Origin of the sequence: Paenibacillus sp. Soil750 (assembly GCF_001428045.1) — a bacterium.
Lineage (GTDB): Bacteria > Bacillota > Bacilli > Paenibacillales > NBRC-103111 > Paenibacillus_E > Paenibacillus_E allorhizoplanae.
Genome location: NZ_LMSD01000042.1, coordinates 57,672 through 288,357, shown reverse-complemented (window position 1 = coordinate 288,357; position 230,686 = coordinate 57,672). Strand labels below are relative to the sequence as shown.

At 44.0% G+C, this 230,686-nt stretch carries 208 protein-coding genes and 3 pseudogenes (2 of these 211 only partly in view); 163 read left to right on the top strand and 48 right to left on the bottom strand.

The window, feature by feature from the left end; genetic code table 11:
* The 4 genes from ASL11_RS32200 to ASL11_RS32185 all read left to right on the top strand — a co-directional run.
* Positions 1-903 carry the 3' portion of an FAD-binding oxidoreductase gene (locus tag ASL11_RS32200; protein WP_056624303.1) on the top strand. It extends 441 nt beyond the left edge of the window, so the window shows 903 of its 1,344 coding nt (coding positions 442-1,344); its start codon lies off the left edge, out of view; its stop codon occupies positions 901-903.
* Positions 904-1,002: 99 nt separating this feature from the next.
* A complete protein-coding gene (locus ASL11_RS32195; protein ID WP_235550648.1) occupies positions 1,003-1,818 on the top strand; it encodes an ABC transporter permease in 816 nt (271 codons plus the stop codon).
* A gap of 39 nt (positions 1,819-1,857) precedes the next feature.
* Positions 1,858-3,099 (top strand): amidohydrolase family protein, encoded by a 1,242-nt coding sequence (locus ASL11_RS32190; protein ID WP_063795759.1) that lies wholly within the window; start codon positions 1,858-1,860, stop codon positions 3,097-3,099.
* A gap of 137 nt (positions 3,100-3,236) precedes the next feature.
* Positions 3,237-5,144: a sensor histidine kinase gene (locus tag ASL11_RS32185; protein ID WP_056624298.1), complete on the top strand. Its 1,908-nt coding sequence runs from the start codon at positions 3,237-3,239 to the stop codon at positions 5,142-5,144.
* Positions 5,145-5,185: 41 nt separating this feature from the next.
* Here the strand turns inward: ASL11_RS32185 and ASL11_RS32180 are convergent, their stop codons facing one another.
* The 3 genes from ASL11_RS32180 to ASL11_RS32170 form a co-directional block, all read right to left on the bottom strand.
* Entirely contained in the window at positions 5,186-5,425 is a 240-nt protein-coding gene (locus ASL11_RS32180) for an NHLP leader peptide family RiPP precursor (RefSeq protein WP_056624295.1), read from the bottom strand.
* A 74-nt stretch (positions 5,426-5,499) separates the two neighbouring features.
* The gene (locus ASL11_RS32175; RefSeq protein WP_056624293.1) at positions 5,500-6,438 is read right to left on the bottom strand and encodes a hypothetical protein; all 939 of its coding nucleotides are present in this window, start codon (positions 6,436-6,438) and stop codon (positions 5,500-5,502) included.
* Positions 6,435-8,720 (bottom strand): AraC family transcriptional regulator, encoded by a 2,286-nt coding sequence (locus ASL11_RS32170; protein WP_056624290.1) that lies wholly within the window; start codon positions 8,718-8,720, stop codon positions 6,435-6,437. The genes ASL11_RS32175 and ASL11_RS32170 overlap by 4 nt, the downstream gene beginning before the upstream one ends.
* A 270-nt stretch (positions 8,721-8,990) precedes the next feature.
* On the opposite strand from ASL11_RS32170, the gene ASL11_RS32165 reads away from it, so the two are divergent.
* From ASL11_RS32165 to ASL11_RS32130, 8 genes are all read left to right on the top strand, one after another.
* Positions 8,991-9,914, top strand: coding sequence for an ABC transporter permease (locus tag ASL11_RS32165; protein WP_082596031.1), 924 nt, complete (start codon positions 8,991-8,993; stop codon positions 9,912-9,914).
* A 13-nt stretch (positions 9,915-9,927) separates the two neighbouring features.
* Complete coding sequence (locus ASL11_RS32160; RefSeq protein WP_157257131.1) at positions 9,928-10,818, top strand: carbohydrate ABC transporter permease; 891 nt, start codon at positions 9,928-9,930, stop codon at positions 10,816-10,818.
* 73 nt (positions 10,819-10,891) lie between these two features.
* On the top strand, positions 10,892-12,490 hold the full coding sequence (locus ASL11_RS32155) for an extracellular solute-binding protein (protein WP_442953115.1): 1,599 nt from the start codon (positions 10,892-10,894) through the stop codon (positions 12,488-12,490).
* Between the two features lie 133 nt (positions 12,491-12,623).
* Positions 12,624-13,064, top strand: coding sequence for a MarR family winged helix-turn-helix transcriptional regulator (locus ASL11_RS32150; RefSeq protein WP_056624277.1), 441 nt, complete (start codon positions 12,624-12,626; stop codon positions 13,062-13,064).
* A 40-nt stretch (positions 13,065-13,104) separates the two neighbouring features.
* On the top strand, positions 13,105-14,025 hold the full coding sequence (locus ASL11_RS32145; protein WP_056624274.1) for an AEC family transporter: 921 nt from the start codon (positions 13,105-13,107) through the stop codon (positions 14,023-14,025).
* 98 nt (positions 14,026-14,123) lie between these two features.
* Positions 14,124-14,426, top strand: coding sequence for a hypothetical protein (locus ASL11_RS32140; protein WP_056624269.1), 303 nt, complete (start codon positions 14,124-14,126; stop codon positions 14,424-14,426).
* A gap of 35 nt (positions 14,427-14,461) precedes the next feature.
* Complete coding sequence (locus ASL11_RS32135; RefSeq protein ID WP_056624735.1) at positions 14,462-14,830, top strand: DUF423 domain-containing protein; 369 nt, start codon at positions 14,462-14,464, stop codon at positions 14,828-14,830.
* 193 nt (positions 14,831-15,023) lie between these two features.
* Positions 15,024-16,883, top strand: coding sequence for a putative bifunctional diguanylate cyclase/phosphodiesterase (locus tag ASL11_RS32130; protein WP_056624265.1), 1,860 nt, complete (start codon positions 15,024-15,026; stop codon positions 16,881-16,883).
* 42 nt (positions 16,884-16,925) lie between these two features.
* Here the strand turns inward: ASL11_RS32130 and ASL11_RS32125 are convergent, their stop codons facing one another.
* Entirely contained in the window at positions 16,926-17,420 is a 495-nt protein-coding gene (locus tag ASL11_RS32125) for a hypothetical protein (RefSeq protein WP_235550643.1), read from the bottom strand.
* A 149-nt stretch (positions 17,421-17,569) separates the two neighbouring features.
* On the opposite strand from ASL11_RS32125, the gene ASL11_RS32120 reads away from it, so the two are divergent.
* From ASL11_RS32120 to ASL11_RS32055, 13 genes are all read left to right on the top strand, one after another.
* Complete coding sequence (locus tag ASL11_RS32120) at positions 17,570-17,755, top strand: hypothetical protein (protein WP_056624260.1); 186 nt, start codon at positions 17,570-17,572, stop codon at positions 17,753-17,755.
* Positions 17,756-18,200: 445 nt separating this feature from the next.
* Entirely contained in the window at positions 18,201-18,503 is a 303-nt protein-coding gene (locus ASL11_RS32110) for a YunC family protein (protein WP_056624253.1), read from the top strand.
* A 223-nt stretch (positions 18,504-18,726) separates the two neighbouring features.
* Complete coding sequence (locus ASL11_RS32105) at positions 18,727-19,518, top strand: basic amino acid ABC transporter substrate-binding protein (protein WP_056624250.1); 792 nt, start codon at positions 18,727-18,729, stop codon at positions 19,516-19,518.
* A gap of 83 nt (positions 19,519-19,601) precedes the next feature.
* A complete protein-coding gene (locus ASL11_RS32100; RefSeq protein WP_056624247.1) occupies positions 19,602-20,249 on the top strand; it encodes an amino acid ABC transporter permease in 648 nt (215 codons plus the stop codon).
* Position 20,250: 1 nt separating this feature from the next.
* Positions 20,251-20,982, top strand: a complete 732-nt coding sequence (locus tag ASL11_RS32095) for an amino acid ABC transporter ATP-binding protein (protein ID WP_056624244.1) — start codon at positions 20,251-20,253, stop codon at positions 20,980-20,982.
* 572 nt (positions 20,983-21,554) lie between these two features.
* Positions 21,555-23,309 (top strand): sensor histidine kinase, encoded by a 1,755-nt coding sequence (locus ASL11_RS32090; protein ID WP_056624241.1) that lies wholly within the window; start codon positions 21,555-21,557, stop codon positions 23,307-23,309.
* A gap of 7 nt (positions 23,310-23,316) precedes the next feature.
* Positions 23,317-24,888 carry a response regulator gene (locus tag ASL11_RS32085; RefSeq protein WP_056624238.1) on the top strand — a complete coding sequence of 524 codons (1,572 nt, stop codon included), beginning with the start codon at positions 23,317-23,319 and terminating at the stop codon, positions 24,886-24,888.
* A 151-nt stretch (positions 24,889-25,039) separates the two neighbouring features.
* Complete coding sequence (locus tag ASL11_RS32080; protein ID WP_056624236.1) at positions 25,040-25,729, top strand: ABC transporter ATP-binding protein; 690 nt, start codon at positions 25,040-25,042, stop codon at positions 25,727-25,729.
* Complete coding sequence (locus ASL11_RS32075) at positions 25,719-26,759, top strand: efflux RND transporter periplasmic adaptor subunit (protein WP_056624733.1); 1,041 nt, start codon at positions 25,719-25,721, stop codon at positions 26,757-26,759. Before ASL11_RS32080 ends, ASL11_RS32075 begins: the two co-directional genes overlap by 11 nt.
* 64 nt (positions 26,760-26,823) lie before the next feature.
* On the top strand, positions 26,824-29,697 hold the full coding sequence (locus tag ASL11_RS32070) for an ABC transporter permease (RefSeq protein WP_056624233.1): 2,874 nt from the start codon (positions 26,824-26,826) through the stop codon (positions 29,695-29,697).
* A gap of 2 nt (positions 29,698-29,699) precedes the next feature.
* A complete protein-coding gene (locus tag ASL11_RS32065; protein ID WP_056624229.1) occupies positions 29,700-30,584 on the top strand; it encodes an ABC transporter ATP-binding protein in 885 nt (294 codons plus the stop codon).
* Positions 30,585-30,761: 177 nt separating this feature from the next.
* Positions 30,762-32,057: a homocysteine synthase gene (locus ASL11_RS32060; RefSeq protein WP_056624226.1), complete on the top strand. Its 1,296-nt coding sequence runs from the start codon at positions 30,762-30,764 to the stop codon at positions 32,055-32,057.
* Between the two features lie 178 nt (positions 32,058-32,235).
* On the top strand, positions 32,236-33,126 hold the full coding sequence (locus tag ASL11_RS32055; RefSeq protein WP_235550642.1) for a M15 family metallopeptidase: 891 nt from the start codon (positions 32,236-32,238) through the stop codon (positions 33,124-33,126).
* Positions 33,127-33,186: 60 nt separating this feature from the next.
* Here ASL11_RS32055 and namA read toward each other — a convergent pair whose 3' ends face one another.
* Complete coding sequence (gene namA, locus ASL11_RS32050; RefSeq protein WP_056624223.1) at positions 33,187-34,191, bottom strand: NADPH dehydrogenase NamA; 1,005 nt, start codon at positions 34,189-34,191, stop codon at positions 33,187-33,189.
* A gap of 249 nt (positions 34,192-34,440) precedes the next feature.
* Between namA and ASL11_RS32045 the strand changes: the two genes are divergently transcribed.
* Together ASL11_RS32045 and ASL11_RS32040 are read left to right on the top strand one after the other, a co-directional pair.
* The gene (locus tag ASL11_RS32045; protein ID WP_056624220.1) at positions 34,441-35,457 is read left to right on the top strand and encodes a Gfo/Idh/MocA family protein; all 1,017 of its coding nucleotides are present in this window, start codon (positions 34,441-34,443) and stop codon (positions 35,455-35,457) included.
* A gap of 40 nt (positions 35,458-35,497) precedes the next feature.
* Entirely contained in the window at positions 35,498-36,466 is a 969-nt protein-coding gene (locus ASL11_RS32040; RefSeq protein WP_056624216.1) for a helix-turn-helix domain-containing protein, read from the top strand.
* A gap of 333 nt (positions 36,467-36,799) precedes the next feature.
* On the opposite strand, the gene mtnA is transcribed toward ASL11_RS32040, so the two are convergent.
* Both mtnA and mtnK read right to left on the bottom strand, forming a co-directional pair.
* Positions 36,800-37,897 (bottom strand): S-methyl-5-thioribose-1-phosphate isomerase, encoded by a 1,098-nt coding sequence (mtnA, locus tag ASL11_RS32035; protein WP_056624213.1) that lies wholly within the window; start codon positions 37,895-37,897, stop codon positions 36,800-36,802.
* On the bottom strand, positions 37,894-39,114 hold the full coding sequence (mtnK, locus tag ASL11_RS32030) for an S-methyl-5-thioribose kinase (protein WP_056624210.1): 1,221 nt from the start codon (positions 39,112-39,114) through the stop codon (positions 37,894-37,896). The genes mtnA and mtnK overlap by 4 nt, the downstream gene beginning before the upstream one ends.
* A gap of 238 nt (positions 39,115-39,352) precedes the next feature.
* Between mtnK and ASL11_RS32025 the strand changes: the two genes are divergently transcribed.
* The 8 genes from ASL11_RS32025 (at position 39,353) to sufB (ending at position 46,216) form a co-directional block, all read left to right on the top strand.
* Positions 39,353-39,811: a Dps family protein gene (locus tag ASL11_RS32025; RefSeq protein ID WP_056624207.1), complete on the top strand. Its 459-nt coding sequence runs from the start codon at positions 39,353-39,355 to the stop codon at positions 39,809-39,811.
* 92 nt (positions 39,812-39,903) lie between these two features.
* Positions 39,904-40,071 (top strand): hypothetical protein, encoded by a 168-nt coding sequence (locus ASL11_RS36840; protein WP_157257130.1) that lies wholly within the window; start codon positions 39,904-39,906, stop codon positions 40,069-40,071.
* A gap of 124 nt (positions 40,072-40,195) precedes the next feature.
* Positions 40,196-40,765, top strand: a complete 570-nt coding sequence (locus ASL11_RS32020; protein WP_056624204.1) for a DUF1802 family protein — start codon at positions 40,196-40,198, stop codon at positions 40,763-40,765.
* Between the two features lie 166 nt (positions 40,766-40,931).
* Positions 40,932-41,762: a Fe-S cluster assembly ATPase SufC gene (sufC, locus tag ASL11_RS32015; RefSeq protein WP_056624201.1), complete on the top strand. Its 831-nt coding sequence runs from the start codon at positions 40,932-40,934 to the stop codon at positions 41,760-41,762.
* A gap of 53 nt (positions 41,763-41,815) precedes the next feature.
* The gene (gene sufD, locus ASL11_RS32010; RefSeq protein ID WP_056624198.1) at positions 41,816-43,111 is read left to right on the top strand and encodes a Fe-S cluster assembly protein SufD; all 1,296 of its coding nucleotides are present in this window, start codon (positions 41,816-41,818) and stop codon (positions 43,109-43,111) included.
* On the top strand, positions 43,108-44,334 hold the full coding sequence (locus tag ASL11_RS32005; RefSeq protein WP_056624194.1) for a cysteine desulfurase: 1,227 nt from the start codon (positions 43,108-43,110) through the stop codon (positions 44,332-44,334). Before sufD ends, ASL11_RS32005 begins: the two co-directional genes overlap by 4 nt.
* Positions 44,321-44,755 carry a Fe-S cluster assembly sulfur transfer protein SufU gene (gene sufU, locus ASL11_RS32000; protein ID WP_056624191.1) on the top strand — a complete coding sequence of 145 codons (435 nt, stop codon included), beginning with the start codon at positions 44,321-44,323 and terminating at the stop codon, positions 44,753-44,755. Before ASL11_RS32005 ends, sufU begins: the two co-directional genes overlap by 14 nt.
* Positions 44,756-44,818: 63 nt before the next feature.
* Complete coding sequence (sufB, locus tag ASL11_RS31995; protein ID WP_056624188.1) at positions 44,819-46,216, top strand: Fe-S cluster assembly protein SufB; 1,398 nt, start codon at positions 44,819-44,821, stop codon at positions 46,214-46,216.
* A gap of 59 nt (positions 46,217-46,275) precedes the next feature.
* Here the strand turns inward: sufB and ASL11_RS31990 are convergent, their stop codons facing one another.
* A complete protein-coding gene (locus ASL11_RS31990; protein WP_063795757.1) occupies positions 46,276-46,707 on the bottom strand; it encodes a PH domain-containing protein in 432 nt (143 codons plus the stop codon).
* Between the two features lie 178 nt (positions 46,708-46,885).
* Here ASL11_RS31990 and ASL11_RS31985 point away from each other — a divergent pair, with 178 nt between their 5' ends.
* The 6 genes from ASL11_RS31985 to ASL11_RS31960 all read left to right on the top strand — a co-directional run bounded on the left by ASL11_RS31985 (position 46,886) and on the right by ASL11_RS31960 (position 51,210).
* The gene (locus tag ASL11_RS31985; RefSeq protein WP_056624183.1) at positions 46,886-47,998 is read left to right on the top strand and encodes a C40 family peptidase; all 1,113 of its coding nucleotides are present in this window, start codon (positions 46,886-46,888) and stop codon (positions 47,996-47,998) included.
* Between the two features lie 121 nt (positions 47,999-48,119).
* The gene (locus ASL11_RS31980; RefSeq protein WP_056624181.1) at positions 48,120-48,341 is read left to right on the top strand and encodes a hypothetical protein; all 222 of its coding nucleotides are present in this window, start codon (positions 48,120-48,122) and stop codon (positions 48,339-48,341) included.
* Positions 48,338-48,979 carry a hypothetical protein gene (locus ASL11_RS31975; protein WP_056624179.1) on the top strand — a complete coding sequence of 214 codons (642 nt, stop codon included), beginning with the start codon at positions 48,338-48,340 and terminating at the stop codon, positions 48,977-48,979. The genes ASL11_RS31980 and ASL11_RS31975 overlap by 4 nt, the downstream gene beginning before the upstream one ends.
* Positions 48,980-48,983: 4 nt before the next feature.
* Positions 48,984-50,180 carry a glutathionylspermidine synthase family protein gene (locus ASL11_RS31970; RefSeq protein WP_056624177.1) on the top strand — a complete coding sequence of 399 codons (1,197 nt, stop codon included), beginning with the start codon at positions 48,984-48,986 and terminating at the stop codon, positions 50,178-50,180.
* The gene (locus tag ASL11_RS31965) at positions 50,177-50,824 is read left to right on the top strand and encodes a hypothetical protein (RefSeq protein WP_235550641.1); all 648 of its coding nucleotides are present in this window, start codon (positions 50,177-50,179) and stop codon (positions 50,822-50,824) included. The genes ASL11_RS31970 and ASL11_RS31965 overlap by 4 nt, the downstream gene beginning before the upstream one ends.
* Positions 50,821-51,210, top strand: a complete 390-nt coding sequence (locus tag ASL11_RS31960) for a DUF350 domain-containing protein (protein ID WP_056624173.1) — start codon at positions 50,821-50,823, stop codon at positions 51,208-51,210. Before ASL11_RS31965 ends, ASL11_RS31960 begins: the two co-directional genes overlap by 4 nt.
* An 11-nt stretch (positions 51,211-51,221) precedes the next feature.
* Here ASL11_RS31960 and ASL11_RS31955 read toward each other — a convergent pair whose 3' ends face one another.
* The 3 genes from ASL11_RS31955 to ASL11_RS31945 are packed head-to-tail and all read right to left on the bottom strand — an operon-like array spanning position 51,222 to position 54,108.
* The gene (locus ASL11_RS31955; RefSeq protein WP_056624170.1) at positions 51,222-52,271 is read right to left on the bottom strand and encodes an HD-GYP domain-containing protein; all 1,050 of its coding nucleotides are present in this window, start codon (positions 52,269-52,271) and stop codon (positions 51,222-51,224) included.
* A gap of 46 nt (positions 52,272-52,317) precedes the next feature.
* Positions 52,318-53,382, bottom strand: a complete 1,065-nt coding sequence (locus tag ASL11_RS31950) for a ThiF family adenylyltransferase (protein WP_082596027.1) — start codon at positions 53,380-53,382, stop codon at positions 52,318-52,320.
* A 21-nt stretch (positions 53,383-53,403) separates the two neighbouring features.
* On the bottom strand, positions 53,404-54,108 hold the full coding sequence (locus tag ASL11_RS31945; protein ID WP_056624167.1) for a molybdenum cofactor biosynthesis protein: 705 nt from the start codon (positions 54,106-54,108) through the stop codon (positions 53,404-53,406).
* 124 nt (positions 54,109-54,232) lie between these two features.
* On the opposite strand from ASL11_RS31945, the gene ASL11_RS31940 reads away from it, so the two are divergent.
* The 11 genes from ASL11_RS31940 (at position 54,233) to ASL11_RS31890 (ending at position 65,965) form a co-directional block, all read left to right on the top strand.
* Positions 54,233-54,703, top strand: a complete 471-nt coding sequence (locus ASL11_RS31940) for a molybdopterin-dependent oxidoreductase (RefSeq protein WP_056624163.1) — start codon at positions 54,233-54,235, stop codon at positions 54,701-54,703.
* 68 nt (positions 54,704-54,771) lie between these two features.
* Complete coding sequence (locus ASL11_RS31935) at positions 54,772-56,238, top strand: bifunctional metallophosphatase/5'-nucleotidase (protein ID WP_056624161.1); 1,467 nt, start codon at positions 54,772-54,774, stop codon at positions 56,236-56,238.
* 40 nt (positions 56,239-56,278) lie between these two features.
* Positions 56,279-57,091, top strand: a complete 813-nt coding sequence (locus tag ASL11_RS31930; RefSeq protein ID WP_056624158.1) for an undecaprenyl-diphosphate phosphatase — start codon at positions 56,279-56,281, stop codon at positions 57,089-57,091.
* A gap of 107 nt (positions 57,092-57,198) precedes the next feature.
* Entirely contained in the window at positions 57,199-58,332 is a 1,134-nt protein-coding gene (locus ASL11_RS31925) for an HD-GYP domain-containing protein (protein WP_056624156.1), read from the top strand.
* A gap of 72 nt (positions 58,333-58,404) precedes the next feature.
* Positions 58,405-60,630: an MMPL family transporter gene (locus ASL11_RS31920; RefSeq protein WP_056624153.1), complete on the top strand. Its 2,226-nt coding sequence runs from the start codon at positions 58,405-58,407 to the stop codon at positions 60,628-60,630.
* Positions 60,631-60,758: 128 nt separating this feature from the next.
* Positions 60,759-61,886 (top strand): radical SAM/CxCxxxxC motif protein YfkAB, encoded by a 1,128-nt coding sequence (gene yfkAB, locus ASL11_RS31915; RefSeq protein ID WP_056624150.1) that lies wholly within the window; start codon positions 60,759-60,761, stop codon positions 61,884-61,886.
* Between the two features lie 26 nt (positions 61,887-61,912).
* Positions 61,913-63,250 carry a hemolysin family protein gene (locus tag ASL11_RS31910; protein WP_056624147.1) on the top strand — a complete coding sequence of 446 codons (1,338 nt, stop codon included), beginning with the start codon at positions 61,913-61,915 and terminating at the stop codon, positions 63,248-63,250.
* Between the two features lie 14 nt (positions 63,251-63,264).
* Complete coding sequence (ytvI, locus tag ASL11_RS31905) at positions 63,265-64,311, top strand: sporulation integral membrane protein YtvI (RefSeq protein WP_056624143.1); 1,047 nt, start codon at positions 63,265-63,267, stop codon at positions 64,309-64,311.
* 566 nt (positions 64,312-64,877) lie between these two features.
* Positions 64,878-65,117: a spore coat associated protein CotJA gene (locus ASL11_RS31900; protein WP_056624140.1), complete on the top strand. Its 240-nt coding sequence runs from the start codon at positions 64,878-64,880 to the stop codon at positions 65,115-65,117.
* Positions 65,114-65,380: a spore coat protein CotJB gene (locus ASL11_RS31895; RefSeq protein WP_056624138.1), complete on the top strand. Its 267-nt coding sequence runs from the start codon at positions 65,114-65,116 to the stop codon at positions 65,378-65,380. The genes ASL11_RS31900 and ASL11_RS31895 overlap by 4 nt, the downstream gene beginning before the upstream one ends.
* 15 nt (positions 65,381-65,395) lie before the next feature.
* Positions 65,396-65,965 (top strand): manganese catalase family protein, encoded by a 570-nt coding sequence (locus ASL11_RS31890; protein ID WP_056624135.1) that lies wholly within the window; start codon positions 65,396-65,398, stop codon positions 65,963-65,965.
* A 244-nt stretch (positions 65,966-66,209) separates the two neighbouring features.
* Here ASL11_RS31890 and ASL11_RS31885 read toward each other — a convergent pair whose 3' ends face one another.
* Entirely contained in the window at positions 66,210-70,253 is a 4,044-nt protein-coding gene (locus ASL11_RS31885) for an S-layer homology domain-containing protein (protein WP_056624132.1), read from the bottom strand.
* 113 nt (positions 70,254-70,366) lie between these two features.
* Here ASL11_RS31885 and ASL11_RS36835 point away from each other — a divergent pair.
* Positions 70,367-70,453, top strand: a pseudogene (locus ASL11_RS36835) (spore coat protein CotJC); the annotation flags it as partial.
* Positions 70,454-70,697: 244 nt separating this feature from the next.
* Here the strand turns inward: ASL11_RS36835 and nagA are convergent.
* A complete protein-coding gene (gene nagA / locus ASL11_RS31880; protein ID WP_056624130.1) occupies positions 70,698-71,870 on the bottom strand; it encodes an N-acetylglucosamine-6-phosphate deacetylase in 1,173 nt (390 codons plus the stop codon).
* Positions 71,867-72,595, bottom strand: a complete 729-nt coding sequence (gene nagB / locus ASL11_RS31875) for a glucosamine-6-phosphate deaminase (protein ID WP_056624127.1) — start codon at positions 72,593-72,595, stop codon at positions 71,867-71,869. Before nagB ends, nagA begins: the two co-directional genes overlap by 4 nt.
* 262 nt (positions 72,596-72,857) lie before the next feature.
* Here nagB and ASL11_RS31870 point away from each other — a divergent pair, with 262 nt between their 5' ends.
* The 4 genes from ASL11_RS31870 to ASL11_RS31855 all read left to right on the top strand — a co-directional run bounded on the left by ASL11_RS31870 (position 72,858) and on the right by ASL11_RS31855 (position 75,540).
* A complete protein-coding gene (locus ASL11_RS31870) occupies positions 72,858-73,529 on the top strand; it encodes an HAD family hydrolase (protein WP_056624124.1) in 672 nt (223 codons plus the stop codon).
* Between the two features lie 76 nt (positions 73,530-73,605).
* Positions 73,606-73,830: a spore germination protein gene (locus ASL11_RS31865; protein ID WP_056624122.1), complete on the top strand. Its 225-nt coding sequence runs from the start codon at positions 73,606-73,608 to the stop codon at positions 73,828-73,830.
* 250 nt (positions 73,831-74,080) lie between these two features.
* Complete coding sequence (locus ASL11_RS31860) at positions 74,081-75,133, top strand: cation diffusion facilitator family transporter (RefSeq protein ID WP_056624120.1); 1,053 nt, start codon at positions 74,081-74,083, stop codon at positions 75,131-75,133.
* A gap of 29 nt (positions 75,134-75,162) precedes the next feature.
* Positions 75,163-75,540 (top strand): ArsR/SmtB family transcription factor, encoded by a 378-nt coding sequence (locus tag ASL11_RS31855; protein ID WP_056624115.1) that lies wholly within the window; start codon positions 75,163-75,165, stop codon positions 75,538-75,540.
* 66 nt (positions 75,541-75,606) lie between these two features.
* On the opposite strand, the gene ASL11_RS31850 is transcribed toward ASL11_RS31855, so the two are convergent.
* The 5 genes from ASL11_RS31850 to ASL11_RS31830 all read right to left on the bottom strand — a co-directional run bounded on the left by ASL11_RS31850 (position 75,607) and on the right by ASL11_RS31830 (position 81,829).
* Entirely contained in the window at positions 75,607-76,713 is a 1,107-nt protein-coding gene (locus ASL11_RS31850; protein WP_056624110.1) for a YheC/YheD family endospore coat-associated protein, read from the bottom strand.
* Positions 76,714-76,719: 6 nt separating this feature from the next.
* Positions 76,720-77,847, bottom strand: coding sequence for a YheC/YheD family endospore coat-associated protein (locus tag ASL11_RS31845; protein ID WP_056624108.1), 1,128 nt, complete (start codon positions 77,845-77,847; stop codon positions 76,720-76,722).
* On the bottom strand, positions 77,847-79,211 hold the full coding sequence (locus ASL11_RS31840; protein ID WP_056624105.1) for a YheC/YheD family endospore coat-associated protein: 1,365 nt from the start codon (positions 79,209-79,211) through the stop codon (positions 77,847-77,849). The genes ASL11_RS31845 and ASL11_RS31840 overlap by 1 nt, the downstream gene beginning before the upstream one ends.
* A gap of 105 nt (positions 79,212-79,316) precedes the next feature.
* Positions 79,317-80,423, bottom strand: coding sequence for a YheC/YheD family endospore coat-associated protein (locus ASL11_RS31835; protein ID WP_162261689.1), 1,107 nt, complete (start codon positions 80,421-80,423; stop codon positions 79,317-79,319).
* Between the two features lie 14 nt (positions 80,424-80,437).
* Positions 80,438-81,829: a YheC/YheD family endospore coat-associated protein gene (locus tag ASL11_RS31830; RefSeq protein ID WP_056624098.1), complete on the bottom strand. Its 1,392-nt coding sequence runs from the start codon at positions 81,827-81,829 to the stop codon at positions 80,438-80,440.
* Between the two features lie 535 nt (positions 81,830-82,364).
* Between ASL11_RS31830 and ASL11_RS31825 the strand changes: the two genes are divergently transcribed.
* The 7 genes from ASL11_RS31825 (at position 82,365) to ASL11_RS31790 (ending at position 89,120) form a co-directional block, all read left to right on the top strand.
* Positions 82,365-82,703, top strand: a complete 339-nt coding sequence (locus tag ASL11_RS31825) for a hypothetical protein (RefSeq protein ID WP_157257128.1) — start codon at positions 82,365-82,367, stop codon at positions 82,701-82,703.
* Between the two features lie 30 nt (positions 82,704-82,733).
* Positions 82,734-83,699: an FAD:protein FMN transferase gene (locus ASL11_RS31820; RefSeq protein WP_056624094.1), complete on the top strand. Its 966-nt coding sequence runs from the start codon at positions 82,734-82,736 to the stop codon at positions 83,697-83,699.
* A complete protein-coding gene (locus tag ASL11_RS31815; RefSeq protein WP_056624092.1) occupies positions 83,696-84,268 on the top strand; it encodes a ferric reductase-like transmembrane domain-containing protein in 573 nt (190 codons plus the stop codon). Before ASL11_RS31820 ends, ASL11_RS31815 begins: the two co-directional genes overlap by 4 nt.
* Positions 84,269-84,384: 116 nt before the next feature.
* Positions 84,385-85,440, top strand: coding sequence for an acyltransferase (locus ASL11_RS31810; RefSeq protein ID WP_056624087.1), 1,056 nt, complete (start codon positions 84,385-84,387; stop codon positions 85,438-85,440).
* A 1,057-nt stretch (positions 85,441-86,497) separates the two neighbouring features.
* Complete coding sequence (gene nfsA / locus ASL11_RS31800; protein WP_056624080.1) at positions 86,498-87,226, top strand: oxygen-insensitive NADPH nitroreductase; 729 nt, start codon at positions 86,498-86,500, stop codon at positions 87,224-87,226.
* A gap of 86 nt (positions 87,227-87,312) precedes the next feature.
* Complete coding sequence (locus ASL11_RS31795; RefSeq protein WP_235550640.1) at positions 87,313-87,615, top strand: hypothetical protein; 303 nt, start codon at positions 87,313-87,315, stop codon at positions 87,613-87,615.
* Positions 87,616-87,791: 176 nt separating this feature from the next.
* On the top strand, positions 87,792-89,120 hold the full coding sequence (locus ASL11_RS31790) for a DRTGG domain-containing protein (RefSeq protein ID WP_056624077.1): 1,329 nt from the start codon (positions 87,792-87,794) through the stop codon (positions 89,118-89,120).
* Here ASL11_RS31790 and ASL11_RS31785 read toward each other — a convergent pair.
* The 3 genes from ASL11_RS31785 to ASL11_RS31775 are packed head-to-tail and all read right to left on the bottom strand — an operon-like array spanning position 89,117 to position 90,316.
* On the bottom strand, positions 89,117-89,494 hold the full coding sequence (locus ASL11_RS31785; protein ID WP_327205127.1) for a YtpI family protein: 378 nt from the start codon (positions 89,492-89,494) through the stop codon (positions 89,117-89,119). The genes ASL11_RS31790 and ASL11_RS31785 overlap by 4 nt on opposite strands.
* A gap of 1 nt (position 89,495) precedes the next feature.
* Positions 89,496-89,987: a hypothetical protein gene (locus ASL11_RS31780; protein WP_056624075.1), complete on the bottom strand. Its 492-nt coding sequence runs from the start codon at positions 89,985-89,987 to the stop codon at positions 89,496-89,498.
* Positions 89,984-90,316 carry a YtrH family sporulation protein gene (locus ASL11_RS31775; protein ID WP_056624073.1) on the bottom strand — a complete coding sequence of 111 codons (333 nt, stop codon included), beginning with the start codon at positions 90,314-90,316 and terminating at the stop codon, positions 89,984-89,986. The genes ASL11_RS31780 and ASL11_RS31775 overlap by 4 nt, the downstream gene beginning before the upstream one ends.
* A gap of 123 nt (positions 90,317-90,439) precedes the next feature.
* Here ASL11_RS31775 and ASL11_RS31770 point away from each other — a divergent pair, with 123 nt between their 5' ends.
* The 8 genes from ASL11_RS31770 (at position 90,440) to ASL11_RS31735 (ending at position 100,053) form a co-directional block, all read left to right on the top strand.
* A complete protein-coding gene (locus ASL11_RS31770) occupies positions 90,440-94,039 on the top strand; it encodes a DNA polymerase III subunit alpha (RefSeq protein WP_056624070.1) in 3,600 nt (1,199 codons plus the stop codon).
* A 121-nt stretch (positions 94,040-94,160) separates the two neighbouring features.
* Positions 94,161-94,661: a phosphatidylglycerophosphatase A family protein gene (locus tag ASL11_RS31765; protein ID WP_056624067.1), complete on the top strand. Its 501-nt coding sequence runs from the start codon at positions 94,161-94,163 to the stop codon at positions 94,659-94,661.
* Positions 94,662-94,924: 263 nt separating this feature from the next.
* Positions 94,925-95,113: a hypothetical protein gene (locus tag ASL11_RS31760; RefSeq protein WP_028554922.1), complete on the top strand. Its 189-nt coding sequence runs from the start codon at positions 94,925-94,927 to the stop codon at positions 95,111-95,113.
* Between the two features lie 66 nt (positions 95,114-95,179).
* Entirely contained in the window at positions 95,180-96,046 is an 867-nt protein-coding gene (accD, locus tag ASL11_RS31755) for an acetyl-CoA carboxylase, carboxyltransferase subunit beta (protein WP_056624064.1), read from the top strand.
* Positions 96,036-97,016 (top strand): acetyl-CoA carboxylase carboxyltransferase subunit alpha, encoded by a 981-nt coding sequence (locus ASL11_RS31750; protein WP_056624060.1) that lies wholly within the window; start codon positions 96,036-96,038, stop codon positions 97,014-97,016. The genes accD and ASL11_RS31750 overlap by 11 nt, the downstream gene beginning before the upstream one ends.
* Positions 97,009-98,763, top strand: coding sequence for a pyruvate kinase (pyk, locus tag ASL11_RS31745; RefSeq protein WP_056624057.1), 1,755 nt, complete (start codon positions 97,009-97,011; stop codon positions 98,761-98,763). Before ASL11_RS31750 ends, pyk begins: the two co-directional genes overlap by 8 nt.
* Positions 98,764-99,209: 446 nt before the next feature.
* Positions 99,210-99,653 carry an acyl-CoA thioesterase gene (locus tag ASL11_RS31740; protein WP_056624054.1) on the top strand — a complete coding sequence of 148 codons (444 nt, stop codon included), beginning with the start codon at positions 99,210-99,212 and terminating at the stop codon, positions 99,651-99,653.
* Positions 99,654-99,657: 4 nt separating this feature from the next.
* A complete protein-coding gene (locus ASL11_RS31735; RefSeq protein WP_056624051.1) occupies positions 99,658-100,053 on the top strand; it encodes an FxsA family protein in 396 nt (131 codons plus the stop codon).
* A 31-nt stretch (positions 100,054-100,084) separates the two neighbouring features.
* Here the strand turns inward: ASL11_RS31735 and ytvI (ASL11_RS31730) are convergent, their stop codons facing one another.
* Positions 100,085-101,221 (bottom strand): sporulation integral membrane protein YtvI, encoded by a 1,137-nt coding sequence (gene ytvI, locus ASL11_RS31730; protein ID WP_056624048.1) that lies wholly within the window; start codon positions 101,219-101,221, stop codon positions 100,085-100,087.
* Positions 101,222-101,407: 186 nt separating this feature from the next.
* Between ytvI (ASL11_RS31730) and ASL11_RS31725 the strand changes: the two genes are divergently transcribed.
* Complete coding sequence (locus tag ASL11_RS31725) at positions 101,408-103,540, top strand: RNA degradosome polyphosphate kinase (RefSeq protein ID WP_082596026.1); 2,133 nt, start codon at positions 101,408-101,410, stop codon at positions 103,538-103,540.
* On the opposite strand, the gene ASL11_RS31720 is transcribed toward ASL11_RS31725, so the two are convergent.
* Entirely contained in the window at positions 103,506-105,047 is a 1,542-nt protein-coding gene (locus ASL11_RS31720) for a Ppx/GppA phosphatase family protein (protein WP_056624043.1), read from the bottom strand. The genes ASL11_RS31725 and ASL11_RS31720 overlap by 35 nt on opposite strands.
* Before the next feature lie 299 nt (positions 105,048-105,346).
* On the opposite strand from ASL11_RS31720, the gene citZ reads away from it, so the two are divergent.
* From citZ to ASL11_RS31695, 5 genes are all read left to right on the top strand, one after another.
* Positions 105,347-106,459, top strand: coding sequence for a citrate synthase (citZ, locus tag ASL11_RS31715; RefSeq protein WP_056624039.1), 1,113 nt, complete (start codon positions 105,347-105,349; stop codon positions 106,457-106,459).
* 159 nt (positions 106,460-106,618) lie between these two features.
* Complete coding sequence (icd, locus tag ASL11_RS31710; protein WP_056624036.1) at positions 106,619-107,917, top strand: NADP-dependent isocitrate dehydrogenase; 1,299 nt, start codon at positions 106,619-106,621, stop codon at positions 107,915-107,917.
* Between the two features lie 51 nt (positions 107,918-107,968).
* Positions 107,969-108,910: a malate dehydrogenase gene (mdh, locus tag ASL11_RS31705; protein ID WP_056624033.1), complete on the top strand. Its 942-nt coding sequence runs from the start codon at positions 107,969-107,971 to the stop codon at positions 108,908-108,910.
* 177 nt (positions 108,911-109,087) lie between these two features.
* The gene (locus ASL11_RS31700; protein ID WP_157257127.1) at positions 109,088-110,662 is read left to right on the top strand and encodes a DNA-binding protein; all 1,575 of its coding nucleotides are present in this window, start codon (positions 109,088-109,090) and stop codon (positions 110,660-110,662) included.
* 272 nt (positions 110,663-110,934) lie between these two features.
* The gene (locus ASL11_RS31695) at positions 110,935-111,375 is read left to right on the top strand and encodes a hypothetical protein (protein ID WP_056624029.1); all 441 of its coding nucleotides are present in this window, start codon (positions 110,935-110,937) and stop codon (positions 111,373-111,375) included.
* Positions 111,376-111,678: 303 nt separating this feature from the next.
* Here the strand turns inward: ASL11_RS31695 and yfbR are convergent, their stop codons facing one another.
* Both yfbR and ASL11_RS31685 read right to left on the bottom strand, forming a co-directional pair.
* A complete protein-coding gene (gene yfbR / locus ASL11_RS31690; protein ID WP_056624026.1) occupies positions 111,679-112,275 on the bottom strand; it encodes a 5'-deoxynucleotidase in 597 nt (198 codons plus the stop codon).
* Between the two features lie 52 nt (positions 112,276-112,327).
* Positions 112,328-113,470 carry a polysaccharide deacetylase family protein gene (locus ASL11_RS31685; protein WP_056624023.1) on the bottom strand — a complete coding sequence of 381 codons (1,143 nt, stop codon included), beginning with the start codon at positions 113,468-113,470 and terminating at the stop codon, positions 112,328-112,330.
* A 117-nt stretch (positions 113,471-113,587) separates the two neighbouring features.
* On the opposite strand from ASL11_RS31685, the gene ASL11_RS31680 reads away from it, so the two are divergent.
* The 4 genes from ASL11_RS31680 (at position 113,588) to ASL11_RS31665 (ending at position 119,434) form a co-directional block, all read left to right on the top strand.
* On the top strand, positions 113,588-115,138 hold the full coding sequence (locus ASL11_RS31680) for a fumarate hydratase (RefSeq protein WP_056624020.1): 1,551 nt from the start codon (positions 113,588-113,590) through the stop codon (positions 115,136-115,138).
* Positions 115,139-115,273: 135 nt separating this feature from the next.
* On the top strand, positions 115,274-117,070 hold the full coding sequence (pnpS, locus tag ASL11_RS31675) for a two-component system histidine kinase PnpS (RefSeq protein ID WP_056624016.1): 1,797 nt from the start codon (positions 115,274-115,276) through the stop codon (positions 117,068-117,070).
* Between the two features lie 120 nt (positions 117,071-117,190).
* On the top strand, positions 117,191-117,907 hold the full coding sequence (locus ASL11_RS31670) for a response regulator transcription factor (RefSeq protein ID WP_056624013.1): 717 nt from the start codon (positions 117,191-117,193) through the stop codon (positions 117,905-117,907).
* A 444-nt stretch (positions 117,908-118,351) separates the two neighbouring features.
* Entirely contained in the window at positions 118,352-119,434 is a 1,083-nt protein-coding gene (locus tag ASL11_RS31665; protein ID WP_056624010.1) for a Gfo/Idh/MocA family protein, read from the top strand.
* 65 nt (positions 119,435-119,499) lie between these two features.
* Here ASL11_RS31665 and ASL11_RS31660 read toward each other — a convergent pair whose 3' ends face one another.
* Positions 119,500-120,378 carry an AraC family transcriptional regulator gene (locus ASL11_RS31660; RefSeq protein ID WP_056624007.1) on the bottom strand — a complete coding sequence of 293 codons (879 nt, stop codon included), beginning with the start codon at positions 120,376-120,378 and terminating at the stop codon, positions 119,500-119,502.
* A 173-nt stretch (positions 120,379-120,551) separates the two neighbouring features.
* On the opposite strand from ASL11_RS31660, the gene ASL11_RS31655 reads away from it, so the two are divergent.
* Positions 120,552-121,394, top strand: coding sequence for a phytanoyl-CoA dioxygenase family protein (locus tag ASL11_RS31655; protein WP_056624004.1), 843 nt, complete (start codon positions 120,552-120,554; stop codon positions 121,392-121,394).
* A 97-nt stretch (positions 121,395-121,491) separates the two neighbouring features.
* Here the strand turns inward: ASL11_RS31655 and ASL11_RS31650 are convergent, their stop codons facing one another.
* Positions 121,492-123,306, bottom strand: coding sequence for a family 43 glycosylhydrolase (locus tag ASL11_RS31650; RefSeq protein WP_056624001.1), 1,815 nt, complete (start codon positions 123,304-123,306; stop codon positions 121,492-121,494).
* 263 nt (positions 123,307-123,569) lie between these two features.
* Here ASL11_RS31650 and ASL11_RS31645 point away from each other — a divergent pair, with 263 nt between their 5' ends.
* Entirely contained in the window at positions 123,570-124,724 is a 1,155-nt protein-coding gene (locus tag ASL11_RS31645; RefSeq protein ID WP_056623996.1) for a family 43 glycosylhydrolase, read from the top strand.
* Between the two features lie 49 nt (positions 124,725-124,773).
* On the opposite strand, the gene ASL11_RS31640 is transcribed toward ASL11_RS31645, so the two are convergent.
* Positions 124,774-125,559 (bottom strand): helix-turn-helix domain-containing protein, encoded by a 786-nt coding sequence (locus ASL11_RS31640; protein WP_056623993.1) that lies wholly within the window; start codon positions 125,557-125,559, stop codon positions 124,774-124,776.
* Positions 125,560-125,929: 370 nt separating this feature from the next.
* Between ASL11_RS31640 and ASL11_RS31635 the strand changes: the two genes are divergently transcribed.
* The 5 genes from ASL11_RS31635 (at position 125,930) to ASL11_RS31615 (ending at position 128,498) form a co-directional block, all read left to right on the top strand.
* Positions 125,930-126,640 (top strand): DUF975 family protein, encoded by a 711-nt coding sequence (locus ASL11_RS31635; RefSeq protein ID WP_056623991.1) that lies wholly within the window; start codon positions 125,930-125,932, stop codon positions 126,638-126,640.
* 45 nt (positions 126,641-126,685) lie between these two features.
* Complete coding sequence (locus tag ASL11_RS31630; protein WP_082596025.1) at positions 126,686-127,039, top strand: DUF2500 domain-containing protein; 354 nt, start codon at positions 126,686-126,688, stop codon at positions 127,037-127,039.
* A 214-nt stretch (positions 127,040-127,253) separates the two neighbouring features.
* The gene (locus tag ASL11_RS31625; protein ID WP_056623988.1) at positions 127,254-127,517 is read left to right on the top strand and encodes a CPCC family cysteine-rich protein; all 264 of its coding nucleotides are present in this window, start codon (positions 127,254-127,256) and stop codon (positions 127,515-127,517) included.
* Positions 127,518-127,644: 127 nt separating this feature from the next.
* Complete coding sequence (locus tag ASL11_RS31620) at positions 127,645-128,034, top strand: barstar family protein (protein WP_056623985.1); 390 nt, start codon at positions 127,645-127,647, stop codon at positions 128,032-128,034.
* Positions 128,035-128,096: 62 nt separating this feature from the next.
* Positions 128,097-128,498, top strand: a complete 402-nt coding sequence (locus ASL11_RS31615) for a hypothetical protein (protein ID WP_056623982.1) — start codon at positions 128,097-128,099, stop codon at positions 128,496-128,498.
* A gap of 155 nt (positions 128,499-128,653) precedes the next feature.
* On the opposite strand, the gene ASL11_RS31610 is transcribed toward ASL11_RS31615, so the two are convergent.
* Positions 128,654-129,028, bottom strand: coding sequence for a hypothetical protein (locus tag ASL11_RS31610; RefSeq protein ID WP_056623977.1), 375 nt, complete (start codon positions 129,026-129,028; stop codon positions 128,654-128,656).
* Positions 129,029-129,344: 316 nt separating this feature from the next.
* Here ASL11_RS31610 and ASL11_RS31605 point away from each other — a divergent pair, with 316 nt between their 5' ends.
* Both ASL11_RS31605 and ASL11_RS31600 read left to right on the top strand, forming a co-directional pair.
* Entirely contained in the window at positions 129,345-129,791 is a 447-nt protein-coding gene (locus tag ASL11_RS31605) for an NUDIX domain-containing protein (RefSeq protein ID WP_056623974.1), read from the top strand.
* Between the two features lie 317 nt (positions 129,792-130,108).
* Positions 130,109-131,380: pseudogene (locus ASL11_RS31600) on the top strand (IS110 family transposase).
* A gap of 510 nt (positions 131,381-131,890) precedes the next feature.
* On the opposite strand, the gene ASL11_RS31595 reads toward ASL11_RS31600, so the two are convergent.
* The gene (locus ASL11_RS31595) at positions 131,891-133,057 is read right to left on the bottom strand and encodes a Gfo/Idh/MocA family protein (RefSeq protein WP_157257125.1); all 1,167 of its coding nucleotides are present in this window, start codon (positions 133,055-133,057) and stop codon (positions 131,891-131,893) included.
* Between the two features lie 113 nt (positions 133,058-133,170).
* Between ASL11_RS31595 and ASL11_RS31590 the strand changes: the two genes are divergently transcribed.
* Positions 133,171-133,500, top strand: coding sequence for a winged helix-turn-helix transcriptional regulator (locus tag ASL11_RS31590; RefSeq protein ID WP_056624713.1), 330 nt, complete (start codon positions 133,171-133,173; stop codon positions 133,498-133,500).
* Between the two features lie 623 nt (positions 133,501-134,123).
* Here the strand turns inward: ASL11_RS31590 and ASL11_RS31585 are convergent.
* From ASL11_RS31585 to ASL11_RS31575, 3 genes are all read right to left on the bottom strand, one after another.
* Complete coding sequence (locus tag ASL11_RS31585) at positions 134,124-135,062, bottom strand: NADP-dependent oxidoreductase (protein WP_056623967.1); 939 nt, start codon at positions 135,060-135,062, stop codon at positions 134,124-134,126.
* A 44-nt stretch (positions 135,063-135,106) separates the two neighbouring features.
* Positions 135,107-135,613 carry a MarR family winged helix-turn-helix transcriptional regulator gene (locus ASL11_RS31580; RefSeq protein ID WP_235550639.1) on the bottom strand — a complete coding sequence of 169 codons (507 nt, stop codon included), beginning with the start codon at positions 135,611-135,613 and terminating at the stop codon, positions 135,107-135,109.
* 746 nt (positions 135,614-136,359) lie between these two features.
* Positions 136,360-137,358 carry a CapA family protein gene (locus ASL11_RS31575; protein ID WP_082596024.1) on the bottom strand — a complete coding sequence of 333 codons (999 nt, stop codon included), beginning with the start codon at positions 137,356-137,358 and terminating at the stop codon, positions 136,360-136,362.
* 130 nt (positions 137,359-137,488) lie between these two features.
* Between ASL11_RS31575 and ASL11_RS31570 the strand changes: the two genes are divergently transcribed.
* The 4 genes from ASL11_RS31570 (at position 137,489) to ASL11_RS31560 (ending at position 140,175) form a co-directional block, all read left to right on the top strand.
* The gene (locus ASL11_RS31570) at positions 137,489-138,259 is read left to right on the top strand and encodes a YheC/YheD family protein (RefSeq protein WP_056623961.1); all 771 of its coding nucleotides are present in this window, start codon (positions 137,489-137,491) and stop codon (positions 138,257-138,259) included.
* 209 nt (positions 138,260-138,468) lie between these two features.
* Positions 138,469-138,753: hypothetical protein (locus ASL11_RS37765; protein WP_235550638.1), on the top strand; the 285-nt coding region annotated here is incomplete at its 5' end.
* 496 nt (positions 138,754-139,249) lie between these two features.
* Positions 139,250-139,627 (top strand): hypothetical protein, encoded by a 378-nt coding sequence (locus tag ASL11_RS31565; RefSeq protein WP_056623959.1) that lies wholly within the window; start codon positions 139,250-139,252, stop codon positions 139,625-139,627.
* A 53-nt stretch (positions 139,628-139,680) separates the two neighbouring features.
* Positions 139,681-140,175: a hypothetical protein gene (locus tag ASL11_RS31560; RefSeq protein ID WP_235550637.1), complete on the top strand. Its 495-nt coding sequence runs from the start codon at positions 139,681-139,683 to the stop codon at positions 140,173-140,175.
* Positions 140,176-140,288: 113 nt separating this feature from the next.
* Here the strand turns inward: ASL11_RS31560 and ASL11_RS31555 are convergent, their stop codons facing one another.
* Positions 140,289-140,522, bottom strand: coding sequence for a hypothetical protein (locus ASL11_RS31555; RefSeq protein WP_056623956.1), 234 nt, complete (start codon positions 140,520-140,522; stop codon positions 140,289-140,291).
* Between the two features lie 102 nt (positions 140,523-140,624).
* Entirely contained in the window at positions 140,625-141,422 is a 798-nt protein-coding gene (locus tag ASL11_RS31550; protein ID WP_056623952.1) for a DUF3888 domain-containing protein, read from the bottom strand.
* Positions 141,423-141,848: 426 nt separating this feature from the next.
* Between ASL11_RS31550 and ASL11_RS36125 the strand changes: the two genes are divergently transcribed.
* From ASL11_RS36125 to ASL11_RS31450, 21 genes are all read left to right on the top strand, one after another.
* Complete coding sequence (locus ASL11_RS36125; RefSeq protein WP_056623949.1) at positions 141,849-143,312, top strand: putative glycoside hydrolase; 1,464 nt, start codon at positions 141,849-141,851, stop codon at positions 143,310-143,312.
* Between the two features lie 183 nt (positions 143,313-143,495).
* A complete protein-coding gene (locus ASL11_RS31540) occupies positions 143,496-144,446 on the top strand; it encodes a hypothetical protein (protein WP_056623946.1) in 951 nt (316 codons plus the stop codon).
* A gap of 413 nt (positions 144,447-144,859) precedes the next feature.
* On the top strand, positions 144,860-145,162 hold the full coding sequence (locus ASL11_RS31535; protein ID WP_056623943.1) for a stalk domain-containing protein: 303 nt from the start codon (positions 144,860-144,862) through the stop codon (positions 145,160-145,162).
* Between the two features lie 367 nt (positions 145,163-145,529).
* Positions 145,530-146,078: an ATP-binding protein gene (locus ASL11_RS31530; RefSeq protein WP_056623941.1), complete on the top strand. Its 549-nt coding sequence runs from the start codon at positions 145,530-145,532 to the stop codon at positions 146,076-146,078.
* A gap of 304 nt (positions 146,079-146,382) precedes the next feature.
* On the top strand, positions 146,383-146,985 hold the full coding sequence (locus tag ASL11_RS31525) for a stalk domain-containing protein (RefSeq protein ID WP_056623938.1): 603 nt from the start codon (positions 146,383-146,385) through the stop codon (positions 146,983-146,985).
* Positions 146,986-147,296: 311 nt separating this feature from the next.
* Positions 147,297-148,412, top strand: coding sequence for a hypothetical protein (locus ASL11_RS31520; protein ID WP_056623935.1), 1,116 nt, complete (start codon positions 147,297-147,299; stop codon positions 148,410-148,412).
* Between the two features lie 77 nt (positions 148,413-148,489).
* Positions 148,490-148,864 carry a YxiJ family protein gene (locus ASL11_RS31515; protein ID WP_056623931.1) on the top strand — a complete coding sequence of 125 codons (375 nt, stop codon included), beginning with the start codon at positions 148,490-148,492 and terminating at the stop codon, positions 148,862-148,864.
* Between the two features lie 1,113 nt (positions 148,865-149,977).
* Positions 149,978-150,196, top strand: a complete 219-nt coding sequence (locus ASL11_RS31510) for a hypothetical protein (protein WP_056623928.1) — start codon at positions 149,978-149,980, stop codon at positions 150,194-150,196.
* Between the two features lie 158 nt (positions 150,197-150,354).
* On the top strand, positions 150,355-151,224 hold the full coding sequence (locus ASL11_RS31505) for a DUF2785 domain-containing protein (protein WP_162261688.1): 870 nt from the start codon (positions 150,355-150,357) through the stop codon (positions 151,222-151,224).
* A gap of 444 nt (positions 151,225-151,668) precedes the next feature.
* Entirely contained in the window at positions 151,669-151,881 is a 213-nt protein-coding gene (locus tag ASL11_RS31500) for a hypothetical protein (protein WP_056623923.1), read from the top strand.
* A gap of 393 nt (positions 151,882-152,274) precedes the next feature.
* Complete coding sequence (locus tag ASL11_RS38070; protein ID WP_327205125.1) at positions 152,275-152,538, top strand: pectate lyase family protein; 264 nt, start codon at positions 152,275-152,277, stop codon at positions 152,536-152,538.
* A gap of 851 nt (positions 152,539-153,389) precedes the next feature.
* A complete protein-coding gene (locus ASL11_RS35515; RefSeq protein ID WP_063795743.1) occupies positions 153,390-157,991 on the top strand; it encodes a pectinesterase family protein in 4,602 nt (1,533 codons plus the stop codon).
* A 323-nt stretch (positions 157,992-158,314) separates the two neighbouring features.
* Entirely contained in the window at positions 158,315-162,010 is a 3,696-nt protein-coding gene (locus ASL11_RS38280; RefSeq protein ID WP_442953113.1) for an OmpL47-type beta-barrel domain-containing protein, read from the top strand.
* A gap of 114 nt (positions 162,011-162,124) precedes the next feature.
* Positions 162,125-163,528, top strand: coding sequence for an S-layer homology domain-containing protein (locus tag ASL11_RS31485; RefSeq protein ID WP_162261687.1), 1,404 nt, complete (start codon positions 162,125-162,127; stop codon positions 163,526-163,528).
* 353 nt (positions 163,529-163,881) lie between these two features.
* Positions 163,882-164,856: a type I pantothenate kinase gene (gene coaA, locus ASL11_RS31480; protein ID WP_056623918.1), complete on the top strand. Its 975-nt coding sequence runs from the start codon at positions 163,882-163,884 to the stop codon at positions 164,854-164,856.
* A gap of 497 nt (positions 164,857-165,353) precedes the next feature.
* Positions 165,354-166,082: an amino acid ABC transporter ATP-binding protein gene (locus ASL11_RS31475; RefSeq protein ID WP_056623914.1), complete on the top strand. Its 729-nt coding sequence runs from the start codon at positions 165,354-165,356 to the stop codon at positions 166,080-166,082.
* 20 nt (positions 166,083-166,102) lie between these two features.
* Complete coding sequence (locus ASL11_RS31470) at positions 166,103-166,966, top strand: glutamate ABC transporter substrate-binding protein (protein WP_056623911.1); 864 nt, start codon at positions 166,103-166,105, stop codon at positions 166,964-166,966.
* A gap of 63 nt (positions 166,967-167,029) precedes the next feature.
* Positions 167,030-167,683 carry an amino acid ABC transporter permease gene (locus tag ASL11_RS31465; protein ID WP_056623907.1) on the top strand — a complete coding sequence of 218 codons (654 nt, stop codon included), beginning with the start codon at positions 167,030-167,032 and terminating at the stop codon, positions 167,681-167,683.
* 20 nt (positions 167,684-167,703) lie between these two features.
* Complete coding sequence (locus ASL11_RS31460; RefSeq protein WP_056623904.1) at positions 167,704-168,354, top strand: amino acid ABC transporter permease; 651 nt, start codon at positions 167,704-167,706, stop codon at positions 168,352-168,354.
* 20 nt (positions 168,355-168,374) lie between these two features.
* Positions 168,375-169,700, top strand: a complete 1,326-nt coding sequence (locus ASL11_RS31455; protein WP_235550636.1) for a sensor histidine kinase — start codon at positions 168,375-168,377, stop codon at positions 169,698-169,700.
* Positions 169,701-169,705: 5 nt separating this feature from the next.
* A complete protein-coding gene (locus ASL11_RS31450; RefSeq protein ID WP_082596019.1) occupies positions 169,706-170,608 on the top strand; it encodes a response regulator in 903 nt (300 codons plus the stop codon).
* A 546-nt stretch (positions 170,609-171,154) separates the two neighbouring features.
* Here the strand turns inward: ASL11_RS31450 and ASL11_RS31445 are convergent.
* A complete protein-coding gene (locus tag ASL11_RS31445) occupies positions 171,155-171,868 on the bottom strand; it encodes an SDR family oxidoreductase (RefSeq protein WP_056623898.1) in 714 nt (237 codons plus the stop codon).
* Between the two features lie 27 nt (positions 171,869-171,895).
* Positions 171,896-172,447: an NAD(P)H-dependent oxidoreductase gene (locus tag ASL11_RS31440; protein WP_056623893.1), complete on the bottom strand. Its 552-nt coding sequence runs from the start codon at positions 172,445-172,447 to the stop codon at positions 171,896-171,898.
* Positions 172,448-172,698: 251 nt separating this feature from the next.
* Here ASL11_RS31440 and ASL11_RS31435 point away from each other — a divergent pair, with 251 nt between their 5' ends.
* Together ASL11_RS31435 and ASL11_RS31430 are read left to right on the top strand one after the other, a co-directional pair.
* A complete protein-coding gene (locus ASL11_RS31435; protein WP_056623890.1) occupies positions 172,699-173,037 on the top strand; it encodes a winged helix-turn-helix transcriptional regulator in 339 nt (112 codons plus the stop codon).
* A 523-nt stretch (positions 173,038-173,560) separates the two neighbouring features.
* Positions 173,561-174,049, top strand: coding sequence for a DinB family protein (locus ASL11_RS31430; RefSeq protein ID WP_056623887.1), 489 nt, complete (start codon positions 173,561-173,563; stop codon positions 174,047-174,049).
* A gap of 86 nt (positions 174,050-174,135) precedes the next feature.
* Here ASL11_RS31430 and ASL11_RS31425 read toward each other — a convergent pair whose 3' ends face one another.
* A complete protein-coding gene (locus tag ASL11_RS31425; RefSeq protein WP_056623884.1) occupies positions 174,136-174,999 on the bottom strand; it encodes a LysR family transcriptional regulator in 864 nt (287 codons plus the stop codon).
* Positions 175,000-175,127: 128 nt separating this feature from the next.
* Between ASL11_RS31425 and ASL11_RS31420 the strand changes: the two genes are divergently transcribed.
* The gene (locus ASL11_RS31420; RefSeq protein WP_056623881.1) at positions 175,128-175,550 is read left to right on the top strand and encodes a GNAT family N-acetyltransferase; all 423 of its coding nucleotides are present in this window, start codon (positions 175,128-175,130) and stop codon (positions 175,548-175,550) included.
* 372 nt (positions 175,551-175,922) lie between these two features.
* Here ASL11_RS31420 and ASL11_RS36820 read toward each other — a convergent pair whose 3' ends face one another.
* From ASL11_RS36820 to ASL11_RS36110, 3 genes and pseudogenes are all read right to left on the bottom strand, one after another.
* Entirely contained in the window at positions 175,923-176,069 is a 147-nt protein-coding gene (locus ASL11_RS36820) for a hypothetical protein (RefSeq protein ID WP_157257123.1), read from the bottom strand.
* 426 nt (positions 176,070-176,495) lie between these two features.
* Complete coding sequence (locus ASL11_RS36815; protein ID WP_157257122.1) at positions 176,496-176,657, bottom strand: hypothetical protein; 162 nt, start codon at positions 176,655-176,657, stop codon at positions 176,496-176,498.
* Between the two features lie 241 nt (positions 176,658-176,898).
* Positions 176,899-177,030, bottom strand: a pseudogene (locus tag ASL11_RS36110) (transposase); the annotation flags it as partial.
* A 148-nt stretch (positions 177,031-177,178) separates the two neighbouring features.
* Between ASL11_RS36110 and ASL11_RS31415 the strand changes: the two are divergent.
* The gene (locus ASL11_RS31415; protein ID WP_056623878.1) at positions 177,179-177,622 is read left to right on the top strand and encodes a hypothetical protein; all 444 of its coding nucleotides are present in this window, start codon (positions 177,179-177,181) and stop codon (positions 177,620-177,622) included.
* 451 nt (positions 177,623-178,073) lie between these two features.
* Here the strand turns inward: ASL11_RS31415 and ASL11_RS31410 are convergent, their stop codons facing one another.
* A complete protein-coding gene (locus ASL11_RS31410) occupies positions 178,074-178,964 on the bottom strand; it encodes an AraC family transcriptional regulator (RefSeq protein ID WP_056623875.1) in 891 nt (296 codons plus the stop codon).
* A gap of 113 nt (positions 178,965-179,077) precedes the next feature.
* Between ASL11_RS31410 and ASL11_RS31405 the strand changes: the two genes are divergently transcribed.
* The 13 genes from ASL11_RS31405 to ASL11_RS31350 all read left to right on the top strand — a co-directional run bounded on the left by ASL11_RS31405 (position 179,078) and on the right by ASL11_RS31350 (position 194,576).
* Positions 179,078-182,416: a DUF5107 domain-containing protein gene (locus ASL11_RS31405; protein ID WP_442953112.1), complete on the top strand. Its 3,339-nt coding sequence runs from the start codon at positions 179,078-179,080 to the stop codon at positions 182,414-182,416.
* 11 nt (positions 182,417-182,427) lie between these two features.
* Positions 182,428-183,363 (top strand): hypothetical protein, encoded by a 936-nt coding sequence (locus tag ASL11_RS31400; protein ID WP_162261686.1) that lies wholly within the window; start codon positions 182,428-182,430, stop codon positions 183,361-183,363.
* A gap of 301 nt (positions 183,364-183,664) precedes the next feature.
* Positions 183,665-183,838 carry an ATP-binding cassette domain-containing protein gene (locus ASL11_RS37265; RefSeq protein WP_157257121.1) on the top strand — a complete coding sequence of 58 codons (174 nt, stop codon included), beginning with the start codon at positions 183,665-183,667 and terminating at the stop codon, positions 183,836-183,838.
* The gene (locus ASL11_RS31395; RefSeq protein ID WP_056623867.1) at positions 183,787-184,518 is read left to right on the top strand and encodes an ABC transporter permease; all 732 of its coding nucleotides are present in this window, start codon (positions 183,787-183,789) and stop codon (positions 184,516-184,518) included. The genes ASL11_RS37265 and ASL11_RS31395 overlap by 52 nt, the downstream gene beginning before the upstream one ends.
* Before the next feature lie 180 nt (positions 184,519-184,698).
* Positions 184,699-185,667, top strand: coding sequence for a lysylphosphatidylglycerol synthase transmembrane domain-containing protein (locus ASL11_RS31390; protein WP_056623864.1), 969 nt, complete (start codon positions 184,699-184,701; stop codon positions 185,665-185,667).
* A 1-nt stretch (position 185,668) separates the two neighbouring features.
* Positions 185,669-187,129, top strand: coding sequence for an alkaline phosphatase family protein (locus ASL11_RS31385; RefSeq protein WP_056623860.1), 1,461 nt, complete (start codon positions 185,669-185,671; stop codon positions 187,127-187,129).
* Positions 187,122-187,871: a glycosyltransferase family 2 protein gene (locus ASL11_RS31380; RefSeq protein ID WP_056623858.1), complete on the top strand. Its 750-nt coding sequence runs from the start codon at positions 187,122-187,124 to the stop codon at positions 187,869-187,871. The genes ASL11_RS31385 and ASL11_RS31380 overlap by 8 nt, the downstream gene beginning before the upstream one ends.
* Entirely contained in the window at positions 187,868-189,397 is a 1,530-nt protein-coding gene (locus ASL11_RS31375) for a hypothetical protein (protein ID WP_056623855.1), read from the top strand. Before ASL11_RS31380 ends, ASL11_RS31375 begins: the two co-directional genes overlap by 4 nt.
* A gap of 125 nt (positions 189,398-189,522) precedes the next feature.
* Positions 189,523-190,563 (top strand): hypothetical protein, encoded by a 1,041-nt coding sequence (locus tag ASL11_RS31370; RefSeq protein ID WP_157257120.1) that lies wholly within the window; start codon positions 189,523-189,525, stop codon positions 190,561-190,563.
* Between the two features lie 53 nt (positions 190,564-190,616).
* Positions 190,617-192,107 (top strand): copper amine oxidase N-terminal domain-containing protein, encoded by a 1,491-nt coding sequence (locus ASL11_RS31365; RefSeq protein WP_056623849.1) that lies wholly within the window; start codon positions 190,617-190,619, stop codon positions 192,105-192,107.
* A gap of 90 nt (positions 192,108-192,197) precedes the next feature.
* Entirely contained in the window at positions 192,198-193,121 is a 924-nt protein-coding gene (locus ASL11_RS31360) for an FTR1 family iron permease (protein ID WP_056623846.1), read from the top strand.
* Positions 193,122-193,175: 54 nt separating this feature from the next.
* A complete protein-coding gene (locus ASL11_RS31355; protein WP_056623843.1) occupies positions 193,176-193,940 on the top strand; it encodes a UDP-glucose/GDP-mannose dehydrogenase family protein in 765 nt (254 codons plus the stop codon).
* 21 nt (positions 193,941-193,961) lie between these two features.
* Positions 193,962-194,576 carry a fumarylacetoacetate hydrolase family protein gene (locus ASL11_RS31350; protein WP_056623840.1) on the top strand — a complete coding sequence of 205 codons (615 nt, stop codon included), beginning with the start codon at positions 193,962-193,964 and terminating at the stop codon, positions 194,574-194,576.
* Here the strand turns inward: ASL11_RS31350 and ASL11_RS31345 are convergent.
* The gene (locus ASL11_RS31345; protein ID WP_056623838.1) at positions 194,571-196,160 is read right to left on the bottom strand and encodes a PucR family transcriptional regulator; all 1,590 of its coding nucleotides are present in this window, start codon (positions 196,158-196,160) and stop codon (positions 194,571-194,573) included. The genes ASL11_RS31350 and ASL11_RS31345 overlap by 6 nt on opposite strands.
* A 273-nt stretch (positions 196,161-196,433) precedes the next feature.
* Here ASL11_RS31345 and ASL11_RS31340 point away from each other — a divergent pair, with 273 nt between their 5' ends.
* The 15 genes from ASL11_RS31340 (at position 196,434) to ASL11_RS31270 (ending at position 212,774) form a co-directional block, all read left to right on the top strand.
* On the top strand, positions 196,434-197,312 hold the full coding sequence (locus ASL11_RS31340; protein WP_056623835.1) for a substrate-binding periplasmic protein: 879 nt from the start codon (positions 196,434-196,436) through the stop codon (positions 197,310-197,312).
* Positions 197,313-197,342: 30 nt separating this feature from the next.
* Positions 197,343-197,993, top strand: a complete 651-nt coding sequence (locus tag ASL11_RS31335) for an amino acid ABC transporter permease (RefSeq protein WP_056623832.1) — start codon at positions 197,343-197,345, stop codon at positions 197,991-197,993.
* Positions 197,994-198,005: 12 nt separating this feature from the next.
* The gene (locus ASL11_RS31330; protein WP_056623829.1) at positions 198,006-198,785 is read left to right on the top strand and encodes an amino acid ABC transporter ATP-binding protein; all 780 of its coding nucleotides are present in this window, start codon (positions 198,006-198,008) and stop codon (positions 198,783-198,785) included.
* 1 nt (position 198,786) lies between these two features.
* Positions 198,787-199,689, top strand: a complete 903-nt coding sequence (locus ASL11_RS31325; RefSeq protein ID WP_056623826.1) for a nitrilase-related carbon-nitrogen hydrolase — start codon at positions 198,787-198,789, stop codon at positions 199,687-199,689.
* A gap of 12 nt (positions 199,690-199,701) precedes the next feature.
* Entirely contained in the window at positions 199,702-200,475 is a 774-nt protein-coding gene (locus ASL11_RS31320; RefSeq protein WP_056623823.1) for a sulfite exporter TauE/SafE family protein, read from the top strand.
* A gap of 56 nt (positions 200,476-200,531) precedes the next feature.
* Positions 200,532-200,999 (top strand): YhcH/YjgK/YiaL family protein, encoded by a 468-nt coding sequence (locus ASL11_RS31315; protein ID WP_056623820.1) that lies wholly within the window; start codon positions 200,532-200,534, stop codon positions 200,997-200,999.
* Between the two features lie 301 nt (positions 201,000-201,300).
* A complete protein-coding gene (locus tag ASL11_RS31310; protein ID WP_056624696.1) occupies positions 201,301-202,236 on the top strand; it encodes an ABC transporter permease in 936 nt (311 codons plus the stop codon).
* A 16-nt stretch (positions 202,237-202,252) separates the two neighbouring features.
* Positions 202,253-203,134 carry a carbohydrate ABC transporter permease gene (locus tag ASL11_RS31305; RefSeq protein ID WP_056623816.1) on the top strand — a complete coding sequence of 294 codons (882 nt, stop codon included), beginning with the start codon at positions 202,253-202,255 and terminating at the stop codon, positions 203,132-203,134.
* 59 nt (positions 203,135-203,193) lie between these two features.
* A complete protein-coding gene (locus ASL11_RS31300) occupies positions 203,194-204,711 on the top strand; it encodes an extracellular solute-binding protein (protein ID WP_056623813.1) in 1,518 nt (505 codons plus the stop codon).
* 41 nt (positions 204,712-204,752) lie between these two features.
* A complete protein-coding gene (locus ASL11_RS31295) occupies positions 204,753-206,219 on the top strand; it encodes an aldehyde dehydrogenase family protein (RefSeq protein ID WP_056623810.1) in 1,467 nt (488 codons plus the stop codon).
* A 33-nt stretch (positions 206,220-206,252) separates the two neighbouring features.
* Positions 206,253-207,164, top strand: coding sequence for a dihydrodipicolinate synthase family protein (locus tag ASL11_RS31290; RefSeq protein ID WP_056623807.1), 912 nt, complete (start codon positions 206,253-206,255; stop codon positions 207,162-207,164).
* Positions 207,161-208,330, top strand: coding sequence for a mandelate racemase/muconate lactonizing enzyme family protein (locus tag ASL11_RS31285; RefSeq protein WP_056623804.1), 1,170 nt, complete (start codon positions 207,161-207,163; stop codon positions 208,328-208,330). Before ASL11_RS31290 ends, ASL11_RS31285 begins: the two co-directional genes overlap by 4 nt.
* A 95-nt stretch (positions 208,331-208,425) precedes the next feature.
* The gene (locus ASL11_RS31280) at positions 208,426-210,639 is read left to right on the top strand and encodes an AraC family transcriptional regulator (protein ID WP_056623802.1); all 2,214 of its coding nucleotides are present in this window, start codon (positions 208,426-208,428) and stop codon (positions 210,637-210,639) included.
* Between the two features lie 34 nt (positions 210,640-210,673).
* Positions 210,674-211,780 (top strand): glycoside hydrolase family 88/105 protein, encoded by a 1,107-nt coding sequence (locus ASL11_RS31275; RefSeq protein WP_056623799.1) that lies wholly within the window; start codon positions 210,674-210,676, stop codon positions 211,778-211,780.
* Positions 211,781-211,802: 22 nt separating this feature from the next.
* Positions 211,803-212,774, top strand: coding sequence for a bile acid:sodium symporter family protein (locus tag ASL11_RS31270; protein WP_056623798.1), 972 nt, complete (start codon positions 211,803-211,805; stop codon positions 212,772-212,774).
* Positions 212,775-212,863: 89 nt separating this feature from the next.
* Here the strand turns inward: ASL11_RS31270 and ASL11_RS31265 are convergent, their stop codons facing one another.
* Positions 212,864-213,580, bottom strand: a complete 717-nt coding sequence (locus ASL11_RS31265; RefSeq protein WP_235550635.1) for a response regulator — start codon at positions 213,578-213,580, stop codon at positions 212,864-212,866.
* A complete protein-coding gene (locus ASL11_RS31260) occupies positions 213,552-215,189 on the bottom strand; it encodes an ATP-binding protein (protein ID WP_056623795.1) in 1,638 nt (545 codons plus the stop codon). Before ASL11_RS31260 ends, ASL11_RS31265 begins: the two co-directional genes overlap by 29 nt.
* A 236-nt stretch (positions 215,190-215,425) precedes the next feature.
* On the opposite strand from ASL11_RS31260, the gene ASL11_RS31255 reads away from it, so the two are divergent.
* The 5 genes from ASL11_RS31255 to ASL11_RS31235 all read left to right on the top strand — a co-directional run bounded on the left by ASL11_RS31255 (position 215,426) and on the right by ASL11_RS31235 (position 220,274).
* Complete coding sequence (locus ASL11_RS31255) at positions 215,426-216,493, top strand: tripartite tricarboxylate transporter substrate binding protein (RefSeq protein WP_200962493.1); 1,068 nt, start codon at positions 215,426-215,428, stop codon at positions 216,491-216,493.
* A 67-nt stretch (positions 216,494-216,560) separates the two neighbouring features.
* On the top strand, positions 216,561-217,022 hold the full coding sequence (locus ASL11_RS31250) for a tripartite tricarboxylate transporter TctB family protein (protein ID WP_056623789.1): 462 nt from the start codon (positions 216,561-216,563) through the stop codon (positions 217,020-217,022).
* A gap of 1 nt (position 217,023) precedes the next feature.
* Positions 217,024-218,550 carry a tripartite tricarboxylate transporter permease gene (locus ASL11_RS31245; RefSeq protein WP_056623786.1) on the top strand — a complete coding sequence of 509 codons (1,527 nt, stop codon included), beginning with the start codon at positions 217,024-217,026 and terminating at the stop codon, positions 218,548-218,550.
* A 5-nt stretch (positions 218,551-218,555) separates the two neighbouring features.
* A complete protein-coding gene (locus ASL11_RS31240) occupies positions 218,556-219,983 on the top strand; it encodes an NAD-dependent malic enzyme (RefSeq protein WP_056623783.1) in 1,428 nt (475 codons plus the stop codon).
* Between the two features lie 48 nt (positions 219,984-220,031).
* On the top strand, positions 220,032-220,274 hold the full coding sequence (locus ASL11_RS31235) for an HPr family phosphocarrier protein (RefSeq protein WP_056623780.1): 243 nt from the start codon (positions 220,032-220,034) through the stop codon (positions 220,272-220,274).
* A 422-nt stretch (positions 220,275-220,696) separates the two neighbouring features.
* On the opposite strand, the gene ASL11_RS31225 is transcribed toward ASL11_RS31235, so the two are convergent.
* A complete protein-coding gene (locus ASL11_RS31225; protein ID WP_056623774.1) occupies positions 220,697-221,458 on the bottom strand; it encodes a YheC/YheD family protein in 762 nt (253 codons plus the stop codon).
* Positions 221,459-221,867: 409 nt separating this feature from the next.
* On the opposite strand from ASL11_RS31225, the gene ASL11_RS31220 reads away from it, so the two are divergent.
* The 6 genes from ASL11_RS31220 (at position 221,868) to ASL11_RS31195 (ending at position 227,338) form a co-directional block, all read left to right on the top strand.
* Positions 221,868-222,215, top strand: a complete 348-nt coding sequence (locus tag ASL11_RS31220) for a hypothetical protein (RefSeq protein ID WP_056623771.1) — start codon at positions 221,868-221,870, stop codon at positions 222,213-222,215.
* 352 nt (positions 222,216-222,567) lie between these two features.
* Positions 222,568-223,242 carry a response regulator transcription factor gene (locus ASL11_RS31215; RefSeq protein ID WP_056623768.1) on the top strand — a complete coding sequence of 225 codons (675 nt, stop codon included), beginning with the start codon at positions 222,568-222,570 and terminating at the stop codon, positions 223,240-223,242.
* Positions 223,239-224,663 (top strand): HAMP domain-containing sensor histidine kinase, encoded by a 1,425-nt coding sequence (locus tag ASL11_RS31210; protein ID WP_056623765.1) that lies wholly within the window; start codon positions 223,239-223,241, stop codon positions 224,661-224,663. Before ASL11_RS31215 ends, ASL11_RS31210 begins: the two co-directional genes overlap by 4 nt.
* A gap of 90 nt (positions 224,664-224,753) precedes the next feature.
* Positions 224,754-225,374: an undecaprenyl-diphosphatase gene (locus ASL11_RS31205; protein WP_235550634.1), complete on the top strand. Its 621-nt coding sequence runs from the start codon at positions 224,754-224,756 to the stop codon at positions 225,372-225,374.
* A gap of 47 nt (positions 225,375-225,421) precedes the next feature.
* Positions 225,422-226,540: an MGDG synthase family glycosyltransferase gene (locus ASL11_RS31200; protein ID WP_056623759.1), complete on the top strand. Its 1,119-nt coding sequence runs from the start codon at positions 225,422-225,424 to the stop codon at positions 226,538-226,540.
* Positions 226,541-226,561: 21 nt separating this feature from the next.
* Positions 226,562-227,338, top strand: coding sequence for a polysaccharide deacetylase family protein (locus tag ASL11_RS31195; protein WP_056623756.1), 777 nt, complete (start codon positions 226,562-226,564; stop codon positions 227,336-227,338).
* Between the two features lie 83 nt (positions 227,339-227,421).
* Here ASL11_RS31195 and ASL11_RS31190 read toward each other — a convergent pair whose 3' ends face one another.
* Entirely contained in the window at positions 227,422-228,375 is a 954-nt protein-coding gene (locus ASL11_RS31190; RefSeq protein ID WP_056623753.1) for a helix-turn-helix transcriptional regulator, read from the bottom strand.
* A 207-nt stretch (positions 228,376-228,582) separates the two neighbouring features.
* On the opposite strand from ASL11_RS31190, the gene modA reads away from it, so the two are divergent.
* The 3 genes from modA to ASL11_RS31175 form a co-directional block, all read left to right on the top strand.
* Positions 228,583-229,434 (top strand): molybdate ABC transporter substrate-binding protein, encoded by an 852-nt coding sequence (modA, locus tag ASL11_RS31185; RefSeq protein ID WP_056623747.1) that lies wholly within the window; start codon positions 228,583-228,585, stop codon positions 229,432-229,434.
* On the top strand, positions 229,431-230,108 hold the full coding sequence (modB, locus tag ASL11_RS31180; RefSeq protein ID WP_056623744.1) for a molybdate ABC transporter permease subunit: 678 nt from the start codon (positions 229,431-229,433) through the stop codon (positions 230,106-230,108). Before modA ends, modB begins: the two co-directional genes overlap by 4 nt.
* Positions 230,109-230,298: 190 nt before the next feature.
* A protein-coding gene (locus ASL11_RS31175; RefSeq protein ID WP_056623741.1) for a chondroitinase family polysaccharide lyase crosses the window boundary here: on the top strand, positions 230,299-230,686 show its start. Its footprint extends 2,615 nt past the window's final position; only the first 388 of its 3,003 coding nucleotides appear in the window; it begins with the start codon at positions 230,299-230,301; its stop codon lies off the right edge, out of view.

Genomic DNA, 230,686 nt, shown 5'->3' with positions numbered 1-230,686 from the left:
AAGGCGACGGTTGGAGGCTTTGTGAGCGGTGGCTCTGGCGGAATTGGTTCGATCATGCATGGCAACCTGTGGGATGGCAATGTCCTTGAGGCTGTGATTTATACGATGGAAGAAACGCCCCAACGCCTCGTTGTTACAGGTCCTGAGTTGTTTAACTATATCCACAATTACGGGACTACCGGTATTTTGACCGAGGTCACCATTCCACTTTCACCGCGTACTGAATGGACACAAGGCATAGCCCAATTTCCTGCTTTTGAGCAGGCGATGCAGTTTGGTGAGGCTCTCGCTCGTGAAGAAGCGATTCCCAAACGTCTCATTGCACCGATGGAATGGCCGATTCCTTCCTATTTTGTACCCTTTAGCAAAGTAATTATGCCAGAAATGGCTGCTGTTATGTTGGAGTTTGCTGAAGAAACACTGCGGTTAGTAGATATGCTTGCGAAGCGATTTGGAGGTCATGTCGGTCATGTGATCGAGGCCAAAAACTACCGTAAAACCATAGGTGTATCTGACTTTACATGGAACCACACGACTTTGTGGGCGATGAAGACAGACGCATCGATGACGTATCTGCAAGCAGGCTTTAAAGTGGATAGCTACTTAGAACAAATAAAACAAATTAAATCGAAGTACAGCGACGAAGTCTATCTGCATGTCGAATGGGTGCGCAGTGGCGGAGCTGTGACGCCTACAGCCCTACCTGTTGTAAGGTTTACAACGGAAGAACGCTTATATGAAATCATCGAATTTTTCGAATCTATTGGTGTCAAAATATTTGATCCACATACCTGGGTGCTCGACCAAGGTGGACGTGGCGAAGTGGGCAGTATGGAACGCAAGAAACGGGAGAATGATCCGAAGGGGCTTCTCAATCCTGGCAAAATCATTTGTAAGTCATAAAGAAGGGGGATATGTGCAATGGCTGTCGATTCGAAGTACCTACAAATATTACCTGATGAAATATTTCCCGCTCGTGAACGTGCAGCTTGGATGAGTCGCATGGAGGAGGGCGTGTCGTTTAGTCGCCGTTTGTTGATGCTGCTCAAACAGCTGCTGCCGCCTTTAGTTGCGTTCGTAGTCTTTATTGGCGGATGGGAGCTAATCGCAGCCTTGACGCACGCGCCAGTCTATCTCGTTCCTAAACCCTCGGATATTGTGAAAGCCGCTATCGAGAATAGGAGCGGTCTTTGGGTATCCGTGCGAACGACTACTTTCGAAGCTGTTCTTGGATTTATTCTCAGTATTATCCTAGGCATAGCGGGGGCTATTCTGCTTGCGAGTTCGAAATGGATTGAGAAAAGCGTGTACCCATACGCGATTATTTTACAAACGATCCCCATTGTTGCGATCGCACCATTGATCGTAATCTGGTTCGATGCAGGTATGAATGCGATCGTGATCATTACGTTCTTAATCGGGTTCTTCCCGATGCTATCGAATACCTTAATTGGACTTAATTCGACGGATCAAAATATGAGCAATTTGTTCTATTTGTATAATGCCAATGGCTTTCAAACAATGTGGAAACTTCGTATTCCGGCCGCGCTTCCTTATATTGTGGCGGGTTTGAAAATTTCTTGTACCTTGTCTGTTGTCGGCGCCATTGTCGGTGAATACATTGCCGGAATTGGCGGGGGGCAAGGCGGACTAGGCTATGCTATCACGTACGCAGCTGCACGATTAAAGACACCATACTTGTTCGCATGCGGGTTATCCGCTTCTGCGCTGGGGATTGTTTTCTTCCTGTTAGTGAATGCCTTTGCCAAATGGCTCCTAAGCTCCTGGCATGAGTCTGAAATGAAGCGTGATAATTAATCGCGTAGCTTTAGATATGAGGTGATTAACTTGCTTGATATGGTCTATCGTCAAATTCGTTTACTCGGTGATCATGAGTTCCAAGGACCTATAGATATCGGCGTGGCAAATGGTAAAATTGTCGCAATGGGTGAAGTTGCCGATCACGGCGAGCGAGAGGTTGATGGGACTGGGCACTTGCTGTTGCCGCCTTTCGTGGAGTCGCACATTCATCTAGATACCGTGTTAACTGCGGGGGAGCCTAATTGGAATGAGAGTGGCACGTTATTCGAAGGGATTGATCTATGGCAGAAACGAAAGCGGACACTCACGTATGAGGACGTCATGGCACGCGCGGAGAAGGTGCTTCGGATGCAAATCTCATCGGGCGTCCTTCATGTCCGGTCGATGGTGGATATATCAGATCCAAGTCTGACTGCTTTAAGAGCGATTCTCGCGCTTCGCGAGCGTGTGAAGCCTTACATGCATGTGCAGGTTATCGGCTTTCCGCAGGATGGGATTCGTGCTTGTCCAGATAACGAACGACGGCTCGAGCTTGCTTTGGAGCTTGGTGCTGACGGCATAAGTGCAGTCCCGCATCTGGAACCTACGCGATCAGAAGGAGAAGCATCCTTGGAAATCTGCTTCCGAATTGCGGAAAAGCATGGATGCTTCGTTCACGTGTTCTGTGATGAAATGGATGATCCCCACTCCACGTTCTTAGAAAATGTTGCTCATTTAGCCCTTCGTTCGGGCTTAAGAGAACGAGTAACTGCTGCACATGTGAATGCGACAGCCTATTATAGTGAAGCTTATTTTCAGAAAATACTGGGCCTCGTGGCCAGATCTGGTATTCATATCGTGTGCTGTCCGCTGATCAATAGCGCTATGCAAGGGCGATTCGACAGCAATCCCAAAGGTCGTGGTATTGCTCGCATCAAGGAGATGTGGCAGGCTGGCATCAATGTAAGTATTGCTCATGATGATATTCGGACGCCATTCTATCCCTTAGGAACGGGAAATATGCTGCAAGCAGCTCATATGGCTGCACATCTTGCCCATATGACGGGGCGCCAGGAACTAGATGAGCTCGTTCGGATGATTACCCTGCGAGCTGCCAAAACGTTACAACTTAAGGATTACGGTATTGGCTTAGGCCTACCTGCTAGTTTCATTATGCTTCCTGGTGAGGCGGCAATGGATCTTATTCGCGGGCAACCTCCATGCCGTAATGTCGTTAGTCAGGGTCAACTTATTACCGAAACCTTGCCAGCCAAAACGTTTTGGTTCACAGACAATTAAGGAGCGCTCGCCTGTTGGAATGTGGCGAGTGTTTCATTTTGTTTGTATAATGTTTACCTAGTTAAGAAGGAAAGCACATAACCCCGTCGAATTCATTTAATGTAAATTACTTACAGTCATCGGGGGAAGGTGAATACATGCAGCATTGGCTTCAAAAACATCATTTGCGATGGAAAATAGGGTTAGTTTTCTTGTTTGGCTTATTATTTATGGCTAATCATGTGATGGCGGAGCAGCCCGATGGTGTGAAAACGATTCCAAACTGGGAGATGAAGTGGGGGGGGGCCGATGATAAAGTTCAAGATATCATAGCTTCGTCAGATAAAGATCAATGGATGTCGATCGAGAGCGGAGCGGAAATGCCGGATAAACCAAAAGATGTTTCTACTGCTTGGGTCCGTATCCAACTACCGGAAAATCTTCCTAAGGACTTTGGCTTGTATATCGATGGTATTTATGCACAACAGGTATCGGTTTACATAGGTGGTAGATTACTTAATGAAGTGAAATTTGACTTTCCTTATGACGAACAACGGAGTTTGCTTCCTATAAGCGCGGAGGACGGTGGGGGGAGTGTTTACTTAAAGCTTCAGACAAGCATGGAGCGGTTGGGCATACATTCCGATATCCAATTGGATCATTATACCTCCTTGACACATACATTCATATTTCGCGATTTGCAGAATATCATCCTCGGGTTTGCTTTTCTATTCATTGCTGTCATTATGCTGATTTGTTCACTCTTTCTCAAACAGAAACAACGGGCAAGCTGGATTTCACTTAGTTTAATTATTCTTACATTAGGTACGATCTTTCTTACCTACTCCCCTTTTCTTTATGCTAATTTCACACCTTTTGGTGCTTTGATTCTGAATATTTTTGATGTTTCTTTAGCCATATTTTTGCCATCACTTATTTATTTTTATGAGAAAATATTTGACAATGGCAAATTTAAATGGATTCGTATTTTCCGGAAATTTCAGATTGCCTATTCAGCTTTCTGTATTATTTTGATGTTATTTAATCAGGTCAATCAATTTCAGTTTATCGAAACGTATTTATTTTTCACACTGACCATGCTAAGTGTGATTATGATTTTTGAGTTTATTTTAATTATTAGTCTGTCCATTGTTTTTGTTATTCGAGGAAACAGAGAGGCTGTTATTTTCTCTTCAGGTTTCGCTATATTTGCATTGATGGGGATCTTTGATCTTATTCTTTACTATAGTAATAATCAAAAGTATCAGTTCTTCCTATGGAAATTTGGTGTGGTTGGATTTATTATTGCACTCATCGTGATATTGGGTAGGCGTTTCGCAATCAATCAGGAGCAGATGTCGAACTATTCGAAGGAATTGGAATTTTATAATCATCAGCTGCAGCTATCAGAGAAGATGGAGATGATTAGCTCCTTAGCGGCCTCGGTCGCACATGAAGTCAGGAATCCCTTACAAGTTACAAGAGGGTTTTTGCAGCTTGTTGCGGCTCGAACGGATGATAAGAACAAGGAATATATGACGATAGCGATCGAAGAACTGGATCGGGCTTCGGTGATTATCACAGACTTTCTTACATTTGCGAAGCCGCAGCTGGATGAAATCGTCGAATTGAATGTCAGCAAGGAAATTGGTCAAATAGAAGGAATCATTGTTCCATTAGCAACATTGAATGGCGGTCAGATTATCGTCAATGTTCCTTCTGATTTACATATTTTCGGGAATTCTTCGAAGCTTAAGCAAATTTTGATTAACATTATCAAGAATAGTATCGAAGCGTTTCAAGCGGATGGGCAAATACATATTTGGGCTTATGAGAAGAATGAAGAAGTATTCATACATATCAAGGATAATGGTGAGGGAATTGAGCCCATGCAGCTGAGAAAATTAGGCGAGCCTTACTATTCCACGAAGACGAAGGGGACGGGACTAGGGTTAATGGTGACGTTTCGGTTGATCGAGATTATGAAGGGGCATATTGAGTTTAAAAGTCAAAGATTCTTAGGTACAGAAGTAATTATACGTTTCCCAAATGTGACAATAAATTAAGAAAAGGTGTTCCGCTAATGGCGGGACACCTTTATTTTATTTTACCAAACTGCTGCTACGGCATCAGATGTAACAAGAATCTTAGATGGATTTGTAGGGATTACTAGAACGAATTCTGTCGAAGTTTCTTCAACAGCTTTGACTTTGATGTCGTCTGGGAGTGTAATGTTAAATGCTTGTTTCAGCGCTGCTTTCGGGTTGGCTAGAAGTTGTTGTTTAAAGGCTTCATCTTCCCAAGCTTTTTGAATAATTTTGGCTTTTACGCTATCATTTGTGGACATTTGTATTCACTCCTAGTCATTTGGGTAATTTTTCCTACAAATAAAAGTATACCACGATCATATCTATTAATCTATCAAAATCTATCAGAATTAGACAAAAAATAGTAGAACCCACCAGAGACTAAAGTCGCCCTTCGCTCTTTGATTTCTTGGGCTACCCGATGGATATTTTGCACGAGAGAATCATGGAAGGCAAACAGTTGCTCCATGCCTACTGACAAGGTTAGCAGGTGCTCGTGATGAGAGTCAGCAGTCTTTCCGTAATCGGCGAAGAAGTCATGGACATAGAGTTGCTGCTTAATCATTTCAGGCGTTAGTGTATCTACTGTCGAAAGCTGTAATTGCTTGCGGATAGATGCGATTAAGCAATTATATGATCCATCTACGAGATCCTCTTCCCAGTCTGACCAGTCATCTAACATTTGAAGGGTTACAAGTGTTTGTTCAACGGCATTGGTAACTACAGGGATGAGATCATCTTGGTTGGCAAGTAGTAATGCCCCTGTACTGGCATTTTTAACTGGACTAGCTTTCTTGGCAATTTGAAATTTGTCCTCATGGAAATAATCGGATTGTCGTTCATTTGTGACACTTTTCGACCATTCTAGGATATAGGTTTCGTAATAGTCCCAGAAGGGGGAATCTGAAGGGAATAGCTCTCGATAAATCGAGAGGAATTGGACATGGAATAAGTTGGCGAGTGGCAGCTTGCTTGCGTGTTCGCCTTTGTTAGCGTCCATAATATCATCTTGTATGAAATAGTACAGCATGACAAAGATATTCGCTAGAGAAAGCTTGTTAAACGATTCTGCAGGCAGCTTGCAGATGTCTTTCATCCAATACGGAAGAAGATAACAAATATAATTCTTGCTGCTACCTTCTTGAGTGGGATCAAACTTAGCTAAATAGGTAAGACCTAGCTGGTCCAATGGAGAAGGGAATTGGCGTACAGCATCCTTTGCTTCTGCAAAAATAAGATGTAATTGATTCTTGTGATCATGGAGCCAATTCATCGTTCTTCAATTCCTTTCTGTTGGAGCGTATTCTCATATTTGAGTTGTTTGCGGAAATCATTCGGTGTAATCCCATTATACTTTTTAAATAAACGATAGAAATAAGAGTCGCTCGTAAAGCCTGTCTTCTCCGCAATTTCAGCAACGGAAAGTGAAGAGTTTAAAAGCAAATCTTTGGATTTGCTCATCCGCACATCTTGAATCACATCGGTAATGGCAGCCATCGTGTGCTGTTTGTACAACCGGCTAATATAAATGGAAGACATCGCGAGTTCATCGGCAATCGAGTTAAGCGACAAGTTCTGATTCGCATAATCCCGATCAATGATGTCGTTCATTTTCTTGATCAGCTCCACATGCTTAGAGCTTCTTTTCTCATCGAGTTTTTTCTGAAGCTGCTTGAATACGTCAATGAACTGCGCGTTAATTTCTTCAATGGTCTCGACGTGGGTCAGAGAAGCGACAGCAGCATCCAAATAAAGGGGGAAGGCTAGCGCATTATTCTTGTTAATCGTTGTTAGTACATTATTAACGGTTAAGGTGAGGTGGGAGATGGCCAAGTGGACGACCGTGTAAGGATATAGTGATGTTTCATTCACGATGTCGGTATAAAGCAGTTCGGCCTCTTCCGAATCGCCTGTCATGAGGCAATCGACGAGTTGTTTTTCCTTCTGAGATGGGAATTTGTACTCCTTGGTGCGGTACGCAATGATTTCATCTGACCAAATGATGCAGCCATGTCCTCTAAATAAACGATGGTAAGAGGCCTCGAGCAGTTGCTTATAGAGCTGGAAACACGGTATCGCTTCGTCTTGGAGCGGGCTTACTGTAATCGATACGGATAATTTAATGAAGGAAGAAATGGATGCTTGCATATTTAGAAGTAACTCAGTGAAATGTACAGGTTCCCATGTGAAGTCCGTTTCTTTCGCAGAGAGAAGCAACAAAATATGGTCATCTCCCATATCGATGCCTTCCGCGTGAAAGGTGGAGGCGCTGATTTCGGTACCGATATTCATGATGGCATAGCGTAATAAGGTAAGTTGATCTTTATAAGTTCGAATGTTTTCTTCATATTTATCAATTTTAACCATGAGAAGTAGAGCCGGATGATCAATGGTGATTTTGGATCCGAAATAGGATAATTTCGATTTCAATGCCTGAGGGTGGTAGGCATCTCTGCCCAACATAATATTTCTCAGGAAATTTTGTCGTAAAATTTGCAGGTTGTCACGCTTTTCTATTTCTAACGTTTTTAAGCTTCGAATGACCTTATCAATTGGACCGAATAATCGTTTGGACATGAAGAACGAAATGAGCAGCCCGAGTAGAAGAATGCTAAGTGAGATATAAATGGTTTTGAGACGCATGTCTCTGATCTCTTTTGTGATAATGGTGTAAGGGGTTGTGCGAACGTAACGCCATCCTAGAGAATCAGGAGCTGTATACGAAATCAAAGACTTATTCTCATTGACGTTATCGACCAAATAACCCGGTGAAGAAGCATTAGCGATAATTTTCTGGATGTAGCCTTTATCTGCATAATTGGAAAGTACAGGATTGGATCCATCTGTGGAGATCAGAACGCCTTCTTTATTAATAATAAATTCGTTGCTTGCCCGATTGTTTGCGATTTTTTTCAATGACTTATTGAAGAAGGACTCTGAGATATTGACGACAACGGCTGAATTCAAAGAATTATTCAAATTGATGGCATCATAGCACAAATAGGAATAGATCCCGACAGTTGTGGTTTGGAGTGAGCTTACATTAGTTGACTTGAAGGTTCTTGGAATCGGTAAGAAAGGAATGTAATCCTGAAAATGATCGAGGATATCGACCATGCCAGGGTCGCCAAGATTGGCTTTTGTTTGGATGCCGCTCTGAAAGTTATTCGAGCTGACGTAGAAAAGCTCTGAGTTTCCGTTATACACATAAATGGAATCAATAAATGGCATTGCTAGCCGATATAAATTCAATTGAGCCATGCTGCCTTGGACATCATAAATATCTGGTTTATCGTAAAACAACAATTTACTGATGACGAAATCACGATAAATTTGAAAAGACAGGGAGGTTGCAGTCTCTGTTATCGTCCGAATTTCTTGACTGGTTTGGAGCAAGGAGTTGGAGTCGGATTCATACACTTGCTTCAGCGCAATATTGTCGAAGTTGACATAAAGAATCGTAGAGGAGACAAGCAAGGTAATGACAATGGATAAAACAATACTGAGAAGTATGTTGCGATACATAAATTTGCTCTCTTGATTTCGAAGTATCAAGTTATCCGTCCCCCTTAGGTAAAAAAAGTATATCCCAACTTTATTCGGCTTGCAATGGAATCGGAGATCTCAAGGGCTGAAAAAGCACTATAAACGCCGAATTCTCCATGAAAGTTTACATTGTGCATATGCCGTTTAGACGGTTTTGGGTGGGTTCGTTCATAAATGTTAGCAGATCTTCAGTATCCTTGACGGAACGATTCTGTCTATAATTCGAGTATGGCAACCGACAAGATAACAGGACATATTAACGCAGGGAGGTTTACCAGCATGATCCGGAAGAAAGGGTTTTTCTATGAGTTAAACAAAAATAAATTGTTGTTTCTCATGATAGCGCCAACATTGATTTTCTTCTTTATTAATTCGTACGTACCGATGGTTGGGATCTACTTCGCATTTACCCGGTTTGATTTTAATGGGGGACTTTTCGGAAGTCCATTTGTAGGACTTGCGAATTTCGAATTCTTATGGAAATCAGGTGTGCTGTGGACGTTAACGCGGAATACGGTTGCTTACAATCTGGCATTTATCGTGTTCTTAAATGCGACAGCCATCTTTTGCGCCATCCTATTAAGTGAAATGACAGGGAAGTTTTTCAAGAAACTTACGCAATCCGTGATGTTCTTACCTTATTTTATTTCATTTGTTCTCCTGAACGCAATCGCTTACAACATGTTTAATTATGATACTGGCTTTGTAAATACGACACTTAAATCCTGGGGGTCTAACCCGGTAGACATCTATAACACACCTTCTTCATGGGTTTTTCTGCTGATTATGTTCTATGTATGGAAGAATGTGGGCTACACGATGGTGATCTATCTCGCCACGATAACAGGCATTAGTGATGAGTATTACGAAGCGGCAACGATTGATGGCGCGAACATCTTTCAACGGATTTGGTACATAACGATTCCAATGCTAAAGCCTACCTTCATTATATTGCTGTTATTCGCACTAGGCAGCATTATGAAAGGTCAATTCGATCTCTTCTACCAATTAATTGGGAATAACGGGATCTTATACAATGCAACCGATATCTTGGATACTTACGTTTTCCGCTCTTTGAAGGTTACGTTTGACATCGGGATGGCGACTTCAGCGGGATTGTTCCAGTCGATCTTCGGTTTTGTACTTATTATGACTGTGAACTATCTGATTAAAAAATCAAATGATGAATATGCACTTTTCTAGGAGGTGACTGCACTTGCGTACCAGAGGAATTGATTCCGTTACATTCAACATTATTGCCTATCTTGTCATTATCGCATTTTCTGTGATCTGTTTGTTTCCCTTCCTTCTCATCATTTCTGGTTCACTAACGGATAATGAATCCATTATACGAGATGGATATCACCTCATACCGAGTGTCTTTTCATTGACAGCCTACAAGGCGGTTCTAACATTCCCTGAAAAAGTATTAACAGCTTACGGGGTTACGATCTTTGTGACGGTGGTCGGGACGGCGCTAGGGTTGTTCATGATGACGATGGCCGGTTACGTGCTGCAAAGGAAAGATTTTAAATATAGGAATAAGCTTTCCTTCTATATTTACTTTACTACGCTTTTCGGTGGTGGCCTTGTCCCTTGGTACATCATGATGACGAAATATCTGCAGTTAACAGATACGTACGCTGCACTGATTTTCCCAGGGCTCATGTCTCCCTTCCTTATTATATTGATGCGCAGCTTCATTAAGTCATCTATTCCAGAAGAGTTAACAGAGTCTTCGAAGATTGACGGCGCGAATGACTTCACGATTTATTACCGTGTTGTTCTTCCGCTAGCTATGCCTGGGATTGCCACTGTTGGATTATTCCTGGCTTTACATTATTGGAACAGCTGGTTTTCGACATCGCTCTTCATTAATGATCAGAATAAATACGAGCTGCAGTATTTCTTGTATAACATCATTAATACGGCTGCTGCGGTTTCACAGCTGGGTGTCAGTACGGGAGTAACGATGAGTCAGGACATTCCATCGGAATCTACCAAACTAGCAATGGCTATTATCGTAACTGGCCCGATTTTATTCCTGTATCCATTCGTTCAACGATTTTTCGTTAAAGGCCTAACCATAGGCGCTGTAAAAGGTTAGAACTGTAACGGAGTTATTCCGTCAGCTAACATAGATGGTTTGACCTATTAAATTATGCATAAATAAAGGGAGGATTTACATGAAAAGTAATGCGAAAAAGATGTACAGTGTGTCAATGGCATTAGCGCTTGCCGGTTCCGTTGTTGCAGGGTGTAGCAGTTCCACGTCCACAAGTTCGCCAAGCCCTTCCGCAGCAGCAGCAACGAAAGCACCAGAAACTACAGCAGCAGCGGCTACAGCTAAGCCAGCAGGAATAGACACATCGAAGAAAGTAGAATTGCAATTCTATATGTTAGGACCTGCACCGAAGGATCTTCCAGTCATTGAGGAAGAAATTAATAAGCTAGCCTTGAAGGATCTGAACGCGACGGTTAAATTCAATTTCACAACGTGGACGGATTGGGATCAGAAATATAAGTTATTATTATCTTCCGGCCAAGCGGTTGATTTGATCTTCACAGCAGAGTGGACGCAATACCAATCCTATGCCAAAAAAGGAGCTTTCCTAGCACTGGATGAGTTGCTTCCGAAAGCAGCGCCTAAATTGAATAGCTTCGTACCAAAGGACATGTGGGAAGCTGTCAAAATTGATGGCAAAATCTACACCGTTCCTGCCACTTATAAAGAATACGTAACGACAGGGTTTATCTGGCGTGAAGATCTCAGAGAGAAATTCAATTTGCCGAAACCGGATTCCCTTGCTAATTTCGAAGCGTATCTAGCTGGAATTAAGAAAAATGTACCTGACATGGTACCATTGGCAGCGAATAGTGATGTAAAAGGCAGTCTATCTGATCAATACAAAAACTTAACCATCGATCCCATTGGAGCCGTTCCTTATGGGTTAAACATTGGATATAAAACGCCATCAGAGGTTAGCTTGTACTGGGGGTCTGCTGAGCACTTAAATGAGCTGAAAGCGATGAAAAAATGGCAGGATGCCGGCTACATTACGAAGAACGTTTTGAACACGAAAGATGCAATGACGGATTTGATTACAAGCGGTAAAGCAGCAGCCAATCTAGGAGATAACCCTAGCCGCTTCAATGATCAAAAGTTGAAAATTGCTTCTACACACCCAGACTGGAAGCTTGAGTACTACCCAGCACCCATGATTAAAGGTCATGCTGAGCCGGTTCACCCGATCCACAATGGCTTTGCGATTCCAAAAAGCAGTAAAAACGCTGAGCGTGCACTTGCCTTTTACGAAAAAATGGTAACAGACAAAACGTATAATCAGTTGACTGAATACGGTATCTTAGGCAAAAACTACACCGTTGATAATGGTTACTACACCATGATCGGTGACACGAACAGCAATGGTTTCCCTAGAGAAGCTATGCAGGGCTGGGCATGGAGAAATCCTGAGTTTATGTTATTTGATAAAGGATACGATGGCGTGAAAAAGATCTTCACTGATCTGGATAAAATTGCAACACCTGATAAATACACAGGCTTTGCAGAAGACTACACGAGCTATCAAGCAGAAAGAGCGGCATTAGAGCAAGTGGAGAAACAATATCTGTATCCTCTTGAAGCAGGTCTCGTTGCGGATGTTGAAGGCGGATTGAAAACATTTATGGAAAAAGCCAAAGTAGCAGGACTTGATAAAATCCAAGCTGAATACAAGAAACAATGGTTGGAGTATGTGAAAAGTCAAAATATTAAATAAGTAAACTTGAAAACGCGGATGTGTGCCCGATGGATGGGTGCTCATCCGCGTTTTGTATTGACAGTCGGAGACTTTTTGTTTAAATTGGAAGCAAATCGATTGTTCACAATATGACGGAGGAAAGGAAACGACTATGAGCAGTAATGAATTTTTGAAGCTGGAGAATCAGCTTTGTTTCAGCCTATATGCGAGCTCCAGAGCGATCACTCGGATGTATCGCCCTTTTCTTGAGGAGCTTGGTATCACGTATCCGCAATACTTGGTTCTGCTTGTGCTCTGGGAGCAAAAGGAGAGCACAGTGAAGGAGCTTAGTGAGAAGCTAGATCTGGACTCCGGAACACTGACCCCGATGCTGAAAAGAATGGAAGCGCAGAAATTGCTCGTTCGGAACCGTTCGCAGGAAGATGAGCGGGTCGTCCTTATTCGCATCACAGAAGCCGGACTAGCCCTCTACGACCAGGCGCTGTGCATTCCGCAGACACTATTCGCTTCGAGTGGTTTATCACCGGAAGAAATTGCGAATTTCAATGCGCAGTTGAAACGAATTATCACAAGCGTTAATGCCTCCATGTAAGGAGCATCATGGGGATTCTCGATGAATTGAGGCTATTGCAATGAATTATTTCGTGTATATTTTAATTAATAATATTGTTCCGATTTGTATCATGATCGCGATTGGTGTGACCATGTATCGAGCCTTTCAAATTGACATTCGCACACTCTCGAAGCTGAACTTTTATGTATTTTCGCCAGCGCTTGTTTTTGTAAAGCTGTATGAATCCGAAATGAGTCTCTCTATCCTCATGCAGGTGCTTTTATTTTTTGTCATTTTCTTCAGCCTTTTATTTGCAATCATTGAAGTGATCATCCGCATACAGAAGCTGCAGCGCGGCATGCGGATCGCCATGCGAAATAGTGTTATTTTCTACAATAGCGCGAATTATGCGCTGCCACTCAATCAAACCGTATTTGGCGGCAACGCCTATACACTAGCTATCCAGATCGTTATTATGATTATGCAGACGCTTATCCCTAATACTTACGGAATTTACACGTTAAATGCACATAAGGCTACTTGGAAAGCGACGATGAAAACGATTCTTTCGTTACCTGTCATTTATGCCATTCCAATAGCACTCTTATTGCGTTATTATCATGTGCCTGTGCCATCTTCGATCGACATCCCGTTGAACTACATCGCAAATGCCTTTATGGCCACAGCGTTGTTGACGTTAGGCGTACAGCTTGGTGCCATGAAATGGACATTTCAGTTCTCGAATGTATTATTGTCGAATATGCTGCGCTTGGCGATAGGTCCGTTGTTAGGTTTTCTGGTTGTGTGGATGTTGGGGATTGAAGGATTGACCGCGAAGGCGTTGATTCTGTCCTGCGCAGTTCCTACGTCATTAAGTAGTGTACTCCTTGCTATTGAGTATGAGAATGAGGCTGAGTTTTCTTCACAGGCAGTCTTTACTTCGACACTATTTAGCATGTTTACGATACCAATTGTCATCTATTTGTTGGATTTTATTTGAACATTGTGGGGAATCATGAAACTAGCAGGAATATCGACAATTTTCGGCGAATGGGTATATATACCTAAATACATCCAATTCGAGGGGGATTTTTTACGATGAGATACCAATTTTGCCAGTACGTCACGATTGTCGATATGAATGATGAGATTTTGTCCAAGGTGATATTTGAACACGGAGAATTCGAATCGAATGCAGTCTCCATTGGTTCTTCCGTTTTGATTCATCAACTAGGTTTGAAGCAGTTCGATGTTGTCTATGACAAGCGTGAGGGAAAGACGATTCGTTATAAGATCGAAGATATTGAAGTCAATTTAATCGAGCAGCCTACCGTTACGCGTGTTTTCTTGGAGCCTGTTCGTTTAATTGTAGGCCAACATGATATTGGTGAAGTCGAGTAGTTCATTACAGCAGTGAAAGGAAATAAAGTCTTATGATGAAATTGTTTATGATCTTAGGAAGCTTGAATGCTTTCCTATCTGTCGCATTAGGTGCGTTTGGCGCCCACTATTTAAAAACGAAAATACCTGATAAGATCGACGTGTTTCAAACAGGCGTTCATTATCACATGATACACGCGATTGCTTTACTCGTGATCGCGCTGCTCTCTGACAAGCTAGGAAATACTTCCCTGGTGAATGCCTCAGGTTGGGCCATCTTCATCGGAATTATCTTGTTCTCAGGTAGTTTGTATGGATTAAGCTTGACAGGTATTAAAGCCTTTGGACCTATAACTCCGCTAGGCGGATTAAGCTTCCTTGTCGGTTGGACCCTGTTAGCCATTGCGGCGTTTAAATTAAATTAGTCGAAAAGAGCCGGAGAAATCTGGCTCTTTTTCGCGTTTCATGGCAAGTTAGCAGGAAATGGCACAACCTTTGTAGAAAGTAAACAGTGATTGGTAGTGTGCGCGAGATTAATTTACATCATTTGGGAGCTAGGGTCGGACATCTACGAAAGGCTTCCCTATCGAACATAGAATTATAAAAGGAGGCGAATTCGTGAACAATCGGCTCTATATTGGCGTATATGTCGTCGTAGCCATATGCGTTAGCATTTTCGTAAAGCCGTACGCCCCATGGATTTGTCTCTTGGGCGCACTCGCACTACTTTATGTATTGCGTGCTAAGAACTCGCTGCGTCAAGCGCAGATACCCAAGGAACTCCCGAGAGATCATGCGTATCTAAGTGTACTGGATTCACTATTTGAGCATAATCCCAATGCGATCGGGATATTTAATGATGAAGGTAAATTCATTCGCATGAACCAAGCAGTAGAATCGATTCTGGGATACTCGGTCACAGACCTGCTGCATCAACCTTTTACGGACATTGTAACGGAAGAACAGTTGGAGCTAACCGAGTGGCAATTGCAGCAAAGTCGCAACGGAATTCCATATACCTTTGATACGTCGGTGCTGCACCAGCGCGGTTATCGCGTCGATTTGCACGTAACCGCTGTTCCAGTCGATATTCATCACCATTCCAAAGGTAATATTCTGATTTGTCAGGATATTACGGAACGTAAACGTGGCGATGAGCAAGTCCGTTATATGGCCTATTACGATGATATGACGGGCCTTCCGAATCGACGGTTATTTAAAGATCATTTGAACGAACGACTGCGACAATGTAAAGAAGAAGGAAATAAGGTCGCGGTGTTTTATTTGGATATTGATCGCTTCAAGCTTGTAAATGATAGCTTTGGACATGACTATGGCAACATGCTGCTGCTTCAACTCGCAGAACGGTTCACTCGCTGTTTGACCGCTGAGGATTTCCTGGCGCGTACGGAAGGTGACGAATTTGCCTTTTTCTATTCCAATGTAGAAGATGTGAATGATGTGATGACCGTCATTGCCGAAATCAATCGTGTCTTGGAGAAGCCCTTCCTCCTTGAACAGTATGAGCTGCATGTCACGGCAAGCATTGGTGTCGCCATTTCCTCGGAAGATACAGATGAGGCTGACGTATTAATGAAATATGCGGATATTGCATTAGCCAGGGCCAAAGAGAAAGGTCGAAACGATTTTCAGATATTCAATTCGGATATGAAATCTGTTTCGATTAATCGTTTGAGGCTGGAGAATGAGCTGCGCAGAGCGTTAGTTAATGAAGAATTCGTACTATACTACCAACCTCAAGTGGATATAGGATCGGGGCGAATTGTTGGTGTAGAAGCTTTAATTCGGTGGAATCACCCGGACAAGGGAATGGTTATGCCTAATCATTTTATCCCATTAGCGGAAGAAAGTGGTTTGATTGTACCGATTGGCGAGTGGGTGCTCCGTGCGGCATGTAAGCAAAATAAAACATGGCAGTCTGAAGGGTATGCCCCTATTCCGATCTCCGTGAATTTATCGATGAGACAGTTTTTTCAGCATAATCTGAAAGGGAAAATAAGCCATGTTCTTGAGCAGACTGAGCTGGATCCGCGATATTTGGAGTTGGAAATTACTGAAAGTATGACGATGGATGTGGATCATGCCATTCAATCACTTCTTGAATTGAAAGAGCTTGGTGTGAATGTGAGTATCGACGATTTCGGTACTGGCTATAGTTCGCTTTATTATTTGAAGAAATTTCCGATTGATAAGCTGAAGATTGACCGCTCCTTCGTACGCGATATCATGGTAGATCCGAATGACGCAGCCATTGTTGCGACCATTATCGCCATGACGCACCATTTGAATCTGAAAGTTATCGCGGAAGGTGTAGAGACAGAGGATCAATTGAAATTCTTATATCAGAATCGATGCAACGAGGTTCAAGGTTATTGGTTTAGTCCTCCTGTTGATCGTTTAGATCTGGAGCATATGCTGAGGCATGGTATTTCAGTTGCAGCTGCGTCAAGTGAATAGAAAAAGGTACCCTTGCAGATCGATTGCAAGGGTACCTTTTATTCAATTTGTTGCCACGTAGTCATCAATTTCATTTAACTTGAACAGATATACCTTCTTCTCATCAACATGATAGACAGTTACATTCTGGCTGCTCGCGTCAAAATTGAGGATTCGACAAGGGAGGTTTAATTTAATTCCCTGCGCTTTGACCACCGTCAAACGAATCAAGGTATTGTTCGTTTTGAAACTCTCTAACTGCTCAACAATGTGCTTCGCGGCTTCAGTTGGGTTCGTTCTGCCAGTTGTGGTTGGCGTAGGAACGACAGTTTTTTTATTTGTATGTAAGGAAGCTGGACTTCCTTGTTTCGTATTCAATTCAATAAGTTGACCGAGCTGGATACCTTTAAGGATTTGATAATCTTTGATCGCGTCTACATTTAACAAATGAAGGAGCTTTTCCATTGCTAGGCCATTGGTTTGATCTTCAATTAAAATCTCTACGGTGAATAAATGTCCTTGCTTCGGACTTGTGTTTGAATCCCGTTGGTTCATCATAGCCTCCTAACTGCACTGAAATCGCACTCATCTTAACTATATCATGATATCATTAGCAAATGTAGCCTCGTTTTCATAAATGGCTCTTTCCCTTAGTAATTTGGAGCAAATGTGAGTAGAGAAAATAAATCGATATGGGAGGTACCACCTTGGATGATTATACAGCAAGAGAAGACCTGAGATTAAAATTGATAGAGGCAGAAGCCATTCTCAAAGAAGCCGAAGAGGAATATGCTTTATTTGTAAAGCAATTAAAAGTGTATGAAGACGTTATTAAAGAACAGAAAGAAAAAATTCGCATGATTAAAGCAACATCCCATTTCCATCTCCAGTAAATCTGTAAGAATACCGCATGAAGGAAGGTTGCGCTATGAAATGGATCGTACTTGTTATTGTCCTATTGAGTGTGCTTCTTTTGATTTATAGACTAACTTTTAAAATTAGAGATAAGGTTGAGACGACGAAAATTATACAGATGTCACTTCACGGGAAGCGAGTATCCAAAGTGAATAAACAAATGTGTTCGTTTTGTCGTAAAAAGGATAAGAAGCTGAGTTTCTATTCAGACGAACAAGGGAGAGTTGTAGGCGTTTGTCCAGTATGTAGACCTCAAGCCGAGCGGAGAGCTCTAATGAGGTTATGAAATGGTTATGAATTAGCCTTATTTCACGAATTCGCAATAAAATGGAAAAACACACAGAATCTTTACAGTGACCTCACACCGTACTAGCCGCAGGCGCATATACTACCGTAAGACTGCGAAGAGGAGCTGTGCAGAGCATGATGCGCGTAGAACCCATTCTTCTTGAAGGACATACAGCAATCGCGATAGAGGTTAAATTGCCGAAAACGACCTTGCTAGTGGTGACAACGGATAAAGGTTATATTATGTGTGGTGCCCTCGACGTGGCGCTGCTAAACGAGCGATTAAGTGACAGGAATATTGTAGCGGCGCGAGCCACCGGGGTTCGAACGATCGAGGAGCTGTTGGAAGCACCGCTTGAATCAGTAACCTATACGGCGGAAGACCTAGGTATTGTAGCTGGGATGACTGGACGAGAAGCGATACTTAAAATGATGTAAAACAATTTAACGGCAAGCTCGAGCGCTTGGGTCTCTAAGACCTAAGCGTTTTTTGCATCATGCAAGATGACAAAGCGTCGTGTGCTGTCTGTGCATGAAACTGAAAATGCATAAAAATTCATACTTCCTGCAATTTCCTTGCTTTTTTTACACATAAAAGTGTTGTTATTTTATTGACCAAGTGTTAATATATGATTCGTCCATTACATAGAACGGGGGAAAAATGATGAAAAAATTAATGATTTCTGTGGTAGCAGCAGCTCTAGTTTTAACAATGGCAGGTTGTGGCTCGAAAGATAGTGGTGGCACGAAAGTTAAATTTGCAACAGATGCAGCCTATGCACCGATGGAATATATGGATAAAGACAAGGTGGCAGGTTTCGATATTGACTTCCTTGCTGAAGTGATGAAAGAAGCAGGTCTAGCTTATAGCGTGACTAACACGGGCTGGGACACAATGTTGACGAGTGTTCAACAAGGTAAAGAGTATCAAGCCGGTATTTCCAGCGTATCGATAACGGATGAGCGTAAACAAACGTATGATTATACTGCTCCTTATTTCGAGTCAACAAACATGATTCTTGTTAAAGAAGGCAGCCCGATTAAAAGTGCACTTGATTTGAAAGATAAGAAAGTAGCGGTTCAAATCTCTACTACGGCTGATACGCTTATGACGAAAATCATGGGTGGCGATAACAAATCCCTAAAACGTATGGATAATAACACGCTTGCTTTGATGGAACTTGAAAGTAACGGTGTAGACGCGGTTGTTGCGGATATTGCTATTATTCGTGAGTATGTTAAAAATAATCCAAACAAAAAATTCGTTTCGATCGCTGACGCGAAAAACTTCGAATCCGAGTACTACGGTATCTTGCTTCCTAAAGGCAGCGACCTGAAAGCGAAGCTGGATCCTGCGATCAAAAAAGTAATTGAGAACGGCAAATATGCAACAGTGTACAAAAAATGGTTTGGTCAAGAGCCAGATACGAAAAAATTGCTCGATCAAAAATAAAAGTTCAAAAGCATGCGTGACTTAACCTTACGCATGCTTTTGTTCTGTGAGTAGCAGAATAATTAATGGAAAGGAAGTGTGGAATGGATTTTCGGTTTGATATTATTCTTGATTATGTCCCCTTGCTGCTGAAAGGTACGCTATGGACGATTGGTATTTCCATTCTCTCCATCTGTTTCGGGTCTGTATTGGGTCTGGCAGTTGGTTTAGGTAAAATGTCACACCGCGGCTATTTGAGATGGCCGACAAGTATATATGTTAACTTTTTCCGCGGCACACCGTTGCTGGTTCAAATATTGCTTGTTCACTTTGGGGTTGTTCCTTTGTTTTTAGGGTCAACGAACCCGATCATTGCATCGATTGTTGCCCTATCTTTGAATTCAGCGGGTTATATGGCTGAGATTTTCCGTGCAGGCATTCAATCGATTGATAAAGGCCAGACAGAAGCCGCGCATTCTCTGGGCATGACGCATTTCCAAACGATGAAATCGGTTATTTTACCCCAAGCAATCAAAAGGATGATTCCACCTTTCGGGAATGAATTTATCGTACTCATCAAGGATTCCTCGTTGTTCGCCATTATTGCGGCGCCTGAGTTGATGTATTGGTCGAACGCGATGCGCAGCCAATATTTCAAAGTGTGGGAGCCGTATCTGACAGCTGCACTTATTTATTTCATCCTTACTTACTCTCTTAGCAAGCTTCTTGGCTATATCGAAAGGAGAGTATAATATGACAGCTTTAATCGAAGTAAAGAACTTGAAAAAAGCGTTCGGAGATAACGTTGTTCTTCGTGACATTAGTACGGAAATTCGACACCAAGAGGTACTGGTTGTAATTGGCCCCTCCGGATCAGGGAAATCTACGTTCTTACGTTGCTTGAACCTGCTGGAGCAGCCCAATGGTGGAACGATTACGATTGATGGCCGCAATCTCATGGACCCTGCGAACAAAATTAACGAGATACGTATGGAGTTAGGTATGGTTTTTCAGCGGTTCCATTTATTTCCGCATATGAAGGTTATTGATAATATTATGCTTGCGCCGATCCAGGTACGGAAATGGCCGGAGGATAAAGCACGGAAGAATGCTTTGGAGCTTTTGGCCAAAGTCGGACTCGCAGACAAAGCGAACGCACTTCCAGATTCTTTATCCGGTGGTCAGGCGCAGCGTGTTGCGATTGCACGTGCACTTGCGATGGAGCCGAAGATCATGTTGTTCGATGAACCGACTTCAGCACTGGATCCCGAAATGGTTGGTGAAGTACTCAACGTTATGAAACAGTTGGCCAAAGAAGGTATGACAATGGTCGTCGTGACGCATGAAATGGGCTTCGCGCGTGAAGTAGGCGATCGCGTCATGTTCATGGAGCAAGGTGTTATTGTGGAGGAAGGCAGTCCGAAACAAATTTTTGAGGCACCGACTCAGGAACGTACGAAATCGTTTTTGTCCAAAGTGCTATAGTGATATATATGAGGAGGCTCGCGCTTAGCGCGGGCTTTTTTTTCGTAAGTTGGTCGCAAATAGAATTGGGGCTGGAGAGGGATCCTGAGTGGAAACATGTCGGAAACGTGTGCGGGACCGTGTGCTCAAGCGATTAGATGGATTTTATACAGTAAAATTCTTGGAATCTCCGATCAAACGCAGAATAGATGGAGAACATACAGTTAATTTTAACCATTGTACTCGATTTGAAAAAAGGAGGCAGTTTTAACTACATGTTTTCCAGTTAATTCGAGATTTCGAGTAAATTACTCGAAAATAGCTGTATGTTTTACAGTTAATATAACTGTGTAGCTCGTGTAGAGTACGTAGAGCACAAATAGCTAGCACTAGCCTTTCCCAACCTACAAAGTTTACCAACAACGCCGGCGCACCTAAATTTCATATCTGTATAATTGAAAGCGTTATTATTAATGCTGAAGAGTCAATTACAGCATTTCAAGCAAAAAATGAAGCTACAAAAATTTCCAATATGCTATGATAGAAAATAAGTTCATTCAGATAACAATTCAGTCGAAAATGAAAGGTGACGTATGCCATCGTTGTTCTCTCACCTCACGAATCGATTCCAACTTCGTGTGTTACTCTATGTATTTCTGGCGATTTCCCTGCCAGTAGGACTTGTGCTGTATGTGGGCTATCAGCAGTTCTCCTCTTACATGAACAAAACGGTCCTGCATGCCGTGGATGTACAACATGATCAAGTCATCACGGGATTACAGCAAGAATTAGGTTATATAGTTGAAATGACGCATCGACATGCAGCGGATTACGGTCTTATCTCGTATACGAAACTCAATGATTCTTCCTCACAGGCTACGAAAGAACTGAGTACCTATGTGAATAACTTGCTATCCGAGCAAATGGTGCATACACGATATATCGAGCAAGTATGTCTGACCGTTCAGTCAACCAATAGAACGTTATGTGCGCATACTGGGGAAACAGATGGAGCACTCCTTACACAAGTGAAACGTACGAACAAACGTTTTGAGTCATTAGGAGAAGAATCTAGTCGGTATAACGTCTATCTAATGACCTATTCAGAGTCAATTACAGACAGTTCAAGTACCCAAGAACTTGGTAAACTTACAATTTGGATGAATATGAACAAGGTTTGGAAGGAGTTCACTGTAAAGAGTCCAACACATACCTATGTATTGATGGATCCAGATCAACGGGTGCTGTATCGAGAAGGTGTTTACACCGGGGATTTGCTGCAAGGAGCAGGTCCGCAAGTTGGCAGCGTGTATAGGGATGGGACAATGATTCATTCGGTGAAACAAATGGAGGTTATCGGGAATACTCCGTGGCTATCGTATTATGAGGCGCCTAGGCCAGAAGGTCTTCTAGATGTATTTCCTAACTTCCGTACTTGGCTCATCGCCCTCATCACTTTCATAATCGCACTCAGCCTAGGTGGGTTACTCCTCTTTATCAACGCTGTGACTAAGCCGCTTTATGTTCTGAAAGCATTAATGAATCGTGCAGAGCGAGGTGATCTGAGGGCCTACTGGACGTTCAAAAGTTCTGATGACTGGACGCAAGTAGGCGAGAGCTACAATCAGATGTTGAATCGATTGGAAGATTTAATTAAGCAAGTGAAACGGGAGGAATCTCTGAAGAAAGAAGCTGAAATGGAAGCGCTCCATTATCAATTGAACCCCCACTTTCTCTACAATACATTGAATACGATCAAATGGGTGGCCAAAATCCATAAGACACCTCAGATCTCAGAGGTGGTTAGTGCGTTAGTTCGCCTTTTGCAAGCTAGCTTAGGTAAAAAAGGGGACTTTATCACCTTACGTGATGAAATTGGTTTAACGCATGATTACATGGAAATTCAAAGATTTCGTTACGGGGATCGCATTCAGATTGATATGCAAATAGATGACATCACATTAGGTTGTTTAGTTCCCAGGATGCTATTACAACCGCTGGTGGAGAACGCGATTATTCACGGTATTGGGCCAACCAAGCGTGAGGGCGTTATTACGATTCGGACATGGTTGGATCGCGATCTATTATTTTGCCAAGTTGAAGATAATGGGGTTGGCATGCAAGTCGAAGAGGGCGGCTCCGTTTGGAATGCGGTGGCAGCAACTGGCACTGGAGGTGCGCAGGCTGATCTTATGCTGAAGGAGCGAATGAGTGGTGTGGGGATTTCGCATATTCGAGAGAAAATAAAACTGATCTATGGACCCGAGTACAAAATGCATATTAGCAGTAAACCCGGCGAAGGAACCACGGTTCGCATGTTTCTTCCCATTCATCAAGGTGAGGAGTGAAGCGTACATGAATGTGCTTGTGGTGGATGATGAACCTATCATTCGGCAAGGTTTGCGTGAGCTGGTAGATTGGGAACATTTCGGCTTTACGTATGCGGGTGATGCTGAGGATGGCATAGAGGCATACGAGCTTATTGATACCTTACATATCGACATCGTTATAACTGATCTCATTATGCCTCGAATGGATGGCTTGGCATTAATCCGAAAGCTCAAAGAATGTTCAAGACCGATCAGCAGTGTTGTCCTGAGCTGTATGGATGACTTCACTTATGTCAAAGAAGCGATGAAGCTGGGAGCCAAAGACTATATTCTAAAACCAACGATGGAGCCCGAGTCGTTAATGGACATCCTGGTTGGCGTTAAGCGCGATCTAGAAGTACAGCGAAATGAGCGTAGGGAGCAGGGGCTGCGAGAGCTGGAGCTTGCCTCGACCCTGCAGATGCAGATTTCTACCCGACTGCAGGCATATCTGCAGTCGGGGGTTGGCGAAGCGGAGCTGCAGGCTGAGCTATTTGGCGTATCAGCAGGAAGCTCAAGGGCAGATGCAGCAGCTAGCAGCTTAGTCAGCCTGCTGCTGCACACCGGTGCCAGCGCCGCTACCAAGGGCTGGCACTGGACCGGCTGCCTCGCGGCGCTGCCGCTGGCCGCGGACAGCGTGCTGCTGCTCATGCCCGTGGCAGCAGCAGCCACAGACGGCGGCGCCCTCGCCGCTGCCGCAGCGCTCGAGTGCGCTGCGCAGGTCCGGCTCGCAACCGCGCCGGACTGGTTCATTGGAGCCGGCGTCGTCTTACGCCGGCTCCAAGATGTGCAGCCTGCTGCGGCGCTTCATGCGCAGCAGCTGCACGAGCGATTCTACGGCATGAGCCGGAATCGCCGAATTGTGCTTGCGCCGGAGGCCGTAAGCAAGCCAACTGCAGCGCTGCCGTATGACATACGCAGCGACCTGCTGCGCTGTATCGTGCACGATAACAGCGAGGGGTATCTGCATCACGCGGACGTTCTCTGCGCGCGACTGAGGGAGCAGCGCCCAGAGAAGGAGCGGGTGCTGCCTTTTATCCAAGAGCTGCTCGCGTTAGCAGCTGGCTATGCGCGCGAACGCGGCTATGCGGAGATTGAACGTTATGAAGAATTGTTCGTGCATAACAAAGCACTTCATCCATGCGCCAGCTTTGAACAGGTAAAGCTGTTTCTAATGCAAGCGATGAGCATGCTTAGCGAGCATCAAATGGCGCTTGGGAACGATCAGAAGCATCGCTCCAATAATCCGTTTATTCGAAAGGTACTCACGTATATGCAAGAGAACTTTGCCTCGCCAATCAGCACATCGGACATGGCTGATCATGTCAGGCTCAGCCGCAGCTATTTAAGTGATTTATATAGTAAGGAAATGGGAGAATCTCTGAGCGAAACGCTGACTCGAATTCGAATGGAAGAAGCGAAGCGGAGGCTGCGTGCGGGCGAAATGAAAGTATATGAAGTAGCAGATGCCGTTGGCTTTCCTGATGCCAAAACATTTGCAAAAACGTTCAAGCGTGTTGTCGGTTGTTCACCGAAAGAGTTCGAGAAGCCGAATTAGACTGGTATTTCCCCTAAGTTAGTATGGACTCACAAAAACGAACAAACAGACACCTTTTCCAACAAAGGCAGTCTGTTTATTTATTATGTAAAGGTTTACATTTATAGAGAAGATGCAGGATTAGCGTAAAGATGAGGTGTTCACTTTGACTATGCAGGACAATCAGGTGCCTATGGTGCAAGCCATTGGTGTAACACGTGTGTTTGGAAAGGGGTCAGGAGCGGTTCATGCCTTGCGCGGAGCGAATCTCTCGATCCCCAGAGGCAGACTTGTGGCTTTGCGTGGAAGATCAGGGTCAGGGAAAACAACGTTACTTAACATCATAGGTGCCTTGGATCATCCTTCCGAAGGTGCAGTTTACTTGGAAGGGATGGAGATCAGCACACTCTCTGAATCCAAGCGAAATGAACTCAGACGGAAGCAAATCGGGCTTATTTTCCAATCGTTTGCCTTAGTGCCGTATATGTCCGCTTACGAAAATGTAGAGTTTGGTTTGCGCATATCGGGTGTACCTCCCAGTCAATTTAGGACTCTTGCTGAAGAGGCGCTGCAATTCGTGGGGTTAAAGGCGAGAATGAAACATCGACCCTATGAGCTTTCTGGCGGAGAACAACAGCGAGTTGCCATAGCAAGAGCGATTGCTCATAAGCCTAAGCTGATTCTGGCAGACGAGCCTACGGCCGAGTTAGATAGTCGAATGGGGCTTCAGATTCTCAAACTATTCAAGGATTTGGTGAAGGAAGGGATGACCATAATTTTGACCACGCATGATCTGGCGATTATGGAAATTGTAGATGAAGTTTATGCATTGGAGGATGGTTCCATTGTCGATGAAGGTTAATACAATCGCATCAAGGCTTGTGCTACTAGCAGGTGCCCTTTTCATACTTGCTGGCTGTTCGTTGCTGCCCAAAGAAGAAGAAGCGTTGAAGCCGCCATTGGTGAAGCCCGTCAAAGAAAACTTTGAGCTGTATGAAGTGAAGAAAGGCTCCATCACGAGGAAAGTCAGTGCGATGGCGACACTAAGATCAAGCAAAACGACTAATTATTTTTTTAAAGAATCGGGTCACCGACTTGCTGGATTACGTGTCAAATCTGGGGATATCGTGAAGCAGGGGGATGTGCTTGCGGAACTAGAGCAAGGTGATTTAGAAACAAAAATTGCTTTGCAGAAATTGAATTTGGAGAAGGCTCAGATCGCTTATACGCAAGTTAGGATGACCTCGAGTTCGTCGGATCAAGAGTTGTCTATACGTCTGAAGGCCATCGATGTGGAAGCAGCACAGCTGCAGCTTGCTAACTTGCAAGCTGAATTGGCCAAAACCAAATTAACGGCTGAAGCCGGAGGCATAGTTACGTACGTGACGGATGCTCAACAAGGAAATATGGTGGATGCTTACAGCACACTAGTCGTTGTTTCAGATCCGAGTAAGCTGCAGTTATTTTATGAAGCACCAGACAGTGGGACGCTAACAGGGATTGAAGTGGGGATGAACGTGGAAGTGAAGTTCGGATCTAATGGAAGTGTGGTGCCAGGCAAAGTGCTGCAGACCCCTTCAAGTGCGCCTCGAACCGATAATAAGCAGATAGCTGAGCGTAATGCCAAAACGATCATAGTAGGGATTCCAGAAGGCACAGCTGGCGCAGAGATCGGGGCATCTGGTGATATGACAATCATCGTAGAGAAACGTGATAACATCCTGATAATTCCAAGAACAGGTCTCCGCTCTTATCTAGGTCGAGATTATGTGCAAGTACTGAATGGCGAGAGCCGCAAAGAAGTCGATGTCGAGAAAGGGCTTGTCTCCGCTACGGAAGTAGAAATCCGAACGGGGCTAACGGAAGGCCAGAACGTCATTTTAAATAATTAGCACACTTGAAGGATAATGTTTACGATACTAGTTTTGCTAAAGCAAAACTTTTAGGAGGATTACAATGGCTTTATTACTGATGATTCTCCGCAAAATGGCAAAGAACCGTTGGTTAGAGCTAAGTTTATTACTAGGGTTAATTATTTCTGTCGCCCTTGCGAGCTCCATGCCGATTTATACGCATGCCATTTTGCAACGTATGTTGATCAAAGACTTGGAAGTTCAACAAACGAATACACAGAAGTATCCAGGACTTGTAGCGAACCAAGCTTACTTTGGCAAAGCCAAAGAAGGTGATAAACGATTAGCAGAAACGGATGCACTCATGACCGCAATGAGTAAGCGCTTTGATTTACCGATTCTGCTTTCTACGGTAACCAGGGGTACCAAGACGTATAAACTTACACCTAGCGATCCAAGTAAATTAGATCCCAAGGTAAATAGGTATGGCGAAATCGCTGCCATGACCGATTTGGAAAAGCATATTCGTCTTGTTGATGGCGTCATGCCTTCGACAAAGCCTGTGAACGGCGTTTATGAGACTTGGGTATTTCCAGAGTTGTTGACGAAACAGAAAATCGTATTAGGTAATGAACTCACCATGGTGGACGATGATTTGAAGAGCACGATTCGAATTAAACCGGTTGCCGTGATTGATCGGGCAGATTTCACTGACCTGTATTGGACGAATACGATGAAGGATCTGAATTCAAGATTTTTCATTCCGTCGGCCTTATTCGAACAAGATTTTACGAAAAGCAGTAATTTCATGGATCAGTTTTCATACTGGAATATCGTCTTGGATTATCATCAATTGAAGTTAGAGGGTATTGACACCTTTATCGCGACTCAGAAGGAAATGGACGACTATTTTAGTCGGAACTTAGAAACATACACATCCAGTAATATAACGGTACTCACCTTGCAATCCTATGGGGAGAAAGAGAAAAAGCTCCGTATCCTACTATGGTCATTGAATGTGCCCGTCTGTATTTTACTTGCTTTCTATTTATTTATGGTTGCGAATTTGATTACCGATCGGCAGAAAACTGAAATCGCTGTGTTACGAAGCCGAGGTGCAAGCCGAGCTCAGATCATGATTGGGTATGTGATCGAAGGTATTTTACTAGGTGGAGTTGCTTTATTAATTGGTCCTTTTGTAGGGCTGGAATTAACGAAAGTCTTGGGTGCTTCGAATGGTTTTCTGTCGTTCGTTCAGCGTGCAGCTATTGAAGTAAAGCTAGGTCAGGAGGCTTACCAATACGGATTGATTGCAGTGATTGTTTCGGTTGGTATGGTTCTCATTCCTGCCGTACTCGCGACACGAGTGAGCATAGTGGGTCATAAACAAACAATCGCGAGGAAGAATAAGCTTTCTTTTGTCCATAAAATATATCTAGACGTCGTCTTATTGATTGTGTCCATGTATCTCTTGCAAAGCTTTAAGCGACGGATGGATGATTTAAATGCTCTAGGGTTAGATTCTCTGGACATGAAGGTTGATCCGCTTTTATTTGTTGTCCCAGCCTTTTTCATATTCGCTATGGGGCTCTTTCTGCTCAGGATCTATCCTTGGATCATTAAACTGATCTATGCAGTCGGTCGAAAATGGTGGCCGCCCTACTTATATTCAACGCTGTTGCAAGTGGGGAGATCAACGACCCAATATCAATTCATCATGTTATTTATTATTATGACATTGGCAACGGGTATTTTTAGCGCGAGTGCAGCAAGAACGATGAATAAGAATGTGGAAGAGAAGATTCAGTATAAGAATGGTTCGGACATCGTCTTGCAAACCGCATGGGATAATGATGCACCACCTCCACAGTCAGGTCCGCCAGGATTCGATAGTGGAGAGAAACCTCAAGGCAGCGAAGGTGGGGGGAAGAAACGCGTCCAATACGTAGAACCGCCGTTCATGCCGTTCACACAATTGACCGGTGTAGAGTCAGCGGCAAGGGTATTTAAGAAAGAAGATGCGTATATTTCCATTGGCAAAGATACGAAAAAGACGACACTCATGGGGATTGATACCGATGATTTCGGTCGAACAGCCTGGTTCCGTGATCAGTTATTAGATCATCATTTCTATGACTATCTGAACGTGTTGGCGACGGATTCCAAAGCAGTTCTGATTTCTAGGTCCATCGCGGAGGAAACGGGAGCCAAAGTGGGAGACGTCATTCGAATCGGATGGAGTGATGTGGAAGGCGCTACATCGGTGATCTACGGCATCATTGATTATTGGCCTAGCTGGAATCCGAATCCGATCTTAACGGCCTCATCGAGTTCAGGAAGCAAAACAAATGCACCGAAGCTCGTCATCGGACATCTTTCTTTTATCCAAAATAATTTAGCTGTAGAGCCTTATGATGTGTGGCTAAAGCTGAAGCCAGATATGACTAGTCAAGCCTTATATGAGTCATTAGAGCAGAAGCGCTTGTCAGTCACACGTCTAGTTGATACGAATATGATGGTGATTCGGTCGAAAAACGATCCCTTCCAACTAGCAGTGAATGGTGTTATGACGCTTGGATTCCTTATCGCGATTGGCATCAGCTTCATTGGATTTCTCCTATATTGGTTACTCTCGTTGTATGGCCAGATCCTACAATTCGGTGTGCTTCGTGCCATGGGAATTTCCTATAGACAGTTGATCGGAATGCTAGTCGCTGAACAGCTTCTAACGTCGGGAGCCGGCGTGCTGATCGGTATGATTACGGGGAATGTGGCTAGCCGCTTGTTCGTTCCTTTATTCCAGTTAACATTCGATTCGTCAAGCCAAGTGCCACCTTTTCAAGTCAGCTTTGATCCGAAAGATCAGCTTCATTTGTATATGATCGTTACAATCATGATCGGGCTTGGATTACTGCTGCTCGGCACGATGCTCTCCAGAATTAAGATTCATCAAGCCGTTAAGCTTGGGGAGGATTAGGTATGATACATTGTGAGAATTTAGTTAAAATTTATAAAGCGGCTGATCTTGAAGTTGTTGCGCTGCAAGGTCTTGATCTTCATATTCAAGAAGGTGAATTGATGGCCATTATCGGCAATAGCGGCAGTGGGAAATCGACGCTGCTCAATATGCTGGGAGGGTTGGATCGACCTTCAGCAGGTAATCTGAGTGTGGATGGGAAGGATTTATTGAAGTTTAAAGAGTCCGATTTGGTCAAATATAAGCGGGAAACCGTTGGCTTCGTATGGCAAAATAATGCCCGTAACCTGATTCCCTATTTGACGGCACTCGAAAATGTAGAATTGCCCATTCTGTTGCAGGGACGGCGTAAGCGCTATCGTGCTATGGACTTATTGGAAGCTGTAGGCTTGAGTCATCGGAGAAATAACAAGCTTAATGAACTTTCTGGCGGTGAACAGCAGCGTGTGGCGATCGCGATTGCACTGGCTAATCAGCCTAGGCTTTTGCTCGCGGACGAACCGACCGGATCTGTCGATACGAAAATGGCGAATCAGATCCTTGATCTGTTTCGAGAGCTGAATCGCAGCTTCGGTCTGACCGTCGTGATCGTTACGCATGATCCTCTTCTGGCGAAGAAGGTAGACCGTGTAGTTGCGATTCGTGACGGCAAAACCTCCTCTGAGATATTACGACGCAAATCCTATCAGGAAGAATTACTGGAGCTGGAGCAGGGGATTATTTCGTCAGAGGAGGATTCCCATGTTGAATATGCGGTCGTCGACAAAGCTGGCAGATTGCAAATTCCGGCTAATTATCTGGAATCCATAGGTGCTGCGGGGACGAATAAAATGCGTGTAGAACTGGAAAATGGACGCATTATACTACTCCCGCAGGACAAAACGTGAGAAATGTCCGTAATCGAAATTCGTTTCGATTGCGGGCTTTTACATATTGGAAATTCTTGTGTTGACTTTAGGTAGAATATTCCTTTAAACTTATATCATACTATTTTAGTAGGAATTAAGTTAGTTATTATTTCTTTGGTGGATCCACAATGAATCATTATCCTAGGAGGCATGTTCATGTCAAATTCGGAACGTAAACATTTACCAGAAACACTAGCGATTCACGCAGGTCAAAAGGTTGACCCTGCGACTAATTCACGAGCGGTTCCTATCTATCAAACGACGTCGTATGTGTTCAACGACACCGAGCATGCTGCGAATTTATTTGCACTGAAGGAATTTGGCAATATCTATACACGGATTATGAATCCAACGACAGATGTATTTGAGCAACGTATTGCTGCACTGGAAGGTGCGCCTGCCGCGCTTGCGGTGGCGTCCGGTCAAGCAGCTATCACGTTTTCGATTCTGAACATTGCCGAAGTTGGTGATGAAATCGTATCTGCTTCGGCATTATATGGCGGGACTTATAATTTATTTGCTAATACATTGCCTAAATTAGGGATTAAAGTGAAGTTCGTTGATGCAAGTAATCCTGATAATTTCCGAGCTGCGATTACGGAGAAAACAAAAGCCATCTATGCTGAATCGATTGGCAATCCCAAAGGGGATGTTTTAGACATTGAAGCTGTAGCGGCGATTGCGCATGAAAATGGCATTCCGCTAATCGTAGATAATACGTTCCCAAGTCCGTATCTGCTCAGACCGATCGAGCATGGCGCTGATATTGTGGTGCACTCTGCGACCAAGTTTATCGGAGGTCACGGTACGACTATCGGTGGGGTTATTGTCGACGGAGGGAAGTTCGATTGGGCAGCAAGCGGCAAATTCCCAGGTTTGACGACACCAGACCCGAGTTATAATGGTGTTGTTTATACGGAAGCGGTCGGTTCGATAGCTTATATTATCAAGGCACGCGTGCAATTATTGAGAGATTTGGGAGCGTCCTTGTCCCCGAATAGTTCATTCTTATTATTACAAGGCTTAGAAACGCTGCATCTTCGTCTTGAGCGTCACAGCTCCAATGCGTTGAAGGTAGCTCAATATTTAGAAGCACATGAGTCCGTGGAGTGGGTAAGCTATGCTGGTTTAGAAAGCCACCCGACGTATTCACTGGCTAAGAAATACTTACCGAAAGGTCAAGGCGCCATATTGAGCTTTGGCATTAAAGGTGGCATCGAAGCGGGCAAAAAGCTGATACATGCTGTAGAGCTATTCTCTCATTTGGCCAATGTGGGAGACTCCAAATCCTTAATTATTCACCCTGCAAGCACGACACATTCGCAATTAAATGAGCAGGAACAAGCATCAGCTGGTGTATCTCCTGGACTTATTCGTCTATCCGTTGGAACAGAAGCGATTGAGGATATTATTTATGATTTGGAACAAGCCATCGTGGCTAGTCAGAAGTAAACTTGAAACGTTAACCCGTTCCGCATAAAATATGAGAAGGCTGCGATTTAGGAGCTCAACCTAAATGCAGCCTTTTTTGTTGAGCTAAAATAATAGCGAGCATGAAACTTTTTTATCCAAATCGCGGTCTATTACTTTGAAAAGCTTTTTCAACCTCTAGGAGGCATGACGACACGAAATGAAAGGACTAATGAAAACCAACATGAAAATCAAAATGAATGTATCCATTGCCATTCTCTTGGCGTTAACTATTGTGGCAGGTTGTGGGAGTAAGAACGAAGGAGCCTCTACGATTACTCCAAGCCCAACACCTACAGCTAGTGTGACAACAAGCCCCACGGTTTCACCAAGTGTAGGAACGACACCTACGACATCAGCGACTACTTCACCTGCGGCTACAGCTACAGTGAAGCCATCGTCGAATCCTGTGACTTCACCTGCTGCAAGCCCTACGCCAACTAAGAATGGTGCGATTCAAGTGATTGCCAAACCAGAAAGTATTACAGTTCTCGTCAATAAGATGAACTCGCTGCCTTCCAGCTATGAGCCGACAGATCTTGTCTATCCGAACATTGCCTTTACATTTTCCGAAAAAATTGATAAGCGCAAAATGCGCCAAGCCGCAGCAACTGCTATAGAGAAGCTATTCGCTGGAGCGGCAAAGGATGGTGTTCCGTTAGCAGGTGTTTCTGCGTATCGTTCGTATGCCACACAGAAATCCCTTTTTGAAGCTTATGTGAAAAAAGACGGGGAAGAAAAAGCTAAAACCTACAGCGCTGTACCTGGAACTAGTGAGCATGAAACAGGGCTTGCCATCGACGTCACCGGCAGCAATGGGAAATGCGCAGCTGCGGATTGTTTTGGTGGAACGAAAGAAGCGATTTGGTTAGAGAAGCACGCGGGTGAGTATGGTTTTATTATCCGCTACCCACAGGGGAAAGCTGCCATTACGGGCTATCAATATGAGCCATGGCATTTACGATATGTGGGAGCCGACATTGCGCAGGAAATCCAGTCGAAGAACTTGACGATGGAAGAGTATTATCACACTGTTGCAGTCTCCAAATAAACGTATGCCAGAAATCCCGCTGGACGTGTGAAGTCCAAGCGGGATTTTTATGCTTTGGTATTACCATCCTCGTTGATAAGGTCCCGGTGGTGCGAGTTCGACGCGTAAGTCACGGGCGGCTGATCTTGCCCAATAAGGATCACGCAACAGCACTCTGCCTAGAAAAATAAGATCAGCGCGATTATTCTGAAGAATCTCTTCTGCTTGTTGCGGCTCCGTGATGAGCCCGACTGCACCTACAGGGATCTCAACTTTGGTACGAATTTCTTCGGCGAAAGGCACTTGGTAGCCTGGGAAAAAGTTCGGAACGATCGGTGCATTGCCACCGGAGCTGACATCGATCAGATGGACGCCAAGTTCTTTGAGCTGAGTCGCGAAATAGATATGATCCTGCGGTGTAAGTCCGCCTTCCACATACTCATGAGCCGAAATACGGACAAACAGGGGACCACTCCACCGCGTTTGAATAGCCTGAACCGTTTCACGCAAAAAGCGGAATCGTCCCTCTTGATCACCACCGTACGCATCTTGACGATGATTCGAGTAGGGAGATAGGAATTCATTAATGAGATAGCCATGCGCCGCATGTATTTCTATCACGTCAAAACCCGCTTGCTTGGCACGGTCAGCTGCATCAGCGAACGCTTGGATCGTATCCTGAATGTCCGTGAGTGTTGCTTCCTCAGGTGTTTTGAATGTTTCTGAGAAGGGGATGGCAGATGGGGCTATAATCGGCGTATCCAGGACGGCTTTTCTGCCTGCGTGGGCGAGCTGAATGCCTGCATGAGAGCCATGATTATGGATGGACGTGACAACACGCTTTAATCCATCGATATGTGCGTCATCCCAGATCCCTAAATCACGCGTTGAAATCCGTCCTTGTGCAGTAACTGCTGTTGCTTCAAATGTGATAAGTCCCACTTGGCCAACAGCTCTTGTAGCGTAATGAATATGATGCCAATCCTTGATTTCACCGGATTCATCCGATGCATACATACACATAGGTGACATCACGATACGATTCTTCAAGGTTAGGCCGGCAATGGTGTAGGGTGTAAATAACATGCAAAATCAACTCCTTACAAAGGATAGAAATAATCATTCAATTGTATACTATTCCTGTTGGAATTATCAACTTTAAGTTTCTGATTGAAAAGGCTTGACGTACTAGACATTTTATCCTAATCTTCGAGTAAGCTAATAAAGATATACATGTCGTAATTTTGCACCTCCATCTGTCACGAATTCGAAATTTATCCGCTTTCATGCCCGTGATACAATGAACCCAAGTCACTTATTTGGAGGTCATTCAGGATGAAAGTAGCAATGTTGAGTTTCTGGCATGTACATGCAAAGGATTATGCGAAACAGGTAAACGAGCACCCGGATACAGAGATCGTTGCGATTTGGGACGAGATTGCAGAAAGAGGACAGCAAGAGGCTGAAACACGCGGTGTGGCTTTCTACGCAAGTCTTGAAGAGTTACTAGCCAATCCAGAAATCGAAGCCGTTGTTGTAGATACTCCAACCAACCTTCACCGAGATGTCATCATCGCTGCTGCACGGGCAGGTAAACATATTTTTACAGAGAAAGTCATTGCTCCTACGCTTCACGAAGTGAATGAGATCCTCGCAGCTGTTGAGGAAGCAGGCGTGACCTTAACGGTTTCCTTACCGCGTTTGAATTCACCATCAACACTTGCTATTCAAGATATCGTTGCTAAAGAGTTATTAGGTCAAATCACGCTTGTGCGTACACGACTCTCTCATAATGGTGGAATTTCGACGACAGCGAATCCGAATGGCTGGCTTCCGCAGCATTTCTATAATGCCGAGCAATGTGGTGGCGGAGCACTCATCGATCTTGGCTGTCATCCGATGTATCTCAATCGTCTATTGCTAGGTCTACCAGTCGCTGTAAGCGCTTCTTATGGCTATGTGACGGGAAGAGAAGTGGAAGATAATGCCGTATCATTGCTCCAATATGAGAATGGTGCGTTGGGTATCGTTGAAGCAGGTTTTGTGAATGCTTTCTCGCCTTTCGTTATTGAAGTACATGGCACAGAAGGCAGTGTATTATACTCAGAGCAAGATGGCCGTGTCATGCTGCGTACGAACAAGCTGGAAGAAGCGACAGGACAATGGGTGGCTTACGAAGCTATACCAGAGGCAAAGCCAACTGCGTTTGACCAATGGGTTGCTCATATTCAAAATGGTACCAAAGCTACCGAAAATATCGGATTGGCTGTAGACTTAACGAAGCTAATGGAAGCTTCCAATCTATCTGTGGCTAGCAAAAGCCAAGTACGATTGGATTCACTGACCAACTAATACTAATCGTCAAATCTGGAAAGGAAGCGGTGTTTCCCCTATGAGTCAACCCTTTTACTTCGAACCTATGTTAGAAAATCCGATGGCGTTAGATCGCCTGGAATTAAGCTTCCGTTGGGGAGCATACGGAATTCGAGTATTGCGTTGTCATCTGACTTCCTTTCCAGCTGGAGCCATCGTAAATTATCATCAGCATTCCGAATACGAGATTCACTATATCCCTTACGGCAAGGGAAGCGTAATTCTAGATGGGATTACACATCCACTCCACGAAGGACTGCTCTACGTCACAGCACCTGGTGTCATTCATCGGCAGGAAGCAGATGAGCATGAAGCGATGGGCGAGCTATGTCTACACGTGGATATTGTGAAACTATCAGATAAAGAAGAAGCAGGATCCTCAGCGTTGTCCTCCTCTGGTTGGGGAGAGGAATGGGAGATGGCAGAAGCCGAAGCGTGCATTGGACAGCTTGGTGAGCTACCGCATACGCCAGCAGTGGATCGCCATGAAGCGATGAAATGCTTCCTCGTCGCTTACGAAGCGTGGCGAAACAATCAATTAGGTCAGTACACGGTTATTAAACAGTCCATTATCCAGATGCTGTTAAGAACCGTTAGTGCGTATAAACCGGAACAGCAGGGCGTTAATCTGCCAGCCCGTGATATGAAGAACTATCGTTATCAGATGGCCGTTCAATTCATTACAGACAATTTCCGTCGTCCCCTGACCTTGGAGGGGGTAGCTGAGCGTGTGCAGATCAGTTCTAGGCAGCTACAACGGATTTTCAAGGAGAAGGCCAATGTTTCCTTCAGTGAATTCTTGGAGCAAATTCGCCTTAAATTCGTATGCAGCGAGCTGCAGCAGACTACGTTGACACTGGAGAAAATAGCCGAGCGCAGCGGCTTCACGTCCAGCAATTACTTGCACTACGTATTCAAGAAGGCGCACGGCACAACGCCTAATGCCTACCGCGAGAATACAATGCTTCAACACGTGAGCACGATGTAAACCCAAAAAAGAGCTGTCCGTAAAGTAGAGAATCTACTTCTGGATAGCTCTGTTTGTTTTGCTCTAGCTACTCCAACCACCGCAAATCAGCAATCCCCCCAGCCGCCACTAGCACCCTACTAACTGGAAAACATACAGCTATTTCGAACCAATTTCGCACTTTGAACCGAATAACTGGAAAAACTCCAGCTATTTTCAGGCTTTCTCCGCATAAGAAGCAGATAGCCGGAATTTAACTGGAGTTTTTCCTTCTAAGCTCATAGTTTAGCTGAAGCTGATGAATTTAACTGGAGCTTTTCCAGTTAAACACATCACTTTCATCCCAACAAAGATCTATTCGAAAAGCTTACGCAGGTTTTCGCCATAAGGTGCCTGAACGATGCCTTTTTCCGTGATAATCGCGGTTACATACTCATTCGGCGTCACATCGAAGGCCGGATTGAACACTTTCACGCCAACAGGCGCTGTGCGTTTGCCAAAACCTTGCGTGATCTCGTCCTCATGGCGCTCCTCGATCGGAATATCGCCGCCAGTCGGCGTGTTCAAGTCGATCGTGGACAGCGGACTTGCCACATAGAATGGGATGCCATGCGCCTTCGCCAGCACTGCTACACTATAGGTGCCGATTTTGTTGGCGACATCGCCGTTCGCCGCAACGCGGTCCGTTCCGACGATGACCGCTTGAATCCAGCCCTTCGCCATGACCGCACCGGCCATGTTGTCGCAGATCAGCGTGACGTCTACGCCAGCCTGCTGCAGTTCAAAAGCCGTGAGCCGCGCGCCTTGCAGCACGGGCCGTGTTTCATCGGCGAACACTTTGATGTTCAGCCCTTGTTCCTTCGCCAAGTAAAACGGCGCTAACGCCGTGCCGTACTTGGCAGTAGCCAAACCGCCGGCGTTGCAGTGCGTCAGCACGCCGAACCCATCCTCGAACAGCGTGAGCGCATGTTCGCCAATACGGCGGTTGGTGTCTTCGTCCTCCGCCTGAATCACTTGCGCTTCTGTTAGAAGCGCAGCCTTGAACGCATCCGGGCTAACGCCCTCGGCTGCCAAAGCACTTGCTCTCGCACGCATGCGATCGAGCGCCCAGAACAAGTTCACCGCTGTCGGACGTGACGTCGCCAGGTAATCCGCTTGCTTCTGGACTTCTTCCAGAAGCCCATCAACAGCAGCATCCACACCGCGGATGCCGAGATATACCCCATACGCGGCGGCGATCCCAATCGCAGGTGCGCCGCGAACTTTCAAGTGCCGAATCGCTTCCCACACCTCAATCGGTGTCTCCAGCGGTAAATACACAATCTCCTCCGGCAGCAGTCGTTGATCCAGCAAATCCAGCTGCTGGCCGTTCCAACGCAAGGATTGCAAAGCACCATGCACTTCATTTTCAACACTTACGTTGCTTCCATTTACATCATTCGTAGTCGTCATAGTACAAAACCTCTTTCTGCTGCTCGTGTTGCGATTGCGATTAGCTCATCAATCGTCGTAACCTGACGGTTAGCTCGAATGCTCGCTGTGCCGATCGTTAAAGCCATGCGCTGAGCGCGTTCTCTTGCTGCAGCATCTTCGATTTTATCGATATCAGCGACATGGGCAAGGCCCACTACGCGACGGACCATTTTGGCTCCTGCGAATCCAACTGTATCGCGCAACAAGTTTAACAAGAAGTAATCTTGGTAACCTGGAGCAGTAAATACACGGTCAACGCCTTGCTCATTCCATAGGGCACGGAAATTTTCTTCAAAATGCGTCCATACATCCTTAATGGTTTGTGTTAAATAAGCACGGAAAGCGGAACGGCTTTCTTCATCCTTACTCCAACCTTCTTGTGCAGCAAAGTTAAGTAGGAGGTTGGCGAGAACAGCACCAATATCGAAGCCCATCGGACCATAGTAGGCAAATTCAGGGTCTATCACTTTCGTAGAATCGGGTTTGATGAAAATGCTGCCCGTATGCAAATCGCCATGAAGCAGGGCTTGTGCTGAAGTGAGGAACTTATTGCGCAAAATCGCAACTTCGAAGTGAAGTTCACTATCTGCCCAAAGCTGCTCTGCTGCATCGCGGATCGCTGCTTCAATATTGTTCGTTTCCGCATCCCGATACGGATCATCGAAGATCAAATCTTCCGTGATTTTGCAAAGTTCAGGGTTGATGAAACGTCCCAGCTGAATCTTTTTCTCTTGTTGATTTTTGCCTAAGTCGGATGTAAAGAACAATGTATTAGCTAGAAAACGCCCGATATGTTCAGCAAAAAGCGGGTATTGGTTACCCTCAATCAACCCTCTACGCATGATGACATGATCGCTCAAATCTTCCATTACTGTAAGCGCTAGGTCTGCATCATAGGCGTACACATGCGGGACTAGGTCTGGCACGAGCCCTTCTTCAATGATCAATGCTTCGCTTTCAATGCGTGCACGATCGAGCGTCAGCGGCCAGGATTCCCCAACAACTTTGGCATATGGAAGAGCTTGTTTCAAAATAATACTTTTTCCTGTAGCAGCCTCTGTTATACGAAATACGAGGTTTAAATTCCCATCCCCAATTTCTTGGCTGGCCAGATCAGAACCTGGTTGAAATAATTGCGGAATACGGCGTGCGTATTCGATGGCTTGCGCTTCCGATAACGGATGATAAGTGGACATGAGTGAACCTCCTAAAAGTTTTCGTCAGAAAACTGACTTCGTAAGCGTCCTCTAATTTGATTGGAATTAATTCCAACTAATTTACTGAGTATTAATAGTCTTTACCTAGTATAAGACAAATTGTTTCCGCATGAAATACACTTTTCAGAAATGTCGTTTATTTTACATAAAATCCGCGTGTTTAACGTAAATTAGCGTGTACAAGGACGATTTTTAGGCAAAAAGAAGGAGGATTTGAATGACGAGCGCAACATTAGTTTCAACGCAATCAATTCAAACTGTTCTTAATAAACAAATTTCCAACTGGAATTTACTGTTCGTTAAGCTTCATAACTTTCATTGGTATGTAAAAGGGAATCAATTTTTTACGCTTCATGTAAAATTTGAGGAGCTCTACAATGAGGCTGCCCTGCATGTGGATGAGTTGGCTGAACGATTATTGGCAATCGGCGGTCAACCTGCTGCTACGATGAAAGCTTACTTAGAGATTTCTTCACTAAAGGAAGCATCCGGCACGGAAACAGCTACGAAAATGGTTGAAGCGATTATAGAAGATTTCACGATCCTTACGCAAGAGCTGAAGGCGGGCATGCAGATCTGTGAGGAAGAGAGTGACGATACCACATCGGATATGCTTTTGGCGATCCAAACATCTTTGGAAAAGCATCGTTGGATGCTGCAATCATTCCTGGGATGAGAGATTTACACAATCTTTAACTTACACAAACATTCACGATATGAAATTCCATTATCCTAGAGATAGACGATTTCAAAGGATGTGAAATGGATATGAAAATTCTGAATGTCCTATTCGCCATTGCTGTGGGCACTATTTTCCTACTCCTTGCGTACCAGGCAGATGCACCTGACAGCACCCATGATCCGAATCCAATGAAACATAATCAAGATCAGTTTACCCGAATGCAGGTTACGTATGAGAAGGATGTAGAAAAATAAAGGGATGGCCGATTTTAAGGCTGTTCCTTTTTATTTTTCCTGAAAAATGTCAATCTGCATTTGTTTTGCTTTCAAAGTTTATTTATAATAGATAGATTAATGAGGAGAACGAGGGGTTGGCGAGATGGGGAATGGGAAAGCATTGAAAGAGTGGGCCTCTGCGGTAAAAGCGTTAGAAGCTGGCTCGCAAATTTTTATTATGCGCAAGGGAGGTATTGTCGAAGAAACAAGAGATTTCCAGGTGGAATCGAATGATTTCTTTCTCTATCCAACATATGAGCATCAGAGAAAAGAACTACTGAAAGAGCAGTATCGCGGGATTATCGATGAAACGTTGGTCAATTGGAGCACGCAGGATACACACGTAACAATCAACTCCTTTGCCCGAATGGTGGAAGATATCGAAGTCAGCGACCAAGAAAAGCTAAATCAGCTATTCCCTTTTCATATTTGGACAGAAAATTTTACAGAAGAGCGATTGAAGTGGAAACGTAAAAACCCGTTGCATATAATGATTTTAAGGGTATATACGTTGAAAGAGCCGATCCAAATTGAGATCGAACAGGCCTATATTGGCTGCAAATCATGGATACAACTACAAGCACTGGTACCGGATGATTCCGGCATGACACCTGTGTTGAATGAGGAAGAATTTAACGCACAAGTTGCTGAAATAAAACGTACTTTGGCGTAAAATTCACGTAGCTTTTCACAAAACGCTCGCCTTTTTCATGGAATTGCCCTTTCTTGATTTGTCACAGTAAGTTATAATAGAATTATTCTAATGAGAATCAGTGATAATCATTACATATGATTGTCATCTATCTAGTACACTCAAACATTATGGAGGCTTAAAGAAAATGGCAAATTCATCAACATTTACAATAGAGGGTCTGAAAGCGACCATCGAAGGAAAGGAAATTTTGAAAGGTCTTAGCCTAGAAATCAAAGGCGGCGAAATTCACGCGATCATGGGGCCGAATGGTACGGGTAAAAGTACATTGGCATCCGCGTTAATGGGTCACCCGAAATATGAAGTAACAGAGGGTTCTGTTACATTAGATGGCGAAGATGTGCTTGAGATGGCTGTTGACGAAAGAGCACGCGCTGGCTTGTTCTTGGCTATGCAATACCCAAGCGAAATCACGGGCGTAACGAATGCTGACTTCTTGCGCAGTGCAATGAATGTTCGCCGCGGTGAAGGTAACGAAATTTCTTTGATCAAATTTATTCGTCAAATGGAAGCGAAAATGAAGCAATTGGAAATGAACCCTGAGTTCATGCACCGTTACTTGAACGAAGGCTTCTCCGGCGGTGAGAAAAAGCGTAACGAAATTCTTCAAATGCTTTTGCTTGAGCCTAAATTCGTTATTCTTGATGAAATTGACTCCGGTCTAGATATCGATGCGTTGCGTATCGTTGCTGAAGGTGTTAATGCGATGCGCAGTGAAGAGCGTGGATTCTTAATCATTACGCATTACCAACGTTTGTTGAACTACGTTAAACCTGATTTTGTACATGTTATGATGCAAGGTCGCATCGTGAAATCCGGTGGTCCTGAGCTCGCTGAGCGTTTGGAAGCGGAAGGTTACGATTGGATCAAAGAAGAACTTGGCATCGTTGATGAAACGGTTGGTCAAGACGAGGAAGAATTCAAAATTCCTATGAACACACCAGGGCCGAAGTACTAGGAGATGAGAGACTTTGATCTTAGGGTCAAAGATACTTATAAATGGAGGAAATCATGAGCACTAAAACAACACTTTCCATCGATACTAATGCTGTTACTGAGCTCTCCCGCAGCAAGCAAGAGCCGGAGTGGATGACAGCCCTTCGTACTGAAGGGGTAGCATTAGCGAATTCGTTGGAATTACCTATACTAGAAAAAACAAGAATCGACCGTTGGAGCATTTCCGCCTACGGTTCCTATAAAGAGCAAGCAGCTTTGAGTTCACTTGATGCATTGCCTGAAGTGACTAAGGGCTTGACGAGTTCTGGCAACCTGATTGTACAACGCAACTCCGGTATCGTGTTCAATCAAGTGTCCGAAGAATTGAAAAAGCAAGGCGTTATTTTCACAGATCTTGAAACGGCTGTTCGTGAGCATGGAGATTTGGTTAAGCCTTACTTCATGAAGGCTGTTCAAGCGAATGAAAATCAGCTTACAGCTTTGCATGCAGCTTTGTGGAATGGCGGTATTTTCATCTACGTTCCCAAAAACGTTGTTGTTGACATCCCACTTCAAGCTTTGTTTGTTGCAGATGATGCAGAAGCTACATTTGCACCGCACGTTCTCATCGTTGCTGAACAATTCAGTTCCGTTACGTATGTAGACAACTTTGTGTCTTCTGTTGGCGGCGCAGATCTTGTTCAAAACGGGATCGTTGAAGTGTTTGCAAAACCAGGTTCACGCGTTAGTTATTCCTCCATTCATAGCTTGGAAGCATCCGTAACAGATCTCACATATCGTCGTGCGATTCTTGAAGATGACTCCCGTATTGGATGGGTTGTTGGTGAGTTGAACTATGGGAATTCGATGTCTGATACGACATCTATTCTCAAAGGGAAAGGCTCCGACTCCGATGCGAAAGTCATCTGTGTGGGTACGCACGAACAGAAATTAAACTTGACGACTCGTGCTGTTCATTGGGGCAAAGCGTCTACAAGCGATATGATTACACGTGCGGTTATGCGTGATAGCTCTACAGCGATTATCAACGGAATCACGAAGATCGAGAAAGGTGCACAAGGCTGTAACGGTCAACAAACCGAGAAAGTCTTGATGCTTAGCCCGAAAGCTCGCGGAGACGCGAACCCGATTCTTCTAATTGACGAAGATGATGTTAAAGCAGGTCACGCTGCAAGTGTTGGGCAAGTGAATGCAGAACAAGTTCACTACCTAATGTCCCGTGGGATTACAAAAGAAGAAGCTCAACGCTTAATCATTTACGGATTCTTGGCACCAGTTGTTTCCGTAATTCCAGTTAAGAGCGTTGAAGAACAGCTGCAAAGCTTAGTGGAGAGGAAGCTAGGACAATGATATCTGCCGAGATACGTGAACTTTTTCCCATTCTGAAGCAAGAAGTGAACGGTCATCCTCTGGTTTACTTGGATAGTGCTGCTACTTCCCAGAAGCCTATTCAGGTGATTGAGGCACTGAAGCATTACTACGAGTGGGATAATGCGAACGTTCATCGCGGGGTTCATACCCTAGGTTCCCGAGCAACTGATGCGTATGAAGGAGCTAGAGCCAAAGTGGCGAAGTTCATCGGCGCAGCTAGTGAGCAGGAAATTATTTTCACTCGAGGCACAACAACCGCTATCAATATTGTGGCAGCTAGCTTTGCCGAATCGGTACTTCGTGAGGGCGATGAAATCGTCCTTACACCAATGGAGCATCACAGCAACCTGATCCCTTGGCAGCAAGCTGCTAAGAAATCAGGCGCTACTTTAAAATATATTCCGCTGCAGCCAGACGGATCCATATCCCTTGCAGATGTAGAGAACACCATTACCGATCGTACCAAGATTGTTTCGATTGTGTATGTGTCCAACGTGCTCGGCGTCATCAACCCGATCAAAGAAATTGCCGCTATTGCCCACAAGCATGGTGCCAAAATTATGGTCGATGGTGCGCAAAGCACGCCTCATATGAAAGTGGATGTGCAAGATTTGGATTGTGACTTTTATGCATTATCCGGGCATAAGATGTGTGGGCCTACCGGAATCGGGGCATTGTATGGGAAGAAGTCTTTATTGAATAACATGGAACCTGTTGAGTTTGGCGGCGAAATGATCGATCATGTCGATCTTTATGAGTCAACTTGGAAGGAACTTCCGTGGAAATTTGAAGGCGGAACGCCTATGATTGCAGGAGCAGTTGGGCTTGGAGCAGCCATCGACTTCTTAACTGAAGTTGGGATGGATAACATATTTAAACATGATGTGGAGCTCACGAATTATGCCTTGGATCGTATGATGCAGATTCCTGACTTAGCTGTTTATGGGCCTACAACGAATCGTGCAGGACTGGTAACTTTCAACCTTGGGGATGTTCATCCTCATGATGTAGCAACCGTGTTGGATTCCATGGGTATTGCAGTTCGTGCTGGTCACCACTGCTGCCAACCACTTATGAGATGGTTAGAGCAAAGCAGCACGGCTCGTGCAAGCTTTTATCTATATAATACGGAAGATGATGTAGACCGTCTTGTGACGGCTTTACTGAAAACAAAGGAGTACTTCGGCGATGCAATTGGATGATTTATACCGTAGAGTAATTATGGATCACTATAAAACTCCTCGCAACCGTGGAAAATTTGAGTCCGGCGAGTCCGTTACGATTGACCTCAACAACCCAACCTGTGGGGATAAAATTTCCCTGCAGATGCAAGTTGAAGAGGGTATCGTGAAAATGGCGAAATTCACAGGTGAAGGCTGCTCGATTAGCCTATCCTCTGCATCCATGATGACGGATGCTGTCAAAGGCAAAACAGTCGAAGAAGCACTGAAGATGGCTGATGATTTCTCTGGCTTGATGAAGGGCGAATCCGTAGAATTTGAATATGAAGACATTGAGGCCCTGTCGGGCGTTAACAAATTCCCAGCGAGGATTAAATGCGCAACTCTGGCGTGGAATGCACTACGCAAAGGGATTGAACATTCTCATAAGACCGATAACTAACGCATTTGCGGGTGGAATAGGTTAAAGATATGGAACAAAGAGAACGTTAAGGAGGAATTAACCATGGCGAAACAAATGCCAGATTTAGAAGATTACAAATATGGTTTTAGAGATGAGCACAAATCCATTTTCCAATCCGGTAAAGGCTTAACTCGTGAAATCGTTGAAGAAATCTCAAGAATTAAAGGCGAACCAGAATGGATGCTAGAATTCCGTCTGAAATCCCTTGAGCAATTCTTCAAAATGCCTATGCCGCGTTGGGGCGGAAACATGGATGACTTGGATTTCGATGATATCCAGTACTATGTTCGTCCTTCTGAGAAGCAAGGTAAAACGTGGGAAGAAGTTCCTACAGAAATTAAAGAAACGTTCGACAAGCTTGGTATCCCTGAAGCAGAGCAAAAGTTCCTTGCTGGTGTATCTGCACAGTATGAGTCTGAGGTTGTTTACCACAGCATGCAAAAAGAGCTTGAAGATCAAGGTGTTATCTTCACAGATACAGACACAGCTCTTCGTGAATATCCGGAGTTGTTCAGACAATATTTCGGAACGATCATTCCGCCAGCTGACAACAAATTTGCTGCATTGAACAGCGCAGTTTGGTCCGGAGGATCCTTCATCTACGTACCAAAAGGCGTTAAATGTGAGGTGCCTTTGCAAGCTTACTTCCGTATTAACTCCGAGAACATGGGGCAATTCGAGCGTACGCTGATCATCACCGACGAAGATAGCTTCGTGCACTACGTTGAGGGCTGTACAGCTCCAATCTATAGCACGAACTCGCTTCATAGTGCGGTTGTTGAGATCGTTTGTCTGAAGAACTCCCGTGCTCGTTACACAACGATCCAAAACTGGGCACCTAACATCTACAACCTCGTTACGAAACGTGCGGTTGCAGAAGAAGGAGCTACAATGGAGTGGGTTGATGGTAACATCGGTTCCAAGCTGACAATGAAGTACCCAGCAGTTGTTCTTAAAGGCCGCGGCGCTAAAGGGATGGTTCTTTCCATCGCTGTTGCAGGAAAAGGTCAACATCAAGATGCGGGCGCGAAAATGACGCATTTGGCACCAGATACAACTTCCACGATTGTTTCCAAGTCGATCTCCAAGCATGGCGGTAAAGTAACGTACCGTGGTTTGGCTTCCTTCGGACGTAACTCCCAAGGTTCCAAAGCTAACATCAAGTGCGATACGTTGATCTTGGATAACGAGTCCACTTCGGATACAATTCCTTACAATGAAATCTTGAACGATAACATTACGCTTGAGCATGAAGCGACCGTATCCAAGGTATCTGAGGATCAATTGTTCTACCTCATGAGCCGTGGTCTTACAGAAGCAGAAGCAACGCAAATGATCGTTATGGGCTTCATTGAGCCATTCACCAAAGAACTTCCGATGGAATATGCCGTTGAAATGAACCGTCTCATCAAGTTTGAGATGGAAGGATCTATCGGTTAAACTCCAGATAATAAAAAAAGCGTGCCAGAGATACTTCTCTGGGACGCTTTTTTTGCATGTTATCCGTTAATTCGCTTACGATTCTGTGTTGCTGCCGATTGGAGGGCCACATATAACGACTGGATATTGAACTTTTTCTTGAATTCAAAACGATAAGCCGCCGTCGTGATGTTATTCGCTTTGTAATAAGGTGAGGTTATGTAATGAATAATGAGCTCGCTGTCATCAAACCCTGTACCGCCAGATTCCATCGATACCTCATAGATGGCATCCAGATCTATCGTGGAGACTTTCGTTTTCTTACCAGTGACACCTTGATGATCAATTAGGATAATGCGCTCATCGGTGATTATGAATGAATCCCGAACAAGTTTAAAGCCTGTAGAGATGACTTCATTTGGCATGAGATAAGTACCATACTGTCTCGTAAGCTCCTCAACAGATACTTCTGATAAATTTCCTAGTAATCCACTAAAAATCCCCACTATCATCACTCCTTCTTGAACAAATATATGTATCAACTCCACATTTATACGGCGTTCTCCTCTTACAGATTCCATTACTTCCAACAAACGCCAAGCTCATTTGAACGAACGGATTGCATATTTGCATGCCACTTGTCTCACTCTATAAAGGATAATAATGTGTCCCTTAAGGAGAGAGAATTTCATGTGGAATAAGCTAAAGATACCGGCAATAGGAAGCGTGATAGTTGTGCTGGCGATTTCGACTGCTTGTGGGAAGGATAACGCGAGCCCACGAAGTGTAACACCGTCTCAAAGCCCGACAGGCATGACTGGCCCTGGAAATTCGGTTCCGAAGAGTATGTCACAAGCTGGCAAAGAGATCATTGCACTAGCAAACAATGATGCCGTTCTACCGATGAAACAAATTGGAAATGTCAATTATGTGTCTGCGCAAGATCTTATTAGAACTCTCAAATTCCAGTCTGAATGGGAAGATTCTGAAGGTAAGCTGATTTTAGGGGACAATGATGCTAATTTTGAGTTGATCATGAACTCGAATAAAGCCATGAAAGACGGGGCGGATATTCAATTAAGCCAGCCGGTAGTGAAAGAGGGCGGAACGGCTTACTTACCTGTCTCGGACTTAGCTGACTTATTTCAAGATGATATGTCGTACGAGGTAAGAAAAGGGGATGTCATTGTTCATGCTTCACCCGTCGCGATCATCGAGCATGAAGATGACCCTGCAGGTGCGAATGACAACTCACCTGAGTTGAATTTCGGGGATGATCCTACAGATCCATTCAAAGGCAACGGGGCAGGTGCTAATCCTGCAGGGATGCCTATTCAGACCCAGCATGATCTTCAAGTATGGTCGCCAAATGATCAAAATGACGTCATGCCGGTTTTGAAGAATATCGATATTAATGCATTGATTAATAAAGGAGAAAATTATATGGGCGTAAAGTATAAATTTGGTACGGGCCCATATCCCCAAACAGGACGATTTGATTGCTCGACATTTACCCAATATATTTTTGGGAAATATAATATTAAACTGCCGCGGGTAGCTCGGCAACAAGGTACTAAAGGTAATTTGGTTTCTCGCAAGTCGTTACGCAAAGGGGATCTGATGTTTTTCTACGTGCCAGGTCGTTTCAAATCGAACAAAACCGTTGGTCATGTAGGGATTTACATTGGAAACATGAAGATGCTGCATGCCTCCCCGGAGCCGAAGAATGGGGTACAAATCAGCAATATTGATAAAGCTTATTGGAAAAAAACATTTCTAAAGGCAAAGAGAATTGCCTATTAATAGGAGTAATGGGAAAAGTCTATCCGATGGATAGGCTTTTTATTTTTATCTATTTTGAAACAATTGAATTCCTCGTGCGTTTAAATGTGTAGAAAGTTTTTTTGTGGAGGAGGCTAGCAGTATGACAATCGTGCTTTATGAAAAGTTGCCCGAGGGGCAACTGCTCAAACTTGGTGAACGTGCCTGGGATGATCAACTTATTCAAGCCTTAAACGTGGCTAACTTTATTCTTGTTGGCGGAAAGGAATACGAAATGATTGAGGGCCGTTTGAATCTAGATCTCCAAGTGTTTGAGTTGCTGCTTGTGAAAGCCAGCGCAGAAGGGGGAGGGAGCAAGGAGTGAAACGACCGCTTAAAGTACTATCAACTTCACTGAGTTTGATCTTGCTAGGTCACTTGCTGCTTGGAACGGCACAGGCTGCGGAGACACCTGGTCCCAATACAGGCTCATCTAAATTGGTGGAATGGTCGAATGAGGATGTTAAAGCCTATTACGATCCTCAGGTCGATTGGAAATTACCTGTACCGCCTGATAAAGGTTTAGCTGCACCCTCCCCTACGCCAACACCGAGTACAACAGGTGGGAGCACAGCTCCTATTATTGTGAATCAAGTGTCAGGCGGTGGCTTTGGATGGGATGATCTGCTGCTATATCATCTGATTTTTAATACGGTAAGTCCGTATTCATCTAGCAGTTGGGGGAATAATCATCGCTCGTATTATTATCGATCCAATACGCCCTATGTTAATAAAACGTATCAACCCAGCTCATTTACGAATCGTTCGACGACGAAGACACCAACAACTTCAAGTGGTAGTGGGACCTTTACTTCAAACTCGAATAAATCGACAACTACCACCAAATCAGGTACTACAGGTTCCTCTGTTAGCGGCTCCAAGTCAACATCAACTTCATCAGGCAGCATAGGTGGTAAATCAAGCGGTTTTAGCTCCTCCTCCAGCTCAAGCTCTGGGGGTTAATGGCATGGTATTTGAAGTGATTGGGAAACCAGCCCCTGACAGAAATTCTCGCATACAGCAACTAGCTGAGCTTGGATTTACATGGGCTAATTTGGAGAACGAAGAGTACTGGATTGATCAGCTTGTCGTTATGCCGAATGAGGTTTATCAGGACCTTATTCATGCTGCTGCTGGACTGTGGCAGGTGTTTGATAAAGCTGCCCGCTACGTTTTTGGCAAAAGGGAGCTTTATGCAGACTTATCGATACCAGAAGTGCTATGGGATGGGCTGGATCGAGTTAAGCCGAATGGCGAAGGCTTCATAAGCCGCTATGCGAGATTTGATTTTACTGTCGATCAGGCAGGCAACATTAAATTACTAGAACTAAATGCAGATACGCCTACGGGTTATGTCGAAGCCTCCATTGCGACTCCATGGCTTTGTAAGCAATATGGGTTGGAATCACCAAATAGCAGGATGAAGGAGCTTCTAAAGGCGGCCTGGGAGATCGAGGCACCTGATTATGCAGCTTGTATAGCCTACGGAGTACATGCGGAAGACACGGGGACGATAAATGCACTTGTTGCACATAGCGGAAGAAAAATGACCTGCGTCGACTGTTTGGATTTATGGATCGACGAGGGCGTTGTCAAGGTTGGTGCTGATCAGACCATTCAGCGTATGTTTGCCCTATATCCGAAGGAGTGGATGGGGGTTGACGACGGGGGAGAAGCGCTGTCGTATGCGATCGAAGAGCAATTCGTTCATTTGTTCAATCCTTTGCATGCTGTGATTTTACAATCCAAAGGCTTACAAGCATTGATCTGGGATCTTCATATCAGACAATCAGCGTTATTTACGCAAGAGGAACATGACATCATTCAGACTTACATGCTGCCGACCTATACGCATCCTATCCTTGAAGGTAATTATGTGTCCAAATCAATGTTTGGCCGCGAAGGCGGCTCTGTTGAGCTATATGACGAAAATGGAGAGCTGGAATTTAAGGATGAAGCGGGCTTTGATACAAGTGTGTTTTTTAAACGTGTGTATCAAGAAAGGGCAGACCTGCCGCGGCTAACTTTCCAGCATGGTCAAGGCCATTTATTAACGGGTCTATTCGTATTGAATGGTACGCCATGTGGGCTTCTAGGTAGGGCAGGCGGCATCATAACGGGAAATGCAAGTCAATTTGTGGCGATTGGAGTGAAAGCGCCTTGAAACAAGGAAGATTTATACTATTGGCTGTAGGACTGATCGGCATCATTGTCATCATTTGGATCATCTCAACAGCATTTGATAAGAAGCCATCTGTACTAAGCCAAACAACATCAGGCAACGTAGCGACGTCGAACTATGCGCCTGGTGACGTGCCGTGGGACTATCAAGTCCAACAAGTCAAAGTTGGAGATCTTATTGATGGTGATATGGTGCTGTTGCCGAACAATGACCGAATGTCCAACGATCAGAATTTTGCGACTGGTGATAGTATCTGGGTATTGAGTTTCATGCAAGCCACGATGAAAGCGGACAGTCAAGGGAAGAACGATGTTACTTTGTCACAATGGAAACCGATCAAGTCCTTCAAAACAAAAGAAGAAGCCGACAAAGATCTTGTGGAGCTGAAAGTGGAAATAAAGACGGATGTGAAATTGATCGGTGTTTATAAAACAGAGCTGGATAGCCAATTCAGGTACTTTGCGGTAGTAGAATTGCCAACTGGGCAGAAGGTTAAGCAACCGATTCCAGAAGAGAGATACAAAGCGTTTAAGGAAAAAAAAGAAGTAAGTGTAGTCCTAGAGGAAGTACATGATTATACAGATTTTGATCAATCGATGGCTAAATTTCGGGGGTGGGCAGAGTGATCGTTGTAGATCTAATTATAAGTTTATTCGTCATTGTCTTGTTACAGTTTGCAGGGATGTACATCTTTAGTTTAATGACTCCTTATCGGGATATGGAAGAAATAAATAACGGCAATGTGGCTGTGGGGATTACGATGGGAGGCAAGTTCGTAGCTACGGCCATCATTCTAGGCATTGCCGCCTACACGAACTCCTCAATTTGGCATATGAGCTTATGGTTTGCGGTAGGGTACGCATGCTTAATAGCCTCATATTGGGTGTTCGATTGGCTAACCCCAGGTATGAAGCTATCAGACCAGCTAAAGGGAGGGAATGTGGCTGTAGGTACCCTTCTTGCTGCGGTATATATCGGAATTGCGATTTCGGTAAGCAGTCTAATTATTTAACTATCTATGTATTAGATCGCAATTTTCGTAATTTCTACATTTGCAAGCTGCGATAAATCCAAGAACTGATTGTCGATGTTGATGAGCGGTCGGAAGAAATCTGTAGGGTTCGTCATGATGATCGTACCTTCACGTCCGTCGCTCAAAGACACTTTTTTACCTATAAAATTAGGAATCATGTTGCGTATGAACACTTGGGTGATCTTGGGATCCAGCTCGCCGAAGCTCATGCGGTGAAGCTCTTTAAGTACATGCAGAAGATCACGTCGTTGTTGATACACTCTGCTGGATATCATGGCGCTGTAGACATCTGCGACCGCGACAATCTTGGAGTAGGAATGGATGTCCGTACCGCTTTTCCGTAGTGGATAACCTGTACCATCTATACGCTCGTGATGTTGAAGAGCAACGAGAGCGAGCGTTTCATCCTTTAATGATTTGCGAATGATATCATATCCATGAATGGTATGCTTCTGAACTTCCTCGAATTCTTCCTTAGTCAGCTTACCTGGCTTGTTCAGAATATCTGGATGTATTCTACATTTCCCGATATCGTGCAAATAACCTGCTTTCCCGATGACGATAGCATCCTTCTCGGATTTATTCATCCATTTGGCAATATAATAAGACAGCATCCCAACTTGAACGCTATGCTGTAGGGTATAGTCATCTTTACTATGCAAAGATAGAAGTAGGGAAACTACATCCTTCTCCTCTTGTATGCTGTCTATCAGTGGATTGAAAGCGGATTCTACAGTGTCATTGCGAAGAGATCCACCGTCTTGCAAAGCTTCAAACATTTCTTTAATACCCTGAGTTGCGTTGTTAAAGGAGGTAACCTGTAAGATATTAGCTTGTCTAGTTGGCGCTTCCTCTACGACTTTCTCGATTTCACTGCTTCTTGGAGCTATATCAACATAATCCACACTGTGGCGATTGAGCATCGAAATGTCTCCAGCATCGAGAACGGTGCCCGAGGATAGAAGATGAAGGCCTACGGCATTGTAGGAATCGGAAATTAATTTGTCACCAACGATAAGTTGAAGCACATGTACACGCATAGAAGCTCCTCTCCAAGTCCTAGTATCTGGTAGGTATATTGTAATACTACATCCCAATATAACGACTGTAAAGACTTTTGGCTTGAATTAAATCCTCAGTCCCTTGAATGAGAACACGACCGCCAGGGAATAGGATTATTTGGATATCTGAAGAAGCGTGAAACTTAAGTAGAAAACGGTTTCTCTCAACCAGGCCAAGAGGTTGTAGTCGTTCCTCCCAGTATTCCAGTGGTTGCGTGCTGGGAATAACCGGTAGAATTTGAACCGAATTGCGCCCGCATAAGGATTGAATTGTATCACTTTCAAGATGGGCATCTAAGTACTCATATTGCTTCTGCGCACAAGCGGGACAATCTGACTTCTTAGCACCAGAGACCCGTATTGCCGAGTTCTGATTGAACCATAAGTCCCATTGCTGCATGCTGAGATTGAGCTGCTCCGTAGCACCTACGAGCAACTTAAGCGCCTCTGTGGCTTGAAAAGAAGCGACAACATGGATGATTCCTCCAATGACACCAGCAGTGTCACAAGTATCCGTGGTGCCCGCAGCAGGTGCTTGTGTGAACAGGCAACGCAAACAAGGTGTTCGTTCAGGGATAATCGTCAATGAGACACCTCGCGAAGCCACGGCACCACCATAGATCCAAGGGATCCCTAATTTCAAGCTGACATCGTTGAGCAGGAACCGAACGGCGAAGTTATCGGTCCCATCAAGAATCACATCGACATCATGAAGCAATTGTTCAGCATTCGTGGCATTAAGATCACAGACATGAGGATCTATGACGACATTGGAATTAACTAGCTGAAGACGTTTCGCAGCGGCGATTGATTTGGGAATCGTGGCAGCAGCGTCCTCTTCATCGTACAGCATTTGTCTTTGCAGATTGCTTTTATCAACAAAATCACGATCAATGATCCGAACAAATCCAACGCCTGCTCGCACCATATGATTGGCAAGAACGGTGCCTAAAGCACCCATACCAACAATAGCAACACGACCAAGGCCAAGTTTGCGTTGACCTTCCATGCCTATTGGGGGGAAAAGAATTTGTCTCGAATAACGCGGGTCAACATCTGACGCAGTTTCTGTATGTAAATACGGGTCCAAGTGAAGTCATCTCCGTTCAAATCAGTTATCAGCTTGCGGTGCTTGTAGCGGGTTCCAGGGTCCTGTTTGATTGCCTTTCCATTCGGACCCATCCTCCCATATTTCTTTTTTCCAAATGGGTACGATTTGTTTCAAACGCTCAATCGCATACCGACTAGCTTCATAGCAATCAGCGCGGTGAGGAGAGGATACAGCGATCACGACGCTGGCCTCTGCAATCGCAACCTTACCTAATCGATGTGTAATAGCACAAAGCATGCCAGGCCACTTCGCGTCGATTTCTTCGCCGATGCTTGCCATCGTTTTCAAGGCCATAGGGACATAAGCCTCATACTCCAAAAGGACGGTTCGCTGTCCATACGTCATTTCTCGCGTCGTGCCGATGAAAGCAAGTGAAGCACCGTGGTTGGGATGATTCACCTTAGAGGTCACGGAAACCACATCAATCGTTGAATTGGTGATTTCATAAAGCGATGGCTGTCCACCTGAAACAGGTGGGATGAGTGCGAGCTCGTCGGAAGCGGAAACCGTTTCCTGATCACCGGCATAAGCTTGATTTTTGGCGAAAAAGCATATAGGAAGCTGCGCCGAGGCAGCAGGATAATCGGTGATGATTTTATCCTTCAATTGTGCAATGGTAATCGAATCTTGATCGACTGAAATCGTCAGAACCGCAGTACCGAATAGGTCTACAAGACCTGCGAAGAGTTGGATGTGTAAGTTCAATTTGTTTCTCCTTGTGATAGATGTTAGAATCCCTTACAGCATATCATATTTTGCCCTGAAAATGGTATAATGGAGTGATCCTTTGGAAGGACATGGAATTTGAATTAACGGAGGAGATCTAAGCATGCAAACCAATTCACACATAGAAGTGTCTGACTTACATAAGCACAAAGAAACCTTTACCGTTGAGGAAATGGTCACATTAGCGGATCTACGGTTGAACATCCAGGATCGGGTTCCAGCGGTGGAAGGGGAGGCATTTGATCTCAAATCATGGTACCGAAACTGGAATAACAAGGGGAAACATCCTGCAACTGAAGAGCCAACGCATGTGAGAGTGGAAGCGGTAGATGAGTTCCAAGCGCTGATACCTTGGGGGCAAGCGGATCAAGCGCTATTCCTATATGCACAAGAGGGACAAGCGTTGAAGAAAGGATACCCTATTCGACTATATGTACCTGATGGAAGCAGTGAATGTCTGAATGTAAAAAGTATTGTAAGGGTATGGTTTCTGAACGATCCAAGTTTAGGTGAAGAAGCAACTTATGGGTTTAAGAACAAAGTAACCCTCGATGAGCTCAAATTCAAGAAATGAGGAAGGGGATACTTGCATAATATAGAGACATGCTAGGATCTACTTGCCCATGAAGAGAGGTGAACGGGATGACGTCCCCCTTGCAACGGCTAGTCATATTACATACGAATGATATTCATAGTCACTTTGAACAAATGCCCAAGATAAGCGCCTATTTTGATCGTGTCCGCCGTCTCTGGCCGTCAGATCAGGTGTTGACACTTGATATTGGCGACCACATGGATCGGATGTTTCCAGAGACAGAAGGAACGAATGCGATCGCCAATTTGGAAATCATGAATGCTACGGGCTACGAAGCTATGGTTCTAGGCAATAATGAAGGATTAACCTTCACACCGGATTGGCTCAGGGCTGTTGTGTTGGAGCATGCGCAATTTCCGATTATTGGCAGCAATATTACGGATATCAACACGAAGGAAACGCCGGATTGGATGTTGCCATCACTTACGCTTGAGAAATCAGGTCTTCGTATTGGTCTGATTGGGGTTACGGCTGCTTATCAAGCTTACTATGAGCTGCTAGGCTGGGATGTAACGGATCCTATGAAGGCTGTAAGCGCCCATGTGAGCCTATTACGTCCCAAAGTGGACATTCTAATCGTTATGTCGCATTTGGGCCTGAGAACGGATCAACGGATGGCTGAGGAGTTGGATGGCATTGACATCATCCTTGGCGGTCACACCCATCATTTACTCGAAGAGCCGCTGCTGCTCAGCGGCACTTATATTGGTGCGGCCGGCAAGTTCGGTCAGTATGCCGGCCATATCGAGCTTGCCTACGACCCGGCGCAGCGCCGGATCGTAGAGCTGAAAGGCCGCGTCGTCCCGATGACGGACGCGAGCGAAGAAGACAGCAACGTCATTACGCTGCTGGAGCACTACCGAATCGCCAGCAGCGCCTCGCTGGCGTTGGAAGTGGCGCAGCTGCGGCAGCCGCTGCGTCTGGATTGGTACGGCGAATCCCCGCTCGGCAACTTGCTTGCCGCGGGTATTCGCCGCTGGACCAGCGCCGAGATCGGGCTGGTCAATAGCGGGCAGCTCCTTCAGGGACTGAAGGAGGGTGGCTTGACCCGGGGCCGGCTGCTGGAAATCTGCCCCGGCCCGATCAATCCCTGCCGCATGCTGCTCAGCGGCGCGAACATTCGTCAAGCGCTCGAAGAGTCGCTGCTTGACGAGTTCATGGAGAAGCCGATACGCGGCTACGGCTTCCGCGGGGAGGTGCTAGGCGTCCTCTGTGTGGACGGGATAACCGTCCAAGTGGATGCCTCGCGGCCTCCCTACGAGCGCATCGTCGCCGTATATGTCGGCGAGGAATTGCTGGATCCAGAACGTTCCTACCTCGTGGGTACGATCGATATGTTTACGTTCGGTTCAGGCTATTTATCGCTGAGCCGAGGCAAGGAGATCGTTTACATGCTGCCGGAATTTATCCGTGATGTGTTAGCTGATCAACTGCAAGATGAGGCTGCGATTGCAAGCAGCCACCACCTTCGGTTCTTAGATGTTGTCAGACCCAGTCCTAAACAGGTAGAATAAGAACCGGAGCAAGAAAGTTATCAGAATATAGGGGGCAATTATGCATACAATTTTTGAGGCGATCATTATTGGGATCGTTGAAGGTTTGACGGAGTTTTTACCCGTATCCTCGACAGGACATATGATTTTGGCACAAAGCCTGCTAAACACACAAAATGACGAAGTCATGAAGACGTTCGATTTCGTGATTCAATTGGGTGCTATTATGGCGGTCGTCATTATCTATTGGAAGCGAATCCTTTCCTTATTTGGACTTGTGAATCGGAAAAGCGAAAGTAAAACAGGGAAAAAGCTGAATTTAATTCATATTTTAATTGGTATCATACCTGCTGGTGTGATCGGAGTTTTATTTAATGATGTTGTGGATGAGAAGCTATTCAATACAACAACCGTATTAATTGGACTCGTGCTCGGTGGTATTCTGTTGATCATTGCTGAGAAGAAAAAAGAACAACCCAAAACGACCGTCCTTGATGATTTAACGTATCGCCAAGCATTTGCTATCGGATTGTGGCAGCTCATTTCGATTTGGCCTGGCTTTTCTCGATCGGGTTCCACGATTGCGGGTGGTATGCTTTCTGGTGTAAGCCGTGCCGCTTCAGCGGATTTCACCTTCATAATGGCCATTCCAATTATGTTCGGGGCTTCAGGGGTCTACTTTTTGAAAAATTATGAAGCATTGTCATCCGACGATTTGGCCTTTTTTGTTGTAGGATTTTTAGTGGCTTTCGTAGTGGCTTTACTGGCTGTCGTATCCTTTATTAAATTTGTACAAAAGATGAAGCTCACTTACTTTGCGTATTATCGTTTTGCCATTGCGATAATTTTCGCGCTTTATATGTTTTTAAAGTAAAACACTAGCGAATCGCGTCGAAAGACGCGGTTTTTTGTATTGAACTTTTCTTTAAAATCTATTACATTTAAATAGAACGTAATGCTCACCTATGCGGGGGTCCTGAAATGCTGTTTATGCCGATCAACATGTGTCAACCTGGGATGAGGCTGGCTAAGAATATATACAACGATGATGGTATGGTCCTTCTGGCTGTTAATGTTGAGCTTACACAGAGACTCCTTGATCGCTTGTTTAGTTACGGAATTGATTATATTTACATAGAAGATGCAAGAACGAATGATATTATTCAACAAGATGTTATTCAGGATGAAACAAGAAGCAAAGCGGTTACCGAAATTCGCAATACGTTCAAGAAGGTAATGGAAGATTCCAATAAACGCGGAGCTGTGAATTATTACGACATTGGTCGTAATTTTCGTGATGTCATGAAGATGATTATTGATGATCTGAGTGCTCATGAAGGAGCTATGGTCATGCTTAATAATATGAATGTGAAAGATAATTACTTATTTCAGCATTCAGTTAACGTGAGTATCTATGCGATTATGCTTGGAATCAGTTATGGGTATAGTCGAGATAAGCTCGAGACACTTGGCTTAGGTGCGTTACTGCATGATATTGGGAAAACGAAAGTGCCATTAGGCATTCTTCGCAAGCCTTCACAGTTAACTCCAGACGAGTTCAAGGAAATGAAGAATCATACGACCTATGGATTCAATCTATTGAAGGATGAACCGAATATCCCACTTCTTTCAGCTCATTGTGCTTTGCAGCATCATGAACGGATTAATGGCAGCGGATATCCACGGGGCATTCAAGGGGGCGAGATTAATGAGTTCGCCAGATGGATTGGACTTGTCGATTCCTATGATGCCATGACGACTACACGGGTATATCGCAGACCTTTATTGCCACATGAAGCGATGGAGCAGTTATTCGCAGGCTCTGGCACGATGTATGATCAAAGTCAGATTGCTTTGTTTCGAGACAAAATTGCTATTTACCCACTAGGGATTACAGTCCGATTGAATACTGGTGAATATGGACTCGTATCGAAGTTGAACATGTCTGTTCCGCACAGACCTACTATCCGCGTATTACAAGATGAAGCAGGTACTGTACTTAAGGAACCTTATGAAATCGATCTTTCAAGCAAGCTATCGATATTAATTTCCGAAATTGGAGAAATTAAGGTAAGTGAATCAGAATTAGATTCAACTATGCCTACACTTCTATAGTATAGATATAGCACGTATTAGATAAAGAACCTGGGAAACCAGGTTCTTTTTGTAGATTAAGGAGGAAGCACGATGCGGGAGTCCATGGAAAAAGGTGTGTTCTGGAGATGGGGGCACGCGATGTTTCGGTTCCGATGGTTAGTGCTAACGATTGGCATTAGCTTAATGCTGATCTTTGCTATTTTCGCTCAAAAAACGCCAGGGATGTTGAAAGACAATGGGTTTACTCCGAAAGGGAGCGAATCCGATCTGGGCTTGATTCAAATGAGGGATGAGCTTGGTGTGCCTCGAACACAGCTGAATATCGTGTATACGGGGCATAACGGGCTTGATATAACGGTGAAAGATCAGCGAGATGCGATTATGGCCTCACTTACGAAACTGAAAGAACTGCCTTATGTGGAGGATGTGAAATTTGTAACTACACCTCGGAATGAGGGACATCTAGATGTTCAGGCTGTTAGTGTATCGCTCACATTGGATACAGATCCTGCGCTTGAGGCATACCCAGAGCTCAAGTCGCTTGTGCATCCACCGGCAGGTATGGACGTGTATGTAACGGGAGGTCCCGCAATTCTGTATGACATGCAAGTAGCCAGCAAACATGATATCGCTAAGTCGGAAGCGATAGGTTTACCTATTGCACTACTCGTATTGTTAATTGTCTTCGGTACATTCGTTGCAGCATTTCTGCCTATGGTCGTGGGATTAATGAGTGTGACGCTCACACTGGGAGTTACCTATTTTATCGCACAACATCAATCTTTATCGAATTTTTTGCCGAATATGGTTACGATGCTGGGGCTTGCAGTTGGGATTGACTATGCACTCTTTCTGGTTAGCCGGTTTCGTGAGGAGCTTAAAGTACAAGGTAGTGTAGCTGCTGCCGTAGCCATGACATGTCAGACCGCAGGAAGATCGATTTTCTTCTCGGGTATTGCTGTGCTCATTGGTTTATTGGGGATGCTGTTTGTGGATTTGACCTTCTTCCGGTCTCTCTGTCTCGGGGGGGTTATCGTTGTATCTATTTCCGTAGTTGTAGCTAATACAGTATTGTTAGCGCTTCTAGGTATTTTGGGTCATCGCATTAACTCTTTACAGGCCGTTCCTAAACGATTCCGTAAGCAAGAAACATCGAAATTCTGGGAGAAAATCGCTTATGCGGTGATGAAACGTCCAGTTGTTTTAGTTGTCGTAGTAGGCGGTGTGTTGATCTACAGTATGACGCCGATCTGGCATATGAAATTAGGTGTACCGAATGCGGAGGTCCTTCCTCCGAGCTATGAATCCCGTTATGGAGCGGAGTTGCTCAAAACGGCCTATGACCCACGTATGACAGGACCGATTCAAATTGTGATACATACGAAAGAAGAGATCTGGTCATCAGCTTCGATTGGTGAGATTCAAGCTTATGGAGAACAGGTTAAAGCTGTTGCTGGTGTAAAAGAAGTGCAGAGCTATCTAACCGTCTTAGGGCAGCATTCGAATGCAGAGCTTGCGGGGATGTTTACAAAGTCTGATGTTCAAAAGCAGTTAGAAGAATCGCAATTAGCGAAAGGGCATACTGCTTTGATGATTGTTATCCCTGAGAAGGACACGGATGATCCTGCGACGGATGCGTTAGTTCACGAGCTCCGCAAGTTGGATAAAGAAGGAATAGAGACTACCGTGACAGGTGGACCAGCCTATCGATTGGACATTATTGATCGTATTCAAAAGGAAATTCCGGAAGTTCTTATTTTCGTTATGGGAATTACCTATCTCGTCCTTTTGTTGGCATTTCGCTCCATCCTGCTCCCGCTCAAAGCTGTGCTGATGAATATGCTTAGCTTAGGCGCTAGCTTAGGTATCGTTGTATTAGTTTTCCAACACGGATTTATGGCAGATATGCTGCACATTACGTCAATTGGATATGTGAGTGCAACGCTGCCTGTTATCATCTTCTGTGTCGTTTTTGGTATCTCCATGGATTACGAAGTATTCCTTATTTCACGTATCATGGAAGAGTACGAGGTAAGTGGAGACAATGATCAGAGTACAGCGGAAGGTTTGAAAAAAACAGGGAGCTTAATTACAAGCGCGGCTTTCATTCTTGTCGTCGTGGTTGGATCCTTTATTTTCACGGATATCGAAATTATGAAAGCGTTAGGACTTGGCCTCGGACTCGCCGTATTGATTGATGCCACGATCGTACGGGTTATGCTTGTTCCTGCGCTAATGAAACTGCTCGGTGACGCCAATTGGTGGGCACCAAGGTGGCTCCGTGTGAAGCCCCAGGCAAAAGTGGAGAAGCGGTAGCGCCATCTGCAATTCCTGTCTCTGTTTCCTTTTTTGTGAATCATAAGTTACAATAAAGGGCATAGGTATAGGCATAATAGGTAGTAACATGTTCTTGAATAGGAAATGATAGGTCAGGTGTAAACAGCATGAATAGGAACGTAACACACTCCATCTTACCGGAGTTAACCCCCCATTATGATCCTTGGGACCCCATTCGGTCATATCGGAAATACGGGAAACATGTATTAACCAGCATTGAGCTTACCATCACCAATCTGTGTAATATGCGTTGTGAGCATTGTGCAGTTGGGGATTCACTTACGATGTCAGAAGGACCACGTATTCCGTTGCCAGTTATTTTGAAAAAACTGGATGAAATTGAACATTTGGAAACGATCAGTTTAACAGGCGGCGAGCCGTCTTACCACATCAAGATTGTGAAGGACTACATGCTGCCAATCCTGAAGTACGCGCGGGAGCGGGGAATTCGCACTCAAATTAACTCGAATTTAACATTAGATTTGGAGCGTTATGAGCTGCTTGCGCCGTATCTCGATGTGATGCATATTTCGTTTAATTATTTGAATGCAGATGATTTCCATCAGGTAGGATTTGTGAATTCTCAGCGTCCGGTCGGGCAAGTAACGGCACTAGGGATGTATGAGCGAATGGTGAATAATACGATCGCGCTAAGTAAGGGTGGTTTGTACGTTTCTGCGGAATCGATGATTAACACGCGAACCCATTTGAAATTGCCAGAGATTCATCAGTTAATTAACGAAATGGGCTGTAAGCGTCACGAGGTACATCCGATGTATGCAAGCTCTTTCGCCTCACATCTGCCAATGGTTACACTGGACGAATTGCGCGCGAGTATCCACCGTTTGTTAGACCATCGCAATCCGGACATGTGGATGCTGTTCGGCACGCTGCCTTTCTTCGCATGTAATGAACTGGAAGCGGACCGTAAGTTAGTTAAGCGTCTACGTGAAGAGCAGAATGTTACGGTTCGTAACGACCCAGACGGGCGGAACCGATTGAACGTCAGTACGTTTACTGGCGAGGTTTTCGTCACCGATTTTGCTAATGAGCCTCCGCTTGGAAATATACATGATGATGGGCTTGATGATATCTTTGCACGTTGGGAGAACAATCCGCTGAACCAGCGGGTGAATTGTTTCTGTAGTACGGCATCCTGTTGTGGACCCAACCTGCTTGTAGCTGACTCGTACTATCGCACTGTGGATTTCAAAAGCCGTAAAGCTATTATCTAATCATTTTTCTGAAGGAGAAATACATTTTGCCACATACGTCGTTTGATTTCGGTTCCATCGCACTCAATCTTTTCCTGGTTATCTTACTCGTCCTGTTAAATGGATTTTTCGTAGCAGCTGAGTTTGCCCTTGTGAAAGTTCGACATTCTCGTATTCAACAGCTTGTCAATGAAGGCAGCGGAAAAGCCAAATATGCGAGTATCGTAACGTCACAACTGGATAGGTATTTATCAGCCACACAGCTTGGCATTACACTTGCCTCCTTGGGACTGGGTTGGATTGGAGAGCCTGCGATTCATGATCTGATTATGGAACCTCTATTTCATACGTTTGGTTTAGGGGAATCCGTGTATACAACGACTTTGTCTTTTGTTATTGCTTTCGGATTTATTACGTTTATGCACATTGTGCTGGGGGAATTGGCCCCTAAATCATTTGCGATTCAAAAACCTGAACTGACCTCTTTGTGGCTCTCAGCTCCGCTATTGTTTTTCTACAGAATATTTCGCCCGATTATTTGGGTGCTTAATGGCGCAGCGAACAAATTTCTGGCGATGATCGGCGTAGAGCCCGCCAGTGAGAATGAAGCGGCGCATACGGAGGAAGAAATTCGAATCCTGATGGATGAGAGTGTCAAAAGCGGTCATATCAATGAAGACGAGATGACGCTTTTCGATAACATTTTCGAATTCTCCGATCTCATCGCTCGTGAAGTGATGCTGCCGCGGACAGATATGGATTGTCTGTTTCTAGAAACAAGTTTTATCGATAACTTGCGATTCGTTCATGAAACCAAGCACACACGTTACCCTGTAGCTGATGGGCATAAAGATAACATCGTAGGTTTTGTACATATTGCTGACTTACTAACGGCGGATCCTGATGTTGAGCAGGAACTCAAAACCTTCATTCGTCCGATTCTGAACGTGCCGGAGTCGATGGAAGTTAGCCGCGTGCTTAAGCTCATGCAGAAAAAGCATTCCCAACTCGCGATCGTTGTTGATGAGTACGGGGGAACTGCGGGTCTCTTAGCTTTGGAAGATATCATCGAGGAAATCGTGGGAGAATTGCATGACGAATTCGATGTGAATGAGCGACCTGGCGTGGAAGTGAAAGACAAATATACCTCTGTCGATGGTCGTGTATTGCTGGAAGACCTGAACGACATGCTGGACCTTCAAATTGAAGACGATGATGTGGATTCGATTGGCGGCTGGCTGTTCAAGAAGGTGGAAGGCGCGCCTGTCAAAGGGAAGAAAGTGCCTTATGCTAATCATGTTTTCGAAGTGACTGAGGTAGATCGATTACGTATTGTTCGTATACATATAACGAATATCGACACGGTTAAACCGGGAAATGAATAATCGGAGGAGTCTCTATGTCACCCAGGACAGCTATAATCATGGCGATAGGAATATTGGTGTTATACGGTTTGTTCACCGTAGGGCTGCCATTTTTCTTAGCGTTGGTGACTGCTATTTTTTTAGACCCACTCACAACTCTCTTGATGCGTGTCGCGAAAATGAAACGCTTTGTCGCCGCAACCATCGTTAGTACGGCATTTACTTTGCTGATGGTGGCATTAATCTATTTTATTGGGATGAATGTCGTAACGGAGTTAATCGATCTTGGTCGTAAAGCGCCTAATTATATGGAGGATGTCAATAAATACGTGGATCAAGCTGTAGTGCGAACCCAAGTATTCTATGATTCTTTATCCCCAGAGATGGCAGCGCAAGTACAGACGTGGGTAGAACGGAGTACAGAGACGTTAACCGGAGCATTGACGAGTATTTTGAGTGGTATTTCAGGCTTTTTCCTCAATATGGCTGGGAAAATCCCTAACCTATTCATGCTGTTGATCATCTATGTGATCACCCTGTATTTGTGCATGTACAACTTGCCCAATTTGAAGGTTGCTTTTCTCTCGATGTTTGAAACGAAAACGAAGGATAAAATGGAGCATGTGCTGACTTATTTGCGTGAGGCCATTTTTGGCTTCATACGCGCTCAGCTGATCATGGCGATCTTTACGTATTTGTTGACTTTCATTGGATTGCTCGTCCTTCGGGCGGAGTACCCACTCGCAATTTCACTGCTAGTTATGGTGATGGAATTCGTGCCTGTGATTGGGACTGGAATTATTTTCATCCCATGGATCATTTATCAGCTGTTGCTAGGATATACGAGTATGGGAATTGGGCTATTCGTGCTCTTCTTGGTACTCATCATCCTTCGTCGGATTGTTGAGCCCAAAGTGCTTAGTGATGCGGTTGGAATCAACTCGTTAGCGGCTTTAATTTCCTTGTACATTGGCTTTGAATGGCTAGGCTTTGCTGGCTTGTTCCTCGGCCCTCTGGTCGTCATTATTTATCAAGCATTGCGCAAAGCAGGCGTGTTGAATTTGAATATTAAATTAGATTAATAATGGGCTAAAAGAAATCTCTTTTCGAATTGCGTGGATGCAATCGGAGAGGGTTTTTTTGGCATTTGTCGGGGCGGAAGGTTAATCATCTCTCAAAAATGCAAAAGTACAACCTTTTTTAATAATTTATGGTTGATAATGCTAAATGCCTGCGAATAGGCATCCTTTGTAACGTATTTCATGATAATCTCCTGAAATCACTCCAAATTGATGCCTATTTGCATCAATTTCCAATAGCGAAGGGGGGACCCATTCGAAAAGTGCTCTGTTGCATGTTTGACAGGGGGGAGAGGACTTGAGCTTGAGATTTCCTAGAAAATCAACAACCTTACACTATCGGGAACTACATTTGTTGCCTCCACAAACTTGCTACATGACTCCAAATTCTCCTCGCGCTTCACATAACTCCACATTACAGTCATTATTACTCCCTACTCATATTGGGGGGAGAGTTGGGGCAACAGTGGTGAAGAGATTTTCTCATCGAAAAATATGGGAAATAGGTGATTTTGGTCAAGTTATGCCGCATATAACGAGTCATATAGGCTCTGAAAAGGAGGAGACGTATGTACACACAATTTAAAAGTTGGTACCCGTATATCGGACCGTGTGACCCTTGTCCACCGATTCGAGTGAAATGGTATAATACGCCGCCGCAATTATATATGCATTTTCAACCACCAGGATTACCACAGTTTAGCCCTTATGATGCTTTGAAAATGGGGACGCTCTGGCCAGCACTTTATGGGCCCTATCCGAATCCGTTACAGGAGATTAGAGCTGATGAAGGAGGCGAATCTACATGAGCGAGCGAGTGCTGCCCGAAGCCTATTACACGCAACTTCGTGATTTGCAAGCCGTGGATTTTGTATTGGTGGAGTTGACACTTTATTTGGATACGCACCCTGACGATCTGAGCGTGCTCCAGCAGTATAATCAATTTGCCCATAAGCGCATGCATATGGCTCAGCAGTTCGAAATGGAGTTTGGCCCCTTGATGCCCTTTGGACACAGCTTCACGAAAGCGCCATGGCAGTGGGTGGAGACTCCTTGGCCGTGGCAAGTTTAAGAAGGAGGATAGCCAATGTGGATATATGAGAAAAAGTTGCAATACCCAGTCAAGGTAAGCAAATGTGATCCGCGGATGGCCAAACTGCTTCTTGAGCAGTATGGGGGAGCAGATGGGGAACTCGCTGCGGCACTTCGCTATTTGAACCAACGTTATTCGATTCCGGATAAGGTTGTCGGATTGCTGACGGACATAGGTACGGAGGAATTTGCCCACCTCGAGATGATTGCTACGATGGTATATAAGCTGACGAAAGATGCCACGCTGGAGCAAATGAAAGCGGCAGGATTGGATGATCACTACGTAGCCCATGATCGAGGGCTCTTCTATCAGAGCGCAGGAGGCGTCCCCTGGACCGCAACCTACATACAAGCGAAAGGAGACCCTATCGCCGACCTTTACGAGGACATAGCAGCAGAGGAGAAGGCGAGAGCGACTTACCAATGGTTAATTGATGTGACAGACGACGTCGACTTGCAGGATAGTTTGAAGTTTCTGCGGGAGCGGGAGATTGTGCATTCGTTGCGGTTTAGGGAGGCTGTTGAGATTTTGAAGGCGGATCGTGTGGAGAAGAAGATATTTTAAGTATAAGCTAACTTCAAAAGGGTGCAATCCTGTGAATGAGGGAGCGAATTCTTTACACTGAGGAAAGGTGAAATTGTGAAACAGGAGGAGTATGCGTTTCTGACTTTGGAGCTGGCATTGCCGGAGTGAGTTTCGGCTACTCCACAGACTAGCAAAAAAAAGAAGATCGCCAACACCCTTCAGCCCTTCATCGTGGCTAGGTGATTGGCGATCTTTTAACGTGTTAGACGAGCTTTTTGCTTTGTTACGCCTTGGTTTGCTTAGCTAATATTTGTAACAACCTGTTAATGACAACAGCTGCCTGTGCTCTTGAAGATTCGGTGCTAGGAGCGAAATGTTGCTCATCGTAACCGTTCATGATTCCAAGGAATGCTGCAGACTTAACATACGATTGAGCCCAGTTACTGATAATGTCATTATCTGAGTAAGTATTTTCGGTCGGAACTGACAGATCAGTGAGCTGCTTATTCGTTACGTATAAGTAGGCCTTTACCATCATAACGGCCATTTGTTCTCTAGAAATACTGCTTTCAGGAGCAAAGGTATGGTCATTTATGCCGCTAACAATGCCAGCTTTTTGAGCGGCATAAACGGAGTCCTTATACCAGGAATTGCTTGAGACATCGTCAAAATCCGTTGTTTCGGCCTGTTTTCCTAGCTTCAATGCTTTTGAAAGCAGGGAGACGAATTGTGCTCTTGTCAAATGGTTATCCGGTTTAAAAGACAAAGCGTCCATACCGTCGATAATGCCATCGGCAACCAAATGTTCAATTTCTTTTTGGGCCCAATGTCCTTGAATATCTAAGAACTTTGTGTCGTCCACTTTTTCTAATACTGCATATGTGGAAAAATGCGGCAATGAAGCCGTAATAGTCCCGGCGCTCTGAATGCTACTATCCACACTGTTCCATTCTCCTGTCTGCTCATCCAGCACGTAGACGCCAAGTTTGTCAGGGTCGCTTACTTTAGTTGTATCGTATTGAAATGTTGCTTGAACAGGTTTTGTAAAAGCGCCAACAGGTTCTCCATTCTCCGTTAGATGGAAAATAATGAGGGACGAAACAGCTTTAAATTGCGGAATTGCCGCTGGAGCAGCTTCAATGATCTGCTTGAATTCGATTTGATTTTTTCCATTTTTAATCGAAATAGAATTAGGTGGGAAACGAAGCGTCCCGTTGTTAGATGTAATTACCAAGGGCTTGTTGTTCGTCCCAGCCATTTGGAGGATATCTGCATCCAGCTTGATAGAGAGCTTGTCAACTCGTTCGCCTGTCTGTGCGTCAAGATTTAACTCTTTTTTATCGGATTTTAGATCAACAAGGAAATCCACCCGATCGGGGGTCAGATCAAGTGCCATTTTTCCATCTTTGTCCACAGCTGGAGTTGGTTTGAATCCGCCGCCGCCGCCACCGCCGCCGCCACCACCGCCGCCGCCATTAGCTCCACCCGTTGCTGGCGGTACTTGAACTGAGACGGGATCACTCTCTGCTTTACCAGAGCTCTGGTTCGTAATGAAGATTGTACTACCTGTGGAACCGACGTCGGTAATGTAGACTGTAGCTGTATAAAGTCCCGCCCCTGCAGTTCCTTCTCCAAGCAGATAGCCGTTAGCATTGTAAACACGAATGTGATCACCTGTGAGTAAGTTGTTTACTGTGACCGTATCCGCCACTTTTAAGTTTTTGATGATTGTAATGGAGCTGCTTAGCAACTTAGGGGTCTTGTTTCTAGGAAAAATCTTTGTATTCACAAAATAAGGCTGTCTGCCGTCTGGCAATTCAACGACGATAGCTAAGCCGCGCGCAGATGCAGGCACCTGATTTAAGTCTAATGGAACCGTGTAATTGGATTGTCCTGTGGCAAGCTCCGCCAGTGGTGTTCCAAATAGGCTTTCATCATTGATATAGTAAACACGGTATATCGTACCTGTTGTCTCCTTTTTGGCAGGCTGCCATTGCAGAGTTCCTTTGAATTCGCCCGGCAAATCTTTTGTCGCTGTTAAAGTGACTTGCACAGGCAAATATGTTGGTGAATCCCATAACGGGAATACAACCGGAGTATTGAGTTGAGAAGTTGTATAGTTGTCCCTTTTTATTAAAGAGAAAACCCCTAGGGAGACAGCGTCATTGGGCACATTGGTGGTATTTAAAATAAAATCTAAAGTTCCGTCGGAAAGCGTCTTCTTATCTTGAGGATATATATATCCGCTTATTTGTTGTTTGTCATTCAGAAAGACAATCGCATAATTTGAGACAACTCCGCTATCTTGAGCTGGCTTGAAGTAGATATGGCCGCCAATCTGCTTTTCGTCGGTATTAGTGTCCCAAAGAACAGGTTTTTGTGCTAATAAATGTGTTTGAACGTACGTATCGATATCGGTTAAGTTTGCAAAGTGATAAATGCTTTTATCACTGGATACATACATTTCTCCGTTCTGAGTAACGTAGGCGTTGGTAACGGAAAAAGGCAAATCTTTAATACTCAGGAATGTATCGCGATCATAGATTACGTTTGTACCGAACACAAGCGAATCTTTGGCATAGAAGACCTGATCTGGATAAGTTCCATACACGACGCCAGTAACACTATAGCGCTTGTTACCATAGTAGATTTGATCGCCATCCTTAAACAAACGTCCCCCATTTGTAGAGTTATCCAGATTAAAGACTGCTTTACCAGTTAGCGTAGCGGGATCAATTTGAAAGATGCTATACGGAGAACTATAAGTTACACTGCCTGCACCGTACATGGCACCGGTGACTGTGTCATAAAAGGCTCCGTTAAATTTAAAATTCATGGGGAGCGATTTATCGGCCAATGTCCGATCTGTTCCATAATTCGAATCATATACGCGCATATTGCTTACAAAGTATTGTCCCCAATAATAAAGTAAATGATCTGCTGGATACACATTATCCGGATTGGATCCAAGTGAGTACCGAATAATTGCCGGTGTACTTCCAACTAGTGAGGAGGCATCAACCACAGCAATATGAGTTTCTCCTCGGAGTGCAATGTACAGTTTGCCATTTTGCAGCTTGATGTCGGTAGGATTAGCTCCTATGACCTGTTTTTTGATAACAGTCATGTCGCTTTTGCGAATGACTAGACATTCATTAGTTGCTTTGGAAACGGCATAAATATATGGCGTAGAGTCGTCTGTGGTCCACGCGCTAATAGAGTCGCTTGTACTAATAAAGTTGGTATGAGAGTTCGTTTGCATAGTATAAGGGTGAGTAAGATCCAGTGTAAATGCTTCAATAGACGAGTGACTATAGGTGCTATCGTACACATACACGGTTCCGTTATCGCCCAGTAGACCATACGTGATTTCATAAGGCAGATCGGCAAGTTTTACACCAGTGTCTTTATTGAAAACTGCCTGACTTGTAAGTACGTAGCTTCCTGTCACATCCAGAATTTTAGAATTCAAATAACTATAATCACCGTATCGCTTATAGGCGCCGTTGATTTCTGTAAGATCGGCTGCATTCATTTTAGAACCGCCAAAAAATACGTTGGTTCCATCGAAGAAAATTTTTGGATTAGGAAAGCCAAAGCCGTATCCGCCGTCGTAGTTACTTGAGCTAATTAACGTGTTAGTTAAATAGTTATAAGCATTAAGGTTTGAGCCTGATGAACTTGTTTCACCGATGTAAATGGTATGAGTTGCTTCATCAGCGGCAAAAACGGCATCATCTTCTTTATAAGAGCTAATTTTAGTAATCGTTCCGCTGCTGCGATTATACGAATAGTTCTGCCAATCGGAAGTGTAAAATAAATAGTCGGATGTTGCTGCAATGTAAAGGGGTTGCACATTTATGGCGATAGACGGCAGTAAGGATTGCGTGGAAAGATCGAAAGGTTGAATAAGCGTTGCCCCAGCTAATGAAATGAACAGTGTATTTCCGTTACGTGCTATACTCATAGGTTTAGACCCGACAATCAACTCTTTTTGAATCGTCATGTCCGAAGTTCGAATGAAATAAAGCTTGTTTGTACTGCTTGATACAGCGTAAATATAGCCTGCATTCCAATCTGCCAGCCAATCTGAGACGCCTTGTGAAAAGGACAGCGACTTCATCGTAGAGATTGCAGCAGCTGTGTTCAAACTGTTTACTGATGCGTTCTTATAGCTGTCCCCCCCATCGATCAGCCTCTGTGGCGAAACATGCGGGATGATTCCGTCAGCCTGAACAGGTGAAAGGTTTGCACCCAATAGGCCAATGAAAAGTGTTAAAGTGAGCAGCACGATAAAGCTTGTTCTGTGATTTCTTGATCGTATCACGCAAAGTCCTCCAATATTGTAAGATTCGTATTACTTCGCTGATCATACTGAAAATTCCTTTTTTGGATTAGGATTACTTTGGTGATGCTTCCTAACTCGCCGATACGCCTTCGCGGGAGCGAGAGATTGTGCATTCTTTGCGGTTTAGGGAGGCAGTCGAGATACTGAAGGTGGATCGGGTGGAGAAGAAAATTTATTAGGGAGTGGCTGTACATTTACCGCACTGTACCGCATTCCATAGAAAGAGGGCCGCCTCAAAGTAGTTATCGCTACTTTGAGGCGGCCCTCTACTGCGTTAGTCCGATTTCTCCGAACTAAACGAGGATTACGTATAGGAAAGGACAAATATGATTGATGATGTGGCTAATGAGATTAATTCGGCAATTTCGGACTAATCGGGTTCTCGTAGGTGTAAGGAGTCCCAAACGAAGTAGACAGCCACAATTAAGCTTCTTTCATCGCTAGGCCGTGCACCCAAACCTGCTCGAGCTCAAGCTCCGAGCTGATCAGCAACAAGTCGGCGTGCTTGCCTTCGGCAATCGAGCCGTGCGTCGCTTCGAGGCCGAGCAGCCTCGCCGGATTACCGCTCGCATAGCGGCTCGCGTCTGCGACGCTGACACCGACCTCGCGCACCATAAACCGGAGCGCATCGATCATCGTCAGCGTACTGCCGGCGAGCGCGCCACCCTCCGTCAGCCGGGCAACGCCCGCCTGCACGGTCACGGCTTGGCCGCCGAGGTCGTACTGCCCGTCGCCGAGCCCGGCGGCGGACATGGCGTCCGTGATCAGCAGCAAGCCATGCGGCTGCTTCACCATCGTCAGCAGCTTAATCGCTGCTGGATGCACATGGATCCCATCGGCGATCACCTCGCCGCTGATGCGTGCGTCGGTGAGCACGGCACCGACGGTACCTGGTTCGCGATGATGCAGCGGCTTCATCGCGTTGAAGGTGTGCACCGCATGCGAGAGCCCCACAGCCACCGCCGACTGGATGTCGGCGTAAGAGGCGTCCGTGTGGCCGCATGCGGCAACGATGCCATGATCGCGCAGCCACGCGATCATTTCATGGCCTCCCTCGCGCTCGGGGGCCAACGTCAACTGCTTCATGAGCTGCGGGAACCGCTCATGCCAATCTTTCAACCAATCAAGCTGCGGCGTAACCATGAGCTTCGGATCTTGGGCGCCGGCCCACTTCGGCGAAATGAAAGGACCTTCCAAGTGCAAGCCAAGCAGCTGAGCATAAGGCATGCCCTGCTCCATATAGCTGTGCACTTCCACGAGCACACGATCAATGGCTTCACGCGTTGCTGTCATCGTCGTAGCCAGCATGCCAGTTGTGCCGTGGGAAGTATGATATTTGGTGATCGTATTCAAAGTTTCCGAATTCGCATCCATGAAATCTGCGCCGTAACCGCCGTGCACATGAACGTCAATGAAGCCAGGCAGTAACCATTTACCGTCTGCTTCGATGCGAACCACACTTGGACTAGCTGTGTTCTGCCAACCAGATTGTTCACCCACGTAGGCCAATTTACCATCTATTACATGAACTAATCCATTTTCAATGATGCCTTGTTCCGTGACGACCTTGGCACCTGAGATGAGTAGCTCGCTCATTCGAACAGCCTCCCTGCCTCAGCATCAAGCAGAACAACTAGATGAGGATGAGTCTGGAGCAGTGTGGCAGGTACTTCAGTTGTAATCGGTCCCGTTAGAGCACGATGTACGATTTCGGCTTTATCCGCGCCGCGTACGATTAATAGAATCGTTTTGGCTTTCAGAATGGTACCAACGCCCATCGTCAAGGCGTGTGTAGGCACGTCATTAATGGAATCGAAGTATCGTGCATTGGCTTCACGTGTTTCTTCTTTTAATTCAACACGGTGTGTACCACTAATCAAGGAATCGTCAGGCTCATTAAAGCCGATATGACCATTATGGCCAAGGCCTAGAATTTGTAGATCAATTTGCTTCGCATCATCCAAAAGTTGATTGAATCGCTCACACTCTGCTTCCAAGTCAGGTGCATTCCCATTCGGGATATGAGCGGCTTCCGCAGGAAGATCAATATGTGCAAATAAATGCTGTTGCATATAAGCATGATAGCTTTCAGAATGGTCCTCAGGTAAGCCAACGTACTCATCTAGATTAAAAGTTGTCACTTGTTTAAAACTAACACGGCCCTTCTCGTAGGCTTTCACGAGCTCTTGGTATATACCAACCGGTGTGCCACCTGTGGCTAAGCCGAGAACAGCTTTGGGCTGCATTTGAACCAGAGAGGTAATAATACCTGCACCTGCTTCGTTAAGTTCTTGTTGATTCTGGAAAATATGAAGATTCATATTCATTAGTCCTCGCTTTCATGGATGTAAGATGTAAGTGGTTAGAGAGATAAGTAAGTTCAATTACTATTTAGTAAGAGTTTATTTTATTTTGCGTGAAAATTTCATTTATGGATCAAATTATTCTCATTTCAATCATAACTGATATTTTTGAGATCGGCAATAACCATTTTCCATGATTGTACATTGACTTACATGGGTATGTTTGCCATTCTTAACATAGATCATTACAACTATTTTATACATATAAAGGAGTAAGAACATGACTACTCGGGGACAACTGCCTGAAGCGATGCTTTTTGATTTGGATGGGACGTTATTTCAGACGGAAACCTTACTATTACCAGCTTACCATGCGACCTTCGACGAGCTACGAGCCCAAGGAATATATGAAGGGGAGACACCGCCTGAAGAACGAATTCTCGGGGCGTTAGGCATGCTCCTTGAACAAATATGGATCCGTGTCATGCCAGAGTCGCCTGTTGCCGTACATCAGGAGGCCGATAAGCTATTGATCAAATACCAGGTGGAGGGACTTCAGGAGGGCCGCGGGGTATTATATGAGGGTGTAGCTGAAACCTTACAGACCTTGCATGCCAAAGGTGTTCGTTTATTTGTAGCTAGCAATGGGTTAGAAGATTACGTCAAACAAGTTATCGCGGAGATGGGGTTAGCGCATCTGTTCGAAGGCTTATTTAGTGCAGGAGAGTACCAAACGCGATCCAAAGTAGATTTAGTCCAAATTTTGCTCGAAAAACACGGTATTCAGTCCGCTTGGATGGTTGGAGATCGTTCGTCAGACGTAGAAGCGGGACTTCGCAATAACCTAACTGTTGTGGCATGTGACTATGCTGGCTTTCGAGAAGCTGGTGAACTAGAGGGTGCCCATATCCGAATTGGACGATTTGCTGAGCTGCTTGACTATATTTCCTAATTCTCGCAGGTCTGTCGCAAAGAGGGAGCCTTGGGCATACACTGTAGCACATTGAGAGATAAAGGTGCTGATCAGAATGCCTTCTTTTGTAGGGATATTCAATATTATAAGGAATGAAGGAAACCTGATTAACGGAGATACGTGTATCATTGCCCCGACGAGTGCCTCCAAATCATACACAGGTGCTGGTGGAGGAATCACGGGGGACTTCTCGATTTCTACGACTGTATTCAGTGCGACAATTACCTTAGACCCTGATGTGATTGATGCAGGGGCGAATAAGACAGCAACAGGGACCTAAGTGGTTCTAGTTGCTCATGAAAAAGACCGATTCATCCTCACCATGCGTGGTGTGACGAATCGGTCTTTTTCCACATGAGAGAGTATAAGTTTTCGCTCATCCTCGAAGGACATCGATACAAGTTTTTCTCATTTTTGGAGAAGCCTATTGACACTGGCAAGCATGCTTATTTATTATTAACATATGAGTAATCATTCATATATTAATTTGTAGTTATAAGTATGTAGTGTGCAACTGGGGAGGGAATGCCATGCATCAACATGATTCGAAAAAGGAACACGCATGTGGACATGACCACGGAGAAGCTAAGCATCATGACCATGAGGGCGTCGCTCACCATGAAGCTGAGTATCACGGTCAACACCATGATCATCATCATGACCACGGGCATCACCATCATGGGCACGGACATCACCATGGCCATCATCATGGGCATTCAGGCAATAAGCAAGGGCTGCTGATCGCGCTAGGAATAACAGCGGGTATCATGGTGCTTGAATTGGTTGGTGGACTCTGGACGAACAGTTTGGCACTGCTATCGGATTCTGGTCACATGCTAAGCGATGCAGGTGCGCTAGCATTGAGCCTTCTAGCGCTATGGTTTACAGCGAAGCCTAGCTCAGCTCGTTTATCCTTTGGATTTCATCGTATTGAAATATTAGCAGCACTATTTAATGCGGTGACCCTATTCGTCATTGCTGGACTCATTATATGGGAAGCGATTGAACGATTCCTCCATCCTACTGCCGTTGCTAGCGGGTCCATGATGATCATCGCGTGCATAGGACTAATCGCCAATTTATTAAGCGCTTGGTCGCTCATGCGTAAGGGCGATGTACATGGTAATCTGAATTTACGCAGTGCTTATCTGCATATCTTAGGTGATGCGTTAGGTTCTGTTGGCGCAATTATTGCCGGTGCTGTGATGCTGCTGTTTGGCTGGTACATGGCAGATCCAATTATTAGCATCATTGTGTCTCTACTTATTTTAAGAGGCGCCTGGGGCGTCCTGAAATCAACCCTTCATATCTTGATGGAAGGAACACCAAGTTCTATTTCTATGGTCTCTGTTAAACAAGTCCTAGAAGGAATCGAAGGTGTCATTGATGTACATGACTTGCATGTGTGGACGATTACTTCGGGCATTGAAGCCATGAGTTGTCATTTGCTGATTAAGGATGATCAGGATAGCCAAACTATTCTGCAGCAAGGAATTAGCGTGATTGAGAAGCGGTTTGGCATTACACACGCGACCATACAAATTGAGAAGTCAACGATCAACCATCAAGCGCTTCCGGTATAAAATACGTGACGAAGACAGGAGGATTTCCTATGGATAAGGGAGTACTGGAAGCGAGGAAAGTAACCGAGGATGATTGCAGCTGTGAGCATACGGCTATAACGCAAGCAGAACGAGAGAGTGAGCTGACCGATGAGCAAGCGACTGGTATTGCAGAGATTTTCAAAGCCCTAGGAGATCCTACACGCGTCAAAATCATCTACTTTCTACTGAATAAGGAGCTTTGTGTGCACGATCTGGGCATGCGAATTGGGATGGAGCAGTCTGCAGTATCCCATCAGCTTAGGTATTTGCGGGATCTTCATATTGTCAAAAGACGAAAAGAAGGCAAGACCGTTTATTACTCGCTGGATGACGAGCACATTGAGCAAATTTTTGTACAAACGATGGGGCATCTAGGGCACGAATAAATCGAAGTAAACCCAAAAAACAAGCGTTCACCCAGCAAGGTGATTCGCTTGTTTTTTCGTGAACGATTAATCAGTTCTGTCATCCGTGCCTTTTTTCTGCCGTAGCATCCAAAGCGCATATTCTAGTGGCCTTATTACGGCCTTCTGGTAGGTGGCGTGCTGTCCAATCCTGCGAAATACTTCCCGTGATGGCTTGGGATTTACTTCGAGGAGCCAGACATTGCCTTTGGGATCTACCGCGATATCCATCCCCAATTCACACAGCTTTCCGAATTTGACCTCCAAATAGTCAGCCAGCTTATAGGCGAAATCGTTCATCTCGTCTTTGATACCTACAATTTTCTCTTGAGATGAGAAGCGGTATCCTAATAAGCGATCTTGCGTTACAGCCGTGCCGCCACCGTGAAGATTAGAAGTAATACTGCGATGAGGGCCGATTCTTCCTGCGCACCCCGTCACTTCCCATTCGCCTTGACCATTTTTCTGAATCAACAACCGATAGTCATGAACTCGACCATCATTCAGTGTTAGATGGATCCCTTGCTGAACGACATAGTCGGGGCTCAGATTCAGCGTATGCAACTTGATGGCCAGCTGTTTCTCATTCGCTCTGAAGGGAGCAATGATCGATCGGTATTGGTTTCTGCCTTGTAACAAATAGAGATCAGTGGAAATCTGTTCAATTCGAAGAATTCCTCTACCTCCAGTGCCATTTTTCGGTTTTACGTAGATGAGCTTATGTTTCTTTAGAAACCTAATCAACTCATGAATGGTACTATAGCGAACGGTTGATGGCAGATAAGGGCGAATGGCATTGCTTTGAGAAAGGGTTTGATGCATCGCCCATTTATTGGCCAGCGGTTTGCTCAAGTAGATGAGCTTGGCATGGCGGTTGCGAAAAGCTTGAAGCATATGATAATTCGCCGCGGCTCTATAGCGGCAGCGATCGTAGATAATGGGAGGTAATGTTGTGTACTTCCGAAGCCATCTTCCTCGACTGGTATCAAATGTGAGAGTTCGCACGGCATTTCCCTGTACATCCGCCGGAGTAAACACCTCGACTTGAACGCCTAGCCGTTGGCCTTCCTTGCTAAGCCGCTTGAAATAGGCCAGTTCCTCAAGTCGTGAGTTGTTTAAATAAATAGCGAGTACGCCTAGTCGTTCTTGAGCCAAGCATAATCACCTTCTTCTCCGATTATTGATCAAATGCAGACTGTATTGAATAATCCGTTCAAGCGATTTCTGGCGGATTCGAGGTTCATCGAATTTCATTGGTTTCGAATTCGCTTCAAAAAACCAAATATGTCCAGACGTATCAACACCGATATCCATGGACATTTCACCAAGTGGATTGCCTGATGATTTCTCTATTTGTGTAGCCAGTGTAATCGCCGCTTGTCGAACCCGTTTTAGAATATTTTTGGCTTCTTTGGGCCCGAAAACATAAGCAAGCAGCTTCCTTGGTTCGTCAATGGAACCTCCGCGCGGAACGTGTGTGGTTATGCTGGCTTTGCCTGCTACGCGGGCGCCAATCCCAGAGACACTCCATTCACCTCTTGCTGTTTTCTGGACTAATGCACGCAGATCGTAAGCACGTTCTTTGAATCGGGTTAGCGCTATCCCTTGTTGGACGATATAATCTTGGCCACCGCTATGACGCTCCCAATCAAGCCAGATATCCTCCGAACCGTTATGATAACTATAAACCATCTTCTTGTCTTCAAGGCGGCTAAGACGATATTGTCCATTGCTTCCCTTAGTGCTAACACGATCTATACGCATAATGCCCATACCAGCTTTACCTTTAACAGGCTTCAAATAGAGTACTGGGTGCTTTTGTAATAATTGGGAGAGATCAGATACTTCTTTCATTTGCAGGGTATCCGGCATGAACTGCTTACTTTCTTTAGCGCTATTTAACCAACTGAATAATGTCCATTTATTGAAAAAGGAAGGATTGAATAAATGAATGCTGGTGCTGCGTTTACAAGCCTGAATCGTTTGCTGGACCTCAGGTCTCATTTCCATTTTTCGATAAGGGATACGGTTGTAAACAACTTGAGGAGAGGGAACGAGTTCCCTGCTCCATTTATTAGCACTTGGGCGAAAGCGATATCCGTACATTTCAGAGTTCGAAATACTGAAGTCCTTGGTAGTCACGACATAAACGTCCAGACCATATCGCTCGCCTGTTTTAATCAGGTCAAGAAAGTTATCTAAATTCCCTCGAAATACGCGGGAACTGTCTTTTACGGTGAGGATAGCTAATGTTGGTTTAGGAGCTCTCTCATGAAGGGTAAAACCCATTAGTTTTCCCTCCTTGAGCGGAAACGGCTCAAATAAAGACAATGCTCATACACACTTTGAAGGGTGGCCGTATCTCCTTCTTTTAGCGAAGGATGCTTGAAAATAGATCGACCAGGTTTTGCATTAGCTTCAAACATCCACACTTTTTCGTTTTGATCAATTCCGATATCGAAGCCTAACTCTCCGAGCAAATGATTGTAATTATTTTCAATGCCTTGAGCGAGTTTAATCGCTGTTTCCTTGGCATTATCAAGAATTTGTTCCCCGCGTGCCCCATAAACTAGACGAAGAACCTGCTCAGGTGTCATGAGCTGCCCACCGTTTCGGATATGCGTTGTGACACTGCCTTTTCCTGATTTCTTAGCCCCGATCGCTGCAACAACCCATTGGTTACTGCCGTTTTTCGTTAAGTGGAAGCGGAAGTCAATCGGACAGTTATCAATTTCGATGAGTCGAATACCTTGTTGGGCGACATAGCTGGCTAAACGGCCGCGTCCTGTTCCCAGCATTTGCATTAAACCTTCGAATTTGGCATAACGAATCAGGACGTTTTTATTCCCTTTCCGGAAGCGGACGAAATAACCACGCTTCGGATTATAGGTAACACGATAAATGCCGATGCCAAGGCTGCCAGCTGTTGGTTTTAAGTAAATAAATTTATGTTTATCCAGCATTTCTTTGATTTGTTCGGCAGTGGGATTTATTCGGGATTCGGGTACGAAGCGAAAGGCATCGTCACCATCTAACATTTTGTAAACATCCCATTTATCAAAGAAGCTCCAGTTAAAGATCGGAATCCCTCTTTGTACGAAGCGATTTTTAAATCCCTCCATCCCCGCTGATTTCTCAGCTTTACGGCTAGAGAGCCGATTGTAAATGACATCCGGAAGCGGGAAGGTTTTTCGCATCCAACCGCCGCCTTCTTTGGGAATAATGCCCGATACGGTCTCTTGAATCCAATTCACATTCTTAGGGCTGAAAGCGAAGCTGAAAGAACGTTGTGAGCCCGTGTTGATGACTTGACGTATGAAGCCTGTTTTGGAACCGAATGGCGATGTACCGTTTTCCACATTGGTTAAAACGCCAATAAGTGGACCGATGCGAAGCTCTTTATTGTTGGTATTAACGACTAACACATTCCCAGTGCGAGGAATACGCAAGGAGGCCATTAGGGAAAGCGGGATGTACATATGCTGACCACTTTTTTTGATCAAACGGACCGGTAACGAAGTCCCTTTACTCCCAACCTTTACAGTAATGGATTTAGTTCCGGTTAACCGTAAAGCTTTGGCGAGATCACTCGTTAAGTAGACCGATCTATCTGTTCGTTGTACGGCGTGGAGCATACACGATGTCAAACTCATTAGGTTACCCTCCTAAACTTGTTGCCCTACGGGGCTTTCCGTGTCAAACCAAGCAGATATGACGTTCTGCCCCCATGAGCACGTTCAAACAAAGCTTAGCTAACTTCAGCTCAGCTGTTTGTTCAACAAAAATCCAGCATAGTGGATTGGATTTGCAATTGATTTCGAACGAGCTCGCTCATTATGCAATCGGGCGAAAATCGTTCGACCCGGCTTTGAATTCACTTCAAGAATCCACACGCGTCCGCTGGTATCAATACCGAAATCAATGCCTAACTCGGCTAATCGACCATGATTGGACTCGAGTACAGACGGGATATGATTAGAAAGCGTGGTTATGGTGTCTATTAGTTGTTCGGACTTCATCACCCCGAATTCGCGAGTTAGATACGCACTCACATCTTCGGCAGTACCCCCGCCATGCAGATTGGAAGTGATGCTTCCAGGCTTTCCAACGCGAACGGCCATGCCCGTATGTTCCCAATTTCCCCGACCATTTTTCTGAACTAGCGATCGTACGTCATAGGACATTCCGTTCATGGAGTGGAGTTGTAAATATTGTTGCAGGAGATAAGGACGTGAGCCTATTTGATGCCTCAGCCATTGCCAGCAAGCTGACCATTCTTGAAACTCTTCTGAGACGGGATGATTACGTCCATCTCGTCCTTGCAGACCAAACCGGGAACCCTCTTTGTGAATGTGAATCGCGCCCTTGCCTTGACTCCCACCTTGAGGTTTTAAGAATGCATCTGAATGGTTCTGTAACCAACTTTCAAGTTGATGTCCGCTTCGGAGTCTACTGGTCTCTGGCAAGTAGGGCAGTAAGGCAGGAGCTTTCTGCAGAATCAGCCCCACTTCCCACTTTCCGCCAAGACCGTAGCCAAGGAATCGAATCGTAGGGATCTCACGCAGCTTGCGTACATGATATTGATAAGTGAGATAACTATGTTTATTACTGAAGAAGCAGCGATCATAGATGAGAGAGGGAAGGGGGAACAGCTTAGTCATCCATGCTGACTGTATCCGATCGTACATATAACCTCTTACCATCCCTTGCATCCAATCGATGCGATTTGGCGAGAAAACAAACACATCGATCCCTTTGCTAGCACCATGTGCCGACAGATTCTGATAAAAACTCGAGCTTGCAAAGGGCAGTTCTCGGTTTAGTTCGGTAACCATGATGCCTAATAAAGGTCGTTGTGTTCGCAATCGCATAGTTCACCTCAATGCTTCGCTAGAAAACGAGCGTATTTAACTAAAGTTCTTACAGATGGTCTGATTTTATTTTTCGTGTTGTCGGTGTTGAGCGCTGTATTATCATCCTTAGAGGGCTTGGAGTTCACTTCGAGTAGCCATACTCTACCTGATCGATCAACAGCAAGATCAATTCCTAATTCACCGAAATGACTGGGGATTTGGGTTTCGATCCCTTTGGCAATGTCCAAAGAGGCCTTGCGTAAACGACGAATAATCGAAGCGCGTGCTGCAGTCGTGGAGAAAGAGGCTTTGGCGAGCGCAGCCGGTACAGTGGATAAGGATCCACCTCGTGCCAGGTTAGAAACAAAGTGCTGAGCACCTGCAATCCGACCTACAATCGAAGTGATTTCCCATTCTCCTTTTTCTCCCCGCTGCACAAGTGCTCGGAAATCAATCGGATTCCCCTCGGATGAAATGAGATCAAGTCCTTGCTGTATTTGATAGCGCTGTGTCTTGAGCTTTCCGGAAACGGACTGAAAAACGGCTAGCAGAGAAGGGAACGTTTGTCGGCGGACGCCTGCTAGGCTAGTTGAATGAGCCGTATACGCTTCGCCAAGGCCTTCTCTGCGAATACGAATAATGCCATTTCCAAGACTTCCCGTAATGGGTTTGAGGAATAGAACACTATGGCGAGCAGCCATAGATTTCAGCATTTGAAAGTTTTTGAAAAGATAAGACTCAGGCAAGTAGCTATGCAACGAGCTATCTTTCCGTAAAGCCTCGAAAACCTCTGTTTTGTTGAGATATTTCTCATTAAAGATTTCCGTGCCATAGCGGGACTTAACGTCCTTCATGAACTGTTGAACATTGGGCATATTCTCGTACTTGCGTGAGGTGAGACGATTGTAAATGACATTCGGAATCGGGAACGTTCTTTTACTCCAAGAACCATTGGCATAAGAATAAGCAGAAAGTGACTGTGGGTTGGCGCGCATTTCTTTGGGTGGGAAGAAACACACGCTAGCCCCCATCTGATCACACGCATCGGTCAGTTCTTTACAAAAAGTGGTGATAGCACCAAAAGGGCGGCTCGTGGAACTCGCGTTAACGCGGCTAATCATGACACCAATTAAGGGTCCAATCGACATTGTATTCGAAGTTGGCTTATAGTTGATGGTAAGCCGAGCCCCTTGATGAAGACCTATCTTAGATGCAAGCGCAGGGTCGACACGAAGGCTATTCGGTACAGCAGCTGTGACCACTTTAACTTCCTGCTGAGAGGAGCCGAATCGCATGTTAATCATTTGATTGGACGGAACTTTCCATTTTCTTGCAATGGCTTCACTTAGAACAACGGTCCGATCATCCAAAAAGATGCTGGTGCTTTGAATGGTTACGCCAACTTTCGATCTGGTCAATAGTGAACACTCCTTCCAGCATGAGAAAATCCCTATCGAGGCCATTCAAGGATGATCGACCGCTATTCTCCCCTACAAAGTGACGAGAATCTTCGAAGCAAAGTCAGTACGCACCGAGTGAGAGTTCAGTCGGTTTCTACACTTTCCGCTTAACACGGTTAGTCATCATTGGCTTTCTTCGAAATGCGTTTCTACATTATTTTGTGGGGGCCCCGGGAAAGGAGAGACTTTGGTTTCCGACCAAAGATCCCTATATCTGGTAGATTTTATCTCCAACAAGAAAGTTGTTTCGTAAACCGAAAGCGAATACTTTCTTATCTGGTCATGGCGGTATTGCTGTTTATGCAAAGTAAACTACTCCATCATATGAGGACATATTTCCCTTTGTGCCTAGGCTTCGGGAGGAAAGCGCCCATTCTTCAAACATAACTTCAGGGAGTATTCAGCTAATTTTTAGGGTTTACTCAGGATTTTAGGTACTTAACCGCGTATAATGAGCTTAGATTCTTATTCATAGAGATGGGATGGGATGGGTATGAAAGCATCCTCAAAATGGACCAAATGGCAGATCGGACTCGTTAGTGCGATGATTGTTGTCTATTTGTTTCAGGAAGTTAAAGAGAGCCCTGAATTTCTTGCAGCTGTTCAAAAAGCATCGAATTCTATGCTGAATACGACAACCGTGGCTGCACAGAAAAAGCTGGATGTGCCACCTTCAGAATCTTTCGATCGCAATTCAGGTAATAGGATGAAGCGCAGTGCAAGTAGTAGTCGAGACCAGCTTAATCAGTCAGATAGCTCTTCCGCGCAATCACTTCCACAATCGCAAACGCAAAACAATACGCAGACCCACACAAGAAGTCACGCATCCTAGCTTCGAGTCTGGGCTGGAGGAGATGGCTACATGTTTCGAGACTTTACATTTCGTGCGATGAATTCACACATACAAGTCTTATTGGAATCGGAAAAGTCAACCGCTGAGCTTGAAATCCCTGTATTGGATGGTTTTAATCTTGCTGAGCAAAGGTTTAGCCGGTTTATTCCGACAAGTGAATGCTCATATCTCAATGCGAGAAGTGGTCAGCTAAGTTTTGTTTCCGACATCATGCTCGAAGTTCTTGAACTTGCGAGGTATTATAAGGAACAAACAAATGGTGCTTTTGATATTTGTGTTGGACATGCAATGGAACAGGCTGGATATAGACAATCATTTGATCGTATACAGGAACGAATGATGGAGCTTGAGCAACCGAATTCTCCCCCATTCTCAGGTAGGGTGCTGCAAGTGGATCCTTGGATGAAATCGGTTCGCTTATCAGCTGGGGACAAAGTGGATTTCGGTGGAATTGTGAAAAGCTGGACTGCACAGCAGGTTGCGAATCGTTTGAGGACGGATTGGCGAGTTCGTAGAGGCTTCATTAATGCTGGTGGAGATGTAACGGTATGGGGAGGGGCTGCAGTGAATGAGCCTTGGTGTATCGGGATTGCCAATCCCTTCGAAACGGATCCGTCCAAGGAAGTTACGCTTCAACTACGAACAGGTGCTGTAGCTACTTCCAGCATTTTACGCAGACGTTGGCTAACGAACGCAGGGGAGATGCACCACTTGATAGATACACGCACGATGCGGCCAAGCCTATCATCTGTTGTGCAGTGCACAGTTGTCGGCCAAGATTTGATTGCCTGTGAAGTCTGGGCAAAAGTGTTGTGTATGCTCGGAATGGAGGAAGGAGTTCCGCTCTTCCAACGTAGATCACAAGACATGGAAGCGCTCATATATACCTCTGTTGGTGATGTGTTTCAAGTGAAGCCGCTTCTCGGGAGCATGGAGCATTCCTGGACAGGGTTGAAAGGAGAAAGAAGCTTATGATTCATTTCTTGATTGAACTGCCAACCTGGATGCTTATTCGAACCTTTGGTATACTTTCTTATTTAACTTTGTTCGTTGGCATGGCGATCGGTATTACCTATAGCTATCCTCAGATCAAAGGGCATAAGAAAGGCCAACTGCTCCGCTGGCACACCTATGCGAATTTAACAGGAACCTGCTTTGCCCTTCTGCACACGGCTTTTCTCATTATAGATACTTTCATGCCTTTCGACTGGGCGGAACTGTTAATCCCTTTTTCAGCTAAAAATAATCCAGTACTGAACGGCTTGGGGACGATCGCCATGTATGGTTTACTCCTTGTACTGTTTACAACAGATATTCGACATAAGTTGAAAAGAAAGGTATGGCTTGCCCTTCATCTGTTGTCTTATCCGATATTTGTATTGTCCCTGCTGCATGGATTCTTCCTAGGGACAGAAAGTAAGCAAGGCTGGGCAGCCATGATGTATATCGCATCAGCGATCATTCTTGTGAGTTTAACGCTGGTTAGATTTCAATTGTCGTCACGTAAACGTCAAGTTAAGGTAGGTCAATCGAAGCAAATATGATACAGAGTTCCAATCCATGCGATTGGGACTCTTTTGCGTATTCCCTTGTTGCGAAACATGTCGAAAATGTCTATAGTTAAAGGGTATTTATTATGAAATGAGGATAGAAAACCGACATGGCAAAAGCAAAGATTACGGAGCTTGATATTGTCAGAGCTATTTCCATCTTGGCTGTAGTTCTGATTCATGTAACGGCGGACTGGACAGTAGATCCAGCGTTGAAAGGCAGCAGCACGCAGCTGTTTATTTTATTTTTGAACAAAATAAGTTATTTTGCTGTTCCTGTCTTTATTTTTTTGAGCGGTATCGTGCTGTTCTATATTTATGCGGATAATTGGAGCGCTAAGCAAGCAGGCATATTCTATTGGAAACGCGTACGGCAAGTGCTCGTCCCCTATATCGTTTGGTCCTTTTTCTACTATATATATAATCCGTGGTTATGGACGCCAGGGCATCCATTTAAAATAGATTTAAGTGTATTTCTCAAGCAGCTAAAATGGGCAGATTCCGGCTATCATTTATATTTTATGATCATTATTGTGCAGTTCTACCTGCTGTTTCCTCTGCTCGTCTGGGCAGTAAGGAATGCAGCATGGTTTCGTAAAACACTAGCCTTTTGGGGATTAGCGATTCAAGCTGGTGTCTACATCTATAGTCACTGGGTCGGACCTATCAGCCATAAGCCTGAGCTATGTATCACCTATTTCGGTTACTTCCTAGTTGGCGGCGCCATTGGGATGAATTACAGCAATTTCCGCGCGTGGCTGGATCGTAACAAAGGGTGGGTCATTCCATCCTCAATCTTGAGTGGTTTGGTGTACACGGGACTGTATTTATTAGCTTCTAGAGGATATTCTTTTGAAAATACATGGTATGAGATTGCGTGGCTGTTGTACAACCTTGGCATTGGTGTGAGCATGATCTGGATGGCTAAGGAGCTCTTGTTAAAATGGAAGCGTGTGGCGAGCTTTTTCGTCTCACTGGGGATGGTCTCCTTCGGCGTCTACCTGATGCACCCCGCCCTACTCTCCTTATGGAAATATAAGGTTCAGGTGCCGGGATCAATTCTACTATTTAATGTCTACAATGGCATTGTGTTTGTCTTGATTGTGGCCATACCGTGGATCTTAACTTTGCTGTATCGAGTGGGAAGAAAAGTTTTGTTGAAATGAGGTAGGAAACCACTGTGCAGTAGCTCGCACTAGCATTTGTACCAGCTAATACGGGAAGAGTTCCATTCTAGCACCATTCTGGTCAGACATTTTGACCAGCACCTGCATAAAGAAAATATGATGCCTCAGCTTTCACAAAAGCGGCTCCCACAAAACTGCGAAAATGCAGCTTTGGTGGGAGCTTTTTCGTGGGAAAGGGGAATGCGTGCCTTGAACGAGCATTAGGAACTGGCAAAGGTTCTGCCCGCGCACCATCCACTGAGCCCCAGTACGAGTATCAGTAGTGTGGACTATTAGCAGATCTTCCGCACGAGCACCAACATCCTGCATCCTCCGTCTAGCCTTCGAGCGAGCTCTACTAGCATGGTTCCCGCGCCGCGAATTACTCTCCGAGCCTCTCGCATGAGCACCAGCAACTAGCGTAGTTCCACGCCGCGTATCAACCGCCGAGCCTCCCACATGAGCACCAGCAACTAGCATGGCTCCCGCACCTCTCACCTACATCACGAAACTGTACCTACACCAGCTTTCATAAAAAACACAAGCAAAATTGCAAAAAGGCATCTTTAGTGGGAGTTTTTCCGTGGAAATGCGAGATAAGTGCAGAAAGGCACTTATTTTTGGTTATATCGTAAAGAAAGCATGTTTTCTTGCGAAAAGGATGCTTATTTGCAACAATTTACTAGTTTTGGCCGGAATGAGGTGAAAAGGTTGCACTTTCGCATCTTTGGTCTACTTTTTATCCTTTTCTTCAGCTCCCCGCACCACTACAAGCCCGATCACAAGTCTCAGCCACCGCACCACTACAAGCCCGATCACAAGTCTCAGCCCCCGCACCACTACAATCCCGATCGCCAACTTAATCTCCCCTCATCTTCAGTTATCAGCCCCACTATCTACTCTAGACTCTAGCATCCTCGTCCTCACCACCCCAGTCTCTGCAACCGTCTCAACACCAGCCCGCCCAACACCTCTCATTTCAAATCTGATTAGCATTTGAAAATCGCTCCAAATTCAAGGATACTGATAGAAAAGAGATAGAGGAGTGGACCCATTCATGAATGCAATCATTGATCTACTAAAAAGTCATCGCTCTATTCGTAAATTTACGAATGAGCCCGTAAGTACCGAGCAACGCGAGGCGATTATTCAGGCAGCTCAAGCTGCCTCCACCTCGAGCAATATGCAAGCTTACAGCATCATCCATATGACAGATGCTGATCTGAAGAGCCAGCTAGCCGAGCTAGCTGGCAATCAAGCTTACGTCAGCGAGTGCCCGCTGTTCCTCGTGTGGTGCGCAGACCTACACCGCTACGCGGAGGCGGTCCACCAACACGTGGACACGCCGGTCACCGGCAATGCTGAGAATCTCATCATTGCCACGGTCGAGGCTGCATTAGCTGCGCAAAATGCAGCGATCGCTGCCGAGTCACTCGGCCTCGGCGTCTGCTATATCGGCGGGCTGCGCAATAAGCCCGCGGAAGTATCCGAGCTGCTGGGCCTGCCTCAGCTTGTGTACCCGATCTTCGGCATGTGCATCGGCATGCCGGACCAAGAGCCGCTGCACCGCCCGCGGCTCCCGCTTGAAGCCGTATACCATGAGAATCGGTATACGCACAACCCATCCGCGGTCGAGGCATACGACGAAACGCTCCGCGATTACATGAACGTGCGTACCGGCGGCAAAGTCGATACGACCTGGTCCAAGGAAATGGCTGCGAAAGCGCAGCGTCCAAGGAAGCATATGAAAGCCTTTCTGAGCAGCCAAGGCTACGAAGTAGAATAAACTTGGTCTTACTGCGCCCCACGCATTCATATCTCGACGACTTGTCTCATACAATGGAAGTAGGTAGAGCTAGGTTCGAGGTTATTATGAACGAAAGGCGTGTGATTCGGTTGAAAGGTTTCAAAAATGTCGTGTACATGAGTTTGGCGGTCGGCATGTTATTTTATTCCATTCCCCAATTGAATTTTCGCGAAGTGGGCTCATTGCCGATGATTTTTAGCGTCATCTGGCTTGTGATGGCCTTGCTTATCATCGCTGCTCATTTGCACCAAATCCTTGGTGTAGATGAAGAGAAACGCAAGCAACAACTCCGCATTAACCGGATGAAGAAATGGCAAATGGAACAGCTTGTACAAGGCAGACGGAAGCTTCTTCAATTCCGTAAGTAAGCGAAGAATGAGCTAAACTTTGACTTCGAACATATGTTTGGTATAATGAATATGAAGCATCCAATCCTATAGGGTTGGATGCTTTTCCATCTTCCAAACCCTCATTGTTCTTACCCAGTGGAACGATTATACTAGTAGTACAGACTAATACAGGATCTAATAATGAGGTGTAACAGTTGGATACACATTCCGTCGATACATTAACGAAGCATGAGCAGATTTTGCGGCACATTGAGGACTTGAAGCTAGGAAGTCGGATTTCTGTACGCAAAATTGCCAAAAATATGGAAGTCAGCGAAGGCACAGCATACCGCGCAATTAAAGAGGCCGAGAATCAGGGACTCGTTTCAACGAAAGAGCGGATCGGAACCGTTCGTGTCGAGAAGAAGCTTCGTCAGAACATTGATAAGCTGACTTTTGCCGAGGTTGTGAACATGGTGGATGGCCAGGTGCTTGGCGGAGCGAAGGGGCTTCATAAGACGCTGCATAAGTTCGTCATCGGCGCAATGGAGCAAGACGCCATGATGCGTTACATTGAGGCAGGCAGCTTACTTATTGTAGGTAACCGGAATAAAGCTCACTTGTGTGCACTCGAGCAAGGCGCCGGCGTTCTCATTACAGGTGGATTTAATACGAGTCCGGAAGTCAAAGTGCTGGCGGATGAGCTAGAACTGCCGATCATTTCAAGCAGCTATGACACGTTTACCGTTGCATCCATGATTAACCGAGCTATCTACGATCGTTTGATCAAAAAGAAAATCATGCTCGTGGAAGATATTCTCGCCTCTGGCGCAGCGCTCTTCGCCTTAAAGGCGAACAGTACATTGAAGGATTGGCAGCGCATGTCCGAGGATACGGGCTACAGCCGCTTTCCTGTTGTCGACGAATGGAATCGGATTATTGGTGTTGTAACCTCCAAAGATATGGTTGGCGCGAGCATTCAACAATCCGTTGATAAATTAATGACACGCAATCCATTAACCGTTTCGCCTCAGACATCGGTCGCATCTGCCGCACACATGATGGTGTGGGAAGGCATTGAGCTTTTGCCAGTTGTGGATACCAATCGCAAAATCGTCGGTGTGCTGAACCGCAGCGATATCTTGAAAGCCATGCAATCGATCCAGAAACAGCCGCAGAACGGCGAAACCTTTGAAGATTTGATCTGGTCCGGGATGGAAGAGGTCAGAGATGAGAAGGGCAAACTGCAATTTCATGGCGTAATTACCCCGCAGATGACGAATCATTTGGGGACGGTTTCGGAAGGGGTTCTCACGACACTTATGACGCAGGCGGCTTACCGTATTGTGCAGGAGCATAAGAAGGGAGATCTCGTCATGGATAATATGTCGACCTATTTTCTGAAGCCGCTTCAGATTGATTCCAAAATAGAAATAAGACCCACCATCATTGAGGTGAGCCGTAAATTTGGCAAGATCGATGTAGAGATTTATCATGCAGGAGCCCTGGTTTCCAAGGCGATGCTAACCGCACAAGTGATCTAGCGGAGCAGACGATCAAAGTGACCGTGATTTCGGATACCAACGAAAACATTGAATACACCGATCAATACGAGCACGGTACCGAAAATGCGGCGGAAGCTGGATTCACTGAAGAAGAAGATCTGTGTAATCGCAATGAGTACGAGCATCAAGCCCATGCAAATGTTCATGCGTGCTGTGTACAAGCCTCGTTTGGCAGCATCTGATTCGCGACGTGAGCGAATGCTATAGAACAAGGTAAGCCCAAGGAAGAGGCAAATAAGAATAAATAACGTCAATTGTATGGCGTGCATAACGACAATCCGTCCCTTTTCGTTGAATTTACAATTAACTTTAGCGATTTTAAGAGGGGATTGCAAGATGAGCGACCATTTCATGTTATGTTTTTTTCTCTTGCGCTGTAATCCAAAGGGTTAATTCGGTTTGGATTAACACAATGGATTTGACCTCGACGACATATTTTTTATCGTGCAGGAAATACGTTCTTTGCGTGATCAATCTCTCATAAAGGGGCTGTGAATCCCGGACGAAAGTTGCCTTTTGGCCAATGACGAGCTTGAGCTCCGCTTTTACATCGCCTTCGATTTCCTTTTGAATATCCTCACTGAGTAGATCATCTTGATTTTTGGGCATCAGATGAACATTAATAACATTGACTAAGGTTTGATTATTTTTGGTTTTTTTCAAGCTAGCGATATCATCTTCGAGATCACTATTTTCCTGCAAAACTTTATGCAATTGCACATATAACTCGTTGTATGTGTGTTGATGAATACTCATGTACACGGCACTCCCAATGATCGCTCCCGACAACAGCAGTCCAAAGCTCGCCAGCAGTCGTTGGTATCTTGCAAAAGGAGGGATTCTCAAGGCTGATGCCCACCTTTGCAGATCATTTGAATAAGCGCAGTTCCAAATTGTGCCCCTGTAAAAGCAACGACGATATAGACAATCTGCTTGATTGCCGGATTGAGATGGCCGATGGCCACGTGACTTTCAATATAACGGATTGGATCAATGGTACCGCCAACCGCAGCGACCATCGCCCAAATCTTGATATTTTCCGAAATGGTCAGCATTTTCTCCGTTGGAGATTGCAATGTTAATACGGCTGCGATGCCACTCAGCATACTGCCTCCGAATACAACCCCAAACGCAATACAGAAATACATGATAATACTTGCCCAAAAGCCAGCCATGTGCCAATCGCTTCCTTTCTACTGAGTTGGAGGACAATCTCTCTCTACTACTGTATGGGACTGGCTAGCTCCAATATGATAAAATGTAAGGAATAAATCACGAAAGAAGGGGGGAACCAGCGGATGAGTTCGTTTGTACATCTGCATGTGCATAGTGAATATAGTTTATTAGACGGTGCGGCACGGATGGAGGAGCTTGTTTCACAAGCGGCTAATCTGGGCATGACCTCTCTGGCGTTGACAGATCATGGCGTCATGTACGGGGCGATCGCATTCTACAAAGCTTGCAAACAGCGGGGCATCAAACCAATTATTGGCTGTGAGGTTTACTTCACTTCGAGTTCCATTCGTGAAAAAGGGACACGGCAGGAACAGCCGATTTATCACCTTATTTTGCTTGCCAAAAATTTCAAAGGCTATCAAAACCTAATGAAGCTCACGTCGATTGCACATCTACAGGGCTTTCACTATAAACCGCGTATTGATTTAGAACATTTGTCCCAGCACTCGGAAGGGCTCATTTGCCTTAGTTCCTGCTTAGGCAGTGAGGTTTCTCAGCATTTGCTGCATAACCGATATGACGAGGCTCGCAAAGCAGCAGAGCGTTATCGCGACATATTCGGTGATGATTTCTTTCTGGAGATTCAAGATCATGGCATGATTGAGCAGAAAAAAGTGATGGTTTCCATGATCGAATTGAGCAAAGAAACCGGGATTCCTTTAATTGCAACGAATGATGTGCATTATGTAACAGAGCCAGACCATGTGATGCAGGATATTCTTATTTGTATAGGCACTGGCAAAACGGTAGAGGACACGGATCGGCTCAAGATGGGAACAAGTCAGATGTATTTGAAAAGCGAAGAGGAAATGCGGCGTTTATTCGTCCATGTGCCTGAAGCGCTTGCGAATACTGCTGTGGTTGCCTCGCGCTGTGAATTAGAACTGACGTTCGGTAAGTCGATTTTGCCAAGTTTTAGTCCGATACCTGAGCATTTAACAGCAGGGGCTTATTTGCAGGAGCTGTGCAGACTAGGGCTAGAACAGCGTTATGGCAGCAAGCCTGAGTGGCACGATGCGAGCCATCCTTTGAGAAAACAAGCCGAAGAACGACTCTCTTACGAGCTTGGTGTCATAGCGAACATGGGCTTCTCGGATTACTTTTTAATCGTGTGGGACTTTATTCGATTCGCGCATGAGAAACGGATCATGACAGGGCCAGGGCGGGGATCCTCTGCGGGAAGCTTAGTAGCGTATGTCCTCCGCATCACGAATGTCGATCCGCTGCAATATAAGCTGCTATTCGAACGATTTTTGAATCCGGAACGGATAACGATGCCCGATATTGATATCGATTTTAGCGACGAACGTCGGGATGAAGTTATTGATTATGTCGTTGCCAAATATGGTCATGAACACGTTGCCCAAATTATTACCTTCGGAACGATGGCAGCGAAAGCCGCAGTTCGGGATGTAGGGCGTGTCCTCAATGTGCCCTATGGGGATGTGGATCGTGCAGCTAAAGCAATTCCGAATCAACTTGGGATGACTTTGAAGGAAGCACTTCAGGTTAGCTCAGATTTGAAAGGGATGGTAGCCAGACAACCGAAGACCGCAGAACTATTAGAGATGGCTATGCGAGTTGAGGGGATGCCGCGCCATGCTTCAACGCATGCGGCTGGTGTTGTCATTTCGCGCGAGCCACTGACGCATTACGTGCCTTTACAAGAAGGGACAACACAGACGGCGCTTACCCAATATACGATGGAGCATTTAGAGGCGATCGGACTTCTCAAGATGGATTTCTTGGGGCTACGGACGCTTTCCATTATTGAACGAACGGTCGATTGGCTTTCCGAAATGGAAGAGGTTCAGATTAACTTCGATCTCCTGAATATGGATTCGGATGATATCACCTATGAGATGCTCAGCAGAGGGGAAACAACAGGCGTATTCCAATTGGAGTCAACAGGTTGTCGCAAGGTCCTCAAGGACTTGAAGCCATCAGAATTCGAAGATATTATTTCCGTCTTAGCCTTGTATCGTCCAGGTCCGATGGAGTTTATTCCCAAATATATTGCCGGTAAGCACGGACAAGTGGAAGTTGTTTATCCGCATCCAACGCTTGAGCCCATTCTTCGGGACACATACGGCATCATCGTGTATCAAGAGCAAATCATGCAAATTGCCTCGTCTATGGCTGGTTTCAGCTTAGGAGAAGCGGATCTATTACGTAGAGCTGTTTCCAAAAAGAAGCGGGAAGTCCTCGATGAAGAGCGTACACATTTCGTTTCGGGAAGTTTACGTCAAGGCTTTAACGCGGATGAGGCGAACCTTGTGTATGATATGATCGTGCGGTTTGCCGATTACGGTTTCCCGCGTGCTCACGCAACAGCCTATGGCGTCCTTGCCTTCCAAACAGCTTATCTTAAAGCACATTATCCGATCTACTTCATGGCCTCGATGCTAACCGCAGTCATGGGGAATCATCGTAAGGTTGCTGAGTATGTTGACGAATGCAGACGAGTGAAGTTAGCTGTCCTGCCACCCGATGTGAATGGCAGCGGAACGGTGTTTACGCCGGATTCGAATGCTGGCGCGATCCGATTTGGACTGGCTGCTATCAAAAATGTAGGAACACAAGCCATAGATGCCATCCTTAGTGAGAGAAAGAAAGCTCCGTTTGAGAGCTTGCTTGATTTCTGTCGCAGGGTCGACCTCCGTGTATGTAATAAGCGGGTTGTTGAATCGCTTATCCAAGGCGGAGCTTTCGATTCACTCGGCGGACATCGTGCCCAGCATCTCGCTATTCTCGATGAAACCATTGCATCTGCTACGAAATGGCGCAAGGAACGGGACGATCTTCAGCTTCACCTGTTCGGATTCGTTGAAGAACCGAACTGGGAAGTGGAGGTGCCGAATATCCCTCCAATGCCGCAATCCAAGCAGCTCGAGCTCGAGAAAGAGCTGCTCGGTATGTATATCTCTGGTCATCCACTGGATGCCTACACGGAACAGCTAGCAGAGCTGGATGCCGTAATGCTGCATCAGTTAACAGAACTTCCAGATCATAGCGATGTTCTGGTTGCGGGGATGATCCTCTCGAACAAGACGATCGTCACCAAAAAGGGTGACCCGATGGCGTTCATGGAGCTGGAGGATCGCATTGATAAGGTCGAGGTGGTCTTGTTCCCCGAGACCTGGAAGAAGTCGGCTCCGCTCGTGCAGAAGGGCAGACTGGTCCTCGTCCGTGCGAAGCTGCAGCTTCAGGACGAGGACCCGCCTAAGCTGCTCGCGGAGCAGCTTGCCGCGCTGGACGACCTGGAGGCCGTCCAGCGGCTTCGCCGGCAGCCTGCGGGCAGACGATCCCCTGACGATGTCAGGGATCGTGCACCGCGCCAGGCTGCCCCACAGAGCGGCGCGCGCAGCGCCGCTCCAGCACCGCAGGCGGCCCCGGCAGCGGGCCGCCCACAGCCTACCGCTGCTGAGGCGAAGCCGCAGCGCGTGTTCGTCAAGATCACGGCTGACTGCGAGCAGCCGGATAAGCTCTTGCAGCTGAAGGCGCTGTTGAAGCTGCATAAAGGGCAGCTTGCGGTTGCGCTATTCTATGAGAGCAGCAACAAGCTCTTGGCCTTGAGCGACCAGTACCGGGTCGATCCGAACAAGGATCTTACGCGCATGATCGAGACGATTATGGGCAAAGATTCTGTCCGAGTAAAATGAGAAAATGTTAATCGTTGTTTTTCTATTGTCGTTCTTGTGGTAAATATGACTTCCTCCGCATATGAATAGGAACCCGGCTTTTCTTATTCATATAAGCATCCCATTGCTAGGAGGAGGATTTATGACCGAACAACACATGATCCAGCTACTCCAGAAACGCGGCGTGTCCGTGGATCAAGTCTCAGAAATTGTATACAAGCTGCAGAAGCCGTATAATGATCAACTCACGATTGAAGAATGTGTAGACAGTGTAATGGCCGTACTTTCTAAGCGTGAAGTGCAATACACCCTCTATACAGGGATTGCACTGGATGAATTAGCCGAGAAGAAACTGTTGCCAGAGCCGCTACAATCGATTCTTGAAGTGGATGAACCACTCTATGGGGTAGACGAAACTTTAGCTCTAGGAATTGTTCATGTTTATGGGATGATCGGTTTAACCAGCTTCGGTTACTTGGATAAGGAAAAAATTGGAATTATTCGCGCTTTAAATGATGATCGCAGCGCTGTTCATGTGTTTCTAGACGATTTAGTTTGTGGATTAGCGGCAGCAGCCTCAGCCAGAATCGCTCACCAAAATGAGCATGCACCTGATTATAGCAGTAAACACCGTCTGGACTAAGCCTAAATAGTTCAGGCTTTATTTTACATATAGAAATGATATGTTTCACGCGATAAATCTGCTATATTTCTAGATAAACGCTAACGTCCAAAGTGGACTGTGTAGTCGTTTATTTTCGTTTCATCGATGTGCTCTGTTGCGGGCAAAAGTGGAATTATGCTATCATTATTGCATTGTGTGTTCCTATGCGTATAAAGGATGTTATTATCGTCATTGCTTAGTTGCCTTAGTGGTTGTAGTTGCACGTCATAGGAGGTTTATTCATGTGGACGGTGATCTATATAGCTCCTACTGCGAAAATTGCAGAGCGGATTAAACAGAGACTGACGGAAGAAGGTTTTCTAGTTCAGGTACGAGGCATCTCTTTATCCAAAAACCAGTTTGAAATTGTTGTTCCCGAAGGGGAGCTAGAAGAAGTACAAGAAGTGCTCAATTCTATTTTACATAGATAGATAAAGTAGAACTAAGAAACGTGGCTTGTCAGGGAATATAGATCATAGCCAAGTAGAGGTGGAAATGTGCTAAAGGATTTATTTCAAAAGCGAAAATATGCAACGATTCCTTCCGAGAGAACGAAAAGGGATATTCCTGAGGGTTTAATGAATAAATGTCCGAAGTGTGGCACGATTCAAACAAGCAAAGAGCTTGAGAAGAATCTAAAAGTGTGTACGTCTTGCGGTTATCATTATCGTTTAAGCGCATCTGAACGAATCCAACTTACGCTCGATGAAGGTCAATTTGTAGAATTTGATGCGGATATGATCTCCGAAGATCCATTGCAGTTTCCTGATTATGTCGAGAAATTGGACAAAGCCAAGAATGCAACGAAACTTCAAGATGCGATTATGACGGGTCAAGGAACAATTGGCGGATTTCCGGTTATCGTTGCGGCGATGAGCTTTGATTTTATGGGAGGCTCGCTAGGTTCCGTTGTCGGTGAGAAAATGACGAGAGCCGTCGAAATTGCGATTGAGAAAAAGCTTCCGATTCTCATTTATTCCACATCTGGTGGCGCACGTATGCAAGAAAGTATTCTTAGCCTTATGCAAATGGCCAAAACGAGTGCAGCATTGTCCAAGCTCAGCGAGGATGGCGGATTATTCATATCTATTATTACCGATCCGACATTCGGCGGGGTTTCGGCGAGCTTTGCGATGCTTGGCGATATTATTATTGCAGAACCGGCTGCTTCGTTTGGTTTTACGGGCCGCCGTGTTATCGAGCAAACGATTAAGCAGAAACTTCCGGATAATTTCCAAACATCTGAATTCAATCTCGAGCATGGTCAGCTCGACAAGGTCGTCTGCCGCAAGGATATGAGACCGACGTTAATTAAGCTGCTCGACATGCATGGAACGAAGGAGGAGGCGACTTATGGCGGGTGAAATGCCGTTTGAACAGCCACTGGCGGAACTAAAAAGCAAAATTGCAGAGCTGCGTAAATTTGGGGCAGAAAAGCAAATCGACTTTTCCGAGGAAATTCGCCGTTTGGAAGAAAGATATGCTCAATTAGAGGATGAACTGTATACAACGATGACGTCTGCGGAGAAAATGCAATTAGCACGTCATCCGCAAAGACCGACGACGATCGATTATATTAACACAATTTTTACGGATTTCATTGAGTTTCATGGTGATCGCTTATATGGTGATGATCTAGCTATCGTTGGTGGACTGGCGAAACTTAACGGGGTACCCGTGACGGTTGTTGGTCACCAAAAAGGGAAAGATACGAAGGACAATATCGCACGTAATTTCGGATGTCCGCACCCTGAAGGGTTCCGTAAAGCGCTGCGTTTGATGCGTCAAGCTAACAAATTTAAGCGTCCCATTGTGACATTTATTGATACCAAAGGGGCATTCCCTGGGAATGCTGCGGAAGAACGCGGTCAAGGAGAAGCGATTGCCAGAAATCTACTGGAAATGGCCTCTTTTCGTGTGCCGATCATTTGTATCGTTATCGGAGAGGGCGGCAGTGGCGGCGCGCTTGCATTAGGTTTAGGTAATAAGGTGTTAATGTTGGAGAACGCGATCTATTCGGTTATTAGTCCCGAAGGCGCGGCTTCGATTCTTTATAAAGATGCTTCTAAAGCATTACACGCGGCAGAAGCTATGAAAATTACGGCTGATCACATCCTTGAACTCGGTGTCATCGATGGCATCATACCGGAGCCCAAGGGCGGCGCTCACCGGGATTTACCAACACAAGCCGAACATATTAAATCAGCGATCTGGGAACAGCTTCAGCAACTGCTAAGTTTGAACGAACAGGAGCTGCTCGAGGACCGTTACCGGAAATTTAGAGATATCGGTCGGTTCACATTCACTCAGGAGGGTAACAGTAACCATGCGTAAAACCAAAATTGTCTGTACGATTGGACCAGCAAGCGAATCACAAGAAAATCTTAAAAAGCTTCTAGAAGCGGGCATGAACGTAGCTCGTCTTAACTTCTCCCACGGAGATTTTGAAGAGCACGGTGCACGTATCCGCAACCTTCGCGCTGCATCCGCCGAGACTGGTAAAGTAGCTGCTATTTTGCTTGATACCAAAGGACCGGAAATCCGTACAGGTAAGCTAAAAGAAGAGCCAATTGAGCTTGTTCAGGACAAGCATATTATTTTGACAACCGAAGAAATTCTTGGGGATACAGACCGTATCTCAGTTACGTATTCGGATCTGCCGCGTGACGTTAAAGTCGGATCAACGATTCTGATCGATGATGGTTTAATCGGTCTTACGGTTGTTGATATTCGTGGAACTGAGATCGAATGCCGTATCGTCAATGGCGGAACGATCAAGAGTAAAAAAGGTGTTAACGTACCAGGTGTGAAAATCAGCCTTCCAGGTATCACTGAAAAAGATGCGAATGATATCGTGTTCGGTATCGAACAAGGTGTAGATTTCATCGCAGCTTCTTTCGTGCGTAAAGCAAGTGATGTCATGGAAATTCGTGAATTGTTGGAGCGTCACAACGCTTCGCATATCCAAATCATCTCCAAAATCGAAAACCAAGAAGGCGTCGATAACCTTGACGAAATTCTTGAAGTTTCCGACGGTTTGATGGTTGCTCGTGGAGATCTTGGTGTTGAAATTCCTGCTGAAGACGTGCCCGTTGTTCAAAAGCAAATGATCAAAAAATGTAACATCGTTGGTAAACCAGTCATTACGGCTACAATGATGCTCGATTCCATGCAACGTAACCCGCGTCCTACACGTGCGGAAGCAAGTGACGTAGCGAATGCGGTATTCGACGGAACAGATGCGGTAATGTTGTCCGGTGAAACAGCTGCTGGGAAATATCCAGTTGAATCCGTTGAAACGATGGCTCGTATTGCTGAGCGTGCAGAAGCGGCTTTGGAATATAAAGAAATTTTCCTTCGTCAAGCACAAGCGCAACAAGTAACTGTAACAGAAGCGATCTCTCAAGCAGTAGCAAACTCCGCATTAGAGCTAGGTGCGAAAGCGATTCTGACGGCAACAGAAAGTGGTTACACAGCGCGTATGGTATCCAAATACCGTCCGAAATCCCCAATTATCGCTGTTACACCAAGTGAGCAAGTGATTCGTCGTTTATCCCTTGTTTGGGGTGTTATTCCGGTGTTGGGTACACAAGCGAAAACAACAGATGAGCTATTTAACCTAGCGGTAGACAGCTCCATCAAAACAGGAATCGTTTCCCTTGGCGATATCGTTGTCATCACAGCAGGCGTACCAGTAGGTCGCTCTGGAACAACGAACCTAATCAAGGTTCATCACGTTGGTGAGATGATTGCCAAAGGGACAGGCATCGGGATGCAAACTGCTACAGGTACTGTTGTAACAGCACGCACACCTGAAGAAGCTCTCGCGAAAATGGTAGATGGAGCTGTGCTTGTAACAGTTTCAACTGATAAAGAGTACATGCCGGCTGTTCAACGAGCAGCTGCCTTGATTACCGAAGTGGGCGGCATCACATCTCACGCGGCAGTCGTTGCACTAAGCCTTGGGATTCCAGTCATCGTAGGTGTGGAAAATGCCGTTGAATTAATTAAAGACGGTACAGAAGTTTCCATTTACCCAGAAGTAGGCGTTATCTACTCAGGTCAAGCGAGCGTTCTGTAAGTAAAGAGATAATGAAGAGTGAAGCGAGAGTATTTCTTGCTTCACTCTTTTTTGCGTTGTTTGCTTTTGGATTCTTCTAAACATGATTTAGCAATTTTCATGCCGCAGCTACGCTAAACTAACCTCGAGCTTTTCCCAAACTTTGAACCCATTGGACTTTTCCAATGGAAAGCCATTATATATGGCCAAAAAAAGGGATTTGAATGGATATATCCAATCAAATATCAGAAAAAGGTCATATTCAGACCAATATAGGGCTCATCGAATGGATAATTCCAATGTTTAGCTTAAAAGAGGGGGCTCAAATAGAGTATTTAATGTATTTATCCAATGACACTAACTGAAAAAGGAATAACGGAACCCAAATGCACCTTACTGCAGCATTTAAGACTCATACGCTACCTATGTTATAATGGAATTACAAAGTCATAGCAGGAGGATATATCATGACTCAGCAACGGTGGCACCAACAACAGCTGCGTGTACGTTATCAAGAGACGGATCAAATGGGGGTTGTGTATCATGCCAATTATTTGACTTGGTTCGAAATCGGCCGTACAGAGCTTATACGATCCCTAGGTTATCCCTATCGCAAAATAGAGGAAATGGGACTCTTGCTCCCCGTTACAGAAGCGGATCTCAAGTTCAAAAAACCAGCGCGATACGATGATCTCGTGGGTATCTATACATGTGTATCACAAATAAGCAGTGTGCGGATGCAATTTGCGTATGAAATTCGGAGAATAAACGACGATCTCACCGAAGAAATATTGGTGACTGGAACATCTGGTCATGTTTGGGTGAATCCTTCTTGGAGGCCAGTACGTATAGAAAAGGAAGCGCCAGAATTGTGGCAGCTTATTGCGAAGTATACTGAAGACGGAGGCTAAACCTATGTTTAGATGGATTATCGCTATTTTTATTCTCGTTCCTGCCGTAGAAATTACTATGTTAATCATGCTTGGACATCTAGTCGGAGGTTGGATGACCTTCCTGTTAATCATAGCGAGCGGTTTCTTAGGTGCTTACTTTGCGAAGCGCGAGGGGCGCAAAGTGATAGAGTATGCGAAGTTCGAGTGGTCACAGGGTCAGCTGCCAGCACAGCAAATCCTTGATGGTATCTGTATTTTCCTTGGAGGGATTTTGCTCATTACACCAGGGTTCATTACGGATATTCTAGGTTTCCTGCTCGTCTTTCCTTACACAAGACCGATTTTCAAAGTATTACTGCTGGCCATTATTCGCAAACAAATCGGCAAAGGTAACATGCACATCATCAATCGCAGATAAGCATTAACGAACAAAAGGCTCGGTCATCCTCTTATTCAGGAGGTGCCGAGCCTTTGTGTATGTAAGCTGCTATATCATGGAAGATTCTTGCCCGATAGAAAGCGGTTATTAGGATAAGGGAGACAGGTCCGACGATAAGTCCCAGCAGCCCGAAAAGTTTTAATCCTACAAACATCGCAATAAGTGTAGCAAGTGGATCAAGGCCGACTGAGGAGGCTAATACCTTGGGCTCCATAATTTGCCGTGCGATCACAATAACGCCATACAGGACACTGAGTCCAATACCAAGCACGATATTACCTTGAGCGAAGAAAACATAGAGGATCCATGGTACCATCACTGCACCTGTTCCCAGATACGGCATCAGGTCTGCTAAACCGGTTAATAAGCCGATGGTTATCGCATAATCAACACGGAGAATAAGCAAACCGATGATCACGACGAGTGCAGTAAGTGAAACGAGAATCAACTGAGCTCTCATATAGCCGAACAAGGCTTTCTGTAGATCCGTTCGGATTAATTTAGTCGTTTTAACAATCATGTCAGAGAAGATGCCCTTATAGCGTTTGATGAGCCCGTACCAGTCTTTACTGATGAAAAAAGTGGCCAACATGACGATGATCGTGATTGTCGCGATATTAGGTAGAGATGTCAGGAAAGCTTTGAGTGCGGCAAAAGTATAGGTGATGACCAATTTACTAACGTCGGCAATAGAGCCGGCAGTCGAGGAGAGATTGGTGTTAACTGTCTCCTGATATTTTGGATTATTTTCAAAAAACTCATTCACGCGTTCAATCCATTGCTGGAAAGTGACTGAATTAATGAACACATTGAATTCCTCGACCCATCGGTTGATTTGAAGTTGAATCGTATCCGCAAGGGAGCCAAGTTCCACGACAATATTAGCTACAAGCAAAGTAATAATCGTAACCATCGCCCCTAAAAATAAGAGCATGGACAACGAGACAGACAGCCACCTTGGCAGCTTTAATTTGAATTGAAAGAAATTAACTAGCGGGTTGAGCATAAGTGCGATAATCCAACCAAAAATAAATGGGTAAATGAGTGGAACGATATAGTAAAAGGCGATGGCTACTAAGAAGAGAATTATGGCCACCCATATGCCTCTGAAAATTTGGTGAACCAGTCGCGGATTTAGGATACCCATGGTAGGAATCACTCCTTGTTTCAAGTCATTTATATTGTAACATGAACATGGATAAATACGGAAATATCATGATCTTTACAAAATCTTAATATATTGAAATACAGGGTATTGGATTGTCGCCCCACTAAGCCGCATAGTACAATGGAGATATTAGGTCACTAAAAATGGAAAAATACTGGAGGATTTATGAGTATTGCGCGCGAACCAGAACTAAAGGATGTTAAAGAACTCAAAGAAGTCAAAGAGATTTCAACCAAGTACTTAAATCGTGATTTGAGCTGGATCGAGTTCAATTGGCGTGTGCTTGAGGAAGCGCAGGATGCGAGTACACCACTGCTAGAGCGTGTGAAATTTCTGTCGATCGTATCGAGCAACCTCGATGAATTCATGAGTGTTCGTGTCGCAGGACTCAAGGATCAGATTAAGGCTGGCTATACCAAAAAGGATTTCACCGGCTACACACCGGCAGGCCTCATCAAACGCATTATGAAGCGCACGGCGAAAATGGTGACAGAGCAGTACAAGACATATCGAGAAGTGACGCGGCTTTTGACGAAGGAAGGCATTGTATTTACCGAGTATGAGGATCTAAACACGTCTCAGAAAAAGGCCATGGATGCCTACTATCATGACATTATATTCCCTGTATTGACGCCGATGGCAGTCGATCAAAGCCGTCCTTTTCCACTTGTACATAATCAGTCGTTATATTTGGCCGTTTTACTTGTACGAGAAGGCGAAGATTTGGATGAGGAGCCTTATTTTGCAATCGTCCAAATTCCTAGTAATTTAGCTCGCTGCATACCTGTTCCTACTCGTTCCAATAGTAAAAAGACAGAATTTATTCTGCTTGAGGAACTGATTGAGCATCACATTCAATCGCTATTCAGCGGATATACACCGATTTCTGTGCATGGGTTCCGCGTCACGCGTAATGCGGATCTAACGCTTAACGAAGAAGGTGCGGAGGATTTACTGGAAGAGATCGAAAAGGAGCTTAGACGCAGACGATGGGGCTCACCTGTGAGGTTAGAGGTACAAGAGGGGATTCATCCCTATGCGTTAGCGCAATTACAGGATGAATTTGAGATTGAGGAACAAATATTTGAGATCGATGGCCCTTTGGATATCACCTATTTTATGAAGCTTGCCAACACATTGAATGGGTTCGATAATCTACGTTATCCACGCATTGTTGCCAAATATCCTGTTGAGTTTGAAGACACAGCAGATTCGGCAGACTTTTTTAATATTCTCAAAATGAAAGATGTCCTCGTTCATCATCCGTACGAGACCTTTGATGCTGTGACGGACTTTATCGTCCATGCCGCTTATGATCCCCACGTATTGGCCATCAAAATGACGTTATACAGGGCAAGTGGTAAATCACCGATTATTCAGGCATTGGCTAGAGCGGCAGAATCCGGTAAACAAGTGACGGTGGTTGTCGAACTGAAGGCAAGGTTCGATGAAGAGCGGAATATAGCCTGGGCGAGAATGCTGGAGAAATCGGGCTGCCACGTCGTTTACGGGCTAGTAGGACTCAAAACGCATGCCAAAATCACACTTGTCGTTCGTCAGGAAGAACATACGCTTCGACGTTATGTTCATGTTGGAACAGGTAATTACAATGACAGTACGGCACGGCTCTATACAGATGTAGGCTTGTTCACGTCCAACAGTGTGATTGGAGAAGATGCTTCTGCGCTTTTCAACGAAATTACGGGCTATTCTGCACCTCATGATTGGCAATCCTTTGCTGTCGCGCCAACGGACTTGAAAGATAAGTTATTTGAGCTCATCGCACGTGAATCGGAGCATGCTAAAGCCGGTCGTCCAGCTCGAATTATTGCGAAAATGAACTCACTATCGAATCAAGAAATGGTGGATGCGTTATACGCAGCGTCACAAGCTGGCGTGAAGATCGAACTCATCATTCGAGGTGTCTGCTGCTTGAGGCCAGGTGTGCCTGGTCTAAGTGAGAATATTACCGTTCGGAGTATTGTAGACCGATTCCTGGAACATTCACGGATTTACTATTTCGAAAATGGGGGATATGTCGATGTCTATCTATCTTCAGCAGATTGGATGACGCGTAATTTAACTCGGCGAATTGAGTTGATGTGCCCGGTTTTGGACCGAGATATGAAGAAAATGATGATTCAAATTCTAAACGTGACACTCCATGATAATGTCAAAGCGCGAGAACTGATGCCCAATGGCATGTATACGCGAATAAAAAATGAACTGACCCCTTATCGGAGCCAGTTCGAGGCGATGCGGATTACTTCATGGAAAAAACTTCGGTTTGAATCTTAAGCTTAATACCCCAGATTTTATCGAAATCTTTGGCGAATGCGTTAAGTTCTTTGAGTTCCAAATAAGGGTTATGAGCACAAAGTAGATTAAGATTCATGGAAGTATCATTGCGCTGGATACTGATGGCTGCAAGAATGGGTTGTGTCCCGCTGGCATCCATGGCCATGGCAAGCTTAAGGATCGCACCAAGCTTAATGATTAAGGTAACATCGGATTCCAGTAATAGGTCCTTGTATACAAGTGCCTGCTGCTGGGTCCGATTTTTTGTTTTGAATGTTGCGATCATAGAGGCAATGACAATCTCACGATGACTGAGGCCGTCAATATGCGCTTCTTGAATCATGTATTCGGTGTGCTTCAAGTATTGGTAGTAATGGACACTCACACCAATTCGGTACAAAAGAGCAGCTGTGTGCAGCATCAGCCTGCCGCGTGCTTCCAGATCTGTCGATGGCGCCAGCGCATCGTACAGTTGCATCGCAAAGGTATCAATATGCTGGACATGCGTGGCAGCTGCATTTGGGTGGAGTGCCAGTATATTCTGAATGCTGGCTTCCAATACGTCAGCTTTCACGGGTTGCTTCGGATTATAGGTTTCAAAGAAAAGTCCGTCGCGTAGGCCAGATCCACTGATGAGACAAGATGAAGATTTCGCGGCATCGAAGATCGTCTCTAGAATAAGCAGGCCAGGAACCATGATATCGGCTCGTTCTTTGGCGAGACCATCTATTTTCTTCCGTTTATCAATAGTTATTGTAGATAACAGCAATGAAAATTCCTGCACCTCACCTGGCTTCATGACGTAATTGTGAGCCAGCTGAAGCGGGTAATTATTTCGCTTGCGGCTCATTTTGCCAAGTGTGCGGATCGTCCCGCCTAGTCCGATCATTGGAAGATTAGGGGACTGCATAATCCATGGCTGAGAAGCTAACGCCTCGTTCACCATCTTGCGAATATCGCTGATTTCGGAATCTGTTAGATTAGAGCCCTTCATAAATTGACGAGTGGTATTCACGGCTCCGAAAGGAAAAGAGACACTTTGGACTAACTCCCGATCCTTTACTAAAGAGACCTCCGTGCTTCCGCCACCGATATCAATAATCATGCCATTGCGGATATCCATGGAGTTAATGACGCCTAAATAACCGTATCGAGCCTCCTCAAAGCCGCTCAGAACCTCAATCGTGAGCCCTGTTTGTTCCTCGAGAATACGTACGATTTCTGATGTGTTGGCAGCGTTCCGAACTGCGGCAGTAGCAACGGCTCGAACAGTTGTAACAAATTGAGACTGGCATAACCTGGCATAGTGGGTTAAGATAGGAACGATTGAAATAATATCTTTGTTATGTAAGATGCCATCAGGACCCATGCGTTCGCTAAGTCTTGCGGAATCTTTATGCTCACTTACAACGCGATAAGCTCCAAGGGCATTTATTTCATAAATGACAAGTCGGATGGAGTTGGATCCGATATCGATGATGCCAATCCTAGTTGCAAGGTTGCTCATTGTGTCGCTCCTTTTTAACTCAATTCACGGATTCATTCCTTACATTGTATCAATCTCGCACAAGGTCTACAAATTTTTCCGCGCACACTGCATAATTCGAGGAAATTAACAAAAACTTGTATCGTGTGTTTAGAACCTGTGTACGAAAAATGGTGTGAAAATTCCGCCAAAAAGAATTTCTATGGTAGTGATAATTTACTTCTATGACCTCTTTTGTTCACTTACCAAGTAAAATACTTTATTATTAAGAGAAGAAAACAGCAATATTATGCTAATAGAGTAGCTAAGGAGAGATTCCCATGTCTGCAACCAAAGGTTTAGAAGGAATTGTAGCCACAACCTCGTCGATCAGCTCCATTGTAGATGGTGTGCTTACGTATCGCGGGATTGATATTGATGACCTCGCAGAAAATGCGACATTTGAAGAAGTTATTTACTTACTTTGGTTCGGTAAATTGCCTACTCAAGCTGAGCTTGAGAAATTGCAAAGCGACCTGAACGCATACAGCAAAGTACCAGACGCGGTAATTGATCTTATTCGTGCCTTCCCGAAAGATGTGAATTCCATGGCTGCGCTTCGTACAGCAGTGTCTGCACTTGCCCTGTATGATGCCGAAGCAAATGATTCAAGCTCGGAATCCAATGTACGTAAAGCCATCAAATTGCAAGCGCAAATCCCTGCTATTATCGCGGCTTTCGCACGTATTCGTGAAGGCAAAGAGCCTGTAGCTTCCCCAGGATATTCTTCTGTAGCTGCTAACTTCTTGTTCCAACTGACTGGTAATGAGCCGGATAAAGTTGCAATCGAAGCGTTGGACAAAGCGTTAGTACTTCATGCTGACCACGAGTTGAATGCATCCACATTCGCTGCGCGCGTAACTGTAGCAACATTAACAGATATCTACTCTGGTATTACTTCCGCAATCGGCACACTCAAAGGACCTCTTCACGGTGGTGCTAACGAAGCGGTAATGGTTATGCTGGAAGAGATCGGTACTGTTGAGAACGTTGTTCCTTACATTAACGGTAAATTAGAGCGCAAGGACAAAATCATGGGCTTTGGTCACCGCGTATACAAAAACGGCGATCCACGTGCAAAGCACTTGCAAAAAATGTCTTATGAGCTTGGTAAGTTGACGGGCAACTTGAAATGGTACGAAATGTCCATTAAAGCAGACGAGTTGGTAACAGGTCTTAAAGGCTTGAAACCTAACGTAGACTTCTACTCGGCATCCGTATACACAACGCTAGAAATTCCACGTGACTTGTTTACACCGATCTTCGCGATCAGCCGTACTTCCGGTTGGGCAGCTCATATTCTTGAGCAGTACGAGAACAACCGCTTGATCCGTCCTCGCGCAGAGTACACAGGTCCAGTTAACCAAAAATATATCCCAATTGGCCAACGCTAATTGTTCATGCTATTTAAGCTCAAGGTGCGGGCAGTTCGGTACCCATTCCCAGGTCATCTGGGGGAGTACTGCGACTCCCGTCACTTTTTGTGTGCCTAGCAATGCACAACATATAGAAAAGAAATCATTTTCATACAAATTTGAGGAGGAACTATTCACATGCCACAATTCGAAAACTACGAGCTACCAACAGAAGGACAAAAAATCACGATCGAAAACGGTGTACTTCAAGTCCCTAACAACCCAATCATCCCTTTCATCGAAGGTGACGGTACAGGTCCTGACATCTGGGCAGCTTCCGTACGCGTTCTAGATGCTGCTGTTGAGAAAGCATACAAAGGGGAAAAGAAAATCGCTTGGTACGAAGTATACGCTGGTGAGAAAGCTTTCAATAAATTCAACAGCTGGTTGCCGAATGATACTTTGACTGCAATGAAAGAATACATCGTGTCCATCAAAGGACCACTTACTACACCAATCGGTGGCGGTATCCGTTCCTTGAACGTGGCACTTCGTCAAGAGCTTGATCTTTACGTATGTTCCCGTCCAGTTCGTTACTTCGACGGCGTTCCATCCCCAGTTAAACGTCCTGAGTTGGTCGACATGGTTATTTTCCGTGAAAACACAGAAGATATCTACGCAGGTATCGAGTGGGAAGCTGGATCTGAAGCAGTTAAGAAAGTAATCTCCTTCTTGCAAAACGAAATGGGCGTTAACAAAATCCGTTTCCCAGAAACTTCAGGTATCGGTGTTAAACCAGTATCCTCCGAAGGTACAGAGCGTTTGGTTCGCGCAGCTATCGAGTACGCAATCAAACATGGCCGCAAAACGTTAACATTGGTTCACAAAGGTAACATCATGAAGTTCACAGAAGGCGCGTTCAAAAACTGGGGTTATGAGTTGGCTGAGCGTGAATATGCTGATAAAACATTTACATGGGCACAATACGATCGTATTAAAGAAGCAGAAGGCGCAGAAGCTGCAAACAAAGCACAAAAAGACGCTGAAGCTGCTGGCAAAATCATCGTAAAAGATGCTATCGCTGACATCGCGCTACAACAAGTATTGACACGTCCAACTGATTTCGACGTAATTGCTACATTGAACTTGAACGGTGACTACCTGTCTGATGCACTTGCTGCACAAGTTGGTGGTATCGGTATCGCTCCAGGAGCTAACATCAATTACTTGACTGGTCATGCAATCTTCGAAGCAACTCACGGTACAGCTCCTAAATATGCTGGTCTTGATGTTGTTAACCCAGGTTCCGTAATCCTTTCCGGCGTTATGTTGCTTGAGCACCTTGGTTGGTTGGAAGCAGCTGAGCTGATCTACAAAGGCTTGGAAACATCCATCAACAACAAAACTGTTACTTATGACTTCGCACGTTTGATGGAAGGCGCGAAAGAAATTAAGTGCTCCGAGTTCGCGAACGAAATCATCAAAAACATGGCTTAATTCGTACCTGTCGTTGAGTTAGACAAAAGATTATGAGGAGGTACATTTTAAATGGCTATTCGTCGTAATAAAATTACCGTTGTTGGCGCGGGTTTCACAGGTGCTACTACTGCTCTAATGCTAGCTCAAAAAGAACTTGGTGACGTTGTTTTACTCGATATTCCGCAATTAGAAAACCCTACAAAGGGGAAAGCACTTGACATGCTTGAGGCAGGTCCAGTGCAAGGCTTTGACGCTCAAATAACAGGTACATCCAGTTATGCGGATGCAGCTGATTCTGACATTGTCATCATCACGGCAGGGATTGCTCGGAAGCCAGGGATGAGCCGCGACGATCTTGTTAACACAAATGCGGGTATCGTGAAATCCGTATGTGAGAACGTAAAGGAAGTTGCTCCTGATTCCATCGTGATCATTTTGAGTAACCCTGTTGATGCAATGACTTACGTCGCTTACCAGGCGCTAGGTTTCCCGAAAAATCGCGTTATCGGTCAATCCGGTGTACTTGATACAGCCCGTTATCTGACGTTTATCTCGCAAGAGTTGAACGTATCCGTTGAGGATGTGAAGGGGGTTGTTATCGGTGGACATGGCGATGACATGGTACCACTCGTGCGTTACACATACGCTGGCGGGGTGCCTATTGAGAAGCTGATTGCAGCTGATCGCATCGAAGCCATCGTTCAACGTACACGTACTGGCGGCGGCGAAATCGTTAACCTGCTTGGTAACGGTAGTGCATACTACGCACCAGCGGCTTCTCTTGTGCAAATGACGGAAGCCATCCTGAAAGATAAGAAGCGAATCATTCCAACAATCGCGCTGCTTGAAGGCGAGTACGGCTATAACAACCTGTTCATGGGAGTTCTCACGGTTCTGGGTGCTAACGGCATTGAGAAAATTATGGACATCGAATTGACAGACGCTGAACGATCAGCTTTGGACAAAACAGCTGAATCCGTACGTAACGTCATTAAAGTAGTCGCAGGTTAATAAATGAGAGGCCAGTCTCCTAGGTTTTAGGGGGCTGGCCTTTTTTTTGTAATGATGCACAAAAAAATGTTGTATTTGTAAATTAATTTCCAGAATCTATCCCATGCGTGTGGCCTATGATACGATATGTATAGCCAAATTACATTGGTTAATTATTCCATAGGATGGTGGGAATTAATGTTGAGAAGAAGTTGGTTTAGCAAGAAAGGCTTGCGAAGATTGTGGGTTACCGCGGCAATATTTAGTACATTGGTAAGCGTCGTACCGCAAGCATGGGCGGAAGGACCAAATGATCCAGCACCATCGATTACGCCTGCATCCCCTAATGGAAAAAAGGTCTTGTTTGATAATACCCATGGTCAGACTGCAGGAGCGGCAGATTGGGTAATCGATGGGGCTTTCTCTGATTTCGCAAATGCGCTAGGAAACGCCGGTTACTATGTGAAGGAATTACGCAAAAGCACAGCAATTACACTTTCGGACTTATCTGCTTATGATGTATTCGTTATAGGGGAAGCTAATATTCCATATAAAACCACAGAACAAAGCGCTATGCTGCAGTACGTGCAAGCAGGCGGTAGCATTTTCTTCATTGGCGATCATTACAATGCAGATCGGAATAAGAACCGCTGGGACGCTTCAGAGGTATTCAATGGCTATCGTCGAGGTGCTTGGACGAATCCTGCTTTAGGAATGAGTGCCGCAGAGGCAACCTCGGCAGCGATGTCAGGCGTAGCAAGCTCAGACTGGTTATCGACGAACTTCGGTGTACGTTTCCGATACAATGCGCTAGGTGATATCACGGCGAACAATATGGTGAGCGGTACGCAGGGGTTTGGCATAACAAGCGGAGTTTCCACCGTGGCTATGCATGCAGGTTCTACCTTAGCGATTACCGACCCTAACAAAGCAAAAGGTATCGTGTATTTGCCGGCCACGACGACGAAATGGGCGAGTGCGGTAGATCAAGGGGTATACAACGGCGGAGGCATAGCGGAAGGGCCGTATGTGGCCGTTTCCAAAGTCAGCGCTGGTAAAGCGGGCTTCATCGGTGATTCATCGCCTGTTGAGGATGCAACACCGAAATATAAGCGAGAGGAAACAGGCGGTACGAAAACGACATATGCCGGTTTTCAGGAGCAGAATGACGCAACCTTGCTCGTCAATATGGTCAATTGGTTAGCCACCAAAGAGAGCTACACGAGTTTGACTCAGGTGTCTGGATTGACTTTAGACACGGCGACCACGCTATTCACATGGGAGCAGCCGGCTAACACGACGGAGCCGCAAGCGGAGCCGTGGGCAGCACCAGCAGCAGGGTATAAGTGGTATGATCCGACGACTTATAAAATAGGATCGTATGGAGTTGCTTCCTCTACGAATACAACGGACCCATTCGCTTTCGTTCATCAATCTCAGCTGCCGAATCATTACGTATTCCAAGTAAAGATTATTATGAACGGGTTAGCTGCGAACTCAACCATCACTGGCTATAATCTAGGTATTTACAACAGCTCTGGAACGCAAGTGGCGAAGGTACAGAATAGTGATGGTTCATGGCCAGCTGCGTATGGATATAGCACGAGCTTCTCGATGACGGCGAATGCGAGCGGGCACGCGGAGAAGATTGTGAATGTCCAAATCAATACGACCGCATCTGGAGCAGCGAGCATGCGGATTAGACAGAATACAACGAATAAGTTCACAGAAGCCGTGACGATTGCGAATGTAGCAGCAGAGCCGATGCCATAAGACCATAAGATTTACACAAAGGTAGAACAACGCCAGCTTCCAGTATGGAAGCCTTCGGATGAATGGACAACGGAAGGGACGAAAGGTCATTCCATGTCCATGTTCGCAGGCTTCCGCAAGGGGATCAGGGGTTGTTTTCTGCTTAATTAGTCACAGTTTTATGGAGATATGGTGAATTTGTAAGAATTTTGACATCGCTTTCTTGTTACCCACATTCCGATTCTGTATACTAAAAGAGAACGATTCTAATTAAAATTGCGGAGGTCGACTTAATGCCAGAATCAGTGCAACATGTTATGCTTTTTTTACACGTAATTAGTGCTTTATTGCTTGGATCTTATGTTGTTTTCCCTTTCATTGTAGGACGAGCTGCTAGCTTATCCGGCGCAGGACAAGAAAGCTTCATGGGATTACTATCTACGCTTAACCGAATTGGTCAGTTTTCTTTGATTGTTACCTTCATCTCTGGAGGAGCAATGGTCAGCGAAGGTAGTTTTTCTGGTTTGTGGATGGCACTTGCAATCATTTTACTTGTAATTGTGGGGGCAGTTACAGGAATGATCGGTGGTCGCATCAAGAAATTGAGAGCGAACAGTGCAGCAGGTAAAAGTACTGAAGCGGATGCTGCGAAAATTAAAACATTCAGCTGGATCGGTTCTATCGCGGTTATCCTAGCTATTGTGATTATGACAAATCCTCAAATTTTGGCATAGTCTTAGAGATGTAAAGAACCTCCTTTCCAAGTGGAAAGGAGGTTCTTTGGTGTAGGTTCGATGAACGCCAAAGCCCAGCTAGTTGCTGGATCTGCAGAATAGATGGATTTTATACAGCTAAATTTGCAGAAATTGAGGGCTTTCTTGATATAGATGGATTTTGTACAGCTAATTTCAGACATTTCGGCAAAATGGCTGAAAAATGAGCAAATTAGCTACATGAAATCCATCTAAATCAGATTATATGCTGCATATTGAGAATATAGCTGGAGGTTTTCCAGTTATTTGAGTCTGAGACTGAAATTAGCTCGGGTCCGCGATATCCAACGTGATCTCATCCAACGTTTTCTCGAAGGAGGCACTCATATGCTCCAAGAAGTAATCGACTTCCGGCATGTTCATCTTTTTCAAGCTGTCGAGCACTTGCTGCTTGGCAACAACAAACTCGCGGTTGCCGGTAGAAAGCTCTGTTAAGCATTTGATATAGGCTTCGATTAGATCAGCGGCCTTTACCCAACGGTAGAGCTCAGGGTCAGGATCTTGAATGAGGCCACGATAGATGTTGCTGAGCGCTGGTGGGATTGTGCCTATCAGCCGTTCTACGGCGACGTCTTCAATCTCACGGAAATTCCGCAGAATTTGCTCATTGTTGTGTTTCACAGGCTGAGGGATGTCACCCGTCAGCACCTCGGAGGCATCGTGGAACAATGCGATGGAGACAACTCGGTCGGTCGGGACATTCCCACCGTAGACTTCGTTGGAGATGGTACACAGCATGTGCGCGATCGAAGCTACGTAGAAGGAATGCTCGGCTACGTTCTCGCGGCGCATGTTCCACATGAGGCTCCAGCGGTCGATATATTTCAGTCGATATAAGTAAGCGAAAAAGTGATGATTCATGGGGTGAACTCCTTCATGTTCGGATGTGCGGGAGGCGCGCTCCCGCCAAGGGCTACTTCACGCTCGGCGCCACCCGTACATCCACCTTACCGGTGGCTGGGGTGTAGACGAGCGACTGCCCGATCAGCGCTTGCAGATCGTCAAGCGCGATCGTGACCTTCCCGTGCTCACGCAGCACGGGCTCCCGCAACCGGACGCGCGCGTCGCCGCCGCGCGTTGCGGTCTTGGCATTCACCTGCAGGGTGAATGCCTGTTGCCCGAGGCGGAGGCGAAGCTCTCCGCCTTCAGCCGTGGCGCTGCCGCCGAGCTGCGCGATGGCAGCGGCGGCGTCCAAGCGCAGCGGCGCGCTGTCACGCTGCGCCTGGACACGGCGCTGGATCGAGCGCAGCAGCAGCTCCGGCGTGATGTTCGGGCTGCCCGCGTTGATCCGCGGGATCAACATGTGATCGGCGCTGCGCGTCGCCATCTCGGGCGAGATCGTGAAGGCGTAGCGGATGCCCGCCTTCTTCACTTGTTCCGTCGCCGCAGGCGACGTGATGCCGTAAGGATACGCCATCGCTTCGAGCGGCTTGTTATCTGTGAGCGGTGCAAGCTTGCCGATGCAGGCTTGCGCATCTGAGAACACGCGCTGCTGGTAAGCATCCGCGTTCTCTCCATCAAGCCTGCCTACAAGCGCGGCTTCTCCACTCGGGAGCTTGTGGTGAAGGTTGTCCGTGTGGCAGCCGATGTCGATGAAATTCGTCATATGCGTCATTTCGCTGATTTGCTCCTTGGACATCGACGGAATATAGGAGGCCAAGGGGTTCGCTAAATCCGTTGTGATGACGAAGTTGACAGCGGGTATGCGTAAGCTTTTGAGAATCGGATAAGCTCCTGTAAAGAAGCTTTGATACCCATCATCAAAAGTGACCAGCACCGCGTTCGATGGAACCGTTGCGCCTGCCAAATACATTTTAAACTCATCTAATGAAATAAAATGATAGCCTTTGCTGAGCAGAGTTGTTAACTGATTCTGAAATAGAGTACTTGTGATTGTACTTGAGCTTGTATCGGTGTCATGGATGTGATGATACATCAGGACGGCAACCTGATCTTGGTAGTAAATGGTCTCGGACCGTTCAGCCTGCAAGGGGGTTAGCAAAAGCGTAAGCCCCAGTAGACTAACGAGAATCGAAATCGCAATCCGTTTATACATGTCAGTGAATCTCCTTGTTTTGCTCACAAGAACCGTCGAACTGTTCCTATGAGGTATGGTATAATGGTTTATATTCTTTACGATTATGCGGGTAATTGAGAGGAGCTAGAAAGCGTTATGCAACATTTTTATCAAAGTGTGTATGATTTAATTGTAGAAACATCCACGAATCTTCCTGGTGATGTTCGTCGTGCGGTACAGGCTGCACAAATAAAAGAGGACAATGGCACGCGTTCCGCGTTGTCGCTATCCCGAATTGCCGATAACATTCATATGGCGGAAACGAATGTATCCCCGATTTGTCAGGATACAGGAATGCCAACGTTTATTATACACTGTCCAGTTGGGGCAAACCAAATTGTTATGAAGAAACATATCCTTGAAGCCGTTGCGAATGCGACGAAAGCTTCCAAACTTCGGACGAATTCCGTAGATTCGCTTACGGGTGCTAATAGCGGGGATAACCTCGGACCAGGAACACCAGTTATTCATTTTGAGCAATGGGAACGCGACGATGTGGAAGTGAAGCTCATTCTCAAAGGCGGCGGTTGCGAGAACAAAAATATTCAATATAGCCTCCCAGCTGATCTGGAAGGTGTAGGTAAAGCAGGTCGTGACCTCGACGGGATTCGCAAGTGCGTTATGCACGCGGTGTATCAAGCACAAGGTCAAGGTTGCAGCGCAGGCTTTATTGGTGTTGGCATCGGTGGCGATCGGACAAGCGGTTACGAGCTTGCGAAGCATCAATTGTTCCGCCATGTTGACGATGTAAACCCACATCCAGACCTTCGTAAGGTCGAAGAGTACGTGATGGAGCATGCGAACACGCTTGGAATTGGTACGATGGGCTTTGGCGGTCAAGTCACTTTGCTTGGTTGTAAAGTCGGCGTGATGAACCGTTTGCCAGCTAGCTTCTTCGTTTCTGTGGCGTATAACTGTTGGGCGTTCCGTCGCCAAGGTGTGATCTTGAATGCTGAAACAGGGGAAATCAATGGCTGGTCTTATCCACGAGGTGTTGAGGTTTCCTTCCAAGAGGCTTTCGAAGCAAGTGCGGAAGAAGCTAGAAACACGCCACAAGAAGAGCGCCGCGAGATCGTATTGACGACGCCAATTTCGGAAGAGCAAATTCGCAGCTTGAAGGTCGGTGATGTCGTTGTTATTAATGGGACGATGCACACTGGACGCGATGCGCTGCACAAATATTTGATGGATCACGATGCACCAATCGATCTAAATGGCGCAGCAATCTATCACTGCGGTCCAGTTATGGCTAAGGATGATGCGGGTGAGTGGCACGTGAAGGCCGCTGGGCCGACAACGAGTATTCGTGAGGAGCCTTACCAAGGCGATATTATTAAAAAGTTCGGTATTCGCGCGGTTATTGGTAAAGGCGGCATGGGGCCGAAAACGCTAGCGGCGTTGAAAGATCACGGCGGCGTATACTTGAATGCCATTGGTGGTGCTGCACAGTACTACGCACAATGCTTCAAAAAGGTTGAAGGCGTTGATTATCTAGAATTCGGTATTCCAGAAGCGATGTGGCACTTGGAAACAGAAGGCTTCGCTGCGATCGTGACGATGGATTCACATGGCAACAGTCTACATGCTGATGTAGAGAAGAACTCGTTAGAAAAACTAGCAGCTCTGAAAGAGCCCGTCTTCAAATAATAAATGGCTCGAGATCACCTTTACAAAAAAAATACTGGATTAGCTGTAGAAATTAGGGTTACTATTTAGAGTAGCCCTTTTTCTATATGTTATAGACTACATCGGTACACAACCCTGTTGGAGGTTCATGCATCCATGACGAAATTTCGTGCAAAGTTAACCCTGATTTTAATCTTATTAATTGGATGCTCGATGTTGGTTGCCGGTATTTTCATGGCAAAGGTTCTCGAGAGTTCACATGTGAATTCATTACAAGAAAATATGGAGCGAGAGCTTCATGTCATTGCTTCCAGTGGTGTATGGGATTATCAAGGGACGGACGCGGAGTTGATCAAGTATTATACGGCGCAGGCCCACCGGCTCAAAGACGCGACAACAGAGCGATTGACGTATGTACGTGCTGACGGCAAAGTTCTCGGTGACTCCGACCAACTGCCAGAGCAGATGGACAATCATTTAATAAGACCGGAAATCGCGGCAGCGGCTAAAGATGGCATTGGTTATACGACACGGTATAGTGACACGCTAAAGGAGAACATGCTGTACGCCGCTATTCCGGTTAAAAATGATGCCAAAGTGACAATGGGGTATTTACGCATTTCGTTGAGCTTAGCTCAAGTAGATAAATCCATTCGCAGTCTCTGGTATTTCCTTATTTCAGGACTCGCGATCCTCTTTGTTATTGCAGGTATTGTCAGTTATCGCATTGCTAAAGGAATTACACGTCCGATCGAGCGGATGACGAAAGTAGCGCAGCAAATCACGAATTTGAATTATGAATCTCGTGTCCCTGCTTATCGGAATGATGAGGTAGGGCAGCTTGGGCAGGCTATTAATCGTATGTCTGAAAGCTTGCAAGGACAAATGGCGCGCATCCAAGAAAATGAACGCAGACTTCAAGGCGTCATGGAAAATATGATGAGCGGTATCATGATGATTGACCGCGAAGAGCGGATTATGCTGCTCAATCCTTCGGCTGAAGCTATTCTGGGATTCTCTTCCCAAGAGCTACTAGGGAAGAAATATAATGAAGCAAAGCAGCAATATGATTTTACCAAGATGATTCAAGAATGCATTGAGCTTCAGGAACCGATTTCAGACGAGATGATGTTCTACTACCCAGCTGAGCGTATCCTGGATATCCATTTGAGTCCTATCGCACATGAAGATGAAGAATGGTCAGGCGTGCTTATCGTCCTGCACGATATCACGGCGGTTCGCAGGTTAGAGCGAATGCGCAGTGAATTCGTGGCGAATGTTTCCCATGAGCTGAAGACGCCGATTGCGGCAGTAAAGGGCTTTGCGGAGACGCTGCTGGCAGGCGCGTTGAACGATAAGGAAACGGCGGTATCGTTTCTGCAAATCATTTTTGATGAGAGTGAGCGGTTGAACCGATTGATTGGGGATATTCTAGAACTTTCGAAGATTGAATCGAAGCGAATTCCGATGAATTTCTCTCCTGTTTATTTGCCTGAATTTGTAGATAGATCACTTAGTGTATTGCGAAAAGAAGCCGAGAAGAAGCATATTGAGCTCAGTATGACGGTTGAGGATGATATGTATATTGAAGCGGACGAGGATCGGTTGCGACAAATTATCATCAACTTGCTGTCCAATGGCATTGCCTATACGCAAGATGGCGGGAAAGTCAGGCTTCGTGTAGAACCTCTGGAGACCAATGCTGACGGGGATTATGAGCGACTGCGCATCATTGTCTCGGATACGGGGATGGGAATTCCGAAGAAGGATTTGCCGCGTATTTTTGAACGGTTTTATCGGGTGGATAAAGCGCGATCCCGAAGCTCAGGCGGTACAGGTCTAGGGTTGTCCATCGTTAAGCATTTAGTGGAAATGCATAAAGGCACGATTCGCGTTGAGAGTGAAGTTGGCGTAGGTACGAAATTTATTATTGAATTGCCTGTGATTCATTAAAATAGGCCGATAATAAGTTGCGGATTTACACCGCGATGACGAAGGCTTTACAATGCCTTTACATTTGTGTGATACACTCAAGTTGTGCATTGTTAATAAACTGTAAATGCGGGGGATCCCATGGCACAAAAGATATTAGTAATTGAAGATGAGCCGACATTGGCTCGGTTGTTATCTTATAATCTTTCGCAGGAAGCCTATGATACGAAGGTCATTGATCATGGTGGAGATGGCCTGCAGGAGGCGCTTCAGCAGTCGTATGATTTGATTATTTTGGATATTATGCTGCCAGGTCTTAGTGGCTTTGAAGTGTTGGCGAAGCTTAGGCAGAAAGGAAATCGAACGCCTGTCATTATCCTGACGGCTCGCAACGCAGAAGATGAAGTTGTACAGGGCTTGAAGCATGGGGCGGATGATTATATCACGAAGCCATTTGGGGTGGCCGAGCTGCTTGCGCGTGTGGCTGCTGTCTTGCGGCGTACACAATCGGATGAAGCGGCTGCAGATATAGCCAAATCAAATGAGAAAGTGATTCAGGCTGGTGAGCTTCGTATTTATCCAGAGAAATATGAAGTTGTGCTCAATGGTGAGTCGATTCCGTTGCGTCCTAAAGAGTTTGAGGTTCTGTTATATCTGGTTCAGCGACCAGGCGTCGTTGTTACACGAGATGATCTTATGAATATCGTGTGGGGCTTCGACTATATTGGGGGCCAGCGTACGGTTGATGTGCATGTGAGCTCTCTGCGCAAAAAGTTGGAAATGAATCAGCAGTCGGTTCAGATTGATTCAATACGCGGCGTGGGGTACAAGCTTGTAGCCACGATGATTAAAAAGTAAGTAGCATGGATGCTGATTAGTCAGTGGCCGTGCTTTTTTTCTGTTCAGGGAGGGATAGGAGTACGCCAAGTCACGCCATCTAAAGCGAGTAGATGGATTTTATACAGTTAATTTTTGATGACTCCGTCTGAAATGAGGAATAAATGGATTTCATGCAGTTAATTTTGGCTGATGATGCTGATATGAACAAAATGTCGAGATTTACCTACATATTTTCCATCTAAATCGCTTTTTCCGGGATTTCTCTTCGAAATAGCTGTATTTTTTCCAGTTAAGTGCTGTGCGTGGGTGGGATATCGTGTTCTATGTAATGAGATAACACAATTGCATACAATATTCGCAAAATCGGGAATTTTATTAACGGGGGTATTGGGTATAATTAATATATACATATGAGTACTGTCATTATAAGAATTTGCAGGATCATTATAGAGGAGGAACATCATGTCAACGACGTATCGGATCGCGATTATTGGGTGTGGAGGGATTGCCAATGGCAAACACATGCCTAGTCTAAGCAAATTGGACAATGTAGAAATGGTAGCATTTTGTGATATCATTTCGGAGAAAGCGCAGGAAGCTGCTGCGAAGTTTGGCAAGGGAGAAGCTCGCGTTTATGAAGATTATCGTGAGGTGTTGAAAGACAGCTCCATCGATATCGTACATGTGTGTACGCCGAATGATTCCCACGCGGAAATTACGATTGCTGCTTTGGAAGCAGGCAAGCACGTGATGTCAGAGAAACCTATGGCGAAAACAGCAGCTGACGCAAGACGTATGGTGGAAGCAGCTAAACGTACTGGCAAAAAGCTTACCGTTGGCTACAACAATCGCTTCCGTGGCGATAGTCAACATTTACATAAGCTTTGTTCCGAAGGTGAGCTTGGTGACATTTATTTTGCTAAGGCCCATGCAATTCGTCGCCGCGCTGTACCTACATGGGGTGTATTCCTCGATGAAGAGAAACAAGGTGGAGGCCCGTTGATCGATATCGGTACGCATGCTTTGGATTTGACGTTGTGGATGATGAACAACTATGAGCCAGCGGTTGTTTTGGGAACTTCGTATCACAAGCTATCCCAGCGTGAGAACGCGGCAAATGCTTGGGGACCTTGGGATCCAGCTAAGTTCACCGTGGAAGATTCCGCATTTGGCATGATTACGATGAAAAATGGTGCCACGATTATTCTTGAATCGAGCTGGGCATTGAATACGCTTGAGGTTGATGAAGCGAAATGTACACTTTCCGGAACGGAAGGCGGCGCTGATATGAAAGGCGGCCTTCGCATTAATGGCGAGAAGCACAGTCGCTTGTTCACGACAGAAGTGGAATTGCAAGCGGGCGGAGTTGCTTTTTATGATGGAAAAGCAGAAGTTGCCTCAGATCTAGAGATGAGATTGTGGATTCAAGCGATAGAGAACGATACTGAACCAGTTGTTACGCCAGAGCAAGCTTGTGTGGTATCCGAGATTTTGGAAGCCATTTATGAGTCTGCGAAAACAGGTAAAGCTGTTTACTTCGATTAGGACTATAAAATCCTATTTCCTGGGAAATAGTTAATGACATGAAAAATCCCTTCTTCCGATAGCGATTATCGGTTGGAGGGATTTTTTCTTGATTTTCGATGCTCACCAGGTGACGCGCCAGTGCGTTGTTTGAATATTTTAGAAAAATGATGCAAATCAGCAAAGCCACAATATTCGGAGATGGATTCAAGACTGAGCTCTGTATTGATAAGTAATTCCTTGGCATGGTGAATGCGCATCTGCAGTAAGTATTGATGAGGAGAAGTGCCGTAACGTTGCTTGAAGAGGAAACTAAACCTAGAAACAGATAAATTGGCGCGATCCGCCATATCCTGAACTGAAAGGGGATCACTCAAGTGATTTGAGAAATAGGAGGTGATCCAGTTTAGGGATGGCGTAGGTGAAAGAACCTCGCGTTGATACGATTCTAATAGAGTTAGGATGATTTCTAGCATAATTTGCTGAGCTCTTAGTTGGTTAAGCGGATTAGGCAAATGGACAAGCTCAATGGTTTGTAGCAGTTTTTCTTTGAGCAGAAGGGGATCTTGTGGTTGGACGTGTACGGGAACTCGAATATTGAATAGTTCTTGAAGAGTTGGTTGCATCAGATGGCTATAGGCAGATAGGTCAATTTGTCCTGGTCGTGTGGGAAAGCTATCTTCTCTTTCGTGGTTATAGGCGATGTCAAAGTGGAGAAAAGGTGTGACCGTGCTCGTTAGTCCCTCTAACGAAAGCAGGCTGCCTGGTTGGACGAGACAGAATTGACCTGGATTGAATATGTACTTCTGCTGATCGACCCAGAAACAGCATGTACCTTCCTGGATGTATACCAATAAATAGTCGAGGAGTCTTCGCTCTGGGTAATTCCAAGGTTTGCGAACGGCAAAGTCACATTCTCTGATGTAAGGGACAATCGGAGGGGATTTCAACAATTCTTGTAGCATGGCTGGGCCTCTCTTTCTGTTGCCGGCATTTACACAACCACTTTTTATTGTAGTATAAGTGATAGGTCTAATCCAGTTGTTTTTGACAAATCAATAACCCTGTTTGACAAAGATTATAAAGCAGTTGGGTCCTATAATAAAGCTATAAATAGACAAATAGAGGTGCATAGCGTATGAGTAATCTAGAGACGAATCAAGTCAACGCATTGCCAGTTTTAGAAGACAGTTACGCGTTGTCGCAAGAGCAGCAGGAAAGCTATCAGCGAGATGGCCATATCGTTCTTCGCGGAGTAGCGAGCGAAGCCGAGATCAATATTTATGAACCGATTATCTCCGACTTAGTGAAAACGTTGAACAACCAAGACAAACCGCTGGATCAACGTGATACGTATGGGAAGGCATTTATCCAAATTTCGAATTTATGGGAACAAAGTGAAGCGATTCAACGTTTCGTGTTTGCTAAGCGTTTTGCCAAAATTGCCGCTGACTTAATGGGCGTTGATGGTGTTCGTATGTATCATGATCAGGCTTTGTATAAGGAACCGCACGGCGGTCATACCGCTTGGCATCAAGATCAAATTTATTGGCCGCTGGATACAGATAAGACGATTACGATGTGGATGCCGCTTGTACCTATTTCTGAAGCAGTGGGTTCGATGACTTTCGCATCACAATCCCATCTCATGGGCTACATTAATAAGATGGTTATTTCCGATGAATCCCATCGTACGCTGGCAAGCTATATCGAGGGGAAAGGGTTCGAAACCAAATCTCACGGTGCGATGGCTGCAGGAGATGCAACGTTCCATGCTGGATGGACGCTGCATAGCGCGCCAGGCAATCCGACGGATACGATGCGTAAAGTCATGACGGTTATTTATTATGCAGATGGCTTGCGAATTGCTGAACCGGATAGTAAAGCGCGTGAAAGTGATTTGAAAAGGTGGTTTCCTGGCTTGCAGCCGGGGGAGCTAGCTGCTTCTGAGCTGAATCCGTTGTTATATAGCCGCAAATAAATAAAGAGATCGCTTGCTCACTTAGTGAGCATTAAGAATGACAAATCGCCGATCAACACCCCTTTGATACAAGGTGTTGATCGGCGATTCGTTGTTTCTACAGCTGCACAGGTTGCATAAAACCGTCTTCCCCAAATGTGAGCAAATCTATGCAAGTTTCCCGATGAAAGCCTTTGCCTTGCTTAAACCGGGTCGTCGGAGTGACAAACCTGTGATAGGCAATCCAATATTGATCCGTGCCGGGCTCTTGGAGTATGGAATGATGAGCAGTACCGAGCATATCTTTTTCTTTATTTTTGACTAGAACGGGGTAATGGAAAGTGACTGGACCGTACAACTGCTCAGCGGTGCCATAGTTGACGTGATAGTCTTCGCTGCCAGTATCGTCACATGACCATGTGAAATGATACACCCCTCCTCGTTTGAGCACGGTCACAGCCTCTCCGAAGTCGTGTAGGCCGTCCACATTTCTCATCGTATCCTCCGCTACGCTAATCATATCGTCGCTGAGGCGTACGATCGTAGGGTTCCCATTTCCGAACAACAAGTAAGCGGTGCCGTCGTCCTCTACATAAATGGATGGATCAATGGTCAGGCTCATGGGAATCCCCAAACGCTTCATTTGCTCCATCGAGATAAGAGGCTCAGGTTGTGCGCGAAATGGGCCCACAGGTGTCTTTGCAACCGCAACGCCGATTGCGTGGCTTCCGCTTTTCGTTTTGCCGCAGAAGTAGTAATAATAGTTGTCATTCCTGAAAGCAATCGCAGGCGCCCACGCGGAATCGACGGTCCATGGGACATCCTCCGTAGCAAGATCCAAAATGATTCCCTCATCCCGCCAAATCTTTAAGTCATCCGAGGAAAAAGCGCGAAATTGCGTGCCAGACCAGCCATCAAAGCCATCGGTGGTAGGATAGAGGTAATAACGATCACCGAATTTCACAAGATCCGGGTCGGCAAATTGTCCGGGCAGCACCTGATGGCCGTCGCCGAATGCCGCGAGTAGACGGCAACTCTCTTCAAAAGTAATCGGTAAGACGCCGCCATGACGTTTCTTGGATATTCCCAAGTCGAACTCGCCATCCTCCAGAACTCGAAACTTACCGCTTTCCAGATCTGAGGTGAGAAGCGGGAGGTAACCTTTTCCTTCTGCGAAGCGGTCCACGATGAGGCACCATTCTTCTCGGTCGTTAAACTTATAGATTTGAGGACCTTCCACGCCTAACAAGGCTTCTAATGCCGGGGCAATCAGTGGGGTGAAAGCGTCTCTTTCTAACGATGTGCCTTTTTCGACTCGAATATTTTTGGTCGTTTCATCTTTGGAATAACGGTAATAGTATCCGTTATGCGCGATCAATGTCGTATCGATGATATGGTTATCCCGCTCAATGTACGTTTCAGCCTCTGTGAAACTGCGGAAATCTTTGGTTCTTGCACAGTAGATCTTTTGTTTCCGTTCTTCTTCATGCGGTTCCTGCGTGGCTGAGGCCCAAAATACAAGGAAATTGCCGGAGACTTCGTCATAAATGGATTCTGGTGCCCAAACACAGCCAGCATCAGGCACACCAACCGTAACGGACCAAGGGGAGGACCAATGCACCAAGTCGGTCGATTCCCATACGATAATGTCGCGACTTCCGGCATTAACAGCTGTATGCCATCCTTTTCCACTTGCAATACGGAGATCCGTGGCGATCAGATAAAATTTGTTCTCCTTGGGTGACCGTACGATAAAGGGATCCCGCACGCCTTTTTCCCCCAACTCGGAACATAGTACTGGCTGACCGGCGTTAAGGTCCTTCCAATGTAAACCGTCCTCGCTATAGGAGAAATAGACTTGTTCACCGTCTGGCTTTTCCCCGATAAAATGTACTAAAAGATAGCCCGTATAGGCTTGATTCAACAATGACACGTGAAACACTCCTTACCTGCGAAAGTGATCGCTGAATATTAGTGATCATAGTCAAAGTATAGGAGACTCCTATGGACGGATCAATAGACTATCATGGTATTCAACTGACTTATTGTCTTATTTTCAGATAAAGGAAGTGTAATAGATCAGTTATTAGGCAGAATCAGTTATTGTCCCGAACGGATGGATAACTCTATACTAAATAGAGTGAATTTTAACGATTTGATAACTAATCATGAAATCGCCATAAAGGAGTGCCCACCATGAGCCATGCCGTGTCAGCCGAGATTCAAATTTCCGTTCCTGTTAACCAGATACCGGAAATGCCTGCCCAAGTTGAGATCGAATTCATTGAAGGGTTACGCGTTGCAGTGAATGTAAAATGGGAAGCTGTTAAACTAGAAGGAAAGGGACAACCCTGTACATTTCAGATAAAAGGGACAGCCCATGAGATCACCTATCTGGATCCTTGGATATTCCAGCGGGCGGATCCCCATGTGCTGAAGCATACGGACGGTTATTATTACTTTACAGCTTCAGTTCCGGAATATGATCGGATTATTCTTCGAAAGGCGCGAACGCTTAGTGGGTTAAGGGAAGCCCATGAAGCAGTAATTTGGGTGAAGCATGAGACGGGGGAGATGGGCAACCATATCTGGGCTCCAGAGATTCATTTCATCCATGGCAAATGGTATATCTATTTTGCAGCAGGAACGGCTGAAGATAGATGGGCTATTCGCCCCTATGTCCTGGAGTGTTCTGATGCGGACCCCATGACCGGTCAGTGGATTGAAAAAGGAAAGATCTTTTTGGATTTTGAAAGCTTTTCCTTAGATGCCACGACATTCCACCATCGGGGGGAGCAATATCTAATCTGGGCTCAATACCAGGAAAAGGACAGCAATTTGTATATCGCCAAGATGGCTAATCCGTGGACGATCTCGGGTCCACAAGTATTAATAGCGAAGCCTGAGCATCATTGGGAAATTCAAGGATTCCGTGTGAATGAGGGACCTGCTGTGCTGATGCGTGATGGAAGGATTTTTGTTACCTATTCCGCTAGCGCTACAGATCACAACTATTGTATGGGATTACTGGAAGCTTCTTTGGAAGATGATTTGTTGGATGCCCGTTCATGGCGTAAACAGCCATCACCGGTATTTCAGACCAACGAGGAGACTAGTAACTACGGTCCAGGACATAATTGTTTTACTGTGTGTGAAGATGGCAGCTTGGATCTTATCGTATTCCATGCACGACCTTACCGAGATCTTATCGGCAGCCCATTGACAGACCCGAATCGTCATGCTCACGTACAAGTCATTTCATGGAATGAAGATGGTACTCCTTGTTTAGGAACTCCGGGTAGGACGGCTATCGATGTTACTGTGATTGCACAGATTCTAGTTCAGTCCTAATCTAGGATACTTAGGCTGTCGAGATCTTCTCGACAGCATTATCATGTATTCAATTTGGCCCTCCAGCTTTATATTGACTGGGAGTAACACCCACAAATTTTTTGAATTGTCGCATAAAGTGAGTGTCATTCTCATACCCGCACATTCTCGAAATAATACTTATGGATGTGCTGCTGTTCATGAGAAGATACTTGGCGTATTCCAGTCTGGCCTTAATGAGATCCGTTATGATGGAGCACCCGAACAATTCTTTATATAAGTGTTGGAAATAAGATTTGCTTAAATTTACGCTGGAAGCAAGCATATCTACTGTATATGTGGCGTTAGGAGCACTATACAGTTGGTTTCGCAGTTGTGTGAATGGCAGGAGATATCGGCTCTTATGCTCATGAACAGCCGTCTGTTTGTGTAGGGTGACCAGTTTCATTAAGAGAGCTTTAAGCTCACAATCCAGAATTCTCTCCATTAAAGGGGAATCCTGTCTAACAAGATTGCTCATTTCCATAATACATTTGGAAATTAACATCGTATCTTCAGCACGTACTGGCGTATCCAATGGAAAATCGATTTCGGTCAGGAACGCGTCTATGCCGTTACTGGAACAATGAAACCAGTCATTGATAAACGGCTTTTCATAATGTCCGTAGAGGTGCGGAGTATGAGGATTCAATAACATATAGGTATTCTTCTCGATTGACATTAATTTACCTTGAAGCACTAGTTTTGTGTTGCTCTTAAATAACACAAAAGCATAATCGCCTGAGCCTTTCGGCCGATCAATGACGATGCCATCTTCGTGTATAAAATTATAACCACAAGCAAGCAGTTGTATCATCACGTATCACCATAAGATCATAGATTATGAGATTTTTTTATCTTCTAAAACGTAAAAGAGTTAAGGGATAAATCAATTTATTATAGCATAATAAATTAGTATAATGCTGTGCATCCAAAATGGTTATGTTTGCGACATAATAAAGAGCAACATTTCTAAAATTTTCAGTCTATAAATAGGGATCGCCGGCTGTGGTGCAGTCGACGATCCCTATTTTTTTTACTGAGTATCGCGCAGTATAATTTAACTCTTAACTTTCTCCATGTGTGGGTGTAAATACCTACTTGTAAATTTAGTTCTTTACTGGGGGGATTGGATTCCTTATTATTGAGAGTAAATGTAAAATATTCCAAACGAAGCGAGGACCAACATGAGCGTGAACCAAGAAAATTATTATTACAAGAATTCCTCGGACCTAAGGGAAATAGCAAGGTGGAGCCTGAGAGAGAACTGGGCTTCAGCTCTATTTGTTACGGCGGTTGCGACTTTGTTCGGCCCATTGACGGGTCCTGAGGCTCACTGGCTTTTAGACCTTGTAGGCTTTCTAGTAGGTTGTGCTCTCCTGCTAGGCTCTGTACATTACTTTCTGAAACTGAATCGAGATGAAAGTGCACAGTTCACCGATCTATTTTACGGATTCAAACAATTTGTTTCTTCATTTCTGACTTACCTCCTGTTCATACTTTTCATCCTGCTTTGGACACTCTTACTCATAATTCCAGGTATTATTGCAGCCCTTCGTTATGCCATGACCTTCTACATTTTGAACGATGAACCAGACTTAAAACCGCTTCAAGCCATTAAACGCAGCTCGGAAATGATGAAAGGGCATAAATGGGACTTTTTTAAGCTTCATTTGAGCTTTATAGGCTGGTATCTACTCACGATTATTGGTGGGATTATTACTATTGGATTACTCCCAGGGGTAGATATGGAGGACCCTTATTGGAGTAGTGTCATTATAGCCGTATTCATTCTTCCTGTCGTTACCTATAGCTCAGCCGCTTCAGCTGCATTCTATGTCAATCGGAAAGCCATGCAGCAACAAGAAGGTGCATCTTTGGGGAGTGGAGCATCGTAGCATATAGGGCATGAAAAATTTTACAGAAAGAGGAGCGCTGCTGTTATGTCGATGGGGTTTGATGGACCGCCGTTTATATTTAAAGCGATGTTTGTGTTGATTCCGTTACTGATAATTGGAATGATCATCTTTGCCGTGATAAGCGGGATCAATACCTGGGCGCGAAATAATGCGTCTCCTGTGCTGAGACGGGATGCGATAGTTATCACGAAACGGACGAAAGTGTGGGGCGGATCCGAAGATTCAAGCGCGAGTACTTCTTACTTCGTGACATTCGAGTTCGACGATCGTTCGCGCCTGGAGTTGCAGCTGAGCGGCTCGGAGTACGGGCTGATCGCAGAAGGAGACAGGGGAAAGCTGACGAATCAGGGGACGCGGTTTAACGCTTTTCAGCGGTGAAGCCCATTTGAGATTTAAATCATGTCCGAAGTAATGATGACATAAATGGAAACCCTATTAACCATTGAAGTAATGGGGAACGTTAGTTACATATAGAACCAGAACGAGGCTGCCAGCGTGATCGGCAGCCTTTTGCTCAACTAACGGGCAGTTTTGCTCAATACAATCAAGTGATAAAATAGCTTTAGAAGGCTGTAGAAAGAAAGGTGGACTTATGAAATACACTTGTCCTTGTTGTGGCTACAAATCATTAGACGAAGAACCAACTGATACTTATGAAATCTGTAAGATATGCTTTTGGGAAGATGATGGCGTGCAATTTAGAGACCCTGATTATGAAGGGGGAGCAAACGAAGTTTCTCTAAGACAAGGTCAAGCGAACTTCATAAAGTTTGGTGCTTGTGAGGAGCGTTGTATTGAATTTGTAAGAAAACTAACAATCAACGATATAAAAGACCCTGATTGGAGACCGTTATAAAGAATTTGTCTTTCAACTAACGAGTAACGTTACTTAAATAGGGATCGCCGACTGCCGCGTGGTAGCTCTTACTCCATAAACGGGCTAGATTTGTTCAAATATGTGTTAATGAATGGGGCGATTTCGAATGAGTAAGACATTCATCATAGATGGTAGTAAAATTTCTAATTTCGAAGATTTCTGTAGTGAATTCTCCGATGTTGTGTTATCAGGAAAGCATAGATGGCATGGAAATTTAGATGCCTTTAACGACATTTTAAGTGGTGGATTTGGTGAAATAGAGGGCGACGAAGCATTGACAATCTTTTTGAAAAATTCCAGTACCTTAAAGGAAAGTTTAGGGTACACGGAAACAGTAAAACTACTTGAAGAGCGATTACTAAGATGTCATTCTTCAAATGTTCCCCGAGTTGCGGAAGAACTGCAAAAAGCCAAGAATGGCGTAGGGCCCACCATTTTTGACTGGTTGCAGGAAATAATAACTGACCACGAGCATATCACATTTATCCTTGACTAAAGGACACTCTTAACATTGGTCCTTGAATTACCGCTAAATATTAAATCAACGGAGCTAATAGAATGATAGTAAATACTTTTACAACAAAACTGATTGTAGAAAATTCAAATAAATCATTTCATGATTTTATAATTGATGGTAAATCGTTATTTGAGCTATTGAAAAAACACGAATATATTCCTTGTATTGGTTCAGGAATAAGTAAGTATAAGCAAGAAATAGTCGAAGAGTTAACACTCAAAAGACTAAGTAGATTAGGCGGAAATCGCTATCCTCTTCTTACATGTGCAGACTGTGGAGATTTGAATTGCGGATTTATTTCAGCGATCATCGAAGAAGACGATAATTTGATTATTTGGCGTGATTTCAAAAAAGGTGATCAGATTAAACTAAACCATTTAGGCCCTTATTATTTCGAAAAGAGTAATTACAAAAAAACTATATTGAATACATCATTTATTTAAAAATACTCTTTAAGTCAATAGTTCATTGAGCTAATGGGTAACGTTAGTTCAATCAATTCAGCATGAAGGCTACCGTGTATTTGTGAACTGGACCCCAATTGTTAGACACCATCTAACGATTGGGGTCCAGTTCATCTCGCGAGACCTGCTTCTATTCAACATTGAACTGAAGTGACACGGTTTGATAATCCGAGAAGCTGAGTCGATTGGAAACTGCCCCCGACCATTTGATCATCATAATGTGTCAAATAAAACGAGAGCGAAATTTGATTGGGAAGAACAAGCTGGATCCATTGCCCCTTGCAAGCTTCTGCCTGTTGTGAATTTTGAATGGCAGTCCCGTTGCATACTAATGAGTTATAAGATTGGCGGCTTAAAAATCCTGTTACATAGTTGAAGTCGGCAGAGGTCACGTTGACTTGCAAATTTGTCCCACCGTCTAATTGGATGGTCACCCATTTATTCATACATTGTAAAATGTTTGAAATTCCTTGTCTGTTATTGGGGAATGATGGGAGGCTACTCCACATGTGATTATCTCCTTTGAACTTAAAGTTGGGACTATACTCCTCAGAGTGAACTGATCATACATTGCTTCTACCATATGCAATAGAGTAGGCATTTGTGCACAATTCGAAAAGAGCCACAGGTGGCTCTGAACTCTCTCCCTAGTTTAAACAGGCTGCCGGTGATAATACCGATGGCCTGTTGTGCTAACAGTCAGATTAGCGTGGTTGCAACTTTAATTGCTAATGAGTGTATTTGTTAATATAACGGACAAAGATTCAAGAAGGTTTTACCATCTATCCAATGAATACTTCTAAAAAATGAAATTGGAGGGATTGAATGCTAAGTCCTTTAAATGGCACTTTTCCGACTGACAAAAAAATTGCTGGTGTACACAGCATACCAATTACTGAAGATGGCTCAATTGTTATGGTTTGGGATAAGAATGAGAAGGCGCTCACAACAGTTGATGGGAGGATTGAAGCTAACGAGGATATTAATACTACTTTAAACCGTGAAACAATAGAAGAAGCAGGTCTTATTTTAGAGTCTAAAAGAGTACCGATTGCTGCTTGGTACTGGGAGAGTACGGATACATACACTGTTTTTGTTATGGCAAGAGTAAAGGATTATGGAATCATGCCCGAAGGGTTCGAAACAACTGGAAGAGTGATCATGAATTTCGAAACAGCGCGCCAAATCATAGCGAGAATTGAAGGTGCTGGGTTACGACTTGAACTAATAGAGATTGCTGAATCGGTATTTGAACAGCAATTCAAAAGTTAATTCGTTACGCTATGGTGAACAATAGTATAATCACGACATGACAGCAGCCGGCACAACTGCCGTTGTGTATTGAAGTAACGGGAAGGATAAATGTAAAGAGATTATTTTTAAAGGTGATGATATTAATTTCCGTTAATGCAGGCTATATGGTTAATAAATTGGGTAGATAATTGGAGTTCATTTAACTAAATGAAAAACGATAGCATTCCTGTAGAGCGTTAATTTTGAACTTTGCAAAAAAATAAGCGCCTCGGTACGATGGGAGTACTCAACGGGTCATAGCCCTTAAAATCCCATCATCCAGGAGGACGCTCTGTATGAAGTTTAAAGCGCAGAACAAACAAAATCAACTCATTGAAAAAATTACCACTCAGCATCTAGTTGTCGGGATCGACATCGCTCAACAAGCACATGTCGCACGAGCAGTTAATTTTCGTGGAATTGTGGTCGGTAATCCAATATCCTTCTCGAATGATGAAGAAGGATTTCAAAATCTTCTTCGGTGGATTCATTCACTGCAAGCAGCTCATAGCCTTAGTTCGGCTATTATTGGTATGGAACCTACCGGTCATTACTGGCTTAACGTCTCTAAATGGCTCTCCGAGCGTCAATATGAAGTTGTTCTCGTCAATCCTCATCTCGTGAAAAAGAATAAGGAAAACCGTGACAATACGCCATCTAAGAGTGACAAAAAGGATGCTCTCGTCATTGCTGACATGGTTAAAAACGGCTACTACTCGTTCACTCGTAACACACCTGAAGCCTTTGAAGAACTTCGAGTCTTTTTCTCAAACAGGGACTCTGTCGTAACGAGGCTCGTTAGTGCGAAGAATCAAATCCATCGTTGGGTTGACGTTGTGTTCCCTGAGTTGCGACAAGTCTTTAAAAACCTTATGTGCAAAGGCTCATTGGCCACATTAAGACTTTTCTCAACACCTGAAGAACTAAGGAAACTAGAGCCTCAGGATGTCGTATGTGGGTGGAAGTCCCTAATGAAACGACAGCCTGGCGAAATAAAGGCCCGAGCACTTATTGCTCTTGCTAGTCATTCTGTTGGTTCTAAACAAGCTACTTATGCGTACAAACTTCATTTAAAGTAGCTTCTGGCCGAATACGACCTTGCCTGTGAACAGCTGAAAATAGTAGAGACAGAGATTATTACCGTTTTAGACCGCATTCCATTTGCTAAACCAATGCTTGCTGTTAAAGGGATTAACGCCATTTCACTTGCTGGTATTCTTGGTGAAGCAGGGGATTTAAGTGGCTTTGTACACGGCAATGCATTACTTCGGCATGCTGGTCTAAACCTTTCAGAAGCAAGCTCAGGCAAATGGACGGGACAGATGAAAATAAGTAAACGCGGACGATCTCGCCTGCGCCGTTTCATCTACATGATGACCATGAGTATGGTGGGGAACAATCCAGAATTCAAAGCAATGCATGAGTACAATGTACAGATGAAAAAGATGAAGAAAATGAGATCTCTTATGAAATTGTGTGGAAAATTAGCCCGAATACTCGTTGGAATGGCTCGCAACAACGAAGCCTACAATCCTATAAAAACAATGCCACTTCAGTTAGCAGCTTAAGTAATAACCAACCGTTTCGTCGTACGAATTTTGGCTTATTCGCAGGATTTTAAAAGAAAGCACGGGGTACCGGATGTGTTTAACCAAAGGGCAAAGACCCGTAACGATAGCAAGACCGGCCTCCACCCCTTGGACAGGCGTAACGAAGGAATGAGAGGGCGATGACCCGTTGAGACATGGGAGTGAAAACCTCCAGGGGCGGCGTGGAGAATGCGTGCAGCATATGGGAATATATGGGATGTTAACCTCCCTCTATTTCAGTACGCCTTCATGTTGCCAAGGTCTATTACGGTAACTCTATTCCAAACCTCCTGTCTTTTAACAAGGGTGAAATCCTGCGAATAAGCGAGTATACGTGAGAAAACTTAATCGAACCGAGGGAGTTAAACAGTGAAGGAAGGGCTGCCGAGTGGCAGCCCTTCTCCCCGCAAACGGGTAGGCTAGTGAGACCCTACGACTGCAAAGTTCTGCCAATCAGTACATTCAGTAGGCTTACGCTGGACCTGAATCTCACTCCTCCAATGTTTGGCGGATGCCGGTTACTGAGGCAGCACGTATGGCGTCCATCAAACGGTGCATTCGCACCGCATCGGCGAAGTCGGGGAGTTCAACCTCAACTCCATTGATCCGCTCCGAGAACAAAGCATATAAATGGGCTACATTGTATCCCGGTCCTGGGGCAGTATCTCTCGTAACGAAGGGAAAGTAATCGTCTGGCGTTTCCAGCGTCTCAACTTTTCCAGACGTTGGGGCAAAACTGAGGTTCAACCGATCCATTTGGAACATTAGGCCGTCGCGCGGTGTAACGATAAATTCGCCTTCAGTTCCAATAATTTTCAGTGTAAAACCGGGTGTTCCAGCGTTTATGAACTGGGCAGAAACGATAGAGCCCTGGGTCAGTTTGCCGGTGATCGTCACATGATCCGGAGCAGTCGCCCGTACTACCTCCCCGGTTTCAAGGATGTTCACCTCAGGGTATTGCGTGGCCAATGTTGCGGACACTTCAGCAAACGGCGCCACCATATATTCGATTGCATCAAGCATGTGCGCGGCCCCGATAGTCAATTGATCGGCTCCATTGGATTCATCTAGAAGATAGACATGTGCCAAGTCCACATTTCCATTCGTAGTTGGGAACCTCGGCATCGTTATTACCGCATTCACTGCTAGGACCCGTCCGACAGTTCCCCTAGTGACTAAATCACGGATGTAACGGACGGTTGGGTTACCCCGAGCTTGAAGACCGACGACATGATTTACTCCTTGTTCCTCCGCAAGTACAAGCAGTTCCTTCGACTCGGAGGTGGTCCGAGAGAGCGGCCATTCACTGTACACATTCTTGCCGGCTTCCAGTGCCATCCGGATCAGATGATCGTGCTCCGGCACTTTTACAGTGATGGTCACAATATCAACGTCAGGTTGTTTTGCCATCTCTAGCACATCGGTATAGAACCTCTCGATGCCGTGTCGCTCGGCCGCCGCCTGTGCAGTGTCCAAGCGCGTGCCAGTAAGCGCCTTTACCTCGTAGTTCTCCAACGCCTCTAGTGCGGGGACATGAGCTGTGCCGCCCCATCCTCCCACTCCAACGATGCCTACGCCCCACTGGTTCTTCTTGTTCATGATTCTCTTCCTCCTAGTTCTGGTTCGTCTGTGATGCTGACAACACTGAGTGTACACGATATAATCAAATTAGAAAATTACGCACTTTTCAGTAATATAGTTACCGAATAGGTACTTTGAAGGGGGAGGTTAGCATAACATTCAAGGCCAACAAGGCACATTCCAGCGTCATGAAAGAGAACTATTCTAACCCTACGGAAGCGACACTGGATCGAATCGGCGGCAAATGGAAGACAGCCATCCTTTGTATACTCGCGGAGCAGGGAGCAATGCGTAACGGGGAGATGAAGCGGGAGCTTACACCAATTACACAGAAAATGCTCACCCAGCAACTGAAGGAACTCGAAGCGGATGGACTCATTCTCCGCACCGTCTTCCCGGAAGTACCAGTCAAAGTCGTTTATGAACTTACTGAAAGTGGATGGTCATTGAAAACAGTGCTCGACCCTCTCTGCGAATGGGGAAAGAGATTCGTTAAGGTTGATAGACGGGAAACATAATCGGTTGTAAGACGAGAGTAGAGCGATGGAACCAATCCATCGCTTTTTTACATTATAGGACGTTGTATTAAACTACCGGGCGGATTTCCTCGCGATCTGTTGCTTTTCCTTTTCAACGGCAGAAAGCTTCACAAATAATTTTTCTGATAAAGGGAATTTTGATTTTAGTGTACAAAGCCTACGTAAAGTAGACGATATTCTTGAAGAATTATGTGAGTATGAAATAGATAATGATTCTTTGGATTCTGTTTATTCTATGGTTGGAAGTTACATTTTCGAAGTAGCAAGAAGGAACTATGGTGGGTATTCGCTTCAAATGTACGAATGCAGTTAGTAATTACATTTTCATTTAGTAACTTAAAAACCTGCATCCAAACGCACATAAATTTGCAATATCATAGGAATAATTGATTGGCTGCCTCAACTAAAGGGCAGATTAGATGAAGATTAATTCCGGTGAACCCTACCATAAGTGAAGAGGAAAAATTTTCTTGGGGGAAGTGACCTAACAATACGATTAGCCAGAATAGTTTGATGTGAATGAAGAAAACAACACTTAGTGTGGTATACACTCGTGTTGCTCTCGTGTTTTAATATCCAAACTTCTATTCATACAGTTGTTGTTAGATTGAGTTTATGTGCAGCAAAATTCTTCCGCGTCCATGTCTTGCTTCGCTTTTCTCCAGTGCTTTATTAGCTTGGTTTAGCGGGAATATGGAATCAATCGCTGCTTTAATCGTACCGTCTGCAATTAATTCCGTTAAGCTCTGCAGATTCGCGTATGTTGGGAATTTGGTGTTAAATTTAGCTGTTACGCCATACTTTTGAGCGTTCTCTTGAGATGGATCCTGAGTCAAAGCGACGAGAATTCCCCCCTTCTTCAGAACGGCCCATGATCGATTCTCGGTCTCGCCTCCAATGGAATCGATGACGAGATCCACTTCTTTGACGACGTCTTCGAAAGCTGTCAGGGTATAATCGATGACTTGATCCGCACCCAATGACTTGACGAAGTCCATGTTAGAAGTTGAAGCCGTAGCGATCACGGTCGCTCCCTTCCATTTGGCCAGCTGAACGGCAAACTGTCCAACGCCGCCTGCTGCAGCATGAATGAGAACGGTTTGGCCAGATTGGAGTTCACCTTCAGTGAACAACGCTTTCCAAGCCGTTTCGGCTCCTGCTTTAATCGTTGCTGCATCTTCAAAGGTAAGAATATCGGGCATCTTAACTAATTCATGGACTTTCGCAATGCCATATTCTGAGTAGGCTCCTCTAATACTACCAAAAATGCGATCACCGGGCTTGAAATCCACTACATCTTGCCCTACCTCTTCGACAACGCCGGAAGCGTAAAATCCAGGAATGTAGGGGAGGGTTACAGGAAAAACTTCTTGAAGCCAACCGTTACGGATTTTATAGTCTAGCGGAATAATCGTAGCATATACGATGCGAACGAGCACTTCATCCTTTTGCTGCTTGGGGCGTTCAACTGTTGCTATCTTTAAGACATTTGGACCACCATATTCATTGACCAGAATGGCTTGCATCGACTTATTAGACATGCTTATCTCTCCTTTATCATTCATCATTTTTTAAAAATGTACAGTTATGTTTCTAAAGAAGCGGCTATTTTTTGTGCCAGAGCTACAAACTGTATTTTTTCTTCGTCATTGAGAACTTTCGTTGTGATCTCTTCCAGCTTGCTCCAAGCCTGAATCACTCTGGGTTCAACTTCACGCCCTGTTTGAGTGAGCGATACGATGGTTACGCGTTTATCTTCCTGGGAGCGGCTGCAGGTAACCAGCCCCGCATCTTCCAAACGTCGAACGGATTTAGCTATTGTCGAGTGATCAAGGCGCAGTGACCTTGAAAGACTATTCTGTGATTGGCTGTCTCGGTGCCACAACTGCATCAGTACGAGTTCCTGCCCTGGGTATAGGCCTGCTTCTCGAAGCAGCTGTCCTGCATTTCTATGATGTGAACGAGCCACACTGAATATAGAGAAGCTTACGGGAAAATGCGTTACCGAACTGATTTCATTCTCAATGGCTTCGTTAATGATGTTTTTCTTCAATAGTTTCATCCCTTCTTTCAAATATGTGGTCGTCAACATAATCGATTATACACAGAATAGCATTTAAAATATGTTGCCGTCAACACAAATAAAAAACAGATTAATTTCCCAGTTGGTATGGATGACTTTGGAGTTGCAGTTGGTTTAAAACAAGTGACATTAAGGGGCAATAGTTAAAAGAAATTTAAAAAAAGCTGCCATATAGGCAGCCTGGTGATAATATGCCGATAGCCTCGATAAGCTGAACCGCATCGTCTAATAACAAATAGGTCATTCCGCTAACGAGAAACTATAGTTCAATAACACAGCGCCAGTCTAAGACTTTATATTCGAGTCCTAGCCTGTCGCTGTTTCATTTTCAGGGCCAGTCTAATACTTAATTTTATAAATCTGACGATATTTCATGTAAGAGCACTAGGAGGTGCATGTCTATTCAGGCATTCAGTTCCTTTTGTACATTAGGCTACCTAGGGCAAGAGAAATTATAACAGTCTGCTTATCTGAAAGAATACAGACGAATGACAAGCTGCTAACGCAGCTTTTTCTTTTTTATTATGGCACTGTTAAACTTTGCTGTTGATTTCATTGAGGTTACGGGCATGACACCAAGGTTTCAGTACCTTCTCAGCTAAACGTGCACTAACGAATGAACTTAAACACTTTCAACGAGAGAGGTAAAAGTTGTTGACATAATACCCAATCAGTTAAAAAACCATGCTCATACCCTGAATCATAAGAATTTAAGGAGGGTGTCACCTGGAATAGTCAAAGGAATGTTTATACTCTTAATTCCGTTGAGCGACAAGTTTATGTTCCTTTCTTCGGATAACTGTAAAAGTTTTCTTATTAGTCTTTCTCCTCTCCACAATCGTAGGAATACGATCAATTTTTAAGATATCTGTTATCCCTCGTTCATTTTTAGATAGAGTCAATGACAAAATCATTCCCCGAATCGTATTATTATTTCTTATTAGCCTCGTTGATACAAAGTTACCTAAAGAAGGAGCTGCCACTCGATTTCGTACTTGACCATAGATGTCTTTCACCTTTGCCTGAGTTACCGGGTATAGCAGATGAGGATGTGCACCTAAAACCACATTCACGCCTTGTTTAAAAAGTAAATGCATCAATTGTTTTTGATTTTTGCCCGGAAATGGCCGATATTCTCTCCCGAAATGGAGGTAAACAACGATGAAATCTGTTTTATTTTTCATTTCACGGATATCCGCTATCATCTTCTTTTGGTCGATGTGGTTAACCAACCACCGATTAGGTACTTGAATGGAATTAGTGCCTTTCGTATACGATAGAATCCCAATATTCACTCCTTTTACACGCATAATCAGATGACGCTTAGATTCTTGGATGGAACGGAAGGTTCCCGTATGCTTGAGTCCTTGTTTATCGAGGACATTCAGTGTTCGTTTTAAACCGGTTACTCCTCCGTCCATACAATGGTTGTTTGCAGTAGTTAATACATGAAGCCCGACGTTTCTCAAAGTTGACGCCAACGCATCAGGGCAGTTGAATAATGGAAAACCAGTTTTCGGATTCCTTCGCTCTCTCGGACAGTTACATTTTGGACGGCTTCCGATAACGCCCAATTTCCTTTTACCGGAGAACGTCGTTTCCAGATTCCCGATCGTTAAATCGTGTTTTTTTAGATAAGGTTTAACTTTTTCAAAAATAGGACTGAACGTATATCCGCTTGATCTTTTAGCAGAGGCAATGATTTCACTTTTCATCAATAAATCTCCGACAGCGGCAATCGTTATTTTGATCACATGCACTCACTCCTTCCCTGACTAATTTATTCAATGAAAGGAATTATTGTTTGCAGAATAGGCGATGTCCTAAAGCCTGTTACAGCTAGCTGAATAGGATATGGAAATACTAGTGTGAGGAGACTAATCGATGAGACAAAGTAATGTCGCCGTTCCTATCAAACCGAAAAAACCTGCAAAAGGTATAAAGTGGGATCAACATCGTGAATTAATGAAGAACAGACAGGTTAACAGACACCTTCCCGCAACGATGAAACTAAATAAACAATCTTTCTTTGCTATGCTTTCTCGTTATAAGACTGTTTATTTGAAACCTAATCAAGGAGCTTTTGGAGTGGGGGTCATGCAGGTTCGAAGGATTGTGCATGAAAAAAAACCGTATTTTCGTATCCATTCAGGAACCCAGCAACATAAGTTTCAAGCAAAAGAAGAAGTATATGCCTTTTTTTTGGGCAAAAGAGTGAACGCCGATTATCTCATCCAACAAGGCATAGACCTGCTCCGATGGAACAAACGCCCGTTTGACCTTCGCTTAATGATTACAAAACAAAAGGATCATACTTGGCGAAATGAAGGCTTTGTTGGTCGCGTTGCGCATCACAAAAAAATTGTGACGAATATCCGCAGTGGAGGTACCGCATTATCCGTCGAGGACCTGTTAGCCTCGCATACCAATCCAACTACTCAAAAAAAAGTCGTCATGAACTTAAATAAATTGGGAAGTCGTATATGCAAGCAGCTCGAAAAAAATTATCCTGGTATTCAGCTTTTTGGGATTGATATTGGCATGGATCAAAACTTAAAACCATGGGTTATTGAGGTGAACACTAGACCCGAGAAAATTTGTTGGAAATGTATGAGGAAGCTTTACAAAAAGAACATCTCAGTCAAAATTCCTTGAATAACTAATACAAAAGGGCTGTCTATTACGGGAGCGAGATTTGAGGAGGTCTAAAATGAAAAATACTTCCTATAATCCATTTAATGACGAGACGCTTCATCTTACTGATAATAAAACCGAAACGAGTTCCCTTGAAGATAGGGCTCCATTTAATGAAACAAGTGCGCTGAAGCTGAAACGACGTCCGCCTTTTACTACTTTAGCTACGNTCTAAAATGAAAAATACTTCCTATAATCCATTTAATGACGAGACGCTTCATCTTACTGATAATAAAACCGAAACGAGTTCCCTTGAAGATAGGGCTCCCTTTAATGATGTAATCAAACATATCGATATTGTTTCGGGTTTCCAAGTTCCCAAAAGGCTCGACCATTTTCCACAGTGGTATAAAAATCCTCAGAGAATATTTGCTACTATTTCTGTCCTTGTATTCGCCTCATTTATGATATACCAAGTTATTCGAATTATTACTGCTATTGCTTCGGGGGAGTAGCACCTCCCCCGCGTTAAGCTAACTGGGAACGATAGCTCAATGATAGAAACGGTATTTTGAAAGGAGTTAGGGGACTTGGCACAATGTCAGTCTTGTGGTGACAAAAAGCAAGATTCAGAACTGATACTGGGGAAGCCTTCCATATATTCCCGCCAATCAATATTTGCACCACTTTCAACTGATCGTACTCGTTTTTTTATCAAAATAAAACCACTCTATCGGATTGTTTGAGCAAGTCAAGAAAGAGCGATTTATCGTTTGAATCCTGTATGCCGCCGCGTCTGACGGTCGAATCCGCCGGCTTTCGCGTGCCCGCCGATCGTATCGCGATTGGGCATGAGCATCTCCTTTGCAGATCCGTTTTTACTGACACCGTCTTAAGTTGCTCCGAATATTCTATAGCTATGAATAGTTGTAAAAGGGGGCAACGGTTATCAAATATTACGATCCCAAGTATGGATTCAGCATGCGTATCCCTGATTGGTGGAAACCATATTTGGTTATTAAAAGATCGGGCCGATCTGGCGATGAGGCATACGGCGTGCAATTTCTGTTCAAGTATCGCGGCAAAGTGTATACAGACATTTTCACCGTAAGTATGTACAGTATGACCCGAAAGCAATGGCGCGACAAAGGCTATGAAGACTCGCCCTCCATCGTCCTCTACGGGGGGAACGGGCGCCTATTCGCCTATTACACGCCGGAGGAGCCTCCCGATGAGTTTTTCGACAACAAATCAAAGGACGGCTTCAACAAAAAATACTCCAAGCAGCTAAACCTTCTTAGGCGCATGATCAATGACGATGTCCCCAAGATCGCGAAGACGTTTAAGCCCGCTAATTACAAGCCCCGTAAAATAGTTAAAGCCCGCTGAGCGTCAGCGGGCTTTGTTGCTTAGTTATTAAATACGTATCTACGAGCACGCAAATGGATAGCTCAATAAATACAAAGAAACGGCAGCCTGCATATTGGCTGCCATTTTCTCAACTACCGGGCAGGATAGTTACAAATAAAGGAAAAAATTATATTGCAGAGAATAACTTCATGGGGTTTCCACCTGATTTTAAAGTAAAGTATAGATTTTTTACGCAAGAAGAAGGAGGTAGGAAAATACTTCCTAAACAAGGATATAGAAGTGATTTTGCTTTAGAAGGGGATTTTTTAGAGACAGGGATTGAGTTGAGTGTCATCCACCCTGAGTTCGAAGATGAGAACGGAGAAATAATTATTAATGAGACATGTTCAGTATTAGAATCAGGCACCGCTAGAATGTGGATAATGTTTCCTAAAGCACGGGAGGATAGACATATTCATGATATTAAAGTAGGACTTAAAGGATATTTCATGGAGGGACCAAAACGTGTTGCTGAAGCCGAGATTATAGAAATTATCGGTCTATTTACAAACCCTAGAACTGAATAGAGATAGCTTTAATGTTCCGCTAACGGGTAAAGATAGTTCAATTAACCGCCTTTATCATGAAAGGCGGTTTTTTTGTTTGAAAAAATAAAAAATGACCAAGTGGCTTTCGAAACTTATCCTGCTTCAAAATTTCCGAAAATATCTAGAACTACATCATGTTTTGAGTTGTTTGCATAAGAACAAGTGATTTTCCAATGTGGTGAAAGTTGAAACCAAATCACTGTTACTTTCTCTATGGTACAACTCGACGAGTTCCTTTTTAGATTCGAAATTGCATTTTGCCGACTTATAAATATCGGGGAGAGTAAAATGCCAATGGCAAAAATAGTTATCAAAATTTTTTTCAAGTCTAACCCTCCTGCGATTTTTCAATGCGAGCTGCGACTTAGTAGTGATTAAATTAACGGGCAGGTGATAATGCAACCAATTTAAGTAATGTACTGGTGTTTTTAATGTGGATTGGATTCAAACATCATCGAACGCTTAAACATGTACCAAAGAAGTTCTTTTGGCATTACCTTCCCTTGTTTACTTTCCTTCTTGATTATTACCCAGTTAATATCCTTTTTAATTAATGAATAAACGAAGTTAGTTCCGTCAGCTTTTTTAAACAAGATGTATGCTTTATCGCCTTTTATGAAGGTAAATGGGGCTACGAAGTTTTTATATGGTGGTATTATGTCTTTGTTCAATTCATTATTAATTTCCTCATTTACACTATATAGTGATTTTAAACCATCTATCCGTTCAGTTAGGTACTGCAACTGTCTATACTCATACTTTTTGAAAGAAGATAAATCTAAATTGAATGTTTTAAAAATATCCTCAAGTAGTTCCATTTTAAATTTATCTATCTTCGTTTCCCATTCATCACCTTGGTGTACATAGCTAACTATCTTAACCCCAAAGGGACTTACGCTTATAGTTATTGTTTCTGTTCCGAAAGATGGACCATGTGCGTGTTCGAATGTTGGTACTTGAGCTCTTACTTTAAAGGTGAAACCACCTTTTTGTTCTCTTGTTATGTTTAGAATTTTAGTGTCATACAACGCAAACTGTTTTGGATAACCGTAATAGTTAGCAATTGCTTCTTGAATGTGTGGGGAGAGTGTTGTAAGCAAGGTGTCATGGGTTAATTTCTCTTGCGTTTCTTGTGATGTTGTTTGTGGTTCAGCATGTACTGCAAAATTACCTGATGCTGTAGCAATAATCAATGAAATTAGAACGGTTGAGAATGTCTTTCTCATGTAATCACCTCATGGTTATGCTTCCCAGAAAAGGTGAAAAACATGGCATCAGCTAATTTCGTGTATTCCAAACAAGCTAATTTATTTCGAATCAGAGCAAGAACTTGGCTCTCCACTAAGATACTTTTTAACGATAAAGTGAATAGTTGATTACGCTAACGAAAGAACGATAATTCAATGAAACAGCGACAGTCTAGGACTTTATTTTCTCGTCCTTAACTGTCGCTGTTCAATTTCCAGCCGCCTCGAACGGACCAGCAGCACATATGCGAATTATTTAAAACATTTTGACTAAGAAGGTTGGGAAGTCTAGTGGCATATAAGGGATAACATTTCTGGGTGTACCTTGTAATCAAGCATAGTTTCCTTCCCCCCTGAATACTTCAATTACAAAGGCCGAATTGCCGTTATGAGGGGGAGAGCAGCATGAGGAAAGATTGGCTTAGCGGGATTATGCTTTCACTGGTACTCGCATTGTTCGCTTGTTCGTCATCGGATGTCGTAGTCGAGTCGCCAAATCCATCGGAGCAGCCGTCTCCGGTCGCGACAGAGGTAGTGCCGATTGCCATGCCGGCGCCTACGACCGAGCCTACGGTGTCGCCGCCAGTGTCATCGAGCACGCCTGCACCTAGTCAGGCACCTGCATTTGATCCGCCTGTGCATTACGAGTATCCTGATGCAGTGCGCGGTATTTATGTAACTGGCTGGTCGGCTGGCGGTGCTCGCATGCCGAAACTATTGTCGCTTGTAGACAGCACCGATCTCAACGCGATGGTGATCGACATCAAGGATGATGATGGTTATATTACGTTCAAACCGAACGGGAAGCTTGCCGATTTCGGCCAGCCTTACATCCGCGATCTTGGGGCGCTTATGAAATTGTTGGAGGAGCATCACATTTATCCGATTGCGCGTATTGTATCATTTAAAGATACAGTTCTTGCGAAAAAACGCCCAGATCTTTCGTATGTGGATGGCAGCAGCCTTTGGCGCAACGGAAATGGTGACGGGTTCATTAACCCGTTTCTGAAAGAAACGTGGGAGCATAATGTTGATGTCGCTAAACTTGCGGCAGAGCTTGGGTTCAAAGAGATTCAATTCGACTACGTACGCTTCCCAGAAGGCTTCGAAAGCCGAGATAAATCATTGACCTATTCGATGGGTGACTATAAAGAAAAGAAGCCGTCAAAATTTAAGGAAGAGGAAAAAACATATGCCGAAGCTTCAAAAAAATATGAAGCGGATATGGCTGCTTTGCAGATCAAGCTGACTGAGGCCACGAATACGTACAATGCAGATAAGACGGATACGAACAAGAAAGGGCTGGATGATGCGCAGAAGAGCGTAGTAGCCCAGAAAAAAGAGGCACCTAAAGCACCGGATTTCAGCGAGAAATCAAGGTTAACGCAGCTTCGCGTGGATGCGGTCAGCGACTTTGTCGCTTACGCGAAGGAGCAGCTGAGTACATACGGCGTCAAAGTGTCCGTCGATATATTCGGCTACTCGGCGACACTACCGGAAGCACCAGGGATTGGGCAAAATTTTAACCGCATATCAAGCTCTGTGGATGTTATTTCCTCGATGATTTATCCAAGTCACTGGTCGGACGGCTATTTCGGCATACCTAAGCCTGATAAAGAGCCTTATCGCCTTGTCGCCGAATATATGAAGGCAGAGAAGAAGAAGTTCGGCGAGATGCAGAAGCCGCCTCTTTCGCGGCCGTGGATTCAAGATTTCACTGCAAGCTGGCTGGGTGCTGGTAATTACATCAAGTACGGTATGGCCGAAGTGAATGAGCAAATTAAAGCTTTAAGCGACGCGGGTGTTCGGGAATACCTGATATGGAATGCTAATAATTCGTATTCAGAAGGGGTTTCCTATATCCCGTAAAAAGAGTTAAATCAAGGGCAGGCTCTAGATGAGAGCTTACCCTTTTTTGTGCCCATCATGGAAACTATGATAAGAACATTGTTCAAATACCGACACATAAAAACTAACCGCTAAACTAAGGGCAGGATAGTTGAATTAGGCTCGCGAAGATTTAGTGTAATAGGAATTGAATTGGAGGACATTATGTTAAACCAAACCATATTGAGGGACGGATTAACGATCATCGCTTCATGCAAACAAGAAACAGGTGACATTTGGCAAGCTCATTATGGTGCTGCCGCTATTGGCAGTTATTTTTTCGTTTCAACGAATAATTTGAGACAAGAAATCACTGAACTCATTGCTTCGCAAGCTGGAGCGATGGTACAAAAGATTCTTGGATCGGAAAGCACTCAACACCGTTCCGATTATAACAAATGTACGGCTGAAGCTGCCATACTTGAAGCACTTGATAAAACGATTGATGAGCTGCACTGGGTCGGTCATAATGTAATTTACAGCGCTGCAAGTTTGTTGGCTATCCATGAACTAAAAGGTTGGGGAAGTACTGAGGAAATTGCTGGAATAACCGATCTCATTCTCTCGTTTGAGAGGACGATTCCGGGACGTTCTTGGATTGGTTTTTCTACTTCCGAGGTGAAAAGGATGCAGATTATTGATGAAGACGGCTTTCCGAAAATATCGAATCCAAAAGAGCTATCATTGCTTGTGCTGGAACAGCTCACCGAGTTCCCTGTCATTTATCGCGCGGAATCACATCATGATTTAATTGGTCACATGTTGACTTTCTCACATGCGTTAAACATCTTGTTTGATCTAGGCCATGTCTCCTTTTTCGAAAGAGGATTACTTCCAATAATGAAGTTGGTTAAAGTTCTACGCCATAGTCGTAACATTAAACCTGGAGATTCAATCAAATTGGTTTCGCCTGTCGATCAATTGCCTCTGCTACCTGCGACGAGAGTAAACGCGCTACCGACCGAAATTCAGTTTTGGGAAAAGAACTTTAGTGAACAAGATTGGGATTTTGGTCACGTATTTAAATTTTCTCATAGCTTTTATGATCATTTACGACGAGTGGAGCAAAATAAAAATTCGTACAGTGAAAAATTTCGGTATATCATAACTCAGTAGATCACAACTCGAATGACAAGTGCAAGAAACGGCAGCCGGCATAAGGACTGCCGTTTTCTCAACTAACGGGCAGTAGAGCGTGGTGGTAGCTTTAGTTTAAGCTACCAATTTTTTCAGATGTATTTGAGTTATATGCAACTATCAGTGTATTTGCAGCGTCCAAACAATTGGGATTATTTGTTATTTAAAGCTGCGTTAACGTGGATTAGAATACTTGAAACAAGGGCTATTTCAAGTTCGGTATTAACTCTTTAACTGTTGCCATGATTGGTTTCACGTGGGTTATCAGTATGGTCTGTTTTGTTAAAGGATTATTGGCTATAAGTTGTTTGTATAAAAGGACAGTTTAACATTTGTAAGTTTGGCTGAAATAGCGTCTAACATGTGTTTAAAAAATGTGGAGTGTGATTAACTTGAAAAAGTTTATTTTAGGTTTACTTATTGGAATTGGTTTGGCTATGACAACAGCTGTTTTTGCATCGGAAAGTATTCAGGCTCTTCTTTTCCCTGCAAAGATTAAAATTAATGGGCAAGAAAAAAAGCTTGATAGTGAGTATCAGATACTTAACGTAAATGGTCATGCATATGTACCTATTCGTTATGTTGCTGAAAATTTAGGAGTTAGTATGATGACAATAGCCAAACGATTTTTATTGCCTATGGAAATACCGCTAATCAGGATAAAAGTAACAACAATGTCTATGTGGCAGACCTGATTGCAATATCCTACGACAAGTATTTAGACTCCACGAAAGTGACAAATCGTTGATAGTGTGCCTGTACAAGATATCAAGTCACAATTACAATCATTAATCTTGGAATATGGAGCAAAATAAGGAAGAATCAATAATGATAAATACGATGTACTTTCGTTGATAGAAATTCCTAATTGGCAAGCAGCTATTACGGAAGGGTTTTTCTTCACAGCATTTTGCCTTGTCCAAATGTTGAAAAAGGTAATACGCTAACGGGCAGGATAATTCAATCGTTCCTCGAATACACTTCGGGATGGAGGAGTTACGAACTTTCTGAATATCCGATATCTGAAAGTACGACCTAAAACATAAAGGAGCGATTAATGATATGAACCGCCTAGTAATTATGACGGTTGGATTAACGCATAGCGGAAAAACTACATTCGCTAAAGAATTAGAATCTGTCTTACAACAGGCTATAGTCATAGATCAGGATAATCATGCTGAATTTATTAATAGTCATTATAAGAAACTTCTCCCTGTAGAAGGACCCAACACACTAAAATTCTCTATTACCAATGCGATTGTTGAATATGCTGCAGTGCAAAGTAATTTTCACATCATCTTAAGCAATTGTAATTTAAATAAATCAGGACGAACAAATGTACTCAGATATTTTCATGAAAAAGGATTTAAAAGTATTATTGTTTACTTTAATTTATCTATTGAAATACTGAGAGCACGAGTTGAAGAAACACAAAGAAGTAAAGCTATTTTCAGAAGTGCATCGAGCTTTTTAGAAGTGTTGAAACGACAAGGAAATTCGGGAGTAATACCACCTAGTAAAGACGAAGCTAATTATTTATTTGAAATAAAAGATCCCAATAATATCACGGAAATAATACAACAAATCAAGCGTATTCACGCTTCGGGCTAGTGCCATTGGTATGCCAGGGGAGATTTCGAAGAAGGTGAGTCAGGCAGTCAACCCTGAACCACCTAACCGTATCGCATTACTAGACCCACAGCCCATAGCTAGTGGGTCTCCTTTTGTTATTAAAAGGCTGTTTAATGGAATTCAGTGGTATAAAAGTTTAGTAAAAGAATTGGAATGATAAGAGCAACTTTTACTTCATCGTACCGTCTAAAATTTATATTGGTAAATAAAGGGAGCATTTGAATGACAAAGAAAGTGATTTTAACGAGTGTTCGATACCATTATTATTAAGGAGTTGAGACCTTTGAGGAAATTTATTCTTGGATTAGTTGTAGGAACGTTTTTATCCATCTCTACTGTGGTATTCGCTTCAGAAACAGTTCAAACATATTTGTTTCCAGCATTTTTCAATATCAATGGTCAAAATGTTCCTTTAAACGACAAAGAGTATGCGGTACTTAATTATCAAGGGCACGCTTACGTTCCTGTCCGATTTATAGCTGAACAGCTAGGGGCTTTTGTAGAATACAAAGATCAAGGTACATACAAGGACATTATAATTAATCATTTCCCTTCAAATGTTCCCATACTTAAAGATGATAAATATGCCAATATTCACTTTGGTTTGCTCGATTTATACTTAGATGGCGGATATACGGGCATTCGAGGACTATTAGCTTTAGATCATGACAAGGATTCGATAACCGAACATGACATTGAGTTTAAATTGCATTTTTATGATGCGAACGATAAGCTGATTGGTACGGCATCAGGCACGTCCAAACCCGGTGGCTCTGACCAAAAGCAGACCATTAGCATGGGCGAAATTAGGTATGTTTCGGCTGGCGAAGTCGGGGATTTTTCTAAATATGCAAAAGTGAATTTTGAAGTCACAGCCTATAAATAATCCTCGTAGGAGGCAACGGCACTCAGAGCTATTGTTTTGGATATGTGGTTTAGGGCATAAGCAGATAGTTAGACTATTATTAGAATTAGGTGTTGACTTTAAAACACATGTAAAATTAAAAGGTAAAGTAATGTCGTATATTGGAAGTCCTTTGGACAGAGCAATTGAAACAAATCAATCCGAAATCGTACAATTAATTAATTCATTCTAGAAACAATGATAAAAAACAAAAGGACAGCATCTCTATAGCATCTTTTCTTGCAGCTATCCCAATTTTATAGTTAAGATGCTACAAGGAGGAAGGGTTCACAATGAAATGCCTTACCGTTTTTCTAAACATTCTATTTATTACGGTGTTGTTGGCGGGCTGCAATGATGCTGCTCCCATAGCCATCACCATTCCATTAGATACTTCTGTAGTAAACTCCACACAGGATCCTGCCCTCACCCCAGTTGTGTTGGAAGGATTCCCTATGCCACTGACTGACGGTAATCGGTTATTTTATTATCACGAAGGGGACCTGACATGTTGGACTGTTGACCGTACCATCCAAAAGGGACTTCAGTTGTATCGAACTGATGATCGAGGCAAACAATGGAATTCAGTCCCTTTACCTACCCTGGATGAGTGGGAGGTACAGGTGTCGCCGGACCATATTCAAGCTTCGTTCCATCAAGAGGGTAACTCATGGATCTTGCTGCAATCGGAACCGGATAGCAATGGAATGGTTCGTAAAACGCTTTACCGTTCTAACCAAAGCGGTGAGGAATGGTTTCGGGTTGCTGACTTGACGGAGATGATCGGAGGGGGGGGTCTTAGCATGTCCATTCAAATGGACGGGAAGGGTTTTATCAACTCCTCGCTAAAGATGGCGGAGGTGGTTCCTTTTTATAGGACAGAGGATATGGGAGTCAATTGGAGGTCGGTGAATTTGCCTCTCAAAAAAGGTTTTGATTTGGGAGTGAGTTATCTTCCTTACATAGGCAGTGATGGCCGGGGAACCGTCCGGACTGATTATAATATTGATGGGGGAATAGTGACCGAATATTTAGAAACCACTGACAATGGAGCCAGCTGGCATCGGTTCGAGACGACCTCCATCCTTGGTCTAGAAGGTGATCCGGATGCACTTAAGGTAATTAAAAAATTTCTAGATGCTTGGCAGAACCATGATAGCAAGGTTCTCGCTACTTTGTGGGAGGGGGACCAATTCATTAATGTTTACAATTGGATGTGGGAAACTGACCGGAAAATATACTATTACAGTGTGGATCCCCCATCCTCCGCCCCTGATTCTAGCAGTTTAATTATTGGTGCAAGGTATCATGTAACAGCAGTGGAGGGCGAGGACAGAACAGGAGTTATGGCTATTGGAGTTCGAAAGCAGGCCGGTACCAATGTATGGAAGGTAAACTTTCTTGATTAATGGGATTAGCTCAACGACGAGATAACTGACGGCAATCAATCGGATTAACAAATGTTTATAAAGAGGTGACACTATTCTTGGATAATGAGATCCAACAACTGCAAAGTATCCAATTACATAATCCCTTTCCGTACAGAGATATTGAAAAGGTTCAGGCTGATTTCCGCTCTGATTTTATGAGACTGCCGGATAGTGAAAACTTCTTGGTAGGTGATTTTAACACATACTGTATGAATGTCGCAGGAACTTTAAGTTACGTTTTAGCTGGGAATGAAGAAAAAATTCCACAAAGACAAATTGAGCTATTACAATTAGCTTTCTTTGATTGGTTTCCACAGTATCAGTTTATTAAGGATAGAATTTGGGATTACTCAGATTTGAGTGAGGAATATACTAACTTCAATGAAGCTCGGATCTTATTGATAAGACATCTTTCTAAGCTAAAGCCTTAAGCTAACGGGGAACGATAGTTCACCAAGCATCATCATTCGATGGTGCTTTTCTGATGCTCATGAGAGAGTGTAGGAAGCCAACTTGAACCAGTAAATCCCATTGCAAGCACAATGTTAACAATGGGATAATTGATATGTATCCTTCGTTGTGAAAAACTGAAAGTTGGTGAAGGTTAGCTGGAAACCCTAGTTGGTATACTTGGTCGATTCATCGGATGGCTAGTATTTGAAATCATCATTGACTGTATCTTTAAATTATTAGGATTTATTATTGGGAAAATCATTTCTTTAATTACTTTAGTGTCAAAAGGCATATATAAAGTTTTTAAAGTGCAATAAACTCAATGCATCATCAGTCGATGGTGCTATTTCATATGCCGTCAGAGCGTAAAGGAAGCAATGTACTGGGGAATTCTAATCCACTTTGATTAAACTAACGAGGAACGATAGTTCAATAGCAACATGAATAGGCAGCCATCCAAGGTGGATTGGTTGCCTTTTCTCAAGTATAGGGCAGTCTTGTAATTAATTTACCAGGTACTAGATGAAAATAGTACTAACTAATTAACCCCAAATACTATATTCTTCTGTTGTAGGAAAGAGTTAATACAGGGAAAATTTATTGGGGAGTGAAGATGTTGAATAATAATTTTCAACCGAATATGACTAATTTATTTTATATTCAGTGTGCAACATTTCTTTTTCTAAATGTGTTAATTGGAATATTTTCTGTAACAGTTTTTATCTTAGGGATTTCTTTTATATGGGAATTGAAATGGTTTCTATGTTTTCTTATATGGTCTGGATATATTATTTGTTGTTTTTGCTTAAATATTTTTATCTTCAGAGGGATGAGTACTGGTTTTCGTTCGGGGATGTTTATATTAGGGATATCTATTATAACAATTAGCGGAGTCTTATTTGGTGGAATAGTATTTGAACAATTTGCATACTAAATCAACATTGAATATCATGCTAATTGCTACGCTAACGGATAACGATAGTTCAATCCCAAACATCAGCCTGCAGCCTTTTGTGTTGCCGAGCAGGATAGTATAAAGGATACGAGGAAATTAATTGTTTGGTAAATATGCTAAAAAGGGGGCGAGTAAAATGGAATTCGAATTTTATAATGATACTGGAAGACTAGTTAGTATTCATCCTGGAACTAAAACAAGCGGCATTAAGTGCGATATGGACAGCATTAAGCCACTGGAAGCAAGAACATTTCTTCTCCCTCCTGGAATATATCCATGGGTGAAAATGTGGGATTATGGTGAAGACCGAGGTTTATCAATTTTTGTTTCAGCCAAGAAAGATGATACCCTTTAGAGGAAATTAACAATTCAACTAACTGGGAACGATAGTTCAACACAAAACGGCTACCCTGCGGCAGCTCGTCATTGCACTATCTGACAGGAATGTTTAATACATGTAAAGAGATTTTTGTGAAAATAAGGTACTATACTAGTAGGATTTTTCTACATGGTATGTTATATAGCATTTATTTTTGGAAGAATGAATGGGAAATTGGAGTTGAGAAAGTGCTCAAAGAAGAATTAAGAATAATCGTGGGAAATAATTTTTCTCTACCACAAGGAATAGATGAATACTCGATGGTTCAGCAAGTTATTGATTTACTTTCTTCTACAGATCCAGAGTTACGTGATAAGTTAGCTTACAGAATACTAGATAATTGGCTATTGGAAAAAAAGTTACTTTCAGATGAACAATTAGTGAAATTGCTCAATAATGCTATTTCTCATAATATGTTATTCAATAGGATTGGGGAAGTAGGTACAGATAGTATCTTTTTGCGTTCCTTTTCCTCATTATTAATTGCATTGTTACTTTTTCGTGATAATAGGGATCAATACTTAACCGAAAATAAAGTTCTTAAAATAATGAATACGCTAATCACCTATTGTAAGAGTGAAAAGGATTATCGTGGCTATGTAGATGGAAAAGGTTGGGCACATGCAGCAGCCCATATATCTGATGCCCTTGATGAATGTGTCCGCAATAGGTACGTAGGGTTAGAAGAGTGCAAGTTGGTGTGGAGTGGACTAAACTCAATACTTGAAAGTGCTCCAGAAGTATTTAGTTCAGAAGAGGATGAGCGTTTAGCTACTACAGTAACTGCAATGGTGGAGTTGGGGAAAGTACCTCCCTCGGTAATATGTGAGTGGCTTATGGAGGTAAAATTACCTGCAGTGAATGAATTAACTAGACGACATAATCGAATTAATTTCAAGCATTTTACACGATGTCTTATGATACGGTTATCTGAAAAAGGATTATTGGGTGCGGAAAATGATCTGATAAGGGTTGAGAGGAGATTTAATCCGTACAATCAATAAATTTTTTCACAACAACTTATAATCGATAGCGTCTACATTAGGAGAACAATAAATGGAAATGAGTGAGGGAGATAATGCGTAAATTCAGTGTATTTGTAATGGTCTCCAGTATAATTTTGGCAATTTATTTTATTGGTCTCACTGCCCAAATAACTAGTGGAGACCGAATTTGGTGGGGGTTATCTAAAGATAGTGCGGAGTATTTTTATTTACCATGTATTGTATTAGCATTCATTAGTTTGATTGTTTATTTAAAATCTAAAGATTAAATATTTCACTCTATACTTATAGACGTTGATCTAACGGGACACGAGAGTTCAATAGTAACATGGAAAAGGCAACCAGCCCAGGTGGATTGGTTGCCTTTTCCCCGCTAAAGGGCAGGATACTTTCAATGTTAATTGGGGAATACCAATTAATAGGGAAGTATGGAAGGGGATATATATGGGAGTTTTTATGGGCATTATTATTGGACTAATAGCTTTTTTGATTCTGTTTCTCATTTTCATGTTGAATTTCGGGATTTTACCTAAAGACATTAAAGAGCTATGGGTAGAACTTGGGAGGAATGGTTTATCCAGAAATAATAAAATAAGGGTGGTTATTGGGATATTTATTGCTTTATTTCTGGGTTGGATACAACGTTTTGACTGGTAAAATAACAGGCTAACCGAGACTATGATACTTATTGTTTCCCGAGAAATGGAAACCTGAACCATTGATTATTATCTGATTTATTGATTATGAAAGCTAAAAATCGCTTAATTTTAACGAGAGTACAAATGAACGTGAGATGATTATTGCCGCACTTGTTAAATGGATTTAAATTAGGATTAACTGGAAGTGAACCTATTTGTTAAGTAAATGGAATTTCACAAAAGTAAAAATGAAATGATGAAAGCCATTTTTAAAAATCAAAAAACAAATGGAGGAAATTTGAAGAAATAGAAAGTATACACTACTAGCTACTTCATTAATCGCAGCTTCAATCGCTTCTGTTCCGGCGAACGCAACCGATTTAGGACATCAAGTTTTGGCATCTAATGATGGTTGAGGAGCAACTATTACAGAACAACGGGTGGCTCTGCAGCTTCAGGTAACGAATCGGAGCCAATTTGTAGGCGCTTTAGGTGGCGGAAGCAATTCGACGCCGAAAAGATAACAACAACCCGCTTGGATTCAATAACTATAAAGATCCGAATTGGTGACAGCGCGACATCAGATAACGAACATCTTAGAATCACATTCCACCACAATTATTATCAAAATGTAGTTCAGCGAGCTCCACGTGTTCGCTACGGACAGATTATTTAAAATTACTATTCCGGAAGTACCAGCGCTTCGCTTTATGCTTATTCTTATGCATGGAGCGTAGGTAAATCTTAAAAATTTGTGCTCAAAATAACTATGTAAGCGTAACAGATATTTCTGCTTCCCAAATAGTAAGCGTATTAAGCGGTACGACTCTGTTCGATTCGGGGACACATCTCAATGGAACTAGTGTGAATGTAGCCCAAAGCGCAGGATTGAGCACTTCCGTAGAGCCTTCTTTCGTTTATATTCTAAAGCAAATTTTTAAAAAAGGGGAACATATGGCCAATACATTTAGTTATTACTGCAACAATTGCGGAAGGAAATACCCAAACGAATATGCTGACCACATATACAAAACAGCCTTCAAAACAATTGATAGAGAGAACTACCCAATAGGCAGTTGTAAAGATTGTGAAGCCAACTATGAAAAACGTGAGAATATTGAAAAAAATTAATATTACCCCGAAGGTCATTTTTGTATGACGGTCAGTCGTCCACTTATGGATCGGCTGCATTTCCTAAAGCTAACGGGCAGTGTTCTCTATAGGACTACAATAATTCTCCGGGTATTGATGACAATAACATTGTCCGAATGCCGACATAAAAAAAGAAACAGCCCCGAGGGAAGGTCTTGCTCTGTTTCTTTATTTTCCGAAGCTGCCAAATATATAGTTAAACAATAGAGAAACCGGCGGTGAGGGAACAAATCATCGTCTGAAATGAACCTGCAATATACCAAGTTTAGCCTGAATCATTCAAAATGTGAACAAATGATTATAGCGGATATAAGCGTGCGACTAGTATAATCTGAGTATATTTTTCGAAAAAAGTATAGGAGGTTGAGAGACTACATGATGATGAAAGCGCTTAGAATTATGTTGTGTCTGCTGTTCCTTTCTTCCTACGTGCCGCTTATCGGTGCGTCTGAGATCCAGGCGGCGGCAGCGCCGGTTACATCTCTTGTCAATGATAATTTTGAAGGAAGTACGTTAGGAGTATTGCCTGTAGGGTATACCCCGCCTTTTGGCAGCGGTGTGATTACTTCTTTTACAGCTACGAACAATTCTACGGTAATTAATAGTAGTAATCTTAGAAATAGCTATGGCCAAACATCGACTACTTTAGTCGGAAACACAACCAATGTATTATGGATCAGTGACGGCGCTGGCAGAGGCGGCTTCAATAAAGCTTTCACGCCAGTAACCGCAGAGAGCGGAAAAGGGATGACTGCGCAGCTCGATTTTATGGAAGGCGCTATGGTAAGCGACTCATACGTTTTGGAATTGCTAGACAGTAATAAGAAAATAGCGCTTTCCTTAAAGGCCGATTACGTCTTTCCGGATCCGCTAACAGGCGGCACACAAAAATTCCAGGCGAAAACCTGGTATACGGTGAAGTACGTTGCCGATGTAAAAGCCAATACGGCAGATCTTTATATTAATGGCATTTTCTCAGGTAATTTCAAATTCGCCAGCCCGGTTACAGATATTGCGTCTATCAATTTTAGAATGGCGGGTACATCGACAGGGAATGCGTATGTGGACAACATCATCGTTTCTCAACAGGAAGCGGTGACACCACAGAACTTGACAACCGAAGGCGCAAACCGCAGGGTTGAGCTTAGCTGGGATGCAACAAGCGGTACAGATACTTATAATGTGTATCGCAGTGAATCCCGTGATGGCATCTATGAAAAGCTTGCAGAAGGTGTGCCGTCAAATAGCTACACGGATACTGCCGGTCTGACAAACGATAAATACTACTATTACAAGGTGACATCGGTGAACTCGTCCGGTGAAAGTGAGTATTCGTATTATGCGTCTGGCTATCCTAATAACGTGGAGCCCCCTTCAGACGAGATTACAGGTCTTAACGCCATTGTCAGAAACGGGCAGCTTACAGTCGCCTGGAATCCTGTTAATAAAGCGACCTTTTATACGCTTGAGAGAAGCACAACACCGGAAGGACCTTTTGTCCCATTATTGACGAACGGGAAACCCAAGCTTACAAGCACTTCCTATCTGGATACGAACTTGCGGTCGGATACGGCGTATTATTACAGACTTTCAGCTGGGAATGTCGGCGGTGTGGGTCAGCCCAAACTGCTCGGAAAGGTATCCCCTGCAGCACCGTTAGGTGCACCGACTCTATTGAGTATCGAGCCTGGAAATAACCAAGTCCAGCTAAACTGGACTTCAGTAACGAAAGCATCGTCATACAGCGTAAAAAGAAGTTTGGTAAACGGTGGACCTTACATAGCGCTAACTAATGTTATCGGAACCGGTTACTTAGATACCACTGCGGAGAATGGCAAGACTTATTATTATGTAGTTGATGCTGTGAATGATGGGCAAGAAAGCATGATTTCAAATCAATTAAAAGCGAAGCCATATGCTCCGGTTAATGGTGCACCAGCTAAACCGACAAGCTTCCAAGCAGTCGCAAACGAAGGCAGCGTAAGCCTTTCCTGGAATGCGGTAATTGGCGCTTCTTCTTACAATGTAAAGAGAGCTATTTCTGCTGACGGGCCATATACGGTCATCTCTTCAACTTACGATGCGATATTTGGCGATTTGAGCGTGACAAACGGGATCACTTATTATTATGTTGTGTCTGCTGTAAATTCGAACGGCGAAAGCCCTGATACGGATGAACTTATTGTTCTTCCGGCGGCTGTGTTGACGGTTGATAAGAATGTAACGGCTGATGGAGTAAAAGTATTCAATACGATTCAAAGCGCTATTAATCAGGTTCCGACAAATAACACCACAAGAACGATCATTCATATCGCTTCAGGTACGTATACCGAAAAGGTTAAGGTTGATCGACCTTATGTAAGTCTTGTCGGCGCGGGCATGGATAAAACAACCATTATGTTTAGCGATTACGCAGGGACTGCGGCTACACAGGGCAAGCCCGGTCACACAGGAAACACATTCCTAAGTCAGACGGTGGATGTAACGGCAGACTTCTTTAACGCTTCCAATTTGACAATCGAGAACAGCGCCGGACCGCGCAATGAAGTGGCACAAGCGGTAGCTCTGTCACTCAAAAGTGATATGGCCGTATTAGAATCTGTAAGATTGAAAGGGTTTCAGGATACGCTGTACAACGGCTTAAATACCAAAAGTCAGGGACGCCATTATTTCCACAATAGCATTATTGAAGGAGACGTCGATTTCATCTTCGGTGAAGCTCCCGCTGTCGTTATGGACAATGTGAAATTAGTGCTTGTGAGCAATGTCCCGACCGGCGCGAGTGCAGGAGGACATATTACGGCAGGAGCGCAGAAAAATACGACGGACAAGGGATATGTTTTTATTAATTCTCAAGTGGTCGATGGTCCTTCTGCACAAGGGATCTACGATTTGGGTCGCGCTTGGAAGGATTACGCAAGAGTTACATTTATCAACACTTTCATCGATTCGAAGAAATTCCTTCCAGAGGGTTGGGCGGCTTCATGTGCGGGTTCCTGTATAACTAGCTATTTTTCGGAATATAACAGCTATGGATACGGAGCGAATGCAACCGCACGTCAAATTTCCACCCAGCTCACGGGACAGGAAGCAAGTTTGACGATTTCTCAAATTTTAGGTGGCTGGGATCCATCAATTCCGGTTATCATGCCGAAAGTAAACTATGCGCCAGCAGTAGAGGTTACATCCTCCAACTTTGATAAGAACCCAGCGAATCAGGCGGATATTAACGTAAGCGTTAGGAGCAACCGATTTGCGTTGACGAATATCACGAATGGCACAGGAGTTCTTGAATCGTTGGACTACACCGTTACCGGCAGTGTATATACACTCAAGAAAGATTTCCTTTCCCGACTACCCGTGGGATCAACGACACTGGGCTTTAACTTCGGAGACATTGCCGTGCCATTGATTGTAAATGTGGTCGATAGCGAGGAGAAAGATATTGGCAGACAGGTATTGATGCCTAATGACGGATGGGGAGCCCATACCACAGGAACAACCGGCGGATCGACGGCTAATCCGGAACAAATTTTCATCGTGAGCAAGCGCAGTGAACTAGTGAAAGCATTGGCAGGCGGGACCATGCCGAAGATGATCTACATAAACGGCACGATAGATATGAATGTGGATCAAAACAACAACCCGATAGGTATGGAATTCTACAAAGATCCGCTTTATGACTTTAACGCTTATCTCCAGACATACGACCCGGCCGTTTGGGGTAAAACATTGCCTGGCGGCGCTTTGGAAGAGGCGCGTGTAAGATCGGCAAGCAATCAGAGTAAACAAATCAAAGTTAATGTCGGTTCAAATACGACGATCGTCGGTTTGCCTGGCACCAATGCGAAGATTCTCGGCGGCAATCTGAACGTAGAGAATGTGGATAATGTCATTATCCGGAACATCGAATTCCGGAATACATTTGATTATTTCCCGCAGTGGGATCCGACGGATGGCGATTTGGGCAATTGGAACTCCGCTTATGACAGCATCTCGGTAAAAAGTTCTACTCATGTTTGGATTGACCATAACACATTTAGTGACATAGGCGGCATGGATGATCCGAATCACACCTATTTTGGACGAAAGTATCAACAACACGACGGTGCTGTGGATATGACGAATGCATCCGATTTGATTACCGTATCCTACAACTACTTCCATGATCATGACAAGACGACGCTTGTAGGTGGAAGCGATAGCTTTAGCAGCGATGCTGGCAAAGAAAGAATTACTTTCCATCACAACTTTTATCGGAATGTAGGTCAGCGTGCACCACGTGTGCGTTACGGTCAGGTTCATGTGTACAACAACTATTACGAAGGAACAGTGAACCATCCGAATAACCCATTCCTCTATGCAATCGGAGTAGGATACCAATCTCAGGTCTATGCTGAAAATAATTATTTTGCGAATGATGCGGCTTTATCCCCTTCATCCCTGATTCAAGTATCCAGCGGCACTGCATTCACTGACAAAGGCTCCGTTTTGAATGGCGAAAATGTTGAAGTCGCCATGAACAACGGTACTTTGCAGCCTGTTAATTGGACACCAAGACTGTATACTTTTGCGGATCAAACGGCATATGTTCCAGCTCTCGTTATTCATCAAGCGGGTGCAGAAAACACACAAACGGGCGACACATTTGCACCGCTGTGGAACTCCGGCAATTTGACCGCAACGAATGTAACGAAAACGGGCTTGACCTTAAACTGGCATGCAGCAGTAGATAACATCGGCGTGACCGGATATAAGGTTTATCTGGTGAGCGATACTTCGGCTAAGGAAATCGCAGTCTTGGGCAACGTTACAACGTACAATGTCGCTAATTTGCAAAAAGATACGAATTACAAGCTAATGGTCAAAGCGGTTGATGCAAGTGGTAACTTGAGTCTTTCCGGTCCTAGTGTCACGATTAAAACGGATCATGATAACAGGGACAATAATCCAGGCTACCCAAAAAAGGGCAGCTAAACTTGAAGTGCACTCCTTAAAATAAACATTGGAAAACCCTCTGGTTAATCCGATGACCTATAAGGGGTGCATTTTAAAAATTTTTAGAAGATTTGTCGGGGAGTATCATATCTCCGACCGATAATCATTAGCTCAGAAATACGGGCGAAATGTTCAAATGATTGTTTCGGAACCTCAAACATAACTGATAAGCTGATGAGGATATTCGCATTAATTGAGCCTTGTTTGAGCATTGATGATGCGAGGGGGGACAAAGCAAGTTTGTAAGTACTTGAAAGCGATTCCAAAGTCGTCACAACCACTTAAACGCGGGAGGAATTACATTGAAAAAAAGTATTGAAAAGGTAACGAGTTACGTTTTATTGTTTGCTATATTGCTATCTGTAATAGCAAGCGGAATGTTCAATACGGCAGTACACGCTACCGGTCTTTCGATCACCAACAATGGAGGCTGGAATGAGACGGCCTATGTAGAATGGGCACCTGTAAGTAATGCGACGGGATATAATGTATTTGTTAAGCCTGCAAGTGCAGCAGATTCTCAATATGTACAAATTGATACGCAATTAATCCGACAATACCCTTCAAATTGGAGAGCTGATGCTATAGGGCTTGCAGCTGGGAATTATGTAATGAAAGTCGAAGCAGTACTGTCAGATGGTTCCAAAGAAAGTACTGTTTCAAATACGATATCAGTAGCGCCACATGACAGATCTGGATTTGCCTTTGCAGGAAACTCACCATTTGGCACAGGTTCAGGAGCTTATAATAATGATGGAACACTTAAGAATGGTGCTCAAGTTATTTATGTATCATCTGCGACTGCGCAAACAGTAGCTCTTGATGTGATAACGAGTAGCTCAGGTACTAAACAAACAGGTGTTGGTTTAGGTGCAATTCTGGCACTAAGACAAAAAGGCTATGATAAAACACCACTTGCAATTAGATTTATTGGAAAAGTGACAGATGCTGACATGAGTGGACAACTTAACAGCAGTGGATTTCTTCAAGTAAAAGGGAACGCAAATTATGCGGAAATGAATATTACATTAGAAGGTATCGGACAAGACGCCTATGCTTATGGCTGGGGATTCCTACTTAGAGCAGTCGGTAATGTAGAAGTAAGAAATTTTGGTATTATGTTATTCCCTGACGATGGCGTTTCACTTGATACAGGTAATGCTAATGTTTGGGTGCATAATAATGATATTATGTATGGAAAAGCAGGCGGAGATGCTGACCAAGCAAAAGGTGATGGTTCAACTGACCTTAAAAAAGGATCAACTTATCTTACAATCTCTTTCAATCACTATTGGGATTCCGGAAAAGCTGCTCTAGTCGGTTTTGATGATACATCTGAATTCTTTGCAACATTCCACCATAACTGGTTTGATCATTCAGACTCTCGTCATCCACGTATAAGAACAGGATCTATTCATATCTACAATAACTTCTTTGATGGCGTCGCAAAATATGGTACTGGTGCTACAACTGCAAGTAATGCCTTTGTAGAATCAAATTATTGGAGAAATGCTCATAATCCAATAATGATTTCTTTACAAGGCACGGATATTAAAAATGGTGTTGCTAATGGCACATTCTCCGGTGAAGCAGGAGGTATGATTAAAGCCTACAATAATATTATTGATAATCCTAATAGTCTTATATATGCAAATTCCAATGCAGGAACAGCTCCAGCTAATGCAACATCATTTGATGCGTACTTAGCTTCGTCAAGAAATGAAACAGTTCCTAGTTCATACAAAACATTAGTAGGTGGAACAGCTTATAATAACTTTGATACGACTATCGATACAGGAGTAAATGTAGCTAACATTGATTCCGTAAGCACTGTTGAACAAGTTGTTACGGCAGAAGCTGGACGCCTAAATCATGGAGACTTTACATGGGATTTTGTTGATTCAGTTGATGACACATCGTATAGCCTTAATTCAGCACTGATGTCTAAAATACTAAGTTACACAACTCAACTTGTATCTGTAGGTGGTAATTCAACAACACCACCAACAACACCACCAACACCACCACCAACAACACCGCCAACAACACCGCCGACAACACCGCCTACATCGGCAATTGTTCACAACTTTACTACAAATGGAAAAACAAGCAACTTCTTCACGATTGTAGGGAACCTTTCAACAAGTAAGGGAACAGTGGCATATGATGGTTTAACACTAACTCAATGTTTAAAAATGGAGAGTACAACCAATATTGGGTTTACCACAACACAAGCTTCAACATTAACATTAGTGTTTAATCCAGCAAACGGACTTAAAATCAAGATAGATGGAACAAGCTATGCAATGACAAATGGTATTGTCAGTGTATCACTTGCGCCTGGCGCACATACCATTACTAAGGATGATGTTACAAATCTTTATTACATGAAACTCGCAAGTATGGAGAGCGATACGACACCTCCAGGGGATGCAATGTTTACAGCTGATGTGACAACTCCGACCAATACCGATGTGAACGTAATTATTCAGTTCCCAGATGACGCAGCTGTGAAAGAATTTAAAGTGGGCACTGAAGGCGCATGGACACCATACACAGCACCGATTGTTATGGCATCGAACAATACGATCTTTGCCAGAGGAACGGATACAGTTGGGAATACATCTAACATTAGCAGCTATATGGTAAGCAACATCGACAAAACGCCTCCGGCTGACGCAACATTGTCAGCAGACGTTACATCGCTAACCAATTTGGACGTTACCGTAACGATCAGCTACCCGGCAGACGCTTCGTCGATGGAATATAGAGTGGGAGCAAGCGGCGTATGGACAGCGTACACTGAACCGGTGGATGTTTCCGACAATGACACCGTGTATGCAAGAGGAACAGATGCAGTAGGAAATGTATCTAATGTAACCAGTATTACGGTAAGCAACATCGATAAATCGGCTCCGGCTGACGCAACCTTGTCAGCTGACGTTACAGCGCCAACCAATCATGACGTTACCGTAACGATCAGCTATCCATCCGATGTGACGGTGAAGGAGTACAAAGTAGGAGATATCGGGACATGGACGGCATATGGCTCTCCAGTGGTTGTCTCCGAAAATAGCACGGTTTATGCTAGAGCAACAGATGCTGCGGGCAATGTGTCGAATGAGACGAACTACTCAGTCAGCAATATCGATCACATAGCACCTATCGATGCAACCTTGGTTGTAGATACAAATACGCTGACTAACCAAGCTGTCAACGTAATCATCAGCTATCCGGGAGACGCTTCGTTGATGGAATATAAAGTGGGAGCAAGCGGCGCGTGGACAGCTTACACCGCCCCAGTAGTTGTCTCCGACAATGATACCGTGTATGCAAGAGGAACTGATGAAGTAGGAAATGTATCAAATGTAACCAGCATTACGGTAAGTAACATTCATAAAATAGCTCCTGTAACAACCGCTACCCTAAGTCAGGTTGTGCCTAACGGAAAGGACAGCTGGTACACAACAGTTGTGACCGTGAGCTTATTCGTAAGCGACATTTACGGAGGATCAGTAACAACGGAATACCAAGTGAATGAAGGTGAATGGATCATTTACACTGGCTCCATTCCAGTCTTCGGTGACGGAACTTATAAGCTCGGATATCGCAGCAAGGATCAGGCAGGCAATGTAGAACAAACCAAAACCGTCGAATTCAAAGTCGACAAGACAGCACCAGTGATTTCCGTCCAACTCGATAAAACCTCGATTTGGCCGGCAAATCATATAATGGTTCCGATTAATGCCACGCTGGATACTAGTGATGCTACATCGGGCGTTGAATCCGTGGTATTAACGTCCATAACGAGCAATCAACCGAATAGCGATCCAAGCGATATTCAGGTCAATTTCGGTACAGCCGCCACTTCTTTTAGCTTGCGTGCGGAGAAGTCGCGGATCTATACCATCACGTACACGGCAACTGACAAAGCGGGCAACAAAACGGTAACAACAGCAACCGTCACAGTGCCGCATGATCAATCCGACAAAAATTAAGAGGTAGTTCAATTGATTGAATACGAATAAATGATATTTCAGGAGGAAGAACCAGCCCCTTCCTCCTGGGTATGTTATCCATTTCTAAAAAATGGAAGGATTGAATTTTCAAACATGAATAATAAAATAACTTTTAAAGATAATCCTTGGAAAGATGGACATCGTGTCTTGGAATTTATTTGGAGTGGTCACATTAATGAAGCTGGACTCTGTCGAGGCATCCAATCGCTTATTAATGCTCCACTGCATCGTGCCATCATGATATCTCCTTACTCACAAGATGTCGGTGTGGGATTAAACACTAGCGGGACACTTGACAATACGGTATTAAATTTAGGTTTCCAAAACCTATATGGTGTAGATGAAGGCTACAGAAATACATATACTGTAAATTATCCTTATGACAATCAAAAAGACGTGCCAATCTTCTGGTATGCAAACGAAATGCCTAACCCATTATCCACATATCACAAAGAAGGAGCGAAAGTGGGGTATCCAATTTCCATCCATACCAGTAATATGAGGGAGCTTACATTCACTGCCGCATCGATTAAAGATGATAAGAACAATGACGTTCCTTATTATCTTGCAGATCGATCCACAATGCCTCAAAGTATCTCTGCTGATGTCATTCTGATTCCCAAAGAACCACTTAAGTCGGGAACTACATACACGGTTCACTTTGAAGGAGTGGGGGGAGGAACGAAGGTAACTAATGATTGGTCTTTTACAACACAAGCTACACAGTTGTCACATATAGAATTCGAATTCATGAATGCTGATATCATTGTAGGAGAACAGAAGAGATTCAAACTTACAGCGTACTACACAGACAGCACGAATGAAGATATTACGACCAAAGCTCAGTATGTCATCGATCCAGTAAGTAAGATTGAACTGAGTAATGGTTCCATGATAGGCAAATTAGCTTATGACAATATTGTTGTGAAAGCAACTTATCAGAATAAGACTGCTGTCATGAACATCAAAGTAACCGGCCCAAATAAACCGGTGATTAATAAGTTCCCTGTATTTAATGACATTAAAGATCATTGGGCTAGTTTGGCAATTGAATGGGGAACCAATGAAGGCGTCATTGATGGATATGATGATGGTTCTTTTAAAGCTAATAAATTAGTATCCGAAGCTGAGTTTATTACCATGCTGTTACGTGCATATAAAATCTCGCTTCAGGAAGATCCCGTATCCACACATTGGGCTGATAAGTATTATAGTTTTGCAAAAGAATATAATTTTGCTACGTCAAATAAAGAAGATGCCCGGGATTCATTCATTAATCGTACGAGTGTCGCGGAGATCATTTCCGGTATTGATGGCGTAAACAAATCCGGAAATGAGGCAATTCAGTACTTGCTCGATAAACGGTATTCCAATGGCAAGAATAGCGCTACAGTTGAAGGTTATGCCGGCAGTGAGAATCTTACAAGAGCAGAGGCCTTGCAGTTTATTAAGAATATTCTAGAGAATGGATTATCGCAAATTAAGAAACGTTACTAAAATTATTAAAGGAACATTGATAGCGAGATTCTATTCCCATTACTAAACTAACGAAAAGAACGATAGACAAAAAATAGGGAGTAGATCGCCGAGAACGGCAACTGCTCCCTGTTTAAGGGCTAGAATAACAATTTAAACAGGAATTCCTGTTGTCTTCATTCGAGAAAAAGCTAAAGAATACGGTGAGCTCTAGTTTAATATGTACATTTCGGCAGCCGGCCAGAAAGATCGGCTGTTTTTCATTGGACTAAAGGATAGTAATGCTGGAGTACCCTGTCATTGAATTATTAGTCAGGCTTGGCTATCATAATACGGTACAAGCAGTAACTTTGTCTAAAGAAAGGAAGGGTGGAATGACTGAATCCGCAAAATCACCGAGTGATATGTATTCGCCATATACGACCTTTACACGAGAAGAATGGTCGAATCTTCGAGAGGTAACCCCGCTGACTCTTAGTGAACAGGATTTGAAGGAGCTCCAAGGGTTTAATGATAAAATCTCACTTGCTGAAGTGCAGGATATATATTTACCACTATCCCGGCTCTTAAATTTATATGTCGAAGCAAGGCAAAAGTTATACAAAGCAACTCAGACGTTTCTGAATGATCATACGGCAAAAGTGCCTTATATTATTGGTATTGCAGGAAGTGTGGCGGTCGGTAAGAGCACCACAGCACGAGTACTTCAGGCTCTTTTGTCTCATTGGCCGAACCATCCGAAGGTTGATCTTGTAACGACAGACGGTTTCTTGTATCCAAATAGAATCTTGGAAGAACGTGGGCTAATGAAGCGCAAAGGTTTTCCGGAAAGCTACAACACCCGCAAGCTAATTAGCTTCCTGGCAGATATCAAGTCTGGGCTTTTTGAGGTTAGCTGTCCGATGTACTCTCACCTGGTTTACGACATATTACCAAATCAATTACAGGTCATTCAGCAACCGGACATTTTGATCATTGAAGGAATCAATGTTCTTCAGGGCTCTTCCAAATCATCGCCAGGTAAGAGGAAAGTGACCAGTGAGGTATATGTTTCCGACTTTTTTGACTTCTCAATATATGTAGATGCAAAGGAAGCAGAAATAGAAGATTGGTATATTGAGCGGTTTAAGATGCTGCGCAACACTTCCTTTTCTGATCCAAACTCGTATTTTCATCGGTACTCGGATTTAAGTGATACAGAAGCAGTCGAGACCGCGAACAACATCTGGCGTGAAATCAACCTGTTAAATTTAAGAGAAAATATTCAACCTACCCGAGGGCGAGCAAACTTAATTTTAACGAAGAGTACGGGGCATGCCGTCAATAAAATAAAGCTGCGCAAACTGTAAGTGCATTAAGAACAAGAGGCGGGCAGCATTCAACGAACGGGAACGATAGATTAATCAAGGCTACCGACTGGATCGGTGGCCGGTTCTCAACTAACGGGTAGTAGTGTTTGGTGTAAATTTAAAATGCTTAGTCTGTTAAAAGATACTTTGGAAAATAATACTAAGGACCTCAAAATAATTTGGATAATAATAATATACTGAAAATTAGGTGAAATACAGTAACGAGGTGAGATTACTTATCATCTGCTGGGAGACATTGAAGTTTTGAAGTAGACAATAAAGTCTTGAAGTAACCAATTAAGTTTTGAAGCAAAGTGGGCGTTCATTCTATTTGGTGAACGCTTATTACATTTTCTTGTATTGAGGGCCTTTTTTTCTGAGCAAATGTCGGATTACATAAGATTCTATAGGTTCACATTATTATTTAAGTACATCAGTTGTAAGTTTACATGACAATAAGTTTACATTCATACAGATTCATCGAAGGGGGGGTTCCATTGATCACATTTCGTCAAGTAGAGAAGCATTACGGCGATTTTCATGTTCTCAAAGGAATTAATCTTCAGATTCAGCAGGGCGAAGTCGTTGTCGTCGTAGGTCCATCCGGTTCAGGCAAGAGTACACTGCTAAGGTGCATTAATCGTCTAGAGACTATAACAAGTGGGGAACTTGTCGTGAATGAGTACAAGGTCAGCGACAAGAAGATGGATTTGAACAAGCTGCGTCGAGATATCGGTATGGTATTCCAGCATTTCAATCTATATCCGCATAAGAAAGTGATCGATAACATTACGCTTGCGCCGCTGAAGGTGCGCGGTATGGCTAAGAAAGAAGCCGAAGAAGTCGCGATGTACTATCTGGATAAGGTAGGTATTCAGGATAAAGCGCACAGCTTTCCTTCACAGTTGTCCGGTGGTCAGCAGCAGCGTGTTGCCATTGCAAGGGGGCTTGCGATGAAACCGAAGATCATGTTGTTCGATGAACCGACTTCAGCCTTGGATCCGGAAATGGTTGGTGAAGTTTTAGATGTAATGAAAACGCTTGCCAATGAAGGAATGACGATGGTTGTGGTCACACACGAGATGGGCTTTGCCCGAGAAGTAGCTGATCGCGTAGTATTTATGGACAAAGGTCAGATTGTCGAAGAATCGCCTCCAGATGAATTTTTCGTTAACCCGCGTGAAGAAAGAGCGAAACTATTTCTGAATCGTGTACTTAACCATTAAATAAGGAGATGAACGAAACCATGATGTCAAAAAAGTGGAATTTCATGTTGATGTTGACAACCATATTCGCATTGGCAGGGTGTGCCTCTACAACGAGTGTAACAGGTGGCGGATCAAACACTCCAGCAGCAAGCGTTGCTCCAAGCACCACGAAGCCAGCTGGTGGGACAACTGTTCTGGATGAGATCAAAAGTAGAGGCAAAGTCGTCGTTGGTGTGAAATATGATACGAAGCTGTTTGGTTTGAAAAACCCGACCGGAGGCGAGGTTGAAGGCTTCGACATTGACATCGCAAAAGCACTAGCCAAAGAAATTCTCGGCGATGAGAAGAAAATTGAGTTTAAAGAAGTAACCTCCAAGACGCGTATTCCGATGCTCGATAACAAAGAAATTGACATGATTGTTGCGACGATGACGATTACCGAAGAGCGTATGAAGCAAGTTGAGTTTTCTCAGGTGTATTTCAAAGCGGGACAGTCCTTACTCGTCAAAAAGGGCAGCCCTATTAAGAGTGTCGCGGATGTTAAAAAAGGAACGAAGGTACTGGCTGTAAAAGGCGCCACATCCGTTGCCAATATTAAAGCGAAATCTCCGGATGCCACCATACTGGAGTTTGATAATTATCAAGATGCATTCAGCGCTCTGAAAGCAGGTCAAGGCGATACGTTGACCACGGATAACGCCATCCTCTATGGCATGATGGAACAGGATAAGAACTTCGAAGTAGTCGGTGAACCGTTCACAGATGAACCTTACGGTATCGCGATGAAAAAAGGTGAAACAGCGCTTCAAGCCGCAGTGAATGAAGGACTGAAGAAGCTGGAATCAAGCGGTCAATACGCGAAAATTTACGAGAAATGGATCGGCAAAGCGCCATCCAAATAACAGGAATAAGAGGAGAGATGGGTGGCTGCCGCTGCCCATCTTCTGTCTATGAGGGGGGAGCACATGCTAGATTTCTCGATTTTTATCGACTATTTTGATATCTATATGAAGGGCTTCTTTAACACGATCATTGCCAGCGTTATAGCTTTAATTGGTAGCTTTGTGCTGGGTACGATCATTGCAATTTTTCGTATCGGATCGGTGAAACCGCTGAAATGGTTAGGTACGGCCTATGTGGAGTTCATTCGAAACATTCCGCTCTTGCTGGTTGTTTTTGTATTCTTCTATGGGCTACCTTCTATGGGCATTACCCTAAGTGGATTCGTATGCGGAACTTTAGGTCTTACGATATATACGGCATCTTTTATTGCGGAAGCGATCCGAGCTGGTATTATGTCGGTGCCTAAAGGCCAGTCTGAGGCTGCACAATCCTCGGGACTAACGTATCTTCAAACGATGTGGCATATCGTCCTTCCGCAAGCAATCAAAATTGTGATACCCCCGCTCAGCAACCAATTCATAAACCTCGTTAAGAACTCGTCCGTACTAGGCGTATTCGCAGGCTTTGATCTCATGTATTTCGGCGATCAGGTTGCAAGTGAAACTTTTGCTACGTTCGATACCTATATCTTCGTTGCTGTGCTATATCTAGTACTGACGCTGCCTTTAAGTTACATGGCTTTACGTCTGGAACGAAAATTAGCTCGTACGGACTGACTTTAAGAGGGGGTGAACGAATGGATATTATACATGCCTTTTCAGCAGATAATGTAAGATTTGTATTTGAAGGCTTCTACATTACGCTTAAAGTCGCAACGATCTCTATTGTTTTGAGCTTTATCGTGGGATGTGTCGTCGGCACAATTCGGTATACGAAGCTGACGGTGGTATCCCCAATTCTAGCTATCGTTGTCGAGCTCATACGCAATTTACCATTATTGTTAATCATATTTTTTGCGCGATTCGCCTTACCAGATATCGGTATCAAGTTTGGAGCCATGAATGCAACTATTTTTGCATTAACGTTATTTGAAGGCGCAATGATCGCGGAAATTGTGCGAAGCGGCCTAAATTCCATCGATAAAGGGCAGATTGAAGCGGCGCGTTCTTCAGGACTAAGCTATGTGCAAACACTCTGGCATATCGTCCTTCCGCAGGGGCTGCGCCGTATGGTGCCACCATTGGTGAGTCAATTTATTTCCCTGTTGAAAGATACTTCTCTTGCGATTGTTATTTCCTTGCCTGAATTGATGCATCATGCGAAAATAGTAATTGGACAAAACTATAATTATACCATGCCCATTCTATTTTTAGTGGCTCTTCTGTATTTTGCTGTGAATTATGCGCTCTCGCTAGCAGCTCGCAGGTTGGAATCAAGAATGGTGTAAGAGAATGTGACATAGAAGAGGTGTCTTCGTATCAAACTGCACTTACTGTAGGGGGTGAGCGCCTGGGACGATTGAAGAACGAAGGGCTACAAATGATTCTCATCGCTATTGTGACGGCAATTGCCGGCGAGTTTAAAATAACACCTTTCAGTGGTGAAGTGTTTAGAATCGGACTTGGCAGCAGTGCCTTTCTTCTCTGCTTGTTGTTGATGAGGCATCTGCCTTATGTGTATACAGGTATAATTACTGGCATCACTGTTCTGCTATTTCGGATGTTAGAGGATGGTATTATTTCGCATGGAGCCTTATCTTACAGCGCGAGCGCGCAAATGCATTTATCAGCCACATTTTATTATATAGCCTATGCGATTGCCATGAGCTTGATTAAGCACAAATGGGATCGTTTTCACCCCTTTATATTAGGATTATTCTTATCTGTTATTGACCTCATGTCAAATGAACTGGAATTACTGGCGCGCAGCTTCATTTTTCATTCACCGTACCTGTTTTCCCAGCAATTCGTGTTTATTACCGTGACCGCTGTCGTACGAAGTTACTTTGTGGTCGGCATCTATAGTAGTGTAACCATTAATCAGATGCGAGTCTTGCATATTGAGCAACAAAAGCGTATTGAGCAAATGCTAAATACGAATAGCGGTTTGTATGGCGAAGTATTTTACTTACGAAAGTCAATGGAAACCATTGAGCAAATAACGGCGAAGAGCCATAACTTATATGAAAAAGTTAATAGTACGGGGTTAAAAAGCTATGCTCGCACCATTTTGGGAATTACCCAGCAAATTCATGAAGTAAAGAAGGATTCTCAACGCATCCTCGCAGGTTTGTTAAAGCTGTTTGATCGGGATTTCGCAGCCGAAATGAGGCTGGCTGAAGTTGTGGAATTCGCCATCAAGTCCAACCTTGGATACAGCACCATGATCGGAAAAAAGATTCAAATTACAAGCGACATTCAAACGGACTACTACTCGGATCAATTTATCCCGCTTTTAACTGTACTCAATAATCTCGTATCTAATGCTGTGGAAGCCATTGAAGATCACGGATTAATCCGTGTAGGGGCTTATGAGCAGGGGGTTGAGACAATCTTGACCGTATCCGACACGGGTGTCGGCATTTCTGAACAGGATAAAGAGATGATTTTTGCACCTGGTTTCACAACGAAATTCAATCAGGAAGGCTTTGCTGCGACAGGGATTGGCCTCTCTCACGTTAGAGATATTGTTCATTCTCTAGGTGGGGACATTCTGTTGCGCTCTGACGAGCCGGGCTCTCAGACCTCTTTTGTAATTACCTTTTTGACAAATACGTTGAAAAAAGGAGCATAGAGATCATGCTGTCATTCGGAATAGTAGACGATGATGCGGTAAGCAGACTGATGCTGCAAAAAATCATTGAAAAAGGTGGTTTAGGCGAAGTCGTAGGGACAGCAGACAGCGGCAGCGAAGGAGAAAAAGTTCTTCTGGAAACGACGCCGGATGTCGTGCTCATTGATTTACTAATGCCGGATCAAGATGGAATTGAGACCATTATTCGATTGAAGGAGCGCGGTTATCAAGGAAAGTACGTGATGATTTCACAAATTGAAAATAAAGAAATGATTGGTAAGGCTTATCAAGCTGGTGTTGAATTCTATATTCAGAAGCCGATCAATAAGATTGAAGTTGAAGCAGTCCTGTCCAAGGTTAACGAGCAGTGGAAGATTAGCCGCTCCTTGAAGGAAATCCAAGAATCTTTAACCAAGCTAAGTCTACTGCACACAGGTTCAGAGAGTACGCGTAAAAAACGAAGCGTCCGTGAAATCCTTCAGCCGATTCTCATGGATATAGGGATAGTAGGTGACAGCGGTAGTCGCGATGTGATGGACATTATGGAGCATCTCATTCGTCATCATAGAGGGGAAGGAATTCCACCGCTGAAGGAGCTCTATGAAACTGTAGCCCGCTGCCACAAGGTAAATGAAGCGAACGTAGAGAAAGAAGGCAAAGCTGTCGAACAGCGAATTCGTCGAACCGTTTTGGCTGCGTTAACCCATATAGCGAGTATTGGCTTGACGGATTACGGCAACCCCAAGTTTGAGCATTATGCGCCTCTTTATTTTGAATTCCAGGATGTGCGAATGAAGATGAAAGAAATCGATGAGAATTGGAAGCCGGAGAAGGGTAAGGTTAATGTTAAAAAATTTCTACAAGTCCTTTACCTGGAAGTCACCGACAAATTGCGCAGCGAGCATTAGGATAAGTAGGAAATTAGGTCAGAGCTATACATTTCTCATCTTAGGAATAACAAACTTGAGTGCTTTTAGATCCCCGTCAGCTGCGCGGTTTTTTTATTTTAAGGATGTAAGTCTATTTCATATGCCATTAGAGCGTAAAGGAAGCAATGTACTGGGGAATTCTAATCCACTTGATTACGCTAACGGATAACGTTAGTTCAATGAATAAAACGGGATCTGCGGCTACGGACTCCGTTTTATTGTGATTTTGGAAGCATTTCCTTGCTGCTGCGGCAAATATATGATTCAAGAAGTACAACAACATGAAAATACCTGCAAAACATGCTAGCGACAAGAATATCCCTACAAAGTGAGAAAATTGTCTAGAAAGACATGGTATATAATCTTCCTAGACAAGTTGGAGATAAATTGATCCATACTTTAATTGCAGTCAATGGGGGAGTGTAATAAGATGCCCAGCAGCTTGGTGCCAGCTATTCCAATTATTCTCTTCCGCGAAGAAACATTATTTGTTTCTCAAAAGTGTGTTGTATTTAGCTGGAGTAATTAAGCTAAAATATGCCCGCCTTCCACATGGAGAACAGTTCCGGTCACGAAACCATTTTGGATCAGGTACAGTACGCTTTGCGCGACATCTTCCGCTTTTCCTACCCTTTTCACAGGAAGTTTGTGGGCGATCGCCGTATATAATTTAGCACGCGCGTCTTCTGGCATTTTGCTGCGTGATGGCGTATCGATGATACCGGGCGAAACGGTATTCACCCGGACTGGAGCAAGTTCCAAAGCTAGAGTCTGACTCAGGCTCGATACGGCTGCATTGACTGCGCCAAGTGCCGATGAACCCACCATCGCTTTGTAGGCGACAACTCCGGAGAACAGGGTGATTGAGCCGTTCGGCGAAAGTTTCGGAGCGCCGTATTTCGCTGCGTAGTATTGGCCCCAAAATTTGTTTTCAAAAAGTTGCCGCGCTTTGGCCGCATCCGTTTGTAGAAAAGATCCGCCGAATGTTTCGGCTGCACTGACAACCAGATGGTCGAACGGGCCAGTTTTTTCAAAAAAAGCTTTTACTTGCTCTTCATTTGTCGTATCCAGCGTGTACGCCGAAGCATTGGAGCCAAGAAACTCTTTTGCTTTTTGTAATTTATCTTCCGAGCGGCTCGCAATGATCACCTCCGCGCCAAGTGCGATCGCTTGCTTTGCTGTTTCCAAACCGATTCCTGAACTTCCGCCGATAATCATAACTTTTTGATTTTGTAACATGTGATTTCCTCCTCGTAGGTAGTTGAATTAAAATTTCAGTACATTTTTTAGATGTGCATGGAGTTCGGTTACATATTTGTCGATGTTCGGATTTTTGATGACATCGTAGCAGGCGAAGCTCTTTAAAGGGCGCATACCGAGAAACTCCTGAACGCGATGCAAATGTCCCAGTGCTCCTTCCAAGCCGTCTCCTTTAAAAAACTGCATCGGATCGTTAAATGCCTTTTCAGGCGCGTTCCAGGTAGTCGACAACATATAGGTTTTGTTAGTTAACAATCCGCCTCGTCCATATTGATCACCGCCCTTGAAAAATAAACCGTACGCATAAACTTCATCCATGTACGTTTTTAATAACCCTGGCACGCTGAACCAATAGATGGGGGTTTGGTAGATAATCGTGTCAGCCCAGACAAACTTCTTCTGCTCTTCTTCGACGGAATAGCCTTTTTGCAGTGTGGTTGTTTTTACTCTGTTGTTTTCATGTAACAAACTAACCATACTGTCCACTAGAGTTTGGTTCAGCCTTCCCTCTGATGAACCGTATTTTTGGTGACCGTTAATAATTAAGAAATTTTTCATTTTCAAAAATCTCCTTTGTAGTTTAGTTTTCAGTTACGACGCCGAGAAATGTGCCATGCGCAATGGAAGCAAGGATGCTGTTAATTTCCTCCTCATGGTAGGAACGTTGTTGTTTGATAACAACGATATTATATATATATTAACTTTATTTTGGGAAGTAGTGATATTTATTTCATATAGTTTCCGAAAGTGAATTAATGTGATATGATTAGGAAAAATCAAATAAAAAAAGTACGGGGGGATAGGTTCCCATGCATGAAGTAGAACCAATCGAACTGAACAAAGGAAAAGCGGGACAGCCTTGTCCTATTGCCAAAACACTGGATGTCATTGGGACAAAATGGACATTTTTGATTATTCGGGATTTGCTTATCGATGGCACGTTGCGGTTCAGCGATTTGCTGAAGGCCATGGAGGGGATCAGTCCCAAAACACTCTCGCTCAGATTGAAGGAACTTGAGGATCATGGCATATTGGTAAGGAAGGTATATCCGGAGGTTCCTCCGCGTGTCGAATATACGTTGACGGAAAAGGGAAAGCGGTTGGAAGGCATATTTATTGAGTTAAAGAGATTCGGCTTGCAGTTATAAAAGATTGAGATGCATCATCAAATAAAAACAGAGCAATAACGGAAAAGTGTATTCCGCTATTGCTCTGTTTTTGTGCTGTCCGGGTCATAAAGAAACCGGGCGGGGTTAGGTTATCTTTTTATGGCCATTATGTCGTGAAATTCAGCGATTTTAATAATTGTAGGGACTTTCTTGTCGCTAATGAGAGTATTTTCTTGTCGTTGTACTCAAGCAATATTCACTGTGACTTGAACTATTTCTTTGCCACAGTTTGAATCATTTCTTGCCTAAAATCATTCGATTTTAGGTTATTTTCATTCCAACAAGTTCATTTATGAAGCATATTTTTGCCGTAAGTTCTGAATTTGAAGCATATCCTTGCCGCCAGTACTGTGTCTTGAAAATTCGAATTCGCTCAACTAACGGGCAGAATAGTTCCAATAAGTGGTAGTATATAGATAACGAGAAGGACGATTCAACTTAGGTTCTTTGTTCGACAGAATAGTAAGCTTAAATTAAATCGTGAAAGAAGCGGAGGAATATCATGCAAATTATGTTCCGTTACAATTGGTTGGTCAGGGAAGAATGGTACCGGTGGTGTGAGGACGTACCGGAGGAGGAACTGCTTCGTATTCGTACAGGTGGAGTCAGGGGGATTTTGCATACTCTTTTTCACATTATCGATGTGGAGTGGAGTTGGATTCGTTCCCTGCAGGGAAAGTTAGATTTTCAAGAAAGTTTTGAAAGCTACAGTAGTTTGGAGAAAGTTCGCAACCTGGATGCAGCGCTCCGGCCTGAAGTGCAAGCGTTTGTACATTCTTGGGACGTAGGTATGGAGACTTGCCCATTTTACGATCCCCAACCGGACGGGAAAGTGGCCGTCGATGCGTGGGGTGAAGTAATGCGTCACATAATCGCACATGAAATCCACCATATTGGCCAACTATCGGTCTGGGCGAGAGAAGTTGGCAAAAATCCTGTGTCAGCTAATGTTATTGGCAAAGATCTCATCAAACCCCAGTTGTTACGCTAAGGGGAACGTTAGTGTGGTTTTTGGTTTTTATAGACATCTTCACTTTATAATAACATTAAGGCTTTAGTTTTATTAAAACAACAAGATTATGAAATCAGTTGTTCAGATAAAAAGTTGATAAACGACCTAGAAGCAGGAGTTAATGTTTCCATCGACCTTATAACACTTCCTATCGTACGAGTAAAAGTCGGATATAATGGTTTGCTGCAAATTTTTGCATTATGCTTGGGAAGAGCTAACTCAGGAAGTAGTGAAACTCCTAATCCTGCTTCTACGGCTGATATTATTGAATAAGTATTATGAAAACTATATTTAACATTTAGTTTTATTTCCGTGTTTCTTAGTATCTCATTTAGGAGTTCTTCATATCCTTTTACATTAATATAGGGTTCAGTAGCTATATCTTTTATAGTAACAACAGGTGAATCCCTTAAAGGATGTGATTCAGACATAACAACAAGCATTGAATCATGAATTAATGGTTCGAAAATTAATTCACTTGAATTGATTGAAATACCTAAATCTACGCTGCCCTCTTTAACCCATTCAATGATGTCGTTATAATCCCCCTCAAATACATGGAATTCGATCTTTGGAAACATTTCATTATATTTTTTAATAAGTCCAGGAAGCAGTTTTGCTATGAAACTCGGAAAGCAACCGATTTTTATTAGACCAAATTCAAGGTCAACTAGTTCTCTTGCTTTCTGTTTAATAATTGCTTCCTGATTAAAAATTTCTCTTACATGAGGGAGTATAGATATACCAGCCTGAGTTATTTTTACAGTTCTATTCACCCGTTCAAATAATCTAATACCTAAATTCTTTTCTAATGCGGCAATGGAGTGGCTTACTGCAGACTGAGTCATATTTAATTTTTCAGCGGCTTTGGTGAAGCTCCCGATTTCATATACTTTTAAGAAAACTTCAAACTGTAAATGATTTATCATATCTCTTCCTCTGCTTAAACATGAATTATTTTAATGCGAACTAGTATAACTATTCATTTGATTAATTTATTTTCTATCATATACTTAAAATATATTTGATACAAGCAGTCTAAAGGAGGAATTTAGGAATGTATAAGATAAGAGAAATGACAATTGAAGATTATGAACAAGTTTATTGTCTATGGAACGAAATCGAGGGGCTGGCACTAAGCGATGCAGATTCTAGACCAAACATTGAACTGTATTTAAATAGAAATAAGGGACTTAGCTATGTTTACGAGGAAAACAATAGAATAATTGGAACCATATTAACAGGTCACGATGGAAGAAGAGGGTTTATATATCACTTAGCGGTGAATCCTAATTTCCGAAAACAGAAGATTGGAAATAAACTTGTTGAAATGAGTTTAAATAAATTAGAAGAGCAGGGAATAAGTAAGTGTCACATATTTGTTATTGAAAACAACATCGGAGGCAATCATTTTTGGTCCGCTATAGGTTGGGAAAAAAGAAGCGGCTTTTTTGTATATTCTAAAGATACTAAAGTGTAATCTGATCAAGAAATTACTACTTCCTTTAAATGGGAAACGATAGCGGCTGAGCATTCCACATTATGAATTGGATAATGTTGTTTGGAAGAGACATAAACCGAGAGACATTAAAAGAACTGAGGAAGAAAGAGATCAACTTGTAGAGTCAAAGGCAGTCCTAATTACGGACATTCTTAAAGAGATTCAAGAAGAGGAAAAATAAGAGCAAGCAGCGTTACGCTAACTGCGAACGATAGTTGAATAAGTAAGAGGCAGCCAGGAACATTGGTTTTATGTTCCTACTGCCTCTTAATATTTTAAAATTGAAATGTAGCTCACCCGTGCTCATCTTTCGACACAATAGCATAACCGTCATCTTTGAAGGTTGGCGAATTATGGTTCATCAATATATTCTTCTTCGTTCGGAATGCTGTTCAAAGGGTTTGTATCTTTTCTTTTCTGATCTTGCTCGGTGTCGCAGTTAACAATACACTTCATGATTTCATCGGAGTTGTCTTGAATGTTAGTGTACTCAACCATGGATGTACCTCCTTTCATCTAGATTAGATTTTCCAATAACAAGAAAATTATTCGAGTAGTGATATGGATGCTATCATTGAAGTAACGGGCAGGATAATGGAGCAACCTTATCGATACTCCTTGCCAATTACCGCCATGTTGTTGACCTGGATGAGGCATTCCCTGCCATCCGCGCTGATGACCATGCCATTGACCACCATGATACATTCGTATTGTTTTAAGGGTGGGGAGAAACGGATAACCGTTTGAATTTTGAGGAATTTGGAGGGGGCAAAAGAAAATAAAAAACACCCCGTAGGATAGAGGTGTTTAGGAGGATGATACTTAGGATGAAAGGATGCATTATCAACATATTCAAAATATTTACATATGTATCTAGGCGATATCCAATTTGCAAAAAAAAGAAGTGGTGCGCCTTTTTCATACCTAGTCTCCGTCAAGACTTGCCCTACATGTTTCAAGCACTGTTGTTTCAGAACTTTCGATTAAGTTGTTATTTTCTTGAACCTCTTCTGTATTGATCAAGACATCTGTACTTGTTAATTCGGATTCAACTTTTTCAGAATTCTCATTTAACTTGTTATCCATACGGGTCAAGACCTCCTGTCAAATTTTAAAGGATTAGTACGATTACAATGGGGGCCTTAGGTCCTTCGAGCAGTCCTGTTAACAGGCTTAGTGATGTCACAAATGAAGCAGATACGGTTTAAGCCTTTTATTTGCTTTACATTGTCACAATAGATGCATTTCATTGTATCTTCCACCTCCTAGCTAAGCTATTATACCCGTTGGTTAATAGTGTATATACATAAGTTCAAATTACAGAAAAAACGCTTGGATCAATACCGGCAAAGGCGACCAGTTTCTTTGCGTGATCAAACCGATCGATCTCACCAATCTCAGCTAAAATTGTTGCAGTAATCTTAGTGCCAATTCCGGGTATCGAAAGGATAGCTGAATAAACATCAAAAAGGCTGCTGACACCAAGGTTTCAGTACCTTCTCAGCTAAACGTGCACTAACGAATGAACTTAAACACTTTCAACGAGGATCAGTTAAAAAACCATGCTCATACCCTGAATCATAAGAAATTAAGGAGGGTGTCACGAAATGAAAATCATTCGAAGAATTTGTGGGAAATGCCCCATTCCCGTTAATCTGACATTAAAACAACGTCTCACCCAGCAAATCGGATTTGGTTCAGATCCTGTTTTTACAACTACAAATGGAAGGTCAATTAACGGAGTCATTCGAAAAGTGGGAAACAAAGCCTTTGCACTAAGGGAACTGGATACTAATCGGCTAAGGATCATTCCGTTCACAAGATTGGCTGATTACAGATTTGAAATAACAACAGGAGTTCCGCCGATAAAAAATGTCGCGGTTATTCATGCGAAACAAGCGAGCTTTCTTGCTTTTAACGTAAAAAAGGGTAAAGACTATGTTGAATTTGTTCAAGTTTTTGTGGAATATGACCAACAAACAATTACCATTTTTAACGCTTATTACATTTTTCGTATATTATTCGTATATCACACTTATGGTACGAATTGATTTACTCGTATCCCCATTTAAAACAGTGACGGTATTACTTCCAGTGTTAAGTACATAAATCCGATTAAGGGGTTCATTAAGATAGATTTTGGAAGGTTTTCTTCCAACTGGAATAGTCTTGATGATACGATGCTCCATTAAAGTAACGCCTAATTCTTCCATTTATCATCTTGCCTGTAAAAGAATGGGGGTGTCACCAACTGAATCATTATTTGTTGGTGACGGGGGCTCCAATGAGCTAGAAGGAGCTGCAAGTATTGGAATGAGGGCTTACCATGCTACATGGTTTATTCCGACATTCAAAAGCGAAAAAATTACGGGTTTTCCAAAGCTAATAAAGCCATCAAAGTTACTAGAATTAATAAGACCTTAATGTAATAATCGAAATTTTTTTGACAGTTGAAGCAGTTGATAAAACACACTTCAATGATTCAAGATTATTTCCTCCATGTTATCCTTTCGGAACGTTTCGAAAAACACTAGGGGCAGAACCCATCATTTTCTTAAATAATCGCGAGAAATAATAGGGATCAGTAATCCCAATGCTTGCGCCAACTTCTTTGATAGACAGAGGCGTTAAACTGAGCAGTTGGGCTGCTTTTTGAATTTTCATGCGTAAAAAGTATTCAATCGGCGGAAATCCTGTTTCTTCGTTAAATAATAAAATTAAATGCTGTCTAGATAAGCCTGTGTGTTTGGCCAATTCTGGGAGCTTAATGGTAGTTTCTATACGATCATTCATGTATTGGATGGCAACTTCTAGATATTGCTCCCTTTTTTTGACTTTGGCTGTACCACCTACACGGATCCCAATGCTGCTAATCAGTTGGCGGACGGACTGGGAAACATACGTGTGGATGGGTAATGAATAGGTTTTATCGGATAGCAAGTAATAACATTTATCAAAAACCTCTTTGTACTCGGTCATAGTGCCGATGGGTAAATGTAGCGGTCCCGTATCCATTCCGTACATTTGAATAAAAGCCGTTGTATGGTCGCCTTGGAGATGAAACCAGTAAATACTCCATGGTGTATGGGTAGAAGCACCATATCGATGTGGTGTATGTGCAGGAATGACCGCCAAATGATTCTGAGTTAGGGTGATTACAGGTTGTTGACCTAATTGGATCCAACCTTCTCCTTCGGAGCAAAAGATGAAAATATGAGAATTGCTGCCCTCAGGACGTTCGCGATAATGATGGCGCGCATGCGGGAAGAAGCCAATATCACTTACAAATAAATCACGCGTCAGCTCGGAGCGGGATAGTTCAGTCTGCATATAATCAGGAAGGATGAACAATTTCTCCTCTTCAAACCCTTCACGTTTTCCAACTATATCCAAGTATAGACCCCTCCTCTGATAATAAGAATATAATCCATTATAATAAGCATTTTGTCAATTGGCTGTTGCTAGCATCCGAGGTAAAGTAGAGATAATCAGATAAGGGAGTGATGATGTTGAGTCAGAAGGTTCGCATATGGGAAGAAGTAAAGTCGATTCCGACTTACGGCATTGGTGAGCCGGATCGCAATCCGATGTTTTTAGAGAAACGTGTATATCAAGGAAGCTCTGGTAAGGTATATCCCCATCCAGTTATCGATAAAATTGAAGATGAGAAGAAGCCCCATTCCTATCGTATGGTGATATTAGAAAATGAATTTGTTCGAATTGAGATTATGCCTGAGCTTGGCGGACGCATTTACCGTGCGTTGGATAAAACGAATGACTACGACTTCGTATATTATAATCAAGTCATTAAACCAGCATTGGTTGGCCTAGCCGGTCCATGGATTTCCGGTGGCATCGAATTCAACTGGCCGCAGCATCACCGTCCAAATACGTACGGTCCGGTTGAATACAAGCTCACTGAACAAGAAGACGGAAGCGCTACCGTTTGGGTGAGTGAGATCGACCGCATGTACGGCACGAAAGTGACGGCGGGATTCACGCTGTATCCTGGCAAAGCCTATCTAGAAATTTCTGCACAGCTATATAATCGAACACCGGAGCCACAAACGTTCTTGTGGTGGGCGAACCCTGCAGTTGCGGTAAATGATCATACGCAATCTGTATTTCCACCAGATGTTACAGCCGTCTTTGATCACGGGAAGCGTGATGTGTCTAGGTTTCCAATTGCAACAGGAACGTACTACAAAATGGATTATTCTGCAGGTGTTGATATCTCACGCTACAAGAACATTCACGTTCCTACATCGTATATGGCTTATAAATCTGATTACAACTTCGTTGGCGGTTATGATCATGGCGTGCAAGCAGGCTTGTTGCACGTGGCGAACCATCATGTGTCTCCTGGTAAGAAGCAATGGACGTGGGGGAACGGTGAGTTTGGGCAGGCTTGGGATCGCAATCTGACAGATGAAGATGGCCCATATATTGAGCTCATGACTGGCGTTTACACAGATAACCAACCGGATTTCACGTGGTTACAACCCTATGAAGAAAAATCATTCAAGCAATATTTCATGCCTTATAAAAATATCGGAGTCGTTAAAAATGCCTCCATCGATGCTGCGGTCAACTTAGAAGTTGATGAAAAGACACGTGAAACTGTTGTTCTTGCTTATACGACTTCCTTGTTTAATGGCGCTGTTGTTGAGTTACAAGGCCGTAGCCGAACGTATTTGAAGGAAATTGTGGAGCTATCCCCAACACAAACGTTCAAATCAGTCCTTACACTGGATGAAAACGATCAAGCACACGATTTGAAACTGACTGTAAGGGATGCAGAGGGGACGCTTCTCATTGCTTACCAGCCTGCGAAGCCTTCGATTGAGCAAGTCCCAGATGCAGCTAAGCCACTGCTGGAACCAGCGGAATTGAAAACGAATGAGCAGCTGTATTTAGCCGGTCTGCATTTAGAGCAATATCGCCATGCAACGTTCGAGCCGGAAGATTACTATTTGGAAGGCTTAAAGCGCGACCCGGACGATAGCCGTATAAATGTAGCTTACGGCACACTCTTGCTGCGTCGCGGGCTGTATGACAAAGCGGAAGTTCACTTCCGGACGGCTATAAAGTCTCTGACTTGGCGGAATCCGAACCCTTATGACAGTGAGGCCCTCTATCAATTAGGAGTAGCGCTTAAGGAACAGGGACGTAAAGAAGAGGCATTCGCAGCACTATACAAATCGACATGGTCCGCGAACTGGCAAGATGCTGGCTTTTTCACACTGGCACAAATTGCTTGTGAGAAAGGTTCGTACAGTGAGGCGTTGGAATTGGTTGAGCGTTCACAAGTGCGCAATTCCCGTAATTACAAAGCGCGTCACTTGAAAGCTGCGCTTCTGCGGAAGCTGGGACATCTGCAGGAAGCACTAGTCTTCTCGCAGGAGACACTGCTACTGGATATCGCGGATTTCGGATCAGCCAACGAACGATATCTTACACTTTCAAGCCAAGGCGAGCAGGCGATTGCAAATGAAGTGAAGATGGAGCTTGTGCGACTCATGCGTGGGGATGCACATAATTATTTGAACTTGGCGGCGGATTATGCGAATTGTGGCTTATATGAGGAAGCTATTGAATTGCTAGGACGAATTGTTCAAGATCACGATTCTTCAGAAGTGAACCCGATGATTCATTACGCACTTAGTTTTTTACATGATAAAGCAGGATATGCTGACATGGCTGGGCGCCATAGAAAAGCTGGAAACGCGGCAAATTCAGATTACTGTTTCCCTAATAATTTATTTGATTTGCAAGTGCTGACGAGCGTTATTGCTGTGGCTACTGAGGATGATGATAAAGCTCACTATTACCTTGGAAATTGGTTTTATGATAAAAAAAGATACGAAGATGCGATAACGCATTGGGAAGCATCACGTACCATCCGAGAAGATTTCGCGACCGTGCATCGTAATTTGTCACTCGCTTATTTCAACAAACAGGGGGACAGAGCATCGGCTCTGATTTCCATGGAGAAAGCCTTTGCATGCAGGCAGGATGATGCACGGGTTTTCTATGAACTGGATCAATTGTATAAGAAGCTTAGTTACACCGCAGCTACTCGTAGCGCTAAGCTAGAGGAACACCAAGCTTTAGTTAACAAACGCGACGATCTTTACGTGGAGTATGTTACTCTCCTTAATACGCAAGGTTATCATGACAAAGCCATTCAAGCTATACAAGCACGCAATTTCCACCCTTGGGAAGGTGGCGAGGGTAAAGTCACAGGTCAGCATGTATTTGCCCACGTTGAGCTTGCGAAAAAAGCTTTAGTCGAAAATCATTTTGAAGAGGCTGTATCATTTTTACAACAAGCACTTATTTATCCGGATAATTTAGGTGAAGGTAAGCTGTCGGGTGCGCAAGAAAATAATGTGTATTATTATCTTGGACTTGCTCATGAAGGTTTAAAGCAAACGAAGCAAGCACAGGAATGTTTCGAAATGGCTTCACAGGGACTAGATGAGCCAGCTAGTGCCATGTATTACAATGACCAACCGCCTGATATGATCTACTATCAAGGAATGGCATGGCTTGCTCTGGGCATTGAGAAGGAAGCTAAGCGCCGCTTCAATAAGCTGATCGATTATGCAGAGAAGCATCTGTTCGATGAAGTGAAATTTGATTACTTCGCAGTTTCCTTGCCAGACTTCCTAGTATTCGAGGACAATTTGAATGTTCGAAATGAAGTTCACTGTCGATATATGATGGGTCTGGGGTATCTCGGTCTGGGTAACATGGAAAAGGCGAGGGAACAGTTTGAACATGCACTAGGTCTGGAAACGAATCATTCAGGCGCACGAATTCATTTGAGTATGTGCAAATGATGACTGAGCGTATGAGCAACATAACAATGGGAACTTATAAAGGCTTCTTATCGGTCACCATTGAAAATGAACAAATCCGCATGGTGATCATACCGAGTCTCGGAGCAAAATTGGTATCACTGATTTATAAGCCAAGTGGTAAGGAGTGGCTGATTGATTCAGGTGAAAGACCGTTTAGACAGCCTGAATACGGCTCATCCTTTGGCGAATGGGATATGAGCGGCTGGGATGAATGTTTTCCGACGATTAACGCTTGTCCATGGGAAATGGATAAGAGCATTAACCTGCCCGATCATGGCGAAATTTGGTCGCTTCCTTGGACATATAGAATCGAAGAGAACGAGGTTATTTGTTCGGTAGAAAGCCAGTTGTTATCGTATCAGTTCACAAGAAGCATCTCCTTCTACTCGGGCAATAAGGTAAGGATGAATTACCGTGTGGTAAATAAGAGTGACCAACCCATACCTTTTTTGTGGGTACCTCATCCCCAACTTGCAGTCACTGAACCGACGCGTATACTTCTTCCTGAATCCATGTCGGAAATGCTATGCGTGTACGAAGGTAAGAGGCTGAAGAATGGGGAAACATATGCTTGGGATGAGATATCATTAATTTATCCCACGGTTACTGGGGATGGAAGAAAGTTTTATTATGAGGGGCAAGTACCTGTAAGTTGGTCTGGCCTATACGGTCAGGAAAGTGAAAACTTTCTAATCGTATCTGTTCCAAAAGATAGGGTTCCTTATCTAGGAGTTTGGATGGATGAAGGGATGTTCAACGATCGAGTTACTTGTGCATTAGAGCCTAGTATTGGTTATTATGATTCACTTAATATGGCTGTAAGTAATGGGACTGCACAGACAATACCAGTACATGACTCTTTTGAATGGTATGTAGATATAGACCTCGGTGCAGGAGATTGGCATTATGTGATTGACAAGTTATAAGGATATGCATTATGAGAAGAGGATGCACTTAGGTGTGTCCTCATTTGACGATAGACCACTCGAAGTATTTTAATCTCTTCTTTCATAGAAAGAATGTCGGAAGAGGATAATTATTTCAAAGTGGTTAGATCAATCCAGATTTTGGACTTGATAAAGATGGGAAGGGTCTTCAGAAAGATGTTGCCGCTGATTGCGAGGAGTCTCTTTTTATTTGAAATTTAGGCTATTGGCGGTATTGACCCAATTGGAGCAAGTGCTACAATGAGTAAAAGATCCCAAAGGACCTGAAAGGATACCCATCATGTTTGAAATTAATAAGCTGGCCAAGCTTTCATATAATCAGGACAATCCTAAGTCTCCTTACCTATTCTCGGGTATTACAGTAAAGATTCAGCAAGCGGAACGTATCGCCCTCATCGGTTCATCAGGGCAAGGGAAAAGCACACTCCATCATTTTGGCAGAAGCTTGGATTAGAAAAAGAGATTGCAGTTGGTACGATACGATCGACTTTGCAATTATTATTTATTGGATATGTGCTGCATTACATTTTTCAAACCCAGCATGTTATCTACTTGATGATCATTATTACGCTTATGATTTCTGTAGCCTCCTGGAATGCGGCCAAACGCGGCGGCGGCATGCCTGGCATTCTATGGCGAATCGCCTTGTCGATCATGACGGTGGAGATTCTTATGATGGGTATGCTTCTGGGGCTGCATCTCATTGAACCAACACCGCAATACATCATACCGCTAAGCGGCATGACCATCGGAAATGCCATGATCGTATCGGGCTTGTTTATTACTCAACTCAAAAGAGAAGTTCTTGCATCGAAAGGTGAGATTGAGGCCCTATTATCACTTGGAGCCTCCGCAGGACAGGCACTGCAAGACGTAAGGAAACGAGCGGTTAAATTCAGTATGATCCCGACCATTGACGGCATGAAGACTGTAGGACTTGTTCAGCTTCCAGGGATGATGACAGGTATGATCGTGGCAGGAGCTGAGCCAGTGGAAGCTGTGCGTTATCAAATTTTAATCGTATTCTCCTTTACCGGCTCCGCAGCAATTACGAGCATACTGTTAAGTGTCCTCATCTATAAGTTAGTGTTTTCGGAACAGCTGCAAGTAAAAGTATTTCACGAGGGAAGATAAGTAGTTATTGTTTTGGATAAAATAGACAGCACAAGAAACCTGAGGGATTGCTGCCCTCAGGTTTTTTTATACATTTTAGTAAATCTTCGATTGACGTAAAGGTGTAAACCGCCTATACTGACCATGATTCTCATTCTCATGCTTGTATTTAACTTCATTCCAAAGAGGGTCTCAACAAATATGCTGACAAAGAAACGAATGATCCAATTTATAGCGATCTTTCTGGTCGTTTGTTCCATTGTTATCACATGGCAATGGTTCGATTCGAAGGAATGGCTTCGTGATGTAGGGCTGCTCTTCCACCGGCCCAAATGGTTGGTCTTCATGGTAATCGCCTACTTAGCTTCCTTTCTTCTCAAAGCGGCAGCTTGGCGAATATACGCGGGACAAGATGTCAAATTCGCGGTCTATTTTCATGCGATTAGCTACAGTTTGCTCGTAAACCATGTGCTGCCGATCAAGGTGGGAGATGGGGTTCGAACCGGTTTATTAATGAAAAATGGCAGAAAGTCATGGGAGGATGCACTCCATTCCGTAGCGGTTATGCGCCTATTGGATATGCTTGTGCTGGCGGTCATTGGAGGGATTGGCATCGTCCGCATGGGTCTGCCTTCTTCTTGGATATGGGTGACGCTGCTGGCCTCTGGCACAGCGATTCTCGCAACGGCTCATTATTTACCTGTGATTCGCAAATTCCCATTTGTCGTCAAACATTCTGCCTATTTTCATCTTAAAATGCTTTCGGGCAAAGGGCTCGCCATCCTGGGTTTAATCACATTCAGTTGGGTGCTAGAAGCGGGGGTCATTTTCGCAGTCTCCCAAATTATTAATGTGCAATTAGGAAGCATTTCGCTCGTATGGGCCAATAGCATGACGATTGCTGGGCAAATTTTTCATATTACACCTGGGGGCATTGGCACCTATGAAAGTACGATGAGCGGCTCACTTGCCTTATTGGGTGTAGATGGGAAAGACGCCTATCGAGCGGCGCTATTGTCACATACGTTTAAATTTCTATTTGCCTATGCGTTAGGTGGCTATTCTTTGTTGCGGATGCCGCTGCACTTTCGAGAAATGAAAGCTTGGATTAGCCGAGTCACAAGTCAAACTAAATCACAATCCTATAACAAAGTGCGGAAGGAAGATTAATATGAAAAAGGCATCATCTTTTGAGATTGTTGCAGCACGCTGCTGGAACCTATTAAATGAGGGGAAACCGTTTACACCAATTTTCGTTGTCGGCGTTTTTCTGCTGTACCATATCGGTGTATGGTCTGATTCTAGCTTTTGGAGCGCGGCGGGTCTAAGCCTGCTTGTGACGCTTCCTCTATTTGTAATATATTATTGCTTTGATTTTCCGCTCTTTTTACGCAATTATTTATGGTTGCCACTTATTGCCGCACTTCTTATTTGGGAACGAAATGAACTAACGCTATATGTGCTGGCGTTAGGGGTGTTTTATTTCTTTACGATTTATTTCTGGGGCACGTTTTACTACCATTTGCGAATTGGAACGACCTGGTGGAACTTCACACGCTTCTGGAAGCTTGTTCTGAAAAATAGTGACTCTACCAGCGGCAATGCGCAGGAGCAGATGCCTAAGTTTCTGTTGTTGCTGTTTGTATGGAGTCATTTTTATGGTCAATTCGAGGGGGATGTTTCGGCTGATGTGGGTACAGGGCTGCTATTTGCAGGAGGTTTGTTGATCTACAGTTTCATTCTGCACCGTAACTTATTCGACTGGAAGCCATCTGAAATTCCAACGTATACACGTGATTCAAGCCCTGTACAAGCAGGCGGAAAAGCATTGAACCAGAAAGTGATCGTTATCGTTGTGGATGGCATGCGTAAAGAACGCTTTGAGGAAGCAAATGCCCCATTTATGAAGAAACTGCGAGCAGAAGGCACCGAATATGCGCAAATGGAAACCGTATATCCAGCGCGTACCGTTGTATGCTTCTCCTCGATGTTTACAGGTACATATCCACGTGAGCATGGGATTCGCTCCAATATGGTGTGGAGGCTGGGTATTCGGGTTGAGAGTATTTTCGATTCCCTGCGTAAAGTGGGCAAAAAAGGTCGCTTGCTGGGCATTGCACACTTGATTGACTCCATGGGAGACGATGTGGAGAGTGTGACGGCTGTTATGCACAACGATGTTGCAGATCGTAATATCATCGAGCGAGCGAAGAAGATTATGGCAGAGCAAAATCCTGACCTACTCGTTGCCCAATTAATTGGAGTTGACCAAACAGGTCACAGCCGAGGTGTTCTCTACGATGATTACACGCAAAAGATTGCCGAAGCGGACCAACTTATTGAAGAGTTCGTCGGTTGGCTCGAAGAACGCGGTATGATGGCGAATACAACACTGATCATCTGTGCGGATCACGGGCAAGCAGACGGCATTGGCGGACATGGGCATCTTGACGAAGGCGAGCGTTATGTGCCTTTCTTCCTGCACGGTCCAACCATCGAAGCGGGCCGCCGCATTGATGAGAAGCATTCACTCGTATCTATGGCGCCGACGCTGGCTTATTTGCTGGGAGCACCCTTTCCAAGCCATAGTCGTGGACCTGTTCTAACGGAGGCTATTAAAAATCATGACTAAGAAAAAAATCATCGTTTTCATGCCTGCACATAATGAAGAAGAGAATATCAGCGGGGTCATTGCCCGCGTTCCGAGAGATTTCCACCCGCAATATGAGGTGGAAGTGCTTGTGATCGACGATGGGTCTAAGGACCTCACCGTCCAAGTTGCGCGCGAAGCAGGGGCCGACCACATTGTGTCGTTTCCGCACAATCGGGGGCTCGGCGCAGCCGTTAGCGAAGGGCTGAAGCAATGTTGCCTGCTCGGCGGCGACATTGGCATCATGATTGATGCGGATAATGAGTATCCGCCGGAGCAAATCCCTGACGTCCTTACGCCCATTATCAGCGGGCGCGCGGACTACACCTTTGGCTCACGCTTCAAAGGCCACATTCATGGGATGAAGTTGCATCGACGCTTAGGCAACTATACCTTTACGCTGCTGCAGGCGATCTTGCTTCGCAGATGGATTTATGACGGACAATCAGGGATGCGCGGATTCTCGCGCGATGCCATGGAGAACGCCGTCATTATTCACGACTACAACTACGCCCAGGTGCTCACGATTAATCTGGTTCGTCAGGGCTATCGTTTAGAGGAGATTCCGATCTCGTACCAAGTACGGACCAAGGGTCAATCCTTCATCAAGTTCAGACAGTATGTGTCTTCCGTAATTCCGGCGATTTACAAAGAAATGAGACGTCCCGTCTCCCGCAAGCGCAAGGCTAGTGTCCAAATGCATCGAGATGAACCGAGCTTATGACACGCAACGCGTTAGTAATGGCGCTTTTTGCAATTGCGGTTATTGCTAGTGTGATCTGCTTTAGTCTGCTATATGCGAGTCCTTATGTGCGTACATGGGACGAGGTGGACTTCACACTCGCATTGCATCGGTATGATTTACTGGCCATGCAGCCTCATTTTCCTGGATATCCCTACTTTATTCTGGGTGGTTGGTTTATTAAGCATTGGATTAATAATCCCGCTATAGCCTTATCCGTCTTCAATACCTTAGCGGCATTAAGCTCCGCGATTCCTATGTTTTTATTAGCACATCGTCTGACGGGCAGCGGCATCAAGAGCCTTTTGCTGCCCGCACTCGTTTTAAGCAGCCCCTACATTTGGCTCATGTCCTCACGTCCCATGTCGGAATGCGCAGGCATGGCCATGCTGTGGTGGTTTCTTTGGAGTATCCGCTTTGCGATGGATCGTCCGCACGCTGTGCTGCGTCACGGGCTAGCGCTGCTGATGTTCAGCTTCTTAATGGGGATTCGCCTATCTTTCTTTCCTTACGGTTTAGCCTTAGTCCCCCTCTGGTATTCGCTTTGGCAGCAGGGGGCTACCCGTTGGAGGAGATGGCTCCGAGTAGGAGGCTCAGCTCTGGCAGCAGGGCTGTTTCAATTGATTTGGGTAGCCGGCTTGGTACTTTCCGAAGGAAATGTGGCTGGCTTCTGGAAGTTGTCCCTAGCTTTTGTAGAGGGGCATTTCTCTGAGTGGGGCGGTGGCGTGATCTCAACGCCGATGCCCCTGGGGGACCGAATCATCCAGCTATTCGGGCATAATTTGCTAGGTTCTGCCCTTTTCGGTGGTTCCATTCTTATTGGCACCAGTTTCGCGATTTTGGCTGTCATAACGTTGGTCGTGCGAGGATTCGTCGCATCGATAGAGCAGCTTAATAAAGAGAACAGGAATTACTTATTTTGGTTGGTCGGTTGTGCTGTTCTTTATTCCATATGGGCGTTAATAGGTCAAAATATCGAAAAACCTCGACATATTGTTCCGGTCGTTTCGCCAATTTTATGCCTCCTGTTTGTCTATATCATTCGAACGGCAGATGCTGTGAAGGCCTCAGATCCTAAGTCGCGTCTGTTGAGACTAGCACCAAAGTTGCTGTACACGCTCTTCATTAGTCTCATTGTCGTACAGGTTTTCTATGGCTCGCAGCTATTAAAAAGACAGGCTTTGGACGAACCAGCGATTTATCAGCTGCATGACTATCTGAGTAGCTTACATGAGCCTCTCATTCTGTTTACATGGGAAGAAACGAGAGTCCTACAGTACTTACAAGCAGATTACGAACATGAGCGCATCTATACGTATGGGTATTTTCAATCATTGGCAGGAGCCAATTCGGGTCGACGCGTTTTTCTAACCGATCATGTTGTGCAAGGTTTTGCGGCTCAGGGGAAATTGGTGGAATCGCATTTAAAACAGATTGCCGAGTTTACATCCGATACGCTGTTTGACCCTGCCTATGGACACGTGACTTTATTTGAATGGGTTCGTTAGTTACCATTATGAACGAACGATGAACAATGTGTGATCAAGTTGTAAAATAAAGGTTGACATAAAAATGGACAATGATTATCATTATCAATGACATTGAGAATCAAATTCATAGCAGAGGTGAAGATATGAAAAGATGGCTACTAGCCGGATTGACTCTTGTGTTTGCGGCATTACTCATCCTGCCGACTTCCGCGCTGGCATATTCATACGGTGACGCGAATACCGAAGATGTCGCTGAAACTTTTAAACTGGTGCAAACCAGTATTGGTGATGGTGCGAATGACTGGGGAGCAGCAGAAGGTGCCTACAAAGAGCGAAGAGCTGAAATTGTAGCACACTTTGGTGAAGAGGTCGGAACTACGTTAGATGCTAATTTCAAGGCTAAGGATAATAAACTAGTTATTGCTAATTTCAAAGCTGTCCTTGTTATGAACTTAGATCGTCGTTTTACCTATGCTGAACAGGGTATTGATGACTATGCGGGTGCAAAGCTGCTATTGGCCAAAGCCAAAGCAACCTATGATACCTTAGAGCCTTACATAGGATCGGGCAAAGCAGAAATTGATAAGTCATTTGACGCTGCTCTTGATGCATTAGGTAATCCAGGATTGTTCGGCGTTGGGAAGAAGCCAGTGCAGCCTGCTGTATTTAAGGAGAAGGTTGATTTTATCTTTGGTAAGGTAAAGTCGCTATTTCCTTACAAAGCTTACAGTGCACCAGCACCAGTTGCCACAAGTACGCCAACGCCTACCGTTAAGCCGGTAGAGACGACAAAGACAGAGCCCGTTGTGAAGGTGGAAGTTAGTCCTAAGCAAGAACAGCCTGCTGCAACGACGGAGACCAAACCGGCAGAGACGAAGGCGCCAGACGCAGCTGCGACAGTTGCGACAAGTTCTCCTGAGCCGTCTGCATCAGCATCAGCAAGTCCAAGCCCAACACCGACGACTGAAGAGGCTAAGCCTACTGCTACAGTAGAAGCACCCGCTAAAGCTACAGAGTCAACTAGCACAGCCGTGAAAGCTGAGCCTGTGAAAGAAGCAGCAGCACATGCACCGATGCAACGCTCAGACAAAACGAATCCATGGGTCAGTGTTGGTGTCATTGGTGGTGTCATCATTGTATTAGGCGGGGCCGTATGGTTCGCTCGCAAAAGAAAGTGGATTTAACCGTAAACGTTAGATCAACAAAAAAATTGAGACGAATAGAGGAGAAACTTATCATGCGTAAATTTTTATCAGTAGTATTAAGTGCTTCAATCGCTCTATCAAGCGTTGTTACAGTAACATCCGTTGCTTTTGCAGAAACTAAATTCCAAATCAAAGAAGATCAAACGATCTCCGCTAGCCTTAAATCGTTCACAGATATTAAAGCACTTTTCACAGATAAAACCGATAAAGCTGTGCTTGCTGATATTAAGAAATTATATGTAGATAAATTCCAAACCGATGTTAAACGTCTGGATGTCAACATCAAAGCAGATGATCCTAAAATGGATGCCAACATCTTGCTTATTTTGGATGCTGCCATTAAAGGTGACTTGCCAGTTGGTCCAGCGAAAGAAGCAATCGATAAAGGTTTGCAATGGTATTACTTCTTCGCACTTCGTGATTTGATGAGCAATCAAGTACGTCCTGCGTTGACCAAGGGTGACATCGCTGGAGCGACAGCTGCTTTCGATAAAGTCGTTCAAATTTATGAAGGTGCTCTACAAGCTAACGTTGTAAAACGTGATACGAAGTATAGCTTGAACATGGTACCACTTTTGAAAACAACAATTGAGCTAATTCAAAAAGATATCAAAGATAACAACTTGAATGACTTTAACTTCCACCGTCAAATTCTTGACAAAACATTGATCAAAAACTATGCGCTTGCAACATATACATACGCTGAAAACGTTGGATTGGCTGCGGCAGCTGACCAATCAAAAGCGATCACAGAAGGTTACTTCCTGTTTATGCCTGTATACACTTACCTTAAAGGCGGAAGCCCTGCTGACGCTGATTTCGTTAAGAATGCCTTCGCTTCCGGCGATGCTAGCAAAATCAAACAAGCTGAAATTGGCGATGCACTTCAACGTACGATGATCGGTAAAGTATCTGAATACCTTAACCAAATTCTAGTTAAACAAGAAGCTGGTGACCTACAAGGAGCACGCGGATATGTTGCTGAAGGTACGATGTTCCTTGCTAGCCAAGAAGTGTTCTTGGGTAAAGAGAAATTTGCAGCTGCAAGTGTTGCAGCTACGAAATTAAATGAAGCTGTTGATAAATCCGATGCAGCCGCTACGAACGCAGCTATCTTTGACATCGTAAAATTCCTCGTTGATAAAGATGGTTCCAGCTTAAAAGTGAACGACAAAGGATATAAAGTAAATGGCGCTGCTTTCACAGCTGAGAATGCTCCGTTCGTTAATCAAGAAAGCGGCCGTACGTTAGTGCCGGTTCGAGTTATTGCTCAAGCGATTAATGCGCAAGTTGAATGGGTTGAAGCAACGCAAACGATCGTGATCACAAAAGATGGCAAGAAAACAGAAATCAAGGCTGGTTCCGATCAAGTTGTTGAGAATGGTAAAGTAAACGAGAAAGTTAAATTGGATCAGCCGGTTGTTCTTCAAAACGGCAGTTCATTCATCCCATTGCGTGCAGTAGCTGAGTTGTTCAGTTATGGCGTATTCTATCAAAATGGTGAGATCATCATTCTTCGTTAATCATCTCGTTCAGAAGGAAGACACTTGTGCTGTATAAGCACAAGTGTTTTTCAATGTTCAGATGCAAGGAAAGAGAACAGGAGGCAGATCATGGATTTACAGGCATTTCTCATTACGTTTCGCGAAGCACTGGAAGCCATTCTCATTGTAGGTGTCATCCTTACTTATTTGACTCGAATAGATGCGATCCATTGGCATAAATGGGTATGGGTTGGCGTGTTTTTCGCCATAGTTGTCAGTTACGGCTTGGCTCTTGCTTTCCAGGTTTTATTAACTGGTTTTGCAAGTATGGGTAGTCAGAATTATTTGAAGATCGGGATTATGCTCGTCTCATCTGGTTTATTGACTCATATGATTATGTTCATGGGGAAGCAAAGCAGTGAGATGCAAGGCAAGGTTCAAAGCAAGGTTGCTCATATATTGACCATTGGCGGCGCCATTAATATGGTTGTTCACTCCTTTTTGGTTGTTGTGCGCGAAGGCGTGGAGACGGTATTCTTCTTCGCTGCTATTACGGGTGGCGACATTCAGAAAGCGCTTGAAAGCTGGGGAGCTTTATTCGGTCTGGTGCTAGCCGCAGTGGTGGGACTACTCTTTTTCAAAGGGACAAAGAAGATTCGTTTGAGTACGTTCTTCCGGATAACCGCTGTCTTCCTCATGATGATTTCGGCTGGACTGTTTGTTCAGGCGATTGGGATTATGCAGGATTTAGGAATTATAGGCAGCCTATATCGAACAGCAGGACACCAGATAGCTGAAATTTATAATATTACTGCCTTTATGCCAGAACACCCTATTGACGGTGTGCAATATCTGCGTGATTATGGAAAAGAGCCGCTTATTAACGGCCAAGTCGGTATTTTCTTTAAAGCTTTCCTTGGTTATACGCAGAATCCTTCACTGGAAGAGTTCGTGGGTTACTGGGGATATTACTTCTTCGTATTCATTCTTCTAGCTGTTCAGAAGAAGCGTCAGGAACAGCAACAGATCCAAGAAGATAAAGTGGCCGCGTAATACATAGGGGAATCGACTATTAATTGATTATCAACATGAGGAGCGAGGATAACGATGAAGATAGGAATTGTTGGATATGGCCATGTAGGCAAAGCGATTCATGCTTTATTTCCCAAGGCTGTTATATATGATGGACCTCTACAGATGGGCAGCCAAAATGAGGTGAACGCATGTGACATGGTGTTTGTTTGTGTTCCGACGCCCTCGCTTCCGAATGGTAAATGCGATACATCTATTGTGGAAGAAGTTATTGTGTGGCTGACATCTGAAGTGATTGTTATTCGTTCGACCGTGCCAGTTGGCTTCACGGATGATATGAAGGAACGCACAAGGAAGAGAATCGTTTTCCAGCCTGAATATTACGGGGAAACCGTGGATCACCACTTCTCCGACTTACGTCACCGTACGTGGCTTACGTTGGGAGGCGCATCTACCGATACTAGCCTTGTGGTTCGTGCGTATCAGCAGGTGTATAACGCGGAAGTGAGAATACGGTTAACAGATGCCCGTACAGCCGAAATGGCGAAGTACATGGAGAATTGCTTCCTTGCGCTGAAGGTGTCATTTTGCAATGAATTTTATGATGTCGCTGGTGCATACGGCATTGATTACAATGAATTGCGTGAGGTTTGGCTCGAGGATCCTCGAATCGGGCGAAGTCATACATTTGTCTATGAGGATAATCGCGGTTATGGTGGTAAATGCCTGCCCAAAGATGTTAACGCACTCATCAGCTTCGCTGAGGATAAGGATGTTAACGTCGATTTAATGCGATCTGTTCAGCAAAAAAACAACCGACTTCGAGATTTAAAGGATTAGAGAAATAAAGGGGAGCTTCTCATGAATATCCAAGCGTACTTGAAAGAAACACGCAAAATCATTGGTGTGGGACCGAATTTTAAAGCTTTTCGCGCTCAAAAAGGGATCACCCATGAGGAGGATCCCTTCCTTTTTATCAAGTCTCCGCAAAGCTTAACAGTAGAGACCGATATTTATTTGCCACCACAGCTTACGGAGTTCATCTGTGAGGTGGAAATGGCGGTCATTATCGGTCAAGAAGCCAGAAATATTGCGGAAGAAGATGTAGCATCCATTGTCGCGGGATATGCAATTGCTAATGATATTACGGCGAGTGCGCATTTTGATACGGGAAGATTCAAGATGTTTGATCAGATGACCCCGATTGGCCAGATGGTTTCTAATGCTGATCCACATCAGGTTGATCTCGAAATGTGGGTGAACGGCAATCTTATTCAGAAAGATAACACAGTGAACCTGCTATTCTCTTCGAATTGGTTGATTTCGCATATTTCACGCATGACAACCTTATGTAAGGGGGATATCATCTTAACAGGGACACCGTCGAATCCGATGACTTGTCAAATTGGCGATGTCGTTGAGATGAAAAGCCCGCAGCTAGGCAACCATCACTTTACGATTCACAAGGAACTATGAGCCCATCATAGTTCCTTTTTTTGTGGAAAAAGCGAACACTTTGACAGCCATTTGCAATTGGAAACGAATATCAGGGTCTTTCAAATCAACCCCTAATAAGGTTTGAACTTTTTCTAGACGATAGACAATGGAATTGTAATGGCAGAAAGAAGCCTTTGCGGTTTCCTTAATGTTTCCTCCGAATTGCAAGTAAGTAATTAACGTATCAACGAGCTTGGCGTTATTCTCTTTATCGAATGTGTATAGGGGCTGAATATACTGAAATAGCTGTTTTTTAATGGATTCTTGATCAGAAAGTACATGGACAATCGAGTACATACCGAGTTGGTCGTAGTAACATAGCGTTTCATGGGGCTGAATGAAGTCCCAGAGTTCTAGTGCCGTTACGGTTTCTTTGTAGCCCTCGTGTATGTCTGATAATCCCTTCGTGCTGCTGATGCCGAGGCGAATACTGGATTGTTTCAAGCATTTATGGAGCTCGGATTGGAGCTTGAGGTAGGCATTCTTCTGGTTAGCCAGCGGCTTTGGAATAAGGAAAACCCATTCATTCCCCATAGAAAGTAAGACGATGCCTTGAAGAATACAGTAAGCTTTCACATTCATGAGTTCTCGTGATGAAAAAGGTGGGAGCGGTGAGGTGAGACAAACATTGTAGCTAGTTTGCAGCTGAAGTCCACATGAGGCTGCCTGCAGTGCTATGGCTTGTGGATCGGTAATTTCACCTAAGATCCAGGTTTTGAGAAAAAGATCTTTCTGATTATCCTCTAAACTGCGCAGCGAATGTTGTTTGCTAAGGTGCAGGGTTAGTAAGTTAACCGTATGCTGTAGCAGGAACTGCAACGGCTCCCATTCCCCGTCCTTACACCCCCAACAGACAAAGTAAGCCATCGTTTCGTTATTTTTCTCAATCGGCAAATAAATTGTGGTTGTGTCATCGTCGAGCCAATAAGAAGGCAGTGCTGTGGTAGATGAATGCGGTGCAACGGGCCGAAGGTGTCTGGCATCAGGCCATTCCTTCCTGAACGCGGGATCAGTGGCATACATGTCAGATTCATAGGTAATCAAGGCAGCTTGCAAACCTGTACTCTTGGAAAATGTCTCGATAAAGGTTTTGCTGTTCTCGCCCATAATTAGCGTACTGGTAAGCAACTGTATCTTATGATGCTGTTCCATGAGCCAATTCGTTTTCTGGTTGAGAATTTCCTCAAGCACTTCCGAAATAGTTTGGGAATAGCCGATTTGATAGGCCAGCTCCAAGATGGGCAGCCCGTATTCATTAGAAAGAGTAACCATTTCTTCTGGAACGGTTTCGAGATACCGCTTAGTTTTGATACCGATAGCGGCTATTCCTGTTGCAGCAAGTTTGGGGATAAGCTCATTCTGAGCATTGGGGTTATCTTTAATGGAGTATGCGGTGGTGAGGAGGAGATCACCATGCCTTACCCAGTTGAAAACATCCGGTACTTCCATCACATTCACATTGGTAATGCGACGGTTTAAGCCCTTGGCGCCACTTATGATAGGATCTTCTCCAAATAGGAAAGGTTTATGAGCGATTAATTCATTCACACTGATTCCATTCATGGCCTAACCTCCTCAATTGTTATGTTAATAAAGCTAACATAAAATGAAGGTGGAGGAAAGAACAAATTTAGTAGGAATTACTAAAAAAATCTTTCGTCTATAGAGGAAAAGTAGAATGAATCGTTGAATATTACCGTAATGAGTACAGAATCTTTGTGAATGGTTCACAATGAAATCATGATAGATTTGTGAAGCAACTCTAATGTAAACCTAATTATCGTGATATATAATCTAACATATAAAGACAATATACATTACGGGGAGCTGGGGAAAATGAAACATGGTAAATGGATGAGTAAGGGTTTGGTTATTGCATCGCTTTTATTGGTTAGCGCTTGTGGAGCCAAAGCAACGACGACAGGTACAACGGCTAAGCCTGCTGATCAGTCAGTAGCATCAACAACTCCAGCCGTGGCTGCATCAAGTGTGCCTGCAACATCAGCAACAGTTCAACAAATTAAAAAGAATGGCAAGCTCGTGATTGGAACAAGCGGAAACTTCCGTCCAATGACCTTCATGAATGAACAAAGCCAGATCACAGGACTAGATATCGACATCGGTACAATGATTGCAGAGAAACTTGGCGTCAAGGTTGAGTTCGTGCCAGGAAATATCGCGGGCTTAATTCCGGGTCTCGTAGCAGGGAAATTCGATCTCGTGATGTCAGCTCTTTCGGAGACGGATGAGAGAAAGAAGAGTATTGATTTCTCCATACCTTATGGCAAAGACGGCACAGTAGCTGTGACGTTGAAGGATACGACCAAAGTAGAGGACGTAACAAAGTTGAGTGGTCTGATTACAGGCGTGATTGGCGGTTCAGCAACACATACCGTCATTAAGGAATTCGGTGGTTTCAAAGAACTGAAGGAATACCCGGGGAACGCGGAAGCATTCACAGATCTAAAAGCAGGTCGAATCGACCTTTACGCAGTTGGCAACATTGCAGCGAATGATTACATCAAGAATGATAAGAGCGATAAGCCACTTAAGTTGGTTGGTAATGTTGCAGCAGTGAAAAACATGGGAGTAGGTATGCGTAAAAATGAACCCGAATTGAAGGCAATTATTGATAGTCTAATTGATGAGAAGATGAAGGACGGAACTATCGATAAACTCGCTACCAAATGGGTAGGGGCACCGCTTCCGAAGTAACCTAAAATAAACAGAAAATGAGTGATTGGCATGGACTGGGAAATTGTATCCAATTATATGCCCCTCTATTTAGAGGGGGCGCTGACGACTTTCAAAATCTCCATACTAGCCATCTTGTGCGCAACAATACTTGGCTACTTTATTGCTCTTATGAGGCTTTCCAGTATCAGTGTAGTTCGCGGCATTGCCTTCGTTTATGTATGGGTATTTCGAGGAACCCCGTTAATGCTTACGCTGTTCTGGTTGTATTATGCCACGCCATTCGGTCTCAAGCTTCCTGCGTTTGTCGCAGGGCTTGCGGCCATGTCGATCAATTCCGCTTCCTTTAAGTCGGAGATCATTCGAGCAGGCATCATGTCCGTGGATCGAGGTCAATTAGAGGCAGCGGATTCGATCGGGATGAACCCTTTTCAGAAGATGATTCGCATCACCATTCCGCAAGCAATTAGACTGCTAACCCCACCTTATATTAATAACTGTGTCATCATGCTGAAAGAGTCAGCCATCGTATCCATTGTTACCGTGCCGGATTTAATGCTTGGCGCACAACGAGCTTATAACAGTACATACAGTGTCATGGAGACGCTGGGTGTGGCAGGAGTTATCTACTTAACCATGACCAGTTCGATCATGTTGCTGCAATTCTTCATCGAAAAGAAACTGCGTATTGCGAAAAGGTAGGAGGCATGAGATATGATTCATATTCGTGGACTAAATAAACAATTTCATGAGAAAAAGGTACTGGATCAAATCAATCTCGAAATTCGAGAGGGTGAGGTTGTCTCAATTATTGGACCGAGCGGTGCGGGGAAAAGCACATTGCTACGCTGTATGAACCTGCTGGAGGTGCCGACCTCAGGGGAGATTTACGTGGATACGCGTAAAGCCGAATATAAGACGAACGCTCGCGGACGCTTAACGCTGCAATCGTACATGAAATTGACCTGGCTTCGATCGGAGGTCAGCATGGTCTTTCAGCAATTTAATCTATGGCCGAATAAAACCGTACTGGATAACGTAACCGAAGGACCGCGTATTGTGAAAAAGGTTCCACGTAAAGAAGCAGAAGCAAAAGCGATTAAGCTGCTTGAAAAGGTTGGCTTACAAGAGAAAATTAATGAGTATCCCGCTAATTTATCGGGTGGTCAACAACAGCGTGTGGCGATAGCAAGAGCTTTGGCCATGGAACCGAAGGTTATTTTGTTCGACGAGCCGACGTCCGCACTTGACCCTGAATTAGTCCATGAAGTGCTCGATATCATGGTCAAACTTGCGAAAGAGGGCATGACGATGGTCGTCGTGACACATGAGATGAATTTTGCTCGCAACGTATCTGATCGCGTTCTTTTTATGGAGGATGGTCAAATTACGATGAGCGGGAAGCCAGACGAAGTCTTTCATATGAAAAATGCGAGGATGAACCAATTCATGCGCAAGATCACCCATGAGGTCGAACTGAGAGGAGTTAACTAAGATGAAGATTGCCAGCAGCCAGTTTCGGGCCAGAAAGCTAAGATCAATGAAAGACTTTGAGGATCATGTTCGGTGGCACGTTGAATCAGCCGTAGCACAAGGGGCGGAGCTGCTCTTATTGCCTGAGTTTTTCGCGATAGAGCTGCTCACGCTGCACCATTTTGACATCAAGAGTACGGAGGATGTCACGAAAATTTTCGAGTGGTTTGGCAAGGAATACACAGCAGCGATCAAGCAATTATGTGCCAATTTGGCCAAAGAGTATGAAATCACACTCGCTGCGGGGACGCATTTCGCCTATCAGCCGGATCGTAAATGCTATTACAATACAGCGTATGTCTTCACAGCTAGTGGAGCTGTTTTTGAACAGAACAAGATCCATCCTTCCTATGAAATGGTGTATAACAAAGAATTGACCACACCTGGCGATAAGCTGGATGTTTTCGAAATAAATGGTGTGACCTATGGTATCTCCATCTGCTATGATAACTCCTTCCCCGAAGTAGCACGTATCCTTAGTCAAATGGGGGCTGATATTATCCTCGCGCCGACTTGTTGTCTCGATGAATGGGGCCAAAGCCGCAATATTCTATTCGCTCAGGCAAGAGCTTCGGAGAATCAGGTGTACGTGGTGAATAGTCATATGATCGGATCGATTCCGTTCCCAACGCATATTCCTTACGGATTTACATTCACGGGTAAAAGCGGCATCTATTCACCGATTCAACCGATGATTGGTACGCCAAATGCGATTGTCAGCCAAGGGGAAGCGAATGTGGAGATGGTTGTCGTGGGAGATATTAATCTCGATTACTTGAAATACATTCGAGAAAATGGACATAATCGGAATCGTACCGATATGCGGCCTTCTTTCTATCAACAATATGCCTTTCAAACAACCTGAATGAGAAAGTAGATGGCGAATGTGGACATTCTAGCAACCATGCTTCTGATGGGGATGATCTTAGGCTTTGCCGGTACGGGGGGCTCTGGCTTTATTATTGGGATTCTCCTAGCCGTGTTCCATGTCCCTGTTCATACAGCGCTTGGCACTTCAATTGCAGCGATGGTTTTTACAACTTTATCAGGTTCAATCAGTCATTTCCGAGAAGGGAATGCTAGGCTTCGATCAGGCCTCATTATTGGGGCATTTGGGGCGGGTGGTGCGTATGCCGGAACCTTCGTGGCTCGCATGATTGCAGCTGATCAGCTCATTTGGCTGACCAGTGGTATGTTGTTCGTCTCTGGGCTTCTTATTTGGCTTCGGACAAGTAAGGTGTTTTCCTCGAAGGAGCGGGTGCTTGCTGAGGAATCTGTTGAAGTAAAGCAAGTAAAGTTCTGGGTATTGGCGGCGTTGACGGGTATAGTAACGGGTTCACTCTCTGGGGTTTTTGGGATTGGATCTACACCATTCATCCAGCTGGCTTTGCTCATTCTATTCGGGTTTCCACTCCGACAAGCGGTGGGGACGACAATGGTCGTTATACTACCCATCGCTTTGTTCGGGTCGATTGGTTTTTTCCAAGCTGGATTCTTGGACTTTGTATTGCTCGCACAAGTCGTTACGGGGACGATGATCGGTTCTTATATTGGGGCTAAATTTACGAAGAGAGCTCCGAAGCTGCTGCTTCGCTCGGCGATGATTATGACGCCGATAGCGGGGGCGTTATTGATGCTGGTGAAAACATAGGATGCGTGAGGATTTCACTCGTTTGAAACTGTCATATTGGCTAGGAGGAACCACACTTGATTTTAGGAGATTTCCGCAAGTGGTCAGAGGATAAATGGTTATTCTCTGAGCGGCTTGCGCAGAAGCTGGACTACCTGTCTACATGTTCATTCGATGAAATCGAGGATGGGTTATATCCTGTGGGGGAAGACGGTACCTATCTGGTCGTGAAAACGACAGCAACGATCCCCTTCTCAGAGGCATTGCCAGAGCGACATCAACGATATATGGATATTCACTATATCCTTGCCGGATCAGAGACCATTGGCTTTGCTCGGGATAGCGAGAAGAATCACCCGGTTGAGGTGATTCCAGCCATTGACGATCATACCTTTTTCCATGGTGCGGAAAATGAGATGGAGTTGACGCTATGTCCAGGGCAGTTCGCCATTTTTATGCCATCAGATATTCACAGGCCTTGGTGTAAGGGGACTAAGTCCGAATATGTTAGAAAGGCTTTGTTGAAGGTGATAGTCCCTAATTAATGCTATAGTAACGGAAAAGTTCATAACGAAGCCCAGTAAATTAGATAGTTAATTTACTGGGCATTTTTGTGCGATACAACGGAATGAAGCTAATAGCTAAATCATTACGATGACAGCAAAGAATGATTACTTGAAGGTTGCACATCCGCTAAACGCCCGTCATGTAAGGGTTTTCAAGGTTGAGAAAAAGAAGTTAAATGAGTACGATAGCCTGATATTCATTTCATAACTTATGATACGAGGGAAGCCAAACACATACCAGTCAGGAGGAAGTCGAGTGCCGCAACCCTTGGAAGCACAAATGCAAAGAGCTCGATTAAGCTCATTTAAACGATCACAGCTAGTGCGAGATCTCTTAAGAGATCGATGGATGTATCTACTTTTGTTTCCCGGGATCTTATATTTTGTCGTATTCAAATATGTTCCGATGCTTGGTCTGGTCATGGCGTTTCAGGACTACAAGCCTTTTACCGGATTTATAAACAGTCCATGGGTTGGCTTTAAACATTTTGAACGATTTTTTATGGAGCCCCAATTCTGGTCACTGTTTCGAAATACTTTGTTGTTAGCCATCTATAATTTAGTCTTCTTTTTTCCGCTTCCGATCCTATTAGCTCTTATGATTAATGAAGCACGAAGAGAGATGTTCAAACGAATCGTCCAAACATTGCTCTATTTGCCGCATTTCATTTCTTGGGTAGTTGCTGTAGGTATATTTTATGTGTTATTTACGACTGAGGGTGGCGTCGTTAATGAATTGCTAGCACAATTCGGGTTTGAGAAAATCCCATTTATGCTAAGTGAAGAATGGTTTAGACCCATGATTATTGCGCAATCGATATGGAAAGAGGCTGGTTGGGGGACGATTATCTTCTTAGCTGCTTTGTCTGGCGTTGACTTGCAATTGTATGAAGCTGCTCGGATGGATGGGGCTGGTCGCTGGCGCCAACTCTGGCATATAACGATACCTGCGATCCGAAGTACGATTGTGATTCTGTTTATTCTACGATTGGGAAGTTTCTTGGATACAGGCTTTGAACATATCTTCCTGATGTTGAACTCGATGAACCGTGAAGTGGGCGAAGTGTTCGATACCTATGTGTATATGAAGGGTTTGACACAGGCGCAATATAGTTATAGTACTGCAGTTGGTTTGTTCAAATCGTTAGTGGGGCTGATACTTGTCCTCGGTGCGAACAAGCTAGCGAAGAAGTTTGGCGAAGAAGGCGTTTACTAGGAGGTGGAGATATACAATGCCAACGAATGATAAGACATTAAGCAATAAAGTATTCGATTGGGTTAACTATGCGTTATTAACACTTGTTTCCTTGATCACGATTATACCGTTTGTCTATATTGTTTCGGTATCTTTTGCAGCCCCTTCAGAGGTTGTCAAAGGTGGATTGCTTTTGATACCTACTAAATTTACGCTTAGTGCGTATAAATACATTTTTTCAACGGACACCATGATTAGAAGCATCGGAGTATCGATTTATGTAACCGTTTTAGGAACATTGATCAATCTTATACTCACTTCGTTTACAGCCTATCCATTGGCTCGAGCCACGTTGCGTGGGCGTAAAACCTTCATGTTACTAATCCTGATTACGATGCTTTTCAGTGGCGGTATGATCCCGACCTACTTCGTCGTCAAATCGGTTGGCCTGATTAATTCGTATTGGTCTCTTATGATTCCAACAGCCATTAGTGCATTTAACTTAATCGTCCTAAAAAACTTTTTTCAGCAAATTCCAGATGGATTGGAAGATGCTGCGAGAATTGATGGCTGCAACGATATCGGGACTTTATTCAGAATCGTGCTACCCTTGTCCATGCCAGCTATGGCGACTTTCGGAATGTTTTACGCAGTGGGACATTGGAATACGTTCTTCCATGCTGTTATTTATATCAACGATTCTGAGAAATGGCCCGTACAGGTTGTGCTTAGGCAAATTGTGCTCATGTCTCAAGATAAAATTGGCGATTCGACCTCGCAGTCCGATCCGACAGATTATTTGCCACAAACGATTCGGATGGCTTCAATTGTGGTTGCGACAATACCCATTGTTCTCGTCTACCCATTCTTACAGAAGCATTTTGCGAAAGGCGTTTTATTAGGTTCGGTAAAGGGATAACCTATTGTGGTTCATCTTTGCATATGTACCATATTATTCATAATCATGGAGGGGTAAGAATGATGAAAAAAAGGTATATGGCTTTACTTTGCTCCATCGCGTTGACAACTGGTACACTTGCAGCTTGTGGAAACAGCACAGATCCGAAGAAAGAAGAAAAAACGGTGGATAACACACCACTAGAGGTAACCATTGCTACGCCGCAGGTAGGAGAAGCGCCTAAGAAGGGCAGCGACATTGAGCTGGCGATAGAGAAATATACGAATGCCAAAATCGATATTCAATGGATTCCAGATGCTGCTTTTGAAGACAAGAAGAACATCATGATTGCTTCTAGCGAAATGCCGAAAGCTTTTAAAGTGAAAGCTAACGCTTCGACCCTAAATGCCATCCAGTCCGGCTTGTTCTGGGGAATTGGCCCATTATTGAAGGATTACAAAAATTTATCGGAGCTTAGTCCGATGTATTACGACAACATTAAAGTGGATGGCAAGCTATATGGGCTGCCGTTATACCGTGACATAGGACGTGCAGGTATCATCTACCGTAAAGACTGGTTTAGTGGGCTCGGCTTAAAGCCTCCAGTTACACTAGACGATTGGTACAACATGGCCAAAACAGTGGCAGAAAAAGATCCTGATAAGAATGGCCAAGCGGATACGTACGGCTTCTTCTTGGATAAAAACTATAACGATCCAGTGCTTAGCAGCAGCTTTTTAACTCGTCTATCTGTTCCGAATGGGGCGCCTAATAAATGGGGGGTTGAAAATGGTAAAATCGTAGCTGAATTTATGACGAAGCCGTATATGGACTCCTTGAAGTTATTGAAACGTTTGTATGCTGAGAAATTAATTAACCAGGATTTCTCCATCGTGCAAACAGCGGATTCCGATAATAAATGGAATGCTGGTAAAGTTGGTATTCGTGTTAACACGGTAGCAACAGCTGCTGCACTTTCTTTTGATAACGTTTCGAAATCAACGCCAAGCGCAGTAGTAGATGTCGTACCATTTGAAGGTCCATCTGGACTTAAAGTTCCGGCTGAGTCTGGAAACAACGGTTTCTTCCTTTTTCCTAAATCGAGCGTGAAGACCGAAGCGGAACTGAAGCGCCTGTTAGGCTTCTTCGATAAGCTGCTAGATGCTGAAATGTCAACGCTTCTGACAAGAGGGGTTGAAGGCAAGCACTTTACCAAAACAGAGGATGGCAAGGGTCAAATTAAAGATTTGACACTGTTCAACCTTGAAGTTAAACCGTACCGTGATAGCTTGCCGTCATTCGAAACAGCAGGAAAAGGACTTCCGTTGAAGCAAAATGATCTACAGGCAAAAGGTTCGAAGATCGCTCAGGATAATCTGAAAAGTGTCGTTCCGAATGTGGCCCTGACATTTAATTCGAAGACCTACGCTGAAAAGGGCGTTGAGCTCGATAACATGATTCGTGATGCTCAAACCAAATACATTATGGGTAAAATCGACGACGCTGGCTGGCAGGCTGAACTTGATAAATGGATGAAAGCAGGCGGCGAGAAGGTCATTGCTGAGTACACGGCAGAATACGCTAAGCAGAAAAAATAGAGTGATCCATAAATATAGAGTCTGAGAGACGGAGTGAGTACATGCTTACAAATGTAAATGTCATCGATAAAACCGCTTATATCAATGGCTGCTGGGTAGAACCCGGCAGCCGCCCATCTAAGGATCATTACAGCCCCCTAAATACGGAGTTATTAGTAGGACGCAGCCTCCAATTGAGCAAGGAAGACGTGGACTTAGCCGTTGCAAGTGCTAAGCAAGCGCTTCCAACATGGTCTAGCTTGTCAGGTACGCAAAGAGCAGCTTGTTTGTTTAAAGCCGCACAGAAGATTGAGGATCATCTCGAGGAATTGGCACAACTTCTTACTGCTGAGATGGGAAAACCGATCGGCGAGGCAAGAGGTGAAGTCAATCGTGCTGTCGTACTGTTCCGGTATTACGCAGGTGAGGGACTACGCAGCATTGGCGAGGTATTGCCCTCCACGGACGGTGTATCCCACTTATACACGACGCGGGTACCGCTTGGCGTCGTAGGTCTGATCACACCTTGGAATTTTCCTGTCGCCATTCCTGTATGGAAGATGGCGCCTGCCATAATATTTGGTAATACCGTTGTTTGGAAGCCTGCAGAGCATTCTACCATTACGGCATCCAAGCTCATGCAGCTCTTGGAAGAGAGCGGCTTGCCGCAAGGCGTTGTTAATCTTGTTAGCGGCTCAGGCTCCGTTGTTGGACAACGTATTCTAGATCATCCCGATGTGACGGGAATCTCATTCACGGGCTCAGATGCTGTCGGCAAGCAAGTTTCGCAAGCCGCATCTTCCCGTCATGCGAAGTATCAATTGGAGATGGGCGGAAAGAACGCGACCATTGTGCTTGCGGACGCCGATCTGGAGAAAGCGGCTGATGTCATCATTAGTGCTGCCATGCGTTCTGCTGGTCAGAAGTGTACGGCGACTAGCCGTGTTATCGTCGAGAAGTCTGTGAAAGAACAATTGACTTCCATGTTGATCGAACGCGCGAACGGCATTAAATTGTCCAATCCGCAGGAAAATGACTGTTATCTTGGACCTGTTGTGTCCAAACGTCAATACGAGTCGATTCTGGCATTTATCCAAATCGGTATCCAAGAAGGAGCCCAAGTGCTTGCTGGTGGTAAAGCGAAGACGGAGGGCGAATTTGCTAAAGGGTACTATATCGAACCTACGATTCTAGATCGTGTCGACCCGCAATCCACGCTCGCACAAGAGGAAATTTTCGGTCCGGTCTTAGTGATTAACGAGGCCGATCATCTTGATCATGCGATCGATCTGGCTAATAGCGTTCGTTACGGATTAGCAGCTGCTATTTTTACACAAAATCAAAAGCATGTTCATCACTTTGTGAATCGCATCGAAGCTGGCTTGATCAAGGTGAACGGTGAAACTGCTGGTGTGGAACCCCAGGCTCCATTTGGCGGTATGAAGCTATCCAGCTCCTATTCTCGTGAACAGGGAAGAGCAGCAATCGAGTTTTTCACACAAGTCAAAACCGTCGTGGTTACACCATAGTCATTGGAGTGAAACGAAAGGAAGTGAATCCAGATGGATTATGCTGCATTCAGTAAAAGGCTGGAAACGATTTCAGCTATCAATATTACACCTTTTGATGAAGAGACGCGCCGAATTGACTGGGAAGGACTGGAAGCGAATATCGAGTTCTTGCTGGCAAATGGTACCGAAGTGATTGTGCCCTGCGGAAATACGGGCGAATTCTATGCGTTAACGCTGGATGAAGCGAAGGACGTGACCAAACGGGTCGTCGAAATCGTAAATCATCGTGCCATTGTTATGGCTGGTATCGGATATTCCGTTGAAACCGCCGTAGAGCTTGGGAAGCATGCTCAGCAGGTTGGTGCGGACTGTGTGATGATCCATCAGCCCATTCATCCTTACATCACGACGCCTGGTGCGGTGTCCTATTACCGTAATGTGATTGAAAGCTTGGATATTCCGTCCATCCTTTATTTGAAAGATGCTCATGTTTCGGACGATATCTTGTTTAGCTTAGCACCGTTGGATAAATGCGTGGGTGTGAAGTATGCGATCAACGATCTTCCGCGTTTTACCGAAACGGTGCGCAAAATCAGCGCAGAATACAACATCGCCTGGATCTGCGGGACAGCTGAAAAGTGGGCACCTTACTTCTACAATGCAGGGGCAAAAGGATTTACGTCGGGCTTAATCAATGTAAATCCCAGTATCTCGCAAGGGATGCTGCAAGCATTACGCGATCAAGATTGGCCTACTGTATGGAGTCTGTGGGAAGATGTTCTGCCTTTCGAGAACTTGCGTGCCAAATATAATGCCGGTAACAATGTAGTCGCTGTGAAGGAAGCGATGGAACAATTGGGACTTCGTGCCGGCGTCACGCGCGAACCTGTAGATCCTTTGAATGAAGCGGATAAGAAGGAAGTAACGAATCTACTAAACGAATGGGGGCTGCTAACAACATGAAAATTTCAGATCTTAGACTTACGGTTATCGCAATGCCGCGTAATACAGGGTTTGTCTGCAAGCATGTCATCGTGGAGATTGATGCGGATAACGGATTAACAGGTATTGGTGAAATGTCGGACTTCTCTCATCTTCCTCATTATTCATTAGACATTCAGGACATGGCTGTGGTGCTCAAGTCCATTCTATTAGGCCAGAGCCCATTTGATATTTCACTGCTCAATAAGGAGCTGCTCAGCAATTTTCCAGAAACGATGTTTTATTATGAAAAGGGTAACTTTATCCGAAACGGGATTGATGCGGCTTTACACGATCTTTGCGCGAAATCGCTGGGAATTTCCGTAGCTGAATTTATTGGCGGAAGAATCAAAGAGAAAATTAAAGTCTGCTATCCGATTTTCAGACATCGCTTTATGGAAGAGGTAGAAGAAAATCTGGCGATTGTCCGCGAGAGACTGAGTAAAGGCTTTGATACATTCCGACTCTATGTTGGAAAAAACTTAGATGCCGATGAAGCATTTTTGGCTGGCGTAAAGCAGGAATTTGGATCGAAAGTGACGATTAAATCGCTGGACTTCAGCCATTTATTGGACTGGAAATCGGCGTTGAAGGCCACGAAACGATTGTCGCAATATGATTTCCAGATGGTGGAGAGCCCAGCCGTTCAGAATGATTTCGAGGGACTTCATCATTACCGAATGAACACGGAATACCCAGTAAGTGAGCATGTATGGAGCTTCCGTCAGCAGTCCGAAATGATTAAGCACGATTCGGTCGATATTTTTAACATATCACCTATTTTTATCGGTGGAATTACTGCTGCTAGGAAAGCAGCTGCTGCTGCGGAAGTCGCCGGGAAATCGTGCTTGATTGGTACAACGCAGGAGCTGTCTGTAGGTACAGCGGCTATGGCACATCTGGGAAGCTCGCTTGTGAATTTGAACTATACATCAGATCCGACTGGACCTGAATTGTATATTGGCGATATTGTTAAAAGTCCAGTTCAATACGAGAACGGATATCTTCTTGTTCCGGGACGTGACTTGCCCGGTCTAGGTATGGAGCTAGACTGGGATCAAATCAACAAATACCGCGTGGACGATCTAAGCTGGGGGAACGTATCCGTTCATCAACTTCAGGACCGTACCTCGCAAACCAAGAAGTAAGCATGCAAGCAGCCGTCCGCACATTCACACCGGACGGCTGGTTTTGATATAATAAGGGTCATTGAAACGAAAGTAAACAGAAGTGAGGAATAACATTGCCCACCTATTTATATCGCATGATCCTATTCGCTATGTTGCTGGTTGCCATTCCAGTCACGACAATCGGAATGATTTCTTATCATATTTCCTCCCAAGATATAGAGAAAAAGGTTAAAGAAAGCAATTCCCAAATTTTGCTGCAGAACCAGATGAGAATTGAGCAAGTATTGAAAAATGTAGAAATGGGTGCCGTGCAATATTTAAATTCACCGCTTGTAACAGACAACCTCTACAATGCGTTGACACAGGATGATTTCCAAACGATTACAAGCCTTGCCAAGGGTTTATATAACTTGCACTCTTTATCGGGCGTAGCTGACACCCACCTCATTAACCTGGAAAAGGACTGGATGATCAGCAATTTAGGATTCACCCGTACGGCGGATTATTCCGATAAAAACCGTTTGCAAGATTACGCAAAAAATCCCAAAAATTTATTCTGGTTAGCAGACGAATATGGGATTCGGATGATTGTAAAGCTCCCAATGATTGCTCCGTCGGCAGCTCCGAAGGCATTACTGATCATAGAAATGTCGAAGACGGAATTGGAAAAAGGGTTAGCCCAAACGAAGCAATTGGGAGACATCTATGTACTGAACCGTGAGCACATCCCATTCTTAAGTAACGCGGGGGCAGATTACATTTCCGATTCGATCCTGGAGCCTTTGAAAAAAGTAACAGATGCTAACGGCTATTATGAAGGCAAAAATACTGCTGTGAATTACAGAGTATCGTCCAATAGTTGGATTTATGCTTCCGTCGTTTCCATTGATCAAGTGACGATGGAATCCAAGAAGATTGCACTCGTTACAATTAATGTCTGCTTGATCGTCTTCCTTGTGATTGCATCTGCCGCATTCTACGTGAGCAGACGGATGTATTCTCCGATCCGACGTTTATTTCAGACGATGGAACAGTTCGGCGGCGAAACGACAGAGTCTCGCAGGAAAGATGAGTTTGCTTATATCGAGGATAGATTTAATGCGTTATTCCGGACACGGAAGCAGTTTCAACAGCAGCTTCAAGGTCAAACGGGACAGATGAAAGAGTTCTTCCTGTTGAAACTGTTCATGGGACAGGTGACGGAGAGCGAATTTGCTTTTAAGTGTGAAACCTACGGCTTCGCGGAAAAAGGGAAGCCCATGGGTGTGATTGCGCTGCAGATCGATTCCCTTCAGGATACGAGATACATGGAAAGCGATAAGGAATTGCTGTTATTTGCTATCCATAACATCGTCAGTGAGCTTTTGCCAGCTAACCGTTTGCTTGGTTCATTATTACTGGATCAGTCTCAGGTATCCCTGCTTACTGGAGATGTCGAAGATCTACAGGAACTGCAATTAAGTTTTCACCAGGCAGCTGAGGAAATTAAATCAAAGGTTCACGAGCTGCTTCAGCTGAAAGTGAGCATCGGTATCAGTCGCGTATTTTCCCGATACACGGATGCCATGAATGCACATGCAGAGGCTTTGGAAGCGCTGAAGCGAAGGATTCGTCTGGGGAGTGATATCATCATTCATTATGATGATATTGAAACGGTTCATGAGAACAGTAAACATCTCGCAGCTTCGCTGAATTATTTGGAAGATTATTTTGTAAACGCATTAAAAACAGGTGATTCAACATCTACGTTTGAACATTTTGATAAATACGTTGCGTTGATCATGGAAAGAGAGATCCGGTTTAACGATTTTCAATTTGTGATGATTGAACTGATTACTGAGATTCATGGCTTAGTCCAGCAGCAAGGCGGTAAATTGGAAGGCTTAATTGATACGAAATCCGTGCTCCATTCTTTTATGAAGTTGAACACGGTACAAGATATTACCTCTTGGTTTAAGACCGATTTGCTGCCGCCAGCACTCGCCTTCTTCAAAGGACGGGCAGATTCGCAATATATCAACCTCGCGCATCAAATGCTTACAATGATTCATGAAGGATTCGAGCAGGATATTTCACTTGAATCGTGTGCTGCGCAGCTCAAATATCATCCTGTTTATGTCAGTCGTGTTTTTAAGAAAGAGATCGGTGTTACTTTTATTGATTATTTAACCAACTATCGGGTTAACATGGCGAAAAAATGGTTGAAAGAGACGGATATGAAGATTTCAGAAGTTGCGGAGAGACTCAATTATGCTAATTCTACGGGTTTTATTCGGACTTTTCGAAAGCTGACAGGAATGACACCTGGCCAATATCGGGACACCTAAGTTAACCATGTTAACCATTTGGGAGATGAAACGTATGACGTATCAAATGCTGGATCAACTAAGAGATCACTATATGGAAAGTGAAGGAACTTGGTTTTCCTTGCGATGGCACTATATCGAGAACTGTATTCTTAAATCATATATGGACAGCTATAAGCAATCGGGGAAAGAAGAGTATTACCTGTTCGTCAAAGGTTTCATCGACCGGCTTTATGATGAGAGTGGCAGAATACCGGCCATTGATGTGTGTTATTATAGTATTGATCAAATCAGACCAGCGACCATTCTTTTTGACTTATACAAAAGAGAGAATGATTCCAAATATAAGCATGTGCTTGATTTGATCTATGAGCAGCTGAAAACCTATCCAAGAACAGCGTCAGGAAGCTTCTGGCATAAAGAAAATTATCCAAACCAAATTTGGTTGGATGGACTTTACATGGGACAACCATTTTTGGTTCGTTACATCAAGGAATTTGAGGAAAAGAAGGACTATTCCGATACCATAAATCAATTTTTAAATGTGAAAAAGTTTATTTTTAATGAAGAAAATCGTCTATACTACCATGCTTATGACGAGAGTAGAGAGATGTTTTGGTGTGATAAAACGACGGGGATGTCTCCAAATGTCTGGGGACGCGCTGTGGGCTGGTTGGTGATGGCCTTGGTGGACGTGCTTGAACTTCTGGAAGATGAACAGGTGGACAGCGAGCCTCTGAAAATGATGTTGCAGGAAACGCTAGACGGTATGTTACCTTACCAGCATAGCGGGGGTATGTGGTATCAGATCGTTGATATGGGAGATCGACCAGGGAATTATTTGGAATCTAGCGGGACCTTGATGCTGGCTTATGCGATGTTGAAAGGTTCGCGTCTTGGCTATCTTGCTAGCGAATACGCTGAGCGCGGGAAGTCTGTCTTTGACGGTACTATCCGGCAATATCTCCATGAGGAGAATGGAGAAGTGCTGCTTGGTGGAATCTGTAGAAGTGCAGGACTAGGCACAAATCCTGATACGGGCAAGGTTCGTGATGGGACTTTTAAGTACTATACCGAAAACGAAATCATCGTGAGTAATAATGGACATGGCGTAGCACCGCTGATTATGGCGTATACCGAGGTTAAGCTTTCAGAGCTTTAAAGTCATGTTAGGAGAGAAGCCAATGCTGCATAAATTAAACAAGAGCCTGGAGAAATGGCTTCCGCTGATTACTCCTACGAGTGTTATTCTAGGAATTATTTTGACAGTATGGTTAAAGTCTTTTACTTACTTAGTACCATGGATCTTCGGCTTTATGACATTTACAGGCAGTTTAAGTATGAACTTTAAAGATTTAAAAAGGGTATTAATTCAGCCTTTCCCGATTTTCGTCTCGCTGCTTGCTCTGCATGTGTTGATGCCTGCTATTGCATGGATCATCGGTAATGTGTTTTTTCATGATGATGTGTATCTGAGAACTGGTCTAATTCTAATGGTCGTCATTCCTACTGGTGTCGTAAGTTTCATGTGGGTTTCCATCTTTAAGGGGAATATTGCGCTAACGTTGTCGGTTATTTTGATTGATACCCTATTATCGCCGTTTCTGGTGCCTTTTACGATGGATGCGTTCCTCGGCGTACAAGTGAAGATGGATGTGTTTGGTATGATGAAAGGCCTTTTCTTTATGATCGTCCTTCCGTCCTTATTGGGTATGCTGCTAAATCAACTTTCGCAAGGAAAGGTGAAGGAGAAATGGGGGCGCCCCTTATCGCCATTCTCCAAAATAGGGTTGGCCTTCACCATTGCGATTAACAGTGCTGTGGTGGCACCGTATTTCACAAAAATTGACAGTAAATTGGTCCTGACAGCTTGTGTGATTGTCGTCATGGCTTCATCTGGCTATCTGATTGGTTGGCTGATCGCCAGATGGCTAAAGTGGGACCGCGATATCATGGTTACCATGGTGTTTAATACCGGGATGAGAAATAATAGCGCTGGTGCCGTGCTGGCCATTTCGTTTTTTCCGCCACCTGTCGCAATGCCTGTTATTATGTGTATGCTTTTTCAACAACTGCTCGCTTCCTTGTTCGGGCAATTATTATGTAAAGCCCCTGATTCGATAAAACGGAAGCCTGTCTCACAAAAAGCGATATAAGGAGAGGCTAGTGTTCGCATAAATGAATCTGCTTTATACGATTTAACCTGCACATCTCGTGCAGGTTTTTTTGGATTCAGGAGGTCACATCACGACTCCCGTTTGCGATACACTCTCTCAGGGCGACCCACGACGCCATAAGTCAGATCGGCGAAAACTTCGCCCGAGGAGACTAGATGCTCCAAATACCGGCGTCCAGTCGAACGACTGACGCCTATTTCTTTGGCGATTTGATCCGCAGTCATCCCGTCTGCCGCGGTAGAAATTGCCTGAACGATTTTGACTAGCGTTAATTTATCGATGCCTTTAGGGAGATACGCAATCTCAGTGCGGGAATCCTTTTTACTCGTTCCCAAAATGAGGCGATCGACATCGCTTTGATTAATTGAGCCAGTATGATGAAGCCGATTCAACTCGCTGTGAAAGTCTAGATATCGCAGGAGCGTTTCCTGCAGTCGGTTGAAAACAAGCGGTTTCATAATATAATCGAAAGCTCCGCTGCGAACAGCTTCCCGTATAGCCTCGACTTCTTTGGCAGCCGTGATCATAATGACGTCGGTATCTCGGAAATGTTGACGAATATAGGAGAGCAACTCCAAGCCATTGGAGCCAGGAATATAAATATCCAGCAGAACTAAATTTGGCCGTAAAATGTCTAGCTGTTCCTTGGCTTGAACATCGTCTGTCGCGATACCGACAACGTGAAAGCCGTCTACTTTTTCAATAAACCTTCGGTTAATTTCGGCGATCTTCACATCATCTTCGATGATCAAAACTTCAATGTTCGGTTGTTGGTGTTGCATCATCAGAGGTTGAACTCCTTTCTGTGGACATCGGATGTTTCGGTATAGCGACGGTGAAGAGTGTGCCGCATTCCGGGTTTTTATGGAAAGTGATATACCCGTTAAGCTTATGGACAGCGTGCTGGACTAAGGCTAAACCGATACCGCGATGTTCACCTGCTTTGGTTGAGAATCCTTTCTCAAATACGGCATTGCCTAACTCATCGGGAATGCCGACGCCGCAGTCCTCGCATTCGATAATCAAATCCTCGCCCAGATCGGTTAAAAATAATTTTACATACGGCGTTTGTTGTACCTCAACGGCCAGAACTGCTTCCATGGCATTGTCAATCAAGTTGCCGATGATGGTGACGAGTAAATTTCGGTCGATTTCCGCAGGAATATCTCGAAATGAGCTTTCGCGGTCAATTTCAAAAGTTAGCTTCAACTCCTGTGCATGATTGAATTTGCCAATCAACAGCCCCCCGATCATGGGATCTGGAATTTCGGTCATGATGAACTGCACCCAGTTCTGGTGCACGTCCGATTCCTTGGAGATGAGATCGACAGCTTCTTGATACGATTCCAATTGGATGAGTCCAGAGATGACATACAGCTTATTGGAGAATTCATGCGTCTGAGCGCGCAGTGCTTCAGCGAAGCGTTTCACCTGAGACAGCTCCTCGGCCAACCGGTAGAGCTCGGATTTACTTCGAAAGCTTGAAACGGCACCAGTAACACCGTGTTTTCGGCTCACAATCGGCACACGATTGACGATGACATCATGATCGCCGATCAGCATTTCATGGTCGAATTCGGCTTCGCCCGTACGTACCACTTCATGCAATCGCGTGTTCGGGATCACATCTTCAATGTGTCTGCCTGTGATTTTCGCACTGAGGGGCAGCTGCATAAGCTGCAAAGCATAACGGTTTGCCATTGTGATGATGCCATCTCGGTTTACCGCTATAATTCCCTCACGGATCGTTTGCAGAATGGCCTGTTTCTCGGTATACAGCTCACCGATTTCCTTAGGCTCAAGTCCATGTATGGAGCTTCGAACATTACGTGCGATAAGGACGGAGCCGATCAGGCCGACGACTAGGACGATGAGAGAAATGAGCTCGATTCGCGACTGATACGTGTAGGTAATCGAATTGATATCTTTCGTAAGAAATCCAACGGATACAATGCCGATGACATTGCCATGATCATCAAACAGGGGCGCTTTACCGCGAAGTGAAGGGCCAAGTGAGCCGATGGCCTTGGAGATGATCGATTGTCCTGCAAGAACAGGACCATTGTCCCCGCCGACCATTTCTTGCCCAATTCGTTCAGGGAGCGGGTGTGAGTAGCGAATGCCTTCGCGGTTCCCGACAACGATATACTCGGCATCGATTTGATCTCTTACCTTTTCGACGAGAGGCTGGATGATCTTGGACGGATCCGAAGTTTGAAAAGCCATACGAATATCAGACATATTAGCAACGGTTTCAGCCACCTTTAAGGCACGAGTCCCGATTTGATCCTCTAGTGCTGTGGTCATCATGTAATAAAATATACTGCCCAAACTGATGATGACGATGGAAAGAAACGAACAAATAATGAGGATAAGCTTGGTATGAAGCCTCATTTTCCACGCAGCCTCCCATTTATGGTTAATTTAGAAGAATGTATGTGTTTGGTATTGTAACATAAAGCGTTCTCATTTTGATGATTATAGGGTCTCCAGATCCGTGAACAATATGAACAAAATGGTCAAAACGCCGTTATTACAACTAATCGCCATAAACTTCCCAATAGGCACAGGGGGTGTTATTCTGAAAGCGCTTCAAAGAAAGCGGATACATTGATAAATTAAAACCAAATATGGAGGGGTTTCATTTGATAAAACAACTTTTTTCAGCATCTTGGAAAGTAACAGCTATTAGCTTGCTTGCAGTTAGTTTGGCCGCTTGCGGGAGCAATTCAGCGAAACCAGCATCTTCATCAACGTCATCAGCTCCAGCAGCTGCGAAATCCAATTATCCAGAAAAAGCACTTAGCATTATCGCTCCATCTGGTGCTGGCGGCGGCTGGGATATGACTGCACGTACCATCGCTAAAGTATTAACGGAAACAAAAGCAGTCGATAAGCCCGTTTCAGTTGAAAATAAACCAGGCGGCGGCGGTACTGTTTTCATGGCGGAATACGCGACTAAAGATATCAAAGATAACTACAAGCTGTTCGTGAGTTCGCCTCCAATCCTCATTAATCATTTGAAAAAAGAAGGAAACACACCTTACGGCTACAATGATACGACGCCGTTAGCACAACTGACCAAAGATTACGGCGCTGTCGCGGTAGCAGCCAATTCGAAATACAAAGATCTGAAGTCCTTGTTAGCTGATATGAAAGCAGATCCTACGAAGCTAACGGTTGCGGGCGGTTCGGCACCTGGTTCCATGGATCACTTGGTATCGATTCTACCAGCCTTCAAATATGGGATTGACCCGAAAAAAGTGAAATACGTGTCCTATGACGGTGGCGGTGAGGCCGTAACTGCCTTGCTTGGCGGTAATGCCGATGTCTTAGGTACAGATGCTTCTTCCTTAGATCAGTACGTGAAAGCTGGAAAAATCCGCATACTTGCTGTTGCAGCGCCTGCCCGTCTTGGTGGCAGCCTGAAAGATGTTCCGACTATGAAGGAACAAGGCGTTGATGCCGAATTCTTGATTTGGCGCGGTTTCTTCGGACCGAAGGACATGTCATCAGATGCAAAAAAATACTGGGAAGATACGATTAAGAAAATGGTAGATTCCGATGCTTGGAAAAAAGAAATGCAAGCGAACAGCTGGGAGTCGGATTATAAGAAAGCAGATGATTTCAAAGCTTTCTTGGGCCAGCAAGAAACACAATTGAAAGATATGCTGACAGCGCTTGGTATGCAGAAATAAAACCTAACGAGACAAGGGAGAAGACGACCTCTTCTCCCTTGCCCTTAATAGGGTAGGAGGCAAAGAAATGAATACAACGTTTGATCGTTATGCAGGCATCGCCTTTTTCGCAATTGGTCTTGCCTTTGTGATTGGTTCCTTAGGTATTTCAACTAGTGCTTATGGTAGTAATGTAGGTGCTAATATCTTTCCGATGATTTTGGGATCGTTCTTGTCTTTGATGAGTTTGCGTCTTATTTATGAGACGTTCCGTAAGCAGCGTGCTGAGAAGGGCAAAGAAAATTTGGATTACAAACGATTTCTCATTATTTTCATCTCGGCTGTCTTATATGCCTATTTCCTTGAAGATATCGGGTTCGTGATCTCCACGTTCCTGTTCCTTATGATTGGTTTTCAAACGATGCAAAAGGGGAGAGTATGGGTTTCCTTGCTAATTGCAGCTTGCTTTTCTTATGGTGTGTATTACTTATATGTGAATCTGCTGGATGGTTCGCTTCCCGGATTTCCAACATGGTTAGGGGGGGCATAAGATGAGCACTTTGGATTATGTGTTGCACGGTTTGGGCACAGCGATGCAGTGGCATAATGTTATTTTTGTATTTTTAGGCGTATTGATTGGTACGGTGGTTGGCGTTCTACCTGGAATTGGCCCGATGAGCGGTGTAGCTCTCTTAATTCCGATCACGGCAACAATGACAGCTGGCTTAGGCCCTGAAGAAGCAGCCACGAGCTCCATCATTTTGCTGGCCGGCGTGTATTATGGGGCGATGTACGGAGGTTCGACGACGTCGATTCTATTAAACACACCTGGAGAATCGTCTTCTGTCGTCACAACACTTGACGGTTATCAAATGGCCAAACAGGGTAGAGCAGGAGCAGCGCTCGCGATTTCAGCAATCGGTTCCTTCGCTGCGGGCATTATTTCACTGATCGGTCTTATCTTCTTGGCTCGTCCTTTGTCGGCAGTCGCAATCAAGTTCGGACCTGCTGAATATTTCTCCTTGATGGTGCTCGGCTTGCTCGCGATCAGCGGACTGGCTGGGAAGTCAATGGTGAAGGCGCTTATGATGACGGCATTTGGTCTGTTGTTAGCGACGATCGGTATCGATAACGTGTCGGGCGTGGAGCGATTCACATTCGGCATTCCTGAGCTATATCAAGGCTTGGAGTTCCTGACTGTGGCCGTGGGTACATTTGCTGTTGGTGAAGTATTCAAAACGATCCTTCAACGCGAAGGCAACGATGGTGAGATTGCCAAAATCAATCGCATTCTGCCGACAAAACAAGATATGAAAGACAGCGCGGCACCGATTGCGCGCGGTTCTGTGCTTGGCTTTTTCATCGGCTTACTTCCTGGCGCTGGTGCTATTCTTGCTTCTTTCTTCGCTTATATCGTGGAGAAGAAGATTAGCAAAAATCCAGAGAAATTCGGTAAGGGTGCCATTGAAGGGGTGGCTTCACCAGAGGCTGCGAATAACGCTGCATCGGGTGGCGCGATGATTCCGCTTTTGACATTGGGGATCCCATCCTCAGGAACGACGGCTATTCTGATGGGTGCTTTCATTATGTACAACGTCCAGCCAGGTCCATTGCTATTCCAAGATCACCCACAGTTAGCATGGGGTGTTATTGCAAGTATGTTCGTCGGCAATCTCATGCTGCTGATTCTTAATATGCCGCTGGTCAAAGTGTTTGCCAAAGTCATTGAAACACCTGCTAAGTATTTAATTCCGCTAATCATCGTCTTTTCCGTATTCGGGGTTTATGCCGTACAGTATTCGACGTTTGATTTAATGCTCATTATGGGCTGTGGTCTTGTGGGATACTTCTTATCTAAAAATGATTATCCACTAGCACCACTCGTTCTTGGTCTTATTTTGGGTCCAATGATGGAAAACAACATGCGCAGAGCACTTACCATTTCAAATGGTGATTTCATGATCTTCCTGCAAAAACCGGTTTCGCTTGTATTTCTCATCATCGGTCTGATCTGGATTACCATTCCGCTGATAATGAAACTTAGAGGTAAAAATGTACTTGTGAATGAGGAAGGGTAACCAATATGAAAAATACGATGGCTGGCAAAAGTATTATTTTGCGTCTGGAATTGTTAACAGAGCAAATCCATTTCGGTCAATTAATTACGGTAATTACCGAAAATGGCGGGGATGTTATCGCGATTGACGTTATTCAAACCGGTGCGAATTGGACGGTTCGAGACATTACCGTATCGGCTTCCGAACAGTCCCAGCTGGACAGTATTGTCGCTAGGATGAAGGATCTCGCTGGTGTACGACTGGTTCACGTGTCGGATCGGACATTCCTGCTTCATCTCGGTGGCAAAATTGAAATGAAGCCCAAATCACCAATTCAGAACAGGGATGATCTTTCCCGCGTGTACACGCCGGATGTAGCCAGGGTCTGTATGGCTATTCATGAAGATGAGACTAACGCCTATAAGCTGACAATCAAGCGAAATACGGTCGCTGTTGTTTCCGACGGCAGTGCCGTGCTCGGACTTGGAAACATCGGACCCTATGCGGCGATGCCTGTCATGGAAGGCAAGGCGATGTTGTTCAAGCAGTTTGCTGATGTCGATGCCTTTCCAATTTGCTTAAGCACGCAAAGTACTGAAGAAATCATCGCGACTATCAAAAATTTGGCACCAGGCTTCGGCGGTATTAATCTGGAGGACATCTCTTCTCCACGATGCTTTGAGATTGAGGCGAGGCTGCGTGAGGAACTGGACATCCCTGTGTTTCACGATGATCAGCATGGTACGGCTGTTGTATTGTATGCAGGGCTCATTAATGCATTGAAAGTAGTCGGCAAGCAGATTAGTGAAGCTAAAGTTGTCGTCTGCGGTATTGGTGCAGCGGGGATGGCTTGCTCCAACATTTTGCTTGCTGCAGGCGTGAAGGAACTGATCGGGGTTGACCGAGAAGGTGCGTTGGTACGTACGAAAGAGTACGCAAACCCGCATTGGACGGAATACGCGGAGCGGACGAACCCTAACCTGCGCTCAGGTAATCTTCATGACGTCATCGAAGGAGCAGATGTGTTCATCGGACTCTCCGCAGGAGGCTTGTTGAAGCGGGCTGATGTTGAGCGGATGGCGGCTAAACCTGTGGTGTTCGTGATGGCGAACCCAACGCCTGAAATTCATCCCGATGAAATCGAAGATATCGTGGGTGTCGTTGCTACGGGGCGTTCGGATTTCCCGAATCAGATTAACAATGTGCTTTGCTTTCCAGGTATATTCCGTGCGGCCTTGGACTGCCAAGCCTCTACGATCAACGAAGAAATGAAGCTAGCCGCTTCCGCCGCGATTGCGTCGGTTGTCACACAGCAGGAATTGAACAAGTTATATATCATTCCAAGTGTATTTAATCAAGAAGTAGTTAGACGGATTCGTGAAGCCGTCATCCGTGCGGCTATTCAAACAGGGACAGCGCGACGGATACCGCGTGAGTTTCGACAGGCGGAATAGTCCTACCGAAACGGATGCCAACGATGGAACTAAAGTGGAGGGATTCGTATGGGTGGTTTGGAAACAAAAGCCATTGTAGAAATCAATCAAGCGGCGAATCAGTTTCAATCCAGTATTGTCATTCAGGTGGGCACGAGGTTTATTGATGTGAAAAGCATTCTGGGTTTGAGCGTTACGCTATTCAACAATCAAGCGTACAAGCTTGATATTCATGGACCTGATGAAAAGGAAGCCATTGAGGTCATGAAGAGGATTTTTGACAAACATGGTCTTAATTTAAATTTTAAATGAAGACAGAAAAGAAGCGAAGGGCCAATTGCCTTTCGTTTCTTTTCTATCTCAAAGTAAGCGTACCTTATTCTATGGAATTGACAATCGTGACTTTAATAAAGTTTAATCTATGAAACTAGCCCTCGCATCTATGAATCATGTGAATATCATATATTAACTCATTTGAAAGGAGTTGATATATGATGCTTTTAGTCAACCAGTTTTATGGCATAGTTTATAGAAATGCTAATGGAACAACAACCGTTTTTAATGCACGAGTTGTGGCAAGAGGGTTAACTAGAATAAGAATTAAATTCATGAACGCGAGAGGTTTTATCGTTTTTAGATTTCTATTCATTCGCCAAATTCTTAGATTTGTCTTAATTTAATAGCAATAGTAAAACACTCTAATTCCATGTTTACATGGATTGGAGTGTTTTACTTTACTTACGTCGCAGACGTAAGAACCGTCCGTTTGCTCGCGCGTAATGCAGAGCTTTGAAGAACATCTTTTTATCATGTAATTGGTTGAAAATAAAGGGATCCGGTGATGTATTAACTTCTAGTACCCATGGTTTCAATTTTTTATCGATGCCAATGTCGATACCAATCTCTTTGAATCCCGGATAACTCGTCTGATAATGCTTAGCAATTCGATACCCTAATTTTCGCAGGCTATGGATATAATCTTTTTTCTTCTGTCCATTTACATAGGAACTAAGCAGCAATTCTAAGGGTAACGGCTTCCCGCTATTATGAAAGTTCGTCACTATTTTTTTGGGATGCGCGACACGACCGATATAACCAGTAGTCTCCCAAGTTTTTATCTGGTTTTTTTGCACCATAATACGTATATCGAATATTCGTTTTTGATGGGTTAGAAGATGAATGCCTTGCTGAACTAGATAAAATCGTTTTAACTTGGCTTTGTTCAGAGCAGCGAATAAGTTTTGAAACGTTCCAAATGTCTTAGCAACTTTACCGGCTTGAAAGTGGTATTTATCACTTTTCACCACTCGGATAATGCCATTCCCGGCAGTACCATGGTCGGGCTTCACATAAACCATCTTATATTTGATTAACATCTGGAGTAGGTTATTCCGACTGTAGATCCTTGTTTCCGGAACAAATTTGCGAAGTTCTTTATTGCGTAAAAGAACTTTCGTTTTTACCCATTTACTGCCTACTGTTCTAGCACGACTCATTGTCAACACAGCACCTTTACCTGGGAATTGGCTTGGATCATACCCATTATCATATTCAAATAAGGTGGAGTGACTTGGAGTGGCGTCTAGTAGCAAAATTAAATTTTTGAAATAATTCTATTGTGGGGTTCACACATGATTCTCATTTTTTTCTCATCTTCATCACGTAATGTTGATACTAATGATGCCGTTGTTCTTATGGGCACTGAAATGTATGAAAGAGGGAGCGGAACAGAAATTGAGGACACTATGGACAAAAGATAAAAAGTGGGTTTTGTTAAGTTGCGCAATTACGCTTGTCTTCGTTATTTATGGCGCATGGAATATGTATCATTTAACTTCTTCACAATGGCACGATCGCGCATTCAAGGGTCTATAAAAAAATTATGGATCGCAAGCAAGAATCCTTTTGTTCGCTGTATTGGCTTATTACATTTTGAAGACATTGCTCCAAAAACGATGGATGAAGCATGGCTCACTCTTAAAAAAAGGTGCGATTTTCCTTACTGGAATCACGAGAAAATGGCATTCGCCGCTCGCTATTCTTGCAATCGGACTTATCGTACTGCATATAATTGGAGCTTTTCTGTATGAGTTCAAGTTAGACTTTGCCCATATTAGCGGTCTTGCAGCTGGAGTTGTTTTACTGCCTGTACCTATCGCGGGGGTGTTTCGTTACCGAGGACTTGATCGGAAATGGCATATGCGGTTTGGACTTATCTTTGCTATTTTATTTTTGATTCATGCATTTCTTTGAATCGTTAGCAACGCTTCATACTAACTATTAGGAGGATAACATGAAAATGAAGTGGATATTGTTAGATAAGGAAACCGTTCATGCCAGGTAACCTAATATCAAGAAGAATAAGACTCCAATCGTCGTGCAATGCTTTCTTTAATGTCATGGGATACCACTCTTTTCTACATATCGCTATAAACGCATAGACCATGCATGTTATGCTTCGTGAAGGTGGTAGGTTCGTTTTCTTTTTCTCATAAGATTCTCATGATTTATCCTTATAGTAAGGGCAGTAGAACGGAAAGGAAAAAAAGATCTCATATAAATCGCCTATAGTAAGAAGAATAGCACGTAGAGGGAGATGCCGCTTATGAAGCGCATTTTATTAATAGAAGATGAAAAAAATCTTGTCCGATTCATCCAATTGGAACTCGAACACGAAGCTTTCATTGTGAAAGCTGCTTACGATGGGAAAACGGGCTTAGAACTAGCTCTTCAAGAAGATTGGGATCTCATTCTCTTGGACATCATGCTACCTGAAATAAACGGAATTGAGGTCTGTCGACGAATCCGTGCTGCGAAAAAAACGCCAATCCTGATGCTGACAGCAAGGGATAGTCTAGAGGATCGTGTTTCTGGTTTAGACAGCGGTGCGGATGATTATATTCCGAAGCCTTTTGCCATTGAAGAGTTGTTAGCACGTATCAGGGCTATCTTTCGCCGCATAGAGCTTGAGGGAAATGTGCAGCATGCACAGCTTACTTTTCAACATATAACGGTGGATTTGGATGCGAGGTTGGTTTATAAAGATAAGCAGCTTGTTGAACTGACGAAGCGGGAGTTCGATTTATTAGTCATGTTTATGAAAAATCATCATCTAGTTCTTACACGAGATATGCTGCTGGACCAAGTATGGGGATTTGATTCCCTGGTAGAAACGAATGTGGTTGATGTGTATGTGAGATACTTACGCAACAAATTAGATCTAGATGGCGAAAATAGCTGTATTCAAACTGTTCGGGGAATAGGATACGTGATGAGATGAGAGGACGTTTAAGTAGGTCAATTCAAAGTCTTCCTATCAAATGGAAGCTCATGCTGGGAGCTGCTTTGCTGATCTTCATGCTATTTGCCTCTTATAATTTTGCGCAATATTTAGTACTGAAACAGTGGATGATGAAACAAGAGGAAGATAAAATCCAAGTCAATATGGTACAGTTCCAAGACTATTTCCAGGATAAATTAGCTGCAACTAGCGACTTTCCAATAGTGGATAGTCAGCTTTATATCGAGAAAATGTCGGGAAAAAACCAATTGGTGCGTATCCTCGACAAGGAGGGGAAGCCGCTAGTAGCCGTTGCGAACCATTTTGTAACGAACTGGGTTGTACCCAAGTCAGTGGTTATTCCAGAGCTTTACGACACGACGACGCACAAAGAGGATCATATACTCATTTACCGCAGTCCGTTAGTTGCTGGGAGTTTCGTTGGAACAATAGAGCTGGCGAGTAACTTGGAAACTTTCGATCACTTCAGTGAAACCTTGTTATGGGTGATGTTGATCGGTGGTATTTTAGCGGTGTTTATCAGCGCGATCAGTGGTTTGGCCATTTCTAGGCAGTTTATGCGTCCTATACGAGCACTGGCGTCAACGATTCGCAGCGTAAAAGAGAAAGGGCTTTCCGAACGTGTTACCGATATTCAAAATGGTGACGAGTTATCTAGCTTAGCCAAGCTATTTAATGAATTGATGAATCAACTTGAATATTCTTTTCTTCAGCAAAAACAATTTGTAGAAGATGCTTCACATGAGCTGAGGACACCGATTACGATCGTGGAAGGCCATTTATCATTATTAAATCGCTGGGGGAAATCAGACCCTGCTGTTCTTGATGAATCCTTGGAAGCTTCACTTCAAGAAGTTAGGCGTTTGAAAAAGTTGGTACAAGAGCTATTAACTTTAACGAAAGTAGAAGCCAACTTGATAAGCGATAGCATCATACCAATCCAATTGGAGCCGCTCATTGAGGAGACGTTGAAACGCTTTGAAGTTATGCATACTGAATTCGAATTTATTGCGAACACGGAAACCATTAGAGACGTTATGATACTGATGAATCCGTTGCATGTGGAGCAAATGCTCATGATCATTCTGGATAACGCAGTAAAATACACGAGTTTGAAGAAGCAGATTGTTATTGAAGGGATCCGCCTGAAAAATGAGGTGCAAATTATTGTACAAGATCATGGTATGGGGATTCCTGAAGCTGATTTACCCTTCGTATTTGATCGCTTCTACAGGGTCGATAAAGCGAGAAATCGGGAGATTGCAGGCACGGGACTTGGTCTCGCGATAGCGAAGCAACTTGTTCTCAATTACCAAGGAAGCCTGACGATATCGAGTGTGGAAGGTGAAGGTACTCGTGTACAACTGACTTTCCCTCTCCACCAAATCGTGGATGCTTAGTTTCTCATTTTCCTCTCATGTTCATCAAGTAAAGTTACTGAAAGTCAACACGAGGCTTTGAAGCTTCAGTAACGAAAGAGGATGATGATTGTGAGTATCTCAGATTTGGATTATCAATGGTTTCAACAGATTAATGAGCTTGGGCATACCTTGTCCGCTCTTAATCCCATTATGCGTATTTTTGCCTCTTATGCCGAATATGTTTTTTATGTAGGCGTTATTGTGTATTGGTTTACGAGGCATGTGATCCAACGGCAGATGGTTGCAGAATCACTATTATCTGCTTCAATTGCATTGAGCTGCAGTGGTTTGATCGGGCATTATTTCTACCGCGATCGTCCTTTCGTGACACATACCGTGTTGCAATTGATTGAACACCCAGCGAATGCCTCATTTCCAAGTGATCATGCCATTGGGGCGTTTACGATTGCAATGTCGATTTGGTTATTTCGTCGAAAAGAAGGAACCGTGTGGCTGCTTTTAGCTGCCTGTATCGCGTTCTCACGCGTATGGACAGGTGTTCATTATCCATTAGATGTACTAGCTGGTGCCGGAATTGGCATCCTTGCCGCGGTTGCTGTTCATCAGCTTTTTATGCGCTCAACAGGGGCAAAGAAGGGTTTGGAAGCAATTATGCACTTATATGAAGCGATAGAATCTAAAGTGTGGAGTCGCAAAGATATACACATACGCGAAACTTCGACGAAATAAGGAGTGCTCTCCTGAGATGTTGATGATGAAAGGTGGTCTCCATTTGCATGAACGCTAATCCTCGTGTACTAATTCTTACGGCGAGCTACGGGAATGGTCATCTACAGGCTTCCAAGGCCTTGTATCAGCAATTCATAGAGCAAGGAATAGAGCATGTGAAGATTGTTAACCTCATGAAAGAGGGGCATCCGTTCATCAATTTAATTACGACTACACTGATTAACACCAGTGTTAGAAGTTCACGGTTTGGTCTTGATTACTATGGCTGGTGTTATTACTTAACCCGTGAAACGAAGCAGACCGCGCTCTTTCAGAAATCGATGACCTATTTAGGTCAAAAGAAATTAAAAGAGCTTATTCAGCAAGAGCAACCTGATGTTGTCGTTAATACATTTCCCTTTGGGGCAGCCCCAGAAGTATGCAGCTCGATGGGGATTCCAAACTTCACCGTACTTACAGATTACGCGTTGCATGCGAGTTGGCTGCATCCGAATGTCGATAAATATTATGTGGCTACAGAGGAATTAAAGCAGCAAATTGTTTTTCATGGCGTTAATAGGGAACGCGTAGGGGTAAGTGGCATTCCGATCCGTCAAGAATTTGCTATGGAAAGTTCTAAAGCTCGAGGTCGCAAAGGAAATCTCATTCTCATCATGGCAACGGATAACAGCGTAAATGGCTATATGGAGGACATGATTAGCGCCTTAGCCATGTTTGCTCAATTTCGTTTGGTTGTCATTTGTGGTCACAATGAGAAGTTACGTCAGAGATTACTTGAAATATTTGCAACGAACCCTAGTATTCGCATATTAGGATACGTGGACAATGTTCACGAATGGATGTCACAAGCTGCCTGTATCATTACGAAAGCGGGAGGATTGACAATCACCGAGGCTATTGTCCTTCGGTTGCCACTTTTCATTTATAAGCCCCATGCAGGACAGGAAAAAGAGAATGCTTTATACCTCTCGAGTCGGGGAATGGCCTCGATTTCGAATAGCCTAGAGGAATTAGTCTCGAATATGGATTATTTATTTCGACGTCCAAGCCTATATGAAGATGTAAGAAAACGTATGTCAGACATGCAACGAAGTCAAGCAGCTGCTCATATCGTCAGTGATATAACACATAGATTGGCTAGGGAATCGATCCCATTGTCGATCTAGAAGTTACGTAGGAGGGCCCAGATGAGGATACATTTACACGACAGCCATTATGGATCGCATATCATATGGTCGATACTTATCGGACTTCTAGTCTATACAATTATACCGACAGCCATTGTTCGATTAGGTAGTTTTAGTGCTTTTCGTAAAGGGAAGAGAGTAACCGGGATTGCGCTGACGTTTGATGACGGGCCAGATCCGGCATTCACACCTCAACTTTTAGATCTATTAAAATTACATGGCATTCAAGCGACTTTTTTTATTCTAGGTGCTAAAGCAGAGAAATATCCGGAAATCATCAGAAGGATGCATGCAGAAGGACATTTGATTGGCATTCATAATTATAGGCATTGGACCAATGCTGTACTGACCCCGAAAAAGGTAAGAAAGCAATTGCAAGATACCGTAACGGTGATCGACAACATACTGGGATTCAAACCAATCTACTATCGACCGCCGTGGGGGATTATTAACCTATTTGATTTTCTGCACATGAAACAATTTCAACTTGTATTATGGTCCTTAATGGTTGGCGATTGGCGATGCAGCGGGGGAACAGATAGGATCAAGAAAAAGCTGTTTGCGAGGCTGCAAAATAACGACATCATCGTGCTGCACGATAGTGGACAGACATTGGGGGCGAATCCATACGCACCGATGTACATGTTGGAAGCATTAAAGGATTTCGTGGAAGAGTGCAGAAAGCAAGGTATTCCTTTTTTGCGAATTGATCAAAGAATGCAGTTGGATGATCAAACGACGATTCACCCAATAGATCTATCTAGTCTAAAAGCTTGAATATCCCTACAAATTATGTATTTATAAAAACGGCAGACTAGACCTAGTAAAGGTCTTAGACTGCCGTTTTCATTTTTGCTAAGTTAAGTCTCGAATAAAATGCGTCCTGTCTGCGATAAATCATATCCTTGGATAGGACGCAGCTCTTTATGGAAGGATTCCGATTGCAAGATTTGCTTTACGCGTTCAATCCAAGCAAGATTTTGTGGTTTTTTTAGCATGACAAGATCATATCGCTCTTGAATAAGTGGAATGAATTCAACGCCGTTAACCATAGAGGCTACTTTCTCTATACCCACACCGAAATCAGCTTCACCTATAGCAACTTTACCAGCCACGCCTAAGTGATTCGATTCTTCCTGCTCATAACCATGTAGCAGTTGTTTTGGAATTCCATGAAGTCGGAGTTGTTCATCTAACAGAACACGTGCACCAGAACCTTTTTCACGATTAACCAATCGAAGTCCAGGCTTTTTGAGATCAGCCCAACCATGTAATTGTTTAGGATTTCTCGGTTGAACATATAGACCGGCCGATCGTGACAAGAGATTTACAACAATGTAGGAAGAACCAATCAGTAATTTTCGGATATAAGGAAGGTTATACTCACCAGTGTCTCCATCCAGCAGATGCGTGCTGACAATATCGGACTCACCCTTGTACATAGAGATTAGACTATCCATACTACCAACATACGAACGAAGCGGTCTGTAATGGGCTACATTTCTTTCGATATGTTTAGCTAAGATATCCAAGCTAACATCTTGTCCAGTTATCACAAGAGAGTGATTGGAAGATGAAACGGCTTGGATAGAATGATGAGTAACTGGTTCGACATACTCACTTTTAATCGTAGAAACCATACCATCTTTTGCACGTGTTTTATAGGTTTCAAGATCTGATGCATCCACACGCATCTGCTTGCCAACACGATAAGCGGGTAGATCGCCTTTTTTTATTAAATCATAAACAGTTAGTTTAGATATTTTCAAAAGTTTAGATATTTCTTCCGTTGTATAGGACATGTCAGCTGTCATTGTAAACCTCCATAAGCTTGTCTTCTAAAAAGTAGCGTAGATTTACTCCTGCATCCGTACGGAACCACCATCATCTATCATAAGCTGATAAATAGGGTATTTCAATCCTGTTGTTTACTAATTAATTCTGTTTTTATATAATGATCAGAGATTATATTATTCTATTTATAATCAAATAGATATAAATTTAACCTTGGAGGGGACGTAATGTTAAGTTTAAGAAGGTTTAGTTATGTTATATCTTGTTTTGTTGTCGCAGCTATGATCATCACAGGCTGCTCTAGCCAAAAGGAACAACCCGCTGTAAGTACAACACCAACACAAGCAACTGTGGCACCTACAGCAACACCAGTGCCGACCGAGAAAGTAGAGCTAACGATTTCGGCAGCTGCTAGCTTAACTGATGCATTTAAAGAAATTCAAACCAACTATGAGACCAAAAACAAACAAATTAAACTCAACTTTAACTTCGGAGCTTCAGGGGCACTGCAACAGCAAATCGAACAAGGGGCACCTGCGGACTTATTCTTCTCGGCAGCAACCAAAAATATGAAGACGCTAGTCGACAAGCAATTGATCGATACGGCACAGCAAAAAAACTTGCTAATCAATGAATTAGTCGTTGTAGTTCCAGTGGATGGCAAGGTTGCCATTCAAAAAGCAGAGGATTTAACGAATGAAAATATTAAACATGTAGCAGTTGGGGAACCGCAAACCGTTCCAGCTGGCAGCTACGCCAAAGAGGCATTGACTAATGCGAAACTTTGGGACTCGCTTCAAGCTAAACTCGTACAGGGCAAAGATGTTCGCCAAGTACTTACCTACGTTGAGTCTGGCAATGCAGAAGCTGGTTTTGTTTATAAAACGGATGCGCTGACTTCCAAAAGTGTCAAAGTAGTATTCAGTGTTGATCCAAAATCGTACACACCGATTGAATACCCTGCTGGTATTGTAAAAGCAACAAAACACAGTAAAGAAACGGCTGACTTTTACGCTTATCTACAAAGTAAAGAAGCACAAGATGTATTCGTCAAATTTGGATTTTCTATTCCAAAATGAGGGTAGATCAGATTAGTTGGACAGAGTTTGCTTCTCCTATCCTACTTTCGTTAAAGGTATCCGTTGTATCCAGCATCTTTGTTTTACTACTAGGAGGAATAGCGGCTTGGGGAATGTCGCGTCGTAAGTTTCGTGGGAAAACGTTGCTAGAAACTGCTATTCTTCTGCCTTTAGTGCTCCCTCCTACGGTCGTAGGCTTTATCTTATTAGTCCTATTGGGCAAAAAGAGTTGGATTGGATACCTAATGGAGAGATTTTTCGATCAGTCTATTATATTTACATGGGGGGCTGCGGTGATCGCATCGATCGTGGTGGCTTTTCCATTAGTTTATCAAACGATGAAAACAGGGTTCTCACTAGTCAGCAAAGATTTGGAGGACTCGGGGAGATCCATTGGTGCAAATGAGTGGCAAGTTCTACGTTATATAACCTTGCCTTTGGCGTGGCGTTCTGTCACGGCAGCTTACATTCTTGGATTTGCTAGAGGACTGGGAGAATTTGGTGCCACACTTATGATTGCGGGCAACATCCCTCACAAAACCCAAACTTTGCCTACCGCCATCTATATCGCTGTTGAATCTGGTAATCAAACTCTTGCATGGTGCTGGGCAGCAGCCATCATAGTCATCTCATTCGGACTCATGTTTATCGCAAACCATAGAGGTAGGAATTAATAATTTTGAAGTAATTCGACGTTCACTCAATTGAGTGAACTTTTTTTTGCAGACTACTACTGATATGTATCGTGTTCAGATTTCGCATATGCGTGGAAGGAAACCGCCGATTTACACGAGGGTAGGCGCTGTTCTACACTTTCTTATAAGTCACTTTGACAGATTAGGTGTAGAAGAGGGGGAAAGACGAATGACTATTTTCAGTTTTGAAAGCGGTATCCCAACTTGTTTTACCTGTGACAGGCATTCTCGCTTGTCCATTACGAATCAATACTACAAGGATGGTAACTCTAGCTTGCAGTGGGATTATACAGAAAATTCAACCGTGATCGTCACAGAGTCGATAGGATATCGTCCGTTTCAGGAAGGAACGAAGGATCAGGCACGCGACTCGTTTACGATCTGGATCTATAACGCTGCTGCGGTAGAGGGCGAACTTGTATTCGAGTTCGGGCGCAGTGGACAAGCCGTGGATTGCTCCTTTCAATTTGGGTTGAATTTCAGTGGTTGGCGAACCGCTTGGGTTGCTTATGAACGGGATATGACGGGGTGCCCTCATCCAGATATGGATACGGTTA

What these genes read in the sequence shown, in the direction of transcription:
- ASL11_RS31605 (WP_056623974.1), top strand. Translation starts at nt 129,345, where the DNA reads ATGCTAAGTCCTTTAAATGGCACTTTTCCGACTGACAAAAAAATTGCT.
- ASL11_RS31870 (WP_056624124.1), top strand. Translation starts at nt 72,858, where the DNA reads ATGACTACTCGGGGACAACTGCCTGAAGCGATGCTTTTTGATTTGGAT.
- ASL11_RS31700 (WP_157257127.1), top strand. Translation starts at nt 109,088, where the DNA reads ATGTTGAGAAGAAGTTGGTTTAGCAAGAAAGGCTTGCGAAGATTGTGG.
- ASL11_RS32085 (WP_056624238.1), top strand. Translation starts at nt 23,317, where the DNA reads ATGAATGTGCTTGTGGTGGATGATGAACCTATCATTCGGCAAGGTTTG.
- ASL11_RS32175 (WP_056624293.1), bottom strand. Translation starts at nt 6,438, where the DNA reads ATGAATTGGCTCCATGATCACAAGAATCAATTACATCTTATTTTTGCA.
- ASL11_RS31425 (WP_056623884.1), bottom strand. Translation starts at nt 174,999, where the DNA reads ATGATAAATCATTTACAGTTTGAAGTTTTCTTAAAAGTATATGAAATC.
- nagA (WP_056624130.1), bottom strand. Translation starts at nt 71,870, where the DNA reads ATGAGCGAGCTACTCATCTCAGGTGCCAAGGTCGTCACGGAACAAGGC.
- ASL11_RS32055 (WP_235550642.1), top strand. Translation starts at nt 32,236, where the DNA reads ATGAAAGGACTAATGAAAACCAACATGAAAATCAAAATGAATGTATCC.
- ASL11_RS31470 (WP_056623911.1), top strand. Translation starts at nt 166,103, where the DNA reads ATGATGTCAAAAAAGTGGAATTTCATGTTGATGTTGACAACCATATTC.
- ASL11_RS31250 (WP_056623789.1), top strand. Translation starts at nt 216,561, where the DNA reads ATGAATACAACGTTTGATCGTTATGCAGGCATCGCCTTTTTCGCAATT.
- ASL11_RS31845 (WP_056624108.1), bottom strand. Translation starts at nt 77,847, where the DNA reads ATGGGTTTTACCCTTCATGAGAGAGCTCCTAAACCAACATTAGCTATC.
- nfsA (WP_056624080.1), top strand. Translation starts at nt 86,498, where the DNA reads ATGAATGCAATCATTGATCTACTAAAAAGTCATCGCTCTATTCGTAAA.
- ASL11_RS31290 (WP_056623807.1), top strand. Translation starts at nt 206,253, where the DNA reads ATGGATTATGCTGCATTCAGTAAAAGGCTGGAAACGATTTCAGCTATC.
- ASL11_RS31365 (WP_056623849.1), top strand. Translation starts at nt 190,617, where the DNA reads ATGCGTAAATTTTTATCAGTAGTATTAAGTGCTTCAATCGCTCTATCA.
- ASL11_RS31245 (WP_056623786.1), top strand. Translation starts at nt 217,024, where the DNA reads ATGAGCACTTTGGATTATGTGTTGCACGGTTTGGGCACAGCGATGCAG.
- ASL11_RS31770 (WP_056624070.1), top strand. Translation starts at nt 90,440, where the DNA reads ATGAGTTCGTTTGTACATCTGCATGTGCATAGTGAATATAGTTTATTA.
- ASL11_RS32095 (WP_056624244.1), top strand. Translation starts at nt 20,251, where the DNA reads ATGACAGCTTTAATCGAAGTAAAGAACTTGAAAAAAGCGTTCGGAGAT.
- ASL11_RS31310 (WP_056624696.1), top strand. Translation starts at nt 201,301, where the DNA reads ATGCAAAGAGCTCGATTAAGCTCATTTAAACGATCACAGCTAGTGCGA.
- ASL11_RS31360 (WP_056623846.1), top strand. Translation starts at nt 192,198, where the DNA reads ATGGATTTACAGGCATTTCTCATTACGTTTCGCGAAGCACTGGAAGCC.
- ASL11_RS31440 (WP_056623893.1), bottom strand. Translation starts at nt 172,447, where the DNA reads ATGAAAAATTTCTTAATTATTAACGGTCACCAAAAATACGGTTCATCA.
- ASL11_RS31380 (WP_056623858.1), top strand. Translation starts at nt 187,122, where the DNA reads ATGACTAAGAAAAAAATCATCGTTTTCATGCCTGCACATAATGAAGAA.
- ASL11_RS31385 (WP_056623860.1), top strand. Translation starts at nt 185,669, where the DNA reads ATGAAAAAGGCATCATCTTTTGAGATTGTTGCAGCACGCTGCTGGAAC.
- ASL11_RS32185 (WP_056624298.1), top strand. Translation starts at nt 3,237, where the DNA reads ATGCAGCATTGGCTTCAAAAACATCATTTGCGATGGAAAATAGGGTTA.
- ASL11_RS32105 (WP_056624250.1), top strand. Translation starts at nt 18,727, where the DNA reads ATGATGAAAAAATTAATGATTTCTGTGGTAGCAGCAGCTCTAGTTTTA.
- ASL11_RS31985 (WP_056624183.1), top strand. Translation starts at nt 46,886, where the DNA reads ATGTGGAATAAGCTAAAGATACCGGCAATAGGAAGCGTGATAGTTGTG.
- ASL11_RS31510 (WP_056623928.1), top strand. Translation starts at nt 149,978, where the DNA reads ATGGAATTCGAATTTTATAATGATACTGGAAGACTAGTTAGTATTCAT.
- ASL11_RS31680 (WP_056624020.1), top strand. Translation starts at nt 113,588, where the DNA reads ATGCAACATTTTTATCAAAGTGTGTATGATTTAATTGTAGAAACATCC.
- pnpS (WP_056624016.1), top strand. Translation starts at nt 115,274, where the DNA reads ATGACGAAATTTCGTGCAAAGTTAACCCTGATTTTAATCTTATTAATT.
- ASL11_RS31465 (WP_056623907.1), top strand. Translation starts at nt 167,030, where the DNA reads ATGCTAGATTTCTCGATTTTTATCGACTATTTTGATATCTATATGAAG.
- ASL11_RS31505 (WP_162261688.1), top strand. Translation starts at nt 150,355, where the DNA reads ATGTTATATAGCATTTATTTTTGGAAGAATGAATGGGAAATTGGAGTT.
- ASL11_RS31670 (WP_056624013.1), top strand. Translation starts at nt 117,191, where the DNA reads ATGGCACAAAAGATATTAGTAATTGAAGATGAGCCGACATTGGCTCGG.
- ASL11_RS31270 (WP_056623798.1), top strand. Translation starts at nt 211,803, where the DNA reads ATGCTGCATAAATTAAACAAGAGCCTGGAGAAATGGCTTCCGCTGATT.
- ASL11_RS31900 (WP_056624140.1), top strand. Translation starts at nt 64,878, where the DNA reads ATGTACACACAATTTAAAAGTTGGTACCCGTATATCGGACCGTGTGAC.
- ASL11_RS37265 (WP_157257121.1), top strand. Translation starts at nt 183,665, where the DNA reads ATGTTTGAAATTAATAAGCTGGCCAAGCTTTCATATAATCAGGACAAT.
- ASL11_RS32080 (WP_056624236.1), top strand. Translation starts at nt 25,040, where the DNA reads ATGCAGGACAATCAGGTGCCTATGGTGCAAGCCATTGGTGTAACACGT.
- ASL11_RS32195 (WP_235550648.1), top strand. Translation starts at nt 1,003, where the DNA reads ATGGAGGAGGGCGTGTCGTTTAGTCGCCGTTTGTTGATGCTGCTCAAA.
- ASL11_RS31260 (WP_056623795.1), bottom strand. Translation starts at nt 215,189, where the DNA reads ATGAGGCTTCATACCAAGCTTATCCTCATTATTTGTTCGTTTCTTTCC.
- sufU (WP_056624191.1), top strand. Translation starts at nt 44,321, where the DNA reads ATGCAATTGGATGATTTATACCGTAGAGTAATTATGGATCACTATAAA.
- ASL11_RS32135 (WP_056624735.1), top strand. Translation starts at nt 14,462, where the DNA reads ATGAAATTGTTTATGATCTTAGGAAGCTTGAATGCTTTCCTATCTGTC.
- sufB (WP_056624188.1), top strand. Translation starts at nt 44,819, where the DNA reads ATGGCGAAACAAATGCCAGATTTAGAAGATTACAAATATGGTTTTAGA.
- ASL11_RS31445 (WP_056623898.1), bottom strand. Translation starts at nt 171,868, where the DNA reads ATGTTACAAAATCAAAAAGTTATGATTATCGGCGGAAGTTCAGGAATC.
- ASL11_RS31190 (WP_056623753.1), bottom strand. Translation starts at nt 228,375, where the DNA reads ATGACAGCTGACATGTCCTATACAACGGAAGAAATATCTAAACTTTTG.
- ASL11_RS31330 (WP_056623829.1), top strand. Translation starts at nt 198,006, where the DNA reads ATGATTCATATTCGTGGACTAAATAAACAATTTCATGAGAAAAAGGTA.
- ytvI (WP_056624048.1), bottom strand. Translation starts at nt 101,221, where the DNA reads ATGGGTATCCTAAATCCGCGACTGGTTCACCAAATTTTCAGAGGCATA.
- ASL11_RS32075 (WP_056624733.1), top strand. Translation starts at nt 25,719, where the DNA reads ATGAAGGTTAATACAATCGCATCAAGGCTTGTGCTACTAGCAGGTGCC.
- citZ (WP_056624039.1), top strand. Translation starts at nt 105,347, where the DNA reads ATGTCTGCAACCAAAGGTTTAGAAGGAATTGTAGCCACAACCTCGTCG.
- ASL11_RS35515 (WP_063795743.1), top strand. Translation starts at nt 153,390, where the DNA reads ATGATGATGAAAGCGCTTAGAATTATGTTGTGTCTGCTGTTCCTTTCT.
- ASL11_RS36840 (WP_157257130.1), top strand. Translation starts at nt 39,904, where the DNA reads ATGAAAATTCTGAATGTCCTATTCGCCATTGCTGTGGGCACTATTTTC.
- ASL11_RS31550 (WP_056623952.1), bottom strand. Translation starts at nt 141,422, where the DNA reads ATGAGAAAGACATTCTCAACCGTTCTAATTTCATTGATTATTGCTACA.
- ASL11_RS32100 (WP_056624247.1), top strand. Translation starts at nt 19,602, where the DNA reads ATGGATTTTCGGTTTGATATTATTCTTGATTATGTCCCCTTGCTGCTG.
- ASL11_RS31740 (WP_056624054.1), top strand. Translation starts at nt 99,210, where the DNA reads ATGACTCAGCAACGGTGGCACCAACAACAGCTGCGTGTACGTTATCAA.
- ASL11_RS32025 (WP_056624207.1), top strand. Translation starts at nt 39,353, where the DNA reads ATGACGAGCGCAACATTAGTTTCAACGCAATCAATTCAAACTGTTCTT.
- ASL11_RS36815 (WP_157257122.1), bottom strand. Translation starts at nt 176,657, where the DNA reads ATGGATAACAAGTTAAATGAGAATTCTGAAAAAGTTGAATCCGAATTA.
- ASL11_RS31630 (WP_082596025.1), top strand. Translation starts at nt 126,686, where the DNA reads ATGTCGATGGGGTTTGATGGACCGCCGTTTATATTTAAAGCGATGTTT.
- ASL11_RS31765 (WP_056624067.1), top strand. Translation starts at nt 94,161, where the DNA reads ATGACCGAACAACACATGATCCAGCTACTCCAGAAACGCGGCGTGTCC.
- ASL11_RS31520 (WP_056623935.1), top strand. Translation starts at nt 147,297, where the DNA reads ATGAAATGCCTTACCGTTTTTCTAAACATTCTATTTATTACGGTGTTG.
- pyk (WP_056624057.1), top strand. Translation starts at nt 97,009, where the DNA reads ATGCGTAAAACCAAAATTGTCTGTACGATTGGACCAGCAAGCGAATCA.
- mtnA (WP_056624213.1), bottom strand. Translation starts at nt 37,897, where the DNA reads ATGACGACTACGAATGATGTAAATGGAAGCAACGTAAGTGTTGAAAAT.
- ASL11_RS31890 (WP_056624135.1), top strand. Translation starts at nt 65,396, where the DNA reads ATGTGGATATATGAGAAAAAGTTGCAATACCCAGTCAAGGTAAGCAAA.
- ASL11_RS31980 (WP_056624181.1), top strand. Translation starts at nt 48,120, where the DNA reads ATGACAATCGTGCTTTATGAAAAGTTGCCCGAGGGGCAACTGCTCAAA.
- ASL11_RS31825 (WP_157257128.1), top strand. Translation starts at nt 82,365, where the DNA reads ATGAAAGCATCCTCAAAATGGACCAAATGGCAGATCGGACTCGTTAGT.
- ASL11_RS31295 (WP_056623810.1), top strand. Translation starts at nt 204,753, where the DNA reads ATGCTTACAAATGTAAATGTCATCGATAAAACCGCTTATATCAATGGC.
- ASL11_RS31320 (WP_056623823.1), top strand. Translation starts at nt 199,702, where the DNA reads ATGGCGAATGTGGACATTCTAGCAACCATGCTTCTGATGGGGATGATC.
- ASL11_RS31540 (WP_056623946.1), top strand. Translation starts at nt 143,496, where the DNA reads ATGTTAAACCAAACCATATTGAGGGACGGATTAACGATCATCGCTTCA.
- ASL11_RS32070 (WP_056624233.1), top strand. Translation starts at nt 26,824, where the DNA reads ATGGCTTTATTACTGATGATTCTCCGCAAAATGGCAAAGAACCGTTGG.
- ASL11_RS31530 (WP_056623941.1), top strand. Translation starts at nt 145,530, where the DNA reads ATGAACCGCCTAGTAATTATGACGGTTGGATTAACGCATAGCGGAAAA.
- ASL11_RS31655 (WP_056624004.1), top strand. Translation starts at nt 120,552, where the DNA reads ATGAGTAATCTAGAGACGAATCAAGTCAACGCATTGCCAGTTTTAGAA.
- ASL11_RS31485 (WP_162261687.1), top strand. Translation starts at nt 162,125, where the DNA reads ATGAATAATAAAATAACTTTTAAAGATAATCCTTGGAAAGATGGACAT.
- ASL11_RS31560 (WP_235550637.1), top strand. Translation starts at nt 139,681, where the DNA reads ATGGATAGCTCAATAAATACAAAGAAACGGCAGCCTGCATATTGGCTG.
- ASL11_RS31210 (WP_056623765.1), top strand. Translation starts at nt 223,239, where the DNA reads ATGAGAGGACGTTTAAGTAGGTCAATTCAAAGTCTTCCTATCAAATGG.
- ASL11_RS31240 (WP_056623783.1), top strand. Translation starts at nt 218,556, where the DNA reads ATGAAAAATACGATGGCTGGCAAAAGTATTATTTTGCGTCTGGAATTG.
- nagB (WP_056624127.1), bottom strand. Translation starts at nt 72,595, where the DNA reads ATGAATCTTCATATTTTCCAGAATCAACAAGAACTTAACGAAGCAGGT.
- ASL11_RS31940 (WP_056624163.1), top strand. Translation starts at nt 54,233, where the DNA reads ATGCAAACCAATTCACACATAGAAGTGTCTGACTTACATAAGCACAAA.
- ASL11_RS31300 (WP_056623813.1), top strand. Translation starts at nt 203,194, where the DNA reads ATGATGAAAAAAAGGTATATGGCTTTACTTTGCTCCATCGCGTTGACA.
- ASL11_RS32165 (WP_082596031.1), top strand. Translation starts at nt 8,991, where the DNA reads ATGATCCGGAAGAAAGGGTTTTTCTATGAGTTAAACAAAAATAAATTG.
- ASL11_RS31840 (WP_056624105.1), bottom strand. Translation starts at nt 79,211, where the DNA reads ATGAGTTTGACATCGTGTATGCTCCACGCCGTACAACGAACAGATAGA.
- ASL11_RS31350 (WP_056623840.1), top strand. Translation starts at nt 193,962, where the DNA reads ATGAATATCCAAGCGTACTTGAAAGAAACACGCAAAATCATTGGTGTG.
- ASL11_RS31580 (WP_235550639.1), bottom strand. Translation starts at nt 135,613, where the DNA reads ATGTTGACGACCACATATTTGAAAGAAGGGATGAAACTATTGAAGAAA.
- ASL11_RS31390 (WP_056623864.1), top strand. Translation starts at nt 184,699, where the DNA reads ATGCTGACAAAGAAACGAATGATCCAATTTATAGCGATCTTTCTGGTC.
- ASL11_RS31685 (WP_056624023.1), bottom strand. Translation starts at nt 113,470, where the DNA reads ATGTATAAACGGATTGCGATTTCGATTCTCGTTAGTCTACTGGGGCTT.
- ASL11_RS31400 (WP_162261686.1), top strand. Translation starts at nt 182,428, where the DNA reads ATGAGCAACATAACAATGGGAACTTATAAAGGCTTCTTATCGGTCACC.
- ASL11_RS31775 (WP_056624073.1), bottom strand. Translation starts at nt 90,316, where the DNA reads ATGGCTGGCTTTTGGGCAAGTATTATCATGTATTTCTGTATTGCGTTT.
- ASL11_RS36820 (WP_157257123.1), bottom strand. Translation starts at nt 176,069, where the DNA reads ATGGTTGAGTACACTAACATTCAAGACAACTCCGATGAAATCATGAAG.
- ASL11_RS32065 (WP_056624229.1), top strand. Translation starts at nt 29,700, where the DNA reads ATGATACATTGTGAGAATTTAGTTAAAATTTATAAAGCGGCTGATCTT.
- ASL11_RS31665 (WP_056624010.1), top strand. Translation starts at nt 118,352, where the DNA reads ATGTCAACGACGTATCGGATCGCGATTATTGGGTGTGGAGGGATTGCC.
- ASL11_RS31815 (WP_056624092.1), top strand. Translation starts at nt 83,696, where the DNA reads ATGATTCATTTCTTGATTGAACTGCCAACCTGGATGCTTATTCGAACC.
- ASL11_RS32140 (WP_056624269.1), top strand. Translation starts at nt 14,124, where the DNA reads ATGAGATACCAATTTTGCCAGTACGTCACGATTGTCGATATGAATGAT.
- ASL11_RS31430 (WP_056623887.1), top strand. Translation starts at nt 173,561, where the DNA reads ATGCAAATTATGTTCCGTTACAATTGGTTGGTCAGGGAAGAATGGTAC.
- ASL11_RS31735 (WP_056624051.1), top strand. Translation starts at nt 99,658, where the DNA reads ATGTTTAGATGGATTATCGCTATTTTTATTCTCGTTCCTGCCGTAGAA.
- ASL11_RS31750 (WP_056624060.1), top strand. Translation starts at nt 96,036, where the DNA reads ATGGCGGGTGAAATGCCGTTTGAACAGCCACTGGCGGAACTAAAAAGC.
- ASL11_RS31420 (WP_056623881.1), top strand. Translation starts at nt 175,128, where the DNA reads ATGTATAAGATAAGAGAAATGACAATTGAAGATTATGAACAAGTTTAT.
- ASL11_RS32005 (WP_056624194.1), top strand. Translation starts at nt 43,108, where the DNA reads ATGATATCTGCCGAGATACGTGAACTTTTTCCCATTCTGAAGCAAGAA.
- ASL11_RS31340 (WP_056623835.1), top strand. Translation starts at nt 196,434, where the DNA reads ATGAAACATGGTAAATGGATGAGTAAGGGTTTGGTTATTGCATCGCTT.
- ASL11_RS31435 (WP_056623890.1), top strand. Translation starts at nt 172,699, where the DNA reads ATGCATGAAGTAGAACCAATCGAACTGAACAAAGGAAAAGCGGGACAG.
- ASL11_RS31720 (WP_056624043.1), bottom strand. Translation starts at nt 105,047, where the DNA reads ATGAGCAACCTTGCAACTAGGATTGGCATCATCGATATCGGATCCAAC.
- ASL11_RS31305 (WP_056623816.1), top strand. Translation starts at nt 202,253, where the DNA reads ATGCCAACGAATGATAAGACATTAAGCAATAAAGTATTCGATTGGGTT.
- ASL11_RS31760 (WP_028554922.1), top strand. Translation starts at nt 94,925, where the DNA reads ATGTGGACGGTGATCTATATAGCTCCTACTGCGAAAATTGCAGAGCGG.
- ASL11_RS31820 (WP_056624094.1), top strand. Translation starts at nt 82,734, where the DNA reads ATGTTTCGAGACTTTACATTTCGTGCGATGAATTCACACATACAAGTC.
- ASL11_RS31660 (WP_056624007.1), bottom strand. Translation starts at nt 120,378, where the DNA reads ATGCTACAAGAATTGTTGAAATCCCCTCCGATTGTCCCTTACATCAGA.
- ASL11_RS31405 (WP_442953112.1), top strand. Translation starts at nt 179,078, where the DNA reads ATGTTGAGTCAGAAGGTTCGCATATGGGAAGAAGTAAAGTCGATTCCG.
- yfkAB (WP_056624150.1), top strand. Translation starts at nt 60,759, where the DNA reads ATGAATAGGAACGTAACACACTCCATCTTACCGGAGTTAACCCCCCAT.
- ASL11_RS31930 (WP_056624158.1), top strand. Translation starts at nt 56,279, where the DNA reads ATGCATACAATTTTTGAGGCGATCATTATTGGGATCGTTGAAGGTTTG.
- ASL11_RS31225 (WP_056623774.1), bottom strand. Translation starts at nt 221,458, where the DNA reads ATGAGTCGTGCTAGAACAGTAGGCAGTAAATGGGTAAAAACGAAAGTT.
- ASL11_RS32045 (WP_056624220.1), top strand. Translation starts at nt 34,441, where the DNA reads ATGAAAGTAGCAATGTTGAGTTTCTGGCATGTACATGCAAAGGATTAT.
- ASL11_RS31335 (WP_056623832.1), top strand. Translation starts at nt 197,343, where the DNA reads ATGGACTGGGAAATTGTATCCAATTATATGCCCCTCTATTTAGAGGGG.
- modA (WP_056623747.1), top strand. Translation starts at nt 228,583, where the DNA reads ATGTTAAGTTTAAGAAGGTTTAGTTATGTTATATCTTGTTTTGTTGTC.
- coaA (WP_056623918.1), top strand. Translation starts at nt 163,882, where the DNA reads ATGACTGAATCCGCAAAATCACCGAGTGATATGTATTCGCCATATACG.
- ASL11_RS32040 (WP_056624216.1), top strand. Translation starts at nt 35,498, where the DNA reads ATGAGTCAACCCTTTTACTTCGAACCTATGTTAGAAAATCCGATGGCG.
- ASL11_RS32110 (WP_056624253.1), top strand. Translation starts at nt 18,201, where the DNA reads ATGATGCGCGTAGAACCCATTCTTCTTGAAGGACATACAGCAATCGCG.
- ASL11_RS31620 (WP_056623985.1), top strand. Translation starts at nt 127,645, where the DNA reads ATGAGTAAGACATTCATCATAGATGGTAGTAAAATTTCTAATTTCGAA.
- ASL11_RS31275 (WP_056623799.1), top strand. Translation starts at nt 210,674, where the DNA reads ATGACGTATCAAATGCTGGATCAACTAAGAGATCACTATATGGAAAGT.
- ASL11_RS31590 (WP_056624713.1), top strand. Translation starts at nt 133,171, where the DNA reads ATGAAAGAGAACTATTCTAACCCTACGGAAGCGACACTGGATCGAATC.
- ytvI (WP_056624143.1), top strand. Translation starts at nt 63,265, where the DNA reads ATGTCACCCAGGACAGCTATAATCATGGCGATAGGAATATTGGTGTTA.
- ASL11_RS31450 (WP_082596019.1), top strand. Translation starts at nt 169,706, where the DNA reads ATGCTGTCATTCGGAATAGTAGACGATGATGCGGTAAGCAGACTGATG.
- ASL11_RS32090 (WP_056624241.1), top strand. Translation starts at nt 21,555, where the DNA reads ATGCCATCGTTGTTCTCTCACCTCACGAATCGATTCCAACTTCGTGTG.
- icd (WP_056624036.1), top strand. Translation starts at nt 106,619, where the DNA reads ATGCCACAATTCGAAAACTACGAGCTACCAACAGAAGGACAAAAAATC.
- ASL11_RS31375 (WP_056623855.1), top strand. Translation starts at nt 187,868, where the DNA reads ATGACACGCAACGCGTTAGTAATGGCGCTTTTTGCAATTGCGGTTATT.
- ASL11_RS31370 (WP_157257120.1), top strand. Translation starts at nt 189,523, where the DNA reads ATGAAAAGATGGCTACTAGCCGGATTGACTCTTGTGTTTGCGGCATTA.
- ASL11_RS31215 (WP_056623768.1), top strand. Translation starts at nt 222,568, where the DNA reads ATGAAGCGCATTTTATTAATAGAAGATGAAAAAAATCTTGTCCGATTC.
- ASL11_RS32125 (WP_235550643.1), bottom strand. Translation starts at nt 17,420, where the DNA reads ATGATGAACCAACGGGATTCAAACACAAGTCCGAAGCAAGGACATTTA.
- ASL11_RS31895 (WP_056624138.1), top strand. Translation starts at nt 65,114, where the DNA reads ATGAGCGAGCGAGTGCTGCCCGAAGCCTATTACACGCAACTTCGTGAT.
- ASL11_RS31955 (WP_056624170.1), bottom strand. Translation starts at nt 52,271, where the DNA reads ATGCGTGTACATGTGCTTCAACTTATCGTTGGTGACAAATTAATTTCC.
- ASL11_RS31645 (WP_056623996.1), top strand. Translation starts at nt 123,570, where the DNA reads ATGAGCCATGCCGTGTCAGCCGAGATTCAAATTTCCGTTCCTGTTAAC.
- ASL11_RS31355 (WP_056623843.1), top strand. Translation starts at nt 193,176, where the DNA reads ATGAAGATAGGAATTGTTGGATATGGCCATGTAGGCAAAGCGATTCAT.
- ASL11_RS31415 (WP_056623878.1), top strand. Translation starts at nt 177,179, where the DNA reads ATGAAAATCATTCGAAGAATTTGTGGGAAATGCCCCATTCCCGTTAAT.
- ASL11_RS31285 (WP_056623804.1), top strand. Translation starts at nt 207,161, where the DNA reads ATGAAAATTTCAGATCTTAGACTTACGGTTATCGCAATGCCGCGTAAT.
- sufC (WP_056624201.1), top strand. Translation starts at nt 40,932, where the DNA reads ATGGCAAATTCATCAACATTTACAATAGAGGGTCTGAAAGCGACCATC.
- ASL11_RS32150 (WP_056624277.1), top strand. Translation starts at nt 12,624, where the DNA reads ATGAGCAGTAATGAATTTTTGAAGCTGGAGAATCAGCTTTGTTTCAGC.
- sufD (WP_056624198.1), top strand. Translation starts at nt 41,816, where the DNA reads ATGAGCACTAAAACAACACTTTCCATCGATACTAATGCTGTTACTGAG.
- ASL11_RS31200 (WP_056623759.1), top strand. Translation starts at nt 225,422, where the DNA reads ATGAACGCTAATCCTCGTGTACTAATTCTTACGGCGAGCTACGGGAAT.
- ASL11_RS31570 (WP_056623961.1), top strand. Translation starts at nt 137,489, where the DNA reads ATGAGACAAAGTAATGTCGCCGTTCCTATCAAACCGAAAAAACCTGCA.
- ASL11_RS31795 (WP_235550640.1), top strand. Translation starts at nt 87,313, where the DNA reads ATGAACGAAAGGCGTGTGATTCGGTTGAAAGGTTTCAAAAATGTCGTG.
- ASL11_RS31325 (WP_056623826.1), top strand. Translation starts at nt 198,787, where the DNA reads ATGAAGATTGCCAGCAGCCAGTTTCGGGCCAGAAAGCTAAGATCAATG.
- ASL11_RS36125 (WP_056623949.1), top strand. Translation starts at nt 141,849, where the DNA reads ATGAGGAAAGATTGGCTTAGCGGGATTATGCTTTCACTGGTACTCGCA.
- ASL11_RS31625 (WP_056623988.1), top strand. Translation starts at nt 127,254, where the DNA reads ATGAAATACACTTGTCCTTGTTGTGGCTACAAATCATTAGACGAAGAA.
- ASL11_RS32020 (WP_056624204.1), top strand. Translation starts at nt 40,196, where the DNA reads ATGGGGAATGGGAAAGCATTGAAAGAGTGGGCCTCTGCGGTAAAAGCG.
- ASL11_RS32180 (WP_056624295.1), bottom strand. Translation starts at nt 5,425, where the DNA reads ATGTCCACAAATGATAGCGTAAAAGCCAAAATTATTCAAAAAGCTTGG.
- ASL11_RS31255 (WP_200962493.1), top strand. Translation starts at nt 215,426, where the DNA reads ATGGAGGGGTTTCATTTGATAAAACAACTTTTTTCAGCATCTTGGAAA.
- ASL11_RS31585 (WP_056623967.1), bottom strand. Translation starts at nt 135,062, where the DNA reads ATGTCTAATAAGTCGATGCAAGCCATTCTGGTCAATGAATATGGTGGT.
- ASL11_RS31925 (WP_056624156.1), top strand. Translation starts at nt 57,199, where the DNA reads ATGCTGTTTATGCCGATCAACATGTGTCAACCTGGGATGAGGCTGGCT.
- ASL11_RS31990 (WP_063795757.1), bottom strand. Translation starts at nt 46,707, where the DNA reads ATGATAGTGGGGATTTTTAGTGGATTACTAGGAAATTTATCAGAAGTA.
- ASL11_RS31920 (WP_056624153.1), top strand. Translation starts at nt 58,405, where the DNA reads ATGCGGGAGTCCATGGAAAAAGGTGTGTTCTGGAGATGGGGGCACGCG.
- ASL11_RS31695 (WP_056624029.1), top strand. Translation starts at nt 110,935, where the DNA reads ATGCCAGAATCAGTGCAACATGTTATGCTTTTTTTACACGTAATTAGT.
- ASL11_RS31610 (WP_056623977.1), bottom strand. Translation starts at nt 129,028, where the DNA reads ATGTGGAGTAGCCTCCCATCATTCCCCAATAACAGACAAGGAATTTCA.
- ASL11_RS31785 (WP_327205127.1), bottom strand. Translation starts at nt 89,494, where the DNA reads ATGAAATGGTCGCTCATCTTGCAATCCCCTCTTAAAATCGCTAAAGTT.
- ASL11_RS31235 (WP_056623780.1), top strand. Translation starts at nt 220,032, where the DNA reads ATGGGTGGTTTGGAAACAAAAGCCATTGTAGAAATCAATCAAGCGGCG.
- ASL11_RS31935 (WP_056624161.1), top strand. Translation starts at nt 54,772, where the DNA reads ATGACGTCCCCCTTGCAACGGCTAGTCATATTACATACGAATGATATT.
- ASL11_RS32060 (WP_056624226.1), top strand. Translation starts at nt 30,762, where the DNA reads ATGTCAAATTCGGAACGTAAACATTTACCAGAAACACTAGCGATTCAC.
- modB (WP_056623744.1), top strand. Translation starts at nt 229,431, where the DNA reads ATGAGGGTAGATCAGATTAGTTGGACAGAGTTTGCTTCTCCTATCCTA.
- mtnK (WP_056624210.1), bottom strand. Translation starts at nt 39,114, where the DNA reads ATGTCCACTTATCATCCGTTATCGGAAGCGCAAGCCATCGAATACGCA.
- ASL11_RS31265 (WP_235550635.1), bottom strand. Translation starts at nt 213,580, where the DNA reads ATGATGCAACACCAACAACCGAACATTGAAGTTTTGATCATCGAAGAT.
- mdh (WP_056624033.1), top strand. Translation starts at nt 107,969, where the DNA reads ATGGCTATTCGTCGTAATAAAATTACCGTTGTTGGCGCGGGTTTCACA.
- ASL11_RS31855 (WP_056624115.1), top strand. Translation starts at nt 75,163, where the DNA reads ATGGATAAGGGAGTACTGGAAGCGAGGAAAGTAACCGAGGATGATTGC.
- ASL11_RS31725 (WP_082596026.1), top strand. Translation starts at nt 101,408, where the DNA reads ATGAGTATTGCGCGCGAACCAGAACTAAAGGATGTTAAAGAACTCAAA.
- ASL11_RS32190 (WP_063795759.1), top strand. Translation starts at nt 1,858, where the DNA reads ATGGTCTATCGTCAAATTCGTTTACTCGGTGATCATGAGTTCCAAGGA.
- ASL11_RS31860 (WP_056624120.1), top strand. Translation starts at nt 74,081, where the DNA reads ATGCATCAACATGATTCGAAAAAGGAACACGCATGTGGACATGACCAC.
- ASL11_RS31640 (WP_056623993.1), bottom strand. Translation starts at nt 125,559, where the DNA reads ATGATACAACTGCTTGCTTGTGGTTATAATTTTATACACGAAGATGGC.
- ASL11_RS31615 (WP_056623982.1), top strand. Translation starts at nt 128,097, where the DNA reads ATGATAGTAAATACTTTTACAACAAAACTGATTGTAGAAAATTCAAAT.
- ASL11_RS31810 (WP_056624087.1), top strand. Translation starts at nt 84,385, where the DNA reads ATGGCAAAAGCAAAGATTACGGAGCTTGATATTGTCAGAGCTATTTCC.
- namA (WP_056624223.1), bottom strand. Translation starts at nt 34,191, where the DNA reads ATGTTATTTACACCCTACACCATTGCCGGCCTAACCTTGAAGAATCGT.
- ASL11_RS32145 (WP_056624274.1), top strand. Translation starts at nt 13,105, where the DNA reads ATGAATTATTTCGTGTATATTTTAATTAATAATATTGTTCCGATTTGT.
- ASL11_RS31345 (WP_056623838.1), bottom strand. Translation starts at nt 196,160, where the DNA reads ATGAATGGAATCAGTGTGAATGAATTAATCGCTCATAAACCTTTCCTA.
- ASL11_RS31970 (WP_056624177.1), top strand. Translation starts at nt 48,984, where the DNA reads ATGGTATTTGAAGTGATTGGGAAACCAGCCCCTGACAGAAATTCTCGC.
- ASL11_RS31460 (WP_056623904.1), top strand. Translation starts at nt 167,704, where the DNA reads ATGGATATTATACATGCCTTTTCAGCAGATAATGTAAGATTTGTATTT.
- ASL11_RS31865 (WP_056624122.1), top strand. Translation starts at nt 73,606, where the DNA reads ATGCCTTCTTTTGTAGGGATATTCAATATTATAAGGAATGAAGGAAAC.
- ASL11_RS31195 (WP_056623756.1), top strand. Translation starts at nt 226,562, where the DNA reads ATGAGGATACATTTACACGACAGCCATTATGGATCGCATATCATATGG.
- ASL11_RS31635 (WP_056623991.1), top strand. Translation starts at nt 125,930, where the DNA reads ATGAGCGTGAACCAAGAAAATTATTATTACAAGAATTCCTCGGACCTA.
- yfbR (WP_056624026.1), bottom strand. Translation starts at nt 112,275, where the DNA reads ATGAATCATCACTTTTTCGCTTACTTATATCGACTGAAATATATCGAC.
- ASL11_RS31500 (WP_056623923.1), top strand. Translation starts at nt 151,669, where the DNA reads ATGGGAGTTTTTATGGGCATTATTATTGGACTAATAGCTTTTTTGATT.